General features: G+C 63.1%; 198 protein-coding genes and 4 pseudogenes (2 of these 202 only partly in view). 73 read left to right on the top strand and 129 right to left on the bottom strand.

Annotated elements, in window-relative coordinates; translation table 11 throughout:
- The 3 genes in view from NHAM_RS07690 to NHAM_RS07680 are tightly spaced (at most 24 nt apart) and all read left to right on the top strand, a layout consistent with a single transcriptional unit that may run on beyond the window.
- Positions 1-749, top strand: partial view of a beta-ketoacyl-ACP synthase gene (locus NHAM_RS07690; protein WP_011510015.1) — the 3' portion only. The gene continues 457 nt to the left of window position 1, outside the view; only the last 749 of its 1,206 coding nucleotides appear in the window; the start codon falls outside the window, past its left edge; the stop codon is at positions 747-749.
- 24 nt (positions 750-773) lie between these two features.
- Complete coding sequence (locus NHAM_RS07685) at positions 774-2,054, top strand: beta-ketoacyl-ACP synthase (protein WP_041357832.1); 1,281 nt, start codon at positions 774-776, stop codon at positions 2,052-2,054.
- Positions 2,055-2,062: 8 nt separating this feature from the next.
- A complete protein-coding gene (locus tag NHAM_RS07680) occupies positions 2,063-2,995 on the top strand; it encodes a lipid A biosynthesis lauroyl acyltransferase (RefSeq protein WP_011510013.1) in 933 nt (310 codons plus the stop codon).
- Positions 2,996-3,065: 70 nt separating this feature from the next.
- On the opposite strand, the gene NHAM_RS07675 is transcribed toward NHAM_RS07680, so the two are convergent.
- The 10 genes from NHAM_RS07675 to NHAM_RS07630 all read right to left on the bottom strand — a co-directional run bounded on the left by NHAM_RS07675 (position 3,066) and on the right by NHAM_RS07630 (position 15,186).
- Positions 3,066-4,181 carry a polyamine ABC transporter substrate-binding protein gene (locus NHAM_RS07675; RefSeq protein WP_011510012.1) on the bottom strand — a complete coding sequence of 372 codons (1,116 nt, stop codon included), beginning with the start codon at positions 4,179-4,181 and terminating at the stop codon, positions 3,066-3,068.
- Between the two features lie 14 nt (positions 4,182-4,195).
- Positions 4,196-5,350 (bottom strand): aminotransferase, encoded by a 1,155-nt coding sequence (locus NHAM_RS07670; RefSeq protein WP_011510011.1) that lies wholly within the window; start codon positions 5,348-5,350, stop codon positions 4,196-4,198.
- A gap of 15 nt (positions 5,351-5,365) precedes the next feature.
- Complete coding sequence (locus NHAM_RS07665; RefSeq protein ID WP_011510010.1) at positions 5,366-5,701, bottom strand: rhodanese-like domain-containing protein; 336 nt, start codon at positions 5,699-5,701, stop codon at positions 5,366-5,368.
- Between the two features lie 375 nt (positions 5,702-6,076).
- On the bottom strand, positions 6,077-7,186 hold the full coding sequence (locus NHAM_RS07660; protein ID WP_011509106.1) for an IS5-like element ISNha7 family transposase: 1,110 nt from the start codon (positions 7,184-7,186) through the stop codon (positions 6,077-6,079).
- A gap of 76 nt (positions 7,187-7,262) precedes the next feature.
- Positions 7,263-9,167: a potassium transporter Kup gene (locus NHAM_RS07655; RefSeq protein WP_041357831.1), complete on the bottom strand. Its 1,905-nt coding sequence runs from the start codon at positions 9,165-9,167 to the stop codon at positions 7,263-7,265.
- Between the two features lie 145 nt (positions 9,168-9,312).
- On the bottom strand, positions 9,313-10,143 hold the full coding sequence (locus NHAM_RS07650; protein ID WP_011510008.1) for an OmpA/MotB family protein: 831 nt from the start codon (positions 10,141-10,143) through the stop codon (positions 9,313-9,315).
- Between the two features lie 137 nt (positions 10,144-10,280).
- Positions 10,281-11,054 (bottom strand): motility protein A, encoded by a 774-nt coding sequence (locus NHAM_RS07645; RefSeq protein WP_011510007.1) that lies wholly within the window; start codon positions 11,052-11,054, stop codon positions 10,281-10,283.
- Between the two features lie 303 nt (positions 11,055-11,357).
- Positions 11,358-12,236 carry a CDP-diacylglycerol--serine O-phosphatidyltransferase gene (gene pssA, locus NHAM_RS07640; RefSeq protein WP_011510006.1) on the bottom strand — a complete coding sequence of 293 codons (879 nt, stop codon included), beginning with the start codon at positions 12,234-12,236 and terminating at the stop codon, positions 11,358-11,360.
- A gap of 118 nt (positions 12,237-12,354) precedes the next feature.
- The gene (locus tag NHAM_RS07635; RefSeq protein ID WP_011510005.1) at positions 12,355-13,101 is read right to left on the bottom strand and encodes a phosphatidylserine decarboxylase; all 747 of its coding nucleotides are present in this window, start codon (positions 13,099-13,101) and stop codon (positions 12,355-12,357) included.
- 126 nt (positions 13,102-13,227) lie between these two features.
- On the bottom strand, positions 13,228-15,186 hold the full coding sequence (locus NHAM_RS07630) for an ABCB family ABC transporter ATP-binding protein/permease (RefSeq protein ID WP_011510004.1): 1,959 nt from the start codon (positions 15,184-15,186) through the stop codon (positions 13,228-13,230).
- Positions 15,187-15,397: 211 nt separating this feature from the next.
- On the opposite strand from NHAM_RS07630, the gene NHAM_RS07625 reads away from it, so the two are divergent.
- Entirely contained in the window at positions 15,398-16,000 is a 603-nt protein-coding gene (locus tag NHAM_RS07625) for a TIGR00730 family Rossman fold protein (protein WP_011510003.1), read from the top strand.
- A gap of 13 nt (positions 16,001-16,013) precedes the next feature.
- Here the strand turns inward: NHAM_RS07625 and cimA are convergent, their stop codons facing one another.
- The 3 genes from cimA to cysS form a co-directional block, all read right to left on the bottom strand.
- A complete protein-coding gene (cimA, locus tag NHAM_RS07620; protein ID WP_011510002.1) occupies positions 16,014-17,612 on the bottom strand; it encodes a citramalate synthase in 1,599 nt (532 codons plus the stop codon).
- On the bottom strand, positions 17,609-18,109 hold the full coding sequence (locus NHAM_RS07615; protein ID WP_011510001.1) for a GNAT family N-acetyltransferase: 501 nt from the start codon (positions 18,107-18,109) through the stop codon (positions 17,609-17,611). Before NHAM_RS07615 ends, cimA begins: the two co-directional genes overlap by 4 nt.
- A 302-nt stretch (positions 18,110-18,411) precedes the next feature.
- Entirely contained in the window at positions 18,412-19,860 is a 1,449-nt protein-coding gene (gene cysS, locus NHAM_RS07605) for a cysteine--tRNA ligase (protein ID WP_011510000.1), read from the bottom strand.
- 258 nt (positions 19,861-20,118) lie between these two features.
- On the opposite strand from cysS, the gene NHAM_RS07595 reads away from it, so the two are divergent.
- Together NHAM_RS07595 and NHAM_RS07590 are read left to right on the top strand one after the other, a co-directional pair.
- The gene (locus tag NHAM_RS07595) at positions 20,119-20,439 is read left to right on the top strand and encodes a hypothetical protein (RefSeq protein WP_011509999.1); all 321 of its coding nucleotides are present in this window, start codon (positions 20,119-20,121) and stop codon (positions 20,437-20,439) included.
- Positions 20,440-20,717: 278 nt separating this feature from the next.
- Positions 20,718-21,830, top strand: a complete 1,113-nt coding sequence (locus NHAM_RS07590) for a DUF2865 domain-containing protein (protein WP_011509998.1) — start codon at positions 20,718-20,720, stop codon at positions 21,828-21,830.
- 115 nt (positions 21,831-21,945) lie between these two features.
- Here NHAM_RS07590 and NHAM_RS07585 read toward each other — a convergent pair whose 3' ends face one another.
- The 6 genes from NHAM_RS07585 to rpiA form a co-directional block, all read right to left on the bottom strand.
- On the bottom strand, positions 21,946-23,697 hold the full coding sequence (locus tag NHAM_RS07585) for an NAD+ synthase (protein ID WP_011509997.1): 1,752 nt from the start codon (positions 23,695-23,697) through the stop codon (positions 21,946-21,948).
- Between the two features lie 106 nt (positions 23,698-23,803).
- The gene (locus tag NHAM_RS07580; RefSeq protein ID WP_011509996.1) at positions 23,804-24,157 is read right to left on the bottom strand and encodes a diacylglycerol kinase; all 354 of its coding nucleotides are present in this window, start codon (positions 24,155-24,157) and stop codon (positions 23,804-23,806) included.
- Between the two features lies 1 nt (position 24,158).
- Positions 24,159-25,547: a class II 3-deoxy-7-phosphoheptulonate synthase gene (locus NHAM_RS07575; protein ID WP_011509995.1), complete on the bottom strand. Its 1,389-nt coding sequence runs from the start codon at positions 25,545-25,547 to the stop codon at positions 24,159-24,161.
- Positions 25,548-25,860: 313 nt separating this feature from the next.
- A complete protein-coding gene (gene gor, locus NHAM_RS07570; protein ID WP_011509994.1) occupies positions 25,861-27,246 on the bottom strand; it encodes a glutathione-disulfide reductase in 1,386 nt (461 codons plus the stop codon).
- An 18-nt stretch (positions 27,247-27,264) separates the two neighbouring features.
- Positions 27,265-27,774 (bottom strand): DUF2059 domain-containing protein, encoded by a 510-nt coding sequence (locus tag NHAM_RS07565; RefSeq protein ID WP_011509993.1) that lies wholly within the window; start codon positions 27,772-27,774, stop codon positions 27,265-27,267.
- 22 nt (positions 27,775-27,796) lie between these two features.
- Complete coding sequence (gene rpiA, locus NHAM_RS07560) at positions 27,797-28,495, bottom strand: ribose-5-phosphate isomerase RpiA (RefSeq protein ID WP_011509992.1); 699 nt, start codon at positions 28,493-28,495, stop codon at positions 27,797-27,799.
- A gap of 319 nt (positions 28,496-28,814) precedes the next feature.
- Here rpiA and NHAM_RS07555 point away from each other — a divergent pair, with 319 nt between their 5' ends.
- The 5 genes from NHAM_RS07555 to NHAM_RS07535 all read left to right on the top strand — a co-directional run bounded on the left by NHAM_RS07555 (position 28,815) and on the right by NHAM_RS07535 (position 33,654).
- Entirely contained in the window at positions 28,815-29,510 is a 696-nt protein-coding gene (locus NHAM_RS07555) for an HAD family hydrolase (protein ID WP_011509991.1), read from the top strand.
- A gap of 148 nt (positions 29,511-29,658) precedes the next feature.
- Positions 29,659-30,129 carry a hypothetical protein gene (locus NHAM_RS29255; protein ID WP_011509990.1) on the top strand — a complete coding sequence of 157 codons (471 nt, stop codon included), beginning with the start codon at positions 29,659-29,661 and terminating at the stop codon, positions 30,127-30,129.
- Between the two features lie 115 nt (positions 30,130-30,244).
- The gene (moaA, locus tag NHAM_RS07545) at positions 30,245-31,276 is read left to right on the top strand and encodes a GTP 3',8-cyclase MoaA (protein ID WP_011509989.1); all 1,032 of its coding nucleotides are present in this window, start codon (positions 30,245-30,247) and stop codon (positions 31,274-31,276) included.
- A 231-nt stretch (positions 31,277-31,507) separates the two neighbouring features.
- Positions 31,508-32,047 carry a TRAP transporter small permease subunit gene (locus tag NHAM_RS07540; RefSeq protein ID WP_011509988.1) on the top strand — a complete coding sequence of 180 codons (540 nt, stop codon included), beginning with the start codon at positions 31,508-31,510 and terminating at the stop codon, positions 32,045-32,047.
- Complete coding sequence (locus tag NHAM_RS07535; RefSeq protein ID WP_011509987.1) at positions 32,044-33,654, top strand: TRAP transporter large permease; 1,611 nt, start codon at positions 32,044-32,046, stop codon at positions 33,652-33,654. Before NHAM_RS07540 ends, NHAM_RS07535 begins: the two co-directional genes overlap by 4 nt.
- Positions 33,655-33,791: 137 nt before the next feature.
- On the opposite strand, the gene NHAM_RS07530 is transcribed toward NHAM_RS07535, so the two are convergent.
- The 4 genes from NHAM_RS07530 to NHAM_RS07515 form a co-directional block, all read right to left on the bottom strand.
- Positions 33,792-34,880, bottom strand: coding sequence for a TRAP transporter substrate-binding protein (locus NHAM_RS07530; protein WP_011509986.1), 1,089 nt, complete (start codon positions 34,878-34,880; stop codon positions 33,792-33,794).
- A gap of 314 nt (positions 34,881-35,194) precedes the next feature.
- On the bottom strand, positions 35,195-36,304 hold the full coding sequence (locus tag NHAM_RS07525) for an IS5-like element ISNha7 family transposase (protein ID WP_011509106.1): 1,110 nt from the start codon (positions 36,302-36,304) through the stop codon (positions 35,195-35,197).
- A gap of 150 nt (positions 36,305-36,454) precedes the next feature.
- Positions 36,455-37,591: an Mrp/NBP35 family ATP-binding protein gene (locus tag NHAM_RS07520; RefSeq protein WP_041357823.1), complete on the bottom strand. Its 1,137-nt coding sequence runs from the start codon at positions 37,589-37,591 to the stop codon at positions 36,455-36,457.
- A 134-nt stretch (positions 37,592-37,725) separates the two neighbouring features.
- A complete protein-coding gene (locus NHAM_RS07515) occupies positions 37,726-38,115 on the bottom strand; it encodes a VOC family protein (protein WP_011509984.1) in 390 nt (129 codons plus the stop codon).
- Positions 38,116-38,421: 306 nt separating this feature from the next.
- On the opposite strand from NHAM_RS07515, the gene NHAM_RS07510 reads away from it, so the two are divergent.
- The 3 genes from NHAM_RS07510 to NHAM_RS07500 all read left to right on the top strand — a co-directional run bounded on the left by NHAM_RS07510 (position 38,422) and on the right by NHAM_RS07500 (position 41,653).
- Positions 38,422-39,291: an NAD(P)-dependent oxidoreductase gene (locus tag NHAM_RS07510; RefSeq protein ID WP_011509983.1), complete on the top strand. Its 870-nt coding sequence runs from the start codon at positions 38,422-38,424 to the stop codon at positions 39,289-39,291.
- A 171-nt stretch (positions 39,292-39,462) separates the two neighbouring features.
- Complete coding sequence (locus NHAM_RS07505) at positions 39,463-41,073, top strand: sensor histidine kinase (RefSeq protein ID WP_011509982.1); 1,611 nt, start codon at positions 39,463-39,465, stop codon at positions 41,071-41,073.
- A 67-nt stretch (positions 41,074-41,140) separates the two neighbouring features.
- On the top strand, positions 41,141-41,653 hold the full coding sequence (locus tag NHAM_RS07500) for a TIGR02281 family clan AA aspartic protease (protein ID WP_011509981.1): 513 nt from the start codon (positions 41,141-41,143) through the stop codon (positions 41,651-41,653).
- Between the two features lie 68 nt (positions 41,654-41,721).
- Here NHAM_RS07500 and malQ read toward each other — a convergent pair whose 3' ends face one another.
- Positions 41,722-43,662 (bottom strand): 4-alpha-glucanotransferase, encoded by a 1,941-nt coding sequence (gene malQ, locus NHAM_RS07495; protein WP_011509980.1) that lies wholly within the window; start codon positions 43,660-43,662, stop codon positions 41,722-41,724.
- 166 nt (positions 43,663-43,828) lie between these two features.
- On the opposite strand from malQ, the gene NHAM_RS07490 reads away from it, so the two are divergent.
- The 7 genes from NHAM_RS07490 to NHAM_RS07460 all read left to right on the top strand — a co-directional run bounded on the left by NHAM_RS07490 (position 43,829) and on the right by NHAM_RS07460 (position 60,516).
- On the top strand, positions 43,829-45,802 hold the full coding sequence (locus NHAM_RS07490; protein ID WP_011509979.1) for an alpha-1,4-glucan--maltose-1-phosphate maltosyltransferase: 1,974 nt from the start codon (positions 43,829-43,831) through the stop codon (positions 45,800-45,802).
- Positions 45,803-45,810: 8 nt separating this feature from the next.
- Complete coding sequence (gene treS / locus NHAM_RS07485) at positions 45,811-49,077, top strand: maltose alpha-D-glucosyltransferase (protein WP_011509978.1); 3,267 nt, start codon at positions 45,811-45,813, stop codon at positions 49,075-49,077.
- Between the two features lie 15 nt (positions 49,078-49,092).
- Entirely contained in the window at positions 49,093-51,243 is a 2,151-nt protein-coding gene (gene glgB, locus NHAM_RS07480) for a 1,4-alpha-glucan branching protein GlgB (protein WP_011509977.1), read from the top strand.
- A complete protein-coding gene (gene glgX, locus NHAM_RS07475; protein ID WP_041358871.1) occupies positions 51,243-53,318 on the top strand; it encodes a glycogen debranching protein GlgX in 2,076 nt (691 codons plus the stop codon). Before glgB ends, glgX begins: the two co-directional genes overlap by 1 nt.
- Positions 53,315-55,078 carry a malto-oligosyltrehalose trehalohydrolase gene (treZ, locus tag NHAM_RS07470; protein ID WP_011509975.1) on the top strand — a complete coding sequence of 588 codons (1,764 nt, stop codon included), beginning with the start codon at positions 53,315-53,317 and terminating at the stop codon, positions 55,076-55,078. Before glgX ends, treZ begins: the two co-directional genes overlap by 4 nt.
- Positions 55,078-57,930 carry a malto-oligosyltrehalose synthase gene (gene treY / locus NHAM_RS07465; RefSeq protein WP_011509974.1) on the top strand — a complete coding sequence of 951 codons (2,853 nt, stop codon included), beginning with the start codon at positions 55,078-55,080 and terminating at the stop codon, positions 57,928-57,930. The genes treZ and treY overlap by 1 nt, the downstream gene beginning before the upstream one ends.
- Before the next feature lie 90 nt (positions 57,931-58,020).
- Positions 58,021-60,516: a glycogen/starch/alpha-glucan phosphorylase gene (locus tag NHAM_RS07460; RefSeq protein ID WP_011509973.1), complete on the top strand. Its 2,496-nt coding sequence runs from the start codon at positions 58,021-58,023 to the stop codon at positions 60,514-60,516.
- Positions 60,517-60,570: 54 nt separating this feature from the next.
- Here the strand turns inward: NHAM_RS07460 and NHAM_RS07455 are convergent, their stop codons facing one another.
- The 8 genes from NHAM_RS07455 to NHAM_RS07420 all read right to left on the bottom strand — a co-directional run bounded on the left by NHAM_RS07455 (position 60,571) and on the right by NHAM_RS07420 (position 67,730).
- Positions 60,571-60,891: a metal-sulfur cluster assembly factor gene (locus NHAM_RS07455; protein WP_011509972.1), complete on the bottom strand. Its 321-nt coding sequence runs from the start codon at positions 60,889-60,891 to the stop codon at positions 60,571-60,573.
- Positions 60,892-60,902: 11 nt separating this feature from the next.
- Positions 60,903-61,430, bottom strand: coding sequence for a DUF2249 domain-containing protein (locus NHAM_RS07450; protein ID WP_011509971.1), 528 nt, complete (start codon positions 61,428-61,430; stop codon positions 60,903-60,905).
- 11 nt (positions 61,431-61,441) lie between these two features.
- On the bottom strand, positions 61,442-62,797 hold the full coding sequence (locus NHAM_RS07445; protein WP_011509970.1) for a hypothetical protein: 1,356 nt from the start codon (positions 62,795-62,797) through the stop codon (positions 61,442-61,444).
- A 125-nt stretch (positions 62,798-62,922) separates the two neighbouring features.
- Positions 62,923-63,183 (bottom strand): DUF2249 domain-containing protein, encoded by a 261-nt coding sequence (locus tag NHAM_RS07440; RefSeq protein ID WP_011509969.1) that lies wholly within the window; start codon positions 63,181-63,183, stop codon positions 62,923-62,925.
- A 230-nt stretch (positions 63,184-63,413) separates the two neighbouring features.
- Complete coding sequence (locus NHAM_RS07435) at positions 63,414-64,214, bottom strand: FAD binding domain-containing protein (RefSeq protein WP_011509968.1); 801 nt, start codon at positions 64,212-64,214, stop codon at positions 63,414-63,416.
- Between the two features lie 21 nt (positions 64,215-64,235).
- Positions 64,236-66,575, bottom strand: a complete 2,340-nt coding sequence (locus NHAM_RS07430) for a xanthine dehydrogenase family protein molybdopterin-binding subunit (RefSeq protein WP_011509967.1) — start codon at positions 66,573-66,575, stop codon at positions 64,236-64,238.
- Between the two features lie 84 nt (positions 66,576-66,659).
- Complete coding sequence (locus NHAM_RS07425) at positions 66,660-67,145, bottom strand: (2Fe-2S)-binding protein (protein WP_011509966.1); 486 nt, start codon at positions 67,143-67,145, stop codon at positions 66,660-66,662.
- A 285-nt stretch (positions 67,146-67,430) separates the two neighbouring features.
- Positions 67,431-67,730: an HU family DNA-binding protein gene (locus NHAM_RS07420; protein ID WP_011509965.1), complete on the bottom strand. Its 300-nt coding sequence runs from the start codon at positions 67,728-67,730 to the stop codon at positions 67,431-67,433.
- 203 nt (positions 67,731-67,933) lie between these two features.
- Here NHAM_RS07420 and NHAM_RS07415 point away from each other — a divergent pair, with 203 nt between their 5' ends.
- From NHAM_RS07415 to NHAM_RS07405, 3 genes are all read left to right on the top strand, one after another.
- A complete protein-coding gene (locus NHAM_RS07415) occupies positions 67,934-68,290 on the top strand; it encodes a VanZ family protein (RefSeq protein ID WP_011509964.1) in 357 nt (118 codons plus the stop codon).
- A 149-nt stretch (positions 68,291-68,439) separates the two neighbouring features.
- Complete coding sequence (locus NHAM_RS07410) at positions 68,440-69,822, top strand: cation-efflux pump (RefSeq protein ID WP_011509963.1); 1,383 nt, start codon at positions 68,440-68,442, stop codon at positions 69,820-69,822.
- A 281-nt stretch (positions 69,823-70,103) separates the two neighbouring features.
- Positions 70,104-72,431 (top strand): PAS domain-containing sensor histidine kinase, encoded by a 2,328-nt coding sequence (locus tag NHAM_RS07405; protein WP_011509962.1) that lies wholly within the window; start codon positions 70,104-70,106, stop codon positions 72,429-72,431.
- Positions 72,432-72,570: 139 nt separating this feature from the next.
- Here NHAM_RS07405 and NHAM_RS07400 read toward each other — a convergent pair whose 3' ends face one another.
- Both NHAM_RS07400 and NHAM_RS07395 read right to left on the bottom strand, forming a co-directional pair.
- The gene (locus NHAM_RS07400; protein ID WP_011509961.1) at positions 72,571-75,534 is read right to left on the bottom strand and encodes a bifunctional [glutamine synthetase] adenylyltransferase/[glutamine synthetase]-adenylyl-L-tyrosine phosphorylase; all 2,964 of its coding nucleotides are present in this window, start codon (positions 75,532-75,534) and stop codon (positions 72,571-72,573) included.
- Complete coding sequence (locus tag NHAM_RS07395; RefSeq protein ID WP_011509960.1) at positions 75,531-76,991, bottom strand: sensor histidine kinase; 1,461 nt, start codon at positions 76,989-76,991, stop codon at positions 75,531-75,533. Before NHAM_RS07395 ends, NHAM_RS07400 begins: the two co-directional genes overlap by 4 nt.
- 297 nt (positions 76,992-77,288) lie before the next feature.
- Here NHAM_RS07395 and NHAM_RS07390 point away from each other — a divergent pair, with 297 nt between their 5' ends.
- Positions 77,289-77,525 (top strand): hypothetical protein, encoded by a 237-nt coding sequence (locus tag NHAM_RS07390; RefSeq protein WP_041357820.1) that lies wholly within the window; start codon positions 77,289-77,291, stop codon positions 77,523-77,525.
- Between the two features lie 270 nt (positions 77,526-77,795).
- On the opposite strand, the gene NHAM_RS07385 is transcribed toward NHAM_RS07390, so the two are convergent.
- The 3 genes from NHAM_RS07385 to NHAM_RS07375 form a co-directional block, all read right to left on the bottom strand.
- On the bottom strand, positions 77,796-78,563 hold the full coding sequence (locus tag NHAM_RS07385; protein ID WP_157043556.1) for a hypothetical protein: 768 nt from the start codon (positions 78,561-78,563) through the stop codon (positions 77,796-77,798).
- 246 nt (positions 78,564-78,809) lie between these two features.
- Positions 78,810-79,241 (bottom strand): hypothetical protein, encoded by a 432-nt coding sequence (locus NHAM_RS07380; protein WP_157043555.1) that lies wholly within the window; start codon positions 79,239-79,241, stop codon positions 78,810-78,812.
- Positions 79,242-79,581: 340 nt separating this feature from the next.
- Positions 79,582-80,832 carry an MFS transporter gene (locus NHAM_RS07375; protein ID WP_011509957.1) on the bottom strand — a complete coding sequence of 417 codons (1,251 nt, stop codon included), beginning with the start codon at positions 80,830-80,832 and terminating at the stop codon, positions 79,582-79,584.
- A gap of 566 nt (positions 80,833-81,398) precedes the next feature.
- Here NHAM_RS07375 and NHAM_RS07370 point away from each other — a divergent pair.
- Entirely contained in the window at positions 81,399-81,848 is a 450-nt protein-coding gene (locus tag NHAM_RS07370) for a c-type cytochrome (protein WP_011509956.1), read from the top strand.
- A 248-nt stretch (positions 81,849-82,096) separates the two neighbouring features.
- On the opposite strand, the gene NHAM_RS07365 is transcribed toward NHAM_RS07370, so the two are convergent.
- The 14 genes from NHAM_RS07365 to NHAM_RS07300 all read right to left on the bottom strand — a co-directional run bounded on the left by NHAM_RS07365 (position 82,097) and on the right by NHAM_RS07300 (position 95,509).
- The gene (locus NHAM_RS07365; protein ID WP_011509955.1) at positions 82,097-82,789 is read right to left on the bottom strand and encodes a response regulator transcription factor; all 693 of its coding nucleotides are present in this window, start codon (positions 82,787-82,789) and stop codon (positions 82,097-82,099) included.
- Positions 82,790-83,120: 331 nt separating this feature from the next.
- A complete protein-coding gene (locus NHAM_RS07360; RefSeq protein WP_011509954.1) occupies positions 83,121-84,692 on the bottom strand; it encodes a Do family serine endopeptidase in 1,572 nt (523 codons plus the stop codon).
- 395 nt (positions 84,693-85,087) lie between these two features.
- The gene (locus tag NHAM_RS07355) at positions 85,088-85,687 is read right to left on the bottom strand and encodes a cytochrome c-type biogenesis protein (protein ID WP_347336441.1); all 600 of its coding nucleotides are present in this window, start codon (positions 85,685-85,687) and stop codon (positions 85,088-85,090) included.
- 7 nt (positions 85,688-85,694) lie between these two features.
- The gene (locus NHAM_RS07350) at positions 85,695-87,677 is read right to left on the bottom strand and encodes a heme lyase CcmF/NrfE family subunit (RefSeq protein WP_011509952.1); all 1,983 of its coding nucleotides are present in this window, start codon (positions 87,675-87,677) and stop codon (positions 85,695-85,697) included.
- Positions 87,674-88,162: a cytochrome c maturation protein CcmE gene (gene ccmE, locus NHAM_RS07345; RefSeq protein ID WP_011509951.1), complete on the bottom strand. Its 489-nt coding sequence runs from the start codon at positions 88,160-88,162 to the stop codon at positions 87,674-87,676. Before ccmE ends, NHAM_RS07350 begins: the two co-directional genes overlap by 4 nt.
- Positions 88,163-88,196: 34 nt before the next feature.
- A complete protein-coding gene (gene ccmI / locus NHAM_RS07340; protein ID WP_011509950.1) occupies positions 88,197-89,300 on the bottom strand; it encodes a c-type cytochrome biogenesis protein CcmI in 1,104 nt (367 codons plus the stop codon).
- A 166-nt stretch (positions 89,301-89,466) separates the two neighbouring features.
- Positions 89,467-90,861 carry a hypothetical protein gene (locus NHAM_RS07335; RefSeq protein WP_011509949.1) on the bottom strand — a complete coding sequence of 465 codons (1,395 nt, stop codon included), beginning with the start codon at positions 90,859-90,861 and terminating at the stop codon, positions 89,467-89,469.
- Positions 90,862-91,129: 268 nt separating this feature from the next.
- Positions 91,130-91,564: an RT0821/Lpp0805 family surface protein gene (locus tag NHAM_RS07330; RefSeq protein ID WP_011509948.1), complete on the bottom strand. Its 435-nt coding sequence runs from the start codon at positions 91,562-91,564 to the stop codon at positions 91,130-91,132.
- Positions 91,565-91,673: 109 nt separating this feature from the next.
- Positions 91,674-93,071, bottom strand: a complete 1,398-nt coding sequence (locus NHAM_RS07325) for an ATP-binding protein (protein ID WP_011509947.1) — start codon at positions 93,069-93,071, stop codon at positions 91,674-91,676.
- Positions 93,061-93,732 carry a response regulator transcription factor gene (locus NHAM_RS07320; RefSeq protein ID WP_011509946.1) on the bottom strand — a complete coding sequence of 224 codons (672 nt, stop codon included), beginning with the start codon at positions 93,730-93,732 and terminating at the stop codon, positions 93,061-93,063. Before NHAM_RS07320 ends, NHAM_RS07325 begins: the two co-directional genes overlap by 11 nt.
- A gap of 152 nt (positions 93,733-93,884) precedes the next feature.
- Positions 93,885-94,136, bottom strand: coding sequence for a hypothetical protein (locus tag NHAM_RS07315; protein WP_011509945.1), 252 nt, complete (start codon positions 94,134-94,136; stop codon positions 93,885-93,887).
- 1 nt (position 94,137) lies between these two features.
- Positions 94,138-94,533: a hypothetical protein gene (locus tag NHAM_RS07310; RefSeq protein ID WP_011509944.1), complete on the bottom strand. Its 396-nt coding sequence runs from the start codon at positions 94,531-94,533 to the stop codon at positions 94,138-94,140.
- Between the two features lie 23 nt (positions 94,534-94,556).
- Complete coding sequence (locus tag NHAM_RS07305) at positions 94,557-94,796, bottom strand: hypothetical protein (protein WP_011509943.1); 240 nt, start codon at positions 94,794-94,796, stop codon at positions 94,557-94,559.
- Between the two features lie 50 nt (positions 94,797-94,846).
- Positions 94,847-95,509, bottom strand: coding sequence for a glycoside hydrolase family 19 protein (locus NHAM_RS07300; RefSeq protein ID WP_011509942.1), 663 nt, complete (start codon positions 95,507-95,509; stop codon positions 94,847-94,849).
- Between the two features lie 182 nt (positions 95,510-95,691).
- Here NHAM_RS07300 and NHAM_RS07295 point away from each other — a divergent pair, with 182 nt between their 5' ends.
- Positions 95,692-97,500 (top strand): D-glucuronyl C5-epimerase family protein, encoded by a 1,809-nt coding sequence (locus NHAM_RS07295; RefSeq protein ID WP_011509941.1) that lies wholly within the window; start codon positions 95,692-95,694, stop codon positions 97,498-97,500.
- A gap of 101 nt (positions 97,501-97,601) precedes the next feature.
- Here the strand turns inward: NHAM_RS07295 and NHAM_RS07290 are convergent, their stop codons facing one another.
- From NHAM_RS07290 to NHAM_RS07240, 11 genes are all read right to left on the bottom strand, one after another.
- The gene (locus NHAM_RS07290; protein WP_011509940.1) at positions 97,602-99,032 is read right to left on the bottom strand and encodes a DUF2793 domain-containing protein; all 1,431 of its coding nucleotides are present in this window, start codon (positions 99,030-99,032) and stop codon (positions 97,602-97,604) included.
- Between the two features lie 6 nt (positions 99,033-99,038).
- A complete protein-coding gene (locus NHAM_RS07285) occupies positions 99,039-102,893 on the bottom strand; it encodes a baseplate multidomain protein megatron (RefSeq protein WP_011509939.1) in 3,855 nt (1,284 codons plus the stop codon).
- Positions 102,893-103,339, bottom strand: a complete 447-nt coding sequence (locus NHAM_RS07280) for an NlpC/P60 family protein (protein WP_011509938.1) — start codon at positions 103,337-103,339, stop codon at positions 102,893-102,895. The genes NHAM_RS07285 and NHAM_RS07280 overlap by 1 nt, the downstream gene beginning before the upstream one ends.
- Before the next feature lie 13 nt (positions 103,340-103,352).
- Positions 103,353-104,249 carry a DUF2163 domain-containing protein gene (locus NHAM_RS07275; protein ID WP_011509937.1) on the bottom strand — a complete coding sequence of 299 codons (897 nt, stop codon included), beginning with the start codon at positions 104,247-104,249 and terminating at the stop codon, positions 103,353-103,355.
- On the bottom strand, positions 104,246-104,887 hold the full coding sequence (locus NHAM_RS07270; RefSeq protein ID WP_011509936.1) for a DUF2460 domain-containing protein: 642 nt from the start codon (positions 104,885-104,887) through the stop codon (positions 104,246-104,248). The genes NHAM_RS07275 and NHAM_RS07270 overlap by 4 nt, the downstream gene beginning before the upstream one ends.
- 139 nt (positions 104,888-105,026) lie before the next feature.
- Positions 105,027-105,611, bottom strand: a complete 585-nt coding sequence (locus NHAM_RS07265) for a phage tail tape measure protein (protein WP_011509935.1) — start codon at positions 105,609-105,611, stop codon at positions 105,027-105,029.
- On the bottom strand, positions 105,604-105,816 hold the full coding sequence (locus NHAM_RS07260) for a rcc01693 family protein (RefSeq protein ID WP_011509934.1): 213 nt from the start codon (positions 105,814-105,816) through the stop codon (positions 105,604-105,606). Before NHAM_RS07260 ends, NHAM_RS07265 begins: the two co-directional genes overlap by 8 nt.
- Entirely contained in the window at positions 105,813-106,133 is a 321-nt protein-coding gene (locus NHAM_RS07255) for a gene transfer agent family protein (protein WP_011509933.1), read from the bottom strand. Before NHAM_RS07255 ends, NHAM_RS07260 begins: the two co-directional genes overlap by 4 nt.
- 146 nt (positions 106,134-106,279) lie before the next feature.
- Positions 106,280-106,687, bottom strand: coding sequence for a phage major tail protein, TP901-1 family (locus tag NHAM_RS07250; RefSeq protein ID WP_011509932.1), 408 nt, complete (start codon positions 106,685-106,687; stop codon positions 106,280-106,282).
- A gap of 14 nt (positions 106,688-106,701) precedes the next feature.
- The gene (locus NHAM_RS07245; RefSeq protein WP_011509931.1) at positions 106,702-107,112 is read right to left on the bottom strand and encodes a DUF3168 domain-containing protein; all 411 of its coding nucleotides are present in this window, start codon (positions 107,110-107,112) and stop codon (positions 106,702-106,704) included.
- Between the two features lie 25 nt (positions 107,113-107,137).
- Positions 107,138-107,707, bottom strand: coding sequence for a head-tail connector protein (locus tag NHAM_RS07240; RefSeq protein WP_011509930.1), 570 nt, complete (start codon positions 107,705-107,707; stop codon positions 107,138-107,140).
- A 65-nt stretch (positions 107,708-107,772) separates the two neighbouring features.
- Here NHAM_RS07240 and NHAM_RS07235 point away from each other — a divergent pair, with 65 nt between their 5' ends.
- Positions 107,773-108,534 (top strand): S1 family peptidase, encoded by a 762-nt coding sequence (locus tag NHAM_RS07235; protein ID WP_011509929.1) that lies wholly within the window; start codon positions 107,773-107,775, stop codon positions 108,532-108,534.
- A gap of 177 nt (positions 108,535-108,711) precedes the next feature.
- Here NHAM_RS07235 and NHAM_RS07230 read toward each other — a convergent pair whose 3' ends face one another.
- Complete coding sequence (locus NHAM_RS07230) at positions 108,712-109,995, bottom strand: phage major capsid protein (RefSeq protein ID WP_430707699.1); 1,284 nt, start codon at positions 109,993-109,995, stop codon at positions 108,712-108,714.
- Here NHAM_RS07230 and NHAM_RS07225 point away from each other — a divergent pair.
- On the top strand, positions 109,994-110,374 hold the full coding sequence (locus NHAM_RS07225) for a hypothetical protein (protein ID WP_011509927.1): 381 nt from the start codon (positions 109,994-109,996) through the stop codon (positions 110,372-110,374). The two genes, NHAM_RS07230 and NHAM_RS07225, sit on opposite strands and share 2 nt — an antisense overlap.
- Before the next feature lie 42 nt (positions 110,375-110,416).
- On the opposite strand, the gene NHAM_RS07220 is transcribed toward NHAM_RS07225, so the two are convergent.
- From NHAM_RS07220 to NHAM_RS07205, 4 genes are all read right to left on the bottom strand, one after another.
- Complete coding sequence (locus NHAM_RS07220) at positions 110,417-111,064, bottom strand: HK97 family phage prohead protease (RefSeq protein ID WP_011509926.1); 648 nt, start codon at positions 111,062-111,064, stop codon at positions 110,417-110,419.
- 89 nt (positions 111,065-111,153) lie between these two features.
- A complete protein-coding gene (locus NHAM_RS07215) occupies positions 111,154-111,342 on the bottom strand; it encodes a hypothetical protein (RefSeq protein WP_011509925.1) in 189 nt (62 codons plus the stop codon).
- Entirely contained in the window at positions 111,342-111,554 is a 213-nt protein-coding gene (locus NHAM_RS07210; RefSeq protein ID WP_011509924.1) for a hypothetical protein, read from the bottom strand. Before NHAM_RS07210 ends, NHAM_RS07215 begins: the two co-directional genes overlap by 1 nt.
- A gap of 68 nt (positions 111,555-111,622) precedes the next feature.
- Complete coding sequence (locus NHAM_RS07205; RefSeq protein WP_011509923.1) at positions 111,623-112,798, bottom strand: phage portal protein; 1,176 nt, start codon at positions 112,796-112,798, stop codon at positions 111,623-111,625.
- 83 nt (positions 112,799-112,881) lie between these two features.
- Here NHAM_RS07205 and NHAM_RS07200 point away from each other — a divergent pair, with 83 nt between their 5' ends.
- Positions 112,882-113,169: a GIY-YIG nuclease family protein gene (locus NHAM_RS07200; RefSeq protein WP_011509922.1), complete on the top strand. Its 288-nt coding sequence runs from the start codon at positions 112,882-112,884 to the stop codon at positions 113,167-113,169.
- A gap of 172 nt (positions 113,170-113,341) precedes the next feature.
- Here the strand turns inward: NHAM_RS07200 and NHAM_RS07195 are convergent, their stop codons facing one another.
- Positions 113,342-114,610, bottom strand: coding sequence for a DNA-packaging protein (locus NHAM_RS07195; protein WP_011509921.1), 1,269 nt, complete (start codon positions 114,608-114,610; stop codon positions 113,342-113,344).
- Positions 114,603-114,944 (bottom strand): hypothetical protein, encoded by a 342-nt coding sequence (locus NHAM_RS23970; RefSeq protein ID WP_245270026.1) that lies wholly within the window; start codon positions 114,942-114,944, stop codon positions 114,603-114,605. The genes NHAM_RS07195 and NHAM_RS23970 overlap by 8 nt, the downstream gene beginning before the upstream one ends.
- A 96-nt stretch (positions 114,945-115,040) precedes the next feature.
- On the opposite strand from NHAM_RS23970, the gene NHAM_RS07185 reads away from it, so the two are divergent.
- Positions 115,041-115,535, top strand: a complete 495-nt coding sequence (locus tag NHAM_RS07185) for a hypothetical protein (protein ID WP_157043553.1) — start codon at positions 115,041-115,043, stop codon at positions 115,533-115,535.
- A 125-nt stretch (positions 115,536-115,660) separates the two neighbouring features.
- On the opposite strand, the gene NHAM_RS07180 is transcribed toward NHAM_RS07185, so the two are convergent.
- The 3 genes from NHAM_RS07180 to NHAM_RS07170 form a co-directional block, all read right to left on the bottom strand.
- On the bottom strand, positions 115,661-115,825 hold the full coding sequence (locus NHAM_RS07180; RefSeq protein ID WP_011509919.1) for a Flp family type IVb pilin: 165 nt from the start codon (positions 115,823-115,825) through the stop codon (positions 115,661-115,663).
- A gap of 149 nt (positions 115,826-115,974) precedes the next feature.
- Entirely contained in the window at positions 115,975-117,534 is a 1,560-nt protein-coding gene (locus NHAM_RS07175) for an MDR family MFS transporter (protein WP_011509918.1), read from the bottom strand.
- A 284-nt stretch (positions 117,535-117,818) separates the two neighbouring features.
- Complete coding sequence (locus NHAM_RS07170) at positions 117,819-118,334, bottom strand: YcgN family cysteine cluster protein (RefSeq protein ID WP_011509917.1); 516 nt, start codon at positions 118,332-118,334, stop codon at positions 117,819-117,821.
- Between the two features lie 320 nt (positions 118,335-118,654).
- On the opposite strand from NHAM_RS07170, the gene NHAM_RS07165 reads away from it, so the two are divergent.
- The 3 genes from NHAM_RS07165 (at position 118,655) to NHAM_RS07155 (ending at position 122,345) form a co-directional block, all read left to right on the top strand.
- On the top strand, positions 118,655-120,937 hold the full coding sequence (locus NHAM_RS07165) for a transglycosylase domain-containing protein (RefSeq protein ID WP_011509916.1): 2,283 nt from the start codon (positions 118,655-118,657) through the stop codon (positions 120,935-120,937).
- Positions 120,938-121,191: 254 nt separating this feature from the next.
- Entirely contained in the window at positions 121,192-121,770 is a 579-nt protein-coding gene (locus tag NHAM_RS07160; RefSeq protein ID WP_011509915.1) for a DUF1214 domain-containing protein, read from the top strand.
- Positions 121,767-122,345: a DUF1254 domain-containing protein gene (locus NHAM_RS07155; protein WP_011509914.1), complete on the top strand. Its 579-nt coding sequence runs from the start codon at positions 121,767-121,769 to the stop codon at positions 122,343-122,345. Before NHAM_RS07160 ends, NHAM_RS07155 begins: the two co-directional genes overlap by 4 nt.
- A gap of 168 nt (positions 122,346-122,513) precedes the next feature.
- On the opposite strand, the gene NHAM_RS07150 is transcribed toward NHAM_RS07155, so the two are convergent.
- Positions 122,514-123,284, bottom strand: a complete 771-nt coding sequence (locus NHAM_RS07150) for a hypothetical protein (RefSeq protein ID WP_011509913.1) — start codon at positions 123,282-123,284, stop codon at positions 122,514-122,516.
- 129 nt (positions 123,285-123,413) lie between these two features.
- Positions 123,414-123,617, bottom strand: a complete 204-nt coding sequence (locus tag NHAM_RS07145; protein WP_041357814.1) for a hypothetical protein — start codon at positions 123,615-123,617, stop codon at positions 123,414-123,416.
- A gap of 139 nt (positions 123,618-123,756) precedes the next feature.
- On the opposite strand from NHAM_RS07145, the gene NHAM_RS07140 reads away from it, so the two are divergent.
- Complete coding sequence (locus tag NHAM_RS07140) at positions 123,757-124,719, top strand: DUF2336 domain-containing protein (RefSeq protein WP_011509912.1); 963 nt, start codon at positions 123,757-123,759, stop codon at positions 124,717-124,719.
- A gap of 97 nt (positions 124,720-124,816) precedes the next feature.
- Here NHAM_RS07140 and cckA read toward each other — a convergent pair whose 3' ends face one another.
- From cckA to flgB, 7 genes are all read right to left on the bottom strand, one after another.
- Positions 124,817-127,378, bottom strand: coding sequence for a cell cycle histidine kinase CckA (cckA, locus tag NHAM_RS07135; RefSeq protein ID WP_011509911.1), 2,562 nt, complete (start codon positions 127,376-127,378; stop codon positions 124,817-124,819).
- Positions 127,379-127,533: 155 nt separating this feature from the next.
- A complete protein-coding gene (flhB, locus tag NHAM_RS07130) occupies positions 127,534-128,613 on the bottom strand; it encodes a flagellar biosynthesis protein FlhB (protein WP_011509910.1) in 1,080 nt (359 codons plus the stop codon).
- Between the two features lie 13 nt (positions 128,614-128,626).
- The gene (fliR, locus tag NHAM_RS07125; RefSeq protein ID WP_011509909.1) at positions 128,627-129,397 is read right to left on the bottom strand and encodes a flagellar biosynthetic protein FliR; all 771 of its coding nucleotides are present in this window, start codon (positions 129,395-129,397) and stop codon (positions 128,627-128,629) included.
- A 192-nt stretch (positions 129,398-129,589) separates the two neighbouring features.
- Positions 129,590-129,853, bottom strand: a complete 264-nt coding sequence (gene fliQ, locus NHAM_RS07120) for a flagellar biosynthesis protein FliQ (protein ID WP_011509908.1) — start codon at positions 129,851-129,853, stop codon at positions 129,590-129,592.
- A gap of 144 nt (positions 129,854-129,997) precedes the next feature.
- The gene (gene fliE / locus NHAM_RS07115; protein ID WP_011509907.1) at positions 129,998-130,309 is read right to left on the bottom strand and encodes a flagellar hook-basal body complex protein FliE; all 312 of its coding nucleotides are present in this window, start codon (positions 130,307-130,309) and stop codon (positions 129,998-130,000) included.
- A 14-nt stretch (positions 130,310-130,323) separates the two neighbouring features.
- A complete protein-coding gene (gene flgC, locus NHAM_RS07110) occupies positions 130,324-130,749 on the bottom strand; it encodes a flagellar basal body rod protein FlgC (protein WP_011509906.1) in 426 nt (141 codons plus the stop codon).
- A gap of 29 nt (positions 130,750-130,778) precedes the next feature.
- Positions 130,779-131,186, bottom strand: a complete 408-nt coding sequence (gene flgB, locus NHAM_RS07105; protein ID WP_011509905.1) for a flagellar basal body rod protein FlgB — start codon at positions 131,184-131,186, stop codon at positions 130,779-130,781.
- A 358-nt stretch (positions 131,187-131,544) separates the two neighbouring features.
- On the opposite strand from flgB, the gene NHAM_RS07100 reads away from it, so the two are divergent.
- Entirely contained in the window at positions 131,545-132,483 is a 939-nt protein-coding gene (locus tag NHAM_RS07100) for a flagellar biosynthetic protein FliO (protein ID WP_011509904.1), read from the top strand.
- A complete protein-coding gene (gene fliP, locus NHAM_RS07095) occupies positions 132,480-133,235 on the top strand; it encodes a flagellar type III secretion system pore protein FliP (RefSeq protein WP_011509903.1) in 756 nt (251 codons plus the stop codon). The genes NHAM_RS07100 and fliP overlap by 4 nt, the downstream gene beginning before the upstream one ends.
- 35 nt (positions 133,236-133,270) lie before the next feature.
- On the opposite strand, the gene NHAM_RS07090 is transcribed toward fliP, so the two are convergent.
- The 5 genes from NHAM_RS07090 to fliL form a co-directional block, all read right to left on the bottom strand.
- Positions 133,271-137,080, bottom strand: a complete 3,810-nt coding sequence (locus NHAM_RS07090; protein WP_011509902.1) for a tetratricopeptide repeat protein — start codon at positions 137,078-137,080, stop codon at positions 133,271-133,273.
- A gap of 98 nt (positions 137,081-137,178) precedes the next feature.
- A complete protein-coding gene (locus NHAM_RS07085; RefSeq protein WP_011509901.1) occupies positions 137,179-137,979 on the bottom strand; it encodes a MotE family protein in 801 nt (266 codons plus the stop codon).
- Positions 137,976-138,410, bottom strand: coding sequence for a DUF6468 domain-containing protein (locus NHAM_RS07080; protein WP_011509900.1), 435 nt, complete (start codon positions 138,408-138,410; stop codon positions 137,976-137,978). The genes NHAM_RS07085 and NHAM_RS07080 overlap by 4 nt, the downstream gene beginning before the upstream one ends.
- A complete protein-coding gene (gene fliM / locus NHAM_RS07075; RefSeq protein WP_011509899.1) occupies positions 138,407-139,612 on the bottom strand; it encodes a flagellar motor switch protein FliM in 1,206 nt (401 codons plus the stop codon). Before fliM ends, NHAM_RS07080 begins: the two co-directional genes overlap by 4 nt.
- Before the next feature lie 12 nt (positions 139,613-139,624).
- Entirely contained in the window at positions 139,625-140,119 is a 495-nt protein-coding gene (fliL, locus tag NHAM_RS07070; RefSeq protein WP_041358861.1) for a flagellar basal body-associated protein FliL, read from the bottom strand.
- A gap of 367 nt (positions 140,120-140,486) precedes the next feature.
- On the opposite strand from fliL, the gene flgF reads away from it, so the two are divergent.
- The 4 genes from flgF (at position 140,487) to flgH (ending at position 144,048) form a co-directional block, all read left to right on the top strand.
- Entirely contained in the window at positions 140,487-141,254 is a 768-nt protein-coding gene (gene flgF / locus NHAM_RS07065; protein WP_011509897.1) for a flagellar basal-body rod protein FlgF, read from the top strand.
- Between the two features lie 12 nt (positions 141,255-141,266).
- Positions 141,267-142,055, top strand: a complete 789-nt coding sequence (gene flgG / locus NHAM_RS07060) for a flagellar basal-body rod protein FlgG (RefSeq protein WP_011509896.1) — start codon at positions 141,267-141,269, stop codon at positions 142,053-142,055.
- Positions 142,056-142,162: 107 nt separating this feature from the next.
- A complete protein-coding gene (flgA, locus tag NHAM_RS07055) occupies positions 142,163-143,284 on the top strand; it encodes a flagellar basal body P-ring formation chaperone FlgA (protein WP_011509895.1) in 1,122 nt (373 codons plus the stop codon).
- 5 nt (positions 143,285-143,289) lie between these two features.
- Complete coding sequence (gene flgH / locus NHAM_RS07050; protein WP_011509894.1) at positions 143,290-144,048, top strand: flagellar basal body L-ring protein FlgH; 759 nt, start codon at positions 143,290-143,292, stop codon at positions 144,046-144,048.
- Between the two features lie 116 nt (positions 144,049-144,164).
- Here the strand turns inward: flgH and NHAM_RS26130 are convergent.
- Positions 144,165-144,539 (bottom strand): annotated as a pseudogene (locus NHAM_RS26130) (transposase); the annotation flags it as partial.
- Positions 144,540-144,593: 54 nt separating this feature from the next.
- On the opposite strand from NHAM_RS26130, the pseudogene NHAM_RS07040 reads away from it, so the two are divergent.
- A pseudogene (locus tag NHAM_RS07040) lies at positions 144,594-145,661 on the top strand (IS256 family transposase); the annotation flags it as partial.
- A 51-nt stretch (positions 145,662-145,712) separates the two neighbouring features.
- On the opposite strand, the gene NHAM_RS07035 reads toward NHAM_RS07040, so the two are convergent.
- The gene (locus NHAM_RS07035) at positions 145,713-146,930 is read right to left on the bottom strand and encodes an IS110 family transposase (RefSeq protein WP_198137033.1); all 1,218 of its coding nucleotides are present in this window, start codon (positions 146,928-146,930) and stop codon (positions 145,713-145,715) included.
- A gap of 252 nt (positions 146,931-147,182) precedes the next feature.
- Here NHAM_RS07035 and NHAM_RS07030 point away from each other — a divergent pair.
- Positions 147,183-147,404: pseudogene (locus NHAM_RS07030) on the top strand (transposase); the annotation flags it as partial.
- Positions 147,405-147,447: 43 nt separating this feature from the next.
- Here NHAM_RS07030 and NHAM_RS07025 read toward each other — a convergent pair.
- Positions 147,448-148,191: pseudogene (locus NHAM_RS07025) on the bottom strand (IS5-like element ISNha7 family transposase); the annotation flags it as partial.
- A gap of 333 nt (positions 148,192-148,524) precedes the next feature.
- On the opposite strand from NHAM_RS07025, the gene NHAM_RS07020 reads away from it, so the two are divergent.
- Both NHAM_RS07020 and NHAM_RS07015 read left to right on the top strand, forming a co-directional pair.
- Entirely contained in the window at positions 148,525-148,809 is a 285-nt protein-coding gene (locus NHAM_RS07020; protein WP_011509891.1) for a hypothetical protein, read from the top strand.
- A 256-nt stretch (positions 148,810-149,065) separates the two neighbouring features.
- Positions 149,066-150,940, top strand: coding sequence for a patatin-like phospholipase family protein (locus tag NHAM_RS07015; RefSeq protein ID WP_011509890.1), 1,875 nt, complete (start codon positions 149,066-149,068; stop codon positions 150,938-150,940).
- Positions 150,941-151,163: 223 nt separating this feature from the next.
- On the opposite strand, the gene NHAM_RS07010 is transcribed toward NHAM_RS07015, so the two are convergent.
- Genes NHAM_RS07010 through NHAM_RS07000 form a run of 3 tightly spaced genes read right to left on the bottom strand, consistent with a single transcriptional unit; the run spans position 151,164 to position 152,967 of the window.
- Complete coding sequence (locus tag NHAM_RS07010; protein WP_011509889.1) at positions 151,164-151,973, bottom strand: ImmA/IrrE family metallo-endopeptidase; 810 nt, start codon at positions 151,971-151,973, stop codon at positions 151,164-151,166.
- Complete coding sequence (locus tag NHAM_RS07005; RefSeq protein WP_011509888.1) at positions 151,970-152,392, bottom strand: hypothetical protein; 423 nt, start codon at positions 152,390-152,392, stop codon at positions 151,970-151,972. Before NHAM_RS07005 ends, NHAM_RS07010 begins: the two co-directional genes overlap by 4 nt.
- On the bottom strand, positions 152,389-152,967 hold the full coding sequence (locus tag NHAM_RS07000) for a hypothetical protein (RefSeq protein ID WP_011509887.1): 579 nt from the start codon (positions 152,965-152,967) through the stop codon (positions 152,389-152,391). Before NHAM_RS07000 ends, NHAM_RS07005 begins: the two co-directional genes overlap by 4 nt.
- 136 nt (positions 152,968-153,103) lie before the next feature.
- Between NHAM_RS07000 and NHAM_RS06995 the strand changes: the two genes are divergently transcribed.
- From NHAM_RS06995 to NHAM_RS06985, 4 genes are all read left to right on the top strand, one after another.
- Entirely contained in the window at positions 153,104-154,213 is a 1,110-nt protein-coding gene (locus tag NHAM_RS06995) for a multiubiquitin domain-containing protein (RefSeq protein WP_011509886.1), read from the top strand.
- Positions 154,210-155,586, top strand: a complete 1,377-nt coding sequence (locus NHAM_RS06990; protein ID WP_011509885.1) for a ThiF family adenylyltransferase — start codon at positions 154,210-154,212, stop codon at positions 155,584-155,586. The genes NHAM_RS06995 and NHAM_RS06990 overlap by 4 nt, the downstream gene beginning before the upstream one ends.
- A 182-nt stretch (positions 155,587-155,768) precedes the next feature.
- Positions 155,769-155,954 (top strand): DUF6527 family protein, encoded by a 186-nt coding sequence (locus NHAM_RS29030; RefSeq protein WP_245270056.1) that lies wholly within the window; start codon positions 155,769-155,771, stop codon positions 155,952-155,954.
- Positions 155,955-156,067: 113 nt separating this feature from the next.
- The gene (locus tag NHAM_RS06985; RefSeq protein WP_011509883.1) at positions 156,068-157,006 is read left to right on the top strand and encodes a hypothetical protein; all 939 of its coding nucleotides are present in this window, start codon (positions 156,068-156,070) and stop codon (positions 157,004-157,006) included.
- A 32-nt stretch (positions 157,007-157,038) separates the two neighbouring features.
- Here the strand turns inward: NHAM_RS06985 and NHAM_RS06980 are convergent, their stop codons facing one another.
- From NHAM_RS06980 to NHAM_RS23955, 11 genes are all read right to left on the bottom strand, one after another.
- Entirely contained in the window at positions 157,039-159,384 is a 2,346-nt protein-coding gene (locus NHAM_RS06980; protein ID WP_011509882.1) for a helix-turn-helix domain-containing protein, read from the bottom strand.
- 3 nt (positions 159,385-159,387) lie between these two features.
- Positions 159,388-160,455, bottom strand: coding sequence for a TniB family NTP-binding protein (locus NHAM_RS06975; protein ID WP_011509881.1), 1,068 nt, complete (start codon positions 160,453-160,455; stop codon positions 159,388-159,390).
- Between the two features lie 17 nt (positions 160,456-160,472).
- A complete protein-coding gene (locus NHAM_RS06970; protein ID WP_011509880.1) occupies positions 160,473-162,821 on the bottom strand; it encodes an integrase catalytic domain-containing protein in 2,349 nt (782 codons plus the stop codon).
- Between the two features lie 22 nt (positions 162,822-162,843).
- The gene (locus tag NHAM_RS24740; RefSeq protein ID WP_011509879.1) at positions 162,844-163,596 is read right to left on the bottom strand and encodes a TnsA endonuclease N-terminal domain-containing protein; all 753 of its coding nucleotides are present in this window, start codon (positions 163,594-163,596) and stop codon (positions 162,844-162,846) included.
- A gap of 823 nt (positions 163,597-164,419) precedes the next feature.
- The gene (locus NHAM_RS06960) at positions 164,420-164,686 is read right to left on the bottom strand and encodes a hypothetical protein (protein ID WP_041357807.1); all 267 of its coding nucleotides are present in this window, start codon (positions 164,684-164,686) and stop codon (positions 164,420-164,422) included.
- 21 nt (positions 164,687-164,707) lie between these two features.
- Complete coding sequence (locus NHAM_RS06955) at positions 164,708-166,822, bottom strand: AAA family ATPase (protein WP_011509877.1); 2,115 nt, start codon at positions 166,820-166,822, stop codon at positions 164,708-164,710.
- Positions 166,819-167,406: a hypothetical protein gene (locus NHAM_RS06950; RefSeq protein WP_011509876.1), complete on the bottom strand. Its 588-nt coding sequence runs from the start codon at positions 167,404-167,406 to the stop codon at positions 166,819-166,821. Before NHAM_RS06950 ends, NHAM_RS06955 begins: the two co-directional genes overlap by 4 nt.
- 95 nt (positions 167,407-167,501) lie before the next feature.
- Positions 167,502-168,281 carry a metallophosphoesterase gene (locus NHAM_RS06945; RefSeq protein ID WP_011509875.1) on the bottom strand — a complete coding sequence of 260 codons (780 nt, stop codon included), beginning with the start codon at positions 168,279-168,281 and terminating at the stop codon, positions 167,502-167,504.
- Positions 168,282-168,290: 9 nt separating this feature from the next.
- A complete protein-coding gene (locus NHAM_RS06940; protein WP_041357805.1) occupies positions 168,291-168,482 on the bottom strand; it encodes a hypothetical protein in 192 nt (63 codons plus the stop codon).
- A gap of 3 nt (positions 168,483-168,485) precedes the next feature.
- Positions 168,486-169,031 carry a hypothetical protein gene (locus NHAM_RS23960; protein WP_011509874.1) on the bottom strand — a complete coding sequence of 182 codons (546 nt, stop codon included), beginning with the start codon at positions 169,029-169,031 and terminating at the stop codon, positions 168,486-168,488.
- 6 nt (positions 169,032-169,037) lie between these two features.
- A complete protein-coding gene (locus NHAM_RS23955) occupies positions 169,038-169,568 on the bottom strand; it encodes a hypothetical protein (RefSeq protein WP_011509873.1) in 531 nt (176 codons plus the stop codon).
- Between the two features lie 334 nt (positions 169,569-169,902).
- On the opposite strand from NHAM_RS23955, the gene NHAM_RS28060 reads away from it, so the two are divergent.
- From NHAM_RS28060 to NHAM_RS06895, 7 genes are all read left to right on the top strand, one after another.
- Complete coding sequence (locus NHAM_RS28060; protein ID WP_245270025.1) at positions 169,903-170,025, top strand: ribbon-helix-helix protein, CopG family; 123 nt, start codon at positions 169,903-169,905, stop codon at positions 170,023-170,025.
- Between the two features lie 17 nt (positions 170,026-170,042).
- The gene (locus tag NHAM_RS06920) at positions 170,043-173,180 is read left to right on the top strand and encodes an anti-phage-associated DUF499 domain-containing protein (RefSeq protein ID WP_041357804.1); all 3,138 of its coding nucleotides are present in this window, start codon (positions 170,043-170,045) and stop codon (positions 173,178-173,180) included.
- Entirely contained in the window at positions 173,177-173,758 is a 582-nt protein-coding gene (locus NHAM_RS06915; RefSeq protein ID WP_011509870.1) for an anti-phage-associated DUF3780 domain-containing protein, read from the top strand. The genes NHAM_RS06920 and NHAM_RS06915 overlap by 4 nt, the downstream gene beginning before the upstream one ends.
- An 11-nt stretch (positions 173,759-173,769) precedes the next feature.
- Positions 173,770-176,757: an anti-phage-associated DUF1156 domain-containing protein gene (locus tag NHAM_RS06910; protein WP_011509869.1), complete on the top strand. Its 2,988-nt coding sequence runs from the start codon at positions 173,770-173,772 to the stop codon at positions 176,755-176,757.
- A 6-nt stretch (positions 176,758-176,763) separates the two neighbouring features.
- Positions 176,764-179,550 (top strand): phospholipase D-like domain-containing anti-phage protein, encoded by a 2,787-nt coding sequence (locus NHAM_RS06905; protein ID WP_011509868.1) that lies wholly within the window; start codon positions 176,764-176,766, stop codon positions 179,548-179,550.
- A 321-nt stretch (positions 179,551-179,871) separates the two neighbouring features.
- On the top strand, positions 179,872-180,462 hold the full coding sequence (locus tag NHAM_RS06900) for a hypothetical protein (RefSeq protein ID WP_011509867.1): 591 nt from the start codon (positions 179,872-179,874) through the stop codon (positions 180,460-180,462).
- Between the two features lie 65 nt (positions 180,463-180,527).
- The gene (locus NHAM_RS06895) at positions 180,528-181,616 is read left to right on the top strand and encodes an XRE family transcriptional regulator (protein ID WP_011509866.1); all 1,089 of its coding nucleotides are present in this window, start codon (positions 180,528-180,530) and stop codon (positions 181,614-181,616) included.
- 16 nt (positions 181,617-181,632) lie between these two features.
- Here the strand turns inward: NHAM_RS06895 and NHAM_RS06890 are convergent, their stop codons facing one another.
- A complete protein-coding gene (locus tag NHAM_RS06890; protein WP_011509865.1) occupies positions 181,633-182,358 on the bottom strand; it encodes a hypothetical protein in 726 nt (241 codons plus the stop codon).
- Positions 182,358-183,098 carry a hypothetical protein gene (locus NHAM_RS26540; protein WP_011509864.1) on the bottom strand — a complete coding sequence of 247 codons (741 nt, stop codon included), beginning with the start codon at positions 183,096-183,098 and terminating at the stop codon, positions 182,358-182,360. Before NHAM_RS26540 ends, NHAM_RS06890 begins: the two co-directional genes overlap by 1 nt.
- A gap of 250 nt (positions 183,099-183,348) precedes the next feature.
- On the opposite strand from NHAM_RS26540, the gene NHAM_RS06880 reads away from it, so the two are divergent.
- Positions 183,349-183,594, top strand: a complete 246-nt coding sequence (locus NHAM_RS06880) for a hypothetical protein (RefSeq protein ID WP_157043552.1) — start codon at positions 183,349-183,351, stop codon at positions 183,592-183,594.
- A gap of 288 nt (positions 183,595-183,882) precedes the next feature.
- Here the strand turns inward: NHAM_RS06880 and dksA are convergent, their stop codons facing one another.
- Positions 183,883-184,248: an RNA polymerase-binding protein DksA gene (dksA, locus tag NHAM_RS06875; protein ID WP_245270024.1), complete on the bottom strand. Its 366-nt coding sequence runs from the start codon at positions 184,246-184,248 to the stop codon at positions 183,883-183,885.
- Between the two features lie 259 nt (positions 184,249-184,507).
- On the bottom strand, positions 184,508-184,921 hold the full coding sequence (locus tag NHAM_RS06870; protein WP_011509861.1) for a flagellar assembly protein FliX: 414 nt from the start codon (positions 184,919-184,921) through the stop codon (positions 184,508-184,510).
- 337 nt (positions 184,922-185,258) lie between these two features.
- Here NHAM_RS06870 and NHAM_RS06865 point away from each other — a divergent pair, with 337 nt between their 5' ends.
- From NHAM_RS06865 to NHAM_RS06845, 5 genes are all read left to right on the top strand, one after another.
- On the top strand, positions 185,259-186,383 hold the full coding sequence (locus tag NHAM_RS06865; protein WP_011509860.1) for a flagellar basal body P-ring protein FlgI: 1,125 nt from the start codon (positions 185,259-185,261) through the stop codon (positions 186,381-186,383).
- Positions 186,383-186,778 (top strand): flagellar assembly peptidoglycan hydrolase FlgJ, encoded by a 396-nt coding sequence (gene flgJ / locus NHAM_RS06860; RefSeq protein WP_011509859.1) that lies wholly within the window; start codon positions 186,383-186,385, stop codon positions 186,776-186,778. The genes NHAM_RS06865 and flgJ overlap by 1 nt, the downstream gene beginning before the upstream one ends.
- Positions 186,775-187,266 carry a hypothetical protein gene (locus NHAM_RS06855; RefSeq protein ID WP_011509858.1) on the top strand — a complete coding sequence of 164 codons (492 nt, stop codon included), beginning with the start codon at positions 186,775-186,777 and terminating at the stop codon, positions 187,264-187,266. Before flgJ ends, NHAM_RS06855 begins: the two co-directional genes overlap by 4 nt.
- A 392-nt stretch (positions 187,267-187,658) precedes the next feature.
- Positions 187,659-190,577, top strand: coding sequence for an autotransporter outer membrane beta-barrel domain-containing protein (locus tag NHAM_RS06850; RefSeq protein ID WP_041357802.1), 2,919 nt, complete (start codon positions 187,659-187,661; stop codon positions 190,575-190,577).
- Positions 190,578-190,780: 203 nt separating this feature from the next.
- Positions 190,781-191,146, top strand: a complete 366-nt coding sequence (locus tag NHAM_RS06845) for a hypothetical protein (protein ID WP_011509856.1) — start codon at positions 190,781-190,783, stop codon at positions 191,144-191,146.
- A gap of 47 nt (positions 191,147-191,193) precedes the next feature.
- Here the strand turns inward: NHAM_RS06845 and NHAM_RS06840 are convergent, their stop codons facing one another.
- The 4 genes from NHAM_RS06840 to NHAM_RS06825 form a co-directional block, all read right to left on the bottom strand.
- Positions 191,194-191,559, bottom strand: a complete 366-nt coding sequence (locus tag NHAM_RS06840; RefSeq protein WP_011509855.1) for a hypothetical protein — start codon at positions 191,557-191,559, stop codon at positions 191,194-191,196.
- A 28-nt stretch (positions 191,560-191,587) separates the two neighbouring features.
- Positions 191,588-191,953 (bottom strand): flagellar biosynthesis regulator FlaF, encoded by a 366-nt coding sequence (flaF, locus tag NHAM_RS06835; protein ID WP_011509854.1) that lies wholly within the window; start codon positions 191,951-191,953, stop codon positions 191,588-191,590.
- Between the two features lie 154 nt (positions 191,954-192,107).
- Entirely contained in the window at positions 192,108-193,721 is a 1,614-nt protein-coding gene (locus NHAM_RS06830; RefSeq protein WP_011509853.1) for a flagellin, read from the bottom strand.
- A gap of 391 nt (positions 193,722-194,112) precedes the next feature.
- Positions 194,113-195,699 carry a flagellin gene (locus NHAM_RS06825; RefSeq protein WP_011509852.1) on the bottom strand — a complete coding sequence of 529 codons (1,587 nt, stop codon included), beginning with the start codon at positions 195,697-195,699 and terminating at the stop codon, positions 194,113-194,115.
- Positions 195,700-196,062: 363 nt separating this feature from the next.
- Between NHAM_RS06825 and flbT the strand changes: the two genes are divergently transcribed.
- Positions 196,063-196,494 carry a flagellar biosynthesis repressor FlbT gene (gene flbT, locus NHAM_RS06820; RefSeq protein ID WP_011509851.1) on the top strand — a complete coding sequence of 144 codons (432 nt, stop codon included), beginning with the start codon at positions 196,063-196,065 and terminating at the stop codon, positions 196,492-196,494.
- 29 nt (positions 196,495-196,523) lie between these two features.
- On the opposite strand, the gene NHAM_RS06815 is transcribed toward flbT, so the two are convergent.
- The 6 genes from NHAM_RS06815 to NHAM_RS06790 form a co-directional block, all read right to left on the bottom strand.
- On the bottom strand, positions 196,524-198,017 hold the full coding sequence (locus NHAM_RS06815; RefSeq protein ID WP_011509850.1) for a pyridoxal phosphate-dependent decarboxylase family protein: 1,494 nt from the start codon (positions 198,015-198,017) through the stop codon (positions 196,524-196,526).
- A gap of 361 nt (positions 198,018-198,378) precedes the next feature.
- Positions 198,379-200,142, bottom strand: a complete 1,764-nt coding sequence (locus tag NHAM_RS06810; RefSeq protein ID WP_011509849.1) for a hypothetical protein — start codon at positions 200,140-200,142, stop codon at positions 198,379-198,381.
- Positions 200,143-200,187: 45 nt separating this feature from the next.
- Complete coding sequence (flgK, locus tag NHAM_RS06805) at positions 200,188-202,047, bottom strand: flagellar hook-associated protein FlgK (protein WP_011509848.1); 1,860 nt, start codon at positions 202,045-202,047, stop codon at positions 200,188-200,190.
- Positions 202,048-202,168: 121 nt separating this feature from the next.
- The gene (locus NHAM_RS06800; RefSeq protein ID WP_011509847.1) at positions 202,169-204,016 is read right to left on the bottom strand and encodes a flagellar hook-basal body complex protein; all 1,848 of its coding nucleotides are present in this window, start codon (positions 204,014-204,016) and stop codon (positions 202,169-202,171) included.
- Between the two features lie 453 nt (positions 204,017-204,469).
- A complete protein-coding gene (gene msrB / locus NHAM_RS06795) occupies positions 204,470-204,985 on the bottom strand; it encodes a peptide-methionine (R)-S-oxide reductase MsrB (protein ID WP_011509846.1) in 516 nt (171 codons plus the stop codon).
- A gap of 124 nt (positions 204,986-205,109) precedes the next feature.
- Positions 205,110-206,483 (bottom strand): NAD(P)/FAD-dependent oxidoreductase, encoded by a 1,374-nt coding sequence (locus NHAM_RS06790; protein ID WP_011509845.1) that lies wholly within the window; start codon positions 206,481-206,483, stop codon positions 205,110-205,112.
- Positions 206,484-206,983: 500 nt separating this feature from the next.
- On the opposite strand from NHAM_RS06790, the gene NHAM_RS06785 reads away from it, so the two are divergent.
- Positions 206,984-207,523 (top strand): SixA phosphatase family protein, encoded by a 540-nt coding sequence (locus NHAM_RS06785; protein ID WP_011509844.1) that lies wholly within the window; start codon positions 206,984-206,986, stop codon positions 207,521-207,523.
- A 139-nt stretch (positions 207,524-207,662) separates the two neighbouring features.
- On the top strand, positions 207,663-208,088 hold the full coding sequence (locus tag NHAM_RS06780; protein ID WP_011509843.1) for a universal stress protein: 426 nt from the start codon (positions 207,663-207,665) through the stop codon (positions 208,086-208,088).
- A 21-nt stretch (positions 208,089-208,109) separates the two neighbouring features.
- On the opposite strand, the gene NHAM_RS06775 is transcribed toward NHAM_RS06780, so the two are convergent.
- The gene (locus tag NHAM_RS06775) at positions 208,110-208,706 is read right to left on the bottom strand and encodes a hypothetical protein (protein ID WP_011509842.1); all 597 of its coding nucleotides are present in this window, start codon (positions 208,704-208,706) and stop codon (positions 208,110-208,112) included.
- 57 nt (positions 208,707-208,763) lie between these two features.
- Here NHAM_RS06775 and NHAM_RS06770 point away from each other — a divergent pair, with 57 nt between their 5' ends.
- The 3 genes from NHAM_RS06770 to NHAM_RS06760 all read left to right on the top strand — a co-directional run bounded on the left by NHAM_RS06770 (position 208,764) and on the right by NHAM_RS06760 (position 213,075).
- Complete coding sequence (locus NHAM_RS06770) at positions 208,764-209,198, top strand: hypothetical protein (RefSeq protein WP_011509841.1); 435 nt, start codon at positions 208,764-208,766, stop codon at positions 209,196-209,198.
- A gap of 464 nt (positions 209,199-209,662) precedes the next feature.
- Complete coding sequence (locus NHAM_RS06765) at positions 209,663-210,769, top strand: lysylphosphatidylglycerol synthase domain-containing protein (RefSeq protein ID WP_011509840.1); 1,107 nt, start codon at positions 209,663-209,665, stop codon at positions 210,767-210,769.
- A gap of 260 nt (positions 210,770-211,029) precedes the next feature.
- The gene (locus tag NHAM_RS06760; protein WP_041357801.1) at positions 211,030-213,075 is read left to right on the top strand and encodes a hypothetical protein; all 2,046 of its coding nucleotides are present in this window, start codon (positions 211,030-211,032) and stop codon (positions 213,073-213,075) included.
- Between the two features lie 73 nt (positions 213,076-213,148).
- Here NHAM_RS06760 and NHAM_RS06755 read toward each other — a convergent pair whose 3' ends face one another.
- Entirely contained in the window at positions 213,149-213,364 is a 216-nt protein-coding gene (locus tag NHAM_RS06755) for a hypothetical protein (RefSeq protein ID WP_041357800.1), read from the bottom strand.
- 90 nt (positions 213,365-213,454) lie between these two features.
- Positions 213,455-213,685, bottom strand: a complete 231-nt coding sequence (locus NHAM_RS06750) for a hypothetical protein (protein WP_041357798.1) — start codon at positions 213,683-213,685, stop codon at positions 213,455-213,457.
- A 1-nt stretch (position 213,686) separates the two neighbouring features.
- On the opposite strand from NHAM_RS06750, the gene NHAM_RS27505 reads away from it, so the two are divergent.
- Positions 213,687-213,956 (top strand): hypothetical protein, encoded by a 270-nt coding sequence (locus NHAM_RS27505; RefSeq protein ID WP_041357797.1) that lies wholly within the window; start codon positions 213,687-213,689, stop codon positions 213,954-213,956.
- 65 nt (positions 213,957-214,021) lie between these two features.
- On the opposite strand, the gene NHAM_RS06740 is transcribed toward NHAM_RS27505, so the two are convergent.
- From NHAM_RS06740 to NHAM_RS06730, 3 genes are all read right to left on the bottom strand, one after another.
- Complete coding sequence (locus NHAM_RS06740) at positions 214,022-215,050, bottom strand: NAD(P)/FAD-dependent oxidoreductase (RefSeq protein ID WP_011509838.1); 1,029 nt, start codon at positions 215,048-215,050, stop codon at positions 214,022-214,024.
- A gap of 277 nt (positions 215,051-215,327) precedes the next feature.
- On the bottom strand, positions 215,328-215,648 hold the full coding sequence (locus NHAM_RS06735) for a 2Fe-2S iron-sulfur cluster-binding protein (RefSeq protein WP_011509837.1): 321 nt from the start codon (positions 215,646-215,648) through the stop codon (positions 215,328-215,330).
- 129 nt (positions 215,649-215,777) lie between these two features.
- Positions 215,778-216,155, bottom strand: a complete 378-nt coding sequence (locus NHAM_RS06730) for an Hpt domain-containing protein (RefSeq protein ID WP_041357796.1) — start codon at positions 216,153-216,155, stop codon at positions 215,778-215,780.
- 379 nt (positions 216,156-216,534) lie between these two features.
- Here NHAM_RS06730 and NHAM_RS06725 point away from each other — a divergent pair, with 379 nt between their 5' ends.
- Complete coding sequence (locus NHAM_RS06725; RefSeq protein WP_011509835.1) at positions 216,535-222,087, top strand: hypothetical protein; 5,553 nt, start codon at positions 216,535-216,537, stop codon at positions 222,085-222,087.
- Positions 222,088-222,463: 376 nt separating this feature from the next.
- On the opposite strand, the gene NHAM_RS06720 is transcribed toward NHAM_RS06725, so the two are convergent.
- Genes NHAM_RS06720 through NHAM_RS06710 form a run of 3 tightly spaced genes read right to left on the bottom strand, consistent with a single transcriptional unit; the run spans position 222,464 to position 225,272 of the window.
- Positions 222,464-223,345: an MlaD family protein gene (locus NHAM_RS06720; RefSeq protein WP_011509834.1), complete on the bottom strand. Its 882-nt coding sequence runs from the start codon at positions 223,343-223,345 to the stop codon at positions 222,464-222,466.
- A 20-nt stretch (positions 223,346-223,365) separates the two neighbouring features.
- Positions 223,366-224,136, bottom strand: a complete 771-nt coding sequence (locus NHAM_RS06715) for an ABC transporter ATP-binding protein (RefSeq protein ID WP_011509833.1) — start codon at positions 224,134-224,136, stop codon at positions 223,366-223,368.
- Between the two features lie 2 nt (positions 224,137-224,138).
- Complete coding sequence (locus tag NHAM_RS06710) at positions 224,139-225,272, bottom strand: ABC transporter permease (protein ID WP_011509832.1); 1,134 nt, start codon at positions 225,270-225,272, stop codon at positions 224,139-224,141.
- 113 nt (positions 225,273-225,385) lie between these two features.
- Between NHAM_RS06710 and dgcA the strand changes: the two genes are divergently transcribed.
- A complete protein-coding gene (gene dgcA / locus NHAM_RS06705; protein ID WP_198137008.1) occupies positions 225,386-226,387 on the top strand; it encodes an N-acetyl-D-Glu racemase DgcA in 1,002 nt (333 codons plus the stop codon).
- Between the two features lie 105 nt (positions 226,388-226,492).
- A complete protein-coding gene (locus tag NHAM_RS06700; protein ID WP_041357795.1) occupies positions 226,493-227,584 on the top strand; it encodes a hypothetical protein in 1,092 nt (363 codons plus the stop codon).
- 30 nt (positions 227,585-227,614) lie between these two features.
- Here NHAM_RS06700 and NHAM_RS06695 read toward each other — a convergent pair whose 3' ends face one another.
- The 3 genes from NHAM_RS06695 to thiD form a co-directional block, all read right to left on the bottom strand.
- Complete coding sequence (locus tag NHAM_RS06695) at positions 227,615-228,664, bottom strand: glycosyltransferase family 4 protein (protein WP_011509829.1); 1,050 nt, start codon at positions 228,662-228,664, stop codon at positions 227,615-227,617.
- Positions 228,665-229,462, bottom strand: coding sequence for a UDP-2,3-diacylglucosamine diphosphatase (locus NHAM_RS06690; protein WP_011509828.1), 798 nt, complete (start codon positions 229,460-229,462; stop codon positions 228,665-228,667).
- Between the two features lie 79 nt (positions 229,463-229,541).
- Positions 229,542-230,348, bottom strand: coding sequence for a bifunctional hydroxymethylpyrimidine kinase/phosphomethylpyrimidine kinase (thiD, locus tag NHAM_RS06685; RefSeq protein WP_011509827.1), 807 nt, complete (start codon positions 230,346-230,348; stop codon positions 229,542-229,544).
- A 191-nt stretch (positions 230,349-230,539) separates the two neighbouring features.
- Between thiD and NHAM_RS06680 the strand changes: the two genes are divergently transcribed.
- Positions 230,540-230,686: the 5' portion of an Lrp/AsnC ligand binding domain-containing protein gene (locus tag NHAM_RS06680; RefSeq protein ID WP_011509826.1), read on the top strand. Its footprint extends 99 nt past the window's final position; 147 of the gene's 246 nt are visible here — the first part of the coding sequence; its start codon is at positions 230,540-230,542; its stop codon lies beyond the right edge, outside the window.

Genomic DNA, 230,686 nt, shown 5'->3' with positions numbered 1-230,686 from the left:
TGTCCAACCTTCTCGCCGGCAACATTGCCATCGTTCACGGCGTTACCGGTTCGTCGCGCACCTTCATGGGCGAAGAGGCCGCCGGCGTCGACGCGGTGCGCATCGCGCTCGCGCGGATCGCCGCCGGTCAAAGCGACATCGCGCTGGTCGGCGCCGCCCATAATGGCGAGCGGAAGGATTTGCTCCTCCTCTACGAATTCGGCGACTTCAACCTGAAAGAAAAACACGCGCCGGTCTGGACGCGTGAGCACCACAGCGGCTTCGCGCTCGGATCCGGCGGTGCTTTTCTGGTGATTGAATCCCGAGCCCACGCGGAGGCTCGTGGCGCGAAGCCGTTTGCGCGCCTGGTCAACGTCGTCGCCGATCATGCACGGCGCAAACGCTCCGGCGACACCACATCGACGCTGGAATCGTTGTGGTCCAGGCTCGGCAGCCGCGCGGATGCCGCAGCGATCGTCACGGGCGCCACCGGCGCCGAGCCGGTCACGTCGGAAGAACGCGCGTTCCTTCGCGCCCATCCGGACATCCCGGTCCGCGCGACCGGAACAATGTTCGGTCACATCATGGAGGCGCAGTTTCCGCTTGGACTGGCCGTCGCCGCGTTGTCGCTGTCGCGCGGATCGCTGTTCGCGCCTGCCGATTCATCGGGCCAGGAGATTGATATGTCCAAGCCTCCGGCCCAGATTGTCGTGATCGGAGCCGGACACTGGCGCGGCGAAGGCATGGCGCTGGTTGAAGCGATCGGCTGAAAACCAGGATTCGATGGGGGAACCATGACCGCTATGCGCGACAAATCCGGCAGGCCTGTCGTCGTCGTCACGGGCATGGGCGTCGTGACCTCTCTCGGCTCCGGCAAGACCGACAACTGGGCCAGACTTTGCGCGGGTGAGTCCGGCATCAGGACGATCACGCGGTTCCCGACCGACGGCCTGAGAACCACGATGGCGGGCACGATCGATTTCGTCCCGGTCGAGCCGTTCTCGTCGACCGATCTTTCGGAGCGACTCGCCGACATCGCGACCGAGGAGGCTGTCGCGCAGGCGAGGATCGGCAGCTCCGGTGATTTTCCAGGCCCGCTGTTTCTCGCGGTCGCCCCGGTCGAGCTTGAGTGGCCGCAGCGTCAGGAACTCGGCCGCGGTATCGGTGCGGATACCGATATCGACTATGATCAGATGTTGCGGGTCAGCGGCGGCGGCGGGTTCAAGCAATATCATCGCCGCTTCCTGTTCGGCTCCGTTGCGGATCATCTCGCCGAAACCTTCGGCACCAAGGGCTCGCCGATCTCGCTCTCGACGGCCTGCGCATCGGGAGCCACCGCAATTCAACTCGGCGTCGAAGCGATCCGCCGTGGCGAGGCCGATGCCGCGCTGTGCGTCGCAACTGACGGCTCGGTCAATCCCGAAGCGCTGATCCGGTTCTCGCTGCTGTCGGCGCTGTCGACCCAGAACGACCCCCCGCAGGCCGCGGTACGACCGTTTTCCAAGAACCGCGACGGCTTCGTGATGGCCGAGGGCGCGGGCGCGCTGGTTCTCGAAAGCTATGAGGCCGCAGCCGCGCGCGGCGCGAAAATACTGGGCATCGTGGCGGGATGCGGCGAACTGGCGGACTCCTTCCACCGCACGCGCTCAAGCCCCGACGGCAAGCCCATCATCGGATGCGTCCGCAACGCTCTCGCGGACGCCGGCGTGACCGTCGAGCAGATCGATTACATCAACGCGCACGGCACCGGCACCCCGGAAAACGACAAGATGGAATATCTCGGCATCTCGACCGTGTTTGGCGAGCGCACCAGGCAGATCCCGGTATCGTCAAACAAATCCATGGTCGGCCACACCCTCTCGGCGGCGGGAGCTGTCGAGGCGGTGTTCTCGCTATTGACGCTCGAGCACCAGCGCATTCCGCCGACTATCAACTATGACGTGCCGGACCCCGCGATCCCATTCGACGTCGTTCCCAACGCAGCCCGCGATGCGCGCGTCACCACGGTGATGTCGAACTCGTTCGGATTCGGCGGACAGAACGCGTCGCTGATCCTGACGCGCGAACCGGTCTGACGGCGATAGTGCAGCGTCTCCTCCTGCGAACTCGAGCCAGACTGCGCGACGCGGTCAAACCCGTGGGCGCCGCCGCCATCGGCGGGTTGACGATCGGGTTGTTGCGCACGACGCGCTATTTCGATCCGATCGGGACGGCAAACCTGTTCGGCAAGATCACGCAAAAGATCGGGCCGATGCTGCGCGAGCAGAAGATCGGGCGCGCCAACCTGACGGCCGCGTTTCCCGAAAAGTCGCCGGACGAGATCGAGACGATCCTGGCGGGAGTGTGGGACAATCTCGGACGCATCGGTGCGGAGTTTGCCCATCTCGATCACATCTGGAAACACGATCCGGATCATCCCGAGGACAGCCGCATCGAAATCGGGCCGCGCACCCGCGAGCTGTTCCACAAGCTGCGGCTCGACGGCAAGCCGGCGCTGATTTTCGCAAGCCATCTCGGCAACTGGGAACTCCCCGCCGTCGCCGCCGTCGCGCATGGGCTCGATGCGGCGGTGCTGTTTCGCAGGCCGAATATCGCAGCGGCCGATCGCGCGATCGAGCAATTACGTTCCGTCAACATGGGCACGCTGATCCCGGCCGGTCCTGCCGCGCCGTTCAAACTGGCGCAAGCGCTGCAAAGCGGCCGACACGTCGCCATGCTGGTCGACCAGTATTTGACCAACGGCGTCGAGGTTACGTTCTTCGGCCGCAAGACCAGGGCCAATCCGATGCTGGCGCGTCTGCTACGGCAGATCGAGTGCCCGATCCACGGCGTGCGGATCATCCGCCTGCCCGGCCATCGCTTCCGCGCCGAACTGTCCGAAGAGGTCGCACCGGTGCGGGATGCGAACGGGCAGATCGACGTGCAGGGTACGATGCAGACCATCACCTCGGTGATCGAAGGCTGGATCCGCGAATACCCGGATCAATGGCTGTGGCTGCACCGCCGCTGGCGGTAGGCTCTCTTTGATTTAACGCGTTTTCTTCACGCGAACCGGTTTCCACTTCGCTCGAAAACGCTACTGCCCGTCACCGCCCGGTTTTCACGCGGGTCCAGAGCCGGTTGACCGCACGCTGGGTCTTCGGGTCGCGCGCGGTGATGACGAACAGCCGCTTCATCGTGGCCGCGTCCGGATAGATCGTTTTGTCGTTGAAGATTTTCGGATCGATCAGCTTCTGGCTGGCCAGATTGCCGTTGGCGTAGGACAGGAAATCCGAATTCTTCGCCGCCACGTCGGGCCGATAGAGATAATTGATCAGTTCATAAGCTTCCGCGACATTCTTCGCATCCGCCGGAATGGCGAGATTGTCGAAAAACATCTGCGCGCCCTCTTTCGGAATCGCATAGCCGATCTCGACGCCGTTATGGGTCTCGGCCGCGCGGCGCTGCGCCTGCTTGATATCGCCCGACCAGCCGACGACAAGACAGATCTCGCCGGTGGCGAGCCCGTTCAGATATTCCGAGGAATGAAATTTCCGAACGGAAGGCCTGACCTTGCTGACAAGGGCCGCCGCCTGTTCGAGATCGGCCTTTGCTGTCGAATTCGGATCGAGACCCAGATAGTTCAATGCCGCCGGCAAGATATCGTCGGCGGAATCGAGCATCTGGACGCCGCAGTCCTTGAACTTTGCCAGCTTGTCCGGATCGAAGATGATATCCCAACTATCGATCTTGCCGTCGGATCCAAGAATGCGCTGCGCCGCCTTGACGTTGTAACCGATGCCGGTCGTGCCCCACATGTAGCTCGCGGCATAGCGGTTGCCGGGATCGTAGACTGCGAGCTTCGCCGTCACCTCCGGCCAGGCGTTGGCAAGATTCGGCAGCTTCGCCTTGTCGAGCTTCTGGAAGATATTCGCGTGGATCTGGCGCTGCAGGAAATATGCCGTGGGCACCACCACGTCGTAGCCCGACTTGCCGGCGAGAAGCCGGGTTTCCAGCGTCTCGTTGGCATCGAAGGTGTCATAGACCACCTTGATGCCGGTCTCCTTGGTGAAGGCATCGAGCACGCCCGGCGCGATATAGTTCGACCAGTTGTAGAAATTGACGGTCCGCTCGGCCGCATGGGCCGGCCGTGATGATGCTCCACTGAAGCCAAGCGCGAACGCGGCGGCAACCCAGATCCATGTGTATCGATTCGGAATCATCGCTTGCACCATCCCTAAACAACAAGCATGGCATCGGACAAACGCTCCAGCGCGCTGTCGAGCGTGGCATCCTTCTTGGCGAAACAGAATCGCACGACCGAAGTAACCGCATCCTGTTCGTAGAACGCGGAAACCGGGATCGCCGCGACCTTGTGGTCCGTCACGATGCGCCTGCAAAACGCCTCGTCGGTTTCATTGAGGCCGAGCGGCGCAAGATCGACCGTCAGGAAATAGGTTCCCTGTGATTGCAGCACGGGAAACCCGATGTCTTCAAAGCCGCGGGTCAGACGGTCGCGGCGTCGCGCGAGATCGCGGCGCATTGCAAAAAAGAACTCGTCCGGCTTGGCGAGGCCATAGGCGACCGCGGCCTGAAGATTGGGGGGCGTCGTGAACGTCAGAAACTGATGCACCTTCGCGGTCGCCCGCAGCAGCGGCGGCGCGGCGCAGACAAAGCCGACCTTCCAGCCGGTCAGCGAAAATATCTTCCCGGCCGAGCCGATCTTGATGGTGCGGTCGCGCATACCGGCAATGGTGATCAGCGGAATATGCTCGCGGCCGTCGAAGACGACATGCTCCCAGACCTCGTCGCAGATCGCGACCGCATCGAACTCCTGGCAGAACCGCGCCAGCAATTCCAGATCCTCGCGCGGATAGACCACCGCGGCCGGATTGAGCGGATTGTTGAAGAGCACCGCCTTGGTCTTGCGGGTGAAGGCGCCGCGGAGCGCATCTTCCGTCAGCCGCCAGTGCGGCGGCTCGAGGCGGACCAGGCGCGGAACGCCGCCGGCCTGCCTGATGATCGGAAGATAGGAGTCGTAGACCGGCTGGAAGACGATGACCTCGTCACCCGGCTCGACCATGGCGAGTATGGCGCCGGTCAACGCCTCCGTGCCGCCCGAGGTAACCATGACCTCCGTCATCGGATCGAGCGACAGGCCGTGCCAGTGCCCGTAATGCGCGGCAATCGCCCGCCGCAACTCCGGAATTCCCATCATCGATGGATATTGATTGTAGCCGTCGAGAACGGCGTCCGCCGCCGCGCGCCGGATATCCTCCGGACCCGGATCGTCGGGAAAACCCTGCCCGAGGTTGATGGCATCGTTATCGCGGGCGAGCTGCGACATCGTCTCGAAGATCGTGACCGGAAGGTCGGCGAAGACCTTGTTCATCGAGAGCGTCAAATCTCAGCCGCCGGGTCGGGTCGGCAGCCCCACCGCTTTCCACCCCAGAATTCCGCCGGCAAGATGCTTGTCGTAGGCAAGACCGCCGGCCTGCGCCACCAGCGATGCGGTCACCGAGCGCTTGCCCGAGCGGCAGGCAAACACCACCTGCTTGCCTTGCGGGTCGGGTATCGCCTTGGGGTCGAAGCTCGACAGCGCAACAACGACCGCGTCCGGAAAGGACTCCGCCGCGACCTCGTTCGGCTCGCGGACATCAACCAGCAGATAGCGCCCGTCGGCAATGCCCTTCGAGACCTCTTCCGGCGTCAAGTCGTGAACGACAAAATTCTGATCTGCCAACGCAACCTCCTCGTCCCCGCATTCAGGCGCACCGGTTCAAAGCCGGTTTCGCCCGCTCTCCAGCCGCGCAACGTCGCGCCTTGCGCCGACAAAATCAAGCGCCGCCACAATTCTAAATGATAGCTTGCCTGGAGCCTTTTCGTTTCTGATGGAATCAGAAGCGGGCTCTATGATTTTGATTTGACGCGTTTTCTTCCCGCGAACCGGTACCCATCCTCGGGTCAAGCCCGAAGACATGCTTCGCTCGAAAACGCTCTAACAGGCTGTTGAAGAAGTTTCCCACGGAGACGGATATGGAATGGAGTCAGCGTGATCTGCGGGCGGCGCCACCATCAGGGTCCTGATCGAGCATCTTGACGGTGCACGACTTGTGTTTCACGCGGCGGCTGCCAGGAGTTTGGGCAAGCGGATCAGGTTGTAGGCCGCCAGCGCCAGGGTGAAGGTGGCGTTGACGCGGTCGCGGCCTCGCAGCTTGATCTTGGCAAGTCCGGCGGAGGCCTTGATCCAGCCGAACACCTCCTCGATGCGCTTGCGACAGCGTTGGCTGACGGCATATCCGGCATGACGGAGAGTCCTCTGGTCGATCGCGGTCTTGCGCGGCTTTCCGGTCTTGCTCAAATGCCCGTCGATGGCGATGTGCGGCGTGACCGAACGCCGTCTTAAGTCCTCGACGAATGCGGTGACGTCATAGGCCTTGTCGGCGCCCAGCGTGATCCGCCGCTCGCTTTGGCCGCGGTGGCAGTCGATCAGCGCCAACGCCTGATCCCGCTCCGCCGTTCCGGTCGCCCGGCTCACGCCACCCAGCACCGCCAGTCCGTTGCGGTTCTCCATCAGGGCATGGCCGATGTAGCAAAGCTTCGCCGGCTGGCCGCCGCCCTTCTTATAGAGCCGTGCCTCGGGATCGGTCGTGCTCTGATGCGTCTCGTTGCAGCGCTTCTCGTTGTGGAAACTGCGCTCGGCGTTGCGTCCCGGTCCATCACTGTCCTGGTCACCGCCGTCCTTGCGCCGGAAGCTCTTGATCGATGCCCACGCCTCGATCAGCGTGCCGTCGACCGAAAAATGCTCGCTTGATAACAGCCGCTTGACCTGGTGCTGCCCCATCAGCGCGTTCAAGAACTTCGCGGCGATCTCACCTTCAAGCAATCGGTCGCGGTTCTTCGAGAAGGTCGAGTGGTCCCACACCGGGTCGTCCACGCCCAAGCCCACGAACCAGCGCAACAGCAGGTCGAACTCCAGCCGCTCCATCAACTGCCGTTCCGAGCGGATCCCGTAGAATGCCTGCAGCAGCATTGCCCGAAGCAGCTTCTCCGGTGCGATCGAGGGACGGCCGAACGCCGTGTAGAGCTTGTCAAAGTCCCTCGACAGATCATTCAACGCCGCGTTCGCGATCTGTCGGATCGTTCGCAGCGGATGGTCGGAGCGAATCCGAGCCTCCAAGTCCACATAGCTGAACAGCGAGCCTGACCGTTCGTCGCTTCCCCGCATCGCTCCCCCCTCGACGCATCCGCATCAAGAGAATCATGCCCAGAACCGCTGCGCCAGAGACTTCTTCAACAGCCTGCTAAATGATGACTTGCGTTCCCACCTCAACAACTCGCCCGGTCGGAATCTGGAAATAATTAATCGCATCGTTGGCCGACCGGCTCATCGCGATGAACAGGCGATCCTGCCAAACCGGCATTCCTGACTGCGCGGACGCCTTCAGCGACCGCCGCGAGACGAAAAACGACGTCGCCATGATGTCGAACTGCCAGCCGAGCTTGCGCGCGATCACCAGAGCCTTCGGGACATTCGGCGACTCCATGAAACCGAAGCGGAGGCTGACGGTCGAGAACTTCTCGCTGATATTTTCCATGCGAACCCGCTCGCTGGGATCGACGCGGGGGGTTTGCGCGGTTTCGATCGTCAGGATGACGTTATGTTCGTGAAGAACCTTGTTGTGCTTGAGATTGTGCAGCAGCGCGGTAGGCACGAAATTGGGATCGCTGGTCAGAAACACCGCTGTGCCCTTGACGATATGCGGTGGCCGCTTTTCAAGACTCTTGATGAGATCCAGAAGCGGCACCTCGGTGCGCCGGGTCTTTTTGATGAGGATGGCCGCGCCGCGGCGCCACGTCCATATCAGCACCACCATAATGAGCCCGAACAGTAGCGGCACCCATGCGCCATCAAGCAGCTTGAGGAGATTGGCGCTGAAAAACATGATGTCGACGACGACAAGCGGGACGACCAACGCGGCGGCCGTCGCCGCCCGCCAGTTCCACAGCTTCCAGACAACGACAAAGCCCATGATGCCGTCGGCGACCATCGTGGTGGACACCGCGATCCCGTAGGCCGAGGCGAGCCCGCTAGAGGTGCGGAACAACAACACCAAAAGCAGCACGCCGATCAGCAACAGGATGTTGACGCGCGGCAGGTAGATCTGGCCGGCATGGGTCTCGGAGGTGTAGCGCACCTCGAAACGCGGCAACAGGCCGAGTTGCACGGCCTGACGAATGAGCGAATAGGCGCCGGTAATGACGGCCTGGCTGGCGATCACCGTGGCGGCGGTTGCCAGAATGACCAGCGGCAGGATCATCGGCGCCGGCGCCAGACGGTAGAAGGGGTTCTCGATGGCGTCGGGATGGGCGAGGATCAGCGCCCCCTGTCCGAAATAATTCAGCAGCAGCGCCGGCAGTACCAGACAGAACCACGCCGCCTGAATTGGTTTACGGCCGAAGTGGCCGAGATCGGCATATAGCGCCTCGCCTCCGGTGACCGACAGAAAGACCAGCCCCATGATGACGAGGCCGATCAGGCCATGATTGAGCAGGAAGTGAATAGCGTACCAGGGATTGACCGCTAACAGTACGCTCGGGTCCTCGTGGATGTGCAAAGCGCCGAGGACAGCGATGGCCACGAACCACAGTGCCATCACCGGGGCGAACGCCGAAGCCACGCTTGCCGTGCCGCGGCTCTGCACCGCGAACAGCATGACCAGGATCAGCAACGTCAGCGGGACGACGTAGTTGCCGAACTCCGGCGCCGCGAGCTTCAATCCTTCGACTGCGGACAGCACCGAGATCGCCGGCGTGATCATGGAATCGCCGATGAACATCGAAGCGCCGACCACGCCGAGCGCCAGCAGAAGCAGGCTTTGCCGCCCCAGCGCCCGCTGGCCGAGCGCCATCAGCGACAGGGTACCGCCCTCCCCGTTGTTGTCGGCCCGCAGCAGCAGGAGAACGTACTTGGCAGTGACGACAATGAACAGCGACCACAGGATCAGCGACAGCACGCCGAGCACGATCACCGGCGTCACCGTCCCCTGTTGCGCGGCATGACTGACCGCCTCGCGGAACGCATACAGGGGCGATGTCCCGATATCGCCAAAGACCACGCCGATGCTTCCGAGCGTTAACGCCCAAAAGCCGCTCCTCGTTGCCGAAGCCTCGCCTGCGGCTTCGACGGGTGGATCGCTGACGGCCATGGTGTCTTGCAAACGCTCTGATGGTGGTTTTGATCCGGGGCTATCGCCCACAAGCACAGGCCCGTCAATCCATCGAATGATGTTGACAGCCTGCATTGATCTGCCTTGCAGGCGCCTGCGTCCGGTAAAATAGTATTGTGGACAATCAGGGCTTCAAATTCGGAGGCAACGGAGGCGCCTCGCGCATCAGGGTGATGGTGACGCGCCGGTTTGCCGCCAGCGAGGGGTCGTCCGGAAACAGCGGCATACTGTCCGACTTGCCCGCTACCGCGAAGATATGGCTCGGCGGCAACCCCTCCCGCTCGAGAATCTGGCGAACGGCGTTGGCGCGGTCGGCCGACAGATCGAAGCCGTCATAATCACTGCGCGTCGGGATGAAGTTCGAGGCGGTGTGGCCGGTGATCGAAATCCGCAAAGGCGTCGCCTTGAGCGGAGCCGCGAGCTTCCGGATCAGCATCCGCGTCCGCTCGTAAGGCTCCCTGGATCCGTCCGCGAACATCGATCGGCCGTCCTGGTCGACGATCTCCAGGTTGAGACCTTCCTTGGTCTCCTCGAACATGATGTGCTTGGACAGTTCGGTCAGCTCCGGCATGTCCTGCAACGCCTGCCGCAGCGACGCGGAAGCGAGCGCGAACTCGCGATCCGTCTTGAGGCGCGCGCCCGCGGTCTTGAAACGCTCCTGCTCGTTGGGAGTCGGCGTGGCGGAGGTTTCCTCCGGAGGGACGTGCGCGGAGTTCTTCAGTTTCGGCCGCGTCGGCAGGCCATCCGATTCGATGATACCGGAATATCGCACCTCGGTCTGAACGCCGAAGGCGTCACGCATCGAGCCCGCGACGATCTTGAGCTTGTTGTTGTCCATGGTGGAAAAGGCGACGAGCATCACGAAGAAGCTCATCATCAGGCCCATCAGATCGGCGAACGTGACGAACCAGCCGTGCCCTCCGCCATGCGCATCGCCGCGTTTTTTCTTGGCCATTGCTGGTTTCCCGACTAGCGCGTATTCCGCAAAAGTGAATACCGGTTATGCGATCAGAATACGCGCAAGCTATTAATTGAGAGCATTTCTCAACGTGAACCGGATTCCACTTAGCCGGAAAATGCTCGACCGTCAGATCACGCCGGAACCGGCTCGCCTTCCTCCTGGCGATGCTTCTCCGGCAGGTAGGCGAGCAGCATTTCGCGCACCAGCGCCGGGCTCTTGGAATCCCGGATCATCAGGATGCCGTCGATGATCAGGGTACGATTGGTTTCCTCGTCCAGCAGCTTGCCGTGCAGCTTGTCGGCGATCGGCAGGCAGAACAGGTTGGCGACGAGCGCGCCGTAGAGCGTCGCGAGCAGCGCGGTCGCCATGAACGGGCCGAGCTTGGACGGATCGGTCATGTTGGCGAACATCTGCACCATGCCGATCAGGGTGCCGATCATGCCGAACGCCGGAGCGCAATCGCCGATGGCGCGGTAGATCTTGCTTCCCTCATCGAGGTGCATGAGAAAATTGTCGCGGTCGCGCTCGAGATTGTCGCGGATGAATTCGAGATCGTAGCCATCCGCCACAAACCGGATTCCCTTGGCGAGAAACGGCTCGTTGGTTTCGACTTTCTCGAGACCCACCGGCCCCTGCTTGCGGGCGATCTCGGCGATCCGCGCCAGCTCGTCGACAAGGTCGCGCGCCGTCAGCCGGCTCATGGTGAAGGCAAACTTGGCGCCGAGCGGCAAGCCGTGCAGAATCGCGCCGAGCGGGAAGCGGATCATCGTGGCGGCGGTCGCACCACCGAAGATGATGATCATGGCATGTTCGCTGACGAACATGTGGAGATCGCCGCCCATAAAGACCATCACGGCGACTACGATCATGCCGAAAGCAAGTCCGGCACCCGTCATGATATCCATGAGAACTCCACGCACACTCGACCGACCATCCTGGACGGCGGCGCGGCCCGTTCTGAGACACGCGTCAACACCCTAGCTTTGGCGCCATTAAAGACCCGTTACCGGAAAGGTAATCGTTGCCAATGCGTTAATGTCGAACCAAAGCGGCTCTCGATGACACGGAATCGATCCGCGCTGCGGCGTCATGCACGGGCACAACCGCTTTTTTTAACGGCCATGCCCGGCAATGACGAGTCATCGACATGTTGCCGTTCAAGCGTGCAACGCACCGGACGCCAGACGGCTGCACGTGTGCGGGGTTTCTCAATTCGGGCGGGGAGACCGGTTGTCCGGCTTCCGTGGCCTGATCGGAATGGTTGGCGACTTGGCCTCGGGGGGTAGCGCAACCGGCAACGCGGCGTCGGCGGATGACGGCTCGGCCGGAAACGTCTGCTCCACAGCCGCCTTGAGGTCCTGGTCGCGATAGGATTTCCAACCGATCGGAAGGCTCAACAGAAAAACGATCGAACCGAAGGAGAGGACGACCCACGGATAACTGATCAGGAGTGCGATGAAGAACACCACCGCCACGAAGACCGGCAGCACCAACTCCGGCGGCACGCGCATGCCAACCATCTTGCCGGAGAAGACCGGCAGCCGCGACACCATCAGGATCGCGATCAACAGCGTATAAAACGCCGTCAGCACCGCGGGCGGCTGGGGAGCGCCCAGAAACGACAGATAGATCGGCAGAAGCACCGCGATCGCACCCGCCGGCGCAGGCACGCCGGTAAAGAAGTTCGCAGCAAAAGCCGGCTTGTTGGTGTCGTTCATCGTTGCATTGAAGCGGGCAAGCCGCAGGCCGCCGCTGATCGCAAATATCATCGCCGCGATCCAGCCCACATTGTGGAGGTCGTGCAACTGCCAGAAATAGAGGATCAGGCCGGGCGCGACACCGAAGTTGACGAAGTCGGCGAGGCTGTCGAGCTCGGCACCGAACTTCGACTGCCCCTTGATCATCCGGGCCACCCGCCCGTCGAGCCCGTCGAGCACGGCCGCGAACACGATCGCGGCCACCGCAAGCTCCATCCGTCCCTCGGTCGAAAGCCGGATCGCCGTCAGTCCCGCGCAAATCGCCAGCAGCGTGATGAAATTGGGCACCAGCATCCGCACCGGAATCGGGCGAAACCGGCGACGGCGCATCTCGGATGATTTCGGATCGTATGGCGTCTGCGCCTCTCCTGTACAGCAGGGCCTTTATATAGCAGGGCTTTGCCGGGTCTGCCATCGGCCAGACACCCCCGGCAAGCCGCCCGAGCGGTTAATTGCTGCGATAGGTCCGTCCGCCGTCAGCCTGCTGAAAATCGGCCAGCACCGTTTCGCCGGCGATCGCGGTCTGGCCTTCGGACACCAGTAGTTGCGTCCCCTCCGGCAGGAAGACGTCGAGCCGCGAGCCGAACCGGATCAACCCGAAGCGTTCGCCGGTTTCGAGCGTCTGCCCGTCATGCACGAACGTCACGATACGGCGCGCGACCAGTCCGGCGATCTGAACCACTCCGACCAAACCGTTGTTCGGCGTCGATATCACCAGCGAGTTGCGCTCGTTGTCCTCGCTCGCCTTGTCGAGTTCGGCATTGATGAATTTGCCGGGACGATAGACGATCCGTTCGATCTTTCCCGCGACCGGGCTGCGATTGACGTGGCAATTGAACACGCTCATGAAGATCGAAATACGCACCATCGGCTGCTCGCCAAGCTCGAGTTCGGCAGGCGGCACCACCGGCGCGATCATCGAGATGCGGCCGTCCGCCGGTGAGACGACGAGGCCCTCGCGAACCGGCGTCACACGGGCCGGATTGCGGAAAAACAGTGCGCACCATATCGTCAAGAGCGTTCCGATCCAGCCGAGCGGGGTCCAGATCCAGAACAGGATGATGCTGGCGAGCGCGAAGCCGCCGACGAAGGGATAACCCTTCGGATGAATGGGCGAAATCTGGGCGCGGATAGATTTTGCGCCAGAGCGAATGGACTTCGCGACGGATAGGAGAGTCTGTCGATCTATGGACATGAGCACCTGATGATCTGCGAATGAATCTGAGGTGAAGGTGGCATTATGGGAACGCGTCACGACCCCTCGATCAGCATCCGTATTAAAATACGATGCCTGATTCGGGGAGCTTGCCTTGCGCCTATTCTACTCTGCCGCGGCGGCCGGCGCCACCAGCGGATCGTCCACGGGCGGAGGGGCACGGTTGGGCGCGTCGTCGTCATCGCCGATCAGCGCCAGTTTCTCTCTAGCCTCCTGCGCCTCGCGTTGCCTGTTCCACATGCTGGCGTAAAGACCGTCGGCCGCCAAAAGCCCGGCATGGGTTCCCCGCTCGGCAATTCGGCCTTGATCGAGCACGATAATCTCGTCGGCGCCCACGATAGTCGACAACCGGTGCGCGATCACCAGCGAAGTGCGGTTGCGCGAGACCCCTTCGAGGGCCTCCTGGATTTCATGCTCGGTGTGGCTGTCGAGCGCCGACGTCGCCTCGTCCAGCACGAGGATCGGCGGTGCCTTCAGCACGGTGCGCGCAATCGCCACACGCTGTTTCTCGCCGCCGGACAGTTTTAACCCGCGTTCGCCGACCTCGGTCTCGTAGCCCTTCGGCGACATCCTGATGAAGCCGTCGATCTGCGCCGTCCGGGCGGCGGCCTCGACCTCTTCGTCGGTCGCGTTCCAGCGGCCGTAGCGGATGTTGTAGCGGATGGTGTCGTTGAACAGCACGGTGTCCTGCGGCACCATCCCGATCGCCGCGCGCAGCGAGACCTGCGTGACATCGCGGATATCCCGGCCGTCGATCAGGATACGGCCGCTCGACACATCGTAAAGGCGGAATAAAAGGCGCGAGATCGTCGATTTCCCCGCCCCCGACGGCCCGACGATCGCCACCGTCTTTCCCGCAGGCACGTCGAACGTCACGCCCTTGAGGATCGGACGATTCGAGTCGTAGGAAAACCGCACATCCTCGAACCGCACCGAACCGTGCCCGACATGCAGCGGCTGCGCGCCGGCGCGATCCTTCACCTCCGGATTGCGGGTCAGCACGCCGAACATCTTTTCGATATCGATGATCGCCTGCTTTATCTGGCGATAGACCATACCCATCAGGTTGAGCGGCTGGTAGAGCTGGATCATCATGGCGTTGACCATGACGAAATCGCCGACCGTATGAGTGCCGTTGCGCACGCCGATCGCGCACATGATCATGATCGTCGTCAGACCGGCCGTGTAGATGACCGCCTGCCCCCCGTTGAGAACGGCCAGCGAGGTGTAAGTCGAGACGCTTGCGGCCTCAAACCGCTCCATCGAGCGGTCATAGCGTTTCGCTTCCCGCAACTCGGCGCCAAAATATTTCACCGTTTCGTAGTTCAATAGCGAGTCGATCGCCTTGGCATTGGCGTCGGAATCGGATTCGTTCATCCGGCGGCGGATTTCGATGCGCCACTGCGTCGCTCTGTAGGTGAAGGCCATATAGACCACGACGGTCATGAGCGTCACCAGCACGTAGCGCCAGTCGAATTGCCACAGCAGCACGGCGGTGAGCAGTCCGACCTCGACCGCAGTCGGAATGAGCTGGAGGATGACGAGCCGGACCATCTCTTCGATGCCGTTGCGGCCCCGTTCCAGCACGCGCGTCAAGCCGCCGGTCTTGCGCTCGAGGTGAAACCGCAGCGACAGTTCGTGCATGTGGACGAACGTCCGGTAAGCCAGCCTGCGCACCGCGTGCATCGCGACCTTGGCGAAGATGCCGTCGCGCCATTGGGTGAGCAGCGCCATCAGCACGCGGACCGAGCCGTAGGCCACCGTCATTGCGAGCGGCGACAGGATCAACCACATCGCCCAGTTGTCGGGCTGCACGGGCGCGCTGCCTGCGCCGTTCAGCGCATCGACCGCCCATTTGAACGTGAACGGAACGATCAGGGTGGCGACCTTGGCCACAAGCAACAGCAGCATCGCCCAGACGACGCGCATCTTCAGGTCGGCGCGATCGCCGGGCCACATGTAGGGCCACAGATGCACGAGCGCCCTTCCGAGCGTCGCGCTCCGGGTCGGATCATGGGACGGATTTGCCGGGGCGCTCGCCGGATGCGGAGCCGCGTCAGCCATCGCTCAGGCCTGAACCCGAAAATGGCGTCCGCCGCCGCGAATATCGTCTGATCGAGGTCATATATCGACGTCATATAGAGCGTTTGGGTGCTGCGTACACCCTATTCCCGGCGATTCTTTTCGCTGCGGAGGGCGGCCCCGCAGGCACTTGACCCCGTGCCGGCAATAGCCGAGCCTTGACGCTGTAATTGTTCTGGGCCACATCGATTCCATGAACACCATCAAAACGGTCTGCGTCTATTGCGGCTCAGGCCCCGGTACAAATCCCCAATTCGTCGAAGCCGCCGTCGCTTTTGGTAAAGCGCTCGCCCGGAACAACGTCGGGCTGGTCTATGGCGGCGGGTCGGTCGGCCTGATGGGCGCCATCGCGACCTCGACCCTCGATCACGGCGGCACCGTCACCGGCATCATTCCGGATTTCCTGACCGCGCGCGAACACGCGCTGTCGCGCGTGCAGGAGATGATCGTCACCCGCGATATGCACGAGCGCAAGCGCCTGATGTTCGAGCGGTCGGACGCCTTCGTCGCCCTGCCCGGCGGCGTCGGCACGCTGGAGGAACTGGTCGAGCAGCTCACCTGGCAGCAGCTCGGGCGGCACAGCAAGCCGATCATGCTGGCGAATGTCGACGGCTTCTGGGAACCGCTGCTGGCTCTGCTCGCTCACATGCGGGCCACCGCCTTCATCCGGCCGACGCTTGCCGTCAATATCCTGCAGGCCGATCGCGTGGAGGACATCCTGCCGAAATTGCGCGCCGCCGCGAGCGACGCGCTGAACTCGAAGCAGATGCCGGCCGACGTCGCCGGCCGCCTATAACCGCGGCGGACCCTTACGCCGTCGCGCCGGACTTCACCAGCTTGTAGAATATTGAATCCATCAGGGCCTGGAACGACGCATCGATGATATTGGACGACACGCCGATCGTGGTCCAGCGCTCGCCCTCCTCGTCCTCGCTCTCGATCAGCACCCGTGTCACCGCCCCGGTGCCTCCATTGAGGATCCGCACGCGATAATCGATCAGCGTCAGTCCCTCGATGTACTTCTGGTATTTGCCGAGGTCCTTGCGCAAGGCGACATCGAGCGCATTGACGGGACCGTTGCCTTCGGCGGCTGAAATCCGAATCTCGCCGTCGACCCTGACCTTCACGACCGCCATCGCGACGGTGACGCGCTGGCCGTGGGAGTTGTAGCGTTGTTCGACATTGACGTCGAACTGCTCGACGTCGAAATACTCCGGCACGCGGCCAAGCGTGCGCCGCGCCAGCAGATCGAACGATGCGGCGGCCGATTCGTAGGCGTAGCCCGCCGCCTCGCGCTCCTTCATCTCCTCGACCAGCCGTCCGAGCTTCGGATCGTTCCTGTCAAACGCAATGTGCGCCCGCTCCAGCTCGGCGAGCACGTTGGAGCGGCCGGCCTGATCCGACACCAGCACCTTGCGGCGATTGCCGACCGATTCCGGCGCGACGTGCTCGTAGGTCGCGGGGTCCTTGATGATCGCCGACGCATGAATGCCGGTCTTGGTGACGAACGCGCTTTCGCCGACGTAAGGAGCGCGCCGGTTCGGCGCGCGGTTCAACATATTGTCGAGCGTGCGCGACGCCTGCATCAGGGTCGCAAGGCGATCCTCGGACACGCCGATCTCGAAGGCATCGGCGAATTCCTTCTTCAGTTTCAGCGTCGGGATCAGCGAGCACAGATTGGCATTGCCGCAGCGCTCGCCGAGGCCGTTCAACGTGCCCTGGATTTGCCGCGCGCCCGCACGCACCGCGGCCAGCGAGTTGGCGACCGCCTGCTCGGTGTCGTTATGGGCGTGGATGCCGAGATGGTCGCCGGGGACGTGTTTCGCGACCTCGCGAACCGTCGCCTCGATCTCGTTCGGCATGGTGCCGCCATTGGTGTCGCACAGCACGACCCACCGCGCACCGGAGTCGTAAGCCGCCCTGGCGCAGGCCAGCGCGAACGCGGGGTCCTCCCTGTAGCCGTCGAAGAAATGTTCGCAGTCCACCATGACCTCGCGGCCCACAGCCGCGACGGCCTTCACGCTGTCGCGGATCGACGCCAGGTTTTCATCGTTCGTGGTCTCAAGCGCGACCCTGACCTGATAGGCCGAGGACTTTGCGACCAAGCAGATCGCATCCGCCTTGGCCTCGATCAGTGCGGCCAACCCCGGATCGTTGGCGGCGGATCGCCCCGGCCGCCGCGTCATGCCGAAGGCGGTGAACCGCGCATGGCGAAGCGCGGGCTTTTGCAAAAACAGCTCGGTATCGGTCGGATTGGCGCCGGGGTAGCCGCCCTCGACATAGTCGATGCCGAGATCGTCCAGCATCTTCGCAATCGCCTGCTTGTCCTGCAACGTGAAGTCGACGCCGTTGGTCTGAGCGCCGTCGCGCAGCGTGGTGTCGAACAGATAGAGACGTTCGCGACTCATGCCGCACCTCCCGCGGTCAGCATCTTCTTCATCGTGGTATTGGCCAGCCACTCGTCGCCGATCGTCACCGAATTGCGTTGCATCGCGACGTAGCCGCGCCTGGCGAAAAATCGCTCCGCCGTATCGCTGGCCTCGACGGTCAGCGCCGTAGCGCCGCGGGCGCCGGCAAGCTTTTCGAGCGCATCGCACAGCGTGGTCGCGACCCCGTGCCTCGCCGCGCCCGGATGCACATAGAGCATGCCGATGCGATCCGTACCCTTCAGTGAAGCGAAGCCGACCGGCGAGCCCCGCAACGTCGCTACCAGCGTCAGTTCGTTCGCGAGCCGCGCGCCGAATTTGTCCTCGTCATCGGCGGCGCTGGCCCATGCGATCTGCTGCGCCTCGCTGTAGTCGTCGCCGGTCAGTTCCTCGATGCTCGCGACAAAAATCTCGGCCAGCACGGGGACGTCGGCGGGCAGCATCGGCCGCAGCGCAGGTGCAGGAAGCGCCTGTCCCATCGCGTCAAAACACTCCGAACAGACGGGCGGCCGGCGCGACTGCCGCGACGATCACCGCCCACTTGATGAACATGTAATAGCGCCAGTGCTTCGGAAAAGGCGTGTCGGGCTTCGTCACCGCGCGATCTCCCCGTTTTCCTCTCCCTGAAGGGGAGAGAGTGGCGGCGAGCGCAGGTTTGCGATCCTTCGGAAAGGACCCGTCATGCGCGGGCTTGACCCGCGCATCCATCCCATAAAAACCGAAAGATCATCATCGTTTCTGATGGATTGCCGGGTCGAGCCCGGCAATGACAAGTGGAAATTCATCGCGCGATCTCCCATGTCGTCTCCGGCTTGCCGTCGGCGTCCTTGCCGTCCTTCAGCACGACGCCCATGGCGGCGAGTTCGTCGCGGATGCGATCGGATTCCTTGAAGTCTTTTCGCGCGCGGGCGGCGGCGCGATCTGACAGCAAATGGGCAACCAGATTCGAATCGACCAAAATCACTTGGGGATCGGTCTCCAAGTATTCTCGCTTGGTTCTACCGAGCAAACCCAACATCACCGCGGACACCTTGAGCTTACGCTTAGCATCAATTTGCAATTGTCCGGATTTTCCTATTCTGCTGGCGGCAATTGCATGGAGTCGCGTAACCGCAGCCGATGTGTTGAGGTCGTCTCCCAGAAATGCACTGACCTCTCTGTCCACTTCACCAATCGCCTCAGTATCGTCACCAACAATATCGTACCAAGAATCGAGAATTCTTTTGCTTTCCTCGAGAGCATCGACAGTCCAGTCGATCGGCGATCTGTAGTGAGTCTTTAGCATCGCGAGCCGCAATACTTCACCCGGCCACTTCCGCCCGCCAAATTTCTCCGTTGTCAGCAACTCGTTGATGGTGAAGAAGTTGCCCAAACTCTTCGACATCTTCTCGCCTTCGACCTGCAGGAAGCCGTTGTGCATCCAATAGTTGGCCATCGTGTGCGTGCCGTGGGCGCAGCGCGATTGTGCGATCTCGTTTTCGTGGTGCGGAAAGATCAGGTCGAGGCCGCCGCCGTGGATGTCGAAGACGTCGCCGAGATAGGCCGCGCTCATCGCGGAGCATTCGATGTGCCAGCCCGGCCGTCCCCTGCCCCACGGGCTGTCCCAGCCCGGCTCGTTCTCGGACGACAATTTCCACAGCACGAAGTCGGCCGGATTCCTCTTGTGCGCGTCCACCGCAACCCGCGCGCCCGCCTTCTGCTCCTCCAGCCTGCGGCCCGACAGCGCGCCGTAGTCCGGCATCGACTGCACATCGAAAAGCACTTCGCCACCGGCCTCATAGGCGTGGCCACGTGCGATCAGTTGCTTGATCAGCGTCACCATGTCGGCCCGGCCGTCATCGCGCGGCAACACGAATTCGGTGGCGCGCGGCTGATGGGTCGGCGGCAGGCAGCCGAGCGCGGCGACATCGGCCTGAAACTGCTCGGCGGTCTTTTCCGTGACCTTGCGGATCGCCTCGTTCAGCGGCAGGCCCGGAAAGTCCCGCGCCGCGCGGTCGTTGATCTTGTCGTCGACGTCGGTGATGTTGCGGACGTAGGTGACGTGGTCGGTGCCGTAGATGTGCTGCAGCAGCCGGAACAGCACGTCGAACACGATGACCGGCCGTGCATTGCCGATATGGGCGAAGTCGTAGACCGTCGGACCGCAGACATACATCCGCACGTTCGATGGATCGATCGGGATGAAAGCCCGCTTCTCCTTGGTCAGGGTATCGTAAAGACGCAGTTCCATGGAATCCCGCTCCAAACAGCCGGGCGTCCAGTGATCTCTTGTGAGAAAAGACGGCCTCAGCCAGCGAATCGCTAGCGCATAATCTCGCGACAAATGCCACAAATGGCGAGGAGACCGTTCATTCCGATACCATGAAACAGCCTGGGGTGCGGCGTCAAGGCCACGCCCCACAAACGCCTCATTTCGCCGCGAAATCGCCCCGGCTCGTCGTGGCTCCCGCGGCTCACAACCACGACGTTCTCCATTTTCCGGTACACGATGCGTATTATCGCCGTAATTCTGGCAGGCATGTTTCTCACAGGCATGGCTCTCTTCGCGGGAGCCGGCGCATGGGCCGACAGTCGCGTTTTCGTCATCGCCAACCAGGCCGACGGGTACGGTATCGACCAGTGCCTCGCCCAGGGCGAGAAGTGCGGCGCCCACGCCGCGCACTCCTATTGCCGGTCACGCGATTTTGCGCAGGCCACCGCTTACAGGCGCGTCAAGCCCGAGGAGATGACCGATTCGATTCCGGGGTCCACAGGCTCCTGTCGGCACAGCGGCTGCAACGAATACGTCGCGATCACCTGTCAGCGCTGACCCGATCCGCATGGGAAAGCCGGTATCGCTCTGAGACGCCACACTCGCGCCCCGGAAACGACGTGACGCTGCCGCGAGAAGCGGATATGACATGGCCACGCTGTCGAACGGCCGCCACAGTAATGCATTCGGCCTGTGCCATCAGCGTCTTGCGACGCAATCAGGCTCGCCCGGATTGCGTAAAATGTCACCGCGATGGGCGGGCCTGCGTTCGGAAGACAACCCCTCTTCGTAGAGCAGTTTGCAGCATCGCCCCGGGATCGCTCTGATGGCGGATCATGCCTGACCTTTTGTTTGCTCGCCGCACGATGCGGATTTTGGCCTGCGCCGCCGCCCTCGGCGTCGCGGCCCCTGCCGCCGACGCGCTGGCGCAGGGCGCTCCGCCAGGCGTCAATCCGATGTGCCCGCGGCTCGAGGCGCAACTCGCAAGCATCGACCGTGCCGGCGTCGATCCAGCGCGAGCCGGCCAGATTCGCCGCTATGAGGATTCCGCACGCCGGCAACAGGCCGAACTCGAACGCGTAACCGCGCAAGCCAGGCGCATGGGCTGCGACAGTTCGGGGTTCTTCCAACTGTTCAACGGCCAGTCGGCGCAGTGCGGACCGGTCAGCCACCAGATCCAGCAAATGCGGGCCAATCTCGAGCAGCTCACCACCAGCCTGGAGCGGCTGCGAGCCGGCAGCGGCGCCGGCAACCCCGACCGCGACAATCAGCGCCGCTCCGTGCTGCTGGCGCTGGCACAGAACGATTGCGGCCCGCAATATGCCGCAGCCGCGCGGAACTCGGGCTCCTTCTTCGACGACCTGTTCGGCAACCACTCCGACGTTCAGGCGATCCCACCGCCGGTCGATTCGGGGGGCGTGCAATCCGGGACGTACCGGACCGTCTGCGTCCGTTCGTGCGACGGTTTTTACTTTCCGATCTCGTTCGCCACCGTTCCGAGCCGGTTTCCCGACGACGAGCGGACCTGCAAGAACCTTTGCCCGGCGGCGGACGCCACCCTCTATGCCTATCGTAATCCCGGCGAAGACATGCATCAGGCCGTCTCGATCAACGGACAGCCTTATTCGTCGTCGCCGAACGCATTCAAATACCGTCAGGAGTTCAATCCGTCGTGCTCGTGCAAACCGGCGGGCGAGACCTGGGCGGAGGCGCTGAAAGGACTCGACGACAAGGCGGCGGCGGCGCAGCAGGGTGACATCATCGTCACGGAAGACGGTGCCAGGAAGATGTCTCAGCCGGCCAGCGGCAAAGGTTCGCAAAAGAAGGACACAACCGCGACGACCTCCCCTGGGCCCAAGGCCACCCCCGCCGGTGCAGCGCCGACCGATACGACACCACCGAACAGGCCGATCCGTTCGGTCGGACCAACGTTCATACCGGCGCAATAGAGCATGATCCCGAAAAGTGGAAACCGGTTTTCGGATAAGATCATGCTCAATCAAAAGGATAAAACCAGAGTCTGATTCAACGCAGTTGAATCAGACTCTGGCGTCTTCTACGCCGTCATCCCTCAAAGGCTTCCGCCGAAACCGTCCCCGACCGCGAGACGAGGTCTTCATCCGGCTTCGGCAACGGTTTGCCGGAATCGCGAAACCGGTTGGTGATCGGATAGCGGCGGTCGCGGCCGAAATTCCTGCGTGTGACCTTGACGCCCGGCGCCGCCTGCCGGCGCTTGTATTCGGCGACGTTCAGCAAGCGATCGATTCGAGCGACCATGTCGCGGTCGAATCCCTCGGCGACGATCGACGCCAGCGGCTCCTCCCGCTCGATCAGCCGCTCGAGAATCGCGTCGAGCACATCGTAGGGCGGCAGCGAATCCTGGTCGGTCTGATTCTCCCGCAGTTCCGCCGTCGGCGGCCGGGTGATGATGTTGACCGGGATCACCTCTCCCGACGGGCCGAGCGCACCGTCCGGCTTCCATGCGTTGCGCAGGTTGGACAGCCGGAATACCTCGGTCTTGTAGATATCCTTGATCGGATTGAAGCCGCCGTTCATGTCGCCGTACAGCGTCGCGTAGCCCACCGACATTTCCGACTTGTTGCCGGTGGTCACCACCATCGCGCCTAGCTTGTTGGAGATCGCCATCAACAGCGTGCCGCGGGCACGCGCCTGCAAATTTTCTTCGGTGATATCGCGCGGGAGCCCTGCGAAGGTGCCCGAGAGAACCTCCTCGAAACCGTTCACCGCAGGCGCGATCGGCAGTACCTCGTAGCGAATGCCGAGTGCCTTTGCGAGCGTCGCCGCGTCGTCGAGCGAGACCTGCGCCGTGAAGCGGAACGGCAGCATGACGCCGCGGACGCGCTCCGCCCCGAGGGCATCGACGGCGATGGCCGCGCACAAGGCCGAGTCGATACCGCCGGACACGCCGAGCAGGACGCCCGGAAATCCGTTCTTGTGGACGTAGTCGCGCAAGCCCAGCACGCACGCGGCATAGTCGGCCTTGTCGCCGTCGATCTGGGGCGCCACCGGCCCCGCGCACCGCCATCCCGCCGCGGACTTGGTCCATTGCAGCGTGACGAGACTTTCCCTGAAGGCCGGAAGCTGGGCGGCCAGCGAGCGATCAGCATTCAGCACAAAAGACGCGCCGTCGAACACCAGCTCGTCCTGACCGCCGACCTGATTGAGATAGACCAGCGGCAAATCGCTCTCGGTCACGCGCGCCACCGAGATCGACAGCCTGATGTCGCTCTTGCCTTTCGCATAGGGCGAGCCGTTGGGAACGAGGAGAATTTCCGCGCCGGTTTCCGCCAGACACTCGACGACGTTCTCGTACTCGGCGGATTCTTCGACCCAGGTGTCCTCGCAGATCGGCACGCCGATCCGCACGCCGCGAATTTTCAAGGGTCCCCCGACCGGTCCTCTCGCGAACACGCGTTTCTCGTCGAATACGCCGTAATTCGGCAAATTGACCTTGAAGCGGATCGCAGCGACCCGCCCGCCATCCAGCAACGCATACGCATTATAGAGTTTGCCGTCGTCCACCCATGGGGTGCCGATCAGCACCGCCGGTCCGCCGTCGGAGGTCTCGCGCGCGAGAGTCTCGACCGCCTCGCGGCACGCCGCCTGGAACGCAGGCTTCAGGACCAGATCCTCGGGCGGATAGCCGGCGATGAACAATTCCGGAAGCGCCACCAGCGCAGCGCCGTCGGCCTTGGCCTGGGCGCGCGCGACGCGAGCTTTGGCCGCATTGCCGGCAATGTCTCCGACCGTCGGATTCAACTGGCCGAGCGTGATCTTGAAGGTGGTTTCGGTCATGAACGCATGTGCCCTCAGGCCTCGCCTTTCTGCAATTGTCACGCTTATAGCGGTTTCGCGCGAAGTGGGCACCGGTTCGGCGCAAGAAAACACATCCAATCAAAACCTAAAGGAGGCCCATGCGTTCAGCGATGGCACTGCCCCAAACCAGACCGGCGATGAGTAGCACCACGCCGACCGCAGCCGAGCCCATATCCTTGATGTGCCCGATCTGCGGATCGTGATCGGTCGTCAATCGGTCCGACAGTTTTTCGACCGCAGTATTCAAAAGCTCAACCGCCAGAAGCAGCAGGACCACCACCACGAGTTCGACGCGGCGGACCGCTGTTGCTCCGACAAGCCACGCCAGCGGCAGCGCCAGCAGAAGCGCGAACAATTCCTGCCGGATGGCCTGTTCGGAACGAATGGCAAAGATCAATCCATTCCAGCTATTGATGGTGGCGCGCCAGAAGCGCAACACCTCAGAAACCTGCGACCGCGGGGATCGGCTTGACCTTGCCTTCCCGATCGTGCCTGAGCAGTTCGGCGATCAGGAATGCCATGTCGATCGACTGCTCGGCGTTCAGGCGCGGATCGCAGACGGTGTGATAGCGGTCGTTGAGGTCTTCGTCCGTAATCGCGCGCGCGCCGCCGATGCACTCGGTGACGTTCTGCCCGGTCATCTCCAGATGAACGCCGCCGGCGTGCGTGCCTTCCGCGGCATGAATGCTGAAGAACGACTTGACCTCCGACAGGATGCGGTCGAACGGGCGGGTCTTGTAACCGCTGGTCGCGGTGATGGTATTGCCGTGCATCGGGTCGCACGACCACACCACAACGCGGCCCTCGCGCTGCACCGCGCGGATCAGTTGCGGCAGGTAATCGCCGATCTTGTCCGAGCCGAAGCGGCTGATGAGGGTCAGACGCCCCGGCTCGTTGTCCGGATTGAGCACGTCGATCAGCTTCAACAGTTCATCCGGCTTGAGCGACGGGCCGCACTTCAGGCCGATCGGATTCTTGATGCCGCGGAAATATTCGATGTGGCCATGGTCGAGCTGACGGGTGCGATCACCGACCCAGATGAAATGGCCCGATGTCGCGTACCAGTCGCCGGTCGTGGAATCGATCCGCGTCAGGGCCTCCTCGTAGCCGAGCAGCAGCGCCTCGTGGCTGGTATAGATATCGGTCGCCCGCAGTTCCGGATGGCTTTCGAGGTTGAGCCCGCAGGCGCGCATGAAATTGAGCGCGTCGGAGATACGATCGGCCAGTTCCTTGTACCGCCGCGACTGCTGGGAATCCTTCAGGAAACCAAGCATCCACTGATGCACGCTGCCGAGATTGGCGAAGCCTCCGGTCGCGAAGGCGCGCAGCAGGTTCAGCGTCGCCGCCGATTGCCGATAGGCCATGAGCTGACGGTGCGGATCCGGCGTTCGCGACTGCGCACTGAACGCGATGTCGTTGACGATGTCGCCGCGATAGCTCGGCAATTCGACGCCATCGACCTTTTCGACCGGCGAGGAGCGCGGCTTGGCGAACTGACCGGCAATGCGGCCAACCTTCACCACCGGCAGCGCGCCGGCATAGGTCAGAACCACCGCCATCTGCAGCAGCACGCGGAAGAAGTCGCGGATGTTGTTGGCGCCGTGTTCGGCGAAGCTCTCGGCGCAGTCGCCACCCTGCAGCAAAAAAGCCTCGCCGTTTGCGACTCGGGCCAGGACTTTCTTCAGATTGCGCGCCTCACCGGCAAAAACCAGCGGCGGAAACGCGGCAAGCTGCGCCTCGACTTCACCCAATGCCTTCGCGTCCGGATAAACCGGAATCTGCTGCACCGGCTTGGTGCGCCAGCTATCGGGTGTCCACCGCTCGGACATGAGATCAACTCCTGAGCAAAAACAGTCGCTTAGAGCACGATCCCGAAAAGTGGAAACCGGTTTTCGGATAAGATCATGCTCAATCAAAAGGATACGGTTGGAGTCTGATTCAACACAGTTGAATCAGACTCCAACCGGTCGTGAAGGGCCGGTATATATACAGGCTGGCCGAGCCGCGCCAGTTGGAGTTAAGTCTTACCGTACAAGAGCTTGCGGCAAAAGCAGAATTCGCATTTGCCGGATTGCCGGGAGCGCCTTCGGAACTACGGCGGCGGCCGGATCGGTCACTTAGGAAAGCCTGCAGGAGAAGCCTTCACTCCGCCGCTTCGCGCACGTAGCGCGCGGTCGGCGTCCGCATCGTCACCAGTTCTTCGGCCGCCGTGGGGTGCAATGCCATCGTCGCATCGAAGTCGGCCTTGGTCGCTTTCATCCTGATCGCAATGCCGAGAACCTGCACCATCTCAGCGGCGCCATCGCCGACGATGTGGCAACCCAGCACGCGATCCGTCGTCGCATCCACGACAAGCTTCATCAGGATGCGGGTATCGCGACCGGACATTGTCGCCTTCATCGGCCGGAAGGTCGTCTTGTAGATATCGACGTTGGTGAACTGCACGCGCGCCTGCGCCTCGGTCAGGCCCACCGTGCCGACCTCGGGTTGCGAGAAGACAGCGGTCGGAATGTCCGCATGGTCCACGCGCGTAGGCTTGTTACCGAACACCGTATCCGCAAACGCGTGGCCCTCACGGATGGCAACCGGCGTCAGGTTGAAACGATGCGTGACATCGCCGACCGCATAGATGTGCGGCACGTTCGTTTGCGAAAAGCCGTCAACGGCGATGCCGCCGTTGTTCGGATTGATGGCGACGCCCGCGTTCTCGAGGCCGAGATTTGCAACGCTCGGATGCCGGCCGATCGCGAACAGCACCTGATCGGAGGCAACGCTCGACCCGTTCGATAAATGAGAGGTGAATTCGTCGCCATGCCTATCGATCCTGTCGACGGTGCAGCCCGTCAGGATCGTGATGCCGTCTTTTTCCATCTCCGCGCGAACGTGGGCGCGAACATCGTCGTCGAAACCGCGCAGGATATTATCGCCGCGATAGATCAGCGTCACATCGCTGCCGAATCCGGCAAAGATGCAGGCGAACTCGAGCGCAATATATCCGCCGCCCTGGATCGCAATCCGCTTCGGCAACTCCGCAAGGTGAAACACCTCGTTGGAGGATATCACGTGCTCGATGCCGGGAATGGCCCGCCCGTGATTGGGCGCGCCGCCCGTTGCGATCAGCACATGCTTCGAGCGGATGGTTTCGCCCGTCGCCAGCCGCAGCGTGTGCGGATCCTCGAACACCGCCCTCGTCTTAACGACGCGCGCTCCCGCCTTCTCGACATTGGAGGTATAGGCCGCCTCTAACCGGGCGATCTCCTTGTCCTTGTTGGCGATCAGCGTCGGCCAGTCGAACCTCGCGGACGGGATCGACCAGCCGAAGCCGGCGGCATCTTCGATGTCGTGGCGGATGTGAGATCCATAGACCAGCAGTTTCTTCGGCACGCACCCCCGGATGACGCAGGTGCCGCCCATCCGGTACTCTTCGGCAATCATGACGCGCGCGCCATGTCCGGCGGCGATGCGCGCGGCGCGAACGCCGCCCGACCCACCACCTATGACGAACAAATCGACGTCGAAATCAGCCATGCCCGGACTCGGTCGGACTCAGATTTCCTTGCCGCGCTTGCGCATTTCCGCGCGAAACGCTCCGTTCACCACGTCCGCGAACTGATGCGCCCACTGGTTCATGAATCCCATGCTCGCCTCGATCGCCTTGGGCTCCTGCGCGATCAACTTCTGTCCCAGCGGAGACTTGTAAAACGTGACCAGGTCCTTCAACTCCTGCTCGGTGAAGTGGCCGGCATAAATCTTCGCCATGCCGTCACCGATCTCCTTTTCGCGACCCGCCAGCGACTTGGCAACGATCAGGGCAACCTCATTGAGATCCTTTTGATAGTTCAAGTTGGATTGAAGCAGCGTGGTCTTGGTCCGCTCGACCATTCCCGGGACGGCGTTCGCGTACATCGCGTCCGCGTGCTTCAGCGTCAGAAGTTCCCTGGCCGATGCGATTGCGGCGGCTGTCGGTTGCGCGGACTGCTGCGCATGGACGCTGCCTGAGAACACCAGCGCCAGGGCAAGGCAAGCCGCCGGCAGAAACCTTGAAAGACCCTTCATCTCAATTCTCCTGGTTGCGGCGCTACCGCCGCTCAACAACGCGAATTCCCTGTGCGCCCGCCAACATCGCCACACGCGCGAGGCCAATGAACAGGCCGTGCTCGACGACGCCAGGTATCGGATTCAACAGCCCGGCCAGATGGGATGCATCGGGTATTTGCCCGAGGTGGGCATCGAAAATCCAGTGGCCGCCATCGGTGACGAAAGCAAGGCCGTCCGGCCCCTTTCTGACGACCATCTGACCGGAAGCGCCGGCTTTCGTAAACGCCTCGGCAATGGCGCGTCGCGTCGCCGCGAGCCCGAAGGGGATGACTTCGATCGGCAGGGGAAAGCGGCCGAGCCCCGCCACCCACTTTGTCTCGTCCGCGATCACGATCATGCGCTCCGACGCCGCAGCCACGATCTTCTCGCGCAGAAGCGCGCCGCCTCCACCCTTGATCAGATTCAGATCGGGATCGATTTCGTCGGCGCCATCGACCGTCAGATCGAGCCGGTCGAGGTCGTCCAGCGTGGTCAGAGGAATGCCGCACCGCTCCGCGTCGGCTCGCGTTGCTTCGGATGTCGGCACGCCAACAACCTTTAGCCCGTCCCGAACCCGCTCACCCAAAAGCTCGACAAAGTGCTTGGCGGTGGATCCCGTTCCAAGACCCAGCCTCATGCCGTCCTCGACATATTCAAGGGCACGCGCCGCAGCCTGTCTTTTCAATGCATCCAATGTCATGAGGGCCTCGATCTTGCGCAGCCTCGCCTTGTCCGGCGAAGCATCTCCATGGGGGTTCGGAAGTTCGGTGAAGCGAAGTCCCGGACCTGCATCATAATTATGGGGTTATGGGGTTGCTGGCGGCCCCTTTGATTCCGATGTTCGCGTCAAGGGTTGCCGCAAAGACATGTCGGCCGGGACACTAGCGTTGTTTGGCCGTACAGGGCAATCGGCCGTTTTCCGACCGCCTCCATGTCGGCGCCCGAATGTCGGCATCCGACCAGGTCCGCACTTCGCCCTTGCATGCCCGACGGGAGGCGGGTACCCATCCGCCATCATGATGTCTTCTCCCCCTCCCCTAGTCGTGTTCGACCTCGACGGGACGCTAGTCGATACCGCGCCCGATCTCGCCGCCGCGCTCAACTTCGTTTTGGACCGCGAAGGCCTGCGCACGGTGTCGTTGCCAACCGCCCGCTCGATGATCGGCGCGGGGGTTCGCCGCATGATCGAACGCGGCCTTGAACATGAGGATCGCGCCGCGACGCCGGATGACGTCACGCGGATGATGGGCGACTTCGTCGACTACTATACGGCGCATATCGCCGACGCATCGCGTCCGTTTGAGGGACTCATCGAGGCGCTCGACGACCTGTCGGCGCGAGGATACCGTTTCGCGGTCTGCACCAACAAACTGGAATCGCTTGCCAAGCTGCTGCTTGACCAGTTGGAATTGAGTCCGCGGTTTTCTGCGATCTGCGGAGGCGACACCTTTGGCGTATCCAAACCGGATCCGGCGATCCTACAGCAAACGATCGCGCACGCGGGCGGAAGCATGAAGGCCGCCGTCATGGTGGGCGATGCAGGCCCCGACATAGGGGTGGCGCGCCGAGCCGGGATTCCGGTCATCGGGGTCACGTTCGGCTATACCGAGGTCCCGATCGCGGAACTCAAACCCGATCGCCTCATCGGCCACATGAGGGAGTTGCCGGACGCCGTCGCCGCGCTGCAGGCCGCGGCGCTGAACGTAACCGGCTGATTAGCCTCCAGAATCCGCTCGTCCTCACGGTTATTAACCGTCCGTTAACAATTGCGATCACCGCCATTGCGGCGGTCTCGGCACACTTCTATGGTCCCGCGCGGGGAATGCGGCGGTTCGCCGCATTCAAGCGACGGATTGATCGATCATGCGCCGGTTTATCGTGATTGCCGCAGCAAGCGTTAGCCTGGCCGGCTGTTCTTCATCTTCGCTCGATGCTTTCAAACCCGCACCGCGAACGGTAACGGTCCAGTTGGACTCGGTTCCATCGGGCGCAGACGCCCGGACTTCGCAGGGGCAGTCCTGCAAAACCCCCTGTTCAGTGGAGGTTCCCGCCGCCGAAGGCTTCAGCGTCTCCTATACGCTGGCCAATTATCAGCCTTTGACAGTGCCGGTGCAGGTGACGCATCAGCCCGGCGATTTGACATCCGCCGCAACCACGACGGTCGATCCCAACCCGGTGGTCGGTGAACTGCAGCCAGTGACGCCGCCAAAGCCGGTGCGGAAAAGGCCGCGCAAACCGCGCGCACCAAAGGCTGCTCCGGCGGCCGCCTCGCCCACGGCGGCCTCGCCTTTCCCTGACCCAGCCGCCGCTCCTGCGCCTGCCCCGGAGCGTTAACCTCTTGCGCGCTGCAGCAATCCAAACCCCGGCGCATTGCGCATTGTATGCGAGCTACAACGCGCCTACATTGCGGGACAGGTATCACTTACGCCGTTGCGACAAGGCAAATTGAATGACCGGTCTTTCTACCCTCACCGAGGCTTCGGACTCCCGGAAAATGGTCGACCCGTATGGCCGGACCATCAGCTATTTGCGCGTGTCGGTCACGGATCGCTGCGATCTTCGCTGCTTCTATTGCATGTCCGAGGACATGACGTTTTTGCCGAAGGCTGATCTGCTCACGCTGGAAGAGCTCGATCGTCTGTGCTCGGCATTCATCGCCAAGGGCGTGCGCAAGCTGCGGCTGACCGGCGGCGAGCCGCTGGTTCGCCGCAACGTGATGTCGCTGATACGCTCCTTGTCCCGCCACCTCGGGACCGGGGCGCTCAACGAACTGACGCTCACGACGAACGGATCGCAACTGGCCCGTTTTGCAGCCGAGCTGAAGGATTGCGGCGTGCGGCGGATCAACGTGTCGCTCGATACGCTCGACCCGGCCAAGTTTCGTGAGATCACGCGCTGGGGAGACATCCAGAAGGTCATGGCCGGCATCGACGCCGCGCAAGCCGCTGGCCTCGCCGTCAAGATCAACGCTGTCGCGCTCAAAAACCTGAACGACCACGAAATTCCATCTCTGATGGAGTGGGCGCACGGCCGAGACATGGCACTGACCCTCATCGAGGTCATGCCGATGGGCGATATCGGCCAGTCCCGCGCCGACCAGTACCTGCCGCTGTCCATGTTGCGCGCGCGACTCGCCGGCCAGTACACCCTCACCGACGTCGATGACAGTACAGGCGGCCCCGCCCGCTACGTCAAGGTCAACGAAACCGGCGGGAAGCTTGGCTTCATCACACCGATGACCCACAATTTCTGCGAATCTTGCAACCGCGTCCGCATCACCTGCACGGGCACCCTGCATACCTGCCTCGGCCATGAAGACGCCTCGGACCTGCGGCGGCCGCTCCGCGCATCCGCCGGCGACGAACTGCTGTATGAGACGATCGACCGCGCCATCGGCCTCAAGCCGAAAGGTCACGACTTCATCATCGACCGTCACAACCGCCCGAGCGTAAGCCGGCACATGAGCGTAACCGGCGGATAAGGCCGCAGAGCCTGTTTTCGTGACGGCCCGGCCGCTCGGCCCCCCTTAAAAAATATTACCAAACGTCCGATTGACGGCGGCAATGTCGCGCTGGAATGGTGCGCTTCATAGTAGCTGCCGAAGGTCCGCTGCGGCGAAGCCCGCAGTATCGCTATTGCGGCTTTCGCGCGCGATGCAGGTTCTGGAGCCCCGCCTCCTTAATCGCGGTCGGCTGCCGCGAGGAGGAGTGTGATGCGCCCGTTACTGGCCCTCAGCACGGCCATCGACCAGCTCAATAAAAAGATCGGGTATGTCTGCAATATCCTTGTGCTGCTCGCCGTTCTGGTGAGCGCCGGTAATGCGATGATCCGATATGCCTTCGACTACAGCTCGAATGGCTGGCTCGAATTGCAGTGGTACATGTTCGCCATCCTCGTGATGTTCGGTGCCTCGTACACCTTCAAACGCAACGAACATGTCCGCGTCGAAATCTTCTATTTGTATCTGTCCGAGCGCGGCAAGCTCTGGCTCGACCTCATCGGCACCCTCTTCCTTCTCATTCCGGCCTGCCTGTTGCTGAGCTACCTGTCGTGGCCGTTCTTCATGCAGTCCTACGCGGTCGGCGAAATGTCGGGCAATGCCGGCGGCCTGGTCCGTTGGCCAATCAAACTTGTCATCCCGTTCGGATTCGCCATGCTCGCGCTTCAAGGCGTCTCGGAAGTGATCAAGCGCGTCGCTGCGCTGCTGGGCGTTGTCACGATCGATGCCAGGTACGAGAGACCGACCCAATGATTACGCTCCAGATGATGCCGCCGATGATGTTCGGCGGCCTGGTTCTGGCGATGTTGATCGGCTTTCCGGTGGCCTTCACGCTGGCTGCGGTCGGGCTCTCATTCGGATTCCTCGCCATCCATCTTGGCTTCTTCGACCTGAATTTCCTTCAGGCCATTCCGGGGCGCGTGTTCGGCAGCGTGCTGTCCAACGAATTGTTGCTCGCGATTCCGTTTTTCACGTTCATGGGATCGGTGCTTGAGCGCTGTGGTCTCGCGGAGGACATGCTCGACTCGATGGGCCAACTGTTCGGGCCAATCCGCGGCGGCCTGGGATATTCGGTCATTCTTGTCGGATTCATCCTCGGCGCCATCACCGGCACGGTCGCCGCTCAGGTGATCGCCATGGCGCTCATCTCGATGCCCGTGATGATGCGGTACGGCTACAACATGCGCTACATCACGGGCGTGCTGGCGGCATCCGGCACCATCACCCAGCTCGTCCCGCCCTCGCTGGTGCTGATCGTGCTCGCCGACCAGCTCGGAAAGTCGGTCGGCGATATGTATCTCGGTGCCTGGGGGCCTTCGCTGTTCCAGATCGTGCTGTTCGTCGGCTACACGTTCGTGCTCGGCCTTATCAAACCCGATCATGTCCCCCCGGTGCCGAAGGAATTCCGCACGCTCGCCGGCTGGCCGCTTTGGCGCAAATGCTTGATGGGCATCATTCCCTCCGCCGTCCTGATCTTCGTCGTGCTCGGCACCATGATGATGGGGCTTGCGACGCCGACGGAAGCAGGAGCAATGGGCGCCGTCGGCGCGATCGTGCTGGCGTCCATTCACCACAAGGATTTCAGCAGCACCGGCCGAAAATTCCTGATCATCGGCGCGATCGCCGGCGGCATCGGCACGCTCGTCGGGATCTTCGTGACCGAGGGACCGGTCTTCAAGATCGCGTTCGCCGTCACCTATCTCGCGGTCGTGTGGATCTGTCTGGAAGCCGTCCGCATTCCCGAGCTTCGCGACCTCATCAAGCAGGCCTATCAATCGACGATGCGCCTCACCACCATGGTGACGTTCATCCTGATCGGCTCGACCTGTTTCTCAGTGGTGTTTCTCGGCGTATCCGGCGGCGAGTGGCTCGAACACCTGCTGACATCGCTGCCAGGCGGCGCGTGGGGCTTTCTCGTCTTCATCAACGTCTTCATCTTCTTCCTGGCGTTTTTCCTCGATTTCTTCGAGATCGCCTTCATCATCCTGCCGATGATCGCGCCGGTGGCCCAGAAGCTTCTCGCTCCGATCGTCGGCGCGGACGCCGCCTTGATCTGGTTCGGCGTCATGATCTGCGTCAACATGCAGACCTCGTTCCTCCACCCTCCATTCGGCTTCGCATTGTTCTACCTGCGCGGCGTCGCGCCGCGCGAGGTCAAGAGCTCCGACATCTACTGGGGCGCTGTGCCCTGGATCGGATTGCAGGTCATCATGGTCGTTCTTGTGATCGCGTTCCCCACGACGGTGACGAGCCTGCTCAGCAAACCGACAAACGTCGATCTGAACAAGATCAAGATCGAGGTCCCCGATATCGAGATGGCACCGCTCGATTTCGGTCCACCGCCGAAAACACGGCAATAGCTCCATCTTTCATGCGAGTCGAAAGGGTTCCGAACAGAACGATTCGCGACGCGCGGGCGTGACGGAACACAAAAACGCCCGGTTTTTTTGCGAAAGTCGGGCAGCCGGTGCTGACAGTTTACCACATGATGGCGCGATCAGCCGCGCGTACGCGACCGGATCATGAAGCTGTCGTAGGTATATTCGGCCACCTGCCACCACAGGTACTCGTCCGAGCGATAGGCCTGCATGGTTTCGATGGTCTTCTTGAAGTCGGGATTCGTCGCGGAAATCTCGCCCCACAACTCATTCGTGGCTTTCAGGCAGGCATCAAGAATTTCATTGCTGAACGGCCGCAATTGCGTGCCACCCGCGACCAGCCGCTTGAGGGCTACGGGATTCTGCATGTCGTAGCGAGCCGCCATCCAGGTGTTGGCGTTGGCCGCAGCATTCGTCAGGATCGCCTGATAGGTCTTCGGCAGCGTATTCCACTTCTCGAGATTGCAGAACGCGTGAACCGTCGGGCCGCCTTCCCAGAAGCCGGGATAGTAGTAGTACTTCGCGACTTTCTGGAAACCCAACTTTTCATCGTCGTATGGACCGACCCACTCGGCCGCATCGATCGTGCCCTTTTCAAGCGAAGGATAAATGTCACCGCCGGCAAGCTGCTGCGGTACGACGCCAACCTTCTGCAGCACCTGCCCGGCAATGCCGCCAATTCGCATCTTCAGGCCCGACAAGTCGGCGACCGTCTTGATCTCCTTGCGGAACCAGCCACCCATCTGGGTCCCGGTGTTGCCGCAGGGAAAACCGATGACACCGAACTTCTTGAAGAACTCATTGGCGAGTTCATTGCCGCCGCCCTGATACAGCCAGGAATTCTGCTGACGCGCGTTGAGGCCGAACGGGACAGATGCGAAGATCGCGAACGTCGGGTCCTTCCCGACATAATAATAGGACACCGTGTGGCTCATCTCGACCGTATTGTTGGCCGTTGCATCGAACGCCTGCAATCCGGGGACGATCTCTCCGGCAGCAAAGAGCTGAATTTGAAACTTGTTGTCGGTCATTTCCGCAACTTGCTTTGCGAAATAATCGGCGCCGCCATAGATCGTATCAAGCGACTTCGGAAAGCTCGAGGTCATGCGCCATTTGATCTCGGGCGCCGATTGTGCAATGGCCGGCGAGGCTACGGCCGCGACAGCGGCGCCGGTTGCTGAAGCTTTCAAAAAATCACGACGTTTCATACAGACACTCCTGATGAGGATGTTTCTTTTGAATTCCAGCGTGCGGTCGTGCCCGGCTTCAGCACCATCGTCGTCGACTCTGGCGCGGTCTCTAACATCGCGGTCTCTAACATGGAGTTCGGTCGCTGAAAACGCACGGCATCCCTGCTGAGGGTCTATAAATCCAAATCAGGAACGGCCTATGAAACGCGGCTCTAACAGGCTGTTGAAGAAGTTTCCCACGGAGACGGATATGGAATGGAGTCAGCGTGATCTGCGGGCGGCGCCACCATCAGGGTCCTGATCGAGCATCTTGACGGTGCACGACTTGTGTTTCACGCGGCGGCTGCCAGGAGTTTGGGCAAGCGGATCAGGTTGTAGGCCGCCAGCGCCAGGGTGAAGGTGGCGTTGACGCGGTCGCGGCCTCGCAGCTTGATCTTGGCAAGTCCGGCGGAGGCCTTGATCCAGCCGAACACCTCCTCGATGCGCTTGCGACAGCGTTGGCTGACGGCATATCCGGCATGACGGAGAGTCCTCTGGTCGATCGCGGTCTTGCGCGGCTTTCCGGTCTTGCTCAAATGCCCGTCGATGGCGATGTGCGGCGTGACCGAACGCCGTCTTAAGTCCTCGACGAATGCGGTGACGTCATAGGCCTTGTCGGCGCCCAGCGTGATCCGCCGCTCGCTTTGGCCGCGGTGGCAGTCGATCAGCGCCAACGCCTGATCCCGCTCCGCCGTTCCGGTCGCCCGGCTCACGCCACCCAGCACCGCCAGTCCGTTGCGGTTCTCCATCAGGGCATGGCCGATGTAGCAAAGCTTCGCCGGCTGGCCGCCGCCCTTCTTATAGAGCCGTGCCTCGGGATCGGTCGTGCTCTGATGCGTCTCGTTGCAGCGCTTCTCGTTGTGGAAACTGCGCTCGGCGTTGCGTCCCGGTCCATCACTGTCCTGGTCACCGCCGTCCTTGCGCCGGAAGCTCTTGATCGATGCCCACGCCTCGATCAGCGTGCCGTCGACCGAAAAATGCTCGCTTGATAACAGCCGCTTGACCTGGTGCTGCCCCATCAGCGCGTTCAAGAACTTCGCGGCGATCTCACCTTCAAGCAATCGGTCGCGGTTCTTCGAGAAGGTCGAGTGGTCCCACACCGGGTCGTCCACGCCCAAGCCCACGAACCAGCGCAACAGCAGGTCGAACTCCAGCCGCTCCATCAACTGCCGTTCCGAGCGGATCCCGTAGAATGCCTGCAGCAGCATTGCCCGAAGCAGCTTCTCCGGTGCGATCGAGGGACGGCCGAACGCCGTGTAGAGCTTGTCAAAGTCCCTCGACAGATCATTCAACGCCGCGTTCGCGATCTGTCGGATCGTTCGCAGCGGATGGTCGGAGCGAATCCGAGCCTCCAAGTCCACATAGCTGAACAGCGAGCCTGACCGTTCGTCGCTTCCCCGCATCGCTCCCCCCTCGACGCATCCGCATCAAGAGAATCATGCCCAGAACCGCTGCGCCAGAGACTTCTTCAACAGCCTGCTAAAGCTTTTCGCTTCTGATGGAATCAGGAGCGAAAAGGCTCCAGGTGGGTCGCGAATGTCAAATTAACACGACTAGGCTGCGGCGGTCGCAGCCTGGAGCTGGTCACGTATACGCCCGGCAATGGCGCGATAAATCGCTGCATGCGGACCGTCAGGTTCGCTCTCCACCACCGGATGACCCGAATCGGAGGTCTCGCGAATCGACATGTGAAGCGGGATTTCGCCCAGAAACGGCACCCCCAGCCGTTCCGCCTCCTGGCGCGCGCCGCCGTGACCAAAAATATCGCTTCGTGTCCCGCAATGCGGGCATTGAAAAAAACTCATGTTTTCGACAATGCCGAGAACCGGCACGTCGACTTTTCTGAACATCGCAAGCCCGCGCCGCGCGTCGATCAGCGACAAATCCTGCGGCGTCGAAACGATGACGGCGCCCTTGAGCGGCACGGTCTGAGCCAGCGTCAATTGCGCATCGCCGGTCCCCGGCGGCATGTCCACGACCAGAACATCGAGCTCGCCCCAGGCGACATCCCGCAACATCTGCTTGATCGCGGACGTCACCATCGGGCCGCGCCAGATCATCGCGCTTTCTTCCTCGACCAGAAAGCCGACCGACATGATCGCGAGGCCAAAACGCCCGATCGGGACCATCTTCTTCTCGTCGTTCAAATGCGGCTTTTCCCGAATACCGGTCAGTCTGGGTATCGAGGGCCCATAGATATCGGCATCGAGCAGACCGACGCGCAGGTCGAGATCGCGCAGGCCCAGCGCGAGATTGAGCGCGGTGGTCGACTTGCCGACGCCGCCCTTGCCGGATGCAACGGCAATGACGGCGGCAATTCCGGGAATATCCGCCCGCCGCGCCATCGGCGAACCCGACGCCGGATTTTGCGGCGTGCGATGGGTCGATACATGCGGAATCCCCTGTGCCGAGCGTGGCGGCGAACTCGCGGCTGTGCTGCCCGGCTTGCGTTCGGCGGTCAAAGCGACCATCGCAACCGACACTCCCGGGATCGCGCGCACGGCCGCTTCGGCGTGGGTGCGAACCTCCTCCCATGCCCGGATCTCCGACGCCTCGACGTTGATGGAGAAAAACACCTTGTCGCCGTTGACAACGATCTCCGACAGAACGTCGGCGCCGGTCAGCGCCACACCGCGGGGAGAGAGGACGTCGGCCAGTCGATCGAGAACTTTTTGCGGTGTTACGTTCAAGTCGTCTCTCCGTGCTCGGCGCACTTTGCTTCGAAACAGATTCAACATGGCTACCCGCCTGACCCCGGTCAACGTCCATGCTTTAACTAATCTAATGGCTGGCTTTTGGCGAACCGGCAAAGCCGCGAGAGAGATCAACCCTGTTCGGCCGCCGCATCATAGTTGAGCTCGATCATCACGCCGTTCGGGTCGCAGACGAAAATCTGCCAGAGGGCTCCGCCGGGGACCTCGCGAGCTCTGAAAGCGAACCCTTTTGACTCGAGGCGCTGTTTCATGCCGCTGAAATCGCGGCTCGCGAAGGCGATGTGATGGATAACGCCGGAATCCGGCTTTTGCGGCTCGGACGTCGGTGAGATATCGACGAGGTGAACCACCGGCTTGCCGTCGCTATAGAGCCATGCGCCTGGAAACGTGAACTCTGGCCGATCGCCCTTGGTCAGACCGAGAATCTCCTCGTAGAAGCGTACCGTCTCCGCAAGCTTGCGGGTCCGGATATTGAAATGATCGAGCATGCCCACGCTCATGTCGCGCGCTCCTTTGTCCGACTGGCAAACCGATTGCCCATTCAACTTTAACGCGTTTTGAAACGTCCCGGAATTCTGCCGGCGACAACCCTCTGCTGTCCGACCGCAATTGCCGCCGCGTCCGCGCTGTTTCAGGATTTTCCTGTCTTTGCCGCTGCAACCCCAAGGGTTATGCTGGGTGGCAGCACAGTTGGCGAGATTTTTGTAACCTGCTGATCTGCCCCCCATCCCGCTCTTATCCGCAAAAGAGCCGCTCAGCAGGCTCAGCCGCGATGACGGCGAAAACCCAGTGAACAAGGTTCGGACATGGCTAAAGTCGCATTTCTCGGTCTCGGCGTCATGGGATTCCCCATGGCAGGACATCTCGTCGCAAAGGGCGGCCACGAGGTGACCGTGTTCAATCGAACAGCGGCCAAAGCCAAGGTGTGGGCCGAGACATTCGGCGGCAAAACCGCGCCGACGCCGGAAGCGGCCGCCGACGGTCAGGATTTCGTGATGGCGTGCGTCGGCAACGACAACGACTTGCGCGCAATCACGATCGGCGCCGCCGGCGCCTTTGCCGGAATGAAGCGTGGGGCAACCTTTGTCGATCATACGACAGCTTCCGCCCAGGTCGCGCGCGAACTCGATGCCGAGGCGACCAGGCGCGGCTTCGGCTTTGTCGACGCCCCGGTCTCCGGGGGGCAGGCCGGCGCCGAAAACGGCGTTCTCACCGTGATGTGCGGCGGAACGGAGAATGCTTACGCCGGCGCCGAACCGATCATCGCGGCCTATGCCAGGATGTGCAAACGGCTTGGCCCGGCGGGCGCGGGTCAGTTGACCAAAATGGTCAATCAGATCTGCATTGCCGGCCTCGTGGAGGGGCTGTCCGAGGGCATCCACTTCGCCAGGAAGGCGGGACTCGACGTCAATTCGGTGATTGAGGTGATCTCGAAGGGCGCTGCCCAATCGTGGCAGATGGAAAACCGCTACAAGACGATGAACGAAGGCAAATTCGATCTCGGCTTCGCCGTCGAATGGATGCGCAAGGACCTTTCGATCTGCATCACCGAGGCCCGCCGCAACGGCGCCAGCCTTCCGGTCACGAGCCTGGTGGACGCCTTTTACGCGGAAGTCGAGACAATGGGTGGCCACCGCTGGGACACGTCGAGTCTTCTGGCGCGGCTCGAGCGTTAACGGCTGCCGGATTCACGATGGCCGCGGCCTGGGCCGATTGCCGCATCCGCAGGAGAATTAACCTCCAGTTAACCGGAATATCCTGCTCTTTAAGGCAGCCCTTAATGATTTTGCGCCAGAATTAAACGGGTAAAGGCTCGCGCGGCCGCGTGCAGGATTTGTATTTGGTTGATGAGTACCCCCGCAGATAAACCTGAAGTCGTCCAGCTTCCGGTCGCCCCCGCGATTGTACCGTCCGCACGCAATCGCCGCGCCGCGACGCAACGGGTCCGTGAGGCACGGGACCGGTTGACCTCGACCAGCGGAACCCGCCCGGCATTCGATCACGAACTGCTTCGGCAATACGCGCAAACACGGCTGTCAGCATCGCTCGTCGTGATGCTGCTTGTGGTCGCGACCGGCGTGCTGTTCGGCTTCTGGATGGAGCCCGCCTCGGCGGCGGTATGGACGTTCGGGATGCTCTGCATCCACGCCGTAACCATCTACAACTGCAACAATTACCTCAAGGAGCCATCGTCCCCCAACAGCACGCGCAAATGGCGCGCGCGTTTCATCCTGCTCGATCTTTTGTACGGCCTGTGCTGGACGACGATCCTGGTTCATCCCGCCGGTTTTGACCCGGTCACCAATACCCTGATGATGTTTCTGATGCTGCTGGTCGTGGCGGTATCGAGCATGCTCGCCGCCAGCCTGCCTATTGCCGCCTTTGCCGCAACCGCCCCGGTGACCTCGGCGATCGCGCTGAAGTTTGTGATCGGCGGCAGCTTCAACAACTACATTCTCGCCGTTCTCGCGTTGGCCGCGGAGGGTTACTTCGCGTTGCTCGCGCATCGCCTGCATTCCACGACGCTGGCGACACTCGAGGCGCGCGCGGAAAAGGACGCCCTGATCGGTGAACTCGAGCAGGCCAAGGCCATTTCGGATGAAGCGCGACATCGCGCGGAATCAGCCAACGTCGCAAAATCACGATTTCTCGCGCAAATGAGTCACGAACTGCGGACGCCGCTGAACGCCATTCTCGGATTCTCCGAAGTGATGAAGAGCGAGATTTTCGGCGAGCACGCGGTCGCGGTCTACAAGAGCTATTCGGCCGACATTCATAATTCCGGCGTTCACCTGCTGAATCTGATCAACGAGATCCTCGACCTGTCGCGGATCGAGGCCGGCCGTTACGAACTCAACGAAGAAGCAGTGTCTCTGGTCCATGTCGTGGCGGACTGTCACCACTTGCTGAAGCTGCGAGCCTCCAGCCGCGGCATCACCATTCATGAGGTATTCGAACACGGTATGCCGCGCATCTGGGGCGACGAGCGCGCCACGCGCCAGATCGTGCTCAATCTGTTGTCGAATTCGATCAAATTCACTCCACAGGGCGGGGAGATCTGGCTGAAGGTCGGATGGACCGCTTCAGGCGGGCAATACCTCAGCGTCAAGGACAGCGGTTCCGGGATCGCGGAAGACGAAATTCCGATCGTGCTAGCGTCGTTCGGGCAAGGGACGAATTCGATCAAATCCGCAGAGCAAGGCGCGGGTCTCGGATTGCCGATCGCAAAGAGCCTGATCGACATGCACGGCGGTACGTTCACCCTGCGGTCCAAGCTCCGGGTCGGCACCGAGGTCATCGTCACCTTTCCACCGGAGCGCGTGATGTCCGCTCTCGCGCCGATGGCCGAGGAAGCTCCGCCGATTCAACCCGCTGAAACGGCCGACCCGGCAGCGGATGCGAGACGCCGCCTGCGGAACAAGCCGATCATGAATGCCGGCACGGGTCTTAGAGCATGATCCCGAAAAGTGGAAACCGGCTTTCGGATAAGATCATGCGCGTAGCCGAAAACCTGGCAGGTGCGTCGTGATCCGTATGCTGCTCGTGATCGGAATGCTGGCGGCGACGGCGGGAGCCGTGGTCGCCTATGGCGATCCCGCGCGAATATCGGCTGCGGGAAGCCTGGTCTCCACCATGCTGCGCGAGGCCGGTGCGGGGCCGCCACGTAGCGTCCAGATTCCCCGCGCCCAGAGTGGCGATTTCAGTTTGCACGCCAAGATCAACGGCGTGAAAACATCGATGATCATCGACACCGGCGCAACCTCCGTCGTCCTCACCTACGAAACCGCGAAAGCGGCAGGGTTGCCGCTGGAATTGCTGAATTACGACGTCGATGTCGAGACCGCCGGCGGGCGTGCGCGCGCGGCGCGGCTGACGCTCGACCGGCTTGCGGTCGGCAAGCTCGTCGAGCGATCCGTGCCCGCGCTCGTGGTCCCGCGCGGCCAGATGAAAACCAACCTGCTGGGGATGAGTTTCCTCAATCGGCTCGAGAGCTGGGAAGTCCGTCCAGATCGATTGATGCTGCACGGTTATCCTTGAGCAACTCTCGAATCACCTTGTGATAGCGCGGGGCGGTCGCCTGCGCCTCGTTTCGAACCGCGAGGCGTTCAGCGGTCGCGGAGCGCGTGCCGAAGTGCGTCGAGATCGATGCAGCGGCCGAGATCGTTCAGATCAACCGGAAGCCGCCGCCGCCAGTTGGGGTGCTCATTCACCGTTCCTGGAATGTTCGGCTGATCCTTCAATCCGATCAGATCGTCGAGCGCGACCGCAAGAATGCGCGACGGCGTGTGCGCTAGAAATTCGACGGCTCCGAAAAAATTCTTCGACGCGATATGGTCTTCGCGGAGCTTCCATTCGAACGCACGGAGCGCATCCGCCCGCATCGCGTCCGTCTCGCCGGGATCGAGACCAAGCTCTCGCTTGACCCTGAGATCGGAGTGCGATTGCCAGCCTGCAAACGATGCAAGATCATGCGTGTTGAAAGTGACAAGGGCGTTCGCGGCATAACCCGACGGCCCGATAAAAGCGCCGTCATGACCGCGCTCGAACATCATCACCTTGTAGGACCACACGCCCCAAGCCGCGAGAATGTCGCGAAAGCCGTCCGGCACCGTTCCCAGATCCTCCCCGATCGTGATGCAGCGCTGGCCGACGCTCTCCTGCGCGATGACGCCGAGCAGCGCCTCCAACGGCATCTCCACATACACGCCATCCCGCGGCGACGCACCGGACGGTATCAGATAAAGCCGGTTGAGGCCGAGGACGTGATCCAGTCGTATCGCGCCCGCGAAACGCATCGAGGCGCGCAGCATCTCCCGAAACGGTGCGAAGCCGCTCGCCTCGAGTCCAGCGGTATTAAACCCCGCCAGTCCCCAGTCTTGTCCGGTCGTGTTGAGCTGATCGGGCGGCGCACCAACCGAAAGCCCGCGCGAGATGGCACCCTGCTCGTTCCAGGCGTCGAACCCGCCGGCCTGAACCCCGACGGCAACATCGAGATAAAGGCCGACCGCCATTCCGCGTTCAGCGGCAAGATCGGCGCATGACTGCAACTGCGCCGCCGCGCACCATTGCACGAACTCGACGAATTCAACCTCGGCACGCAGCAAACCGTTTCGAAAGGCCTGAATCCGCGCGTCGTCGGGGCGACGCCATTCCTCCGGCCATTGCCACCACGGCAATGGACCGAATTGCCGCCGCAGCACTTCGAAGCAGGCAAAGCGTTGCAGCAGTTCGCCGCGCTCCTGCCTGAAGATTTCGAATTCGGACTGTGAGCGTCCGCGCCGGAAGATCGAAAACGCGTGCCGGAGCGCGGCGAATTTCAATTCCGCGACGGCCGCGTAGTCGATCAGTTCGCCGTGGCGGGCCTGACCAAGTTGCTCACGATGCTGCGCCAGCCAAGCACCCGGAAAATCCGGCAACCGCTCGGGATCGATGTAAAGCGGATTGAGGAACAACCGGCTGTTCGGCGCATAGGGGCTGCATTCGAGAGGCCGGTCATCGAACAACGCATGAAGCGGATTGAGTCCGATTCCCGCGCAGCCCCAATCCGCGGTCAATTCGATCAGCGCGGCGAGGTCCGTGAAATCGCCAATTCCCCAATTGCCCGACGACGATACCCCGTAGAGTTGAACCGACAGCACCCAGACCCGGTCGAACGAGCCCTGATAGGCGGCCGCCGGCGTCACCAGCAACGGGATCGAATCGATCGTATCCCCGTTATCGCTCACAAGCTCCAGCCGATAGGTGCCGATTGCCGCCGAACGCGGCAAGTCGATCGCCTCCCCGGCCACACGTCCTCGCGCAAGCACCGCGTTTCGTTCAACGAGCCGCCAACCGATTCCGTTTGCTTCGGCGTCCACCGGCACACGACAATCGCCGCCGTCGGCGACGATAACAACGGGTTGCTTCAGATAGGGATGTCGCGAAGGGGATGGCAAACCATCGAGAATGGCACGCAGCCGCTCGCCGTTCACCACATGGCGGAGGCCCTGCCCGTCCACAAATTCCAGATCGATGCCAAGGTCGCGCGCTTTTGAATAAACATCCATCCCCACGCCTCAAACCCCGACTCGATTGTCCGAGATTTCGTCCGGACACGAAGTCTCGCACAGGGAGGCAACGCCATGACAAGATCGCGGTTCCATCGGGAACTTTACAGCGACATGCGGGTTAAACAGGCGGGCCCTTCATTCACAAACAGGTTGGCGGCGCGTGATGTCCGTATCGACGCAAAAAAACATGCCATTACGGGCGGGCGAACGAGGTGCGGCGGCGGGCAGCTTCCACATTGAGGACGTATATCCCTGCGTCGATGCCGGACGATTTCCGGTCAAGCGGCTCGCAGGCGATACCATCGAGGTCTGGGCAGATATATTCCGCAGCGGTCATGACATCATTGCCGCGCAATTGATCTGGCGTCGCGAGGAGGATCGCGACTGGCACAAGTTGCCGATGACGCTGCACGACAACGATCGCTGGTTCGGCAGCTTCGCGCCCGGCGAACCCGGTCGCTATGTCTATGCCATCGAAGCCTGGACCGATGAATTCGCCACATGGAAGCATGGCTTCGAACTGAAGCAGAAAGCCGGTCAGGACGTCACTCTCGATGCGCTGGAGGGCGCCGCGCTACTGACGCGCGCGCAGTATGGCGGCAAGGAAGCCACGACGATCATCGTTCGTCAGTGCGAGGACTACCTGAAAGGCGGCGATCCCGCGAGCCTGCTTGTGCCGGAACTGGCCAGCGCCATGACCGAAAGCCGGGAACGCGGCGATCTCACGCGGTCGCAGCTTTACCCGCTGACGATCGACCGCAGCCTCGCCGCGGCGGGAGCATGGTACGAAATGGTGCCCCGGAGCCAGGGCGCGGTCGCCGGCCAGCACGGCACGTTTCGTGACTGCATCGCCCGCCTCCCCGATATCGCCGCCATGGGATTCGATGTTCTTTATTTTACGCCGATTCATCCGATCGGCAGGATCAATCGCAAGGGGCGCAATAATGCGTTGACCGCCGCCGAAGGCGACCCCGGCAGTCTCTACGCCATCGGCGCCGAGGAAGGCGGGCACGATGCGATCCATCCGGACCTCGGCACCTTCGACGACTTCCGCGACCTGATCGCCGCCTGCAAGACCCACGGCATGGAGATCGCCCTCGACATCGCGGTGCAGTGTTCGCCCGATCATCCCTGGCTGACGCAGCATCCCGACTGGTTCAAGCGGCGCCCCGACGGCTCGATGCGCTATGCGGAAAACCCTCCGAAGAAATACGAGGACATCGTCAATCCCGATTTCGGTTGCGACGATGCAGGCTCGCTATGGAACGCGCTGCGCGACGTGATCCTGTTCTGGGTCAATCAGGGCGTGCGCATCTTTCGTATCGACAATCCGCACACCAAGCCGTTCAATTTCTGGGAATGGCTGATCCGCGAGGTCCAGACGAAAGACCCCGGCGTCATCTTCCTCGCCGAGGCCTTCACCCGGCCGAAAGTCATGAAGGGCCTGGCGAAGCTCGGTTTCACGCAGTCCTATACGTACTTCACCTGGCGCACCCGGAAATGGGAGATCGAGTCCTATCTCAACGAGCTGACGGGATATCCCGAGCGCGACTACTATCGGCCGAATTTTTTCGTCAACACGCCGGACATCCTGCCCTACCACCTGCAAAGCGGCGAATCCTGGATGTTCAAGTCGCGCGTGGCGCTGGCGGCGACGCTGTCGAGTACTTACGGAATCTACAACGGCTTCGAGCTGCTGGAGCACGACGCTATTCCAGGACGCGAGGAATACCTCAACTCCGAAAAGTACGAGATCAAGGTTCGCGACTGGAATGCACCCGGCAACATCAGGGCGTACATCGCCGCGCTCAATCAGGCGCGTCGTGCCAATCCGGCGCTTTTGCAAACCCGCAATCTGAGGTTTCTCCCGGTCGACAACGACCAGATCGTCGCCTTCACCAAGCAAACCACGGACGCGGGCAACACGATCGTCGGCGCCATCGCGCTGTCGCGCGACGCCTGTGAATTCTGGCTGCCGCTGGATTCAATCCAGATCCGCGCCGCCAACGACTCGATGCCTCCGGTCGCGCTGGAAAACCTCATGACCGGCGAGCGTCACGCCATCGAATGGGGGGGCGTGCGCTTGAGGATCGATCCGCTCCGCGATCCCGCGCTTTTGTTTTGCTGTCTGGCGTGAGGCCCGTCATGAACGAGATGACCAAAATCGATGCTGACCGATATGTCCAGACCGACGATCTCTGGTACAAGGACGCCATCATCTATCAGCTTCATGTCAAGGCCTTCGCCGACAGCAACAACGATGGCATCGGCGACTTCGCCGGGCTGACCAACAAGCTTGACTACCTTCAGGAACTGGGCGTTACGACGCTGTGGCTGCTGCCGTTCTATCCGTCCCCGGGACGCGACGATGGATACGACATCGCCGATTACGGTTCGGTCAACCCCGACTTCGGCACGATGAAGGATTTCCGTCGCTTCATCTCCGAGGCGCGGCGGCGCGGCCTTCGGGTGATCACGGAACTCGTCATCAATCACACCTCCGACCAGCACAGATGGTTCAAACGCGCTCAGCGCAGCCCGCCCGGATCGAGCGCACGCAACTGGTATGTCTGGAGCGACACCGACAAAAAATACCAGGACACGCGGATCATTTTCACCGACACGGAAAAATCGAACTGGGCCTGGGATGCCGAGGCCAAGGCTTACTACTGGCATCGTTTCTTCACGCATCAGCCGGACCTCAATTTCGACAATCCGCGCGTGGTCAGGGCGGTCATTCAGGTGATGAAGCGATGGCTCGACGCAGGCGTCGACGGCTTTCGGCTGGATGCCATTCCCTACCTCTGCGAGCGCGACGGCACCAACAACGAAAATCTTCCCGAAACCCATGCGGTGATCAAGCACATTCGTGCGGAGCTCGACGCCTACGCCAAGGGCAAGGTGCTTCTGGCCGAAGCCAATCAATGGCCGGAGGATGTCCAGTCCTATTTCGGCGATGGCGACGAGTGCCATATGGCCTATCATTTCCCGCTGATGCCGCGCATCTATATGGCGATCGCGCAGGAGGATCGCTTTCCGATCACCGACATCTTGCGGCAGACGCCCGATATCCCGCCCAATTGCCAATGGGCGATGTTCCTGCGCAACCATGACGAGCTGACACTCGAAATGGTGACGGACATCGAGCGCGATTATCTCTGGTCGATCTATGCCGCCGATCCACGCGCACGCATCAATCTCGGCATTCGCCGCCGCCTCGCGCCTTTGATGGACAATGACCGGCGGAAAATCGAGCTGATGAATTCGTTGCTGATGTCCTTTCCCGGCACCCCTATCATCTATTACGGCGACGAAATCGGGATGGGCGACAACATCTATCTCGGCGACCGCAACGGCGTCCGTACCCCGATGCAATGGACGCCGGACCGCAACGGCGGCTTTTCGCGATGCGATCCCGCGCGGCTCTATGCACCTCCGGTCATGGACGCCGTCTACGGCTACGAGTCCGTCAATGTCGAAGCACAGTCGCGAAGCCTGTTCTCGCTGTTGAACTGGATGAAAAAGCTGATCTCGGTTCGCAAATCGAGCCACGTCTTCGGCCGTGGCACCATGTCCTTCGTGCGCTCCTCGAATCGCAGCGTTCTCGCTTACGTGCGGAAAAATAACGACGAGGTCGTGCTCTGCGTCGCCAACCTGTCGCGATCGGCACAGGCTTCCGAACTCGATCTGTCGCACTGGAAAGGCCGCTCGCCGATCGAAATGCTGGGACGAACGACGTTTCCCGATATCGGCGAACTGCCTTATCTGATCACGCTCGCGCCTTACGGTTTCTACTGGTTCCGCCTGACCGAAAAGCCGCCGTCGCCGAACGTTGCGGCGGTGATCGTTCCCGACTATGAGACCCTCGTGGTGCCGCTGGGCGCGACCTGGATGTCACTGGCGCGGACCCGCTCGATCTTCGAGCGCGATGTCCTGCCTTCGCATCTCGCCCGCTCGCGCTGGTTCCCCGAGCGGTCGGCCAGCGCCATCGCCGCGCGTGTCCCGGCAGCGATACCGCTCATGAAAGACCAGGTTTCACGGCCATGGCTGGTGATCTTCGACGTCACCCATCGCGGGCAGTCGGGGCGATACGCGATGCCGATCCGAATCCGATGGGATCGGCTCGACCGCCGCAACTATGACGCCAAAAACATCGCCGCCGTGCGGCAGGGGTCGCGCGAGGGAACGCTGATCGACGCCGCCTATGAGAACGACCTGATCGCCGGCATCATCGACGGTCTGCGCCACCGGACGACCTTTGAGGAAGGCGAATTGCGGCTTGCCTACCATCCCACGGAACGGCTGGCCTCGATTGCAGAGGAGCCGATTGGCAACGTGCGCGCGGTGCAGACCGAACAATCGAACAGCACCGCGCTGGTAGACCAGAGGTTCGTCGTCAAAATCTATCGCAAGCTTGAAAACGGTATCAATCCGGAAGTGGAAGTCGGGCGCTTCCTGACGGACGTCGCCGGATTCGCCAATACGCCCGCCCTGCTCGGCAGCGCCGAACTGACCGGCCCCGATGTCCAGGCCGCCGTTGCCATTGTCCATGCCTTTGTCGGCAACCAGGGTGACGCATGGACCGTCAGCAACGCTGCACTGGATCGCTTTATCGACGAGCAGCGGCTGGTCGGCGCTAGCGATTCGGCTCCGGCGCTTGAAGAGAAGGCGGCGTATCAGCGCTCGATGAAGCAGATCGGCAAGCGCGTCGCGGAAATGCACGTCGCGCTGGCCAGCCGCAACGACATCGCGAATTTCCGTCCCGAACCTGTAACGCCTTCGGACCTCGCGCACCTCATCGATCGTTTGATGATGCGCGCCGGGCAAACGTTCGACCGCCTCGCTCAAGTCAAGCTTGCCGATTCGGATCGGCTTCTTGCCGATGAAATTCTGAGCATCCGTCCAACGTTGCATGGCCGGCTCACCGAGCTGCTGCCGCCCTCGATTCAAATGTACAACATTCGACATCACGGTGACTTTCATCTCGGGCAGATCCTCGTCGTCCGCGACGATGTCTTTATCATCGACTTTGAAGGCGAACCCCGCCGAAGCCTCCCCGAGCGGCGATTGAAAGCGCCGGCGGCCCGCGATGTCGCCGGGCTGATCCGGTCCATCGACTATTCCGTCACCACAGCGCAAGAGCGCGTCCTCAAGACCGGAACGGACGACGACGGACGACTGGCCGAGGCTTTGTCGGCATGGCGCAACGAGGCGACGCAAACCTTCCTGACCGCCTACCGCGAAGCGATGTCCGATCCCCGGCTATGGCCGCAGGATAACGACCACGCCGACAGGACGCTGCGGTTCTTCCTGCTCGAAAAGGCGTTCTATGAAATCGACTACGAGCTCGCGCATCGCCCGGACTGGCTTCGTGTCGCATTGGGCGGCGCACTTCGCGTGCTGCGCAAATAGGAAGCGAGATCGCGTATGATCGAACTGTCCTCCGAAGCCCGCGCCATCGTCGAAGGGCGGCATTCAGACCCCTTTCACTATCTCGGCCGTCATCGCGAGAATGACCGTCAGGTGGTTCGCGCCTATCTGCCCGAGGCATCCGATGTGCGCGTCGTCGATGAGCACGGTGGAGAGACGACGCTGACACGCATTCATGACGCCGGGCTTTTCCTCGGCGACCTGCCGAACGGCGCCAAGCGCTACCGCCTTCGCGCTCGCTTTGGCGCCGACACGGTCGAGCTTGAGGACCCTTACCGCTTTCCGCCGATCCTCAGCGATTTCGATCTCTATCTGCTCGGTGAAGGCACGGATCAACGGCTCTATGACAAGCTCGGCGCTCACCCGATAACGATGGATGGCGTGGGCGGCACCGGCTTCGTCGTGCTTGCGCCCAACGCACGGGCCGTCGCTGTCGTCGGCGATTTCAATTGCTGGGATCGCCGCCGTCATCCGATGCGCGTGCGAGGCAACGGATATTGGGAATTGTTCATTCCCGGCGCGCAAACGGGCGACCGCTACAAATTCGCGATCACAGATAAGAGCGGTAGTTTGTTGCCGCTGAAGTCCGATCCGATGGCGTTCGCGGCGGAAGTTCGACCGAACACGGCGTCGATCGTAGTCGATGAAGCAGCGCTGCCGTGCCCCACACCAGCGGCCGCCACGATCAATGCACGCCGTGCGCCGATCTCCATCTACGAGGTCCATCTCGGATCGTGGCGGCGCGGCGACGACAACCGCTGGCTGTCCTATCGCGAACTCGCGGACACCCTGCCGCGCTATGCCAGCAGCCTTGGCTTCACCCATATCGAGCTGATGCCGGTGAACGAGCATCCGTTCGACGGTTCGTGGGGCTATCAGCCCACCGGCCTTTACGCACCGACGAGCCGCTTTGGTTCGCCCGACGATTTCGCGCATCTGGTCGATGCCTGCCATCGCGAAGGACTCGGCGTCCTGCTCGATTGGGTGCCCGGCCACTTTCCCGACGATCCTCACGGACTCGGCCATTTCGACGGCACCGCGTTTTACGAACACGCCAACCCGTTGCAGGGCCGCCACCTTGACTGGGACACCCTGATCTACAACTACGGCCGCACCGAAGTGGTCAATTTCCTCGTCGCCAACGCGCTGTTCTGGCTCGATCGCTACGGCCTGGACGGCCTTCGCGTCGATGCTGTCGCGTCCATGCTCTATCTCGATTACAGCCGTGCCGAAGGCGGCTGGATTCCCAACAAACACGGCGGCCGGGAAAATCTTGAAGCCATCGCATTTCTGCGCCGATTCAACAGGGAGGTGTTCGCCAAATTCCCGCACGCCACCACGATAGCGGAGGAATCGACGGCATGGCCGCAGGTCTCGCGTCCGATTGAGTTCGGCGGCCTCGGATTCGGCTACAAATGGAATATGGGCTGGATGCACGATACGCTGGACTATATCGGCAAGGATCCGATCTACCGCAAGCATCACCACGGCCAGATCCTGTTCGGGCTGCACTATGCATTCTCGGAAAATTTCATCCTGCCGCTATCGCATGACGAGGTGGTGCACGAGAAGCGCTCGATCCTCGGCCGTATGCCGGGCGATGACTGGCAGCGGTTCGCAAACCTGCGCGCCTACTACGCGTTCATGTTCGGCCATCCCGGCAAGAAGCTGATGTTCATGGGTGCGGAGTTCGGCCAGGAGCGCGAATGGAACCACGACCACGCACTTGACTGGCATCTTCTCGATCAGGCACGACACCAGGGAGTCCAGGCCGTCGTTCGCGATCTCAACGCGCTCTATCGTGACGTTCCGGCACTGCACGAACTGGATTGCGATCCGGCCGGATTCGAATGGATCATGGCCAACGATGCCGATCGCAGCGTCTTCGCCTGGATGCGCAAAGGCGAAAGCGGACGGGCGCGCTGTCTGGTGATCGCCAATTTCACGCCGACCGTCCATCGCAGCTACCGCGTGCGCGTACCCTTCGCCGGCAAGTGGCGCGAGGCGCTCAATACCGACTCCGCGCATTATGGCGGAAGCAATGTCGGGAACAACGGAGTGGTCGAGACGCTGGACGGTGTCATCCCCGAGCTTAGTCTGACGCTTCCGCCGCTCGCGGTGATCTTTCTGGTACCGGAACGCGCATGATGAGGATCTCGGAAGGCACAGGTGTCCGCCTCGGTTCGAACTGGGATGGGCGCGGAACGAATTTTGCGCTTTTTTCAGCCCATGCGGAAAAGGTCGAGCTCTGCCTGTTCGACAGTCAGGGGCGACGGGAAATCGAACGCGTCGCGCTGCCAGAACACAATGAAGACGTCTGGCACGGCTATCTCAACGACGTTTCGCCCGGTCAACTCTACGGCTATCGCGTCTATGGCCCCTACGATCCGCAGCACGGTCACCGGTTCAACCCCCACAAGCTGCTGCTCGACCCTTACGCGAAGAAAATCAGCGGACGGCTGGTCTGGAGCGATGCGCATTTCGCTTACCGCGCCGGAAGCCCGCGCGAGGATCTGTCCTTCGACCGGCGCGACAACGCCCGCGCCATGCCGAAAGCCACCGTCATCGACGAAACGTTCAACTGGGGCCGTCGCGAACCGCGGCCCAGCATTCCCTGGGAAGATACGATCATCTATGAAGCTCACGTCAAAGGCCTGAGCAAGACGCGTCGGGATATTTCTCCTGAACTGCGCGGGACCTACCGCGCGCTCGCGGCGCCCGCCATGATCGATCACCTGCGACGGCTCGGCGTCACCACCATCGAGCTTCTACCGATTCATGGCTTCATCGACGATCGTCAACTGGTCGAGCGCAAGCTGAGCAACTATTGGGGATACAATTCAATCTCGTTTTTCGCACCGGAGCAGCGCTACGCCAAGGATGCCGCGCTGGACGAATTCCGTACGTCGGTTGCCCGCCTTCACGACGCCGGCTTCGAGGTCATACTCGACGTCGTTTACAATCACACCGCCGAAGGCAATCACCTCGGGCCGACGCTGTCGTTCCGCGGCATCGACAACGCATCCTACTATTGGTTGATGCCGGATGACCCACGCTTCTACGACGACTTCACAGGTACCGGCAACTCGCTGAACCTGACTCACCCCCGCGTGCTGCAAATGGTCATGGACTCGCTACGCTATTGGGTCGAAGTCTGCCACATCGACGGCTTCCGCTTCGACCTCGCCAGCACGCTGGCGCGCGGCCCTCATGGATTCGACCGCAACAGCTCTTTTTTCAATGCAATCCGGCAGGATCCCGCCCTCGCCGCCGTCAAGCTTGTCGCCGAGCCCTGGGATGTCGGCCCCGGCGGCTATCAGGTCGGCGGCTTTCCTTCGCAATGGTCGGAGTGGAACGACCGATATCGCAGCACGCTGCGCCGCTACTGGGCCGGCGAAGGACATCTGATCGGCGATGTCGGCGGCCGCATGACCGGATCGTCCGATCTCTTCAACCGTGACGACCGCGCGCCGCGCGCCGGCATCAATCACGTCACCGTCCACGACGGCTTTACGCTGGCCGATCTGTTTTCCTACAACGAGAAACACAACGAGGCCAATGGCGAGGACAATCGCGACGGCTCCAATGACAATCTCAGCAATAATTGCGGCCACGAAGGACCGACGGACGACCCTGCGATCGTTGCGCTTCGCCGCCAGCTTCGCAAAAATCAACTCGCCTGCCTGATGCTCGCCCAAGGGGTTCCGCTTCTCCTTGCGGGCGATGAAGTCGGCAACAGCCAGCATGGAAACAACAACGCCTATTGCCAGGACAACGAGATCGGGTGGATCGACTGGAGCGGCCTTGGCCATGAGGGCGACGACATGACCGGCTTTGTCGGACGCCTTACCGCCATCCGAAGACGCTTTGCGCAGATCAGGGCGCGACAATGGGTGGTCGGCAAGAAGACAGACGGCTCCTATGGCGTGCTGTGGCTGACGCCGCACGGCAACGAAATGACCGAGGCCGACTGGAATTTTCCGGAAGGACGGTTTCTCTCCTACGTGCTCGGCCCGATGGAGCACGGCCGGCAGGCGCTCTACGTCGTCCTCAACGCGGTGCCGGAGCCGGTCGAATTCAGGCTTCCAGGCATGGAAGAGTACAAGACATGGTCGATCGTGCTTCATACCACGGACGATGATGCCGAAGGCAGCGTGCACGGCCCCAACGCAACGATGCAGGCGCCGCCTCGCAGCGTGATCGCGTTCGCAGGCCAGCCATGAGCGCCGGCCGCTTCGGCCCCCTTCTCAGGCCGGACGGCGTAACGTTCCGGCTTTGGGCGCCCGGCGCGCGCGAGGTTTCCGTCATCACCGACACCGCGCACACGATGGAAAAAGGCAGCGGCGGCTGGTTCATTGCCGAGGTGGCCGCGACCCGGCCCGGTTCACGCTATCACTATCGGATCGACGACGAACTGGACGTACCGGATCCGGCGTCGTCCTATCAACCCGACGACGTGTCCGGTCCAAGCGAACTTGTCGACCACAATCAATTCCGGTGGAAGGCGATCGACTGGCGCGGGCGGCCGTGGCACGAGACGGTCATCCTCGAATGTCATGTCGGCACGTTTACGCCGGAAGGCACCTATCGGGCCATGATCGGCAAGCTCGATCATCTGATTTCGACCGGAATCACCGCTCTCGAATTGATGCCGCTCGCCGACTTCGCGGGGACGCGGAATTGGGGTTATGACGGCGCGTTGTGGTACGCGCCCGATCACGTTTACGGCACGCCGGACGATCTCAGGGAGTTGATCGATCAAGCCCATCTGCGCGGACTGATGGTCTTTCTCGATGTCGTCTATAACCACTTCGGGCCGGAGGGAAATTATCTCGGGCGCTACGCACCGCAGTTTTTCTGCGATGCGCAGACCCCATGGGGAGCAGCGATCGACTATCGCATTCCGGAAGTCCGCGCCTTCGCAGTCGACAATGCACTGCACTGGCTCGGTAACTATCGCTTCGACGGCCTTCGCCTCGACGCGGTGCATGCCCTCGCCGAGGTTGGCGAGCCGTCGATCCTGAACGATATCAGCCACGCCGTCGGGGTTCTGGCGCGGCAAAGCGGACGGCATATCCACCTTGTGCTGGAGAACGACGACAACCGCGCGGTGTTGCTGGATCCGTCTTCCGACATTCCCGACGGAAAGTATCGCGCCCAGTGGAATGACGACTACCATCACGTCTGGCATGTCATCCTCACCCAGGAGACCCACGGCTACTACGGCGACTACGCCACGCAGCCGCGTCGTCTGCTCGTGCGAACGCTGCGCGATGGCTTTGCCTATCAGGGCGAACCCTCGGCCTATCGCGGCGGGCGCGCTCGCGGGGAACCGATCGGCGCACTCCCGCCCGCCGCCTTCGTGAACTTCCTTCAGAATCACGACCAGATCGGCAACCGCGCGCTGGGCGATCGCCTCGAATGGACCGCCGACGCGCGGGCTATCGAGGCCGCACTCGCAATCACCCTGCTCGCACCGATGCCGCCCTTGATGTTCATGGGCGAGGAATGGGGAGCGACCACGCCCTTTCCATTTTTCTGCGACTTCAAACGCGACCTCGCCGATGCGGTGCGAGCCGGTCGGCGCAGGGAATACGCCGCGGCCTATGAGGCGTACGGGGACGATGTGCCCGATCCCCTTGCGCAGTCGACATTCGAGTCGGCGGCTCTCGCGTGGCCCGAGGAGGGTCAAAACCTGCCGCGCCATGCGCTCGTCAAGGAACTGTTGCGTATCCGCCGGGACGAACTCACGCCGCATCTTGGCAACGCCGCGTTCGCCTCGGCCGAGCTGCGTCAAAACGATCGCCTGCTGATCGCTTACTGGCGCCTTGGCAACAGCGCACTGTTGCATCTTCGCGCCAACATCTCGGATCACAACGTCACCAACGATGCAGCTTCGCTGCCAGGCCGCCCGATCTGGGGCGGAGAGCCGCCGGCGCGCTTGCCGGCGTGGTCGGTCTTCTGGTCCATGGGAGCGATCTGATGGACAGCGGCATTCCGCGTGCAACCTATCGCCTGCAATTCACGTCCGGTTTCACTTTTGACGATGCCGTGGCGATCGTTCCGTATCTCAAGAAGCTGGGCATCACACATCTCTATGCATCGCCATTCATGAAGGCGCGCCGGGGCAGCACCCACGGCTACGACATCGTCGATCACAATGTCATCAACCCTGAACTCGGCGGCGAAGACGGCTTTAATCGGCTGAGTACAGCTTTGACCTCTCACGGGATCGGCCTAGTTCTTGATTTCGTTCCAAACCATATGGGCGTGCACCATGCCGACAACGCCTGGTGGCTGGACGTGCTCGAATGGGGGCCGAAGTCGGGGTTCGCCGATTCCTTCGATATCGAATGGGACATACTTCCGTTTCGCAACAAGCCGGGACTGTTGCTTCCGATTTTGGGATCGGCCTACGGCGTGTCGCTCACGCGAGGCGACATCGAGTTAAAGTATGATCCGCGGGACGGAAGTTTTTCAGCGTGGTATTTCGAGCACCGGCTGCCGATCGCACCGGAACGCTATAGCGACATCGTCAAGACAATCGCGAGCCAGCTTCCGCCAACGTCCGCCCGGAACGATCTGCTGGCGATCGCCGAACGCTACGCCGGTCGGGATAATCCCGGGCGCGATCATGCATCCGCCCTCAAGCGCGACATTGCGGCTATCGCCGGCGGCGCTGCTGCGATCGATCAAGGCCTTGAGGCCTACCGGTCCGGCCCTGACAGACCCGCGCAGGCCAAGGTTCTTCATCAATTGCTGGAACGACAGCATTACAGGCTTGCGCACTGGAAGCTTGCAACCAGCGAAATCAACTATCGACGATTTTTCGACGTGAACTCGCTGGCGGGGCTTCGTGTCGAGGGTCGCGATACGTTCGACCGCATTCATGGGCTCGTCCGCCGCTTGATCGCCGAAAACAGGATTCAGGGCTTGCGGCTCGATCACATCGACGGGCTGTACGATCCCGCACAGTATTGCAGGCGTCTGCGGCGCCTGATCCGCGAAGCCCAGGGCGCGGATCGCCGTCCTTTCTATCTGCTGATCGAAAAAATTCTCGGAGATCACGAAGCGCCACCGCAATTCGCCGGCATTGACGGTACGACGGGCTATGAGTGGCTGAACGCCATCACCCATGTCCTCGCCGACGAGGACGGTCTCAAGACCCTCGACGAGGTCTGGCGTCAGGCCGGTGATGTCGCGCCCGCCTTCGATCCCGTATTGCGCGCTGCCAAACGGCGAGTGATCGAGACCTTGCTCGCAAGCGAATTCACCGTTCTCACCCGGTTGCTGGCCCGCATCGCGGCGGGGCATTATTCCACGCGCGACTATTCCGCGGACAGCCTTCGCCAGGCACTCGAACTGTTCGTCCTGCATTTTCCGGTTTACCGCACCTACATCACGCAGGCGGGACCGGCCGAGGGCGAACGAAAACTCATCGCTGAGACGATCGCGAAAGCGCGGCAGGAGTGGTTTGCCGCCGATGACGGGATTTTTGACTTCCTGCAGGATACGCTGACGCTCGATCTGCTGGCCCCCGGAAGGCTGACGCATAGCCGTGAGCGGGTCCGCCGATTTGCGCTCAAGGTCCAGCAGTTCACCGGACCGATGATGGCCAAGTCTCTCGAAGACACCGCCTTTTATCGTTATCACCGCCTTCTCGCTTTCAACGAGGTCGGCGGAGACCCGGCCGCGCCGGCTCTCGATGTCGCCGGTTTTCACCGCAAGATGCTCGAGCGCGCCGGCCGCCGGCCGCACGGACTGACAGCCACGGCAACCCATGACACCAAACGCGGAGAGGACGCGCGGACGCGGATTCTCGCACTGACCGAATTGTCGGACCAGTGGGCGAGCATGGTCGGGCGATGGAAAATGTTTAATGCGGGATTGGTTTCTACAAACAACGGCGTCCGCAGCCCGTCCGTGGCGGACGAATACATGCTGTATCAGGCGCTGATCGGCGCCCTGCCCTTCGATGATATCGCACCTGAATTTGTAGCGCGAATGCAGGCCTACGCCGAAAAAGCCTGCCGCGAGGCCAAGCTGCAAACAAGCTGGCTCAATCCGGACGCGGCTTACGAGGCCGGCGTCAGGCAATTTCTGGCCGGCATCATAGACGAACGCCGGTCGCTCGAATTTCTTCAATCCCTGCAAAGCTTCGCACGTCGCACCTCGCTGATCGGTGCATTGAACTCGCTGAGCCAGATCACGCTGAAAGCGACGATACCCGGCGTTCCGGATTTCTACCAAGGCACGGAACTGTGGGATTTCTCGCTGGTCGATCCGGATAACCGGCGGCCGGTGGATTTTATGGCGCGCGAAGCCATTCTCGACGCCGCACCCGCTGATATGGCAGCGCTCGCTGAGAGCTGGAGCGACGGTCGGCTCAAGCTCGCATGGACGCATCACCTTCTGGACATGCGGGCGCGCCATGCGAAAGTCTTCACCGATGGGGATTACAGGCCGCTCACCGTCGAAGGCGCGGATCGCCGCCACGTCATCGCATTTGTCCGCACCCACCGCAGCGAGGCCGTCGTTGTCGCTGTCCTACGGCATTTTGCGCCATTCACGGACGCCGGCATGACCTGGCCGGCGTTTGACCGGCTTGATGCCCGCGTCGATCTCGGCAATCTGGCTCTCATCCATCCGGCGGTGACGGAACGGAAACTCGACCTGAAGCGACTGTTTGACCGGCTGCCGGCGGCTGTGCTGTCGGCGCGAGTTTCTACAAGGTCCGAGATCGCTCGCGGCCGGCGGCTGGAACAAGAGTTCCAAAAACAGCGCGAGCGCGATACGCTCCAGGGCAAGGGCCATTTCGGCAAAACCGCCCATTGATCGCGGACTGCGTAAGGCATCACAAATTCTAAAGTCGGGCGAGTTCGCGACCCGCCGCCGACATGGGCGGAAACAGATCGGAATTTCAGGATGGTCTTTGAATCTCCTCCCAAGCAGGATCGCATCCTTGAAGATGACGCACCGATCCGGCCCGAATCCGGAGACGACGACATCGTCGCGGAGATCAAGAGCGCGATACTGTCCAAAATCGTTCTGGCGGCAGGAAAGGATGTCAAGCGCGCCAATATCCACGACTGGTATATCGCGGCGGCGCTGACGCTGCGCGACCGCATCGTCTATCAATGGCTTCAATCCGATCGTGCCGCTCAGAGGCGTGGCGACAAGCGCGTCTATTATCTGTCCCTTGAATTCCTGATCGGACGTCTGCTGACCGACGCCCTCACCAACATGTCGCTGATGGGGCCGTTCCGCACGGCGGTCGAGGATCTCGGAATTGATTTCGACGCGTTGCGCGACGCCGAACCGGATGCCGCGCTCGGCAACGGAGGCCTGGGCCGGCTCGCCGCGTGTTTCATGGAAAGCATGGCGACGCTGGCGATTCCGGCGCGAGGCTATGGCATTCGCTATGAACACGGACTGTTTCGTCAGATCGTTTCCGACGGATGGCAGGAAGAGTTTCCCGAACAGTGGCTGCTCTCCGGTAACCCCTGGGAATTCGAACGCGGCGACGTGGTGTTCGATATCCAGTATGGTGGACATCTCGACCGCATCGAGCAGACCGATAAACCATCCCGGACGCTCTGGATACCGGATGAGACCATTCAAGCGGTTGCCTACGACACGCCGATCGTCGGCTGGCGCGGCCATCACGTCAACGCGCTGCGGCTGTGGTCCGCACGCGCGGTCGATCCGATGCGCCTCGACACCTTCAACAACGGCGATCACCTCGGCGCGATGTCGGAGATGGCGCGGGCGGAAGCGATTTCGAAATTTCTCTATCCAAGCGACGAAACGCCGGCCGGCCGCGCATTGCGCCTGCGTCAGGAGTACTTTTTCGTCTCCGCCTCGTTGCAGGACATCCTCGATCGCCATCTGCACAGCGACGGCGACATCAGATCGCTGCCGTCCCATGCCGCGATCCAGCTCAACGATACCCACCCCAGCCTTGCCGTTCCCGAACTGATGCGGCTGCTGGTGGATAAATATCAGATCGGCTGGGACGATGCCTGGGACATCACCACCAGGACAATCTCCTATACCAATCACACGCTGTTGCCGGAGGCACTCGAGACCTGGCAGGTCGAACTGTTCGAGCGGATGCTGCCGCGCCATCTCGACATCATTTACCGGATCAACGTCGACCATCTTGCCGCGGCGGAAAAACATTTTGGAGCGGACGCCCGTTCGCGGGCATCGGTGTCGCTGATCGACGAAACAGGCGGCCGCCGCGTCCGCATGGGGCATCTCGCCTTCGTTGGTTCCCACCGCATTAATGGTGTCTCCGCCATGCATAGCGAGCTGATGCGCGAAACCGTGTTCGCCGATCTGAACAGCCTTTATCCGGGCCGCATCACCAACAAGACCAACGGCATTACCTTCCGGCGCTGGCTACATCAATGCAATCCGGAACTCACCTCACTGCTGCAGGATGCATGTGGCGCTGCGGTTCTCGACGAGCCCGAGCGGTTGCGGATGCTGGAGCCATTGTCGGATGATCGCGCGTTCCAGCAGCGCTTCCAGGCGGTCAAGCGGGCAAACAAGATTGCGCTCGCACAGACCATAGCCAGCCAGCTCGGCATTGTCGTCGACCCATCGGCACTGTTCGATGTCCAGATCAAGCGCATCCATGAATACAAGCGCCAGCTTCTCAACGCGATCGAGGCGGTTGCGCTCTATCAGGCCATCCTTGCGAATCCGGAAGGCAACTGGACACCGCGCATCAAGATTTTCGCCGGAAAAGCCGCGGCGAGCTACCGGCAGGCCAAGCTCATCATCAAGTTCATCAACGACATCGGCAACGTGATCAACAACGATCCCGCGATCAGGGACCTCCTCAAGGTCGTTTTCATTCCGAACTATAATGTCAGCGCCGCTGAAATCATCGTCCCGGCGAGCGACCTGTCCGAACAGATTTCCACCGCCGGCATGGAAGCCTCAGGAACCGGCAACATGAAGCTCGCGCTGAACGGCGCAATCACGATCGGAACGCTCGATGGCGCCAACATCGAAATTCTCGAGCATGTCGGCGAGGAAAATATCTTCATCTTCGGCATGAAAGCGGATGAGGTTGTCCAGCGCCGCGCCATGGGACTGGATGCCACCGGCATCATCTCGTCATCGCCGATGCTGACTGGTGTGATCGAGGCCATCGAACGCGGCGTGTTCTCGCCCGACGACCCTTCGCGTTTCGCACCCATCGCCCACGCGCTGCGTTTTCTCGATCACTATCTGGTATCGGCCGATTTCGAGGATTATTACCGCGCGCAACGCGCCGTCGACATGAAGTGGCATAGTCCGGAGTGGGCGCGTTCAAGCATTCTCAACGTCGCGCGCATGGCGTGGTTCTCGTCCGACCGCACCATCCGCGAATACGCCGAGGACATCTGGAATATTCCCCTGACCTGATGCCGGTCGATGCCAGCGGCGACGGCCGCGTCCTGACCATGACTCGGCCCGCCATCAGGCGATGCCGAGATGGCTCTTGGCGTCCGGCGTCATCATATCCGGCGTCCACGGCGGATTGTAGGTAAGCACGACATCGACGGCACCCGCAGAGGGCACGCTCGACGCCGCGTCGCGCGCGCCGTTCGTGAGGTAGTCGGTGGCCGGGCAGCCGCGTGTCGTCGTGGTCATGGCGACACGAACCACGCCACCGTCCTCCACGGCGACGTCGTAGACAAGTCCGAGATCGACGATGTTGTAGCCCAGCTCTGGGTCGATCACGAGGCGCAACGCCTCCTTGACCTCGCCGGCGAGGGCTTCGCTCGCTTCGGGCGTCATGCCGCCTCCCCTCACGCGGCCTGTTTGGCGGCGCCGACGCGAATCAGGATCTTGTAGGTCTTGCCGTCCGGCTCGAAGCCGCCGTGCCAGGCGTGACCGCGCTTCGCCAGTTCCGGCAGCAGGAACGCCGGCTCGCGGCAGAGCAGCGCCGACAGCACCTCGCCCTGCGCCATCGTTTCGGTCGCGGCCAGAATGCGCACCAGCGGCTCGGGCGGATCGAGATCGCGGTTATCCATGTGCTGCACGGGCTCCGGCCACGCGCTGTCGTCGGTCGCGGTCGCCGTCCGTGCCGGAGCGGTGCCGGCCGCCGCGCCCGGCGTGAACAGCACCTCCCAGTCACCGCCCCCGATTTCCCGCGCCTCGTGGCTGAAACCCTTCGAGCCAAGCACCTGGAGCAGCGGCGTCGGCTTGAAGGTCGCGAGCAGCCGCAGGCCCTGACCAGGCGGCAGTTTCGCCACCGCCGCCATGATCTCGCCGAACGGCTCGCCGCCGGCACGCAGGGTTGGGCGAACGTCGACGTCCATGAATTGAGTTGTCATGCGTCTCTCCTTCAGCTTGGCTGGACCGATGAATGCAACAGGTGTGGCGGCCGCGCGCCCTTGGGCAGCCGCAACGCCGGCGCGACGTTGGCGAGGCGGCGGGTGCGCAGCAACTGGAAGCCGATGCCGATGGTCGCCGCCAGCATCGCGCCGGCACCGAGTCGGAAAAGCCATGGCAGCGTGAACAGCAAGGCGGCTGCGGCGACCCACACCGCGACGAAATACAGTGCGAACCATTTTTTTGCGCGCGGCTCGGTGACGAGATCCTGCACGCGCGGCGTCGCGGTCTTGCCAAGCACCGGGCCGTAGCATTCGAGCCAGGTCAGGAAGGCCACGATCTTGTAGAGCTTGGCGAGGCCGAAGCCGGTCAGCCACGCAAAGGCGACCAGAAAGACGATGACGCCGACATGATCGGTGAAACGTCCGGCCAGCAGCAGGCCGAGACCGAGAGCCACGGTGGCCGCCAGATTCGCCAGCGCCACGCCGGCCATGCGGCTGTTGAGTTCGATGACACGCCGCTTGCGCGTGCGATAAAGATGCAGGATATCGCCGCCGTAGAGCGCGAGGCCAATGATGCCGAGCACACCGGCGGCCCAAACCGCCCACATCAGGTTGGTGGCCGTGCAGATCGCCGCGACGCCGCCGAGGATGATGGCGGCGAGCGCCGCGGTGCCGAAATAGAGCGCGCCGCGCGTGGTGCGGCCTTCAGGCTCGGGCGCCAGCATGAACATCGCCAGCAGACGGTAGCTGACGCCGACGGCCGTGAAGGTGAGCCAGCCGCCGAGGCCCGCGATTACATGGATCGGCAGGCCCAGCGCGGCGACATCGACTAATTGCGATTGCGCGGTGACGCCGCCTCGCACCAGCGCGAAGACGATGCCGAACAACACCGTCGCCGCCAGGCAGCACAGCCCGACCACGACGAAGCGCGCCGGCAACGGCAGCGGCCGCGCGGCCCACAACGTACGGCCGAGATTCCACAGCACCAGGCCGAACCCCGCGCCGAGCAGGACCGCAGCCGCCGGAAACAATCCGAACGGCGCGTGGATCGTGCCGCCGAGTTGAAGAAAGGCGAGCAACAGCGCCGCCAGACCTGCGATCAGCAGGCCGAGCGTCGGCAGCGGCAGCGCGTTGTTGTAGAGCGGTTTGGCCACCAGCACCGGCGCAAACTGAAACAGGGCCCCGCACATCAGCAGGCTGAGCCAGCCGATCGCAATCAGATGCACCAGCAACAGGGAGGCCGGCGCGCCGATCGGCGCCTGCGGATAGCCAATTCCCGCCAGCATCAGTCCCTCGGCGGCAAGCAGCGCGATCACGGCCGTCGCGAAATAGGACATCGTCCAGCGGGATAGCGCTACGCCGACCACGGCGGCACTCCTTTCGAAGGGAAGCGCCGGCGGGGTGAGGCCGCCGGCGCGGTCGACAAGCGATCTCTGCGGAAGATCGGCCTTGTCGACAAAGGCACGCGGTTCGTGAGCTAACCGCGTGCGAATCAAGCGACCTTGAACTGTTTGGCGATTTCAACCTTCCAGACCGAGGGCCCCTGCTCCAGGTAAGTCCAGGAGAACGCGTCGGGGTGCTCGGCCTGAAGTTGATAGTAGAGCGGCTTGGGATCGTGGTCGTTCACCAGAACGAACGAGTCGCCCGCCCTCAGGTCGCCGACGATCTGAAAAAACCTGGCGTGGCGCTGCGCCGGAACCAGGCTGCGCACGTCAATCTCGGTGACATCCGTCTCTTCACTTGTCTGACACATGGCCGCTCCTGTCGTCGCCCCTTGATGGCTTCGTCGGAATGAACTCCGCGTCCGGCCGGTCCTTAAGAACCGACGGCGTAAGAAGACCTTACTTGAAGGAATACTCGCCCCATAAAGATACACTGTCAATATATCTTTTACGCATAGCATCGTCGCAAAACGAAAACAGCGCGCCGCAAGGGCGCGCTATCAACGCGGACCAAATAATGCGTGGGGTTCGATCGCCCGGATCAACCAGCCTGCTGGACGGCGCGCTGGGCCATCACCCTGACGAGATTGGCGCGATAAGCCGCCGACCCGTGAATGTCGGCGATCATGCCCGCATCCGGAATCCTGATCGCGTCCAGCGCCGACGCCGACCAGTCGGCCTCGAGCGCCGCCTCGATCGCACCGACCCGCATGACACCGTTTTGCGAAGCGCCCGTCGCGGCCACCCGCACGTCGCCCGCCCTTGTCTTCGCCACGAATACGCCCGTCAGCGCGAAGCGCGACGCGGGATGACGCATCTTGGCATAGCCGGCCTTGGCCGGAATCGGGAAAGCGACCTGGGTGATGATCTCGCCATCCTGCAGCGCCGTCGTGAACAGTCCCTTGAAAAAATCGTCGGCTTCGATCGATCGCTTGTTGGTCTTCACGGTCGCGTCGAGAGCCAGAACAGCGGCCGGATAGTCGGCGGCCGGATCGTTGTTGGCGATCGATCCGCCGATGGTGCCGCGGTAACGGACCGCCGGATCGCCGAGCATCGACGTCAGATGCACCAGCGCCGGTATCGCTTTCTTCACATCGGCATTGGTCATGGTGTCGTAATAGGTCGTCGCCGCCCTGATCGTGAGCGTGTCGCCGGACACCTCAATGCCGACCAATTCCTTGATCCGCGCAAGATCGATCACGTCGGAGGGAGCCGCAAGCCGCTGCTTCATCACCGGCAGCAACGTATGGCCGCCGGCGAGATAAGTCGCATCGGAACCCTTGGCGAACAGCGAAACGGCTTCGTCGATGCTGGCGGGGCGATGATAGGTGGTCTGATACATGATCGTGTCTCCCTGCCGCGTTCAGCCGTGGATCGCGTGCCAGACGCGGTCGGGCGATGCCGGCATCGCGAGATCGTTGTTGCCGATGGCGTCGGTGATGGCGTTGATGACGGCCGCCGATGCGCCGATCGCGCCGGCCTCGCCGCAACCCTTCACGCCGAGCGGATTGCCCGGACACTCCGTCATGGTGTGCTGAATCTTGAAGGACGGCAGATCCTCCGCGCGCGGCATCGCATAGTCCATGAACGACGCGGTGAGCAGCTGACCGTTCTCGTCATAGACCGCGTGCTCCAGCAGTGCCTGACCGATGCCCTGCGCGAGACCGCCATGGACCTGCCCTTCGACGATCATCGGGTTGATGAGGCGGCCGAAATCGTCCGCAGCGACAAAGTTGATAAACGTCGTCTTACCGGTGCCGGCGTCGACCTCGACCTCGCAGATGTAGGATCCGGCGGGGAACGTGAAATTGGACGGATCGTAGAACGCGCTCTCCTTCAGGCCCGGCTCCATGCCGTCGGGCAGGTTGTGTGCGGTGTAGGCGGCCAGCGCCACCATCGGAAATGCAATCGCCTTGTCGGTCCCGGCCACCTTGAACTGGCCTTCCTCGATGACGATGTCGTTCTCCGACGCCTCGAGCTGATGCGCCACGATCTTCTTGGCCTTGGCTTCCACTTTCTCCATCGCCTTGACGATGGCCGACAGACCGACAGCGGCCGAGCGCGAGCCGTAGGTGCCCATGCCGAACTGCACCTTGTCGGTATCGCCGTGGACGATCTGCACCTGATCGATCGAGATTCCGAGTCGGCCGGCAACCACTTGCGCGAACGACGTCTCGTGACCCTGACCGTGACTGTGCGATCCGGTCAGAACCTCGATGGTGCCGACCGGATTGACCCGCACCTCCGCGGATTCCCACAGTCCGACCCCGGCTCCCAGGCTACCGACGGCCTTCGACGGTGCGATGCCGCAGGCTTCGATATAGCAGGACACACCGATCCCGCGCAGCTTGCCCTCGCTTTCTGCCTTGGCCTTGCGTGCCGGGAAGCCGGCATAGTCGATTGCCTTCATGGCGGCATCGAGCGACGCGTTAAAATCGCCGATGTCAGAAGCCATGATAACCGGCGTCTGGTGCGGGAACTGGGTGATGAAGTTCTTGCGCCTTAGTTCAGTGGGATCAACCTTGAGCTGGCGCGCCGCGGTTTCCATCAGCCGCTCCACGAGATAACTCGCCTCTGGCCGACCCGCGCCGCGATAGGCATCCACCGGCGCGGTGTTGGTATAGACGCTGATCACCTCGGCGAAGATGGCGGGGATGTTGTACTGGCCCGACAGCAGCGTGGCGTAGAGATAGGTCGGCACCGACGACGAGAACAGCGACATGTAGGCGCCGAGATTGGCATAGGTCTTGACGCGCAGTCCGGTGATCCTGTTGTCCTTGTCGAACGCCATCTCGGCCTTGCTCAAATGATCGCGGCCGTGTGCGTCGGTCAGGAAGGCCTCGGTCCGGTCCGCGGTCCATTTCACCGGGCGGCCGGTCTTCTTCGACGCCCACAGCGCCACCATCTCTTCGGGATAGATGAAGATTTTCGAACCGAACCCGCCGCCGACATCGGGCGCGATCACGCGCAGCTTGTGCTCCTGCGCGATATTGTAGAACGCCGAGAGCACCAGCCGCGCCACATGCGGGTTTTGCGACGTGGTATAGAGCGTGAAGTGTTCTTCCGCCGGATCGTATTCGGCGATCGCAGCGCGCGGTTCGATCGCGTTAGGTGCCAGACGATTGTTGGTGATGTCGAGCGAGACCACATTCGCGGCGGCCTTGAAAGCCGCATCGGTGGCGACTTCATCGCCCAGGGTCCAATCGAAGATCACATTGCCCGGCGCCTCCGGATGAAGCTGCGGCGCGCCACTCGCGACCGCCTCGCGCATGTCGACGACGGCGGGAAGCTCCTCGTAAGTCACGACAACGGCCTCGGCCGCATCGCGCGCCTGATTGCGCGTTTCGGCGATGACGACGGCGACGGCCTGACCGACGAAGCGCACGATCTCCGGCGCCATCGCGGGCCATGCCCCCATCTTCATCGGCGATCCGTCCCTGGAGTGGATCATCCAGCCGCAGATCAGATTGCCGATCTTGTCGTCGACCAGCTCCTTGCCAGTGAGAACGGCAACCACCCCGGGCATCTCCAGCGCGGGCGCGGTATCGATCGCAGTCACCTTGGCGTGGGCGTAGGGGCTGCGAACGAACGCCGCATAGGTCATGCCGTGAAGGCGGATATCGTCGACGTAACGGCCCTTGCCGGTGATGAAACGCTTGTCTTCCTTGCGCAGTGCGCGGGTGCCGATTCCCTCGATTCCCATGATCCACTCTCCCTACCGGAGCGTTGTCGCGCCGCTTCCGTCGAATACGACAGACATGAGTTTCCTGCGTGAACTCCTCGGCGGCTATTCCGCAGCCTGCGCCGCCGTCATCCGGCCGGCGGCGTTGAGCACCGATTTGACGATGTTGTGGTAGCCGGTGCAGCGGCAGATATTGCCTTCCAGCTCCTGACGCAGGATGTCTTCGGTCAAGGCGCTGCCATGCCGGTGTACGATGTCGATCGAAGCCATGATCATGCCGGGCGTGCAGAAGCCGCACTGAAGTCCGTGATTGTCGCGAAACGCCGCCTGCATCGGATGCAGCTCGTCGCCGTTGGCGATGCCTTCGATGGTGGTGATGTTCGAGCCGTTGGCCTGCCCGACCAGCACCGTGCAGGATTTGACCGCACAACCGTCGATGTGAACGGTACACGCGCCGCACTGGCTGGTATCGCAGCCGATGTGCGTACCGGTCAGTCCCAGATGGTCGCGCAGCAGATGAACGAGAAGCGTCCGGTCTTCAACGTCAGCTGAAACCGGCTTGCCATTGACGGTCAACCTGATCGTGGACACAGGCTCCTCCCGGACGGTTTTCATTGGTCAAATTGAACCACGGCCGGGGAATTTTGTAACTCTCAATTTTCGTCGTATGCGATTCGACTCAATGCCCGATTGCCCTGTCACGCGTGCGGGGCGCGCGCGCCCTGCACGGGAATGTGATGGCCCGGCGGCCGAGAGGCATCCCGACCGGCAATAAAACCGCCGCGCCGGTCGGCCACCGACCGAACCGGCTGGCGGCACGCATCCAACCTGAAACAGGGCAGGTCAAAAACACAAGGGCCCCGAAGGGCCCCTGCATCATACCGCGTCTTTCGCGGCCTTGACCGGCCGCGCCCTGACGATCTTTCGGGCGGGCTTCGCCTTGAACGTCATCGGCTCGCCGGTGAAGGGGTTGGTACCCTTGCGCGCTTTGGTCGCCGGCTTCTTGATAACCACGAACTTCGCAAAACCCGGAAGCAGAAAGGCACCGGTCTTCTTGAGCTCCTTGTAACCTGTCGTCGCAAGCGCCTCGAGAACGCCTTTTACATCCTTTTTCGACAATCCGGCCTGAGCCGAGATCTTCTCAACGAGCTGCGATTTCGTCATCTGGGTTGCCATCATCGATCCTGTCTGTTGATTCGGCCCGGAAAAACAATATTTCGAAATCCAGCCAAAAAAACACATCTTATGGGATTTATAACAGCTTACTTCGAGCACCCTGGCAGCGTCCGACCGGCGCGGATCCACCGCGATCTTGCCGCCGACACCCCGGAATTTGCCTGAAGCCTTTGCGTGGCGGCAAATCGTGCTATGCGCGGGTGATGACAATTCTCCTCCGCATGGGCGCGATCATCCTGATCGCGGCGGTCGTGTTCGCGACGCTCGGGCCGCCGCGCTATCGCCCGCACTCCCCGCTCGGACAAAATGGCGAACACGCCCTCGCCTTCGTTCTGGTTGGTCTCGCCGTCGGTCTCGCGTTTCCGCAGCGACGCCTGCTTGTCGCGGCGGTATCCGTCGTCCTGATCGGCCTGCTCGAGATCATGCAACTGTGGGCGCCCGGCCGCCATGCGCGGCTGGAGGACTTTCTGGTCGATGCCGCGACGGCGTGTATCGGCCTCGCCGTCGCTGCCGCGATCGGCTGGGTTGCCGCGCGATGGCGCGGATCAAGATCCCGATGAGTCTCGGCGGGCGGGCTCAGGTTGAGCGCGTATCGGCAACATCCTGAAATCGGAACAATTCGCAACAAACAAACCAAGCCGCGAATGAGTGGCGATTGCGCAATCGCGCACGCTTTTATCCTGGGTGGCGGACTGCTAAACCCCCGCAGATGCCACGCCTCGCCTCCAGTTCGAAAACAAGAGTCGCCGCCGTCTCGATGATCGCCAGCGCCAGCATGGCGGCGATCAAATTCGTGGTCGGCGTGGCGATCGGGAGTCTCGCGCTGATTTCCGAGGCGCTGCACAGTTCGGTCGATCTGGTCGCCACGATCGTCACCTGGTTCGTGGTGCGGTTTTCTGACCGTCCCGCCGACGACGAACATCACTACGGTCACGGCAAGATCGAAAGCCTATCGGCCCTTGGCGTCATTGCGATGCTGTACGTCCTCGCGGGCGGCATCGTGGTCCAGGCCTACGCCCACTTGCGCGAAGGCGCTCCGGTCCCGACCCTCTCCGCCATTCCGTTTGTCGTGCTGGTTGTCGACATCGCCGTCAATTTCTGGCGTGCCCGCGCGCTGCACCGGACCGCGCTCGACACCCGCAGTCAGGCGCTGGAGGCCGACGCGCTGCACTTTGCTTCCGATGTCCTTGGATCGATCGCCGTCATAATCGGGCTGACCCTGTCGGGACTGGGCTACGCGTGGGGCGATGCCGGCGCCGCAATCGGCGTCGCGATCCTGATCTCCGTGCTGGGTTTGCGGCTCGGGCGCGCCACGATCGAAACGCTGCTGGATCGCGCGCCGGAAGGCGCCGCGGAAAGGGCCAAAGCCGCGATCAGGGCGCTGCCGGGTATCGTCGATATCGAGCGGTTGCGGGTACGGATGGTCGGTCCCCGGCATTTCGTCGACGTGATCGCCGAAGTCCCGCGAACCTATCCGATCGACCGCATCGACGCCATCAAGCAGCAGGCGCAGAACGCCGTGTCCGCCGCTCTCGGCGATGCCGATTTGACATTCACTGCGATACCGGTCGCGCGCGACAACGAAAGCATCCGCGAGCGCATCATGGTGATCGCTCGCAATTCGGGCCTCGCCATTCATCACGTCACCGTGCACGATCTCGGAGAAAAGCTGACTGTCAGCATCGACCTCGAGGTCGACGGCGAAATGGCGCTGGTGGATGCCCATGCGATCGCGCATCGGCTGGAGCACGACATTCGCAACGAATTCGGCGCGGACGTCGAGGTGGACACGCACATCGAGCCGCTGGAGCCGGAGCTTCCGCTGGGGACGGATGCCGTCCCCGCACGGATCGACGCCATCCGGACGACCCTGTCGGGTTTCACCGCCGGCGGGGCGATCCATGACATTCACAACGTGCGCGTCAGAGACACCGACGCGGGCGAGATCGTCAACTTCCATTGCCGCGCCGCGCCGTCGATGAGCGTCGCCAGGGTGCATGAACAGGTCGACGAGATCGAACGCGCGCTACGCCGCGCCTTCCCGAGCGTCAAGCGCGTCATCAGCCACGCGGAGCCGGCGCGCGGAAGTTGAAGGCCGTCGCCCTGGTGTCCCGATTCCGAAGTCCGCTTGACGGACCCGCCGGGACAATGAAGCGAACTTCTGAACCACCACGCTGACGCATGTTCCCGTTTCGGACTCACCGACACCGACCGCGGAGTGCCGGGATTCTCCGTTGGACAAAATTTATTTCGTGTTAACGAATCGTTGACTCTCGACAGTCCCGAAAAAGTGGATTCAAATCGCTGCGATTCGGAAAGACCGGGGCGTCCTTCCGATCGAGTGTACCGAAATTTCTCGCGGGGGTCCAAGGCATGGCGCGCGCTCAGGCGGCGAGCCCGTGCGCTCAATCCGATTCGATCAAGGGATTGGCGCAATCGATCGCAAAACCTGCCTACCGCAGGCTGCTGATCGCCGAGCCTGTGCTTCGCCGCGCCGTCCCTGCCCTGATCATCGCTTTCCTGTTAACGATTTGTGTCGGCGCCCTGGTGCAGGTCATCGACCAGACCCGGCAAAAACAGGCAATGACGAAACACGATCTGCTGGCGCTCGCCGATCTGCTTGCCGAGCGGCTTGAGCATGTTGGCGTCATCCATCAGGATCGCCCCGCCTCCATCGAACGTCTCCAGAACCTGTTGCCAAGCCTCATTCCATCCTGGGGTATCGCCGCCGGCCGCCATGTCATCGTCACCGGCGCCGATCAGCGCGTTCTCGCGCGGGTGCCGATCGAGGCGGCGCCCGGCGAGAGCAGCCGGATTCTGGAGCTCATCAGCACCGCGCAATCGCCGGCCCTGCGTGGCATGTCGTCCGCCAGCGTCGCCGACATCATCCTGCTCGACGGCAGCGGCGCGCTCGCGACCCAGCGTGTGGTCAGATCATTGCTGGGCCATGTCACCGTTATCCAGGAAAAGACCGATTCAGTGTGGCGCCCGGACACTGCGCTGTCGATCACGCTGTCGGCCACCACCGGATTCGTGGTCCTGATCCTGGGCTTTGCATTTCACTGGCAATCCACCCGCGCGCGCGAGGGCGATGTCATCAATGACGCGGTCCGCGGTCGCATCGATACCGCGCTCAACCGCGGTCGATGCGGTCTTTGGGACTGGGATCTGTCGCGCGGGCGGATATTCTGGTCGCAATCGATGTTCACCATGCTCGGGCTGGAAAGCCGCAGCGACCTGCTCACCTTCGGGGAGATCAGCGCGCTGGCCAATCCCGACGACATCGACCTGTTCGCAATCGGGGATCAGCTCATCTCTGGGAAAATCCATCATATCGACCAGAGTTTCCGGATGCGGCACAGCGGCGGTCACTGGATCTGGTTGCGCGTCCGTTGCGAACTCAGTCAGGGTGCGGGCGACGGTGCCGCTCATCTGATCGGGATTGCCGTCGACATCACCGAACAAAAGAGCCTCGCCGAGAAAACCGTCGAAGCCGATCTTCGGCTGCGGGACGCGATCGAAACCATCCCCGAGGCCTTTGTGCTGTGGGATGCCGACGACCGTCTGGTCCTTTGCAACTCTCACTTCCAGCGCCTGCACAAGCTGCCCGAGAGCGCGGTCGCGGCCGGCACCTCCTACGAGACCGTGATCGAGGTCGGCCGCATGCACGAAATTTGCGCACGGCCACCCGAAACCGGCACAACCGCTCCGGGCGCGCGGACCTTCGAAGCGCAGCTCGATAACGGCTGCTGGCTTAACATCAGCGAACGCCGCACCAAGGACGGCGGTTATGTGTCGGTCGGAACCGACATCACCCGGATCAAGGAGCACGAACAAAAGCTCGTCGACAACGACCTCCGGCTGCGGGCGACCGTCATCGATCTGAAACGGACGCAGGCGACGCTCGAACAACAGGCGATCGAGCTTGCGGACCTTGCGCAGAAATACGCGAAGGAGAAAGATCGCGCCGAGGACGCCAATCGAGCGAAATCAAAATTCCTCGCCAACATGAGTCACGAACTGCGAACGCCGCTCAATGCCATCATCGGATTCTCCGAGATCATGAGCAACGGCATGTTCGGCACCCTCGGCTCGGAGAAGTACAGCGAATATTGCCACGACATCCTGACCAGCGGCCAATATCTGCTCGAGGTCATCAACGACGTCCTGGATATGTCCAAGATCGAAGCCGGCCGCATGAAACTCGACATGGAGCCGCTCGATCTCTCCAGGACGCTGGCGGAATCGCTGCGGGTCGTCACAGGCCGCACCAGCGACAAGAAGCTGACTTTCGACGTCCGGATCGACGATGACATTGCCATCACTGCCGACCATCGCGCGGTCAAGCAGATCATCGTCAATCTGCTGTCCAATGCCGTGAAGTTCACGCCCGATGGCGGACGAGTCATGGCGCGAAGCCAGGTGTTTGCGAATTCCGTTGCCCTGACGATTGCCGACACCGGCATCGGCATCGCGCCGCATTCGCTGCGAAAACTGGGCAAACCGTTCGAACAGGTCGAAAGCCAGTTGACCAAAACCTATGCGGGATCGGGGCTCGGGCTGGCGATCGCCAAATCGCTGGTCAACCTGCACGGCGGGTCGATGCGGCTTCGCTCGAAGCCCGGAACGGGAACCGTCGTCCGCGTCACCCTGCCCCGTCACGGCCGCCTGGACAATCCCGCCGCCAGCGCCGCCGCTTAGAGCAAAATGCGCTCAGAGTTGAGCCGGCGTCATTGCGAGGAGGCATAGCCGACGAAGCAATCCAGCTTTCTTTTGTGCTTTGTGGCGTCTGGATTGCTTCGCTTCGCTCGCAATGACGATAGATCGACCCAACTTGGCTTTAGGACCGGCCTTCCATCAGCCTGAGAAATACGCCGCGCACATCTTCCTGGGTATCGCGGACGCGCGCCTCGAGCGCCGAAAAGTCCGGGGCATCCCCCGCCCGCGCCATCACCGGCAGCAGATCGTCGCCCGCCGTTTCCGACTTGAATTTGTCGCTGACGCAGAGCCGCAGGATCTGGGTCAGGTCGTGATAAAGCCGTGCCGCGGACCGCAGAACTTCCCCATCCGGCAGCGACAGGACGCCCAGCCGCTGCGCGTTATCGAGCGCCTGCTGGGTATTGACGCTGAGAATGTCCGGCTTGTCCGCCGCGTGGACGAGTTGAAGATACTGCGCGATGAAATCGATATCGACCATGCCGCCGGCGGCGTGTTTCAGGTCCCAGATGTCCTGCTCGCCTTTTTCCAACGCGATCGCGCGGCGCATTTCCGCGACATCGCTGGCGATGAGGCCGGCATCGCGCCGCCGCGTCAGAACGTTCCGGATGACGCGTTCGATCCGGGTGCGAAACTCCGGTGACGACGAGATCACCCGCGCGCGCGTGAGCGCCATGTGCTCCCAGGTCCATGCCTCATGATCCTGATAGTCGGCGAAAGAGTCGATATGCGACGCGACGGGGCCGGCGCGGCCGGAAGGCCGCAGCCGCATATCGACCTCGTAGAGAACGCCGTAGTTGGTTCGCGTAGTGAATGCGCTGATGAGGCGCTGGGTGAAGCGCGCAAAGTATTGCGCGCCCTGCAACGGCCGCGCTCCGTCGGAGTCCGGATGCTCGGAATCGAAATCATACAGCAGGATCAGATCGAGATCGGACGATGCGGTCATCTCCCGGCTGCCGAGCTTGCCCATCGCAAGGATCGCGGTCTCCTGCCCAGCGATGCGGCCGTACTGGTCGGCGAACTGATCCTTCACCAAGCCATGCACGGTATCGACGATGCCCTCGGCCACGTCGGCGAATACGTGCCCCGCCTGCCGCGCCGACACGGTGCCGGACAGGATGCGCGTGCCGATCAGGAACAGGCTTTCCTGACCGAACAGCCGAAGCCGATCGAGAAATTCCTCGTAGGAATTCGCCTCCTCGAGCGTTGCCGCCAGCCGCGCCGACAATTCCTGCCGATCCGGCATGGCGCCGAAGAAGCGCGGATCGATCAGCCCGTCCATGATCTGCGGACGGCGCGCCAGCATGTCGGCGAGCCGGGGCGCCGCGCCGAGCACGAGCGCGACCAGCGCGACCAGATCCCTGTTCTGGCCGAGCAGCGAGATCAACCGTCCGCCGCGCTGCAACGCCTGCAGGAAGCGATCGAACGCCATCACCGCGCTATCCGGCTCCTCGGCACGCGCCAGACCGTCGATCAGCGCCGGCACGAACGCCTCGAACGCGGTGCGTGTCGCCTCGACCTTGAGGGCTCGATATCCGCCGGCTATCCAATGCCGGATGGTGGCGGCGACCATTCGTGGCTGCTCGAATCCGAGCTTCACCAGATGATCGAGAACCGGCACGTCATCGGGGCCGGCACTATAATCCACCGCCGGCAGATTGGCGGTGCCGGCCGGGTCGCCCTCGAACAGCCGGCTATAGTGCCCCTGCACGCAATCCAGGTGCGCCAGCAACTCGGCGGCAAAACTCGCCCGATCGTCGAACCCGAGGAAGCGCGCGAACCGCTCCATCGCCTCGGTCTCGGCGGGCAGAACATGGCTCTGCTCGTCGGCGACCATCTGGATGCGGTGCTCGACCTTTCGCAGAAACAAATATGCCGCGGTCAGTTCGTCGCGCGCCTGATGCGTGATCCAGTTGCTCGAGGCGAGAATATTCAACGCGTCCAGCGTCGGCCGCACCCGCAATTCGGGATGCCGTCCGCCGGCGATCAACTGCTGGGTCTGTGCGAAGAACTCGATCTCGCGGATGCCGCCGCGCCCGATCTTGACGTTGTGGCCTTCAACCGCGATCCCGCTTTGTCCGCGAAAGGTCTGCATCTGCCGCTTCATGTCGTGAACGTCGGCAAGGGCTGCGAAATCGAGATGCTTGCGCCAGACGAAGGGCGAAATCTCCGCGATCATGGTCTCGCCCGCCGTCCGGTCGCCGGCGCAGGGCCGCGCCTTGATCATAGCGGCGCGTTCCCAGGTCCGCCCTTCCCGCTCGTAGTAGTCGAGCGCGGCTGCGGTCGAGACGGCGACCTGCGTCGACGCGGGATCCGGCCGCAAGCGCAGATCGACCCGAAAGACGTAACCGTCGCCGGTCCTTTGTTGCAGCATGCGCGCAAGCGACTGCGTGAGACGCACGAAGAACGGCTGCGGCTCGATCCCGGGCGCGAGCGTCGGCGCCGCGAGATCGAAGAACACGATCAGGTCGATGTCGCTGGAATAGTTGAGTTCGCCCGCACCCATCTTCCCCATTGCGAGCACGACGAGGCCGCTGCCATCCTCGGGCCGGTCGATGTCGGGAGGTTGCAGCCGGCCACGCTCCGTCTCCTGCCGCGACAGGAATCGCAACGCGCTCCGGACCGCAGCAACGGCAATGTCGGTCAATCCCGCCGTGATCTGCATCACCGGCCACAACCCGCCGATGTCGCACAACGCGATCAGCAGCGCAGCCTCCGCCTTGGCGGCGCGCAGTTGCCGCATGGCCTCGGCTTCATCGCCGGCCTCCGCCGCTTCCGATATCTCCGCGATCAGCCGCGCAAGACGGCCTTCGGGTTCGCCGCGAAACAGGCGTAACATCCGGTCGGGATCTGAGCGCATCAGGTCGAAGAGATAGGGAGACGCCTCCGCGATACCGAGCAGGATGGCCCGAACCGGCGGAAACTCGGCGATCAGAGTCCCGATCGCGCCGGACTGCTCCGGCGTCAGGTCGGACAGCCAATCGTTGAGACGGCGTTCGGATTCAGCGGGCGCGAACACCTTTGGTCCGTCCGCAAGACGCGCCGCCAGACTGGCCCGGTCTGCGTCGCCCTTCGCCGATGAAATCATGCACCGATCTGTTGCACGTCCGGCGTCGGCGCCGCAAGCCCCTCGCCGCTTCGCGCGGGGATCGACAGCGTCGCACGCAAGCCCGGACGCGCATCGTCGAGCGTGAGGTCGCCGCCGTGCAGCGTGGCCACCGCCGACGCGAGGCTCAGGCCAAGCCCGGATCCCGCCAGGGTCCGGCTGGTCTCAAGCCGCACGAACCGCTCGACGGCATGTTTGCGGTCTGCTTCGGGAATCCCGAGGCCATGATCGGTCACGGCGAGAATGATGCGGTCGCCATCGCGGCGGGCTTCGATCAGGATCGCTCTGTCGGCTGCGGCCACATCCGCACCGAGCGGCTGCGCGGCCGGCTGCGGCTGGCCGTACTTGATGGCGTTTTCGACGAGGTTTGCGAGCGCCTGACTTATCAGTTCGCGATTGCCATGCAGCGGCGCGGACTCCGTCTGAACCCGGAGCGCCAGCCCGTTGTCTTCGGCCAGCGGCTCGTAGAGTTCGTGAATGCCCTGCGCGACGTCCGCGGCGTCGAAATCCGTCATGTTGTCGCGCGCCTGTCCCGATTCCGCCCGCGCGATCATCAAGAGCGCGTTGAAAGTGCGGATCAGGCCGTCGGACTCCTCGATGGTCTGTTCCAACGCGGCGCGATAGTCGCTTTCATTGCCGGATTTGGCGAGCGCTTGCTCGGCGCGATTACGCAGCCGCGTCAGCGGCGTCTTCAAATCATGGGCGATGTTGTCGGAGACCTCCTTCAGCCCGTTCATCAGCGCTTCGATGCGCTCGAGCATCGCATTGAGATTTCCGGCCAGCCGATCGAGTTCGTCGCCGCTGCGGCCGACCGGAAGCCGGCCGCTCAGGTCGCCGGCCATGATGCGCTGCGTGGTCCCGGTCATCGCGTCGATCCGGTGCAGCACGCGCCGCGCCACGAAGATGCCGCCGCCAAGGCCGAGAACCACGACGATCAGCAACGACCACTGCGCGGCAGAAGCGACCACGCCGACAATACGATGACGTTCTTCCAGATCGCGGCCGATCAGCAATCGGAAACCGTTCGACAACTCGGTCACGCGCACCAGCGCGTGGTGACGAGCCTGGTCCTGCTCGTCGAGCCGACGGTAGGCGGTCTCGGTCCAGTCGGTGGTCTCCATCACACCGGGCTGAAGCGACCCGACATTGCCCGCGACCGCCAATCCGGCCGGCGTCGTCACCAGATAAAGATTGGAGCCAGGCCGCAGCGCGCGATTTTCGATGGCGCCGACAAGGCCGCGCAAGCCGCGGCGGTTGAAGACGCCCGTGAGCAGGCCGATTTCCTCGCTCACTGTCGCCGCGATCTGATCGGTGATCAGGCGGCGGGTATTCCACGCGAAATATCCGAGGAGAGAGGCCGCAAACAGCGCGAACAGCAGCAGATAGACCAGCGTCAACCGAAACGCCGTGGTGCGGAACAGCTTACCGAACGCCGTCACGGATCACCACTCCAAGACCATTGAAAACACTGCCATCCGTTGGTTATTCGGAAGTCTAACAGACACAATGAGCGGCCAATAGGCCAGTTTCATGAGGGGTTTGTAATGAACGCCAAGTAATGAGTCTTTAGCCGACGCGATACCTGCGAGATCGGCTTGGCCGGATGGAACGGAGTGACCGAATAGGCCCGGAAACGGCAAAAAGCCCGGCCCCGCGAAGGCGCCAGCTACCGGAGGTTCACGTTCACCTCGGCGCGGGCATACGCCGCTCTCACAAATCCATCCTCCAGCCGCGCAATGTCGGCCATCGTGATTATGTTATTTCTTTCGACGGCTGCGAAGGGAATGGCTGCAATGGAACCGATAACGCCGCAAGACTTATACGATGCGCTGCGGGAGGCGGCCGCAGACCTGGACGCATACGGTAGCACCTTGGGGAAGGACGGAATTGTCGCGCTCGACGGTCGGTTCGACCTGGTAGCCATGGCGGACTATCTTAACGGGACCACCAAAGCAGACACCAAAATGCCATAGGGCGGGCGATGCCCCTCTCCCTCCGCAAGACGGCGACGTCCCAATGGCCCCGGACGCTTCAATCCATCCGGCTATACCGAAGGTGGGGTATATAGAGCGACGTCGTAGTGAACGCGGTTGTGAAAGACTCCGCCCGAGCCATTGTCGTGGACAAGCGTGGTAGAGCCTCCCTTGGATGGGATGTTGCTGGACGTAACATTGAAGGTGTGAATCGTGTTCGCACCCGCTGTTTCGCTGTTAAAGAGCGTCAGTTTGAAACTCGAATCGAAGTTAATTGTAAAACCGATATTCCAGGTCCCCCCCCCCCTCATCGATCGAGAAGTAATCCCACAAAGGATAGCGGTAGATCTTTCCGGGCTTATCGTCGATGGTGACTTCAAAATAGAGTTCGTCGTTTCCGGTCGAGTCCTGGGTGTTGTAGCAGGTGATCGAAGATACCGTCGTGCTATGCGCAGCCGATGGCTGCACGATATCGGGCAATGACCTGTTGATAATTTGTAACGTGAACCTGCCATAGACCTCGAAACCGGCACCGATGCCTTCGATAACATACACGAGGCCGGTCCACTGACTGAGCTTCAGGTGGGTCCGTATGGGAACAAACGGAACGCTAAGTCCGAGCGATCCGTCAAGCAGGGCGCCACCGAGAAAGGCCGCCCCGATATCCGCGCCCAAGCAGGCGCCGGTCATGTCGGAATAGGCGTTCGCGCTTAGACCAACGCCTTGACCGATTGCGAAGATGGCATCGACGCCCACCCCGACCGACCCGCCGATGAAGATGGCGACCCTGTCGAATTCGTCCAGATCGAAGGCGAATCCGATATAGACGGTCCCCCCAAAACCGACGTCGGCCATGCCGGAAAAATTCACTATCAGGCTCTGCGGCGCGTATTTGGCGATGATCTCTTTGATGATGGTGCCGTCGCCCAGCGTGTCGGACGCAAAGACATCAGATTGCCTGGCCAAAGTGGCTACCCGCTGCATCTCGGGCATCCTGGCCACTTCACCGGCAAGGTCCAGCACCTCTTGCGGCTTCATGTCCAGCGCTCGCTCGGCAAGTTTCTTGCCGACGTCACTGTCTCGCAGGGCGCGTGTCGCTGTTTCCAGCGCGGCCAGAACGGCGTCGTTCAGTTGCGGAAATTTGGACTGGACCTCCACTTTTTGAAGCTTCGCGAATTCCTCCGCGGGCGGCAAGGCTTCGGGAAAGTCGGACTCGTCCAACCGACGCCGGATGAGATCTTTCAAGGTCAGTGTCATGATTGCAATTCTCCGACGAAGGCAGGTTCAGTTTACCCAGGAAAAACTGATGGCGAACTTGCTGTAGTCGCTGTCGCCGCTATCACTTCCATTCGTCGCGATCTTGTCATTCGCATCGTTTGCGCCAGAGGTGAAGCTGGCACAGCCGAGGAAGTCGGTCGCATTGATATCGATATTGAAATCCTGCTCATAGATGGTCAGGTTGCAGCAACCGTCGAATTCAAGAACAAGATCGCCGTCGATCGACCATGTGTCGCCCTCGTCCATGTTCTGTGCAGACAAGGGGGCGTGCGGGTATCGGACCGGCGGGCCGCCGTCGGATTGCGCGAGAAGCCAGACTTCAGCGACGCCTTTTGCGTCTTTCTGCGATAGGCATGTAATCGAGTCGATGCTGATTTTGTAAGCGCCCAAAACAGGTACCTCCTCCAGTTTCGTGGAAGATCGCAATGCATGATCCAATGCGACTTTCTGTTTTCTGTTGCGATTAGGGCTAGCGTTAAAATTCGACCCTCATCAAGCTGGCACGCGTCGTTTCCCCTGAACTCGTCGAGTCCAGGGTTAGCCAAATCTAAATTTCAAACGCTTAATCGAGCGGGGCTGTCCCAATTTTCCGGAACGGGTGTCCGAATTAGAGCGTTTTCGAGCGAAGTGGGTACCGGTTCGCGTGAAGAAAACGCGTCAGATCAACATCACAGAGCCCCGCTTCTGATTCCATCAGAAGCGGAAAGGCTCCAGGTCGCGTCGGGATGATAGCGACGTTTGAATAGGCCGATCAGATCAGAGCCGTCCAATGACGGCTTCAATGTGCGGGAGCAGCCGCAATCGCTCCATGGACCAGTTTCGCATTCCTGAAGCCGACTCGCGAAAACGAGACGTAGAACGCAGCGATGTTCATGAGCGCCCAGACGACAAAGCCCAAGGTGTAGCCACCGAGTAAAAAATTGCCGGCGGCCAGCACGGATGTCATCGTGAAGCCGCAGGCCGCGCCGGCGGCCTTGGCCAGTCCGCTGACCGCGCCGACGTGCACGAAGTACATCGGGATCAGCTTGATGACCGCCGCCGCCGCGGCGCCGGACAGCAACGCAAGCCCATAAATGGCGACCAGTTCGAGGCTCAGTGAAATCTGCAAGGCCAGGAGCACTGCCAGCGCGGACATCAACCCGAACAACCAGCTCAGAATGCCCAGAACATCATACCGATCAGCGAGCCAGCCGCCCAGCGGCCGGGTGATCGCGACGCAGACGACCAGCAGCGGGGTGTAAAACGCGGACGCGCTGGTGGGCTCCACATGCCAATGGTCGACCAGATAAGTCGGCATCGTCGACGCAAAGAAAACCAGCGTGCCGAAAGCCACCCAGTAAAGTGCAGGCACCAGCCATACGATGACGCCCGACCGGTATACGGCAAAGATCTCTTTCGTCGACGTGTTTTTGAGATTCGTGTTCGGCGCGTCGGATGTAAAAAACATGTAGACCACCGCCATCAAGAGCGTGGGGATGGCGAAGATGGGAAATATCAGGCGCCAGCCGTCCGGGTCACTCAGGTCCAGCACGCGGGTAATCAGGAAAGTAACCGCCATCATACCGACGGTGATTCCGATATTGCCTAAAGCAAAGAGGCCAAGAGCTGTCCCCTGCTTCGATTTGGGATACCAGGACGATACATGAGCGTTGCCGACCACGAAGGTCGCACCTCCGAGTCCGAGCATCATTCCCAGAACCAGAAATGAGTAATAGCCCTCGGCGAAGGTCCCGAAAAGCAGGGCAACCGAGAGGCAAAGAAGCAAAAGCGTGAAAACCGTCCGGCCGCCGAATTTGTCCGTCCAGATGCCGAGCGGGATGCTGATGGCGGCCGCGAAAAGCGGCTCCATCGCAGCCAGAACGAGCACCTGGGTGCTCGTGAAATTGTACCATTCGATCAGAAAGGGGGCGAGCGCTGAAAACATGCCCCAAATCGCGAAACCGAGCGAAAACGCCACGGTCGATATAAACAAAACCCTCGTGTTGCCCTGTGGCTCGGCCTCACGAGCTCCGATAACCGGATTTTCCACGACGACTGCTCCCAACTCAAAGAGATTGCGTGAAAGAGATTGCGCTTGCACCAATACATTACGCTCTGCTTCCGCCTGCGCGTCGTGACGGGCAAGCAATGCTCCCGGCGACACTTCGTAAGCGGCTCTCAGCAGTCATCAATGTCAACCAGTTTACATAGTACCTCCTGGCGGTCTTCGCGTCCATCAATTTCCGAAAGCCTGATCTTCACGCTCATTGCCGCCCGATCACGACGCCCATTCGGTATCGGTCATGGCCTTATCCGGTTTGGACTTCTGAACAGCAGGGTTTCGCATGTGGCGCCGAAGATAGACCTGGATGATTAGCGGATGGGGTGCAGAGCGTAACGAAGCCTCGGCGAGTGTGTCCCGTGTCTGCCTGGCGCCACGCCAGTCGTGAGAATGGCGGCGAGAAGGAACACATCTTAGGGACATCATCAGGGTCTTTTCCAAGCTGCTCGCGCCATTGTGTTCTCCTATGCGGGCTCAATGCACGAACCGCGGTTTTGGCAGGAACTATTGCACTGCACTCTGGTTGATGGTGACCATCAACCAAGGAGATTTCAATGCGATTGATCCCGGCAGTACTTCTGGCCTGCACCACCCTCGCGTCGCCCATGGCGATGGCCCAAAACACTGCACCCACCGCTGCTGACGCGCAGTCGTTCAATAAGGCGCTTGCGAGCGCCTCGGTCGAACGCGGTGCGCGGATCGCCAAGCAGTGCGAGATTTGCCACAACGTTGTGGAAGGCAAAGGTCCCAAGGTCGGCCCCGATCTCTACGGCGTCGTCAATCGGCCGATCGCTTCGATGCCGGGCTTTAACTACAGCGCCGCCTTGAAGGCCAAGGGCGGCAAATGGACCTTCGCCGAGCTCGACAAATGGCTGACCGATCCGCGCGCCGACGTTAAGGGTACGCACATGACCTTCGCCGGCCTGAAGAGCGAGAGCAAGCGCGCTGCCGTGATTGCCTATCTCAATACGCTCTCGAAGAGCCCGGTGCCGCTGCCGCAATAGGGAAATCCTCGCGGCCGTCGGATTTGAAAATCCAGAACCGCCAATTTGAGCCCTACGTAACCCGGCGTGACGGGCGTAGCCTTCATCAGAGGTGCGCCCTGTCGGGCTCTCTCTTAGGACTCCGCTGAAAGCGGCTGCCGTTGTTGGCCCTCAGTTCCTGAATCGCTTTCACAGTCGATGCCGCCAGCTTTGTCATATCACGGGCACGTCGCGGCGTAGATGTAACCGCTCTGGGAAGTTTGAGAATTTCAAGTTCTTGATGGGTGCATGCCGTCACGGATCATGTATCCGGCGCCCCTGATCGTGTGCAGCAGGGGGCGCTCGAAGCCCTTGTCGATCTTGGAGCGCAGCCGCGAAATATGCACATCGATGACGTTGGTCTGCGGGTCGAAGTGGTAATCCCAGACGTTCTCGAGCAGCATGGTCCGGGTCACGACCTGCCCCGCATGTTTCATGAGGTATTCCAGCAAGCGAAACTCGCGCGGCTGCAGCGTCAGTTCCTCCTCGCCCCGCACGACGCGATGCGACAGCCGGTCGAGTTCGAGATCGCCGACGCGATAGACGGTCTCCTCGGCCGGACCACCGCGGCGGCGCGACAGCACTTCCACCCGCGCCAGCAATTCGGCGAATGCATAGGGTTTCGGCAGATAGTCGTCGCCGCCTGCACGCAAGCCCTTGATGCGATCGTCAACCTGGCCGAGCGCGGAGAGGATGAGCACCGGCGTCCGATTGCCCTTGTCGCGCAGGGAGCCGATGACGGAGAGCCCGTCGCGTTTCGGCAGCATCCGGTCGATCACCAGCACGTCGTAGTCCCCCCCGTCGGCAAGCGAGAGTCCCTCCTCGCCGTCGCTGGCGAGCTCCGCGACATGACCGACCTCGCGAAACGCCTTCACGAGATAGTCCGCGGACTCGCGATCGTCTTCGATGATCAGCAGGCGCATCTGGTCGCTGGAATTGCCCAAGGTATTTATCTTTCCATCACCATGGCGCGCTCATCGCCCGCGCGCAAGGCTGCGAGACAGCCCCCCCCCCCCGCAATCGGCAAAAAAGCGGGCGGTGGAGCTTGGGGCGACTCCACCGCCCTAATCCTTCCGACGAAGGGGGGCTGTTTCCATCGGAAGGCAACTCAAGGGGGCGGGCTTTTGGCCCGTCCCCCGGAAAGTGCCGTCAGCGGGGGCGACTGATGCCGGCGACGCTTCCCATCTCGTGCAAGACTCGCACCTGTTTTTGATCGAGTTGCGCTGGCGCGGCCCTTCGGGTCGGGATCATGCTCTAGCCCTTCGCGATCGGAACCGCGACGAAACGCGCCGTGCCGCCGGTGCGAACCCGCATCAAAATACTGTTCTTGTGGTCCGCGCGCGCCGCTTTGATCGCCTCGCGCACGTCGGCCGAATTGGAGACGTCCTTTCCTCCGACCTCGAGGATCACGTCGCCTTCCTTGAAGCCGCGATCCGCGGCCGCGCTCTTCGGATCGACATCGACGACGACCACGCCCTCCGTGCCGGCGCCGGCAACCGACCCCGCCGGAGCAACCGTCATGCCAAGCCTGGGAACGTCGTCGCCATGCGACGGCCCGTGATCATCGCCGTATAGATCGGCCTTTGCTTCCGCGGTGTTCGGCAGGATGCCGAGCGTCAGGTTGATGACCTTGTCCGTCCCCTTGTGCAGGACGTTCAGCTTGATCGAGGTCCCCGGCGCAAGGCCACCGATGGTCCGCGCCAGTTCGCGCGCATCCTTGACGGTAGCACCGTTGACTTGCGTGATCACGTCGCCGGACTGGATGCCGGCCTTGGCCGCCGGGCTGTCGGCCTGCGGCTCGGCCACCAGCGCGCCTTCGGTTTTCTTGAGGCCGAGGCTATCGGCGATGTCAGCGGTGACCGGCTGGATCTGGACGCCGATCCATCCGCGGCTCACCGACCCCTTGTCCTTGAGTTGCGCGACGACGTTCTTCACGGTGTTGGCGGGAATCGAAAATGCGATGCCGACGCTGCCGCCGGACGGCGAATAGATCGCGGTGTTCACGCCGATCACGTCGCCCTTCATGTTGAAGGCCGGACCGCCGGAGTTACCCTTGTTGACGGGCGCGTCGATCTGGATGAAATCGTCATAGGGACCGTTGCCGATGTCGCGGCCGATGGCCGACACGATGCCGGAGGTCACGGTGCCGCCGAGGCCGAACGGGTTGCCGACCGCGAGCACCCAGTCGCCGATCCGCGCCTTGTCGTCCGATAGCTTCGCAAACGGGAAATTCGAGCCGCCCTCGACCTTGATCAGGGCAATGTCGGTGCGCGGATCGGTTCCGATCACCTTGGCGGTGTAGGTCTTGCCGCCATCGGTCGTGACTTCGACCTTGTCGGCGTCGTCGACGACGTGGTTGTTGGTTACGGCGTAGCCATCGGCCGAAATGAAGAAGCCGGAGCCCTGTCCCGTCACGATGCCATGGCCACGCCGGCCATGCATTCCCGGCGGCAGACCATCCGGTCCGCCAAAGCGACGGAAGAAGCGTTCCATCGGCGAACCCGGCTGGAACGGCGAATCGTCGTCGCCGGCGACCACCTTGTCCTTCATACGGACCTTGACCGAAATCACCGACGGCTTCACACGCTCGACGATATCGGCAAAGCCGATCGGCTGCGCGACCTTGCTGACGTCGTTATTAACCTGCGCATGGGCCGGGGTGGTGAAGAGATCGGCTTTGTCCGTCGGGGGACTGAACCCGTATGCGGCCAGGCCGAGGCCGGCGGCGACCGACGCCATCAGCGCGAACTTGCGCGCGGTGAGCCCGGAACGGCGGGCGGGCTTGGGCGGAGAAGGCGGCGAGAGATCAGTGGGCCTGTCGGTCATGCGGGGTCTCCAGAACCAGATTGTAAGTGCCGAAGGCAGCACTTCATGGTCTGAGGATGGGGATTTGCGCCTTACAGCGGGCTGGCCGGGAAATTAATGTTTCGTAACAATAGCGAGCGCTTCGTGTGCAGTTGTTTGGCGCACGCCAGAGTCTTTCTGCTTTTGACGGAATCAATGATCGTCATGCGCGGACATAGCCGTTCGAAGAACGGCGTTGCCTCCGCTCGCCTATGATCCGCGCATCCATCTTCTTTCGGAGATGATGGATTGCCGGATCAGCCCGGCAATGACAGATAACCGAGAGGTTTCCGTCCAAGCGTGAACGCTATAGTCTCGCCGCGCGTCCCGGGCGCGAAGAAGGCCCGCTGAAACGGGATTATGTTAGAATCGAACCGCTATACCGGTTCGCCGGCAGACGATTCCGTCGCCACCAGCTTCGCGAGCCGCGCCTCTTCTTCCTCGCTCAGTCGCGGCGGCGCATCCGCGGCCGCCTGCATCGCTTTCGAACGCCGCCGGCTGAATCCCCAAAGCCCAAGTCCGCCGCCGACCAGAAGCAGCGGGGTTAGCAGCCAGAGCGGCAACGTGCTCTTCTCGAAGGGCGGCTTCAGCAGCACGAAGTCGCCGTAACGGGCGACCAGAAAATCCAGCACCTGCTGATCGCTGTCGCCCGCCGCGATGCGCTCGCGCACCAGCAGGCGGAGATCGCGCGCCAGCGGCGCCGAAGAATCGTCGATCGACTGGTTCTGGCACACCATGCAGCGCAATTCGCGCGACAGGTTGCGCGCGCGCGCTTCCTGCGCGGGGTTGGACATGATCTCGTCGGGCTGCACCGCATGAGCGGGAGACGCCATCGCGAGTGCAAGGCAAAGGAGGGTGCCGAAAACAGGCAGGAGCCTGCCCCACGCACCGAGCCGTCTCTGCCAACGGGTCGGCGCAAAGCGCGACCCGATGACCGGGTCCGGCGCGGACGACAATCCTTGCATGAGTCCATGCATGGCGGTCTCACTCCGCCGGCTGGAGTATGTGGCTGGCCTTCGCCGGTTTCGGCGCGCCAACCCGCAGACGACGGTCGGACAGCGACAGCACGCCGCCAAAGGCCATCAGAACCGGCCCGAACCAGATCAACAGCACCATCGGCTTGTGGTAGATGCGCACCGCGACCGCCCCATCGGCGGCGGTATCGCCGAGCGAGATATAGAGCTGGCTCGCACCTCGCGTCAGCAGCGCGGCTTCCGTGGTCGATGCCGCGCGCGTGGTGAAGTTGCGCTTCGACGGCGTCATCACCGCGATCGGCTGCCCGTCCTTGCTCACGGTGAAGCGTGCAATCTGTTCCCGGAAGTTGGATCGCTCCCGCTGCGTCGTGCCGTCGAAGGTCAGGCTGTAACCGCCGACCTGCGCCACGTCGTTCTGCTTCATGGAGGCGATGTATTCTGTGTTCCAGGTGGTTTCGCAGACGATGCCGATCAGGGCCACGCCGAGGCCGGCATGGGCGAAAACGGTGCCCCAGGCCGAACGCGGCAGCCCCTTAGCGCGGCGGAACGACACCGGAAGCGACGCATGAAACAGGTTGATGCGCCCGGCGAGATCGCTCAGCGCGCCGAGAATCACGAACACGGCGAGTCCGATCGCCAGCGGCGCGAAGGTGCTGCCGCCGCGCGTCCATGCCCACAGCACGGCCACCGCGATGATGCCGCCGATCCCGGCGGCCATCAACCGTTGCGAGGCGCCGGCCAGATCGCCGCGCTTCCACGCCAGCAGCGGGCCGAACGGCACCGCGATCAGCAGCGGGACGAACAAGGGAGCGAATGTCAGGTTGAAGAACGGCGCGCCGACCGAAATCCTTGTGCCGGTGATGACCTCGAGCGCCAGCGGATACAGCGTCCCGATGAAGACGGTGGCGCAGGCCGTGGTCAGGAACAGGTTGTTGAGCACGAGCGCGCCCTCGCGCGAGATCGGCGCGAACAACCCGCCCTGCTTCAGAGCGGAGGCACGCCAGATATACAAGGACAGGCTGCCACCGATGAAGGTGCACAGGATCAGCAGAATGAAGACGCCGCGCGTCGGATCGGTGGCGAAGGCATGGACCGATGTCAGCACGCCTGAGCGCACCAGGAAGGTGCCGAGCAGCGACAGCGAGAAGGTCAGGATCGCAAGCAGGATGGTCCATACCCGCAACGCGTTGCGCTTTTCCATCACCACCGAGGAATGCAGCAGCGCCGTTCCGGCCAGCCACGGCATCAGCGATGCGTTCTCGACCGGATCCCAGAACCACCAGCCGCCCCAGCCGAGTTCGTAATAGGCCCAGTACGACCCCATCGCGATTCCAAGCGTCAGGAAAATCCACGCCATCAGCGTCCACGGCCGCACCCAGCGCGCCCAGGCGGCATCGATGCGGCCTTCGATTAGAGCGGCGACGGCGAAGGAGAACGAGATCGAGAATCCGACATAGCCGAGATAGAGCATCGGCGGATGCACCGCGAGCCCGATATCCTGCAGCACCGGATTGAGGTCGCGGCCTTCCAGCGGCGGGCTGACGAGCCGCATGAACGGATTCGACGTCAGCAGGATGAACAGATAGAACGCGGTCGCGATCCAGCCCTGCACCGCCAGCACATGGGCGCGCAGCGACAGCGGAAGGTTACTGCCGAACGCGGCGACCAGCCCGCCGAACAGCGCGAGGATCGTCACCCACAACAGCATGGAGCCTTCGTGATTGCCCCAGACGCCGGTGATCTTGTAGAGCATCGGCTTCAGCGAATGGGAATTCTCGAACACGTTGACGACCGAGAAGTCGGAAATGACGTGCAGCGTCACCAGCGCGAGGAACGAAACGCCGACGAACAGCAATTGCGCAAGCGCGGTCGAGCGCGCCACGTTCATCAGCGCGCCGTCGTGCAGTCTCGCGCCGATGATCGGCACCGTGGACTGGATCAACGCAAGACCAAGCGCCAGCACCAGCGCATAATGTCCGACCTCGGCAATCATTGCGACACCCCCTGCTTGCCCGACGCTTCGACAGCCCCGGCTTGCGGTCCGTAGTCATCCTTCCAGTGGCCCTGTTTCTTCAGGGCATCCGCGACCTCCTTCGGCATGTAGGTCTCGTCATGCTTGGCCAGCACGGTGTCGGCCCGGAACACGCCCGAACTGTCGAGCGCGCCCTCGGCGACCACGCCCTGCCCCTCGCGGAACAGATCCGGCAGGATGCCCTTGTAGGTAACCGGGAGCGTCGCACTTCCGTCGGACACTTTGAATGTGACCACGAGATTGTCGCCGCGGACCAACGAGCCATTCTGCACCAGCCCGCCCAGCCGGAAGCGCTGGCCCGGTTGAATGTGATGTTCCGACACCATCACCGGCGTCGAGAAAAACACGATGGAGTCGCGCAATGCGTTCAGCACCAGCGCGGCTGCGATTGCGAGCACCACGAGCGATCCGCCGATCATCGTCAAACGCCGCTGCTTGCGAGTCATGCCGTTTCACCTGCGCGCAAAGTGAACACCTGGATCATCCATCTACCCCGAGCGCCTTGAGCCCTTCGTTGAGCTGGCGCAAACCTGCTTCATTCTGTTCGAGCGCGCGGCGGGCGTCGTCGCGCACGGCGCGCGACTTCTCCGGCTCGTTGAGCACCTTATAGGCGCGGGCCAGGCGCAGCCATCCTTCGACGTCGTTGCCGTTCTGCTTCAGACGCGTCGCAAGCCGGTCGACCATTTTGTGGATCATCGCGGAACTATCCGCTTCGCTCATGCCGCTCGCCGCGATCACCGCGCTCTGCGTCGGCCCCGGCGCGCCACCGCCGACCTGCGCCAGCGCCTGCTGCACCGTGTCACGCCACTGCGCGTCCGCAGGCGCATCGGCCAGCAGGGCCTGCCAGATCTTTGCTGCATCGGCGCTACGGCCGTCCTGCTCCGCGGCCATTCCGAGGAAAAAGCGCGCCTTCGCCTCCTGGGGATTCAGGGCGACCGCCCGCTCGAACTCCTTTTTCGCGTCGGCGGTGACAATGCCATTGGCGGCCCCCGCGATCGCCGCACCGAGATCGGCACGGCGATCGCCGGTTTCACCCACGTAGGCGATCACGTTGCGATAGGCGCGCGCAGCGTCGTCGAAGCGCCCGAGTTTTGCCAGCACCGGCGCCAGCACGGTCCAGCCGCGACCGTCGGCGGGATTCTTTTCCAGGTGCGATTCGACCTGCGCCACCAGGTTTTCGAGCGGTTGCGATGCATCGGCTGATTGAACGCGCTCCGCCAGCGGGAAATCGGGCAGCCGCGGCGATCCGAGCGGCAGGTAGATCGCGAGCGCCAACAGCGGAATGCCGGCCAGCGCGACGACCGCCACCGCACGTCGCAGCCAGAGTTTAGACGCTTGCGGCTGATGGCTTTCCGCATCGGCCGCCTCCAGAAGCCGCCGCCCGATCTCGACTCGCGCCGCGGCTGCCTCCGGCGCGCCGATCAGGCCGGAGTCGACATCGCGCCCGACCTCGGCAAGTTGATCCCGGTAGACGGTGGTCTCGCTGCCTCCCGGGGTCCGCGGCCTGGCCGACCGACCGAGTGGCCACAGCACCGCAAAGGCCGCTCCAGCGGTCATCAGCGCGAACACAAACCACAGCGTCATTTCATCAGGGTTCCGGTGGACCGGCGCCGGAAACGGCCGGTTCGATAGCGGGGTTACATCACGACTGGAAGGGGGAAGCAATTGACAATTGCGGCACAATTGGCGGCGCGTATCGGCAACCCTATGATTTTAATATAGTTTGGGTTCAGAAGCGCGGTGGACGGACTTAACCGGCCCGCGACGACTTGCGCTCGGCCGTGAGCGCGTTGTCGGCCGCCCGGCTCATCAGCGACGAATAATCCTGGCCGAACAGAACCTCGCAGAAGCGGATCGCCGCCTTGACCTGCTGCTGCCGGAACGCGCGCACGCGCTCATCGCCGTTGCGGAGCGATTCCACCAGGGTTTCGGCGGTCCGCTCGACGTAATGCTGCAAATCCGAATAGGTGCGCATCGTGACTTCGTTGATGGCCAGTTCGCTGGCATAGGTCCGGCACACCGCGACGAAATCGATCAATGCGGCGGTTTCCTCGACCTCGATCGGGTCGAGCCGCGCGCCGGGCGGAATGTCCTTGTCGGGCCGCTGGCGGAGCAGACGCCGTACCCGGCCGGAGACGCCGTCGATTTCCGATTGCAGGCCATTGGAAATATCGACCCTGATAGCGGCGAGCTGGCGGCCCCAGCTTGAATCGGCGCGGATATCGAGTTCTGTCCGCAGCCCCCGGACGCCATCGTGCACGATCTTCAGATGTTCGGAGACGTTTTCGAAACGTCCGCGCCGGATGTCGGCACGCAGACCGGCCGAAGTCCGCGACAAATCGTCGAGCGCGAGCGTAACGGCCACGCCATAAGGCGTCGCCGCCACCCGGATCTCGTCGTCCGAACCCGCGATCCTGATCGCCAGGCGGATAATCTGCCACGATGCAGACAACCGCTGCATCACCAGCGACAGCGCGAACGGCAGGGCCAGCGGGGTTTGCAGGGAAGGAACATTGAGCGCGGTCATCAGAGCGGCGATCTGCGCCTCCCCGAAGATGCGTAGAAAACCCGGCAGCCGGCCATTGAGGGTATCGAGGGCCTCGCGGGCGTTCAGAACCGCTCCGATTGCGGCCAGATCTTCAACAACGCCAGGGCCGCCGATGCGGCCCAGCGCCCGCTGGCGGTCAGGGTCGACTCCATCCGCAAAGATCCGCTGAATGGCGGCTGCGGCGGCCGCCTGGAAAGTCCGCGCTGCCGCCTCGATCCCGGACGCCGATCCGGCCTGGGTCGCGAGCACGGCCTCGAACACTCGCACGGCATCCGGCGCACCGTCCTGCCCCAGCCACTGCCAGACCGGCATGAGCGACGTCCGCCGAATCTGCCCGGGGCGCATCGCCGAGCCGCCTTCGACGAGAAACGGTTCCAGCGGGCGGAACAGATGCCGGGCCGGATCGTCGCTCCGCGCCCGCTCGCTGTCATCCGACCTACGGGCGATCCTGCGCAGCTCCTCGAGCACGAAGGTGGCGACCGCAGCGTCTTCGCCGCGCTCCACGGCGCGCTCGAACTCCCGCATCAGCAGCGCCTGCGACTTCGGCGGGAGCTGCGCGAGATAGTTCCTCAGCCGTTCGATCGAGGCCTGGTCCATGCATACCAATCTTGACGCGAACGATCGCGCGGACACCGGAGGACCGGTGCCATGTCATAGCAGGAGCGGTCTTAAGGATGGGTTGAGGGTTTCGAGCGAAGTGGATACCGGTTCGCGTGAAGAAAACGCGTCAAATCAAAACCATAGAGCCTCGCTTCTGATTCCATCAGAAGCGAGGCTCTGGCGCCGCCAAAGCGGTGTTTTTCGCAAGATCAAGAAGAGCGCTCGAACACAAGGACAGGCGCGGTTTTGCCTCGCCGACGGCGGATCAACCCACCGCGGTCCAGCTCCCATCGGCGTTCCGGCAGGCGGTTTTGCGCACGGTTTCGAGCTGGCTGCCGATCGTGACGGTGTGAGAGTAGCCACGGCATGTCGCGCCCTTCAGCTCATATTCCGGGCCGGCGACGATATTGCCACGGCGGCCGGTATCCGGATTGCGCCAGGCAATCGGCGCGCCGGGCGCGCCACGCTCGAGGGCATCGATCTGGGCCTGATAGGCCAGACGGCGGTCGTTATCATCCAGAGCCGAACCGAGTTTCGGTCCGATCAGTCCGCCGAGCGCCGCCGCGGTCGTGGCCGCCGCATACCCGCGCGCGGGATCGGTCAGCAGGCCCGGACCGTCTGGGCCGCCGGAACTCGTCATGTCACAGCCGCCGAGAGCGAGCGCCACCGCGACAACCAACAGCATATTCGTCTTGCTCATGACCCCCTCCGGCGCCCTCCCGCCGGGACGATTCTGCATCCGGTCGCACAGGAGCGGGCAATTCGGGCGGGACTGCGGCGGTGCAGCCAGCAAGCTGGGGGCCAACGCTTCATGCCGCCGGCAGCACCAGTTCGGCCCGCAGGCCGCCGATCGGCGCCGAGCCGAGCGTCAGGCTGCCGTCATAAAGGGCGGCGAGATCGGTGACGATCGACAGCCCCAGTCCCGATCCCGGCTTGGTCTCGTCGAGGCGGCGGCCGCGCTGCGAGGCCTGCATCCGCTCGGCGTCCGACAGTCCGCTGCCGTCGTCGTCGACGACGATGTGCAGCATCGCCGGCCCGGCTCCAGCAACCGGAGGCACGGATACCTTGATGAGCACCCGCGACCGCGCCCACTTGCAGGCGTTGTCGACGAGGTTACCGGCCATTTCCTCGAGATCCTGGCGTTCGCCGCGAAATTTCGCAGCAGTGCTGGCATCGACAGCGATGGCGATGGCGCGGTCGCGGTGAATCTTCTCCATGGTCCGACGCAGCGCCTCGATGACGGGCGCGACATCGGTCACCGTTGCAACCACGGTGAGCCGCGCGGCGATGCGGGCGCGCTCCAGATGATGGACCACCTGATTGCGCATCACCTCGGCCTGTTCGAGCACCTTCGCGGCGAAGGGATCGCGCTCGCGCGCGTTGGCTTCGTTGATGATGACCGAGAGCGGCGTCTTGACCGCGTGCGCGAGGTTGCCGACATGGGTGCGGGCGCGCTCGACGATCTCGCGGTTGGCGTCGATCAGCGCATTGGTCTCGCGGGCGAGCGGCGCGATCTCGACCGGAAACTCGCCCTCCAGCCGTTCGGCGCGGCCGGACCGGATGTCGGCGATGGCGTCTGAAATGCGTTTCAGCGGAGCGAGACCGAATCGCACCTGAAAGATCGTGGTCAGCACCAGCACGATCGTGAGCGCGGCAAACGTGCCGCCAAGGTAATAGTCGAAGGTCCGCGTTTCATCGAAAATCTCGGTGGCGTCTCCGGCCACGGTGACGCGGAACTTGCCGTCGGTGCCGAGATCGACCGGCCGCTCCACCATGCGCAGGGTCTGCCCTTCGGGCCCGTCGACATAGCCGACACGGACCCCCGACGAGGAGAGCTCGATGCCCTGATCCTCCAGCTTCGGCAGCTTCTTGTCCCACAGCGAGCGGGACGCGCGAATCTCTTTCTTCTCCGGATCGGTGCGGACGATCTCCCAGTACCAACCCGACAGCGGCAGATCGAACAGCGGCTCGCCGAGCGACTGGAACTGGCGATCGAGCGGCTCGTCCGGCGTCGCCACTTCGGCGATCAGGGTGCGGAGATAGAGATTAAGGCGGCGGTCGAAGGCGCGCTCGGACGCCGAGCGATAGACCGACGACAGCACCACGCCGGTGATGAGCAGAATAACCACCACCCAGGCGGTCGCGGACAGAAACAGCCGCGTTGCGAGCGAGTTCGAGCGGCCGCCCCGAAACCGCCTAGCGCGCATCTGTCGGCGGCGTCAGCAGGTAGCCGAGCCCGCGGACCGTCTGGATGATATCGACGTCCAGCTTCTTGCGGATGCGGCCGACAAAGACCTCAATGGTGTTGGAGTCGCGATCGAAATCCTGATCGTAGAGATGTTCGACCAGTTCGGTGCGCGACACCACCCTCCCGGTATGATGCATGAGATAGGCCAGCAGCCGGTATTCATGCGATGTCATCTTGACCGGATTGCCGCTGACGCTGACGCGCCCGGTGCGGGTATCCAGCGTCACCGGCCCGCAGGACAACTCAGATTGCGCATGTCCGGTGCTCCGCCGCAGCAGCGCGCGAATCCGCGCCAGGATCTCCTCGAGATGGAAGGGTTTTGCGACATAATCGTCGGCGCCGGCGTCGAACCCCTGCACCTTGTCGCTCCAGCGATCGCGCGCTGTGAGGATCAGCACCGGCATGGTGCGGTCATTGCGCCGCCAGGCCTCCAGCACCGAAATACCGTCCATCTTCGGCAGGCCGATATCCAGCACGACGGCGTCATACGGCTCGCTGTCGCCGAGGAAATGTCCCTCCTCGCCGTCGAACGCACGGTCGACCACATAGCCGGCGTCGGTCAGCGCCGTCGTGAGCTGACGATTAAGGTCGGGATCGTCTTCGACGACGAGAAGGCGCAAGGCGGGCTCCGCTGATTCCAGCTTTATTCGCCAAGATGAACCGTCATCGTGTGAATGGCAAATGAACGCCAGAGCCCGCTTATGTCATATTTTATGCTGCGGACGCACCGCCTCGGGGTGGACCTCCGGGCCTGGGCCTGCCCCTCGCGGCGTCAGGTCGTGGTCGAGCCGTCGTCCGGCGGCAGCGGGCTCAAAAACTCGTCGCTCGCCGCGTTGATCCGGGCCAGCACCGCGTCGATCTGCTCGGGCGTGGCGTTGTTGCCGCCGATCAGACCGGCGATGGCCTGGACGTAGGGGATCGACGAGACCACGCCCTGCTCGATCGCGGGCGCGACCTTGACAATAGCGCTGACGATGGCTTCGGCGGCCGCGAGGCCGGCCGCGATTTCTGCTGCGGTGACCATATTACTGCGCTCCCGATATGAGGACTTGCTGGACGCCGATCAGCGCCGACCGCGCCGCCGAGAGCGCGTTGGTGATATCGACGGATGGATAGGCCTTCTGCAGCGCGACCAGATTGTTGACGGCGAGGCGCGCCTTGCGCATCGCCGCCTGCACCCTTTCGATCACCGACCGCCTGGCGCAGATGTTGGCCGCGCCCGGCTCGGTGCCGGTCCGGCAAAGCGGCAGCGCCTTGTAGGCATTGGCGGCGTTCACCGCGACGCCGTAGGCGTTCTCGATGCCGTAGATCGTATTGAGCGCAACCGACGTGTTCAGATTCAGCGACGGCGGCGCGGCGGTCTGGCAAGCTGCCAGCGCCAGACCGGAGACGACCGCTATCGCGGCGACAAGCTTTCGCATGAGAACTCCCTGTTGTTCGTGAGTTACTTGACCGCGCCGGTCGCGGCGCTGACGGTCGGCACGTCGGGACGCGCGGCCGTGACCGAGGGGACCGCCCTGGTGTTGGCCTTGACGTAGAGGCCCCACGCCACGGTAAAGAGCGTGCCGATCGCACCGATGATGCCGGTCACCTGATCGGAGGTGACCCATCCCTTGCCGGTGGCGAAGCTGCCGGCCGCGATCAGCAGGTAGCGCACGACCTGCCACACCGAATCCGATGTCATGTTGTATCTCCAACTATGCGTGTTGATTGCGCGAGACCGTCGCGCGGCGGTCAGATCGTCAGCGCGGCTTTCCATTTCGAAAGCCACGACTTGCGTTGCGGCAGCCCGACGAACCCGCCGTTCAGCCGCTTCGTGACGCCGCGCACGTCGTCTTTCCGAGCGAACGGAAGGCATCCGCAGTTGACGAAATCGGCCACGCCGCATTCGAGAAAATGACGGGGATCGTTGACGAGATCCGGATAGGCGACGACATCGAGGCCGGTTGCCGCTGCCAGCCGCCGATAACCGTCGCGTCCCGTCGTTTGAACGGCGCCGCGGCCGCGGAAATTCCAGCCGTCGTCGGAGCCGGGGCGATTGCCCATGCGGCCGTTGTAGACCTTGTTGGCGAGCGCGCGCGGATTGTGCGCGTAAGGAGTGGCGCTGGCGGTGGTCGAAAAGCGCGACGGCCACACCTGCGTCATGCGGGCCGCCGAATAGTTCAGGTTCTCGATCACAGCGGTCCCGGCCCCGCATTCGTGGCTGATCTGGGCCATGACGTGCGCAATCAACAGCGGCGTGGCGATTCCATATTTGTCGAACACGGCGGGCGCCGTCGCCGCCATGCCCTCGATCAGCCCGGCGATCCTGCTGTCGCCGCGCGGCCAGAGCCGCCGCAGCACCGCCTGGAAATCAGGCATAGCGGGAGCGCGCGCGGCCGGGGCTACGTTGGGCATTGGATTGGTCCTTTTGGGATGTTTACGACAGGATGCCGAGAGTCTAGGTTCGCGACCGGGTCGCCTCACGAATAACCGCTTGCAGCAGCGCGATCTGATCAATCGCGTTGCGGCCCATAATGGGGGGCAGCAAGCCCGAAACGATTTCTTGAACTCGGGGCTAATCGAGGCGGCCTGTCGCGATGGGACGCACGCAGCGGACATCACTCCATTGCAGCGACTACCCGACCATCAATCATTGGACCCAAGCGCTGGGCGGGCGCGTTGCATTAGAACCGGACACCAACTACTGTTCAAAAAAAAATTTCAATTTCGGGGGTTTTTACTTGTTCAGAATGATTGCCGCGACATTTGCGACGATATCGTTGATGTTTTGCACCAACGATGCTCACGCTCAAGCATCTCACCGATCTGAAATTCCGGCTTCGGTCCTGAACCATGCTCCGGACGTGATTGGGCCTCTCATCTTCCGCCCGCGTGATACGGTTAAAACCGATTGGCAGGCTCTGATTACGAAAGGTAGTCCGCTCACCTTCTCCACCCGGCTGCTTGCTCTCATGTACGCATTTCACGCTTCACGCGATCCGCATATCCGATCGGACGTGGCTGAGGGACTCGATATCTTGCTTAATCGCTGGCCCAGCGTGACCCGCGAGGGAAAGCTTTTTCGCTGGAACTATAATCAGACATACGAATCCCATGCGCCCGGCTGGTGGTCAGGAATGGACGGCTTTCTCATGCCAGTTGTTTTTCTGGCCGCGTTTGAGACGTTCGAGGATGCGAAGTATGTTGATCTTGCGCGGAAATCCCTGGAGTCGGCCTTGTTGTCGCCGACCGAGGGCGGCTCGATGTGGCATTCTGCGGATGGATGCTGGATATCCGAGTATTCATGGCAGGGAATGAATGAGAGCGACGAGTTTTATGTCTTGAACGGTCATCTCTATGGCCTCGAAGCATTAAAGCTGGCTGCCATTGCGTTCAAAGACGAAAGATATGAGGAGGCCTTTCAATGCGGCCTCAAGGGTACGATGGCCCGAGCGGACCGCTTCGTGACGCCCGACTGGTCGCTCTACATGCTCAACAAGCCGACGATCGACCCACCTCACTACGTGATCTTCGAAACCTCGCAATATCGCGCCCTCTCGCAACTGACGGGCATTTCATTCTTCTCAGACGAGATGATTCGAAGGCAACGGGTTCTGAACAAGCACTACGCACCATTCATCACAGAGGACGGGACCATCATATTGTCGCGCATCGGCGCTCCTCACCCTTATCAGATCGACATTTATCGAAACAGACTCACATGCACACTGGAGAACGGATCGGAATGGAGCGCCACGTCCGTTTCCGATGAAGCGCCCATCAAGCGAGGCTTCATTACGGAGAAACCGCCGGCACAACCAAGGCACTGTTCATTGGCCGCGCTCACTGGAGTGGGAATCGACGTTGTCCTGTACGAGAACAGCTCCGTTCAGCCCGCGGCCGGGCATCCGCAAGCCATTGAGACCAGCATTGATACCGACTACGACGCGTCGGACAAATCCGGGAGAACCGTTACAGTCTCTCCGAGCAAGAGCGACCCCGCCAATCCCGACAATTATCGCAGCAATTCAGCAAAGATCTCTCTTGTGGGAGATTTTCCCATCACCAATTCAGGCCTGTTCGGCATCGAGCTTGGGTCCGAGCGACGGTCCTCCATTGGAGTGACCCTTGTCGATGAGAAAGGCAACGAGTCCTTCCGTTACTATCCGGCCCTGCGCGCTGAGCAGAAGACGCTGGTGCTGCTTTCGAAGATCGGTTTTCCCGGCCATGAAAAGCTTCACAACAAGATCAAGCGCATCGATGTCTGGCTATATACGGACACCGGCAACATGACCGATCAATCTGATTTCAAAATCGATGTCGGCAACGTTGTCACGTTCGCAAATCCCTTGCAGCTACGCAAACACATGGCGGCCTCTAACTTTCAGCTTGAGATCGAGCCATAGCTACCGGACTGTCAGATAATGTCCCGTGCGTTCGTGCGGAAATATCAACGTCACCAGGGCCTCGAAGCGCGACACCACGCACGTTGCGCATCTCACGCATTTCACACAAACTGCCCGCCGCTCGCGGTCGAGCCCGCCGCGTTGCCCGGCAGCGTGCCGCCCGATGAACTGATGACGCCGTTCGAGATCGCCGAATAGCGCGTGCCCGTGGCCGCGCCGCTATAGGTCACGCTGCCGCATTCGATCACGCCCGCGCTGGTGGCGATGGCGAATTGCGAACTGAACGCCGGCGTGCCGGTCAGGGTGATGGTCACGCTCGGGGAATAGATCAGCCCCTGGTACGAGACGTTCCAGTGCCGTCCCGCGCCGCCGGATATCGCATAGTTGCCGACCACGTTGACGGTGGCACCGAGCGCGGCGCGGATATGAACACCGGCCGCCGCGCCGAAGTCCACGTTCGCAAGTTCCACATAGGCGCCCTTGCCCTGAACGTTGAGCGCGTTGCCTGATGTCGCGGTCTGGATCTTCAGGCTGTTCAATTGATAGGACCCGGCGAAGCCGACGCCACTGAAGGCATCGGCGCCGGTCACGCTGATGAACGTATTGGATGGCGTCGTCGCGTTGCCTTTGATGATGACACGACCCGCGCCGGTCAGGGTTTTGAAGACCACCGCGCCGGTGTAGGTGCCGTCCGCAAGCTGAACCGTCACGTCGTGGATCGACAGATCGATCGCCGCGGCGGCATCGATCGCCTTCTGGATGGTCAGAAACGCGCGCCCGGAGCTGTTCGACAGCCCGTCATTGCCGTCGCTGCCGTCGGTACGGACGTAATAAATGCGGTTTGCCGCCAGCACGTCGCGCGGGCCGCCATTGACGGGAAACGACACCCGCCCGCTGGCCGCATCGAACACCATGGCCTCGAGCCAGTTCGATCCGTCCGCGGACACCTTGAGCTTGAATGCGTCGGCGCCGACCAGGCCGAATTCCGCGCGGCCCGAAAAATTGTCCGAGAAGAATATCGAAGCCGTATTGGCGGGGCTTTCCTTCGAGACCTGAAGCCGCATGTCGCCGGTGCCGCCGTCGGCGGCGTCGATGGCGGCAAACAGCGCGGCATTGGATGTGACGCTGAGGAGATTGGGACTGCTGGCAGCGGTATTGACGCCGAAATGCGCCACATTATCGAACGGCGCCGTGCCGCCCACGCTCTGCCAGGCTGCGCCGTCGAACACGAACAGACTGCTGTCGGCCGCCGACCAGATGCACCATCCCGTCTTCGGCGCGAGGAACGCCCAGGCGCCGTCCTGCCAGGTCGCGATTGTATTATCCCGCCCGGCCCACGCGCCGGTCGCGCCGCTTGCGACAACATGCCGTTCGCCGCCCGCCGGAGTGGATGGCGGCGCGGAGAGCGTCAGATCGAGCACGCCGATCTGGATCGCCGCGTCGAGAATGCGCAGCGCCTCGTTATGAGTGACGTGCTTCTGGGCCTGGCTGCCGTCGATGTACGGCAGCCCGAGATTCGCTGTATCTGTCATGGCAACTCAGAGGGTAAGAGTAAGCTCAGTGGGATGACCGGCGCCGACGGTTGCGGAGACCTGCGCGACGCGAAGGTGCAGGCTGCCCTGCGGCGTGCCGAAATCCGCCAGTTCGTCGGCATCGGCGTAGAACGCTTCCGGTGTGCTGCACGCGATGCTGCGCACGATCGTGCCACCGGAGAAGACGTCGAGCGTGTAGGCCTCGCTATCTTCACCGAGAGGCACCTCGACGCCCCAGCCGTCGCCGTCGATGCGGGTCCGGCGAATCCACGAGATGCGAACGCCGCCGCTCTCGCGCAACGCCTTGACGTGCACCGGCGACAGCGGCAGCAGCGCGGTCGGACGCGGCGTCACCGTCAGCGCAACGGCGGTCGGATCGTCATGGTTTCGTCCGGCGGCGGCAAGCCGCACCAGGATCGGACGACCCAGCGCATTCAGTCCGCGCGACAGCGGCACAAGATGCGTATCGAGCAGCACGAACGGCGCGCCCGCCGGCAACACATCGGCGATCGCGTATTCGCTGCCGGCCTGCCCGCGCAACAGGCGCGATAGCCTATAGGTGCCGCCGTCCACCAGCTCCGCATTGGCAAACTGCAGGATTTCCCACTCCCCGTCAGTGGTCCGCACCGCCGCCGCGTTGGCGCCCCCGAGCACGCGGGCATCGCATACCGACGTCAGCGCGCCGCCGTAGAGGCGGACGCGGACGGTGTTGCCGCGATCCCATCGCCCGGCCGGACCCGCCGGCAGCGGGTCGAGCGTTTCGCCTGATGTCGCGGGCACTGGGGCGATCGCGGCCGGCTGAAAACTCGCGCCGTCCGGCGAAGTCCAGACCGTCACCGATATCGGCCACGGACTGGCGAAGACAGCGAGCCGGGTCAGGATCGGCGGCTGCGAAGAGTCGATGGTCGGCAAATCGAGCACCGCCGCCTGAACCGGCCCGAGCGCCGCCGGTATCGCCGGCCGCGTTTGCCGTGGCGTCGACAGCGGCACCGAAAACACCTCGGGATCGATGCTGCGCGCCGTCACCTGCCGCGCTTCGGCATCGACCGTGGCGTCGATCTCGAACAGCCGCCGCCGCCCGTTGATCGTCACCGCGATCACGTCGCCCGGCGTCAGCGACAGGCATTGCGGCCCGAGCGAAAACGCGGCGCTTTCGCGGCCCGCCCACAGGTCCTGCAGCCAGACCTCGGCCCGCCGCGACATCGCGGCGTCGTCGCTGACGACCGCGAGAGCGGAGTGAACGCTCCGGTTCGATCCACCCGCCAGCCGGCGCGACGTCACCGCAGAGCGTCGGTAATCCACCGTGCCGTCGGTAAAGCCGAAACCGGCTTCGCGCGGCAGTTCGGTTTCCTGCGCGCGCGTCAGCCGCGCCGGCGCGCCATCGTCCGGCAGCACCAGGTCGTCCTCGGCGAATTCGGCGACCGGCACGCCGCCGCGCGAAACGAAGCGCAGCGTTCCGTCGGCGGCGGTCGCATCGAAGGCGTAGGCGCCGGCGAGCGGTTCTATCATGGCGCGCGGCGACATCGGCCGGTCGATCACGTAGCCGTCGCAGCTCTCGCGCAGCGCCGAGGTGTCGGCACCGGTGACGCCGCAATCGGCGAGCAGCGCCTGCACCAGCGCGTCCATCGGCGCAGTGCCGAGACGGCCGGTGAGCCAGTGCCCGGTCCGCCAGTTCGGCCCGTCGCTCCAGACATCGGTCGCGGCGGGAAACGCCGGATAGGGCCGCGCGTCCCAGGTCCACAGATGGATCGCGGACGGCTCGATCATGCGCCGGCCATAGACTGGCGAGACGGGATTATCGGCATCCGCCGCGCCGAACGAGGGATCCAGTTTGCCGAGAAAGGCTTGCAGATAGCGGCGCTGTATCAGGTCGTCGCGGCTGCCGCTGGAGAAATACGGCAAGTGGTTCTCCGACGATTTCGGATCGGGAAACACGCTCGGCTGGTTGGCGCCCTTGTCCACCGCCGGACAGCCGACCTCGGTCAGCCACACTGGCTTGCCTTGCGGCACCCACGCGGTCGGGCTTGCGAGTTCGACGCCACCGACGCGCTCGTAATGCGCCGACGACCACCACGCCTTGATGTCCTTGACGCGGAAGGTCCACGGCTTGCCGAGGCCGTCGGTGATCGGCGTGCGGTTTTGCGCGGCGCGCGCGGCGTCATCGGTGTAGTACCAGTCGAACCCCTCGCCGCCGTAAATGTTATCCGCGAGATAGCCGACGTCATAGGTCGAAGCCGCAATGCTCGCATCGAGATGTCCGGCCTCGTCGCGCCAGTCCGCGAGCGGCGCATAGTAGTCGATGCCGACGGCATCGATCGCGCCGGACGCCCACAGCGGATCGAGCGGAAAGCGCACTTCTGAAGCGCCGGCATCGACGACATCGGCGCCGTACTCGGTCCAGTCCGCGCCATAGGTCACGATCGTCGAGGAGCCGACGATGGCTTTCACTTCAGCCGCGAGCGTCACCAGCGCATCGACGGCAGGATAGACGCCGGAGCCGGAGCGCACGCGCGTCAGCGACCGCAACTCCGATCCGATCATGAAGGCATCGACGCCCCCGGCCGAGGCGACCAAGCTCGCATAGTGCAGGATCATGCCGCGATAGTTCCAGCTTCCGCCGGAGAAAAAGCTGCCAACCTGCGTCGCCGCCGCCGCCGTGCCTTGCGGCGAGCCCGCCCGCCCCGGCGCGGGATCGCAGGTGATGCGGCCGCGCCATGGATATGGCGGCTGCGACGATGCCCCGCTCCACGGATCGCTCAGGCCGTTTCCGGCTGGAATATCCATCATGATGAAGGGATAGAACGTGACCTTGAGACCGCGCGCCTTCAGCTCCGCAATCAGGTGCCTCACGCTGTCGTCGGACGGCGTGCCGCCGAAGGCCGGTCGGCCGTCGACCTGCGACACCACATAGGCGCTCCCCCGCGTCACGCCGGCCACCGACCAGTTGCTGCCGCGCGTGACCTTGCTGGCGCTGTCGGCGCCGGGACGAACGAGACAGCTTCCGGCGCGCAGATCGGAGCCGAACCACGCAACGACCACAGCCACGCGCTCAAGATTCGGACACACGCCCTGAAGATCATCGAGCGCCGCGATCACGTCAGATTCGGCGTTCGGCACGTGACGGTTTTCCGGCGCCGACTGACCGGGGCCGAGCGACTGCACGACAGCGGATGGCTCGTAGCCGAATTCGGTGGTGCCGGGGATCAGCGTCACCGCGCGCACCATCCGTTCGAGCTTCCCTATGGGGCGGATGATCTCGAACGAAAGCTGCGGAATACGATTGCCGAACTTCGCCAGCGGCAGCCGCTCGAACACGATGTAGGCAAGTCCGCGATAGGCCGGCGCGTTGCCGGCGCCTTCTTTTGCGACGATCAGATCGTCCGGGGCCTGATCCTCGGTGCCGCGATGAACGCGAAGCGTCAGGCCGGAGAGATCCAGCGGACTGCCGTCGGCCCAGATCCGCCCCACCCGTCCGATCACGCCTTCGCAAAGGCCGACCGCGAAGTTGGCGAAATAACTGTAGGTGGTGGTCGTCGTGCTCGGTCCGCTGGACAGGCCGCCCTTGCCGCCGGACGACGAGGTTTCGCTGCTGACGACCTCTTCGAGCTGCGTCGCCCAGATCACCTGACCGGACAGCCGCGCGCGGCCGTAGACACGCGGAATCGGCGCGCCTTCGGTCGAAGCCATCACGTCGAGATCGGCGAGCCGAGGCCCGACCACATTCTGATTGCCGGGTCCGAACAGCTTGCGGTCGACGACGTTGCCGACCAGCGCGCCGGCGATGCGGCCTGCGATCGCGCCGGCCGGACCGAACAACGCACCAGCCGCGCCGCCCGCGACGGAAAGAACCAGCGCTGCCATCAGGCCAAAACTCCCGGAAAACGAAATGCGTAAGCCAGCCGTCGCCGCCACCACGGCGCCAGCGCGATCTCGCAAACAGCCGCGCCGTCGTGCGCATGAATCATGGTGCGTTCGCTCGATGCGATCGCGACATGCTTGGCGACGAAACCATCGCGCCAGCGGAACAGCAGCACGTCGCCCGGCTTGAGGTCGTCGCGCGCGACGGGAATGAGATGGCGCAGCGCCGCCGCCGCCAGCGTCTCGTCGCCTTTTGCTTCGGCCCAGTCCGGCGCATAGGGCGGCGGCGCTTCCGGCTCGTCCCCGATGCAGTTGCGCCAGACGCCGCGCACGAGGCCGAGACAGTCGCAGCCGATACCCTTGAGCGAAGCCTGATGGCGATAGGGCGTGCCGATCCACGCGCGGGCTTCCGCGACGACGGCCGCGCGGGTCGTATGTGGGAATGTCACGAGGGGCACTCCTTCAAAACAAGGCCTTGGTGCCGTTGCCGTTGTCCGGCGAACCGGGTAGCGGATAGCTGACGACGAAATCGTTGCCGGGGATCTGCGGAAAGCCGCGGAAATTGCCGGTGTTGGCAAAGCGGTCGCGGCAGGTCGCGAAACGCTTGTCGCAGCCGGCGGTGATGGTGAATCCGTCGCCGACCCCGATCGGCTCGGTCATCGCCTGCCACAGCGACAGCTGCACCTCACCCGCGACAACGCGGTGCTGTTTCACTTCGATCGCAACACCGGCATTGGCCCCGCTGGCCCACACCACGCGCCCACCGCTGAACCAGCCGTCGGCAAAACCACCGAGGTTTGAGACCGCGACGATCGACGTTCCCTCGATGGCCGTTACCGCGCCGCTGTGGCAAAAGGTCGAACTGGTCAGATCGACCCGGCATCTGGCGTCGCCGAGATCGACGCCGCAACGCGCCGTAAAGAGACGCCCGCTGTCCTGCGCCAGCGCATCGGCGAGTCCGCGCAACTCCGCGGTGAACGCTGCCCCCTCGCGCCGGACCTCCCCCATGGTGCCGCGCGCGATCAGGATTTTCAGCGACACATCGCTCCAGTCGACCAGCCAGGTTGTAACCTCGGCGGCATCGTAACGTCCGGCGGCGAGATCGGCCTCGGTCAGGACATCGTCGGAAAACGCGCCTGAAATTTCCAGGCCGTCGACCGCCAGATCGAAGCGGCTGGTGGCTTCCGACCCGGTGAAACCGGTGCCTGCGCGACAGGTGACGCCACCGATCGCCAGATCGCGGTCGTGGTCGGTGAAGCCCAGCACGACACCGTCGCGCCTCGTCACGATCCAGCAGCGCGCCAGCGTGGTCGCGCCGGAGTCGAGTTTCGTCTGAAGCGCGGAGGGGATGTTTCTCACGGGCGGATCTCCACCAGCGGGATCTTCGGAATGGCGCCGGCGGCGAAGGTCGCCAGATCGACCTCGAGGTAGTCGGTGTCGAACCGCACCGGCACGTCGAAATTGAATCCCGCCGTGACCGCCGCTCCCGCCGGCGGGATATGCCCGGCGAGAAAGGTCACGACGCCGGTGGTGGCATCGCAGGTGAAGGCCGATCCGGCCGCGACCTCGCTATCGGCAACAGCAACGCGCACGCTGCCGTTCACCGGCTTGGCGATCGCGCGCGCATAAGGCGCGAACGCACCTCCATAGGTCTTCACCAATTGAAACACTGATGTCGTGCCGTCGCCGACGCCGATGACCTGATCGAGCGGCGAGATCGCGATGCCGGTCGCCGCCGAGCAGCAATCCAGCCGGTCGCGCCAGCGAAAGCCGTAGAGCCGGCCGCGCCGTTCCTCGAAGAAGGCGATGACGGCCTGCAAGGCATCGAGCGTCTTGACACCGTAGCCAGCGTCGTAGCGCCGCCGCGACTGCGCCCAGCGCGCATTACGCGCCTCGCGACCCGAGCCGAAGCTGACGATGTCGGTGCGCCGCTCCGCCCCGCCCGCGCTTTTGAGCGCGACATCGAGCGGAAACAGGATTTCGTGGAAGCTGGTCATTGTGAACCTCTCACGTCATTGCGAGCGCAGCGAAGCAATCCAAAAAAACAATAAGAGAGCTGGATTGCTTCGTCGCTGACGGGACGACGCCACGCGTCGCCCTGAAGCTCCTCGCAATGACGAGTCGGAAGAATTTGGACTAGAGACTCCGCTGCCCCCGCGCCACCGCGCGCGCGATCTGACCGGTGACGTAGCTCTCCGAGCGACGGAAACTGTCGAGATCGGGGGTCGCGATCTGCACCGTGATGCTGTTGCCGCCGCCATTGCCGGAGACGCCGAGCCGGCCGTCGGCACCGCGCACCAGCGGCATGATCGCCTCCGGACCTGCCTCGCCGGCGAGGCCGACGCCGCCGTCCATCATCGGAAAATAGCTGGGCGTGCCGATCACGCCGCCCGATGCGAACGGCTTGATGGCGCCGAGCGCGTTGGCCTGCACGCCCGCGGCCGCGCCCGCGCTTCCGGTGAGACCCGAGAACAGGCTGGAGATGCCGCTGGTCAGGCTCGCCGTCAGCGGCTTGAACGCGGCGGTCACCGCGAGGCTCGAGACCCGCAGCGCCAGCGTTTTCAGCACGTCGTCGAATTGCTTGCCGCCGTTGATCGACGAGGAAAACGCCTGCGTCATCGCCCGCGCAAAGCCGCCCGCGCTGATCGTCAGCGCCTGAGTTTTTGCGGTGATACTGTCGAGCGTGCTCGATGCGTCCTGCAGGCTCGTGTCGTCAGTCATTGCGTCCTCCCTTGCGCGGCGCATCCGGAAACCGCGCCAACAGATCGTCGAGGTCGGTCCGCACCAACGGCCGGACAGAAGGCCCACGCACCGCGTGGATCGCCTGCGCCAGTTCGCGCGGCGTCATCCGCCAGAAGGCGTCCGGCGCAAGCCGCAACACGCCGAAGCCGAACCCCATCGCCTCCGCCCATGGAAACGGCTTCATCGCGCGGCGCCGTCATCGAAGGTCGCGGCAATCAGTTCTGCCGCGATTTTGACAAAGCCAGCCGCGCCGCCCTCAGTCGTCATCGCGGCCACCTCGTCGTCGCTCACCGCTTCGCCGGCGCCGCGCAGGCCCGCGCCGATGATGCGGGTCAGATCGCGCGCCGACAGCCGCCCCGAGCCGAAACGCTCCGCGAGCGCCACCAGATCGTCGGCACCCAATGCGGATTCGAGCTCCGCCAGCGCACCGAGCGTCAGCACCAGCGTGCGCTGCCGCCCGCCAAGCTCAGCGGCGATCTCGCCGCGATGTTTGTTTGGCATGGAGTCTCCTGAAAACAGCGTCATACCCGCGAAGGCGGGTATCCAGTATTCTCTGCGCTGCAAACCTGATCGCGATCTCTCGGAATACTGGATCGTCCGCTTTCGCGGACGATGACAGCGCGAAAACACGAGCTACCGCGACCGCCTCACATCGCCGTAAAGGTCAGCGCGCCGGCGGACTCCAGCGCGAGGTCGAACGTCACCTCGCCATTGTGCTCGCCCGCGAATTCGAGGCTTGCGATCTGGAACGGGCCTTCGATGGTGCCGAAGTCGGGCACCACCACCTGGCAATCGTTGATGATGCCGTCGAAGAACGCCTGCCGCACCAGCGCGTCGGACGCCGCGTCCTTGAACAGGCCACGGCCCGACAGCGAGGCGCGCTTGACGCCCGCGCCCGCCAGAAGTTCGCGCCAGCGGTCGGTCGATTCCGCGTTGGTGATATCGACGATCTCGGCGTTGAAGGCGATCCTGCGGCTGCGCAATCCCGCGACGGTGACGAAACTCGCGCCGTCGCTCATCTTCAGCAGCAGGTCCTTGCCCTTTTGTGCGCCCATGACGCCTCCTTGATTTAAGTTGTCGGTTCGGTCACGGCGCGGAAGCGCACCTGTGCGTGATAAGTGCGGCCGTCGGACTCGCGGCGGATGTCCGCGACCGCGAAACGGAAGTTGACGAGCCGATGGCCCGTGAGCGACAGCGGCGCGTCGTCGAGCGCCTGCAACACCGCGCCGGCGATGGCGTGGGCCTCGCCTTGCCCGCCCTGACGCGAGCGCGCATGCAGCGTGATCTGGTGTTCCTGGGTCGGCCCGTCGTCGACCGACGCGTCTGACATGCGCGCCTCGCCGATCGCAACATATGGCAGCAGCGCGCCGCGCGGCGGCTCGTCATAGACCCGCGCACCGCCGAGCGCGGCATGAAGACCGCTGTCGGCGGCAAGCGCATCGTGAACGGCGGCGCGAAGCGCGGCGTTGGCGCTCGTCATGGTGATGTCCTTTCGAGAATGGCGATCAAAGCGAGTGCACGCGATAAGACGCGATCATGGCGCTGACGCTGGCCGGCATCATCGCCACGCTCTGGCCGATCGCGATCAACCCGCGATTCTCGTACCAGTGCGCCACCAGCGTCCGCACCGCATGGCGCAGCACGTCCGGCACGTCGGTCGCGGCGGTGCCGAAGCCGATCTCCACGTCGAGCTCGATGCCGGCGGACGCGCGCGCCGGCATCGGCAGCGTCCAACACGACGAGCCGATCACGCCACCCGCCTTGTCGATGACGAACGTGGCGACGTCGATGCTGGCGGCATTGCCGGTGGAATCGTAAACCCGCGCCGCGACAAGCGACCGCAGCGGGCCGCGGCCTAACCTGACGCGGCCGTCCTTCGGCCACTGATCCAGCACGAAGCGCCAGGTCTGCGCGATCAGGCCGCAACGCGTCATCGCTTCGACATGGCTGCGCGCCGCCGCGATCAGCGAGGCGATCACGGTGTCGTCGTCATCGTTCTCGGCGCGCAGGAAGCTCTTGGCCTCCGCGACCGACCATGGTTCGATCGCAGGTCCGGTCAGAAGTATCGACGGCATCGGATGTCCTCGTTGTGACAGTGCAAATATTGACAGGCGGCTCGCCCGATGGCTCACATCGCCGCATGATTCAGCAATTCATTCGTACGCTCGCGGCCGTGACGGTCCTGACGCTGACGCAGCCCGTCTTCGCCATGGTCGGCGGCGGCGGCGCGCCCTCGCCCGCGGTGGCGAACGCGGTCGTCACCATCGTCGGCTCGCGCGGATCGTCCTGCACCGGCACGCTGATCGCGCGCGACATCGTTCTCACCGCCGCGCACTGCATCGCGCCCGGCGTCACCACCAAGTTGGTGGATTACAAGAGTCAACCGCCGCGCCTGCTCGATATCCGGCGCACCGCCACTCATACGCAGTTCAACATGCAGAGCCTGCTGGCGCATCGCGCCACCGCTGATGTCGCGCTGTTGCAGCTTGCGTCGCCGCTCTCCGCCTCTCCGGCAACGCTCGGCGGCGCGCTGATGCCTATCACCGCAGGTCAGCGTCTTACTGTTGTCGGCATGGGCGTCGCGATCGCCGGCGACGGCCGTAGCGGCGGCGTGGCCCGCGCCGCGAGCCTTTCCGTGACCGGACGGCCCGGCACCTTGCAGATCCGCCTGGTCGATCCCTCAACCAACAATGCGCGCGCGGGCCTCGGCGCCTGTACCGGCGATTCCGGCGCACCGGCGTTTCTCGATTCCAGCGGCGGCCCCGTCATCGCCGGCGTCGTGAGCTGGTCGACAGGTGCGAACAACGCCGCGGGCTGCGGTGGCCTCACCGGCGTCACGCCGCTCGCGCTCTATCGCGACTGGATTTTGAAAACAGCAAGGAGTTGGGGCGCGGGGATTTAGAGAAAGGTGCTGGTTTCACGCCCGCTTCAATCCAGGAAACTTCAATTCGCTATTCAGGTGTCTGGAAACGAGAACGGCTCACCAGGAGCGCGCCGTTTGTTTCTTCACCTCTCCCCGTTAGAACGGGGAGAGGGAGGGAAAGACGCACCGCATCGAAGCCGTGCGTCACTCGAAAGATCAACTCGCTGCGAACTTCATCAACTTGATGGCGTCGAAGTCCTGCACGCCGCCGCCGACGCGCTTCGTCGTGTAGAACAGCACGTAAGGCTTGGCCGAGTACGGATCGCGCAGCACGCGCACGCCGGCGCGATCCACCACGAGGTAACCGCGGCGGAAATCGCCGAACGCAATCGACAGCGAATTCGCCGCGACGTCCGGCATGTCCTCGGCCTCGACCAGCGGGAACGTCATCAGCGAGGCGCGCCCGCCCGCCTGCGCCGGCGGCTGCCACAGATACGCCCCGCCGGTGTCCTTGAACTTACGGATCGCGGCTTGCGTCTTGCGGTTCATCACGAAGGTGGCGTTCTGGCGATAGCCGGCCTTCAGCGCGTAGATCAGGTCCACCAGCGCATCGGACGGATTCGACGCCGCGAAACCGCTCGCGCCGCCGCTGGCGATAGTGCCGAGCTTGCCCCACACCCACGAGCCGTTCGCCACCGTATCCGATTGCAGAAAACCCTTCGGCTGGTTGGTGCCGTCGCCGTTGACGAAGGCCGCGCCTTCCTGCACCGCAAACGTCAGCTCCACCTCCTGCGCGATCCACTCGTCGATGTTGACGGCGCTATCGTCGAGCAGCGTCGCGGTCGCCGCTGGCATGGCGTAAAGCTCCATCGCCGGGAAGCTCAGCGCGTCCAGCGTCGGCGAGGTGGTCTGCGTCCGCGAGTCCGTCTCGCCGACCCAGCCGGTGGCCGGCCCTGCGGTCATGAACGGCTTCTTGTAGACATTGCCCGAGATGGTGCGCACCGACGCGAGCGCGCGGATCGGCGAGATTGCCGCCAGTCGCTCGCCGATCTCGTGTTCGAGTTCGACCGGAACGAGATAGCCGCCATCCGCATTGGAGCCGGCCGACATCGCCTTGGTCTCCAGGTCGCGCAAGGCACCCGCCTCGCCACCGCGCACATAAGCCTCGAACGCGCTCTTGTGCTCGCGGGACGCCGCGTCGCTGGCTATGCGGCTGCGGCCTTCGAGCGCCGGGCGCGCGTGCTTCAGAGCCAGCTCATCCATGCGCTTGTGCTGGGCGTCGAGCGCGGCATTGATGCGGTCGACCTTTTCCTCCAGCAGCACGTCGCCGCGCTTTTTCTCCAGCCGCGCCAGACGTTCGTCGTTAGCGGATTTGAACTCCTCGAAGGTCGTGCGGAAGTCGTCGTAGTCGCCGCGCGCGGCGATGCCGGACTTGTGCTCCGGCGCGGTGTCAGTGATATCGAAGTCCATTCGCATTCTCCTCAGTGATAATGGTTCCATGGTCTTGTCGTCCAAGGCTTTGCTGCGAGACTTGCACGCGCCGCTGCGCTACAATGTCTGCCCGCAACGGCAGCACCGTCGAGGCGACACCATGCGCTTTCTGATCTTTGTCTGGATCACCCTTGCCGTCGCCGCCGCCGTCAGTGCGTGGTTCGCGATGCAGCCGTCGCGGCGCGGAACGGCAAAGTTCTGGATCACCGTCTGCGCCGTCCTGCTGGTGGCTTTCGCGGTATCCTTCGTGATGCTCGGCGGCAGCACCGAGAAAACGTTGCTGTCGATAGCGCTGTATTTCCTGAACTGGGGCATGGCGGCCGGCGGCGCGGCGATCTGCGCCGGCGCTATCGCGGGTCTCGCGCTGGCGCTGGCGTTCAAGCGGTGAGCGGCACGTCCAGATGCCTCAAAGATAATCCTCGCCGCGTCGTCATCGCAGCATCGAATATCGGTGCGATACAGTGCCCAATGCGCTGCGCCGCCCCTCGCGGCTACGCAGCGACGCCGAAACCACCGCCGGGCGCGGGCGGAGCCGCGGCGCCGGTTCATCCGCGGCCTCCGTCATGCTCCGCCATTCGCGCTCGGCCTGTGTCCGCACAAGCGAACGCGGCGGCAGCGCCGCCTGCTTCACCGCGCGGACACGCGCTCCCGCCAGCAGCGGGAACGTAACGATGGAAATTTCCCACAAGTCGACCTGATAGAGCTTTCGCACGCGGGTGCGCGGCTCGATTTGGCCGCGCACGGTGCGGTAGCCGATCGACAGTCCGTCCACCGCGCCGGCCTCGACCAGCGCCAGCAATTCGCGCGCGCGCATCACGTCGGGGATCAGCCGGCCACGTGCCCACAGCCCGCGAAAATCCTCGCGCAGTTCGAGCCAGATGCCGACCGGCTCCGATGGATCGTGCTGGAACAGCATCGGAACTTTGCGCAACCCCCGCACCTTCAGCGTTTGCGCGAACGCGCCAGGCATCACCATGTCGCGCGCCTGGTCGATCTCGCCGAACAGGCTGGCATAACCTTCCACCGTACCGTCGCCGGAGAACGACAGACGCGACACGGATGACAACGGGGCGTGCATGATCGGCCTCGCAAATGGCGGGGTGAATGAATTGACTGAAGATGTGATGGGGAGCGTGTCCCTCCGCCCTTGTGGGGAGGCGACCGACGTCAGCCCTTGCGGCTTCGCTTTGCTGGCTTGCGCCGCGCCGGCGGCTTTTGGCGCGGCGATTTCACGACCGGCGCCTTGCGCTGGATCTGGTCGAGATGTGCGAGGAATTCACGAAACACCGTGAGATGATCCGGCGCAGATTTGGTCTCGGCGCCGAACGAGCGCAGCACGCTGTGAAGTGTATCCATCAGTCCCGATCCTTGTTGAGGGTGTCAGTGCGGCGATGCGCCTTGCGATTGAAGCGCTGCAGTTCGCGAACGAAATCGTCGAAGCGGCGCGAGGCGGCCGACAGTTCGCGCAGTGCGAACAGCAGGCCGGCGCTGGCGGCGCTCGCCCACAGAAACAGCGCGAGATGCGCGAGATCGCCGCGCTCGCTGAAGATGCGGATGAGATCGGACATCGGATGAACCCATGACGGCTGTCATGGCCGGACGTGATCCGGCCATCCACCTCACGAAGGGGAAAACATCACTCCAGCCGGTCGCCGCCCTCGATCGGCGCGTAGCCGACCGCCTCGCGCTTTTCGTTGAGCGTGAGATACGCCGCGTTGCTGACGCGCTGCCACAGCGCGGCGCGGTCGGTGGCGAGCGCGTCGATCCTGTCGGGATCCACGACGATGCGGATGGCGTCGCCGAACTGAGGCGACAGCCACTGCGCGAACGAATTGCCGATCCGCGACGCCAACGGCAGCACGGTCTGGCGGAAGAAGCAGCGGTTGGCCTCCTGGAAATTCGCATAGGTGTTGTCGCCGGGAATACCGAGCACCATCGGCGGCACGCCGAAGGCGAGCGCGATCTCGCGCGCGGCGGTGTGCTTGGCCTCGAGGAAATCCATGTCCTTCGGCGTCAGCGACATCGCCTTCCAGTCGAGCCCGCCTTCGAGCAGCAGCGGCCGGCCCGCGTTCACCGCGCCCTGATAGGTATCGGTCATTTCGCGCTTGAGCCGGTCGAACTGCGAATCCGACAACACCGCTCCTTCCGGCCCGGAATAGACCAGCGCGCCCGAGGGCCGCGCCGCGTTATCAAGCAACGCCTTGTTCCACGTCGATCCGGCGTTATGGGTGTCGATGGCGACCGCCGCCGGTTCGATCGGCGCGAGACCATAGTGATCGTCGAGCGGATGAAAGAATGTCAGGTGCAGGATCGGCGGCACGGCGGATGACGCCTGATCGAAGCGCACGCTGCGCCCGCCGACGCTATATTCATATGCCTCCGCCCAGCCGTCGGGACCGGGCACCACCTTCATGCGATCGGGCCGTAGCGCGTAAAGCTCGCGCACCGCGCCGTCGAGCGCGACCACCTCGACATAAGCGTTGCCGGCCAACAGCAGATGCGACACCAGCATCTCGAGGAATGCACCGCCGTCCTGCCGCGCGTTCGGCCGCGACAGCAGGAGCGAGAGCGGATGCGCCTCGTGCTCCTGCGCCCCCTCGAACACGAGGTAGCTGCACGACGCCACGTTCTCCGCGATCAACCGGACCGCGCGATGCACGATGGCGTTATTAAGATAGCCCTCGCGCGCCAGCGCCGCATAGTCGCGCGGCGTCCACCGCGCGCGGCGGCCGCTCTCGAACGCAAGCAGCTTTGCGGTGCGGCTGGCTTTGGTCTCGGGTGGGGTGAAAAGATTTTTCAGGCGCAAGCGCATCAGAACCGTCCTTCATCGTCAAGGCGCGATGCAACAAAAAGATTGTCATTGCCGGGCTCGACCCGGCAATCCATCATTCATGCATGAGCTACTGGATCTATATTCTTACAAGCGCGCCGGGAGGAACGCTGTATGTCGGCGTGACGAACAACCTCGTTCGTCGGATTTATGAACACCGCGAGGACTTAGCCGACGGCTTCACACACAAATACAACGTGAAACGATTGGTCTATTTTGAAGCGCACGACACTGTTATGTCGGCAATCCAGCGCGAGAAAAACATCAAGCACTGGTCGCGCGAATGGAAGATCGATCTGATTGTTCGCGACAATCCGACCTGGAGTGATCTTTACGAAGATATCGTCCGATAGAATGTTAAAGCGTCATAGCCGGGCTTGACCCGGCCATCCATCCTTCCTGAAAAGATGGACCCGCGGGTCAAGCCCGCGGGTGACGCTGAGTATGCGGGTCATAGGCGAGCGAAGCGACGCCGTTCTTCGAACGGCTATGCCCGGCAATGACGCTCCGATTGCGATATCGGTTCTACAATCCCCTCACCCGCGGCTGGGCGCGCGGCGCCAGCGCCAGCGACGTCACCGCCCACACCAGCGCATCGAGCCGGTCGGGCGAACGCCCGGACGACAGGCCCGACAGGGCGAAGTCGCACATCTCGTCTTCCAGCGCGGCGAAGCTGCCGGCGTGCCTGACGCGGCCCTGCTCATAAAGCGTCGCCACCGGCTCGGCGCGCAGCCATTTGCCGCGTGTCGCGCGCACCGGGATCACCGGCACCGCGGCGTCGACCTCGGCGATCACGGCTTTCACCATGTCGCCGCCCTGGTTGACTTCCGCGACCAGCGCATCGGCCTCGCACCGACGCCACAGCGCGATCGCCTTCGCCGCCCACAGCGCCGGCGTGACGCCCGCCACCGTCTCGTCGGCGATCACATAAACCATGCCGCCCTCCGCCAGACCCGCGGCGACGATGCCGCAGGCGTCTGCACGTTTACTCGACGTCGCCGGCGGATCGACCGCGACCACGATGCGCTGCAACGGCGGCGCCTCGTGTACGCGACATCGCTCCAGCAGCGCGCGCGACCACAGCGCATCCGGCCGGTCCTCGATGATCTCGCCGTCAAGCTCCTGACGCCCGAGCCGCGTTCCGGCGTAGCGCGCCATCACGCCTTGCAGAAAGGTCGGCGCAAGGTTGAAGGCGTTGGCTTGCGTCGGCGCGCGCGAGACCACGCTCGCCGGATCGGCCATCAGGCGTTTCAAAAGCGCGGTCGGCCGCGGCGTTGTGGTAATGAGCTGGCGCGGCTGCGACCCCAACCGCAAACCGAACTGCAGCATGTCGAACGCGGCCTCCGCGTAGCGCCACTTCGCCATCTCGTCGGACCAGGCGCAGCCGAACTGCGGCCCGCGCAAACTTTCGGGATCGTCGGCGGAAAACGCCTGCGCCACCGCACCGTTGCTCCATTCCAGCCGCTTGCGCGACGGCGACCACGCCGGCCGCTCGTGGGCGGCATGAACCGCGAGCAGACCGGAGACGCCTTCGATCATCACCTCGCGCGCATCATGTTCGGTTTCGCCGACCAGCGCGATGCGCGACACCGCCTCAACGGCGAACGGCGCAAGACCCAGCGCCTGCGCGCGAATCCATTCGGCCCCGGCGCGGGTCTTGCCGGCGCCGCGGCCGCCGACCATCAGCCAGATCAGCCACGGCGCACCATTCGGCGCGAGTTCCGGCGGACGCTGATGCGGGTGCGCGAAAATATCCCATTGCCGGGCGAGAAATCCGAGTTCGTCCTCATTCATGCTCTCCAGCAGGAACCGGCGCTGGTGCGGCGACCAGTTGTTCCAGTCGGCGCGAAAGCGCGCGCCGGAACTCGTCGAGATCGCGGGGCACGGCGTCGTCATCGGCGGGCTTCACCTTCTGCTCACTGGCGCGCAACCGCGTCACCTCACCGAGCGTGCGTGCGAGACTGGCCAGCGTCCGGGCGCGGCGTTCCGCCTCGGTGCGTTGCTGCGGCTTCAGATGATTTCCGCCGACAATGATCTCGATCAGCGACAGCTCGCGTTCAATCGCGCGCGTCACCCGCTCGATCAAAAGCAATCCTGTCGCGGGCGGCGGATCGTCGATCCGCTCCACCGCGGTGCGCTTGACGCGCGGGCTCGGTTCGTCCTTGCGCCGAACGGCGGCCCGCTGTGCGCGCTGTCTGCTCAATCCGGCCTTTGCCGCGCCGTCGTGCTCATCGATAACAACAGGCGTTTCATCGGCGCGCCGCAAGGTCTTCGCCATTGTGGCCTTGCGCGCGACAGCCGCGGCCCGAGTTTTTCAGGTGGCGTTCTGACGGGTCGTGTTGTCTTTTTTTCCAGAGATGTCTTTTTTGCACCCATCGGCTTTGCGGCCGTCTTGCGCGCACCCGATTTTGCTATCGTCGGCGAAGACTTCGGCTTCGTCGTCAGCTTCGTGCGCGACGCAACCGGCGCCGCCGCCGGCTTCCGTGCCGGTCTGGCGGTTCGCGTCACACCCATTTTGATGCCGGAAAGCTCCCTCGAAGCGGAACTGATGCCGCCGGATTATGACCAGACTGCGCCAAGGATCGGCGGCGAGACCGGCGCCGATAGCTCGAAGCATAAAGACTTACAATCTGTAGCGATGTTTCGTGTTTTATCCGATTTTTCGGTGAACGGCGTTCCCGGCGACCTGCGCAAGACCAGAAGCGCGCTGAACCCATGAAGCAGCGCAGTCGTCTCTCTTAAGCGCAACTGTGGAGCATGGCGTAAACCTACTGCGGCAGCGTCACGCTGTCAAGGTATATTTTCCTAGGAAAATTTGCCTGACATCTGGCGCCGCTTTCCGCCCTACTTCAGCAAATCGCCCACCGCGGTGAAACGACCGTTGACGGAACTGCCGATGCCGGTGACCGCGACCACGATGAGGATGCTGATGCCGGTGGCGATCAGCGCATATTCGATCGCGGTCGCCCCCGACTCATCGCGCAAAAAATCCGACGTGAGCTTTGCCATTAGACGCACCGCGAACTCCGGTCAGATGGATGCGCGGATTCTCGCGCGTGACTCGAAATAGAAAACCTAGAGACGAATGATTGCGCAGACCCTAAGCGACACCCTCAACGAATGCTTAAGGCCGATGACGAAAATTCTGCGCGCACGGATCACACCGCGGGGCCGGCGAGCGGCCGCTCCTCCATCAGCGTCAGCAGTAGCGCCGCGCCCGCCAGCATCGCTGCGGCGGCGGCGAACACGTAGCGGAATGCCGCCGTCAGATCGGCCGCGGAGATCGCATCGACCTGACCGCCGCCGTCATTGCCGATCGAGACATCCGCACCCAGCGCCATCAACAGGATGGCGGAGAATGCGGCGACGGTGAACGACGCGGCCAGCGCGCGGAAGAAATTCATCGCGCCGGTGACGGTGCCGACCTGCGGCCGCGCCACCGCGTTCTGCAGCGACACCACGCTGACGGGAAACGTGGTGCCGAGACCGAAGGCGAACAGCGAGAGCAGCGCCAGCAGCGGCCACAACGGCATCACGACAATCGCCAGGATCGCGGCGATGACGGCGGCGAATGCGTTCCCGACGATCGCGACCCGCTTGTAGTGAACCGCCCGCACCATGGTGCGGCCGGCAAGCGCCGCGCCGCCGGTCGAGATCGCGGCGATCGGAATCAACGCCAGCCCCGATTCGCTGGCGCTGAGATGATGGACCACCTGATAATACAGCGGCAGATGCACGGTGATCCCGATGATGGAGCCGAGCGCGAAGGCGCCGGCCGCGATCGCGTAGGGGACAACCGGGCCGCCTATCAGCGACAGCGGCAGGAACGGCTCGGGCGTCGTCCGCGCGTGCCAGACGAAGACGGCGGCAAGCACCAGCGAGCCGCCGAGCATGGCGGCGATTGCCGGCGACAGCCAGGCGAAGCGGTTGCCGCCCCATGTCAGCACCAGCATGAACACCACGGCGGACGCCATCAGCAGCAGGCCGCCGGCCCAGTCCACCTTGCGGCGACGGTGGAACACCGGGAGCTTTCCCATCTTCGGCAGCAGCATCGCCAGCGAGACGACGCCGAGCGGCACATTGATCCAGAAGATCATCGACCAATGCAGGTGCTCGGCGAACACACCGCCCAGCACCGGTCCGGCGATGCCGGCCGCGGTCCACACGCCGCTGAAATAGGCCTGATACTGGCCGCGCTCGCGCGGCGTCACCACATCGGAGATCACCGTCTGCACCACCGGCAGGATGCCGCCGCCGCCGAGGCCCTGCACCCCGCGCGCGACGATCAGCGTCGTCATGTTCGGCGCCAGCGCGCACAAGACCGAGCCCGCGACGAACAGACCGAGTGCGGTGACGATCATGGCGCGGCGGCCGTAGATGTCGCTCAGCGTGCCGAACAGCGGCGCGACCGCGGTCGACGCCAGCAGATACGCCGTGATGATCCACGACAGGGTGGTGACGTCGTGGAACTGGCGGCCGATGGTCGGCAGCGCGGTTGCGACAATGGTCTGGTCGAGCGCGGCCAGGAACATCGTCAGCATCAGGCTGGCCAGGATGGTGCGGACTTCGCTCTGGCTCAGCGGCACGGGCGGCGCGACCGTCGACGCATCGGCGTCGCCAGCGGCCGGGCCGTGACGCGCGGCGACTTCGCGGGAGATGTTGCCAGACCGAATCGGGGGGGCGGACGGCCCCCGACCGGGGCGCTCGACTGTGTTCATATGCGGATCGGATGAAAGGCTTCGGCTGAAAACGCGCGGTGGCGACCGCTGGATCGCTGCATCGCCTCCACTATAACGTGTGCCCGCGCGTTCGGACAGCGGGCGGACGCATGTAAACATCCCGCCGACGCCAAATCGCAAACATGTGATGAAACTTGAACGTTTTCGAGCGAAGCATGTCCTCGGGCTTGACCGAGGATGGGTACCGGTTCGCGGGAAGAAAACGCGTCAAATCAAAATCATAGAGCCCGCTTTTGATTCCATCAGAAGGGAAAAGGCTCCAGTCAGCTCCGCGGCGGCTTCTTGAGCTGGGCGCGCTTGGGCAGCCGAACCGGCCACTGCGCGATGTGATCCTCGAGCTCGGAATCGGGAATTTCGTCCTCGGTGCCGCGCACCCTGCCCCGCACCGAGACCCCCGCCTCGTGCACGGTGTTGGGGTCGCCGGAAATCAGCGGATGCCACCAGTAGAGATCGCGTCCCTCCGCGACCAGCCGGTAGCCACAGCTCGGCGGCAGCCAGTTCAAGGTACGGACATTGTCCGGCGTCAGGCGGACGCAGTCGGAAACCTGTTCGGAGCGGTTCGCATAATCCTTGCAGGCGCAAAGCCCGGCATCCAGGAGCCGGCAGGAGACATGCGTGAAATAAATGTCGCCGGTGTCCTCGTCCTCGAGCTTCTCCAGGCAGCAGCGCGCGCAGCCATCGCACAGGCTCTCCCATTCGGAGCTGGACATCTGCTCCAAAGTCTTGGTCTTCCAGAAGAATCCGTCCTGTTCCGACGGGCGCTCGGGTCGTTGCGTCATGGGGTGCGTCTTGGGTTGCGTCTTGGGTGTTCTAAAGTGTCCCTGTCTATGGGCTTTGGCCGCACCTCGCGCAAGCCGTTCCAAACCCACCATTCACGGTCCGGCCGCTGGCAAGCGGCCGTGCCGGGCTGAAATCGCGACCGGCCATTGGTTTATCACCCTCGCTCGGATAGAAGGAAACCGGCTTTCCTGAGGATGGCGGACGATGTTCCAGCGTCGGTTTTGATGTGCCTTGGGTTTGCCGCAACACTCTTGCATGACGTGCCGACGGCGCCCGGACGGGGGCGCTGCCACCCCGCAGATCGGTCACAGGCCCTCCGGTGCGCAACATCCTGCCCTCCGATTGGAAAAAGCGAATCCGGCATGTCCTGCTGGACTTCGATGCGCGCATCGATTCGACGCTGTTCTCCTCGGCGGTGGGCGCGCGCGAACTTTACGAGCGCTTCTCCACCTTCATGGACCGCTTCTATGTCGGCCGCTGGAAACGCTGGGTGTTCGTCGAGCCGTTGTCGGAAGCCGCAACGCTCGGCCTCGGCGGTCTCATCGTCCTGCTGGCGCTGGCGCAGCCGGCGTTCCGCGAAACCGCGGACGAGGACTGGCTGAAGAAATCCGATCTCGCGGTCACGTTCCTCGACCGCTACGGCAACCCGATCGGCAGCCGCGGCATCAAGCACAACGATGCGATACCGCTGGAAGATTTTCCCGACAACCTGATCAAGGCGACGCTCGCGACCGAAGACCGCCGCTTCTACGATCACTTCGGCATCGACGTCGGCGGCACCTTCCGCGCGCTGGTGACCAACGCGCAGGCCGGCGGCGTGCGGCAAGGCGGTTCCTCGATCACCCAGCAACTCGCGAAAAACCTGTTCCTCTCCAACGAGCGCACCATCGAGCGCAAGATCAACGAGGCCTTCCTCGCGATCTGGCTGGAAACCCGACTGACCAAGAACGAAATCCTGAAGCTGTATCTCGACCGCGCCTACATGGGCGGCGGCACCTTCGGCGTCGACGGCGCGGCGCATTTCTACTTCAACAAGTCGGTGCGCGACGTCAATCTCGCCGAAGCCGCGATGCTCGCCGGCCTGTTCAAGGCGCCGACCAAATACGCGCCGCACATCAACCTGCCCGCCGCCCGTGCCCGCGCCAACCAGGTGCTCGACAACATGGTCGATGCGGGCTTCATGACCGAGGGCCAGGTGTTCGGTGCGCGGCGCAACCCCGCCACCGCAGTCGACCGCCGCGACGAGAACTCGCCGAACTACTATCTCGACTGGGCCTTCGACGAGATGCGCAAGCTGGTCGATACGTTTCCGCGCTCCTATACCGAGCGCGTGTTCGTGGTGCGCACCGCCATCGACATGAATGTGCAGCACGCAGCAGAAGAGGCGATCGAGAACCAGTTGCGCCAGTTCGGCCGCGACTATCACGCGACCCAGGCCGCCACCGTGGTCGCGGATCTCGACGGCGGCGTGCGCGCGATGGTCGGCGGTCGCGATTACGGCGCCAGCCAGTTCAATCGCGCGACCGACGCCATGCGCCAGCCCGGATCGTCGTTCAAGCCGTATGTCTACACCACCGCGCTGCTCAACGGCTTCAAGCCGACCTCCACGATCGTCGACGGCCCCGTCTGCCTCGGCAACTGGTGCCCGCAGAACTACGGTCATTCCTACTCCGGCAAGGTGACATTGACCCAGGCGCTGACCCGCTCGATCAATGTCATCCCGGTGAAGCTGTCGATCGCGCTCGGCGGCAACCCACGCAACGTCTGGGCCAGCGCCAAGAAGGGCCGGCAAATGATCGTCGAGACGGCGCACAAGTTCGGCATCGTCACGCCGCTGCCCGATACGCCCTCGCTGCCGATCGGCGCCGACGAGGTCAACGTGCTCGAACACGCCGTCGCCTATGCCACGTTCCCGAACAAGGGCAAGGCGGTCACGCCGCACGCGGTTCTGGAAGTCCGCACCGGCGCCGGCGATCTGGTCTGGCGCTACGACCGCGATGGCCCCAAGCCGCGCCAGATCATTCCACCCTCGGTCGCCGCCGATATGGCGATGATGATGAGCCACGTGGTCAGTGAAGGCACCGCGCGGCGCGCCATCCTCGACGGCATTCCGGCGGCGGGCAAGACCGGCACCACCAACGCCTACCGCGACGCCTGGTTCGTCGGCTACACTGGCAACTTCGTGTGCGGAGTCTGGTACGGCAACGACGACTACTCGCCGACCAACCGCCTGACCGGTGGTGCGCTGCCTGCCCAGACATGGCATGACATCATGACGGCCGCGCATCGCGGCGTCGAAATCAAGGACATTGCCGGTGTTGCGGCGCCGGCGAAACCGACCGCTGCCGCCGCCAAAACCGCAGGCAGCGAAGACAATGCAAATCCCGCGCCGCCGCCCATCCTGACCAAGCGCGGCGCCGAGATCCTGGTGCGCGTGGAAAAGATGCTGGATCAAGCAGGCAAGACAATCGGAAAAACCTCGGCCGCCGAACCGGTCAATCCAGCTCCCTCCGGCGCGCCTCGCCCCGTTTCGACCGGCGCCGACAACCTCGCGGCCGCAACGTCCGGCGACCGAGCGACGCTGTCGCCTCCCAAGAACTAGTGGTCCGATCCCGACATTCGCATTACAGATGCGTGGCGAGCCGAATGGCTAATATCGAATGTCGAATGAATCCACGCCACTATAGCGTTTTCGAGCGAGGTGGATACCGGTTCGCGTGAAGCATCAAAACCCTAGAGCCCCGGTTCTGATTCCATCAGAACTGAAAGGGCTCTAGGTCATACAGCGTCTGTCGCGAGTTCGCGCCAGAGGAGTGCCGTGATCGTTTGCAAACTTCAAAACCGGAGCGCCGACCCGTGCGGCTGATTTTCATCATCTTGCTGGGGTTCGGTCTCGCCACCGCGGTCGGCCTCGGAGCCACCTGGTTCACCGCGACGCGCGGCACCGATTTCGGCACGCTGACCATCGGCGCGTGGACAGCACGGCCAAGGACCGGATCCGCCGACATCGACCCCTATTCACGCGCCACGATTGCGCGCAGCGGCGAACTGCCGATCGGAGCCGGCGACGGCATCGCATTTCTCGCCACCGCCGACGACGGCAAGCGACCGCTCGATGGCCGCTGCGACGTCATCGTCAGCGGCGTTACGCCAGCGGCGCGATTCTGGACACTGACGCTCTACGACCGCAAGGGCCAGCTGGTGGCGAACTCGCTGCAACGCTACGGCTTTACCAGCGAGGAGATCGTACGGAATTCCGACGGCTCGTTCGCGGTGCACGTGGCATCGCGCGCGCGCGCCGGCAACTGGCTGCCGACCGGCGGCATCGAGCGCTATGTGCTGATGCTTCGGCTCTATGACACCCCTGTCGGGGTCGCGACGCGAACCCAGCGCGACGCGCCGATGCCCTCCATCGCGACTGGAGGGTGCTCATGATCCGCGTGCTGTTTGCGATCGTCGGCGGCATCCTGCTCGGCGGGATTGTCCATCTCGTCAGCGTGCTGGCGCTGCCGCGAATCGCCTCGCAGGACGCCTATTCGCGGCTGACGACGATCACCACGCCGAACGCGGTGACGCAGCTGCCGCTGGCCGATCCCGGCCACTCGCCGATGCCGTTCATGGATCCCGCATTTGCCGTCGCGGTCTGCCGCTACGACCTGTCGGGCGGATCGATCAAGCTGACGGTGCCGGTGAGCCAGGCCTACACGTCGGTGTCGTTCTATACCCGCAGCGACGTCGCCTATTACGCCATCAACGACCGTTCCGCCGGACGCAAGGTGATTGAGCTCAACCTGATGACCGAAGCGCAGCACGCGGAACTGCCCGAAGAAGAGGACGTGACGGCGGCGGACCGGCTCATCATCGACTCTCCCTCGACGACGGGGCTGATCGTTCTGAAGGCGCTGGCGCCGGAGCCGGGCATGATGGAGCAGGCGAAAGCCTCGCTCGCCGCGGCAAAGTGCCGACTACAGACCGAGCCTCCCATGGTGAAGCCCGAGGCGAAGCGATAGGCGATGGCGCTCGTTTAGCTCGCTTCACGCTTAGGCGGAAACATCTCGATCATCGTCATTGCCGGGCTTGACCCGGCAATCCATCATTTCCGAAAGAAGATGGATGCGCGGGTCAAGCCCGCGCACGACGCCGGAAATCGGACTGCTTCCGCGTAATTGGGAACGACCCTACCCGCGCGTGCGCAAGGCGCGGCCGATCACCGGCGCTGCAGCGACCGGGGGATTTGCGGTCAGCACCGCAAGCTGCCCGATCAGACGGTCGGCATCGGCCGCCATGTTATCCGGCGCCTGAACCACCAGATGCTCGAGCGCCCAGCGATACGACGCGATCCGCTGCTCGAGGCACTGCTGCACCCACTGCACGACCAAGGCGTTCTCTTCCATCCGCGCGACGGCGTCGGCGCGCTCGCGCGGCGACAGGTCGGAGACGAACTTCAGGCTGGCATTGCGCTTGCTGTCGAGATCGAAGACCTGCCTGGCGGTGTTGAAAAACGGATCGAACCGGGTGAGGTCGTCGCGAACGTCGTCTATCAGTTGCGCATAGCGCGAGGCGTCGGAGCGGTGCGGCTCGTCGATGAGCTGGCGGCCGTAAGCCGATCGATCGAACGCAGGCTTCTGCCGCCACGGCGGGGAAAACGGCTTGTAGTCGCCGAACACGCTCTTCCAGGTCGGCCGCGAATGCGGCGGCTCGATCAGCGGATAGGCGAGATCGCGCAACAGCCGCTCGTTGTCGGTCAACTGGAATCGCGACGACTGCAGGCCGATGCTGCCGGTGGCCTCAGTGCCCATCCAGCGGTGCATGTCGTCGTTGCGGGCATCCTGACGGACGCGGCCGAAGTCGCCGCCGCTGCATGCGGCAACCGTGGCGCTAAGAAGGATCACGGAAACAAGCGAAGAGAGGCGCGGACATCCCGGCCCTGCTGGCGTCGCTGGAGCCATTCCAGCTTTGATAGAATCAAAGCCGGGCTCCAGCTTTTTGTTTTGACGCGTATTCTTGACGCGAACCGGTACCCACTTCGCTCGAAAACGCTCCAGCGGATTTTCCAGCATCGAAATGTATCCGAAAAATCAGGAGCGGGCGCGGCGACGGCGACGGCGGCCAGGGGCCGTGCCCTCCTCGGGACCGCTTCCACCGCTACTTTCGCCGGTCTCGCGGTCGATGCGGATGACCGGCAGGATCACGACCGTTCCGATCCCGTGGTCCGGAGAGCGATCCATCGCCGATCCCGGCCGCGAAGCCGCATCTGCCGGAAACGCAATAACGGTGCCCATACCCAGTCTCTCCCCGCCCCCGGTGCCGTCCCGAATTCGGCGACGACGCGCCGGGATTTAGAACCCGGCATGGTTAACCACCCGTTAAAGCGGGCTCGCTAGGTTGAGGACGAGCAGTTCTCCGCAAGCGTATGCCGACATGATCGCACCTCCGATGTTTCCCGGCTTCGACGGGTTGTTGACGCTGTCCCGCCGGGACGGCGTGGACATCCGTCCGACCCTGTTGCGGGTACTGACCGACCTTTACGTGCAGACCAGCACGCACTCCGCTGAGGAGGAGCAACACTTCGTCGAACTCACGACGCGCCTGATCGATCAGGTCGACGATGCCACCCGCGCCGCGGTGCGCGCCCGCCTATCGATCTATCCACGCACCCCGGCGGCGATCATGAGCAAGCTGCGGCTTCACCCGGCCGCCGCCCACCCGCGCGCGCCCATCGCGCCGCCATCGCCGCACGCACCGCCGGCCGCAGAGGCAAAGCCCCGCACGATCGCGACGCTGGCGATGGAGCCGCGCGACGCCGCCGAAATCAGCGAAATGTTCTTCAGCGCAAACGCCAGGGATCGCGCCTTGATCCTGCACAATCTGGCGACAGCGCCGCTGCGGCCTTCGCCGCACATCCATCCGTCCCGGGCCGCGCGCGCGATCGAGACCCTTCACATGGCAGCGTTCGCGGCCGACGTCGATAATTTCACGACCGAACTCGGCGAGACGCTGATCCTGCCCGCTCGCGTCGCCGAGCGGGTGGTGAAGGATCCGGGCGGCGAGCCACTTGCCTGTGCCGCCAAGGCCGTCGGCATGTCTTCGAGAATCTTTCAGCAGGTTCTGCTGTTTCTCGATCCGGCCATCGGCACATCCGTTGTCGCGGTATACCGGCTGTCGCGGCTCTACGACCAGCTGAACGAACGCTCCGCCCGGATCATGCTGGCGGCCTGGCGCGGCGCAACGATGACGGAGGCGCGGGCCAAATATCGTCCTACCCTTTATGACGACGAACGCCATCGCGTCCGAACGGCACCGGCGCACACCCGTCCCGGCGTTGCCCAGCCCGGCGCGGCGGCTTTTCGGCGTGGCACCGGCCGCGATGGATCGGACGGTTAGCTAGAGCGGTACCGGTTCTCGGGAAGAAAACGCGTCAAATCAAAATCATAGAGCCCGCTTCTGATTCCATCAGAAGCGAAAAGGCTCTAGAGTCCAGCTATGACAGCGCCATCGTCTCCTTGACCTTGGCGATCAGCGCGCTGAGCGCGAACGGCTTCGCAAGGAAGGCGAACTGTTCGTTCTCCGGCAGGCTCTTGTCGAACGCTTCTTCGGCATAACCCGACACGAAGATGATCTTGAGATCGGGATTGCGCACGCGCATTTTCCGCAACAGGGTCGGCCCGTCCATTTCCGGCATCACGACATCGGAGACGACGAGATCGACCGCGCCGTTCTTCTGGTCGAGCGCTTCCAGCGCCTCGATGCCGTTGGAGGCCTCGATCACGCTGTAGCCGCGCGAGCGAAGCCCGCGCGCGTTGAGCGAACGCAGTCCCTCCTCGTCCTCCACCAGCAGGATGGTGCCGTGCCCTGTGAGGTCTGTGCTCGCCGGCTTGGGAGCACCCGCCGGCTCCTGCCCCTTGCCCGCGCCGTTGGCGGGTGCCGGCTGCGCCTCGACCTCTGGATAATGGCGCGGCAGGAAAATGCGGAACGTCGTACCCTCGCCCGCTTTGGAATCGACGTAGATGAAGCCGCCGGTCTGCTTGACGATGCCGTAGACCGTGGACAGGCCGAGCCCGGTCCCCTTGCCGACCTCCTTGGTCGAAAAGAACGGCTCGAAGATCTTGTCGACGATGTCGGGTGGAATGCCCGAGCCGGTGTCGCTGACATCGACCAGCACGTAGTCAGCGGCCGGTATTCCCTTGTAGCCGAACGTCGCGACCTCCGCCGCCGCAACGTTGGCGGTGCGGATCGCGAGCCTGCCGCCGTTCGGCATGGCGTCGCGCGCATTGACCACGAGGTTGACGATCACCTGCTCGAACTGCGAGACGTCGGCCTTGACCGGCCACAGGTCGCGCCCGTGCACGACGCCGGGGAAGGTGACCTTCTCGCCGATCAGGCGCTTCAGCAGCATACCGATATCGCTCAGGGTGTCGCCGAGATCGAGCACCTTCGGCTGCAGGGTCTGCCGCCGCGAGAACGCCAGCAGTTGCCGCACCAGCGCGGCGGCGCGGTTGGCGTTCTGCTTGATCTGCATGATGTCCTGGAACGACGGATCGGTCGGCTTGTGCGCGTTCAGCAGGAAGTCGTTCGCCATCATGATGGCGGACAGCACGTTGTTGAAATCGTGCGCGATGCCGCCGGCGAGCTGGCCGACCGACTCCATCTTCTGCGACTGATTGATCTGGTTTTCGAGCGTACGCCGCTCAGTCGTCTCCAGCATGTACACGATCGCGGCTTCCGCGTCGCGATCGTCCTCCCCCACCACCGCGGTGACGAAAAACTGTCCCCAGCGCTCGCGCGCGCCGCTCAACATCGCATCGACCGGCGGAATATCGCCCTGCCCCTCCGCCGCGGCATGGATGGCCGCGCTCAACTGGCCACGATCGCGTTCGTTGACCGCCGCGAGAATCGACCTGGACGCTGCGCCATCCGGACTGAGGCTCTGCGCGAGTTTCGCGAACCGCGCGTTGGCGCGATGGACGACACCGGATTTGTCGACGGTGGCGATCGCCATCGGCGTGTGGTCGAAGAAGCGCATGAAGCGGACTTCGGCGGCGCGCTGCGGATCGACGCGCTCGTCGCGGGCGCGGCTGATCACCAGCGTCCGCGAGGGACCGGGCACACCGTCGGCGCCGAATGCCAGCTTGTGATACAGCCGCGCCGGCATTGTCTTGCCGTTGCGCATCCGCAGGTCGATGTCGAAGACCTCGGTCCGGACTTCGCCGGGCGCAGCAATGATCGACGTCAGCAAAGCCGCGCCGTCGCCGGAGACGACGTCGGTGAGCTTCAAGCCGCCCGAGCCGATCTCCGCGAGATCGTGATCCAGCCAGTTGGCGAGCGTGGCGTTGACGTAGGCGAGATCGCCCGCCTTGTTGACCGAGAAGAAGCCGCACGGCGCATGATCGAGATATTCGATCGCATGGCGCAATTCCTGGAACACGTCTTCCTGCCGGTCGCGGTCGCGGGTGATGTCGGCGATCGACCACACGGCGTATCTGGAGTGCCGCTTCGTCTGGCCGAGCGGGCGGACCCGCATCCGCAGCCAGCGGCCGTGCGCGCCGTCGGCAGCGGCGACGCGCACCTCTTCCTGCTGGCGCTTGCCTTCGCGCGCGGCCTTCAGCAGGCGGAATACCGCCTCGGAGACGTCGGGGTTGCCGATGAACACGCGCTCCACCGGCCGTACGTCCTGCATCGATGTGGCGCCGGTCAGGGTGAGATAAGCGGCGTTGGCATAAACGATGTGCCCGCCGGAATCGGTGACGGCGATGCCGTCGAACGCGTGATCGGCGATCGGGCGCATCAGCGGATCATCGGCGGTGCGGTCGGCGAAGCGGACGATCCCGGCCGCGAATGCGAACAGCGTGAACAGCCCGACCATCGCCAGCAGGGCCAGCAGCGCCAGAATATAAGGCTGGGCGTTGGCACGCCCGAGCGTCATGAACGCCACGGCGGCCGCGACGATAGCGCCCGCGACCAGCAGCACCAGCAGGATGCTGCCGCTCCGCCGCGCCGGCTCCTGCGTCACCTGCGGCGAATCGATGTCGGGATCGGACGTCATGGAATCCGGCGGGACCTGTCGCAGCGGGCGCGGAATGCGCCTGCGCCGGCTCCTGAGTGCCTGAATCGGACCCGGCAGCGCAAGCACCTCATGGGCTCAATTTCCGCCATTTTCCCCGATCCGGATACTCTTCCCCACGATACCGCGGTCCGGCGTCAGGCACGGCGTCTCGAAAAGCCGTGCTTCAGGCCCATGACGTAGCCGATGATTTCGGCGACCGCGTGATAGTGCTCGACCGGAATCTCGTCGTCGATCTTGACGGTGGCATACAGCGCGCGGGCCAGCGGTACGTTTTCGACAATCGGAATGTCGTGCTCGCGGGCGATCTCCCTGATCTTGAGCGCGATGTTGTCCATGCCCTTGGCGACGCAGACCGGCGCCGACATACCGCGCTCGTAGGACAAGGCGACCGAATAGTGCGTCGGATTGGTGATGATGACCGAAGCCTTGGGCACCGCGGCCATCATGCGCTTCTTCATGCGGGCATGGCGCAATTGCCTGATCCGGGCCTTGATGTGCGGATCGCCTTCCGACTGCTTGAACTCCTCCTTCATCTCCCGCAGCGACATCTTCTGCCGCTCGAACCACTGCCGGTACTGGAACAGGTAGTCTGCGATCGCGACCAGCGCGAGCATCGCAACAACCGCACCGAGCAATTGCAACGTCAGGGTCGTGGTGGTGGGGAGGATGGCGTTCGGGTCGAGCCGTACCAAGGCATCGAGCCGCGATCGCTCCGGCCAGAGCACCGCTGTCATGACCGCGCCGAGCGCCAGCACCTTGAAAAGTCCCTTGGCGAAGTTTGCGGCGGCCTGCTTGCCGAAAATCCGCTTGGCGCCGGACACCACTGAAATCTTGCTGAGCTTCGGCTTGAGCGTTTCCCCCGACCAGACGAAGCGGTGCTGGACGACGTTGCCGGCAATGGCGGCCAGCATCAGCATCAGCAGCGGCAGGCCGAGCGCGGCGGCGAGGATGTATTCGAGCTGCTGGGCCAGCGCCAAAAGGCCGGGGCCGTCGGTCCGGATCTGCCAGGAATTGGCGATCAGGTTGCGCAGCGGCATCTCGACGCCGCCGCCGACCGAGCCTCCAAACGTCGCCAGCACCAGCGTCGCACCGGCAATCACGAACCAGGTGTTGACCTCCTGGCTCTTGGCGACGTCGCCACGCTCGAGCGCATCGTCGAGGCGTTTTTGAGTCGGATCTTCTGTCTTCTCGGTATCGTCGCTCTCGTCGGCCATCGTCGCGGCGTCCTCAGTTCAGCGGCGTCAGGTCGTGCATCACGCCGATAAAGTAATCCATGTAGGTTCCCATCATGGATGCCAGCACGGCGGCTAGGATCACGAAGCCTATGAATATCGAGAGCGGCACGCCGACGAAATAGACCTGCATCTGCGGCATCAGCCGCGCCAGCACGCCAAGCCCGATATTGAAGACCAGCCCGAATACCAGAAACGGCGCCGACAGTTGCAGGCCGATCTTGAAAGCGGCGGCGAAGGCGCGCGTCGCCAGCGCCGCCACGTCGCCGCTCGGCATCAGTTCGCCCGGCGAGAAAATCTTGTAGCTGTCGTTCAGCGCGGCGATGACCAGATAGTGCGTATCGGTCGCGAACAGCAGCGCGATGCCAAGAAGGGTCAGGAAGTTGCCCATCAGCGCGCCTTGCTGGCCCTGGGTCGGATCGATCGATGTGACGAATCCGAGTCCGAGTTGCTGTGCGATGACCGAGCCTGCCACACTCAAGGCCGCGAGCGTGACGCGCGCGGTGGCGCCGAGCACCACGCCGATGATGATCTCATGCACCATCAACACCGCCAGCGGTGCGACCGACTGCATGTCGACGTGATAGGCCGAACGATGCAGCGGCAGGATGATGAGGGTCAGAAGCAGCGCGATAGCGAGCTTGACCCGCACCGGAATGAAGACCTCGCCAAACCCCGGCAACAACATCACCATCGCGCCGATGCGGGCAAACACCAGCATGAAAGCGGCGCCAAGGGCGGGCAGAAGCGAGATATCGATGTGCATGATGCCCGAGGGTCTGATCCAACTTCGTTGAATCAGACCCTCGCCTTATCCTTTTGAATTGAGCATGATCTTATCCGAAAACTGGTTCCTACTTTTCGGGATCATGCTCAATGGCCCGATCCTGACATTCGCGTCCGCAGCTTGCAGCCAAACGGATCGCGAATATCGCATTCACTCCACCGGCCTTGTGCATCAGCCGCCGATGATTCGCGATGAAATCCGCATCATTTCGGCGTGCAGCGCATCGGCCATGAACGGCAGCGCCAGCACCAGCGTCACGAAGATCGCAAGAATCTTCGGCACAAACACCAGCGTCTGCTCCTGGATCTGCGTCAAGGCCTGCACCAGCGAAATGACGACGCCGACGATCAGGCCGACGCCCAGCAGCGGTCCTGAGACCAGAACGATAGTCCAGATCGCGTCACGCGCGACATCCAGTGTTTCAGCGCCGGTCATGTTCCTATCCTTATCTTATCTTATCTTATCTTGGCAGCCTGTCTCATTGACCGTCATCGCGAGGCGTGAAGCGACGAAGCAAATCCAGTTTGTTCAGGTGGTCTCTGGATGGCTTCGCTTCGCTCGCCATGACGACATGATCGATCAGATCGGCATCCTCATGATGTCTTCGTAGGACTGGATGACGCGGTCGCGCACCGACACCAGCGTCGACACCGCGACGTCGGTATCCGCCACCGCCGTCACCACATCCATCACATTGGCCTTGCCCGACGCCATCGCCACGGTCTGCGCATCGGACTTCCGCCCGGCTTCCATCACGCTGCCGAGCGCATCCTTCAACACCGAACTGAACGACGGGCCGCCGCCCTCCGACGCCTTGCCGGCGGCGGTGCCGGAATCCATCATCTTCGCGAGGCTCGCATAGGCGTTTGCTGCGACGGTGGGCGATGCCATGGTCAGGTCTCCGATCAGGACTTGAGGATATCGAGCGTGCGCTGGATCATCCGGCGCGTTGCGCTGATGATGTTGAGGTTGGCCTCGTAGGACCGCTGCGCGTCACGCATGTCGGTCATTTCGACCAGCGAATTGACGTTGGGATATTTGACGTTGCCGCTGGCGTCGGCGGCCGGATTGCTCGGCTCGTGCTTGATGCGGAACGTCGACATGTCGGGCTTCACCCGGCCGAGCGACACCACTTTCGCATCGAGCGCGCGATCGAGAGCCGATGAAAAGGTCGGCACCTTGCGGCGGTAGGGATCGCCGCCCGGTACTTGCGCGGTGGAATCGGCGTTGGCGATGTTTTCCGAGATCACCCGCATCCGCCCGGCCTGCGCCCGCAGACCGGAGGTCGCGATGCTCATCGATCGCATGAAGTCGGCGCCGTTGTCTGCCATGATGCGGTCTCCCTCCGTTCAGCCCTGCGTCACGCCTTGCCGACAGCCATTTTCAACAGTCGCAGGCTGCGGCTGTAGAGCGAGGTTGCGGCGGCGTAGTCCATCTGGTTGGCCGATACCTTGAGCATCTGATCCTCGAGGTTGACAGCGTTCCCTGCCGGACGGGTCTGAAAACCGGCATGACGATTCTGGTCGAAGTTCGAGGCCGGGCCGGAGCCGGCGATGGTCTGGCCCGACGTGGTGCGCATCATCGCCAGCGTCGCACCGCCCGAGGCATTGCCGCCCTGCGCGTCGAACTTCGGCTCGACGAGATCGCGCGGCTTGAAGTTCGGCGTGTCGGAGTTGGCGATGTTTTCGGCGAGAACGCGCTGGCGCTCCTGATGCCACTGCATCCGGGTGCGGAGCGCGGCGAGCGCGGAAATATCGTGGATGGGCACAGCGGGTCTCCGCTCCGGCCTCGGGGCGATGCGCCGCCGAGCTAGGCAGAATTTGCCGGCCTTATGGTTAACAGCAGGTTAAGAACCGCAAGGCTGTGCGATCCGGACGGAGCCGGTGCCTCGCGAGCCAAGGCATTTTTGCGACGAATGCTGCGTTAACCACCCGCATTAACCGGAACCTCCGATGCTCAGAAGTTGTTTTGGTCTGGTCGATTCATAGGTTATTAAGGCTAACAGCGGCAGCTTTTGCCGGACGGGGTTAACAGATAGGGCCAAGGCTCGGTCGTCGTGGGAGGATGCCGAAAAGCATTCGACGATCCGAAGCTGAAATAAAGGCACTTTCTGTCAGGGACACAGCATGCAGGCAGTCACATTCGTCATCGCATTTATTGTGGTCCTGGCGCTAATCGCCGGGTCCGCCTGGCTGGTGCGGCGATTCGCGGGAAACCGTCTCGGCACCAACGCCAATCGGGGACGAATGCCCCGTCTGGCGGTGATCGACGCCGCCGCAATCGACGGACGCCGGCGGCTGGTCCTGGTGCGCCGCGACAACGTCGAGCACCTGCTGATGATCGGCGGCCCATCCGACATCGTCGTGGAGCCCAACATCGTCCGCGCCACGCCCGGACGCGATCAATTGCCGCAACGTCCGTCGTCCGGCAGCGAGTTGTCGCCGTCGCGCCTGCCGCCGCTGGCCGAAACCGGCTGGACCGAGTCCGACAGCCCCCACTCCGATCCGCTCGATCATCCCGAACCTCAGATGCCGGAGCCGCCGCGACCGGTCCGCCCGCCTCCCTTCGCCGATGCCGTGCGCCGTCCGGCCGCTGCCGAGCGCCGCAGCGATCCCTTGGCCGGCTTCACGCCCGAACCAATGAGCCGGACCGATATTCGCGGCACCCGTCCGGCGCGCAGCGAGCCGGTGATGCCGACGCGGCCACCCGTTCGTCCGGTCGAACCGACGCTCGCATCGCCTCCGCGTGCGGCCGAACGGCCGACGCCCCCGCCGGTGTCGACGCCCGCCGCACCACCTCCGCCTGCGCCCAACGCGGATCAAAATCTCGCCGAGATGGCGCAACGCCTCGAGGCCGCACTCCGTCGTCCGACCGGCGACGGCAAGGCCGCTGCCGCGCCGCCGGTCTCCCTCGAACCGCCGTCCCGCCCGCGGAGCGAGGAAACGTCGGCCGCCACCGCACCGCGCAGCGAGCCGCCGGTCGCGCCGCCCGGTCCGAAATCCGGGTTCGAGCACCTTGAAGACGAGATGGCGTCTCTGCTCGGACGCTCTAAGTCGCCTTCGTGAGGCCGGCGGCCCACCCGCGTAGAGTTTTATTCGTTCTCGTTCTGATAGCCGCCGGGTCGCTCGCCGACCCGGCGTTTGCGCAGGATATCAGCATCAACCTCGGCGGCGCCGGCAACGGCGGCGTGACCGAACGCGCGATTCAGTTGATTGCGCTGCTGACGGTGTTGTCGATCGCACCGTCGATCCTGATCATGATGACGTCGTTCACGCGCATCGTGGTGGTGCTGTCGCTGCTGCGCACCGCGCTCGGCACCGCAACCGCGCCACCTAACTCCGTCATCATCGCGCTCGCGATGTTCCTCACCGCCTTCGTGATGGGACCGACGCTGCAGAAATCCTATGACGACGGCATCAAGCCGCTGGTCGCCAACCAGATCACCGTCGAGGAAGCGCTGCAGCGCGCTTCGGTTCCGCTGCGCGGTTTCATGCAGAAGAACGTGCGCGAACAGGACCTCAAGCTGTTCATCGATCTGTCCGGCGAGCCGCCGCCGGCGACGCCCGCCGACCTGTCGCTGCGCATCCTGATGCCGGCCTTCATGATCTCGGAACTGAAGCGCGCCTTCGAGATCGGATTCCTGCTGTTCCTGCCGTTCCTTATCATCGACCTCGTGGTGGCATCGGTTTTGATGTCGATGGGCATGATGATGCTGCCGCCGGTCGTGGTGTCGCTGCCGTTCAAGCTGATCTTCTTCGTGCTGGTGGACGGCTGGTCGCTGGTGGCAGGCAGCCTGGTGCAGAGCTATGGGAGTTGAGCCGGCGACCGCGGCGCGGGCCGAGGCCGCATCCGTCAGCGCGATGCCTCGACCTGCTTTAGTCCCACGATCTGCGGCAGCGCGCCCGTGGGAGCGGAATCCGCCTTCGCCACTTCCGGCGGCAGCGGCGCCCTCGCCGTCATGTCGGGAAAGCGCGATTTCATCTCGCGCAGGAAACCGTCGAGCGTATCGACCTTCGCCGCCATCCTGGCGATCTGCTCGAACTCGGCGCTGTTATCCGAGGCGGGCTTGCTCGCGGTATCGAAGGCGAGCTTGTCGGCGGTGCCGCTCATCAGCGGCGCATATTTTTCGCGGAAGCGCCCAAGCCCCAGCGCATCGTCGGCGAGCGCATAGCCGATCACGGCGCGGATGATGTCACCCTTCTCATTCGAGGTGAGCGGTTTGAAGTCGCGCCAGCGCTCGCCGTAATAGAGCTCGATCTGTTCGGACGCCTCGCGCCAGCGCCGCGACGCCCAGTAGATATCCGAGCGCAGGCGGATCGCCTCGCGCCCGGTGAGATTGGAGATGATGTCGAGGGCGAGATCGCGGCGGCCGATGTCGCTCTCCGCGCGCGCTTCGAGCAGCAAACGTTGCTGGCGTAATTCGCCGGCGAGGTCGGCGATCCGCGTGGTGCGAAGTGCAGCTATCGCCCGGTCCGGCTTACGGTTCATCAGATAGACCATCGCAAGCCGCGCGGCGACCTGCGCCCGCGCCGCGCCCTCCAGCCGATGATCGACCTGGTATTGCAGGAGGTCGCCCGCCTGATCGAGCAGATCGACGCCGACCAGGCGATCAGCGAGCCGGCGGATCATTTCGTCGCCACGGCGACCGATCGGCGTCAGATCGCGATAGTCATAGAACATCGCGAGCGCATCGACCGGCGGAAGATTGTCACCTCTGGAACTGAGGAAGAGCTGGGAGAACAGCGCCGACGCGTCGTCCTGAATTTGGCGCGACACCGCGGAGTCCGGTTCCAGTTTGGTGGCGGTCCTTGAGACCGCCAGCGCCTCGGCATAGCGGCCGGCGTCGGTGTAGAGCGCCATCAGCATTTTCAGCGTCTGCACCTCCAGCCGGTCGCCGCGCCACATCACCGACAGCGTTTCGAGATCGCGCAGCGCCTCCTCCGGCTTGATCTCGTTGCGCTTCTGTCGCAACGCGATGTCGTGAATCTGCGCCTCAGCCGCGGCTTCACGGTCCGGCGAGGCCATCGCCTCCTTGTATTGGGCAAGCGCGTCCTTGTCGCGCCCGAGCGCTTCCGACAGCCGTCCGCGCATGACCGTAATGGCGGGCTTCATCTCGTCGGGAACGCCGATGACGTCGAGATCGCCGCTGCGCGCCGCTGTGCCGGAATAGTCCCCGACCTCAAGCGACGCCCGCATCGCATCGGCGACGATCAGGCGCTGCAAATCGATCGGCAACGCGGAGATCGCGAACTGGGCGTTCTTGAACTTCTCCCGCGCCTCGGCCCACTTGTGCTGCCGCGCCAGCGCAAGCGCCTTCCAGAGCTGGGAATCGTAGTTGGCGCCAATCACCGGATTGGCGAGATCCCGCCTCGCCGCCGCCGTATAATTCGTCAGCGAACTCGCTACCGAGTGAACGATCAGCAGAACCGGATCTTCCTGTCCGGGGTTCTGTTCGGACAGCGCGAGGTCGAGAACCGCCTTGGCTTCGTGATAGAAGCCGCGCGCCATGTAGAACCGGGCGAGATCGATCCGCGCCGCGGTCCGTGCGTCGTCGTCACCCGCCGTCGACGCCACGTCGACCAGCTTGTCGAGCCGCTGGAAGAAATTTGCCTCGCTGTCCTTCCGCCACTCCTCGACATCGAAGATCGGCCGTGCCGCGGTCGCGCCGCGCTCGGGCCCGGCATTGGCCGCCGACAAGGTGAGACCGCCGGGCCGGGTCACCGTGACCTTGTCGGGTGCTATCTCGACGGCGATATCGTCGGCCTTCGGCCCGATCACCACGCCATGGGTCGACTCGCGCAGCGAGAACTCGACGAACTCCTGGTGCCTGACAAAACCCTGCGCCGGCGGTAGCGCGGTGACGACCATCAGGGCGCCGCCGGAGTCGGGATCGACGATCCGGTGCAGCCTGCCGGTGCCCGCGAGCGGTATGGTGACGCTCGCATGGATGCGATCGACGACATTCCGCTGCGCGGTCAGCGCGCGCAACGGCTTCTGCACGGCATCGGCGAACCTCACCTCCCAGCGCCGGCCCGGCGCGACGGGTGCCGAGCCGTCGGGATCGCCGGCCGAGAGCGAGGCCAGTTGCGGACGGGTCAGGCGGATGCGGATCGCCTGTCCGTTGTCCACGGGGCGGCGGTCGACGTCGGTGATGAGCGATCCACCCTCCTTCCGGATCGCACTGATGTCGATCGGCTTGTCCGAGTCGAACACCAGCCACACCGTATCGGCCCGGCGAAACAGCGCCGCCGGCGTCGGCTGGCTGAAGCCGAACGTCAGGCGCAGGCCGTCGCTGCGCCTGACCGCGTTGAGGGTCACGGCGTCATTGGCGATCCCGTCCGCCGATGGCGCCGGCGACGCCGCAGGTTTTGACGCCGCGACCTTTGCGGGGTCCGGCTTGACGGGACTATCCCTGGCCGGTGTATCCTTTGCCGGTACCGCCTCCGAAGCGGCGACCTTCGGCATTGGCGCGGGCGGCATGGGCGCGGGCGGCGCTTCGGCGGCGGCAGCAGCAGGCTTTTCGGCCGGAGGCTGAACCGCCGCAACGGGTGCGGCGACGGCCGGCGCCGGTTCGGATGTTGTCGCCGCCGACGCCGATTTGCCGTCAGGAGATTTGACGTCAGGGGATTTGACCTGGGATGCGGCGGGCTTGACCGTCAACCCGGCCTGCTCGGCAATCGTCTGCGAGGTCGGCGGCGGAATCCCGGCGGACTTGCCGGGCGCGGCAGCGGCGCTGGCCTGCTTCCTCGCCCCCGATTCCGCCGGTTGCGCTTCGGACGATGCAAGCGGCACCGGCAACACCGGCTGGTTGTCGGCCTGCCGGAAACCGATATCGACGATGTAGTTCTTCTCCTCGCGGAACGAATGCACATCGACATCGCCGATCAGCTTGACGTCGATCCGCGAGCCGTCACCCTCGACCTTCTGTGCGATCGAGGCGACGTTGGCCGGCGCCACCAGCTTCGCGTCGGCGAGGTCGAACGTCAGCGCCGGCTTGAACAACAACGCGAGCTTCTGCTCGTTGAGGACGGAAGACACGCCGGCGCCGTCGGGCAGTTCGAAAACGTAACGCACGAAGGTCGGCTGCACCGAAGCGCGCACGCGAACCGGCGGACGCTTCTTCGCCGCTTCCAGGGTACGCTGTTCGCGCAAGGCGCGCTCCGCGGCGCGGGCGCGCTCCGCCAGTTCGCGAACCACCTCCTGCGGCAATCCCGGCGGCGGCCCCTTCCAGCCATCGGGCATCAGATCGATGAACACGCGCTCGCCGGCCGTCATCGTGTTGACGCTGACCTTGCGCGCCAGCGCCAGACGAATGGCCGAACCGTCGGGATCGCGGCGCGCCGAGCCGACATAGTCCGGCACCGCGTCCGACAGCTTGTCGACGGGAATATCGACCGGCCGCTTGAAGTGGATCACAAGGATGGTGCCCGCGACCGTCACCTCGGAATCGACGTCGTCGTCGAGCTTGAGGACGAGACGGGCAAAACCGTTCGCCGCCGCAAAGCTCGCCTCGCCCTTGACGGCCTGCGCGCGGCTGGTATCGGGAAACGCCACAGCGAGCACCAACAACGCAACGCCGAGCGCCGGAATACGGCCGCGCCAAAGCCGGCGCGCGCAGGCACGCGCTTGCGACCAACTTCCAGCGGCAGTCGTCCACACCATTCCGACCGTCTCTCGACCCGACCCGGCGACCGGACGCGCGGGCGCCGGTCGGATTCCACTCTAGAATTGCGAAATTAAGGACTTTTAAACAACGATTATCAGTTGCGAGCTTGCGGCGTCGGCTTGCCCTCGATCTTCGGAAGATCGGCGGCCGCGGTGGTGGTGTCGCCGCTGGCACGGCGCGCCAGTTCGACCGTCAGCCGTTCGGCCGCCTCGGGCGACATCTGACCGAGAATGTCCGCCATCTTGCGCGGCGCAATCTTCGAGGCGATCTCGAACAGCACGGACATTTCCAGGCGGTCGAACACCTTGGCTGCGTCCTTCGGCTTCATGTTCTCGTACGTTGTCACGATATCCTTGAAGCGGGCGGCCTCTGCTTCGTTCTTCTGCCCGGTCGCGGTCGCGATCCGTGCCTCGATGCCCTTCATCTCCTCGACGCGGCCCTCGAGGCGCTTTTCGGCGGATTTCAAAAGGCTCTCGCGAATGTCGATTTCCCGAGCGCGCGCTTCGAGTTCCTGCCGCCGGCTCTGAAGCCGTTCGAGGATCGCGCGTTCGGAAGGCGACACCGACTGCCCCGGCTCGGGGATGGTGATCGCGCCCGCCTTCGCTACTTCGGGAGCGCCCGGTTTGGACTCTTCCTTCTTCGCCTCATCCTTGCCGGCAGTATCCTTCTTCGATTCGTCTTTCTTCGCCTCGACCGATCCGGTGATGTCGCCGGCATCGCGAGTTCCGCCCGGAAAATTCAGGTTTTCCTGGGCCCATGACAGTCCGGTCGAATTCGGCCGATCATCGAAGACGTAGCCGCCATCGACCACGAGCCCCGCGACCTTGAGCACCGCGAGGCCGAAGATCGCGACCGCCACGACCGGAATGACCCGGATGTCCCTGAAGGCGTTCATGCAGCGAGGCCGCTGGCCCTTTTGCGTTCGGAAAATGCCCGCGCCGCCGCGGCGACCGAGCGGGCATCACTGGCCACGGCCTCCGGTTCCGGAGCCGTTGCCGGCCGCGCCGCGAGCGCGATCCTGGTCAGCCGTCGCATCACTGCATCGCCCTCCGCCAGTTGCTTCGCCAGCTGCCGCGACAACTCGGTGGCCGACTCAATCTGGTTGCCGAGATTGTCGTTGACGTCACGCACGGTGTGCTTCAGCCCGCCGATGGCGCGCTCGGCGATCTCCGTCGCCGTGATGAGTTCGCCGATGGTCGCCTTCAGCGACTGTTCGTCCGCCCTCAGCCGCTTCAGCCGCTTGTTCAGCAGCATGCAGTAACCCAGCGTCAGAACGAGAAGAACCGCGACAAGGCTCTCGATCGCTAGTCCGAAAGAGTGGTTCATTGGGCCTCCATCATCTTGGTCTGTTCGTCCGCCCTCTCGAACATGGCGAAGGTCGTGTTCGGTTTGCGCAAATGCCTCGACACGCGAATGGCGACGCGGTCGCCGACGCGCCCCATGCGGCCTTCGGTCAGCGTGACGCTGCCGCAGCGCACCGCCACCGACGCATCGGGGCGCATGTCCAGCGGCAGCGTGTCGCCGACCTTCAGGGCCATGAGCTGCTTGAGCGGGATTTCGGCCTCGTACAGCACCGCGTCGACGGCGATCTGCGCCTGCGCGATCTCGGTGGCGAGGTGGCTCTCCCAGATCGGATCGCGGCCGAACTTTTCGCCCATGAACATCTGCAACAGCACGTTGCGGATCGGCTCGATGGTGGCGTAGGGAAGCAGCAGTTCGATGGTGCCGCCGCGGTCTTCCATGTCGATCCGTAGACGGACCAGGATCGCCGCGTTGGCCGGGCGGGTGATCGCCGCGAAACGCGGATTGGTCTCAAGCCGGTCGATCGAGAACGTCACCGGCGACAGCGGCCGGAACGCCTGCTCGGCATCGGCCAGCACGACCTCGACCAGCCGCTTCACCAGATTGGTTTCGATCGTGGTGTAGGGCCGGCCTTCGATCCGGAGCGAAGTCTGGCCGCGACGGCCGCCGAGCAGCACGTCGATCATGGAGTAGATCAGGCTGGAATCGACCATCGCCAGCCCGAAGTTCTCCCACTCCTCGGCCTTGAACACGCTGAGCACCGCGGGCAAGGGAATCGAGTTCATGTAGTCGCCGAAGCGGACCGAGGTGATGCGGTCGAGCGAGACCTCGACGTTGTCGGAGGTGAAATTGCGCAAGGAGGTCGTCATCAGCCGCACCAGGCGGTCGAACACGATCTCCAGCATCGGCAGGCGCTCATACGACACCATCGCCGAGTCGATGATCGCCCGGATGCCGGAATTGTCGTCGACGTTGATCTCGCCGACGCTGAAGCCAAGCAGGCTGTCGATTTCCTCCTGCGACAGCACCCGTTCGCCGCCGTTCTTGCCGCTGCCGAAATTGCGGCCGCCGTCGTCGACCATGGCGGCCCACTGTTCCGCCATCGCCTCCGTAAGTTCATTGGCGGCGGCCGACTTCGCGGCCTCGGCGGGATCCTCCGAGTCGAGCGAGGCTTCCCACTGGGCTGCGATTGCATCCTGGTCGAGCTGATCGTTATCGTCCGCCATGATCCCACCCTCTCACTGGATGACGACTTCCTTGAACAGCACGGCATTGACATGGCCGGGCGAGATCGCGGTGTTGACCCGCTTGGTCAGTTCTTCCTTCAGACGAAACAGCCCGGCTGAACCGTTGAGATCGCTGGGGCGCAGTTCGCGCATATAGGTCTGAAAGAGATCGGTGACCCGCGGCAGCGCCGGCTTGATTGTCTCGACCTGCGGCTCGTCCTTGACCTCGAGAACGACCTTCACTTTCAGGTATTGCACCCGCTCGCCGGGCGCCCCGACCAGATTGACCAGCATCTCCGGGACATCGACAAAGGCCGGCGGCTTCGGCGGCGGGGCTTCCGCGTGGCTTTCGTCGCCGTGATGGCGGAAGAAAAAGAACCAGGTGCCGGCGCCGCCGACCAGGCAAAGCACCGCGACGGCCGCGACGATCAGCTTGAGCCTGCTCCTGGGAGCGGGCGGCGCGTCGCCCTCGGCTGCCGCTTTTCCGGCCTGATCTTTCTCTGCCATCGTCAGTTCGCCCGCTAACAGGGTCGGTCCGATGCCGCCGAGCAGGCCGGATACGCGAAACAGATGCCCCCGGCGCACACGCGCCCTGTTGGCGTTAACACTAGGTTCGCAATGGTTAATGGAACCTTTCTTTTAACCATACACTAGGAAGATTTTGCCGGGCCGGTATGGTCAACAGGACCTTAATTGCCGCCTGTTCCGGCCGGCTGATTTCCATAATACGCTGAAAATACATATCTTTCAGACTTGGCACGGCTTTCGCTACTCCCCTGGCGAACCGCAGGCTTGGGAGAGCCGTGGGGTTCGAAAACGATCCGGCGGCGGCCTGGGAGGGCCTTCACGCGGGTCCTCAAGGGGAGAACCACCGATGGAGAATACGCTCCTCATCGGACTGTCGCGGCAGATGATGCTCGAACGGCAGATGGATGTCGTTGCGAACAACGTCGCGAACGTCACCACCAACGGTTACAAGGCCGACCGCTCGCTGTTCGAGGAATACCTGATGCCGGGCGCGCACGAAGACAACTTCGTCGGCCGCGACCGCCGCCTCAGTTTCGTCCAGGACCGCGCCACCTTTCACGACTTCGCCGGCGGCCCGACCGAGCAAACCAAGAACCCGCTCGATGTCGCCATCGACGGCAAGGCGTTCCTGGTGGTGCAGACGCCGGCCGGCGAACGCTACACCCGCGACGGCGGGCTGCAGATCAATGCGCAGGGACAACTGGTGACGGCATCGGGCAATCCGGTGCTCGGCTCCAACGGCCCGATCACGTTCCAGCAGACCGACCACGACATCACGATTTCCAACGACGGCACCGTGACCGTGCTCGAAGGCGTCAATAACGCCGCCGACTCGATCCGCGGCAAGCTGCGGCTGGTCTCCTTCGCGCAGGCGCAGAAGCTGCTCAAGGAAGGCTCCAACCTCTACTCCGCCGGCGCAGGCAACTCCGCCCGGCCCGACACCAGCGCGCGAGTCCATCAGGGGTTCATCGAAAAATCCAACGTCAATGCGGTGACCGAGATGAGCCGCATGGTCGAGGTGTCGCGCGCCTACACGCAGATGGCGACGCTGCTGCAACAGCAAAGCGACCTGCAAAGATCGGCCATCGAAAAACTCGCCGACGTTCCGGCATAAGGAAACCAGACCATGCGCGCTCTTTATACCGCGGCGACCGGAATGGCGGCCCAGGAGCTGAACGTCCAGGTCATCTCCAACAACATCGCGAACCTGCGCACCACCGGTTACAAGAAGCAGCGGGCCGCGTTTCAGGACCTGATCTACGACCACGTCCGCCGCGTCGGCGCGCAGGCCTCGGATCAGGGCACCATCCTGCCCGTGGGCATCGATCTCGGCGGCGGCGTCAAGACCGTCGGCACGCCGCGGCTGATGAGTCAGGGCACGCTCTCGCAGACCGGCAACGATCTCGACATCGCCATCCGCGGCGAAGGCTTCTTCAAGATCCAGATGCCGGATGGCACCTATCAGTACACCCGCGACGGCACGTTCCAGATGGACAACCAGGGTCGCATCGTCAACGCGCAGGGCAATCCGGTGCAGCCGACGATCACGATCCCGCAAAATTCCGCGGGCATCACCATCAACGCGCAGGGCCAGGTCTCGGTGACGCTGCCGGGGCAGACCACCCCGACCGTGCTTGGCCAGATCGGCCTGACCCGCTTCGTCAACAAGGCCGGCCTGCAGCCGGTCGGCGACAACAACTTCACCGAGACGCCCGCCTCCGGTCCTCCCCAGGACGGCATCGCCAACATCGACGGCTACGGCGACATGCAGCAGTCGAGCCTTGAGCAGGCCAACGTCGAGGTGGTCTCCGAAATCTCCGATCTGATCGCCGCGCAGCGCGCCTACGAGATGAACGCCAAGGTCATCAGCGCCGCCGATCAGATGCTGCAATCCGCATCCGCGCTGTTCCGCTAGAGTCTGATTCAACTGCGTTGAACCAGACTCTGATCTTTTTAATTGAGCATGATCCTCTCCGAAAACCGGTTTCCACTTTTCGGGATCATGCTCCAGGGAGGCTGACCATGGCCGTCCGTTCGCTTTCCGTCGCCGCCGCGCTGCTGGCGGTGTCCGTTCCGGCGCTGGCCGCGAACGAGGCGGTCCCGCCCCGCGTCGTCGTGGCGAGCGCAATCCAGACCGCGGCCGCCATTCCGGTCCCCGTGCTGCGCGCCGACGTCAAGGTCACAAGCGAAGTGGTGCGGATCGGCGACGTCATAGACAACGCCGGCGTCGCTGCACAGATCGCGATCTACCGCGCGCCCGATCCCGGCACCACCGGCACCCTGCCGGCCGCCCAGGTGATCGACGCCTTGCGCGCCCATCAGGTGATCGGCGTCGATACTCACGGCATCCGCAACGTCGTGGTGACGCGCCTCGCGCGCACGATCGATGCCGACGCCATCGAATTGCAGATCGCCGTCGCGCTCGAGCACCGCCACGGGCTCGGCGACGCCAGGGACCTGTCGCTGACCTTCGACAAAGACCTTCGGACGATGCGGCTCGATGCGACGAACAGTGGCGCCATCAACGCGGTCGTGACCCGGTTCGACCCGCGTAACGGACGCTTCGACGTCACGCTCGAGGTCGGCAACGACTCCGGCGGCGCGCCGGCCCGCCTCCGCTTCACCGGCACCGCCGTCGAGACCGTCGAGGCCGCGGTGCTGGCTCGCGACGTCGACCGCAACTCGCTGCTGAAATTCTCCGATGTCGTGATGGAGCGCCGGCCCAAAGCCGAGGTCGGCAACGATGCCGCGAACCGCGACCATGTCATCGGAATGCAGGCGCGGCGGCAGATGCGCGCCGGTCAGGCGCTGCGCCGCGCCGACCTGACCAAGCCGGACCTGGTGCAACGCGACCAGGCCGTGACCCTGATCTACCAGGCCGCGGGAATCTATCTCACCGTGCGCGGCAAGGCGACCGAGTCGGGTACCGAGGGCGACGTCGTCAGCGCCCTCAACCTGCAATCGAAGCGCACCGTATCCGGCGTGGTGGTCGGGCGCGGCCAGGTGTCGGTTTCTCCGGTCGCGCCGATCGTCCCGCGTAGGCTGGCGAGCGCCGCGCCGGCTACCGAAGCCCCGGCAATGGCCGCCGCATCCGCTCCGGTCTCCGTCGGCAACAGCGCGCCTGTATCTCCAAAACCTGAGTAACGTTCATGTTGAAGTCCGCGAACATCAACCGCATCGTTCTGACCGGCACGTTGCTGGCGGCCGCCGGCCTCGCCAGCGGTTGCTCGTCCATCGATCGTCTCTCGCAAATCGGCGAGCGGCCAAAACTGACCGCGATCGACAATCCGACGACGCAACCCGGCTACAAGCCCGTGCAGATGCCGATGCCGAAGCCGGAACTGGCGTCCTATAACGCCAACTCGCTGTGGCGGAACGGCTCGCGCGCGTTCTTCAAGGATCAGCGCGCCGCGCGGGTCGGCGACCTCCTGACCGTGACCGTGAACTTCACCGACAAGGCCAACATCGCCAACGAAACCCAGCGCAGCCGCACCAACAAGGAAGACTCCGGCATCACGGATTTCATCGGCAGCAAGGTCATCAAAAATCCAGCAACCGCGGTACTGCCGGGCCGCATTCTGACCGCCGACTCCACCGCCTCGAGCGACGGCAAGGGATCGGTGCAGCGCCAGGAAAACCTGCAGACCAGCGTCGCCGCCGTCGTCACCCAGGTGCTGCCGAACGGCAACCTCGTGGTCGAAGGTAAGCAGGAAATTCGCGTCAATCTGGAAATCCGCGAACTGATCGTCGCCGGTATCGTTCGTCCCGAGGATATCCAGAGCGACAACACCATCGACTCCAGCAAGATCGCGCAGGCCCGCATCTCCTACGGCGGCCGCGGCCAGATCAGCGACGTCCAGCAGCCGCGCTACGGTCAACAGGTCATGGACGTGCTGCTGCCGTTCTAGCAGGCTGTTGAAGAAGTTTCCCACGGAGACGGATATGGAATGGAGTCAGCGTGATCTGCGGGCGGCGCCACCATCAGGGTCCTGATCGAGCATCTTGACGGTGCACGACTTGTGTTTCACGCGGCGGCTGCCAGGAGTTTGGGCAAGCGGATCAGGTTGTAGGCCGCCAGCGCCAGGGTGAAGGTGGCGTTGACGCGGTCGCGGCCTCGCAGCTTGATCTTGGCAAGTCCGGCGGAGGCCTTGATCCAGCCGAACACCTCCTCGATGCGCTTGCGACAGCGTTGGCTGACGGCATATCCGGCATGACGGAGAGTCCTCTGGTCGATCGCGGTCTTGCGCGGCTTTCCGGTCTTGCTCAAATGCCCGTCGATGGCGATGTGCGGCGTGACCGAACGCCGTCTTAAGTCCTCGACGAATGCGGTGACGTCATAGGCCTTGTCGGCGCCCAGCGTGATCCGCCGCTCGCTTTGGCCGCGGTGGCAGTCGATGACACTGTCAGGAATTTCGTGTGCGGGCGTGCATAATGGGTAAAAAGGATTCCCACTATGGCCCGACGCAAAGACCCTGCGATACCAAATGATCTTCTCGACCAGCTTCTGGCGGGAGGCGCAGCCAGTGCAGCCTTCGAACAGGGCGGCCTGCTGGATTCGCTCAAGAAGGCTCTGACCGAGCGCGCGCTAAACGCGGAGATGGACCATCATCTGGCGAGCGGCGAAGACGCTGGCAATACGCGTAACGGCTACGGCCGCAAGACCGTGACGACGGAGACCGGCAAGCTGGAGATCGACATACCGCGCGATCGCCAGTCGAGTTTCGATCCGCAGTTGATTGCCAAGTATCAGCGCCGTTTTCCCGGCTTCGACGACAAGATCGTGTCCATGTATGCGCGCGGCATGAGCACCCGGGAGATCACCGGGCACCTGCGCGATCTGTACGGTATCGAGGTGTCGCCGGACCTGATCTCAACGGTGACGGACGCCGTTCTCGACGAAGTCGCCACCTGGCAGCAAAGACCACTCGATCCGGTTTATCCGCTGATCTTCTTCGATGCGATCCGGGTCAAGATCCGCGACGAAGGGATGGTCCGCAACAAGGCCATCCACATCGCGCTGGGGGTCCGCGCCGACGGCGCCAAGGAGGTGCTCGGCCTGTGGCTCGAGCAGAACGAAGGCGCCAAATTCTGGCTGCGGGTGATGAACGAGCTCAAGAACCGCGGCGTCGATGATATCCTGCTGGCCGTCGTTGATGGCCTGAAGGGCTTCCCCGATGCGATCACCGCTGTGTTCCCGGAGGCGGTCGTCCAGACGTGCATCGTCCACCTGCTGCGCAACTCCATGGACTTCGTGTCCTGGAAAGACCGCAAGGGGCTGGCGACAGCGCTCAAGGACATCTACCGCGCCGTCGATGCCGATGCTGCCGAAAAGGCGCTGGCGGCGTTCGAGGCCGGCCCCTGGGGCCAGCGCTACCCCGCCATCGGCCAGAGCTGGCGGCGCGCCTGGGGCGAGGTCATCCCGTTCTTTGCCTTCCCTGACGAGGTGCGTCGGATCGTCTACACAACGGATGAGATCGACAAGCAGTTTCTTTCCGGTCGTGATATTATTTTGCTGCGTGGGCGACCTCGTGGCGGAGCGCGGTGCATCGGCTGAAAGCGCTGCCGGGCAGCCTTATTCGAGCCTTGCCGGATTGAGGCGCCCGCGCGCCTTTTTTGGCGGGCGCGGGCGCCAGGCTTCGACAAAGTGCTCGTAGCCCTTCTGTGCCTGTTCGGCGACGCGCATTTCCTGGTTCCGGAGTTTCTTGACGTTGTAGGCGTAGGCGGGGCCGCGCGTGTTGCCTTTCTTCTGCGGTCGGCCGGCTTGCAACTCCATGCCGCGCATTTTGTGGGCAACGAGACTGGGGCGTGCCCAGAGGTAGTTCGTTTCTTTCGTCAGCATATGCCAGCACAGGACGGTCAGCTTGCGCGCCACTGCAACGGCAGCGACCTGATGGCCCCGCCTGGCCCGGACGCGGACGAAGAAGGCATGGAGTGGGCCTGGCGTCTTGGCGGCTGCCCAGGCGGCTTCCACCAGCATCGCGCGGGCATGACTGCGTCCGACCTTGCTGATCCGCCCGTGATGGGCTGCCCCAAGCCCCGACTGGCGCACGCGTGGGTTCAGGCCGAAGTAACTCACCAGCTTTTGGGGGTTGGAAAAGCGGCCTATATCGCCGATCGCCGCCACTAGCCCGGCGGCCACCGTGAGATTGACGCCAGTGATTGTGAGCAGCCGTTCGATCGCCGTATCGCTGAGGGCGCCCTCAGCGATCTCCCGGTCAAGCACGCCGAGATCCTCTCCCAACCGATCCAGTTCCCGGATATGACGCTCGATCGCGGCGCGCTCGTCATCCGGCACCTGCTGTCGGATGAGCCAGGCACGACCGAGCCGCCCGAACAGGTCGGCATGAGGGCACTGCGGAATCAGGTGAGCATAGAGGATCGAGTGCACCTCGTTCTTGATTCGGGTCCGATGCCGGACAACCTGGTAGCGTCGCGCCACCAGGCGGCGCATCCGCTCCGTGACAGCATCGGGTGTCCAGATCTCCGGCAGGTAGCCGGCTGCATACAAGTTGGCCAGCGTGCCGGCGTCGATCTTGTCGGTTTTCACATGGGCGTGCGCGATCGCCTTCACCTGCAGTGGATTGGCGATCACTACCCGCTTCACGAACGGTGACAGCACCCGAGAGACCGCCATGCAGTTACCGGTAGCCTCGATGACCACCTCGTCGGTGGTCAGAAGCGTTTTGCCGAAGCCTTCCAGCGCAGTTCGCGTCATATCGACCCGACCCATGTGTCGCAGTCGACCATCTTCCCAGATTACTACTTCCCCAAAGGTACGGTGGGTATCAATTCCGATTACACGTCGCATTCCTGTCTCCTCTCGATAATCAGAGGGGAGCGGCGGGCGACACGACAACTACGGATCCGCGCTCTCAGCGCAACCGGGCGAGTCGCAGAGGCGGCCATCTACTAACACGAGCTCGCAGCTCAACGTGCAAGATCGGCCTGCCCGCACTTCGTGCTCCCGGTGCCTCTGTCCCGGATGGTCGCACCATACGCCGCGATCACGAAACCGCAGCCGGACATCGGCACCAAGAATCTCATACCGGTTACAAACTCAATAGAAGCGCTGAACTCGAAACTCCGGCGGGCTGTCAGGGCCAGAGGCCACTTCCCCAGCGACGACGCGGCAACCAAGCTGCTCTATCTGATCTTGAACCGATCGGAGAAAGAGTGGAAAATGCCGCCTCGTGAGTGGACCATGGCCAAGGCCCAGTTCGCCGTCATCTTCGGCGAGCGCTTCATCAAAGCCATGGCGGCGTAATGTTCAACCGCTCGCCCGCACACGAAATTCCTGACAGTCCCCAGTCGATCAGCGCCAACGCCTGATCCCGCTCCGCCGTTCCGGTCGCCCGGCTCACGCCACCCAGCACCGCCAGTCCGTTGCGGTTCTCCATCAGGGCATGGCCGATGTAGCAAAGCTTCGCCGGCTGGCCGCCGCCCTTCTTATAGAGCCGTGCCTCGGGATCGGTCGTGCTCTGATGCGTCTCGTTGCAGCGCTTCTCGTTGTGGAAACTGCGCTCGGCGTTGCGTCCCGGTCCATCACTGTCCTGGTCACCGCCGTCCTTGCGCCGGAAGCTCTTGATCGATGCCCACGCCTCGATCAGCGTGCCGTCGACCGAAAAATGCTCGCTTGATAACAGCCGCTTGACCTGGTGCTGCCCCATCAGCGCGTTCAAGAACTTCGCGGCGATCTCACCTTCAAGCAATCGGTCGCGGTTCTTCGAGAAGGTCGAGTGGTCCCACACCGGGTCGTCCACGCCCAAGCCCACGAACCAGCGCAACAGCAGGTCGAACTCCAGCCGCTCCATCAACTGCCGTTCCGAGCGGATCCCGTAGAATGCCTGCAGCAGCATTGCCCGAAGCAGCTTCTCCGGTGCGATCGAGGGACGGCCGAACGCCGTGTAGAGCTTGTCAAAGTCCCTCGACAGATCATTCAACGCCGCGTTCGCGATCTGTCGGATCGTTCGCAGCGGATGGTCGGAGCGAATCCGAGCCTCCAAGTCCACATAGCTGAACAGCGAGCCTGACCGTTCGTCGCTTCCCCGCATCGCTCCCCCCTCGACGCATCCGCATCAAGAGAATCATGCCCAGAACCGCTGCGCCAGAGACTTCTTCAACAGCCTGCTAGCTCTTTATCAGCTCCCCGCCGCCTCGCGAACCCCAAGCGCGAGACGGTGACGACCCGGCGACGCCACGCGTCGTCCGGTGTTGCGGCCTCCGGCGGCTCCCCTGCCGGAGGCCGTGTCTATTTGCGGAAAGCAGATCAGGCATCGTTCGTTCAAACGGACAATCACCGAAATTTAATGAAACCGGCCTGCCCGCTGCGACTTTGACGGCTATATATGCGTGACAATCCGCACTGAAGACTGCCGGAGCGTCCAATGACCCTCACCATCCGCATCCTGATCGTCCTTGTCGTTTTCTTGAGCGTGATTTCGGAAGCGGCACAGGCGCGCCACCCTCATCGCCATGTCTTCGCGCCGATGCCTTTGGCGCCCGTCGTGACGCCGGCCCCCTCGACAGGCCTCAACACCAGCGTGACGAACCAGCCGGGCGTGCCGAACACATCGCGGCCCGGCACCATCGGAACCGGCGCGGTGCCGAGCGGCCTGAATGGCGACAGCCCCACCTCGCCCGGATTTCCCGGCAAGGTCGGCCGCGACTGAAGCGGTGCTCGACTGCTCCTGAACCAACCCGATGACCTCGGCGTCATGCGCGGCCTTCGCCGTGCACAGAACGGCGCTGCTTCTACTCGCCGCATAGCCGTTCGAAGAACGGCGTCGCTTCCGCTTGATGGATTGCCGGGTCAAGCCCGGCAATGACGATGCGCTGCGGCAAGAATTCCGTTCATCGACCGGCGTTCTGAACTATGCTTGACCCGATTGAACTCGCGACGGCGCGTGCAGACAAGGAGTTGCGGTTTTGACGCCGGAAACCGATCCCGATCTTCAGCAACGCGACGCGCTGCTCCAGACCGTCCTTCGCGGCTATTTTGCGTCCGCCAACGCCGGGATCCTGCGCACCATCCAGTCCGAGGCCGAATATGTCCACCTCGCCTCCGGCGCGACCCTGCTGCGCCAGGGCGACCTCAGCGACGACGTGTACCTCGTCGTGTCCGGGCGGCTGCAAGCCTTTTCCGAAACTGAATCCGGCGTACGGAAAATTCTGGGCGAGATCGGGCGCAGCGAGACCGTCGGTGAGCTCGCGCTGCTCACCGGCGAGCCGCGCCCGGCGACGGTGGTGGCGGTGCGCGATACCTTGCTGGTCAAAGTGACGCGCGCGACGATCGAGCGCGCGATCATGCAGGATCCAAAAATCGAAATGTCGATGATGCGGACCGTGATCCGGCGATTCCGCCACGGCGAGCGCGAGCGCGAGGCGCCCCTGGTACCGGTCAACGTCTGCATCCTGCCGGTCACGTCCGGGCTGGATGCCGCCGATTTCGCGCAGAGCCTGCGCGACGCGCAAGCCGCAGAGGCAAGGCCGGTGACAGTGGTCACCGCCGATGACATCGCCGAGCGTTTCGGCACCACCCCGGTCCACCCGGCCGGACGGCGCCACGATGCGCTTGCCGGCTATATCGACGAGATCGAGGCCCGGAGCCGCGCAGTCTATCTCGCCGCCGACGGCCACGACACCGCATGGACCCGTTTCTGCCTGCGTCATGCCGACGAGATTCTGCTGCTTGCCGACGCCGATCGCGATCCCGGCCGGTCCATGGTCGAGCGGGCCTGCCTGTCGCCGGTAGGCTCCATCTCGATCGCGCGGCAGACGCTGGTCCTGCTGCACAAGGCCGATACGACCATTCCAACCGGCACGGCGCGATGGCTGGATGCGCGGCCGGCTGCGCGGCACTTTCACATTCGTCCGCAGTTGCCGAGCGACATGCGTCGCATCGCTCGCATCGTCTCCGGACGCGGCATCGGGCTCGTGCTGTCGGGCGGCGGCGCGCGCGGCTTCGCCCATATCGGGGTCATCAAGGCGCTGGAAGAAGCCGGCATTCCCGTCGACATGCTCGGCGGCAGTTCGATCGGCGCTGTCATGGGCATGGTGCTGGCGCTCGGACGCAGCGCGGACGAGGTCGCGGCCGCCGTCCGCAAGGCATTTCCCCTGCATCCGACGGGCAACGTGACCGGCGACTACAACTTCATCCCGCTGGTGTCGCTGATCAAGGGTGCACGCTCGCGCGGCGCGACGGCGCAAGCCGTGCGCGACGCCACCGGCCAGGATGCGGTCGACAGCGAGGATTGCTGGACCACCTTCTTCACGATGGCATCAGACTTCTCGACCGGCCGCGAAGCCGTGCTGCTGCGCGGCGACCTCGTCCGCAACGTCGGCGCGAGCTACGCAATCCCCGGAGCACTGCCGCCGGTGTTCGTCGACGGCCACATGATGTATGACGGCGGCACGTTCAATAATTTTCCGGTCGATGTGATGGCGCAGCTCGGTGCCGGCCGCATCATCGGCGTCGACCTCTCGGTCAACCGAGAGCAGGTGTTCGACATAGACCGCGTGCCGGGAATGCTCGCCTTGCTGCGCGACAAGCTCAGGCCGCGCGCGAAGCGACGCTACCCTCTGCCGAGCGTGCCGGAGACGCTGCTGCGGTCGTCCTTCATCACCTCGCTCTCGAAGCAGAAAGCGATGGGGCAGTTCACCGACCTGTTGTTCCGGCCGCGCATCGCCGAAGGTCGCCTGCTGGACTGGAGCCGTTTCGAGGAAGTGGTCGCCGCCGGCTACAGCCAGGCAAGGCAGGTGCTGGCCGGTCTGACCGACGAGCAGCGGGAGATGTTCCAATAGCGAGGCGAAATATGCCGACACACTAAGATCGAGTCAGCTAACCCACTGAAAACATAGGGTGGTGTCGGCTAAGAGTGAGTCTGTTTTTGAATTTAAGACCGAGTCATTTGGTCGTTTTTGACTTTAAGAACGGTTGGATTGCACAAGCCATTGATATTAAACCGATTTAGGGTCGGAGCTTCTTGGTGACGTACGTCACCTTTTGATAGCGGAGGGGAACGACTCACCATCGGCGCTCCCTCGAGCTCGATCGACTTCCACCGTCTTCCCGCAGCATCCGTTCTTCTTCGATAACTAATAGTGTGAGTATCTCAGATGAGGAGATGCGAACGGACTGTTCGCGAATCTCATACCAGCTGGCGCCTTGGGTATCGAACCATGCATCGGCGTTGATTTTCTGAAGGAGGGGCGTCTCGTCCATTTTGCCGGAAAGCACATCGAAAGCAGGGCTTTCACGATCGATCTGCCGCTGCGGAAACCATCTTTCGGGCACTTCGGAAGACCGGGTGAACCAAGCACGTCCGTCCTCTCGATGGCAGACGAGCAAGGTCGGAAGGCGGGCCTTCTCAACCGCGCGGATCGCGGCGGCAGTGAGGCTGACGTTATAGCGTTCCGCGAGCTTGCGGATGCCAGCGAAGTTGAGCTTCGGAAGTTTTCGGACCTCCGGTTCGAACATGTATGAGGGCATCAGGAGATCGGCGGCGAAATCGTCAGCGATCCTTTCCGGATCAAGCGCCCTGAGCGAACGGTTGCCGATGTCAACCTGTCGACACACCAGCGTCTTGCCGCGGTCGCGATGCCAGTGCCCAAGTTCATGGCCCAGCGAAAAGCGCTTTCGTCCGGGAGAGGCATCGCTTCTTATTGTCACGATGGCACTGGAAGCGCTGCCGGCGATCCGCGCCTCGCACTTGTCCAACCGTGCGTATCGGACCTTGACGCCGAGCGTCCATGCGATCGCCTCCAGATCGATTTCCTCCGGCGTCTCCACCCCAAGGCTGAGAAGAAGACGTTCGGCCGTGGAAAGCGAGGTCACGGCTGATCCTCATCCTTGATCCCAAGTTCCTCCAGGTCGGCCAGAAGTCCAAGTGCATCTGTGTCGGAAAGACCTTCGCCTTTCCGAGCGGCCAAGGTGAGTTTGTTTGCAGTCTCTGGGTGCCGGCGAAGTATTCTTTCGAGACGAGCGCGGGCCTCCGTCGGATCGAGACGGATCTCCTTGCGTGGGGATTTGACATCGGCCTCGACTGCCGTGCGGGCAGCAGCCAGCCTGCGCTTGCCGTGGTCGCGTACCGCCTTTTCAAAAACCGCGCGCGCTCGCGCGCTGACTGCTGCCGGGTCGTCGCCACGTTCACATATTTCGGCCGCGAGTTGGTCATCGCTCTTCGAGAGAAGATCTTCGGCGAGGCCGTCGACCAGCCGTGCGTACGCATCGATGCCGAACTTGGAGGTCTTCATGGTTTGTATCCATCTGGAAATGCTTGCTCGATTCGACGCCTGACCAGCCGCCGCTTTGATGCGAACGCGGTCTTGTCGAGATCGAGCACCGTCATCAATTCCTCGCCCTCCATCCCTTCCATCACGCCATCGGCCAGATCCCTAGCGATAGTGTCGTCCTCGAAGAGTCCAAGGACGTCGGACCGGAACTTCTTCTCGAACTCTGCCTGCGCAAGACTAATCTCCGGGTCGGGCCGTTGGTCAGTCGGCTGGAAGGGAACGACGTTTCCGCGGATGTTCGTCGTCGTCGCGTTGTCGAGACCGATCCGGCCGCGACGGTTCTCGTACATCTCGTGGGCGATGCTGCGCATCGTCATAATCAGGAATGCGACCGGTTGGACGTCGTTCGGATAATGACGCCGGCCATCCGCCGTCCTCATTATGGCTTCGTTCAGAAGCTCGTCGCCGTCGGTCGAGCACAATAGTCCGCACCACCGCGCCGCTTCGCCGACGCGTGTCCACTCCGGCTCCGTCAGCCCGTAAAGCGCTGACATGAATTCGTCGACAGTCAGGCTGCCCGACGCCGCTGCATCCATCTCCGGCCCCCCATCCCTCCCTAGAACACAGTGCGCACCAGAGGAGTCGGTTCGGACACGATCATCTCATGTCCGAGTCGATACCACCAGCGCGCACTACTCACTGAACACAACTCGAATCCGAAAGGCTACTACCATGTCTATCAACCAAACCGCGGGTTCGCAGCCCGCGGAAAATGCCATTACCATCGAGGTCGCCGGCACCGATCTCGCCTTCGGCCCGGTGATCATCCGCGACCGGACTCCCACCGGTGCGCAGATCGCGGCCGCTGCGGGACTGACGCCAGCGCAAGATCCGTATGTGCTGAGCTTCCTTCCCGATGGTGAGCTAGTCGAAATTCTGGCGTCCGAGACGGTCGATCTCGACGAAGGCCGTCGCCGCTTCATCGTGACGTCCGCCGACCGGTCCTATCGTCTCACGGTGGATGGCGAGCAGTACGATTGGCCCGCGAGGATGGTAACGGGCGCTACGGTCCGGAAGCTGGCGCGCGTGCCGGCTGAATTCCTGGTCTATCTCGAACGCCAAGACGAGCCGGACCGTCTCATCGGCAATCAGGACATCGTGAACCTGGGCGATAAGGGGGTCGAGCATTTCCATGCCCGAAAGCAGACGTGGAAGTTAATGGTCCAGAACGTCCTCATAGAGATCGCGACGCCGACCGTGGTGGTCGCCGACGCAATGCGTCAGGCCGGATTCGATCCGGCCCAGCCGTGGCACATCTTCCTCAAGGTCCAGGACCAGACGAAGCGCGAGGTTGCCGCGAATTACGTTCTGGATCTCCGCACACCGGGCATTGAGAAGCTCCGGCTGATCCCAAAGGACGTGAACAACGGCGAGGCATGCGCGCCTCGCCAGGCTTTTGCGCTCCTCCCGGTTGACGAGCGCCACCTCGATACCATGGGGCTGAAGTGGGAAACCGTTGTCGATGGCGGGCGGCGCTGGCTTCTCATCGAAGGCTATCCCGTACCCGAGGGATACAATGCGGCTGTTGTGACGTTGGCGCTGGAGATTCCGGGTCCCTATCCGGGAGCGCAGATTGATATGTTCTACGTCCATCCGGCGCTTCGCAGGCTCGTCGGCGAGGAGATCCCGGCGACCCAGGCCACTGAGACCGTCCTCGGTCGTATCTTTCAGCGTTGGTCGCGCCACCGCGGCCCCAATTCGCCGTGGAGCTCGCGCCTCGACAACGTGATGACCCATCTCACCTTGGTCGATGGCGCCCTCGCGAAGGAGGTGAACCAGTGAGCGCCGAGAGCAGGTTGCTCCTCCCGGTCGGCGTCCACACGGCGCTGCGCGCGCACCTTTTTCCCGGCGACGGCAATGAGTCTGCGGCGATCTTGCTCTGCGCGGCCGGGCCGGGCCGCAGGCTCAAGTTGCTGGCACGCGAGTTGATCCCCGTTCCACATGAGGCTTGCTCCGTTCGCAAACCCGACCGGATCACCTGGCCCGGGAGGTGGATCGAAGAGGCCATCGACCGGGGCGAGAAAGAGGGTCTACATATCGTACTCGTCCATTCCCATCCGGGCGGGCTCTTTGAGTTTTCCGCAGCCGACGATGCGAGCGATAGCGTGGTGGTCCCCGGACTTTTCGCTGCCTATGATGCCCGACATGGGACCGCGATCATGACGCCCGACGGCAGGATGAAGGTACGGTTCTACGATCACGACCTTCAGCCAACAGTCGTCGACCTAGTAATGGTGCCGGGCGACGACATCAAGATCTGGTGGAGCGACCACCAGGGCGGCCCGCCCATGGCGTTCACGTCCGAAATGACCGCTGCCAACCAACACTTGTCGGTCGCCGTCATCGGAGCCTCGGGGACAGGATCAATCATCATCGAGCAGGTTGCGCGGCTCGGATTCGGTCGCATCGTCGTCATCGACTTCGACAAAATCGAGGGCAAGAACCTCAATCGCATCCTCAATACAAGTTGCGCCGACGTCGGTCGTTTCAAAGTCGAAGTGATGGCTAACGCGGCCGCCTCCCATCGGGGAAACGGAACGGTTATTCCGATGCCGACTTCGATTCTGGACCGAGAGGCGGTGATCGCTGCCTCGGATTGCGACTTCGTCTTTTGCTGCGTCGATACGCTCGAAGCCCGACTGGTGGCAGATCTGATCTCGGCCATGTTCCTGATGCCCTTGGTCGACATGGGCGTCGTGATCCCGGTTCGGCGGCATGGCGGGGACGTGCGCATTGCCGACGTCTACGGCCGAATCGACTACGTGTACCCGGGAGGGGCGACGCTCGAAGACAGGGGCGTCTACGATCCGGAGCGACTGAGAGAAGAGTATCTGAGGACGCACGCCCCCGATGCTCACCGGTTCGAGGTGCGGGACGGCTACATTAAGGGTATTGCCGAAGAGGCGCCATCGGTGATCACGCTGAACATGCGGGTCGCTGCGATGGCGGTCGGCGAACTTCTGGCCAGGCTTTACCCGTTTCGGCACGAGGCCAATCGGCGATACGCCCGCACCACGTTCAGCCTGGCGGCCTGCGAGGAGGAATACTTCGCTGAAGAAGCATTCACAGCGTCCGGCGCCATTCCGTTGGCTAGGGGAGCCGAAGAACCCCTGCTCGGTCTGCCCGCCTTAAGCGCCCGCCGGGGGCAACCGTGAAATCGATCGTCAGATTGACGACGAAACTTTGGGCGTCGTGCCGCAGCGCCGTTCGAAGCTTCCGAGACGTTTACGGCCCGGCCCGTCGGATTAGCATTGTCGAAAGCGACAGCTTACCCGACAAGCTTCCCGACCGCGACCTCATTCTTGCGCGTGACGACGGGGAGGACTGGAGCGTCGGAATGAAATGCCCCTGCGGGTGCGGTAGGAGAATCGAGTTGTTGCTCCTGGCCGAGGCACGTCCCCGCTGGTCCCTCACGATCGATTCCCGCCGACGACCAACGCTAGTTCCGTCGATATGGCTTGAAGGCGAGTGCAGGTCTCACTTCTGGGTGAAGCAGGGTCGGATCGTCTGGGCAGAGCGGTGAGACGCTGGTGCGTCAGCCAGTAAGCAAAGCTTTCGACGCGAAATGAGTCAATTGGTCAGAATGACCGATTGTCATAAGTTATTTATTTTCAAAGGACACGCGAGGGTCCCGAAATGCAGGTAGCCGCCGGCGCTGCATCCGACTTGGTCGACCGATTTGAAGAGTTGCTGGCGAAGCACTCGATCAGCGTACCGCGACACGCCGAGACTGGGGCCGACATGCTCCCGTTCCGATCGATCCTAGATCGATTGAAGGCCGGGTTCTCCGGTACTCCCGACGACTTGCGAACGGACTACACAGCGGCGATCGCGGTCCACGATTTGGCAGCAAAGGTGCTGCAGGTGAAGGATCATCCCCGGTTTCGCGACCTCCTACCCCATCTAGAGATCCTGGCGAAGGGCGCGATACATTTGACCGAACCTCCACCTGCCTATCCGGACGGCTACAACAAGCTGATCGAAGTGTACTGGGCCTGCCTCGCTCTGTCGGCTGGGCTTACGATCGATCTTGATCATCCAACGGATTCGACCGGACGAAATCCCGACGTCATTACTTCGGCTTCAACGCGCCCTTCCCGCCACGGCTATGCGTTCAAGACAATCCGCTCGCCCTATGCTCAAAGCATCCTGACCCACCTCGAAAAAGGGGTGGATCAGATACAGCGTTCAAATTGTTCCGAGAGTATCGTTGCGCTTCACCTGACACCAAGGCTGCAATCGGCCGACATTTGGCCCGCGGGAGGCTCTTTCCTTCATTGGGGACAACCCGCCATCGCAGTGGCGTCCGCGTGCCATGCGATGCTGACCGAGGTCGTAACTGACAATGGGATGGCGAAGATCGATGACATTTTCCGCGGAACGAAGGTGGCGGGCGTGGTCCTCTGCCTTGGCTTCTGTCCGACCGTCGCCATCAACCCGCTCACTGGACGGCCGACCATGATGCCGTTGAAGGTGGCGACACTCGTCGAGATTTCGCAGTTGAACCCGCTGTCGGGCTCGTTCTTTAGCGAACTGACAGGCCTCAATCATCAGATGCAGACGGTCCTCGGGTAATCCAAGCGCGACCGAAGAGGTTGCTGCAAGGGTCAACGCGATCGATGTAACCTGTTCGTGGCCTTGTCTCTGCTGATGCCAAGTTGGGTGAGAAATGCAGAAAACGTCTTGTATGCCACCGACATTTGCTGCGATGAGTTGAAGCGCTTCCAGATATCGTTCGTCGAGCGGCTTGAATCTTCCGCGACCAGCGCGACGATCTCATCCGCGAAGGGATCGAGCTTCCCCGCGGTCGCTATTTCCCCTGTCTCTTCATAGTGTTTCACCCATCTCGCCACCGTCTTGTGATGGACGCCCATGCGCACGGCAACGTGGTGTGGTGTCAGGCCGCTGATGACAGCTTTGACCGCGTGCTTCTTTTCAGAAGAGTCGACGCGTCTCTGTTCCCTTTGTGGGACGACAATTTCCGCGAAAGACTTCGGTTGCAGCGGGAGAGCGGCTTCGAATTTTTCGCGCAAGTAGACAGGCATCCGTCCATCACGCAGCGTGAATTCGGGGTGGACGTCCTGCGTCTTGAGCCATCGGTTCAGTTCGTGCCCTATCCGGAAGACGCTGCGTTGGCGCATTTCCGAGCCAAAGACGTAACGGTTCGCGGCGGCCTCCACGTCGAGACGCGCGAACATGGCCGTACCGTCGCCCGTCCGCTTGGGAAGGAGGCCGTTCTTTGCCAAGGCCCAGACTGTCGTCTCGTCCGTTCCGAGGATCTGAGCGGCCTCGTCGCGGGTCAGCCAACGATTCGCGTGGGTTTGCCGACGGTGGTCCGCCGCTTCGGGAAGGGAGTTGAGCTCCACGGCAACGGCACGGCGCCAATCGCGGCCGAATTTCGAGATTGCGTACGCGGGGATGGCGCCGCATACGATGCCGTCGATGATTGCCGCCCACGGCACGTCGGTCCGCAGCGCACGCACCGCTTCCATGAGTTTGACCGCGCTGCGGGGCGGAGGGCCGGGCCGCGCGCGCTGCTTGATGGCAATGTGCAGCGCATTGACGGTCGAAAGGCGATACCCGCGGTCGTCGAACATGTCGGCGACCGCACCATCGATGCCCATGATGAGTTCGCGGATCGCGAGTTGTTCGAGCACCGGCGGCTGCACGCGCAGGATGGCCGTCGCACCTCTCACGTTGACGACGTCCTTGTAGATCGCGGCCAGCGGCTTGACGTCGTCGACGCGCATCATCACCGGTGATATTTTCGCGTCGGCTCGTCGCGTCTCGACCGCGCCGCTGTTGGCCAACCTCGTCAGCGCGTGCTTGGATATGGCGAGCTCCTTCGTGATTTCGTCGATGTTCCTCCAGATCCTGTCATTGTCGCAGGTATCGAGCCGCCCGACTCGCCTCCGGACCGTACCTGTGTCGTTGGTCCGCGCGAGGTCCCGCGCGATCGCATCGTTAAAGAATACCTGTATCCGCGTGGAGAGTCTGGGATCGAGGCTCGCGGCGGCGAGCGGGCCGAGTTCATGATAGATCCCATGCGTATGCGGGCGTCGATCCGCGAAGCGCCGCATCTCGTCGCAGAGGGCGCCGAAACCTTCCTCGCCTCCGATGATCGCCCGGCCGGCACGTTCAAGCATGGCGGGACTGAGATCGACGAAGTCAGCGGCGCGCTGCGGTCTCGCGATATCGGTGGCCTTGAGCACGTATTCCGGACGTTGGCAGCATGCGAGGTACATGACCGCCTCGAAGAGGGCGGTGCGGCCCGTCTGGCGAATGCCTTCCGGAACGAGCCGCTGCGCGGCGTTCCTGCGGTTGGGATCTGGATGAACGAGACCGACGACGAAATCGATGGCCTCGTCGTCGTGGATGTCGACGAGCGGCTGCGGATGATCACGCAGATCCGTGGTGGCGTAGCCTTTTTCATCGATGCAGACGTCGCAATTGGCGGGACCTCGCAAAGAGGACCAACCTAGTCTGTGACCGCAGACGGGGCATTTGTCCAACAGTCTTTCGCGCGTCCCCGGATCGAAGCAGAACGGACGTAGCTCCCAGATAGCGCGATGGTATGGCGCTTTTGCGAGCGCGCGCGGCGAAACGCGACGTATGCTGGGCTCCCAATACTGCGTTCGCAGTTCGATGCCGAAATAGTCGATCGTCGCGGAGCTGCTGTGCTTCCGCCTGTAGCGCCGCGTCGCCACCTCGGCGGGATCCAGCTTAAACAGCTCGGCGATGCCGGCGACGGCGGAGTCGTCGAGCTTCGAGGCGTTCGGCGGAAATCCCTGCGGAAGCTCGACTCCGGCCAGCCTCAGTCCCTGCCGCAGATTCCGCACCAAGGTCCGCTGCAGAGCGCGGTTGACGTATCCGAGCAGACTTTCGTCGGGAAGCGGTGCCGGCATCTCCGCCACGAATGAACGGGCCTTCAAGGTGCGTTGTTCTGTCGACATGGTTCAGATCTTGAGCGCCTTGGACATATTGGTGACGGCTTCCGTCGTCGTGGGGCGGGGCTTCGAAACGAAGGGATCGTAGATCTCGATCGTCTCACCATCCTGGTCCTTTTGCTCGGCCTTCCATGCCCAAAACGCGTGCTTGATGTCGTCCCAATTGATGGTGCGCCGCTCCATCCGCTGCACTATACGCAGAGCGATCATGATGATCCGGCTCACGACTCCCACGACGCCGTCGGACATGTCGTAGAGGAAGGCGCGGCTCTTCAGGTCGTCGATCAGGCCGATTGGCTCGTCGAGGATGCCCTGGGCGACCAATTCGCGATCGATGCGTCCGATGAACTTGTAGAAATAGGTGAAGTCGTGCGGATCACTTAGATCGACGGGGTCGAGCGAGATTGAGTCGAACTTCCGGTTGTTCAGTTCGGTCGAAGTCTCGAAGAAGAGATTAACGTTGTCTGTTCCCATGACAATGACGGCGAAGAGACCGTCGTTGATGAGGCTCTTGATGTGGGGTGCGAAGGCCTGAGCCCTCTCCGCTGGTTCGCGGGTGCCCAGTACGCTATGCGCCTCGTCGAGCACCACGATGTAGGTGCCGGCGGCGCGCGCCACGTTTCGGATTGCGTCGGCTGCGACGTTCTCCGAATAGTCGGCAATCTGCTTGCGGACTACGTGCGCTTGGGGATCGTTGAACGCCTCGAGGATCTGGACCTGAAGCTGCCGGAGTCTGGTGGTGGAAGATCGCAGCTTGACCACCAGGATGGGCGTCTTTCCGGGGTGCTTCTTCTTTAATTTTTCCGCGATCGTCACCATCGACGTGGTCTTCGTGGACCCAGACGGGCCGATGATCGGCATGACGGAAAGTTCGGTGTAGGTGATTGATTGTCCCCCCGCCTCGGCCTCCTTCTGGTTCTCGACGTCGCCATCGACGAGCTCCTGAGTTTCGTCGAGCAGGTCGAGCGTCAGGGATTCGATCATGTCGAGCCGGCTGTTCCTGACCACCAGCGTTCTGAGCTTCGCGCGGAGCGCGGCGCCGCTGCTGTGCGCATTGTTCAGTATTGTTTCGGTCATGGTCCCTGCTGCTCCATTCAATCTTCATCCAGCCACTTTTTGATGTTTTCTCGCGATGCGGTCGGCTTGCTGGGCTTTTCGGTCTTCTTCGATTTCCGCGCGGCGGCCTTGGCATGTCGCGTGATGCGCTCCTTGACTGCTTCTGTCGCCTTCCTGCCCTTGCTCTCCGCTTCATCTTCTGCCTTTTGCCTGCGGGTGCGCTTGGCTTTCGCCTTCGATTTGGCGCTCTGCGAGCGGCCCTTCTGGGCGTATCGCTCCTCGTCGTCCCTTTCGAATGCGGCGACCTGATCGGGAACGAGAGTGGCTGCGGCCATTCCGTTTGGCGAAGGCTCGGCGGTGGCGAACACCACATCCGAAGCACCCACTTTTTCGTCGCTTCGCGCGGTGGAAGGGCGGTCGAACATGCTCTGCGACTGGGCCAAACCGCGGATAGCCTCCTTGGTATTGCGCTTCGGAAGGAGGCCTGCGACCTTCTCCCACTTCTCCCGCAAACGGTTGCGGGCGGCCCAACGCTGCTCGTCGGTTTCGAACGGCAGATCGTTGGCCTTCGCGAAGATCTTGACCTTCTCGGCGTGCCAGAACGAGATCGGTCTGGCGAATTCCTTGGCGGGGTCGCGCCCCGGGGTCTTTTTGGTCGGCCCATAGACAAACTTTCTGTCGCGATTGGGCAAGGTTTCGTAGCGCGGCGGCTTGGCGGCGTCGTTCCACACCTGGATGCACGAAGCATCGATCGGGTCGTACTTGATCTTCACCCACGCTCGCGCGCTGCCAATCGGTGATTTCGGCTGGTCCCGGCGTTTCCGCTTGGCCGACACCGGCCCGAGCATCCGGGAGACAATCCTCTTGTCGTGGAAAGTCATGTTCTTGAAGCGGACGCCGCGTCGCGTTAACCGGACCGCCGTCGTCTGTCCGAGGATGTGGTCGAGCGCCGTGATGTCGTCGATGACGTGGCGCCTCTTCAGCGTGCGCTTCCATACTTCTGCCGGAAGATCGCACAGCGTCGAGTGACGATCGTTGTGGTAGCCGACAATGGCGTCGTGCATAAGTTCGTCGAGGCCTCCGAGGCTAATGACCGAGTCCGCTCTCGGATTGACGTCGATCAGTCTCATCTCCGTCGGGCCGGCTGGTACGGCACCGGGAAGCTTGTGGAAGATGCGCTGGTTAAGAGTGCGGAAGAATCTCTCCCCGATGGCCTTGTACTGGGGCGTGCGGACGGGCGACCAGATGATTCTGGTGCCGATGTCGCGCAACGCGTCCTGCAACGACGGGCTCTTGAACTCCCACCCGGAATCGACGAGCAAATTTTCGGGTTTGCCCCAGGCGTCCCAGGTGCCCGGCACGTCGGGGAACGTCCACTTCATGTAGTTCTTGTTGCGGTTGACGCGCTTGAGCGTTGTCAGCACGGAATGAAGGCTCGCGGGCTCAAACGAGATCAGATAGCCGAGCACGCAGCGGGTCGCGACATCGATGGCCACCGTCAGTGTCGGACGTCCCAACGGCAGGAACTGCTCGGTATCGAACACAACCCAAGTATCCACGACAGTGTGGTCCATAATGACGAGCTCGAGCGGTCGAGTGGCGCTGAGGCCCTCCTCGATTCCCTCGAACTTGAGGTGCGCTTCGCGTGAGCCGTACTTTGTTTCCCAGTTGTCGCTATTGATCGTTTGATTGATGCGGCGCCGGAGGGTTTCCATCCGTTTCGGGAATTTTAGCGGGTCAAGCTTGGCGGCATCGCGCTCCCTATTGATCTTCGCGACGATGCTGCGGAAGTACGCGTAGGCCTCGGTGTAGCCCCGCGATCTCAGTTCCCAAAAAAACTCCACTGCCTTGTTCAGCGCCGCCTCGATTTCTTTGTCGAAGTGCTTTCGTAAGGTACGGCCGCGACCGGAGCGGAACGCGCGCAACGGCCTGTTGCCAGGCTCGCCACAATTGACAAGCGCGTAGTACAGTGCCTCGGGCGACACTTCATGCGTATGCTTGTTGCTGTAGGCCTGGTGTTTGTGCTCCTTGATGAATTCGCGGAGACCGGCGCGGCCGAGGCTCGCGCCTAGCGTATCGTCCCACCGGCGAGCGAAGAATTGCAGCGCCCGCGCCCGTTTCAGATCTTCCGAGTCTTCCTCGTCGGGTCCGAACTCGCCGCGCTCGCTGCTGGATTTGACACTGCCGTTCGCACAGCGGAAGACGTCGATGCGCCTCGCCTGACCCGCGCCGAGCATTTCGACGAGCTTGGACTCCGACAGTGGAAGGCGATGCCCGGTCTTTTCCTTCAGGAACCACAGGGTCTCGTCGTCCCACTCCTCATGGAAGCGGTACCGGCCGTGCGGCAATTCGAAGATGTCGCCTTGTTCGAGGTCAAGCGTAGTCATGATTGCCCCTCCGTGGGCGACGTCACCGCCGCCCACGTGTTTTGTTCGGTTTGATCACGGCGCTGTCGCGCGTGATGCGTTTGTTGACGTCGATCGCGGCCGTCCGAGTGCAGACCATGGCGTGGAGCACGGCGGTCGCGCGCGTCTGGCTGATCCCGCTGGCGTCAGCGATCGTTTCGACCGCTTTGCCGTAGGGAATCGCCCCATCGACCTGGAACGCCTCCTCCATCGCCAGACGCTCTCGCGTCCGGATCAGGGAGAAGTTGTCGGCGCAGATCATGTCGGCGTTCGAGAGGATCGGGTCGATCTCGAGTTCGTCCTCGGCTACGACGATGCGGAATTTCCATTCCAACGCCGCGTAGATCCTCTTCGCTTTCTTGAGCTTGAAGGCGTAGTCGGGGTCTTTCTCGATTTCGTCGTCCCTCTGCTTGACCTCGATGATCTCTGTCGTGCCGTCCTCGAGCCGCCGCAACAGGTCCGGGAAGTAGTAGAGAGGCTTCTCATTCCCCTCGACCCTGATCTCGAGCCTGTGCGGTTGCGCAAGAAAGCGCTCGACGGTGGTATCCGCTTCGGAGATCCACATCAGATGCCGCTCGCCGTATCCTTCCCACGGGAAGACGCGGTTCGATTTGCGTGAGACGAACGTCCCTACGGGTTTTCGTTGTGCGTATTGCACGAAAGTCCGGATAGGTTGCCACCCCGGCGCTCTTACGATCGTCGCCTTCGATGTCGCGATCATTGCCGCGCGAGTCTGAAGATTTTCGCCATTACTCATGGTTGAAACCTTCTTAAGTGCGTGGCGCAGGCGTCGACTTCGGACACCGCAGGTCGTTCGCACCTCGTGCGATCTGATTGCGGCTGCGCAATCGCAGTCGTGTTTTTCTCGTTCATGGCCGACTCCCATCGGAGTCTGACGGAGCGGAAGAACTGCCGACGCAGTCGGACTTCGTTCACCATCTCCGAGCAAAGCTCCGCCGTTCCCGCAAACGGTGCGTTTGCGGGTTTGCCTTGGGATCGACGTCGGGCTATGGACTGCGTTGTTCAGGCGCGGCGCCAACGGCCCTTCATCGGGTTCGTCCGGATGCCGAAGACAACGATCCCCATCGTCAGTACCGGGCAAGGCAACCCGGCCGATCGACGCGAGGAGCGCTTCGCTTTTCAGCGACGCCCACGGCAGTCCGCTGCCGCGCGAGGCGGCCCGGAATTTTCAATTGTCTTTGACGATCCTCCCGAGACCGCCGCTCAAGCGACGGGCTTCGTCAGCTTCGGGAATTCGGCGGCTCGCGCCGAACCGCATCGCGCGGGTCCGGGAGGCGAGTGCTACCGGACCAGCCCGCAGTCATCCGATTCGGAATCGACGGATATCTTCATGACGCGTCTCCTCATAGCCGGCAGAGCGCCAGCGCAGATTGGAAAGCTTAAAACGTCTGAAGGAGACGACCTCATCCGCCGGGCACAGCCGGCGGATCCTCATCGGATCGCTGGCTTAGGCCTGGCGTACGAAGCGCATCGCCCTCGGGCGCGCGAAAAGGATGGTGGTCGGTTTGGTCATGATCGCCATGTACCACGGAGCGATCGCCAAACCATTCACCGGATCGCTAAAGTTCGACGAATTCGGCCTTCAAAATCTCGGCGCAGGCCTTCTCCAGAAGTGCCCACACACTCTGGCGGCGGTCGTGGCGTTCGACGATACAGGCGGCGTTGCGGGGCCCGCCACCGGTAAGTGCGTTCGCGGCCTCCATGATCTCGACCGAGTAGTCGGAAACGTCGGCCAGGTCGGACCGGTTGGCGATCCGCATGGAGCCGATCGTGCGACGGTGAGATTCATATCCGCCGGGGACGAGGTCGATCGTGATGGCGAGCATTCGCGGACTCCTTCATGATAGTTATTGAGCGGATTCGATCTGATCTTTCGCAGCCGTCGCTCCGACGATCCGGCGCACTTCTTCCCCCGAAAGCTGGCGGCGTGTTCGGAGCTGGTCGGCTACGGCGATGATCGCATCGCGGTAACGGTGAACGACTTCTTCGGTGCGGGTCTGCAGGGTCCTGACGTGCCTCTCGACCGTGGCGCGAAGACCGGGATCGAGGCGGACGGCCTCCAGTGAGTCGCGGTGCGAACTGAGATAGGCCAGCGTTTCGCCAAGTCCCGTGGACGCGTGCAGCGAGGCGACGTACTGCGTGACCTGGGCGAGGTCGGACGCATCGTCCCCGCCGCTGCCCAGTCCGGCATTGCCGATCAGAATTTGCTCCGCGGTGCGTCCAGCCAACAGGACGATGGCGCGCCGTTCGACCGAATCGCGAGTGAGCAGGTCGTCCTTATCGGTCTCCACCAGGGTCTGGCCGGCGGCCCCTTCGGTGCTGCGGACGATGCAGCGCTTCAGAATGCCGGACGGAACGACGATCGATCCCACCGCGTGCGCGGCTTCGTGGATGCAGATGCGCCTGAGGGCGTCCGGAGCGACTTCTTCGGCCGGCGCCATCGCCTCCAGGACATCGTCGCGCCTCAGCTGGCGACCCGCGTAGCGTGCGATCCGGCGCGCGTCGCGGACGGTCATCATGATCTCGGCTCCGGTCGATCCATCCAGTAATTCGGCAATGTCGTCGATGTCGGCGTCCGGGATTTCTCCATTGAGGTGATGGCGGAGAATATTCGCGGCGCCGGCGCGGTCGGGGCGCTTGACCTCGATCGCCCGCTCGAGCCTCCCGGGGCGCAATATGGCCGCGTCGACTCCCTTGATGTTATTCGTCGCGCCGATCACCACGATTCCGGCGCGCTTCCCCGCGACCGCGTTGTCGAGGCTAAGCATGAAGTCGGTCAAAACGCTGGTCCACCATTCCGCCGCTCTCGGAGTCATCGTGGCCCTGTTAGGCAGCGCATCGATCTCATCGAGAAAAAGAATGCACGGCGCGACGGCTGCCGCGCGTTCGAACATCGCTCGCGATGCCTTGATGACCGAATCGAGATAGCCGGCCGAGCCCGCGAAGAGATCCGCAATCGAGAATGCCACCAGCGGAACACCGCACGCCTGCGCCAGAATTCGCGCGAACAGGGATTTGCCGAGTCCGGGCTCGGAAAACAGTACGGCACCACGATCGACTTCCTGCCAGTCGAGACGGCCGGCGCGGTAGTCGGCGAGATCCCGCGCCAGAGTCATTCCCCAGGTGCGCGCCGCGCCGTATTCGACCGCGTCGTCCAGTCGCGGCAGACGCTCAGCCGCTCCGACGCTGCCTGAGCTTGCGGCCGCGTGGCGGAGACGTTCCACGATTTCCGCCGGGGATGAATTGGCGCGAAAGGCGGCGACGAGATCGTGGAATTCGAGGCCAGCGCAGATCTTGTCGTCGAGCCCGGCGGGTACCGGCTTGCCGGTGAACATCCGGATCGCGCGCGCGATGGTGCGGGCACCGGGGGCATCGAGCCGGATCGTCAGATCGATCGCCATCGTCAACGCCGTCGGAAGCGCGTTGCGGTCCACGGCAATGCCGACCACCGAATGTCCGCGCGACAGGCTGGTCGCGACCTGTCCATTGCGTTCCGCCTTCTGCTGCGGGGTCGTTTTCGTCGTGTCGACCTCGAAGGTTTCCCAACATTTGCCGAAACGCTCCAGGAAATGCCACTTGACCGGCGCGACCCAACTCGGTCCCGGCACAAGGATGACGAGGGCAAGACCGGTCTCGCTCTTCAATCGTTGCCGGATTTCGCCTCCGATCGTTCCATGAAACGCGGCAGCAACGATCGAGCATCGCGCGGAGAGGGTTCTTTTTGCCCGCTTGGGAGGCGGCGGCGGATCGTCGGCTCGAATTATTTCGTCAGGCGCCTCCCGCGCAACGGGCGGCGGCAACATCCGCGCATGAGGTCCGTCCACGGATTTGCGCTGCTTGCGGCTCACGCCGCCCGCCTTCTCGCGCGACGCGACCTTTCGCCTGGTGGTCTTCTTCGCTACGGACGTCTTTTCTTTCGCGACGCGGGAACGCTGCGCTTTCGCAAGTTTCTTGGCTGTCATGAACGGCTCCCGACGATGGTGGTTGGGCCGAGCGGCTGCGAAATCAGGTCGATCTCGATCAGATCCGAGCATGCGAGCGCCATCACGGCGGGTGCCGGATCGCGGGTTGCGCGGATGCGCTTGAGGAGGCAGGCGAGCCGCAGCGGGCCTTCCTCCTGCAAGACCGTCAGCACGCGCATGCGCATCTCGATGCCGACCGGATGCAGCCGGTAGGCCCAGACGGCCTTCGAGTTGGCGAAGCGCGGCTCGCGCCGGATATCGGCGGCAGTCAGGGTCAGGGGCGCGAGTCCGATCCGGTCGAGGGCGATCAGCGCAAGACCCTCGGATTCGACGTCGCGTACCGGCCGAGCCTCGACCACGTCGAGGTGGAAGCGACCATCGTCGCGTACGACGGCGATCGCGTTCAGCGCTACCTGTGTCGCGCCGACGGCCGCCGACGGAACGAACTCCAGCGAGCGCACTTGCGGATCGAGAGACGCCTGGACCAATGCGTCCCGGACGAGCGGATGTCGCGCCGGGATCGCCGTCGACGTTTTGGCGGAAACGAACAGGTGAGGTCGGATGGACTCGCGGCTCTGGAGCATGTGACCGTACTCGGAATCTGAACAGAATGAAGGGTGGCGAACTCTGTCTGCAGCGAGCGTTTGTCGTCGGTATCGGTCATGCGTGCCTCCTGCCGTTAGATTTCGATGATCAGATTCGGATTGAATGCCGCGTTGTCCCACGTGGTTTCGCGCGGCAGCCACGGGCCGTAGCCCTTGGCATTGCTGACGACGCGCGTGCGCCCCACCATGAAATCCCTGCTTTCATGGGTGTGCCCATAGATCCAGAGTTCGGGAGCGCCCTCCTCGATCAAGGGTCGAAGATCGCTGGAATAGGCGGCCGAAACGATGTCGTTCTCGAAGCCCCGATGCGCGGCTTCCGTCACCGGTCCATGATGCGTGACGACGACGTGCCGCCCGGGCTTGCGCAGTTCGCGCGCGATGAAATCCCGCGTTTCCATATGGCGCTTCAGCGTATGCGCGGGCCGCAAACGGAGTTGGTAGTCGCGCGTGCGGATCTTCCGATAGTCGTTCATCGTCTCGCCGGCGACGGCCATTGCATAATCCGGATCGCCGAACAGATCGAAGTCGGTCCAAAGCGTTGCGCCTATAAAGGTGACGCCCTGGATCGTCACGGCATCGTTCTGCAGGACGTGGACTCGAGAGCCCTCAGCGGCGGCGCGCGCCTTCTCAACGGTGCGGTCGATGTCGCAGCCGTATCCCTCATGGTTACCGGCGACGTAGATGACGTCCCGGTCCGGCACGCGCTCGCGCAGCCAGCCTACCCCGCGCTCCATGCGCGGGATGATATCGCCCGCCGCGACGAGAACGTCGAAATCCGGACGCGCCTCGCCCGCCGGCAGGTCCCAGCCGCGGGTCAGTTCGAGATGCAGGTCGGACAGAATCCACAGACGCATGGTCGGGTCTCAATCGGTGGGCTCGGTGGGGTCACTTTCGGCAAGCGCCGTCATGGCGGCGATCAACGGATCGTCATCGGCGAGTTCCTCGACCGAGAGCGCGAACTGAACATCGACGGAGCCGCAGCGTGGACAGGCATGCCGTCCGTCGTAAACAAACGATCCTTCTTCGGCACAGGCGCGGCAGCGGAAACGGGCCATGTTCTATTGCTCCTCGATGCCAAGAGATTTTGGGTCCACATCGACGAATGTGTCGCTTGCGCGGTCGTAACGGCGGGGAGCGATGCGAAACCCGCCCGGTGTCGCACGGCGGACGACCTGAACGTTTTCCTGCCCCGGCTCCGTCGGCACGGGCTGGCCCTTCGCGTGCGCCGCGCATCGGGTCATGTAGATCCCGCCATGGCGGTAAAGCTGGCCCTCCTCTCCGCACGTCTCGCACGTGCAAGCGGAGCGCGCTTCCGCCAGCGCGATCGCCTCATTGATCCTGGATCTGGTCTCGGACGAGACCTCGCCATGCCAGTAGAAGCGAAGGCCGCCAAACTTTTCCTTGATCTGCGATGCCCTGAACGCCCCGCCGCCGTCGGCGAGCGCTCTTTCGATCCTGACGCATGCGCGTTCCAGCAGATCCCGCCACCCGTCGCCGCAGGTGGGATAGCCATTCGCCTGCTCTGGATGCGCCTCCTGGGGATGAAACAGATTGGGATGAGCCTCGATCAACTCGATCCGCCAGTCCCGCACAGTGTGTGCCATGGCCAGTTACTCCTCGATGCCAAGAGATTGCGGATCGACGTCGACGAAGCTGTCGGTGACGCGGTTGTAGCGACGAGCCAAAACCCGGCGCCCCTTGCCGACGATCCGCTCCATGACCTGGACGTTTTCGAAGCGCGGCTCGCTTTCGACGGGATGCCCCTCCGCATGCAGCGCGCAGCGCGTCATCAACCATCCGCCCTTGCGGTACAGCCGGCCTTCCTCGCCACAGGTTTCGCAGGTGCAGGCGCTGCGGGCCTCGGCCAGGTCGATGGCGTCTTCGACCCGGGTGTCGGCTTCGGCCGACAAGTTGCCATCCCAATAGAAGCGCAGCGTCCCGTACTTTTCCTTGATCTGCGTGGCCCTGAACCAGCCGCCGTCGACCGCCACCGCGGTCCGGATCCGCGCGCAGGCGCGCTGCAGCAGGTCCTGCCATCCCTCGCCACATTCCGGCAGGGCCGGGCTGCCCGCTGAGGGGTGGAACAGGCCCGGATAGGCCTCAATCAAAGCCGCCCGCCAATTCCTCGCCTGTCCAGTCATTTGCTACGCCTCACGCAAAGTCACTATACAGAACAAAACATGAACATTAACCTGAGTCAATAGGTTTCTATAGACCTATATCTATATTTCTATAAGGTACCAGACCGACTGCGGCGGATTCCGCCGCTTTGGCAATGGGATGACTGGGCAGGGAGCCGAAGATTGTCGGGGAAACGAAAAAAGCTTTCGCCGGCGTCCCTTGCCGCAGCCCGCAACCCATGGGACGGTTTTCCGGATTGCACAACGCACAGGCAGGGCGATGGCGGACGCAAAACCGTCTCCTCGAAGGGGTCGAAAACCCCCTCAGGGCGACAAAAGACAATTCCTGACGACCATGGATCCGGACGTCATACGGGCGATCAAGCAGAAGGCGCTCGACCTGGACCGGACCGCTTCGGACGTCATGGAGGAAGCCGCCAAGCAATGGCTCGAGCGGCATCGCGCAGGCAAGAAGTAAGGGGCGAGCGGGGAAAGATGCTTCAGACAATCAAGGACGCCTGCAAGTTCGATCCCAAAGCGATCGACTACGCCCTGAGCGATCAGATCGAAAATCTCGACGATCTCGTCGGGCACGACTCGAAGGCAGCCGAAGCCTTCTTTGCCAAGACCTACGTCACGGGTGGCATGAAGACCCTGCTGCGGCAGGGCCTGCAGCGGCTCTCCGGCACATCCGGACAGGCCGTCTTCGAACTCAAGCAGGCGATGGGCGGCGGCAAGACCCACTCCATGCTGGCGTTGGGGTATCTGGCGGCGAATCCGAAGCTGTTCGACCTGGTCGCCAAGGACATCACGCAGGGCATCAAGACAGAGCCGGCCCAGGTCGTGGCGATCTCCGGACGTTCGATTTCGCGAGACAGGCACCTTTGGGGCGACATCGCCGCCCAACTGGGCAAGGCAGACAAATTCCTCGAATTCTACAAGGGCGCGCCGGTGGCGCCGAACGAGAAGGATTGGATCGGGCTGATTGGTGACGCCCCCACCCTGATTCTGCTCGACGAGTTGCCGCCGTACTTCCGGAACGCCATCACGCAGAACGTTGGCGGTGGCACTTTGGCCGACGTCACGACCTACGCGGTCTCGAACCTGTTGTCGGCGGCGCTCAAGCTGCCCCGCCTCTGCATCGTGATTTCGAACCTGTCCGGCGCATACGAAAACACCACCAAGGAAATCACCGCGATGGTGGCAAAGGCCACCCGGGATCTGCAGAACGAGACCGGTCGCCAAGCCAAGGGCATCACGCCGGTCGAACTCGGATCGGATGAAATCTACAACATCCTGCGTACCCGCCTTCTGACGGCCGAGCCGAATTCCAAGGTGGTCGATTCCGTCGCGACCGCGTTCTCCGACGCGATTTCCGACGCCGTCAAGTCGAAGACCGTCGCCAAGTCGGCGACCCAGATCGCCGACGAGATCGCCGCGAGCTATCCCTTCCACCCTTCATTCAAGCACATCCTCGCGCTGTTCAAGGAAAACGAACGCTTCCGCCAGACCCGCGGTCTGATGACCATGGCGGCCTTGATGGTGAAGTCCGCCCTCGACCGGCCGTCTAACGACGTTTTCCTGGTCGGCTGCCAGCACATCGATCTGTCGCAGCCCGACGTCCGCGATGTGATCATCAACGTTTACGATCTCTCCGGAGCGATCGCTCACGACATCGCAGGGACAGGTACCGAGAGGGCGCACGCCCAGACCATCGACGACCAGACCGACGGCGACGCTGCCAGCCAGGTTGCCCGGATCCTGCTGCTGTCGTCGCTGTCGGAGGCGAGCGATGCCGTCAAGGGATTGAGCAAGTCGCAGGTCGTCGAGAATCTGGTGGCCCCGCTGCGCTCGCCCTTGGAGTTCGACGAGGCGTTCGAGAAGCTGCGCATCGAGTGCTGGTACCTGCATCGCAAGGAAAACGATGCGTGGTACTTCTCGAAGAACGAGAACCTCAAGAAGAAGATCGAGAAGTACGCCACTACAGCCGCGCAGCCCAAGATCGATGCCGAGATGGAGCGGAGGCTTGCGCTGGTTTTCGAACCGAAGCGCAAGAATGCGTATGCGCAGGCGCTGGCACTACCGAAGATCGAGGACATCAAGACCAACGGTGACCGTCTTCTGCTGGTGCTGAGCCCCGACAAGCGGGTGCCGCCGGAAGAGGCGGAGCGGCTGTTCAATGCCATCGTGGAGAAGAACAACTTCTGCGTCGTCACCGGGGACGGGACCGATCTGGCGAAGCTGGAGGACAAGGTCCGCCGCATCTGGGCCACGGCCAAGGTGCTGCAGGAGGATGGCGGGGAGCGCTCGCCGAACCTGGCTGAGCTCGAAGAAGAGACCGAAACTGCCGAGTTCGAGTTCAACTCGACGCTGATCAATCTGTTCAACCGCGTCTACTATCCGGCGCGGCTGCCGAAGGGCGGGGAAGGGTTGGCCTACGCCGCCCTGAAGCTGGTCGAGCGCCGCAGCAAGGAAGGTGGCCCGACGACCATCGATGGCGAGATGGCGGTCGAGGAGGCCCTCAGCGCCACCGGCGCCTCGAAGCTGATCGTCGATCTGGCCGAGGATGGTGTCACGACCAGCTTGCGGTCCCGAGCCGAGGATCTTCTGTGGGGAACGACCGAACGAAAGACGCGCTGGAAGGACGTCGAGGAGCGGGCGATCTGCAACGTCCGCTGGCCATGGCTGCCACCGCGTGGGCTCGAGGATGTGAAGCGCGCTGCGCTCGGCACCGCCCAATGGCGTGACAGCGGCGACGGCTACATCGAAAAGGGACCGTTTCCGGCGGCCAAGACCTCGGTCAAGGTGGTGGTCCGCGGCTACGACGAGCAGACCGGCACCTCGACGATCGAACTGACGCCGACCGACACTGGACCGAATGGCCGCATCCATTGGGCTCCGACTGGCGACGTCTCAGCGAAATCCCCTGTTGTCCCCGATCTCATCATCGAACGCGACGAAACGGTCCTTTGGTTCCTGGCTGTCGATCCCGACGGCAAGCACGACACCGGCGAGCCGGTGAAGTGGACGAACACGCTGACGTTGACCTTTGAGCCGAAGGAAGTGATGGGAAAACGCACGGTGGCGTTGACCGTGATGCCGCGCGGCACCATCCGCTGGAATACCGACGGCACCAACGCGCGCGAGGGCAAGCCTTACACCGGACCGATCCCGATCGAAGGAGACGGCGAGGTCAAGGTGTATGCGTACGCCGAGGACGCCGGCGTCGAAACGTCGAAGATCTTCACCATCAGGCCGGTGGCTGCAGGCGCGATCCAACTGGATCCGGATAGGCCCGTGGTCATCAGGAAGCGCCAGAAGATTGCCTCGACGGCGGACGTATTTTCGACGCTCAAGGCGCTCAAAATCGCCCATGCAAAACTGAAAGGCAGCCTGGCGGTCACCGTGGGTCAGGGCGACGTCAACGCCACGACCCGCTTCGGACCCCAGACCGTTCTCGGGCCGGAGGCCTTGGAGGCATTCCTTGGTGCGGGCCGCAGCGCGCTCGGTAGCGACACGGCGGAGACCGAGATCGGTTTTGCGGAGGTCCACTTCGAGACGGGCCGCGAGATGGAAGAGTTCGTGGCGACCGTCGGATGGGCCGTCAGTCCGGATGAGGTTGAGCAATCGTGAGTGAGCGTAAGACGACAGGTTTCGGCGTCCCGAACGATATCGATCCCCATCACTTCGTGGTCGAGATCCCGGCGGCGCGCGCCAATCCCGTCGTCATCACTGAGCAATTTGGCCTGACCGGCGGCTCCAACGGCATCCCGGATTCGATTGAGCGCTGCCGAATCGGTCAGGACGCCTGGAACGGCGTCCGCAAGGAACTCGAGCGTGTGCTGAATGATCGTCTCAAGGAGAAAAAGCTTACGACCAGCCGATGGAAGAGCGGCAAGAACCAGGTTGAGCGTCTTCTTGGCCGCGAACTCTGCGTCTTGCTGTGGGCGATCGAGGCTGCGCCGAAGGAGACGATTCCGAACGCCATCCGCAACTGGAGCGGGTTGAAGCCGGAAGAGCGCTGGTGGTTGTTCGCCATGGCGGCCTCGATGACAGGGACATCGCAGGACGTCGACGTCGGCTGGCGCAAGGCGCTGCGGGTAGCGCTGACGGAGAATCCGACCGGTGAGGAGGTCGTGGCCATTCGGGCCAAACGGCCGAAAAGCACGGAGGAGCGACCCCAGCTTCCTTTGTTCGAGCGCATGAAGTGAAGAGTGTGATCATGGACGCTAAAGTCGTGAAGTCCAAGGTGGTGCCGTTTTCGTTCAAGAATACCCCGTCCTTGATCGAGCGCGTGTGGCCAGCGCAGAAGATTTCTGTCGAGGCGCAAAAGGAGCGCAAAGCAAATCTCGGTCAGACTCTGACCGGGCTTGGCTCCTATTGGAAGGGACGAAAGCCTCTTGTCCTGGTGCGAGCCTGCGTTCTCGCTTCGCTCCTCCCGTCCACCGGCGACGATATCGCGGATCTGGAGATCTTCGAAATCCTGATGGGGATGAGCGACAAACAAATTTCTCAGCGGTTCAAAACTCCGCTCTCTATCGAAGAAATCGAAAGTTACGGCACTCCTGCGGAGATCGCCGCACTTGTAGAGACGATCGAACTCGACGGGAAGTCGGAAAAACGGCTCGCACCGATGCCTCGGGGCGACCGCCTAGCTCTGATGACGGCGATCCTACCGCGAATGCCGTACGCGGCCAGAGTCGCCAAGCTCTTGCGTCCAGAGGAAGTGAAGGAAGAAGAACTCACCGGGCCGTATCTCAAAGAAATCAACGCAAGGTTAGGCACGAAGGCGACGAATCTCGCCGACCTTCTCAACGAGATCGGCGAACAGCGGTTTGGCGAAAGGATCAGCATTGCGGACACGTTCTGCGGCGGCGGCTCGATTCCGTTCGAGGCCGCTCGATTGGGCCTCGACGTTTACGCCTCCGATCTCAACCCCATCGCATGCACGCTCACGTGGGGTGCCCTCAACGTCATCGGAGCCGACGAGGAGCGTCGCAGCGAAATCGCTAAAGCCGAGAAGAAGCTGGCCATCAAGGTGAACAAAGAGTTGGCCTCGTTGGGGATCGAGTTCAACGCTGCCGGCGACCGCGCCAAGGCGTACCTCTACTGTCTCGAGACGAGATGTCCGCAGACGCAGTGGATGGTTCCGATGTCCACGACTTGGGCGATCTCGAAGTCACGGAACGTAATCGGCCGTCTTGTCCCCGATCATGCCAACAAGCGGTTCAATATCGAGGTCGTTGCAGGAGTATCCGACGAGGAATTGGCGAAAGCCGATCTCGGTACGGTTCGGGACAACAGCCTGGTGTACGAACTTGACGGTGAAATCTATTCGACACCTATCAAGACAATCAGAGGAGATCGTCGCACTGCCGACGGAACAAATACGAGTGGTCTTCGCCTGTGGACCAAGGAAGATTTCAAGCCGGCGCCGACTGACGTCTTCCAGGAACGGCTCTATTGCATCCAATGGATCGCGAAGGACTCACTAGACAAGACCCGACAGGAGACGTTCTTCGCAGCCCCTACCGAGCGCGACCTGAAAAACGAGAAAAAGATCGAAGGTATCGTCTCGAAGAACCTATCGTCGTGGCAATCGGCTGGACTTGTCCCCGATATGAAGATCGAGGCCGGCGATAACACCGACCAACCGATCAGGGAGCGCGGGTGGACCTATTGGCACCACCTGTTCACGCCCCGTGACTACGTCGTCCTCTCCACCATTTTGAAGAGCATCGATGATCCATCGCTTTTGGTTGCCGTTCCGTCGGTTCTGAACCATGCAAGCAAGATGTGTCAGTGGATCACTTCGGCCGCCAGGAAGGACGCTCGCGGTAAGCAGTTGGGCGGGCCCCGCGAGCTTCCGAACCACGTCTTCTACAATCAAGCGCTCAACACATTTTGGAACTACTCAAGTCGGGCTTCCATCTTCCTCATCAAGGATTTGTTCCTGACGTCCGAAGTTCAGTCGTTCCCGCTGGTGAGCAACCGTACGGTCGCGTCACATGCCGTATCTGACCTCAAAACCACCAATCACGTGTATATCACGGACCCGCCCTATGCGGACGCGGTCAACTATCACGAGATCACCGAGTTCTTCATCTCGTGGATACGGGGCAGTGGCCGCAAGGTGTTCCCGGACTGGACGTGGGACTCGCGTCGGCCCGTTGCAATCAAAGGCGACGGCGAAGATTTTAGGCACAACATGGTCGGTGCGTACCGAACTATGACGGAACACATGCCGTCTTCCGGATTGCAAATCCTGATGTTCACACATCAGTCTTCTGCAGTTTGGGCCGACATGGCTCAGATATTCTGGGGTGCGGGCTTGCAGGTCATGGCGGCCTGGTACATCGCGACCGAGACGACATCCGAACTCAAGAAGGGCGGATACGTCCAGGGCACGGTGATTCTAGTCGCTCGCAAGCGCGGAGGGAGCGAGGCCGGATACAAGGACGAGATCGTGCAGGAGGTGCGGGCCGAGGTTGCCGATCAGATCGATACCATGGCAGGCCTGAATCAACACATGAAAGGCCATGGCCGTATCGAGAACCTCTTCGAGGATGCCGACCTTCAGATGGCGGGCTATGCGGCCGCGCTACGCGTGCTCACGAAGTACGAGAAGATCGACGGCACGGATATGACGAAAGAGGCCCTGCGCCCCCGCAGGACGGGCGAGAAGAACTTGGTCGGCGAGATCATCGATTTTGCAGTTCAGGTTGCGAATGAGCACATGGTGCCCGAGAATATGTCTCCGAAGCTCTGGGAGAGCCTGACGGGTGCGGAGCGCTTCTATTTCAAGATGATGGACATCGAGACCACGTCGCTACGAAAGCTCGACAACTACCAGAATTTCGCGAAGGCATTCCGCGTAGGCGACTACGGGGCCCTAATGGGGAGCGTGGAGCCGAACAAGGCTCGGTTGCGGACAGCGAAAGAGTTCAAGAAGAACAGCTTCGAGGTGCCCGAGTTCGGCCCGTCGGTGACCCGAGCGGCCCTATACGCCATTTTCGAACTGGAAAACGAGGTGGAGGGGGACGACGTGCTGTCCCACCTCAAGGATCTGCTGCCCAGCTACCACAACAAGCGCGACGACCTGGCTGCGATCGCGGAGTACATTGCCCGAAAGCGGGAGGCCGTGGACGAGACAGAATCGCGTGCGGCGCGTATTCTCCACGGTCTGATCCGGAACGAACGCTTGGGATAGCAAGAAATGGACGTCAATCCGCTGGGCCGCTCCACCAGTCTCGTCGGAGGCGGCAATCTTCAGCGGTTTTCGTCCAGGCTCGGCCGGCTATCACACGTCTACTTGAAGGACCAGCTCAAGGGCGCTTCGGAGTATCGGCGGATCGCCGGCTATTTCCGGTCCTCGATTTTCGACCTGATCAACGAGGAGATCGAAGGGATCGGCAAAGTCCGGATCGTCTGCAATTCCGATCTCGATCAGTTGGACATCGACGCGGCGCAAAAGGCCCGCGAGCAGCTTCTCAAGGAAAAGTGGAACGACGTCGACGACGCCGTCGAGAGCTTTTTTCGCCGGCCGCGATACCAGCGGCTTTATGAGATTCTCACCCGCGGGAACGTCGAAATCCGAGTGGTTTCCCGGAAGCAGGCGCCCTTCGTGCATGGCAAGGCCGGGGTCATCTACCGTCCGGACGGGACATCGTCCGCCTTCATGGGCAGCCTTAACGAGACCCGCGAGGGCTGGTCGGCCAATTACGAATTCGTCTGGGAAGACACGTCAGCCGACGGGGTAGCCTGGGTCGAAGACGAATTCGAATATCTGTGGGAGCTCGGCAAGCCGCTTCCGGACGCGATCATCGAGGAAATCGGCCGCAGCGCCCGCCGGATCGAAGTTCAGCTCGCGGACCTGAAGCCGTCGGAAGTGGCGCCGGCCGCCTTGGTGGAAGCCGACATCTATCGCAAGGGCGAGGAGCTGATGCCTTGGCAGCGGGCATTTGTGTCGCTGTTTCTGGAGCACCGCGAAACTTACGGAAGCGTCCGCCTGTTGCTCGCCGACGAGGTCGGGGTCGGCAAGACCCTGTCGCTCGCCGGCGCCGCCCTGGTCTCGGCCTTGCTGGGCGATGGCCCCGTCCTTATCCTCTGCCCGGCGACGCTCACCACCCAGTGGCAGATCGAACTCAAGGACCGCCTCAATATTCCTTCAGCCGTTTGGCTTTCGACTGAAAAGGCATGGCGGCTGGACCCCGACGAGATTCCGATGCCGTCGATCGGCGCTGCGGGCGTCGTCAAATGTCCGCGCCAGATCGCGATCGTCTCGACCGGTCTCATCTTCCATAACACGGAAGAACGGAAGCATCTGATGTCACGGTCGTTCGGCATGGTCATCCTGGACGAGGCGCACCGGGCCCGCGGGAAGGAGGATCCGGAGGAGAAGGAGCGAACCGCAAACAACCTCCTGTCCTTTATGTTCGAGATCGCCAAGCGGGCACGGCATGTCCTCCTGGGTACCGCGACGCCGATTCAGACGGACGTCGAGGACATGTGGGACCTTCTCAAGATCCTCGGGATGGGGGCCGAGCACGTAATCGGGGACGCCTGGAGCGACTGGCGGTCCACCGAGAAGGCCGTCCCGATTATCACTGGCAAGAACAAGGTGACGTCCGAACGCGAAGCTTGGCCGCTATTCCGCAACCCGCTTCCCGCTGCGGCCGAGAATGATGTGATTTTCGGGTTCGTCCGGGACGCGATCCAGCTTCGGCCCGATCGCTTTGTCACCCAAGTCAGCTTCAGTGACATCAACGACGCCTTCTGTCGCGATCAGTTCGTCGACGACGTGCTGACGCCGAAGGACGATCTCGGCTTCTTCCAGCGCAACAACCCGGTGGTGCGGCACGTGGTGCTGCGGAAGCGGTCAACGCTGGAGCGCATGGGCCTGATCCCCAGGATCCCGGTCGACATCCATCCGTTGCCTGGCTCGCACATGCCGCCGATGTTCAACGGCTTGGGTCTTGGGACATCGCACGCGTTCGATATGGCATATGAGGCGGCTGACAAGTTCACGAAGGTTCTACGCAAACGGAAGAAATCGGCCGGTTTCATGCGCAGCCTGATGCTGCAGCGCCTGTGTTCGAGCTACGCAAGCGGCCTGGCCACCGCTGAAAAGCTGCTCGCCGGGCGGTCCTTGGACGACGAGGAGCTCGAACTTGAGCTCGGCGATGAGGGGCTGACCTTGATCGACGAGGAGCGGCGGCACCTCCAGACCATCATCGACGTCCTGTCGCCCCATCCGACGGACCCGAAGTTCGACGCGGTCCTATATTTCTTGGAAGAAAGGCGATGGCTGGAGCTCGGCTGCATCGTTTTCAGCCAGTATTTCGACACGACCAAGTGGGTGGCCGAGGGGCTGACTGGGCGGCTTCCGCGGGAGCCGGTGGCGGTCTACGCCGGCGCCGGGAAATCGGGAATCTACATCAACGGTGAGTGGAAGAGCGTCGAACGCGAGCAAATCAAGAGGGCGGTCAAGGAGCGGACGATCAGGCTAATTGTGGCCACCGACGCCGCCTGCGAGGGTCTGAACCTCCAGACGCTGGGGACCCTGATCAACGTTGATCTTCCCTGGAATCCTTCCCGGCTCGAGCAGCGCATCGGTCGCATCAAACGGTTCGGCCAACGCCGCGATCGCGTGGACATGCTCAATCTCCTCTACCATGGCTCTGCTCAACCCACGGTGGACGAGAAGGTCTACGCAAAGCTGTCCTCCCGCATGAAGGATCGGTTCGACATTTTCGGGACGTTGCCCGACGTCATCGACGACGACTGGATCGACGATGAGGAGAGACTCGAGGCCGAATTGAAGAACTACACAAACCGCCGCGCGCGGGCCAACGCGTTCGATCTGCGGTACGCCGGCGACGTCGTGCCAAAGGATGAGCGCTGGGAGCTCTGCGAGAAGGTTCTAGCCCGGAACGACGTCAAGAAGCGGCTATCGCGGGGCTGGGGCGAACGGGATCGTGCCGATCAATCGGTGCCAGCATAAAAACTGGACTGCATAATGAGTCGCAAGGGACATTTTCCCGGCGGAAGCACGACCATTGGCCCCCAGGGATTCCAAATGGTTCAAGAAAGGATCCACTTGGGTCGCTCCGAACGTGGAGTGCCGTCGCCGCCTCTCGCCTCCGAGCGCAAGCCGCAGCGTGACTGATAGATCCATGAATCCAATTGTTCACAAGATTATCACTTAGATAAAACAGTGTCTTACCGAAAATATCGAGTTTATAGAAATAAATTTGAAATAAATTCCTTGTTTTTGGCGTTGAGATGGGCATGATCGCCGTAGTCACAGCGCGAGATTCTGCCGATGCCCATGCCTGTCGAACCCTTGGTCCGCACTGCCCTCGCACCATTCGATAAACGCGTCCGCCGGGTAGTGGACATTGGCTTCAAGGCCTATCTCTCGCGACGCGGCGCTGGCAATCTGTACAAGCGGACAGACGCCGCCGAGATTTTCGACTGCGTTGTCCAAGCCGCTATCGTCGAATTCGATGACAAGCCAGGCGTGAAGGTCTTCAAGGGCAAGGCGACCGCCCGTTTCCTCTTCGCCAACACCGTGCTCGTCCGCTTCAAGAAGGCCGACCGCAGCGGCGCGGGACAGAATGTTCGGACCGGCGCAAACGATAGATTCTTGAACCCGACGCTGGCCTTCCCGGACGCGCCGGAAGCCATGAAAGTCGAGATTTGCTGGAAGCTGAACGCGATGCGGACGGGGTACGACAGCCTGCACGTCACATCCCGCAACGGCGCTGGAGTGCTGTGGTCGTATGAATTGCTCGGCGGCGTCCAAGAGACCATCCGCTTCCCGAGCAAACCGGCACCCATGCCGGCCACCGGCCGGCGGCGCGCCAAGCTCAAGTCTGAGGATGCCAAAAAGAAGTCCCGCGACGCTTCGTGACCGAGCGGATTGCCCGGTTATCAGTTGTTAAACCGAATCGTCGGCGTATGCGTATGGGAGCTTTTATGGGAACGACCGGAAACATGCTGCGCCTCGCGCGGCAACTTCGAGGATTGCAGCAGGGCGAGGCCGCTGCGGGACTCGGTGTGCCGCCTGTCGAACTGTCCCGCGTCGAAACCGGCCTCAAGGAGCCGACTGAGGCCCTTCTCGAATCCGCCTCCAAATTGTTCACGCTGCCGGCCGCCTTCTTCAAGCAGACCGACACGGTCTACGGCGCCCCGGTCAGCGTGCATCCGATGTGGCGTAAGAAGACCGACGTGCCGGCGCCGGAAGTCCATCGGATCATTGCCGAACTCAACATCCGGATCATGCACCTGCGGCGCTTGCTCGACGCCACAGACTTGGATCCCGTGCGCAAGCTGCCGCGGTTCGACTCGGATTCCTACGGCAACGACCCCGCGGCCATCGCCGACCTGGTGCGGCGCTTCTGGCAGGTGCCGGAGGGTCCGATCGAGGACCTCACTGCGCTGGTTGAGGACGCCGGCATCATTGTGGCGCATTCGGATTTCGGCGGCTCGTCGATCAGCGGCGTGACCTTCTCGATCGCGGGCATGCCTCCACTCGTCGTCCTCAATTCCAGTCAGCCCGCCGATCGAATGCGCTTCACGCTGGCACACGAGCTCGGCCACATCGTAATGCACAAATTCCCGACGCCAGAAATGGAAGACGAAGCCAACCAGTTCGCGTCGAACTTGCTGCTTCCGACGGAAGACGTGAAGCCGTATTTCGTAGGCCGCAAGGTCGACCTGCCACTGCTCGCGGCCTTGAAGCCCGAGTGGCGCGTTTCGATGGCGTCGCTGGTGTTCGCCGCAAAGCGCGCCGGCGCCCTCAACGAGGGCCAGGCGCAGTACATCTGGAAACAGTTCAACATCCACAAGATCAAGCTGCGCGAGCCGCCCGAACTGGACTTCACTCCGGAAACACCGCGCACCATCAGCGAACTGGTGTCGCTGCACATGCAAGATTTGAACTATTCGCTCTATGACCTGTCGGCGATGCTGAGCATGCATCAAAACGAAATCGCTCTGACCTATTCGATCGACCTGCCAGGTGACGACAAGGGCCGCCCGAAACATCTGCGCGTCATTCAATAGCACGGCTCGGATCGGCTTACGGGGCCGCACGTATTTGGAAGTTCTCAGGCGTCTCCCGGATCGAGAAGTGGACAGGGCCTCGCACGTCTTCAGGCACCTTTGCCCAAAGGTAGGCAGTGCCCTCGTCCAACACGGTGGATTCGACCACGAAGCCCGCGCGGTTAACCAGGCTGGCGAGCTCGTCCGGCGGTATCAGGCCGTAAAAAGAGTGGCCGCGGAGTGAATCCATAAGAAATCCGTTGCCGTAAGGCTGGCAGTTCGGAAGGCGCTGCATCCTGGTAAAATCCGAATTCCGGTAGAGGACGACGAACAAGCAGGTGGCGCCCGGCTTGAGCTTGGCTCTGATCAACTGAACGATGCCCAGTCTAACGCTTGCCGAAGGGATGACCGAAAGAACGTTAATGCAGAAGCCCCGATCGTACCTGTGCGCCTGGGAAGCGAACTGTCCTACGGTATAGGCCTCGACGTGGTTAGACCTTCGGACGTGATCGCGGATCGTCGTCAACCGCCCGCGGATCATTTGCGTTCTTGAGAACTGCACTTCGGAATCCACCAGCCCAAGAATGTCGGTAGTCTTCGCAATAACCCGCTCATACCGGAGCTTGCCACACCCGAAGTCGAAACTAGAGCGAACCGGTTCCAGCCGCGAAATCAGCCTGTTGAGATAGGCTGAGCTCTGGGCCTCCGGCTTGGCGGCGTTCTCGCTCCTGATGACGATATCCTTGCCGATCTTGTACCGCATCAGCTGGCCGACTCCGCAAACGCCTTGCGGTTAGCGGTATTCGCCTCGTCGTTCTCAGCGATCTGCTGTATTTGCGGATCGGCTCTCCGCTCCAGCAGTCCGTACCGAAGGTTCATGAACAGGAGTGCGCCCATTGAAGCGACCCAAAAGACGACGAGTAACCAGGATGATCGTGCAATTGCCGACAAAATCGCGAAGCCGGTCAGTATGAAGAACCACTCCAAGGCGACCCAATACATGTGCCATGCTTCGAGCGCGCTTTCGATGTCGTGCTTGTCCACCAGCGGCTTTTCGCTTCTGCTGGATGCATATTTGTAGAAAGTCCCTCTCATGAGCGGATGGCGATCTCGCTCGAGATTCTGGATCTGCCGGGCAGTCATTTGCACACCCGACATCACCGCGAGCGGGAGAAGGATATTTGCGCGGTCGAACCGGGCCCTGATCTTGAAAAAATCGGAAATCCGGTCGTGAAAATGGGTGACTCTGCTGAAGATGAGTACCGCCAATGCGATCGCGAACCCGCCGACATTGATCTCAGGGGCCTTTACCGCCGTGGCGAACTCTTTGAAGCCGGGCAGATGCTCGATCTGCGAAAAGAGACTTTCCACCCAAGGATCTTGTCGAGCCAGGAATGTACACGCCAAGGTCAACCAGAAGTCGGCCAAAGCGATCTTCCAAAGCATCTCCGAATAGTTCTTCGGCCCAAAGAAGGGCATCAGAACACGAAGGATCGAATCCATCCTCGCCCCCGAGGTTGTTATAAGTTAGCTCTAATCGGAATGATTGATTCAGAGAGGCCGCACCCGGTCAATCGACGACAGTCGGCTTTTCCCCGGCTTTCCGGGGCTTCCGCAGCGGGGCGTAGGTGCTCCGGAAAGAGAAAAGACCTCCGTAATCGCAATCGCAGCCACCGGCTCTCATGTCGTTTCTTCTTAACCCCCTTCTGCTACGGACATGTCGGTTTTGGCTCGCGGCGCAGAGACGAAGACGATGTCCAAGCTTATCGATGTATACTTGGTCCAGCCCTATGAAAGGCTCGATCGTGGCGACTTCGAGCCTTGGGTATTGGTGGAGCGCCCCACTTTGACGTCGGCTGTCGAAAGCGCTGAAGGCTTGTGCCGTACATACGGCGGAGCCGTGGTGTTCAGCGCGAAAGCGGATTTGGCCACTGGCGGCTACAGCTCTTGCAAGGTGCAACGGAAATTCGGTGAAGTGCCCGAGGACCCGATGCTGTAAAGTAAATGTCATTCTCAGGGATGCACTCGCGAGCCCTATGACCGACAGAGCTCGGCCGGATCACGGATGCGAGCAATCAATCGATCAGGAACCCACCAACTAATGCCTAGACCGTCATCATACGGCCTTTAGTCGCTGGACGTAGACGGGCTGAGAACGCGTCTTTAGTTAGGACGCATAGGTTGAGTACAAATTGAAACACCAACCGACTCACTCTTAGACCGTCATCGACTCGGTCTGAGTGTGTCGGCATACGAAATCCGGTCGGCTTCCCGCGGATCCTACCCGTCACTCGTCCCGATAGATCTTTTCGCGCTTCTCGTGGCGCTCCTGGGCCTCGACCGAGAGCGTCGCGATCGGACGGGCCTCGAGCCGCTTCAGCGAGATCGGCTCGCCGGTTTCCTCGCAATAGCCGTAGGTGTTGTCTTCAATCCGTTGCAAGGCGGCGTCGATCTTGGAAATCAGCTTGCGCTGCCGGTCGCGGGCCCGCAGTTCGATGGCACGGTCGGTTTCCGAGGACGCGCGATCCGCGAGATCGGGATGATTGACGTTCTCTTCCTGAAGCGTCTGCAGCGTGAGCTTCGATTCGCGGAGGATTTCGTCCTTCCAGGCCAGCAACTTGGCGCGGAAATATTCGCGCTGGTGCTCGTTCATGAACGGCTCTTTGTCGGAGGGCCTGTAATTCTTCAGTTTTTCCAAATGCATTCCATAGTCCGTGCAAGGCGCCGGACTGTCCGGCTGCGGCGGAGCTTATATAGCGGCACTCTGTGACAAACAACATCGCAGCGACGAAAGACGCGGCCCCTTAACGGCTCTGGGCGGACGCCCGAGGGAACCTCCAGGTCGGTTCATACCGCCGGATCAGATCAACACAGCCCTCCAGCCCCGGCCTCGCCGGCACGCCTTGCGGCTCTCAGTATTGTCCGGCTTTGGCGAGTTCGACCTCGACCCGCAATTCGATCTCCGACAGCACCGCATCGAGACCGGCATCGCCAGAAGACGATTTCAGATCGGCGGCGGCGGTACGCAGCCGCGCCACCGTGGAGGCGTCGAAGTTGCCGGACAGCAGGCCTATCTTGAGATCGTCGAGCACGTCGAGCGCGCCCCTGCCGCGCTGCACCGAGCGCCTGCGCCGCTCCACTGGATCCTCCTCGACGCCCTGCAACGCCAGCAGCGCATCGATGGTCGCTGTTGCCTTCGGCGCGGCGGCGGCCCGGCTCTCCGCCGTCGCGGTCAGGTCCGGCAGGGAAAATTCGCTTCCACCTCTCCGCCGCGCGGGGGTGGCCTGTGTCGCCTGCGTCGTGCCGTTCGCTCCATAAATTCGCATCGCCGCCTCTCACCGATTTGTGATGGGGTCACGAACCACGCCACGCCGGTTCGGAAGCCTCGCCGCCCGCCGCCGGAGGAATGCCGCGCCGGATGATCGGCACGGGAACCGTGAACCGTTATGGTTAACGAAGCGTGAACGCCCGGCAAAAACTGCCGATGACGGCAACTTCGCCGCCGCCTCCCGCCGGCAGGGATCGGCCCGCCGCACAAATACAACAACGATATCAATATTATAGGCGAAAGGCCGCAATGGCACGGCCCTCGCATGGTTAACGGCGGATGACCGTCATGGGAGTGGCGGCCAGCCGGACCGAACCCTCAGCGGGGAGCAGAGGATGCCTGGCGTTGGTATTTCAAGGATCGTCCGGATCGCCGTCGCGGCGCTTGTCGCGCTGGCGCCGCTGATGACGCCTGCGCACGCGACCTCGCGGATCAAGGATCTCGCGAACATCGAAGGTGTGCGGCAAAACCAGTTGATCGGCTACGGCCTCGTGGTCGGCCTCAACGGCACCGGCGACACCCTCAACAATATCCCCTTCACCAAGCAGTCGCTGCAGGCGATGCTGGAACGCATGGGCGTCAACATCCGCGGCGCCACCATCCGCACCGGCAACGTCGCGGCCGTCATGGTGACCGGCAACCTGCCGGCCTTCGCCACCCAGGGCACCCGCATGGACGTCACGGTGTCGGCGATGGGCGACGCCAAAAGCCTGCACGGCGGCACCCTGCTGGTCACGCCGCTGCTCGGCGCCGACGGCAATGTCTATGCGGTGGCACAGGGCTCGCTCGCGATCGGCGGCTTCGCCGCGGAAGGCGCCGCCGCCAGCGTCACCAAGGGGGTGCCGACCAACGGGCGCATCGCCAACGGCGCCATCGTCGAACGCGAGATCGAGTTCGCGCTGAACAAGATGCCGAACGTTCGGCTGGCGCTGCGCAACGGCGATTTCACCACCGCCAAGCGCATCGCCGCCGCAGTGAACGATTTCCTCGGCACCAAGACCGCCGAGCCGATCGATCCGTCCACGGTGCAACTCTCCATCCCGGCGGAATTCAAGGGCAACGTCGTTGCGCTTCTGACCGAGATCGAACAGTTGCAGGTCGAGCCGGATACTGCGGCGAAAATCATCATCGACGAGCGCTCCGGCATCATCGTGATGGGACGCGACGTCCGCGTCGCCACCGTCGCGGTAGCGCAAGGCAACCTTACCGTATCCATCTCCGAGAGTCCGCAGGTCAGCCAGCCCAATCCGCTGTCGCGCGGACGCACGGTGGTGACGCCGCGCACCGCCGTCGGCGTGACCGAGGACGGCAAGAAGCTCGCGCTGGTCAAGAACGGCGTCTCGCTTCAGGAGCTGGTCGACGGCCTCAACGGCCTTGGCATCGGGCCGCGCGACCTGATCGGCATTCTGCAGGCGATCAAGGCGGCCGGCGCGATCGAAGCCGACATCGAGGTGATGTGATGCAATCCCGGATCGACGGCAGCCTGATCGCGAGCGCCTATCGCAGCATCCCGCGCAAGGCGATGATGCCGATGCCGAACGGCCGCCCCGACCCGCAGCTCCAGCAAGCGCTGGAGAAAGTTTCTCCGCAGGCGGTTCAGAAAGCCAGGACGACCTCGCAGGATTTCGAGGCGATGTTCCTCAATTCGATGTTCTCGCAGATGACCACGGGCCTGAAGGGTGAAGGCCCGTTTGGCGACACGCCGGGCACCGGGGTATGGCGCTCGATGCTGACCGAGCAGTATTCCAAATCGTTCGCCCAAGCCGGCGGCGTCGGCGTGTCCGACGCGGTGTTCCGCACCCTCATCATGCAACAGGCGAACCAGACCCAGCCTGCTGCGAAGGAGACTCCATGACGGCGACCCCACAGGCGCAACAGGCGTCCCCCGTTTTGCCGCCCGTCGCGACACCAGCGGACGCACGCAAACTCGCCGACGGCATGCTCGACACCATGAATGCGCTGCTCGCCGTCATCGAGCGCGAAACCGAACTGGTGCGCGCCGGCAAGATTCGCGAGGGCATGGCGCTCGGGAAACAGAAGAGCGAGCTGTCGCGCCGCTACGCCGGCGCCATCAGCCATTTCAAGAGAAGTCAGGCCTACATGACGCAGTCCACGCCCGAGCTGCTCACCGCCCTGCAACGCCACCACGACACCTTCCGCGCGATACTTCAGGTGAATCTGACGGTGCTCGCGACCGCGCACGCGGTCTCCGAAGGCATCGTGCGCGGCGTCAGCGCAGAGGCGCAGCGCCGCGCCATGCCGCAGACCTACACAGCAAACGGCCAGCGCAGCGCGCCGCCGCGCCAGCACACGATCCCGATCGCGGTGAGCCGGTCGCTGTAGAGTATTTTCCGGCCAGGTGGAATCCGGTTCACGTGAAGAAAATGCTCTCAATCAAACTTGCGATGATGCGGCCTCGGCTGAGAGAGAGAGAGAATCATAATACGCTGTCTCGCCTAAGAACATAGAAACGCTGAGGGAAGAACAGAGAAACAGAGAAGCATGGTCCATCGCGAGCTGAGGGGGAAGCCATGTACAGAGTTCGAACAAGCCCGGAGGGCAAGGCAACGACTGACTCAGAGCGCAATTACCGGTCGCCCATAAGCCAATTGCACGCGCCAAAATTCAGGTCCGGCTTCTCACTCTCTTATTCAGTCATCGCTCTCGGCGCGACGCTGGTCTTCTCTGGCGAGGCCTATGGGCAATGCTCCCCACTCCCACCGGGGTCTGTCAATTTGACCACCGGGGCCTGCACGGACGATGGCGTCAGTCGAACGAGCAGCACGGTCAATACGCCAGCGATCGGTGTGTCAGGGGACGGATCATACACTGGCAATGGCGTCATCATCGCGACCACTGCTGGCAGCGCTTTCGGGGCCGAGGTCTCGGGACTAGGGCACATCGTCCTCTCGGGCGGTACGCTAACGACGAGCGGGACTGACTCCACAGGTATTCTGGTCGAAAGCGGCGGAACGCTCACCACGCAAGACGGCCTGACCATCGAGACATTCGCCAAGGGCGCAACGGGCGTCTCCGTCCTGGGCGCGGGCGCGTCAGCCAATTTGAGCAACACCAGCGTGTCGGTCCATGGAGACACTTCCTTCGGCTTGAAGGCCAACGGCGGGGCCATCGTCGGCAACGACCTGACGATCAAGACCGCGGGCACCGACGGGCAGGCCCACGGCGTTCTGACGGAAACGAACGGCACGATCGATCTCACGCGGGCGACAATCACCACGACAGGAGCCTCGTCCGAGGGATTGTACGCCTACGGCCCCAGCCGCATCACCGGGACCGACCTTCACATCGTCATCGAGGGCGACACGGCCGACGGCGCCATCGCCTATAATGGTGGTGAGGTCCACCTGACCGGCGGCTCCATCCTGGTCAAGGGAACTTACTCTGCGGCCTTAATCGCTTCTGTGGGCTCCCGGTTGACGGCCACGAATGTCCAGATCGACGTTCGCGGCGACAACAGCAACGGCGCATTCGCCCAAGACCGGGGCACGGTGACGCTGACGGGCGGCCGCATCACCACCTCCGGCGTGGGCGGGCACGGCCTCTACGCCTATAGCGATGGCACCATCGTTGCGGATAACGTCTCGGTCACCACCGCCGGCAACGACGCGGACGGTGCCAGGGCCGAGTTCCCCGACGCCACCGTCGCCCTCACCGGCGGAACCTTCACCACGTCGGGGGCGCTCGCGAATGGCCTGAGCGCGCAGGATGGCGGCACGCTCACCGCCACGAATACGGCCGTGGCGGTGACGGGAGCCGGCGCCGCCGCGATCCAGATCGTGGGCGGCACGGCGGTCGATCCGAGCGTGGTGACCGTCACCGGCGGCAGCCTGGCCTCCAGCCTGGGGCCCCTCATCCTGTCCGAGGGCGGCATCGGCGCCATCTCCCTGAACGGGCCGATCGCGACCACCTCGGGCATCGTCGGGGGCCAGGCCGCCCTCGCCACGGTGACCGCGGGATCCGGGGGCGTGACGCCCAGCAACCTCACCCTCAATTTGAACGGACTGGGCGGGGTCGCCGGCGCCTTGCGGGTGACGGGTACGGGTAACGTGGTCAACACCACCTTCAACGCGACCAACTGGACCGGCGATCTCATCGCCGACACCGGCAACACTCCGAATACCTCACTGGCCGCGAGCCGGTGGACCGGTCAGGCGGCCAACGCGGCCGATATCGGCATTGACGGGTCCAGCGCCTGGACCATCACCGGCACGTCCAACGCCACCGGCACGATCACCAATGCCGGGCTGATCCAGTTCGTGCCGCTGTCCAGCGGGTTCTCGACGCTGACCACGGGCAGCTATGTCGGCCAGGGCGGCCGGATCGCCTTCAACACCTATCTCGGCGCCGACAACTCCCCCACGAATTTGTTGGTGATCAATGGCGGGACGGCGAGCGGCACGACCGCGCTGTCGGTCACCAATGCCGGCGGGTCCGGCGCACTGACCGTGGGCGACGGCATCCGCCTCGTGCAGGCGGTCAACGGCGGCGCTACCCAGCCGGGCGCGTTCGCTCTCGCCGGGCGCGTCGCCGCCGGCTCCTTTGAGTATCTCCTGTTCCGGGGCGGCAGCTCGGGCGCGCAGGACTGGTTCCTGCGCTCCACCCTGAACGCGATCCCGGATCCGCCCAGCCCGACGCCACCGGCGCCAGAGCCGGTCATTCCGCTCTATCGACCGGAGGTTCCCCTCTACACCCCCATCCCGGCCATCGGCCGCGACATGGGCCTGGCAACCCTCGGCACGCTGCATGAGCGGGTGGGCGAGGAGATGAATATCCCGAACCAGACAGCTTCCGGGAAATTCGGGAACGGCACCTGGGCACGGCTCATTGGCGAGAGTGGCAACAGCAGTTGGTCCGGCACCGTCGATGCCCGCGCCCGCAACGCCAGTCTTGTTGGCATCCAGGCGGGCTTCGATATCTATCGAAGCCTGCACGACAATGGCCATCGCGACCATGTCGGCCTCTATATCGCCGAGACCAGCTACCGCTCCTCCATCAGCGGCTTCGCATTGGGCCAGCAGAACTTGCAGGTCGGCCAACTGGCCCTGCAAGGGCCGGCGGCGGGCGGCTATTGGACCCATTTCGGCCCTTCGGGCTGGTACCTGGACGCGGTGGTCCAGGAGAACTGGTTCGATGCGAGGGCGACGTCGCTCTACCAATCGGGGATGAGCACCAGCGGCACGGGCTTCACCGCCTCGCTGGAGGGGGGCTATCCGATCCGCCTGAGCCGGCATTGGCAGATCGAGCCGCAGGCGCAGATCATTTACCAGACCATGTCGGTGAACCGCAGCCGGGACGCTTTTTCGACGGTCGGGTGGGATGCAAATAACGCGGTGACCGGACGTTTCGGCGGGCGGCTGCAATACACGACCCAAGATGGGCAAACGCTGTGGCAGCCCTACCTCAAGGCCAACCTCTGGCACGGCTTCGGCGGCGTCGACCGGATCAGCTTCGGGGATTCGCCGGCGATCGAGAACCGGTTCGGCAACACCTCGCTGGAACTGGGCGCGGGATTCACGGCCCGGATCACGCAGACCACCAGCCTCTATGGCCATGTCGACCGTCGCTGGTCGGTGGACGGCGCCGAGCGGTACGCCTCGGTCCAGGGCGTCGTCGGGGTCCGGTTCAACTGGTAGGGCCCGCTTCCGCGTTCAAAACCTCGCGAACGAAGGCGCGCTGCGCCCTGCCCGCGCGCTTTCGAATCCAATTCGATTCAAATTGCCGCGTTGCCGGCAGCACGGTGTTGAACACGTTTTCTAACGTGGCGTTCAGAGACGGGCGTTAAGCTTGCGGCCTAAAGGGGGTTGGGATTTGACTCGAAGGGAGCCTGGAGGCGACCATGGGTACGGATTTCAGCATCAAGCCGGTCGGGGCACCGGTCGCAACGGCAGTCGTTCAGCCGGCGAGCAGCGCCGCGGACGATGCTGTCGCGACTCAACTTCCCCCGAGCCAGAGCGTCACCGCGGCGGACGTGAGTGCGCGCGTCCGTAACGATCCGCGGACATCGGGCGATACGCTGTCGCGTCAGGTGATCGTCGATCGCGATGCCGCCTCGATGGTCTATCAGGTCGTCGACAACCGGACGAGCCTGGTCGTGAAGCAGTTCCCCGAAGAGGCGATGCTGCGACGGCGCGCCTATTTCCGCGCGCTCGATCTGGTGAAGGCCGAGCGTGCGCAGGACCCGGCGACCGACCGACAGGCGTAACCGCTTGGCTCGCGATGGCCGAACCGGAAAGCACGCTGCGCGACCGATCAGCCCTGTTGGACGTAAGCCGTCTCGAGCGTGCTCGCGCCCGTCGCAGGATTGCTCATGACCGTGCTGACCTGCGCGGTGCCGGCCTTTGTCAGCACGAATTTTGAATCGCCGACGCGGAACGCGTTGTTCTTGATCAGGACGTCCTGATACTTGATCGTGCTGCCGTACTGATACTTGGCCTTGGCGCGAAAACCATTGACGTTCGAAATCGTCACCGAAAACGGCTTCTGGTTGGCGTACTTGCCGCTCCAGGTGCCCTCGAAGGCCTTGGGATCGACGTCGACGTACTTGCCGGTGCTGAGATTGACGTTCTGCCCGACCGTCGTGTAGTTCGCCGCCAGGATGCTCAGGACGTCGGCCATGATCCGGCTCCGTCGATGAAGTCAGGCGTTACGCCCGCCCGGACAAACCCGCCGCGAGATTGCAGTTGATGTCGATCAGCGACTTCAGCTTCGCGGGGTCGGGATTCATCTGCATGTCGATCGTCTGCTTCATCACGAAGACGCCGATGTTGGCGATATTCTGGCGGACCTCCAGCGGCTGCTGGTTGTCATCGCTGTCCGCTGCGCTCATGAAGATCGACCACAGACGGCGGTTGAACAGCAGCGCGTTGTGCATGTTCTTGTCCGGACCCGTCCAGTTGTTCTGGATCTCCTGAAGCTGCCGCGCCGCCTTCAGCAAAGCCTGAGCCTCGATTTCACGGGGAGATGACGAGGTTTGAGCCGTCCGGGCATAGGCTTGAGCAGCGTTCGACATTCAAGACCTCGGGGAAAACAGCGGGCGCGCGCTTCGGCGCTGCTGGTATGTCTACCAGAGCCGCCTTTAAAATAGGTTACCCGGTGTTTCCACATGCGCCTAAAAAATGGCAGGCGGAACACTTGCGACCGCCGCGGCGTCGCGCCTTGCGTCGTCAGCGCAGCAGTTGCAGCACGCTCTGCTGCGACTGGTTGGCCAGCGCCAGCGCCGACACCGCGATCGACTGGCGGGTGGCCAGCGCCTGGCTGTTCGCCGCTTCCTCGTTGGTGTCAGCGAGCGTCAGGTTGCTTGAGCCGGTCTGCAACACGTTGATCAGGTTCTTCGAGAAGTCCTGACGGATCTGCACGATCGACAGGTTTGCGCCGAGCGTCGAAGCCTGCGCGCGCAGCGTGCTCGACGCCTTGTCGAGGTTCGCGATCACGCTGTTGGCAGAGCCGTTGTCCAGGAAGTCGGTGCCCGCCGTCAGGGTCGACAGTCCGAGGCCGGCTGCATTGGTACTGGTGCCGTTGATGGTGAGCACGGACTTTCCGGTCTCGTTGAAGATGAGCTTCAGCGTGTCGCCATTGAGCAGATTGATGCCGTTGAACGATGCGTCCGCCGTCGTCGTGTTGATCTGCTGAATGATGTTGTTGTACTGATTGACGAGGCCAGCGCGGGACGCCTGAACCGAAGCGTCTTCAACAGGCGCGCCGGCGACCAGGCCGTTGAACGCATAGCCAGCGCCGGCCGCGGTCCCGCCGATCGTGCCGATGGTCGCGGCGGCGGCCTCGTTGGAGGTCGAGATCGTGATCGCGCCCGTCGCGTCGATCGAGGCCTGAAGATTGTTGGAGGCGAGCTGCGCGTTCAGGCCGTTGAGGCTTTTGACGGTGCCGTTGGTGCCGTCGCCGAAAGTGATGCTGGTCGCGACGCCACCGCCCGTTGCCCCGATCGTCAGCGTCTTGCCGTCGAGGTTTCCCGCGCCGCCGCCGCGCGCTGTCGTTCCCGTGGTCAGGCCGAGCTTTGCGAGCACGCCCGGCGTGGAGTCCGCCAGCGTCAGGTCATGAGCGATACCGGTGTTGAGCGCGATCTGACCGGTTCCGCTCACGGCCGATGCCGTCGCGGGCACGGTGTTGCCGTCCAGCGTATCGATCACGCCGGTCAGCGCGCTCAGCGTCTGGTCGATGCCGATCGTGACGTTTCCAGAGGCGTCGGTGGTGGCCGCGCCGGACGCGGAGAACGTGACGGTCTTGCCGTTGACGGAAAAGCTGTCGCCGGCGACGGGGCCGGTCAGCGTCGCGGTAGCGCCGTTGGTCAGCGTATTGATAAAGGTGGTGCCGGTTGCGGCAGCGTTGGAGGTGCCGGTCTTCAGGGCGGTGCCGGGCGTCGCGGCTGCGTTCGTAAACGGTGTCGTGCCTCTGAGATCGAGCGCGGTCGCGCCCGTCACGGGCAGGCTCGCTACCGACGACTTCTGCGAATAGCCGGCCTGGGATTGCAGAACCTGATTGGCGACCGACTTCGCGGTGTCGACCAGCTTCTGCAGCGAGGTCAGGCCGGTGTTGGCCGCCTGCAGCACCTGTACGCCGTTGCCGATGCCGTCGAGCAGACTGTTGATGTCGTGGGCGCGGTTGTCGAGCGCGGCGGCGGTGAAATAGTTGGTCGGGTTGTCGAGGGCCGTGTTCACCTTCTTGCCGGTGGCGAGACGATTCTGCGTCGTCGCCAGCAGGTCGGCTGTTGACTGCAACGAGAGCAGATTCTGGCGAACGGATGTCGAGAGAACGATGTCGGACATGTCTGGCCCTTCCCTGACCTGAGCGGACGCCGGCTCGCCATCAGAGCCGGTTCCTGGTCGGAAAGGTGAACGAGACGTTTTAATTTATGGTTAACAGCAGATTAATGCCCGCCATCGACGCCGCTGCGGCCTCCCGTCCCCCATTCGTGATATCTGAAGCGCTTTCTGAATTCGAGGCTTGAAACGCAAGGTAGCCAAGGGCTTTGGCGCGCTGTGCTCAACAAAGTATCCAGAAGTTCGAACCGGTGTCTCGCGACGATTCTATCTTGTTTCGTCAGGAGGTTGTGAGCTGCTGCTGGCGATCCGGCTCAGAATGAGGTTGCGGGGCCGGCAAACGCAAAAACGGCGGGGTTTCCCCCGCCGTTTTCGTTGTCTGATAAGTCGTTTACGATTAGCGCAGCAACTGCAGCACGCTCTGGTTCGACTGGTTGGCCAGCGCCAGGGCGGAGACCGCAATCGACTGGCGGGTCGACAGCGCCTGGCTATTGGCCGCTTCCTCGTTGGTGTCGGCCAGCGTCAGGTTCGACGAGCCGGTCTGCAGCACGTTGATCAGGTTCTTGTTGAAGTCCTGACGGATCTGCACCACCGACAGATTCGAACCGAAGGCCGACGCCTGCGAGCGAAGCGAGCTGGAGGCGTTGCTCAACGTGTCGAGCACCTTGTTGGTCGAGGCGTTGTCGAGGAAGTCGGTGCCGGAGGTCAGCTTCGACAGGCCGAGACCGGCCGGGTCGAAGGTCACGCCCTGGATGTTCAGCGTCGACTTTCCGGTTTCGTTGAACACCAGCTTGAGCTGGTCGCCGTTCAGCAGGTTGACGCCGTTGAACGAAGAGTCCTGCGCCGTGGTTTTGATCTGGTCGATGATGGTGTTGTACTGAGCGACGAGACTTGCACGAGCCGTCAGCGAGTTCTGGTCCTGGGTCGGTGCGCCGCCAGCAAGCCCGTTGAACGCCTTGCCAGCACCCGCGGCGGAACCGCCGATCGTGCCCATCGTTGCCGAGGCCGCGTCGTTGGTGGTGCTGATGGTAAGCTTGCCGTCGGAACTCAACGTTGCCATCAAGTTGTTTGCAGCAAGCTTGTCGTTCAACTGGTTCAACGACTTGACAGTACCGGCCGTGCCGTCGCCGAAGGTGATGTTGGTCGCCGTTCCGCCGCCGGTCGCGCCGACCGTGAGGGTCAGCGTATCGAGCGGCGAGACGCCAGCGACAGCGGCCGCACCGGCGGTGCCAGTCGCAGCTGTAATACCGGTCGAACCGCCCGGGGTATTCGTCGCAGTCACCGCGGACGTCGCAACGTTGGACGAGATTCCGGTTGAACTGGACGTGAAGGTCAGGTTGCCGCCGACAACGGAAACAACAGCGCCAGTAATCTGATCGTTCACGAGGTTGGCAACGTCCGTCGCACTCAGGCTGGCAGCGTTGAGCGAAGCGGAATGCGCCGTGTTGTAGGCCGTAACGGCCGCAGCATCCAGCGTGACGTTCTGAGCCGTACCGCCATCAACCGTAACGGTGAAGGCCATCGACTTGGTGGCAGAGACGTCGACCGCCGTAAACGCACCCGCAGTCAGGGAGCCCGAGGTCGCCGCGCTGCCGCCGACAGGAGTGCCACGCAGGTCGTCGGCGGTTGCACCGGTAATCGCCGCGGTCGTCACCGACGACTTCTGCGAATAGCCCGACGGGGTCTGCAGCGCCTGGTTGGCGATCGACTTCGCGGTATCGACCAGCTTCTGCAGCGAGGTGATACCGGTGTTGGCAGCCTGCAGCACCTGCACGCCGTTGCCGATCGAGTCGAGCAGGTTGTTGATGTCGCCGGCGCGGTTGTCGAGGCCCTGCGCGGTGAAGAAGTTGGTCGGGTTGTCGAGCGCCGAGTTGACCTTGTTGCCGGTGGCAAGACGGTTTTGCGTGGTGGAGAGCAGATCGGCGGTGGACTGGAGGGAGAGGAGGTTCTGGCGCACGGACGCCGAGAGAACGATACCTGACATTGTCATACCTTTCTGGTGTGAACATTCGTGTACGTTGCGCCGATCATTTCCATCGGACGACAACGCGACACTGGAGCCAGGACTCTAAAAAAAACATGAACTTGCGCGGTACAGTTCGAATGAACGTCGATGCGCTTTCGGCGCTTCGCCACGGTCCGTCGGGCCAATCGCCGTCATGATGCCCTTGCGAACATTGCAGTTTCCTGCGGCCATCGACGGCGCCTCGGCGCTCCCGTTAACCCTTCGTTAACCATCATCGGAAAGGATCGCGGCGACGGTATGAATATGGGCGTTATTCGGGGCTGCTTGCGGCGACGCACATCCCGGCGTCATCGGATCCCGAAACACCACAGGAGGGCTACCATGGCGCTGAAGGTTGAACTTCGCCCGCATGAGCGGATCATCATCGGCGCGTGCGTCATCACCAACACCGATCAGCGCGCCAAGCTGCTGATCGAAGGCGGCCGCACTCCGATCCTGCGCGAAAAGGATATCCTGACGCCCGAGACGGCGGATACGCCGGCCAAGCTGATCTATCTCGCGGTGCAGCTGATGTATCTCGCGCCGGAGCCGCAGATCAATCATGGCACCTATTTCAGCCTGTTGCGCGATATCATCACGACCATGCCCGACGCCTGGCCGATCATCGAGGGCATCAACAACGACATCCTCAACGGCGACCTCTACAAGGCGCTCAAGGAGGTCAAGAAACTGATCGCCTACGAGAAGAAGCTGGCGGACACGGGCGACAGCACCACCGACCGCCCCGACGCCAGGGTGCAGCGCTCCGCCTGATATCACGCGGAGCGCGAGCGCGATTCGTCTCAGCGTCCGGCTTCGCGGGCTTCAAATTGGCGAACTTCGGATTCACGCGCGCCGAATTCCAGCACCGCCGACACCAGCGCTTCGATGTCGCGCACCCCGGTGCGATGATTGACGATCGCCGCGCGGATCGCCAGCCGGCCGTCGAGCGTGGTCGTGGACGGCGCCGCTATACCCGACTCGTGCAGCGATGCGACGATCCCGGCATTGACCCTGTCGGTATCGTCGGACCGATAGCGGAAGCACACGATGTTGAGTTGCACCGGCGCCAGCAGTTCGAGCTTCGGCTCGGCGGCGACCTTCGCTTCGAGGCAGCGCGCGAGCGCGCAGGTCCGGGCGATCATCGCGCCGAGCTTGTCGGTGCCGTAGGCTTTCAACGTGAACCACGTCTTCAGCGCGCGGAATCCGCGCGACATATCCGGCCCGTAGTCGCACGGCCACGGCGAGCCCGCCGCGAGCCCGCGCGTTTCCCGACGCAGATACGCCGCCGGCGCCGCAAACGTCCGCCGGTGCTGCTCGCCGTCGCGGACGAGAAGGAAACCCGCATCATAGGGCACCTGTCCCCATTTGTGGAAATCGAAAGCAATGGAGTCGGCGCTCTCGATGCCGGCAAGGCGCGGTGCGATCTCCGGCGACAGGATACCGAGCGCGCCGTACGCACCGTCGATGTGCAGCCACAGGTTCTCATCACGGCACAGCGCATGCAACGCCGCCAGATCGTCGATCGCCCCGATGTCGACGGTCCCGGCCGAGCCGATCACCAGAAACGGTTCAAGACCGGCAGCGCGATCGACTGCGACCTGCGCACGCAACGCATCGACACCGATGCGATGGCAGCGATCGACCGGAATCCGCCGCAGCGCGTCGGTGCCGAAGCCGGCGAGGTCCATGGCCTGCGCGATGCAACCGTGCGTCGCCGCCGACGTATAGGCGGTGAGACCGGCGCCGCGATCCGACAGACCCCGCTCGCGCACCGACGGGCCGAGCCGCGCCGCGCGCGCCACCAGCACCCCCATCAGGTTCGCCATCGATGTCCCCGTGACGAAGATGCCGCTCGCGGTATCGGGAAAGCCGAACATCTGCCGCACCCACAGAGCGATCTGGCGCTCGACCTCGATCGGAACGTGATCGCGGCCGCCGAGATTGGCGTTCAGCCCGGCCGCCAGCATCTCGGCCAGCATTCCGACGGCGGTGCCGCCCCCGTTGACCCACCCCATGAAGCCGGGATGAACGTTGCCGGCGGTGTAAGGCGCGATGTGGTCGGCAAACTCCCGATAGATCCCGTCGAGATCGGCGCTCGCCCGCGGCAGCCCGGCGCGGAAGCGTGCACGCGTTTCCGCTGGAATTGGCTGCCACACCGGGCGCGTGCGAATGCCGGCGATATAATCGACCATATCGTCGAGCATCCGGTGCCCCTGCGCGCGCAGTGCGTCCCAGTCGTCCGGATCGAGTGTCTCGTCGGCGTCAGCCCGCGGCTCGCGCGGTGCGAACGTCATGCCGTGCGCTCCCGGCCGCCGCACGCGGCGACCGCGCACAGCGCATCGCAAGGACGAAGCGCGAAACCAGTATCAAAGCTGCGCATGAAGTGTTCTTTCTCGCCGCGCGCAACATTCGCTGTCGTCTGTGGTCCCGAGCGGTCGATGATCCGTCGCCGGCTTTCCCGACCCCGGCTCAACCCAGGACTACTCAACTCCAGACAGATCAACAAAAGACAGTTCAACTCAAGGCGGCGCGGCCCGAATTCGTTACCAAATCGCTAATTGCCATGGTTAACGAAGACCTAATTTTTGATCAACGGCTTTTTTTGAAGGTTGTTGCCGTCGCGACAGGCGCGGGATGACGGGCCTGATATACCCGTCAGAGGAATTTCACCAGGCTGAGCTGCGAGAGCATGGCGGTGGTCTGGTACGAGGCCTGCAGACTGGTCTGCAACGCCAGCAACTGGCTCGCGACCTGGTCGGTGGAGACGGTCTCGGCCTGATCGACGATGTTCTGCATCGTCGCCTGCGTCAGTTTCTGCCGTGCGGTCGCGTCCTTCATCACCGTCTGCGCGTTGGCGAGATCGGACTGTATGTCCTGGATGTTCTGCTTGCCGGGCGTGACCGTCAGGTTTTGCGCAATGCGCGCGTTGAGCGCCGAGATCTGGTTGGCGCCGTTCGGATCGGTCGGCGACGTCGTCACCGCCGCGAGAACCGCAACCGACTCCATCAGCGAGCGGATGGCGTCCTCGTTGGCGCGGATGCCGTATTGCACCGTCACCGACGGATCCACCCGCACGCTCGAGGTCGCGCGCGCCGATCCGGTGCCGGCATCGCCGGTGTACCACTGCACGGTATTCGCCGCCGTGCCGTTCACTGCGCCGGTCGCGGTGGCCAGCGTCGCCGGTGGGGTAACGTCGACGCGTTGCGGCGGCGAATCGAAGAAATCATGCGTCGCCCGGATGGCGGAGGCCGCAACCAGCGAGGTCTTGGCCAGCGTGCCGATCGATTTCGTCAGCGCGCCGTTGAGATTGGCGGTGGTTTCGTCCGGCGTGGTCCCGATGGCAAAACAGCCGCCCGGCGTCGGCACTTCGCTGGAGGCCGTCAGTTGCACGGTTTCGCTGCTGCCGTCCGGCAGGTTGAAGGTGAAGCTCACGGTGTCGCCGGCCGCCGGGGTGGCGGCGCCAAGGTCGATCGAGGCTTGCGCCGGCGTCACCGTCACGCCCGCTACGCTCGAACTGACACCGGTCAGTTGCGCGCCATAGGGCGATGTGGTGGCCTCGGCGTCAGTCAGCGCCGCGTTCAGGTTGGTGGCGCTCGCCGCAGCGGTCGCACCGATCTCGAACGATCCCGCGGGCGCCGGCACCGTGGTCGTGGCCGTCAGTTGAACGGTCGCGCTGGTGCCGTCCGCCTGCAGGAAGGTGAAGTTGAAGGTGTCGCCGTCATTCGGAATGCTCGCGAGGTTGACCGTCGCCGGTGTGTTGGTAACGGTCGCGCCGGTCAGCGTCGATGTGACCTTGCTGAGCTTGAGGCCATAGACCGAAGGCGACGCGTCCTCGGCGACCGACACCGACGTCGTGGTCGGCGAGGAGATCGTGACGCGGCCAAAGCCTCCCGTGCCGAGATCGGCCTGGTTGCGCTCGGAGATAACCTGCTTCAGTCCGGCCTGCCCGGCCCCGTTGCCGTTCAGGATCAGGTCCGACGACGCCACCGGCTGCGTGTAGATCGTGCTGCCGGAAAAGATGTAGCGGTCGCCGGCCTGCGTATTCAAAATGCCGACCATCGACGAGAATTCGGCCACCGCGGTCTGCTGGCCCGCGGTCTGTCCGGCGCTGTTCAGCGCCTGCGATCCGCTGTTTGCGGCGGTCTGCAACTGCGAGCCGATGTCGGCCAGCGCCTGCAACGCGGTGTTGGCGACCTGGATGTTGGTGTTGATCTTGGTCATGGTGTCGGTGTACGCGGCGATGTTCGACAGTTGCGCGCGCGCAGCGATGGCGAAACCTTCGTTCGCGCCCATGCCCGAATAGGTCGTCGACTTCTTGCCGCTGGTGAGCTGGCTCTGCAAATCGGCCATCTGCACCTTGAGGCTCTGGATCGAACCACCGAGGATGGTATTGCCGAAGCTGATGCCGTTGATCGCCATGCGAACCGCCTTATACTCGTCTTACACTTAATCTTATATCTGCGCTTATATTTGCGCCTGCAGCAGCGTCTGCATCATGCTCTGCACCACCGACATCACATGCGCGTTCGCCGCGTAGGAATTTTGCAGCGCGATCAGGTTGGTCATTTCGGTGTCGATATTCACGCCCGCCTTGGCATTGAACTTCTCCTGCAACGTGTTGACGACGACGTCCTGGCCCTGCGCCACCTGCTTCGCCGTGGTCGCCGCGCTGCTCTGCACGCTGACGAACTGTTGCAGGAACGACGGCAGCGTGCCCTTGAACGGCGCGGCCGCCGCGCCGAGGCCGGTGTTCGGCGAATAGGTGTAAGTCGCCGACGTCAACTGGTCGAAAATGAAGTCGGAGCGCGTGGTGTCGCCCGCGGGCGTCACCGGCGAGGTATTGTAGATCGTGAGCTTCGAGGGATCGGCGAGCAGCTTCGCATTGACCTGGATGCGCCCTGCCAGCCCCGTGATTTGCGACGCGGTGCCTGTGATCGCGCCGGTATAGAGCGAGGCGCGGTCCGTGAAAAACGGCAGTTGCGGATTGCCCGAGGCCAGCGACTGCACCGTCGTCGTGGTCGATGCCGCGTTGACGGTGGACGCTGCGGTACTCGTCACCTGAAGCGACATGCCAACGCCGGAGAAATTCAGGTTGGACGAACCGAGCGCGGCGCTAAGCTGTGCTGCGACCGACGCCGCGTCGCCGGAAAAATCGACGCCGATGACCTTGTCATTCGGGTTCGACGCCGTGTTCGGAATCGGCCGCGCGGTTGGATCATCCACGCGCACGACGGTGACGTTGTGCTGGACGTTGCTCGAATCGGTATAGGTGACATTGAACGAATTACCCGGCAACACGTTGGTCAGATCGGTCGCATAGCTCACCGGTGGCCCGGCTGTCTTCGTGCCCGAGGTCGTGACATCGGACAGCGCGCTGGCCAGCGTCGCCGCCATCTGGTCGACCTGGTTCTGCGCCTGCACCAGCGTCTTGTCGCGCAACTGGACGTCGGCTGCGATCTGCCCGGAGTTGATCGACTGCGTCGCGATCATGTCGATTTTGGCGCCATTCGGAAGCTGGCAGATGATGGTGCCGACGCTCGATTTGCTCGGATCGGCGTTCCACTGCGAGTTCGCGGTGAGCGAGGACTGCGCGTTGAACGACAGCGTGGACGCCTGCACCCCACCGACGAGCTGAATGCCCGACGTGGTGAACACCGACGTCTGATTGGCGCCGTCGGTGACCGCGCGGACATCCATCAGCCTTGAGAGTTGGTCGACCGCACTGTCGCGCTGATCCATCAACGTCGCGGCGGCCGGGTCCTGGGCGCTCATGCCCTGCAGCTTCTGATTGATCTGGGCGATCTGGGCCATCGCCGCGTTGGCCTGCGAGACCGATACCGAGAGATCCTGTTCGGCGTTGGAGCGCAACGTCTGGATGCCGCTGGTGGTGGCGTTGAGCTGTTGCGCCAGCGCCTGCGCGGCGTTCAGCACCGAGGACTGCGCCGCCGTGTTGCCCGAGCTTGCCGACAGCGCCTGCAACGCCGAGGTGAAATTGTTGAGCGCGTTTTCCAGCGTGCCGTCGTTGCCCGGCGTGCCATAGACGTTCTGCAACTGGCCGAGCACGTTGGCGATCTGATCGGCATAAGCGCCGCCGGCGTTTTCGGTCCGCAACTGCGACTGCACATAGGTATCGAGCGTACGGTTAACGCCGATGACGCGGACGCCGGAGCCGGTGCTGCCGGTCACGATCTGGTCCTGCACCAGCGTCTGCGCGACGTAGCCCGGCGTGTTCGCGTTAGCGACATTGCCGGAGACGATCGACAGCGCCGCCTGGTTGGCGCGCAGGCCGGACATCGCGATAGAGAGGGCCGAACTCAAACTCATCTTTTTGTCCGCCTCGAGACCGGATCGATCCGCGCCGCGACCAGAGTCCGGTTCAACCGCGTTGAATCAAACTCTGCTTTATTCTTTCGAATGAGCATGATCTTCTTTTCGGGATCATGCTCTAGCGCAGCACGTTCAAGAGATCCTGAACCATGCTGTTCGCGGTGGTGATGACCTTGGTGTTCGCCGAATAAGCCTGCTGCGTCACGATCAGCTTGGTGAACTCGTCGGCGATATCGGTGTTGGAGCCTTCGAGCGACGAGCCGTTGATGTGTCCTGCTGCGCCGGCGATCGCAGGTCCCGACTCATCGGTCACCGCATAGGCCCCGCCGTCGAGCGCCTTGAGGTAGTTGGTGCCGTTGAAGTGCGACAGCGACACCTTCGCGAGCGAGAGGTTCTGCCCGTTCGAGAAGGTGCCGACCACGATGCCGTCGTTGTTGACGGCGACCGACTGCAACTGGCCGGCGGCATAGCCGTTCTGGTTGATCGCGTTGACGGTGGCGTTGCCGCCGCTGCTGGCATACTGGGTCAGGCCGCCGGTGCCGAGATTCAGCGTGAGGTTGCCGAGCGACTGGGTCCCGACACTGACGCTGGGAATGGTGATGGACGACCCGACCGGGCTCGAGAGCTGGCCGTTGGTGCCGAAGGTGAAATTGGTGCCGACGTTGATCCACGCAGCCTGCGTGCCGGTGGCGTTCGGATTGGCCTGATAGAACATGTTCCAGGTGTCGGCGTGACCGGCGCCAAGCGAAGCGCTGTCGGTCTTGGCCCAGCGCAGTTGCAAGTTCACTGCCGTGCCGGTCGCGTCGTAGACCGTAACCGCGCCGCCGCTGATCGATTCCTGCTGGAAGATGGTCTGGTCGTTGGCGATCACGACGCCGGCACCGGGCGTGCCGCCGCCGCCGCGCGCGATGTTGGTGGTCGCACCAAAGCCCATCGACGTCCAGCCGGAGGAGGCGCTCGAAATGGTGAGATCATTAGCCGTGCCGGTGTGCAGCGTGATCGCGCCGGTGCTCGCATCGATTGTCGGAGCCTGCCCGGTGATCGTGCCGATCGAACTCAGGAGGTTACCAACCGTTGAAGTCGCGAGGTCGAGATAGGTGGTATTGGGCGTCGAGCCGGCGGAGCCGCCAGCGCCGGAGTCGTAGAACTCAATCGTCTGGGTGTTGACGGTGATAGTATCGCCCGCCGCGAAACCAGTCGGCAACGAGTTGCTCGGCGCGGTGCCGGACAGCTTTGTCGCGCTGGTGATCGCGACCGGCGGCGTCTGCTGGTTCATCGCCGGCGAACCGGAGGTGGTATTGTCGGTACGGGGCGGCGCAGGCGTGCCGACCACCAGCGGGTTAAAGTTGTTGGTGAAGTCGGACGGATTCAACCCGCCGGCCGCGGTGATGGTGCCGGCGGTCGCGGTCGGGCTCGACAGCGTTGTCGGCACGGCCGGCAGGTTGGCGGCGTATTGCAGCGTGCTGGTGGCCTGCGCGGGAACGAAGTTGTTCTGGAACTGCAGCACCTGCGGCACATTGCCGAGCGGATTGCCGGTCTTGGGATCGACCGGCACGCCCATCAGGTAGTAGCCGGCGCTGTTGACGAGGTTGCCGTTGGCGTTGACCTGGAAATCGCCGCGCCGCGTGTAATAGGTGACGCCGGAAAACTGCGGCTGGTTGTCCACCCTCCCCGTCGGTGCCTGCACGTTGAAGAAGCCGTCGCCGGTGATCGCCATGTAAGTGCCGACCGTCGAGGCCGACACCGTTCCCTGGCTGGAAATAGTTGCCGTCGCATAGGCCGTCACGCCGCCGGCGACCTGACGATTCGGGGCGGTCGAGTCGGGGATCAGATCGCTGAAGGCGGTGGTAATGCCCTTGTAGCCTGTGGTCTGGGCATTGGCGATGTTGCCGGAGATGTTTTGCAGCGCGAAGGACTGCGCCTGCAAACCGCCGACCGACGTATTCAAGGCGTCGAAAATACCCATAACATCGTCTCCAACTCGATCCGGGCGGCCTGCCGGAGATCAACCAAAACCACAGCCGCGGTCGAAAAACGACATCGCAAGCCCCATGCCAACGGCAAAAGCTAGTTATTTCAGTATGTTATGATAAGGCCACGGCGCGAGAGCCGGGGCATTCTTGCCGGACGGGGCAACTCTTGCCGGGAAGATCGCAGCGTTTTCGAGCGAGCCGGGCACCGGTTCGCGAAGACGTCTATCGGCCAGAGCCGTTCGCGATTATCCGGAATCAGCCCGAGCTCTGGCGTCATGCGCGGGCATAACCGTTCGAAGAACGGCGTCGCTTTCGCTCGCCTATGACCCGCGCATCCATCTCCTTCGAAAAATGATGGATTGCCGGGTCAAGCCCGGCAATGACGATGGATCGAGATGTTTCCATCCAGACGTAAGACGATCTGGAAACTTCGCGCAGCGAAGTCCCTACGTCGCCGACGGCGCCGACGGATGGAAGACAAGCGCCAGTCCGTCCATGCAGTAGCGCAGGCCCGTCGGCTTCGGGCCGTCGTCGAAGACATGGCCGAGATGGCCGCCGCAGCGACGGCAGTGGATTTCGGTGCGGGCCATGCCGAAGGTCGTATCCCTGGTTTCGCCGACCGCGTTGGGAAGCGGCTTCCAGAAGCTCGGCCAGCCGGTGCCGCTTTCGAATTTCGTTTCGGACGAATAGAGCGGCAGGTCGCAGCCTGCGCAGGCGAATGTGCCCTTGCGATGCTCCTTGAGCAGTGGGCTGGTGAAAGGCGGCTCGGTGCCTTCCTTACGCAGGATATTATATTGTGCGGGCGTCAACTGAGCCCGCCATTCGGCATCGGTCTTTTCGATCTCGAACTTTCGCGCGGGCTTCGTCCCGGTCGCCCGAGCAGGCTCTCCGCGCAGCCAGTGGAAGCCGGACAAGCCTGCAAGACCGGCGGCGGATGCGAGCAGGATACGGCGATCGATCATAGCTGTCTCCTTGGCAATCAAGGCGGGTTTCCAGCAAAGATACGCAGCAACCGGCCCGGAAGTTACACCGATCTGGCGGAATATGCTCACATTGCTGCGATATCGGCGGTTCCCGGAAGCGCTTCTACTCCCTCCCCGCCTGACGATTGGCCTCGGCCAGCCTGACCTCGCGCGCTCGTGCCCTGATGCGCGCTTGCTCGCGATAACGCGCCAGCGTGCCGGCGGCGGCGGAGCGCGCCCGCGCGGCCATGCCGATGGCGTAGCCAGCGGCGCGCCCGGGGGTGCCGCCGGCCCATACCAGTTCGAACGGCGAAAACAGCCGCCAGCGGTCGTCGCCCTCCACCATGCCGCTGGCAATCAGTTGCCCCGCCATCGCCGAGGTGTTCAATCCCTGCCGGCCGAAGCCACTCGCGACCCACAGTCCGGGCAGCAACCGGCCGATCTGAGGCATACCGTGCACAGTCTGCCCGATGGCGCCGGAGAAGACCTTCGCGATCTCGACCGTGCCGAGTTGCGGGAAGATGGTACGGATGCGCCTGCGGATCGCCCCGACATGGCGCTCCGGCCGCGCCTCCCAGGTGGTTTCCGGACCAGCCCACATCAGCCTGTCACCATCGACGATCCGGAAATGATCGATGCCGTCTGTGTCGATGACGGAGCCCTGAAATGTCATCACCTCCGCGAGCCGCGCGCCCAGCGGTGCAGTGACAGCAGCATGGCGCCAGACCGGCAGCAACGTATCGGACAATCGCCGCAACGCTCCGCCAAGATGGACATTGCCAGCAAGCACGACGTGGGATGCCCGCAGCCGCGCCTGCGGTGTCACGATGCGCTTTCGAATCCCGAACGGGTCGATGCTGACCACGGGCGTTTCCTCGAAGATGCGCGCGCCGGCGTTGCCGGCAAGCTCCGCGAGGCCGTGAACGTATCTGCGCCCGTCGATCTGGAACGCTCGCGGATAATGCACCGCGTGAAAATACCGGCCGGTGCGTAAGGTGTCGCGGACGCGATCAATCTGCCAGCCCTCCACCTCGGTCGCAAAATCCTCACTGAGCATCTGCAGATGGCCGATCAGCCGGTCGCCCGCATCGACGTTGGAGACCTCGAGCGCGCCTTCGCTCAGCGCAAGACCGGGAATGACATTTTCGGCCGCATGGGCGCGAACATAGTCCGCGCCCTGTTGCGACAGCGACCAGAGTTCCCACGCGTCATCGAAACCGACCCGCGCAATCAGGTCGGGAAGCGGCAGCGCGTAGCCCGGCATCACCGTGCCGAGATGATGACCGGATGCATTCCAGCCGACATGGCGCCCCTCGAGGACGACGACGCTCGCGCCGGTCCGCGCGGCCTCCAGCGCCACGGTGAGGCCGGCCAGGCCGGCGCCCACCACACAAATATCGACATCGAGATCGACGGTCAGTCGCGCGCGTTGCGGCGGTGCGACGGCGAACGCCGTGTCGCCGGAACCAGCAGCCGCAGCCATGCTCTCCGAAGTCATCGCGTTTCCTTACGGATCTGCGCTAGAGCCTTTTCGCTTCTGATGGAATCAGAAGCGGGGCTCTATGATTTTGATTTGACGCGTTTTCTTCACGCAAACCGGTATCCACTTCGCTCGAAAACGCTCTAATGTGGTGGTTCAGAAGTTCGGTTAAGTGGATAGCGAATGTCAAATCCACACCACCCTTGTTACCTTGTCTCGCGCGAGGTTGTCGATTAAGCCGCAGCGTCAATACCTGTGCCCCCCGTTCCGTGTCCATGCTTTAATAGGATGTTGAAAAGCTCTTGCCGTCAGTCCCGAAGCCGCATCAGCGGTTGTCGGGAAGCCAGTAACACGAAGAGTATCTGCGAATACTGGATTGCGGGTTCGTCGCGGAGCCTGTCATCGGGGTGCGCTTCGCGCGGACCCGTTGGCAACGCCCTCAGATGCGCAATTGCGCATCGGTGAATAACGCGAAAGGGACTCTCAACGTCCTGCTAACGCCGAATCGAGACTGCGTCATGCGCCGCCTGCTGCTGCTTCGACACGCCAAGACCGAGCGCGACGCACCCAGCGGCCGCGATCGGGATCGCCCGCTCGCCGCGCGCGGCCGTAAGGATGCAGCCGAACTCGGTGCCTGGCTTGCCGGACAACGATCTCTTCTGCCCGATCTGGCGTTGATCTCGACCGCGGTGCGGGCGCGCGAGACCTGGGATATCGTCCAGCAACAGATTTCAGACGAGGTGCCTCAACAGGGGCCTGCCGCGCATCTGCCTGATCTTTACGGCGCCGAGCCGGCGCAACTATTGGCGATCATTCATTCCGTCGCGGCCGAGGATCCCGAACGCCTGATGATCGTCGGACACAATCCCGGCCTGCACGAACTCGCGCTCGGCCTGATCGGCGGCGGCGGCGCAGCCGGGCGCGCGGCACTCGCCGGCAACCTGCCGACGTCGGGATTTGCAGTGATCGACTTTGCCGTCGAGAGCTGGGAAGGCGTCGCGTTCGGAGGCGGGCAGCTCACGCAGTTCGTCAGTCCGAAACTGCTGAAGGAGGCGTGACAACTCGGCCGTTCCCCGATGCCCTGTCGCTTTTCATGATAGACTTGCTCCGTGTGCAACGCTTGCAAGCGGTCCTCGGTCAAAAAGCCTGCAGAAGACATGATGCGGCGCGGGGGCCGGAGCATGATGGAGGGCGCCGATGTTCAAATCCATTCTCGTGCCGATCGATCTGTCCGACACCGATCTCGCCAAACCCGCGATCGCAACCGCTGTATCATTGTCGCAAGCCTCGAACGGGACCATCAGGCTGCTGAACGTGCTGCAGATGACGCCGGTGATGCTCGCGGAATACCTGCCGGCGGATTTCGGCGCGCAGCAGCGCCAGTCGTCGGAGGAAGCGCTGGCGATCGTCGCAAGCGAGGTCGGGATCGAGCCGTCGCGCATGTCCAGCGTTGTGCGGCAAGGCAGCATCTATCACGAGATTTTGGAGGAAGCGCAGGCGATCAAAGCCGACCTGATCGTGATGGCCTCGCATCGTCCGGCGATGAAGACCTACTTTCTCGGCTCCAACGCCGGTCATGTGGTGCGCTACGCCAAGTGTTCGGTGCTGGTGGTGCGGCATTGAGCACGCAGCGAAAGCGACGATCTACGGCAGCAACTCCTGCGGCAGCGCGTCGAAGGTGTAGGCGTGCGGCCTGTTGCGACGCATGAAACCACCGATCTGCCAGCCGAATAGCACCGACAGTCCGACGATGAACAGCGCGCCCGCCCATTCGCCGGTGACCAGCGCCCGCACCAGCAGAGCGGCCATCGCCACCGACAGCAACGCCAGCACGCCCGCGCCGGCAAAATAAAGCGCGGGGTTCAGGCCGCCAACGAGCGAAGCGCGCGCGCCATGCTCAGCGAGTCGCCGGTGCAGTTCGACAACGAAGGCGCGGTAATCCTTGTCCTGCGCGGCCATCAGCGCCAGCGTCTGCCAGGTGGTGGACATCACGACGATGCGGCCGCCGCCGCGACGGTCGATCTCGGTGCGAAATCGCCGCGATTGCATCGACATCGGCCGGTACGACATCCGCAACCCGGCGATATCCGCGTAACGCCATTTCCCAGACCTGCGGCCGGCCTGCCAGGATATCCCGTCATCCTCCAGCATGAACCGATGCGCCGATCCGATCAGCGACGCCCTGTAGGCGTAGCCGGGACCTGGCGGCGGCATCTCGGGCGGCGGCGACACGATCGGCATCCTTCGCACAACGGCGTTCTCTTGCTCACGGTGCGGGTTCTATCCTACAAATCCTTTATGGCTGAAGCGGCTTATTTTCCGCGCCACTTGATTCTCGGCGGTGCGATGGTGTCCGGCATATTGCTCGCGCTTGCCGTGCACATGCTGGGCGCGCAGATCGGGCTCGATCTCGGCGGCCTCTGGCGTGCCGACTCCAAAGATTTCATGCCGGCGGGCGCCGCGATCGCATGGTGGCTGGTCGCAACGGCCGGCTTCTCCGGCAGCTATTTTGTCGCGACGCTGATGCACAGCGCGGCGTCCGGCCGTATTCAGCAGCGACTGCGGCAGTTCCTGATCGCCGTCGCCGTGCTGTTTCTGGCGGGCGCAGGACAGGCCGCCTCAGCGCCGAGCGCCGTGCCCACGGTCGCAGGCCTCGTGGACGGGCTCGCCGTGCTCGGCCTCGGCGCGGCGATGGCATTTTGCGGCGCGCACTTCGCACTCCACAAGACCTGACGACTCCCGTCATACCCCCCGGCCCTCCCGGTCCGGCTTCGCCGGGCCTCGGCATGGGCTTATCGTGCGGAAGCAGACCTTCGGCGACGCCTTCACGAATTGTTTCCCGGCGTAATAAGCTAATGTCATGTAACTAATGCATATACAGGTCGTCCGGGCTTTGAAGACTCGCGGCAAAGAGCCTCAAATCGACCATGGAACGCGGGATATTTTATGCCTATATGCACCCCGACGATCGTCGTGCGGTATCAACGCCGCAGCGGGTGCAGTTCTTTATGATTCTGATGGTTTTTCGATCGGTGAAGGTGCACACCGCATTCGACGCATAATGCCACCCTTGTCAAAAATCCGGCCTGCACGCCGTTTTGTCCTTTGGATTTTTCGCGTATGAGTGACGGAACAGCCGCTTGCCTTCCCTCTCCCCAACCGGCTCGAAACGTCTCGTGACCCCTCCGGGAGGACGAATGCGTCGGCTGCTGACCGCGCTCCAGCGCGGCTTCAAGGAACGGATCGGCTGGAAACGGCTTGGCGTCGTCGCGAGCCTCCTCATCATCGCTTTCGCGATCACGACTCTCATCCACACCCTCAGGGGCGTCGATACCGGCGTCATCCTGATTGCGCTGACCGAGAAGTCGCCGCACGAGATCGCCATGGCCGCGCTTTGCGTGGTCGGCGCGTTCTGCACCCTGACCTTCTACGACTTCTTCGCGGTGCGGACGATCGGCAAGGATCACATTCCCTATCGCGTCGCGGCGCTGGCCGCCTTCACGAGCTACACCATCGGCCACAACGTCGGCGCCACCGTCTTCACCGGCGGCGCGATCCGTTTCCGCATCTATTCGGACCACGGACTCAACGCCATCGACGTCGCCAAGGTCTGCTTCATCTCCGGGCTGACGTTCTGGCTCGGCAACCTGTTCGTGCTCGGCCTCGGCATGGCCTGGCACCCGTGGGCCGCGAGCGCGATGGACCTGCTGCCGCCGTCCATCAATCGCCTGATCGCGTTCGGCTGCCTCGCCGGCATCGCAATCTATCTCGCCTGGATCATGACCGGCCGCAACCGTCGCGAACTCGGACAGAACGGCTGGAAGGTCGTGATGCCGTCGGCGCCGCTGACCTTCGTGCAGATCCTGATCGGCGTCGTCGATCTGGGCTTCTGCGCTTCGGCGATGTACCTGCTGATGCCCGCGACGCCGGCGATCGACTTCGTCTCGGTGTCGGTGGTCTTTATTCTGGCCACCCTGCTCGGCTTTGCCAGCCACGCCCCCGGGAGCCTTGGCGTGTTCGACGCGGCGATGCTGGTGGCGTTGCCGCAGTTCGGCAAGGAGGAGTTGCTGGCGACGCTCTTGGTGTACCGCGTGCTCTATTTCGTGATTCCCTTCGCCGTCGCCATCACGATCATGGGCACGCGCGAGCTCTGGCTCAACGTGGTGCGGCCCTGGCAGCACCGCCGCCTGACCAACGGCAACGGCAGCAATAACGATAACGACGGCGATAACGATAGCCACAGCGCTCCAGAGACGACTCCGCCGCCGCCGCGCGCGGTCAAGACGCGGGTCTCACAGGACTGAGACTGAGCCTGCGCGGATGCGCGATCCTGCCGCCGCGACGCAGCTCCGCGCCGTCGATGGCCAGCTATCTTTCGCCCGTCACATTCGCATCCGCCGCTAGAGTTTTCCGGCTAAGTGGAATCCGCTAGCGTGAAGAAAATACTCTCAATCAAATAATTTGCGCGTATTCTGATCGCAAAACCGGTATCCATTTTTGCGGAATGCGCGCTAGTCCGAAAGCCCCTCTTATTTCCGCCAAAACTATCGCGTCAAAACCATTCATGGCCCGCGCTCACGCCTCCTCCCTCGTCCGCATTGCCCTGATATTGCTCGGCGCGCTCGCCGCGCAGCGAGCCGCCGCGCAGCCCGCTTCCGACGGCCCTGCCCCGTTGGGCTCAGCCACAACGATCCAGGATCAGGCTGCCGGCGGAATGGAGATTTCGTGGGAAGTCCGCAACCGCTTCCGGCTGTTTCGCGAGGAGCGCGACTTCCAGATCCACGTCGCCGCCGAACGCAACCAGAGCATTCTCGCCGCGGAGCAGACGCTGGAGTTGCAAAGCGACGGCCGCGGCTGGGCCCGCAACGCCGTGAACCGTCTTTGCATCGACCTCGGCGGCCACGTCAGCGAGCCCTGCACCCGTGACAACGTCAAGGAAAGCTATCTGACGCCGACGGAGCATCCCGTCACCGTCCGCCTGACGGGCGCGATCCCGGTCGGCGCCATCTGCGCCTGGTCGTTCGACGACGGCGACGGCCCGCGCACTACGACGCAGGATTGCGCCGAGCCGATCGACTTCCGCGCCCGCTACGGCCGCGCCACCGTCGCCACCGTCGATGTGTCGAGCGGGGCCGGCGCGCCGCAGCGCCTCGTCACCCAGATCAAGGTGCGCGACATCCTCATCGCCGGCCTCGGCGACTCCATCGCCTCGGGCGAAGGCAACCCGGATCGCGCCATCGCGCTGTCGGACGAAGGCTTCTGCTTCCGCTCCTATCTCGGCGGCGCGGCGGGCGAATATTACCGGCCGAGCCGCGCCGGATACAAGGGCGGCCGCGCCTGCGGCACCTCCGGCTCGCTCCAGACCTGGCAGCACTACGGCGCGCTATGGCTGAACGCGGCCTGCCATCGCTCGCTCTACAGCTACCAGACCCGCACCGCGCTCGCGCTCGCGGTGCGGTATTCGCACATCGCCGTGACCTACCTGCCGCTCGCCTGCACCGGCGCGACCATTCCCGACGGGATGCTGGGGTCGCAGCGCGCGCGCGAATGCCTGACCGCGAAGTCCTCGGCCAAGTGTCAGGGCACTGTCAACGGCCAGATCGCCGAACTGCGCGAGGCGCTCACCACCGCAAAGCGCCGTCAGCCGGACCGCAAGCTCGATCTCGTGCTGCTGACCATCGGCGCCAACGACATCAATTTCTCTGGCCTCGTCTCCGACGTCATCGTCGACGCACCGACCGAGCGCGCGCTGTTCAAGCGCGGCGGCCTGATCGAATCGGTCGAGGATTCCCGGTCGAGCCTCGTGCGCGACCTGCCGCAATCCTTCAGCAAGCTCCGCGCCGCATTGAGGCCGCTGGTGGGCAACGATCTGTCGCGGGTGGTGTTCGTCTCCTACGCCAACCCGGCGCTGGCGAACGGCGGCGCGCCCTGCGCCGGCGGCAAGGCCGGCTTCGACGTGCATCCGTCGTTCAATGCCGACCCCAAGCGGCTCGCCGAGGTCACGGGCTACGTCCAGAACGAATTCCTGCCGCGGCTGAAGGCGATCGCGCTCTGTCAATCCGGCGTGATCTGCCGCGATCCCGGCAGCGACCGCATGACCTTCGTCGAGGCGCATCAGGTCGCGTTCGCCGATCACGGATTTTGCGCGCGCTCCGGCAGCGACCCCGAATTCGATCGCGCCTGTTTCTCGGCCAAAGGCGACAGCTTCGTCAGCGACATCGTGGAAGCTCCGCAGCAGCCTCTGACCTGCGGCCGTCCGGCAAGCACGTTCCGCGCCTATCTGCCGCGCGCGCGCTGGATCCGCGACGCCGACGACAGCTACTTCACGGCAATGACCTACCCGCAGGCGCTGCCGTCCTCGATGCAACCGTCCGACATTCACGATGCGACATGGGGCCTGCTCTCCGCCGTCTATGGCGGCGCGATCCACCCAACCGCCGAAGGCCATGCCGCGATGGCGGACGCGGCGCTGCCGGCGGTCGAAGCCGAGTTGCACCTCAACGGCGCCGATGGCAGCGACGTGACGGGCGAGCCGCTGCCGCCGCTCGCACCTGCCGCCGCGCCGGCACCCATGATGCCGCCGGCCGCGATCCCGCCAGCGCCGCAGTAATAGCAACGGGACAGGCGTTCCGAAGGCGCTGCATCTCGCAGTTGATTGGCTCAAGTTTGACGAAGCGGCGACGTCACGCCACCCGGCGCAGGGTAAATGTCTTGCCATCAGTGGCGACATGACCGAGCCGCGCCAGCGACGCCAGCACGCCGGCGATCTTGCCCTCCGATGTTTTTGTTTTCCTGAACTGCGCGGCGATGGCCTTCGCATCGAGTGGGCCGCTTGCCGCCGCCAGCGCGGCGTGCTTGGTCGTTTCAACGGTCGCGATGTAGCGATGAAGGTCCTTCAATGCGGGCCTGAGTTCGTCGCGCGGTTCGCCAAATATCCACCAGTTGTCCTTATAAGATTGTCGGTTATTCCAATCACGACCGACGAATTCCTACTCGCCTTTTTTGTTGATCTCGATCTTCTCCTTCACCTCCAGCTTCACATGCTGATAGATTTCAGGAAATTTGACCCGAACGTCTTCGGAAGTCAGCCCGAACAAATCAATCACCATCGCGTTGCGTGACCGAGTCGTAAGGTCGCGCCCATTCCGATAATCACGGATATGCATCTCAAGCCCCGGCCGTTTGCCGAGGCTAAGATGCTCGGCCTCCTGGGAAGTCACGATGAATCCCGAGCCATGGAGCCTTCACACCCGGCGAGCAGACTCCTTCGTTCGCTCGAAGCGCTCGAGCTTTGGTAACGTCGACACCGATGGTGAGGTCGGAATTGATCACGCCCCACGTTTCGCGAAACTCAACGCGCGGGGCGTCTGTACCGAGCGCGGCTTCCGAAACAACGACTCACCCGTCATGGCCGGGCTTGACCCGGCCATCCATCGAATCTGGCAAAAATTTTTCGAAGCAAATGGATCGCCGGATCAAGTCCAGCGATGACAGGCAGATGATAACGCATCATGAGAACCACGAAGACGATGGCGATGCGCCGTCAAACTGCACTCTTAATTCACCCCGAGCTTTTTCTGCAGGCTCGACGACGAGGTGGTGTACTGGAACACCAGCCGCTTGTCCGGATAGACGTAACGATGCGCCTTCTGCGCCATCAGCGCGCCTTCGTGGAAGCCGGAGAGGATCAGCTTCAGCTTGCCGGGATAGGTGTTGATGTCGCCGATCGCGAAGATGCCGGGCACGTTGGTTTCGAACGACGCGGTCTCCACCGGAACAAGATTGTTCTCGAGTTGCAGACCCCAGTTCGCGACGGGTCCGAGCTTCATCGTCAGCCCGAAGAATGGCAGCATGGTATCGCAACTGACCGTCGACATCGCGTTGTCGCTGCCCTTCACCTGCGCGCCGGAGAGTTGTCCGTCCGCGCCCTCCAGCGCCGTGACCTGACCGATCTTCAGATCCATCTTGCCGTCGGCGACCAACTTGCGCATCTGCTCCACGCTATGAGGCGCCGCACGGAAATCGTCGCGCCTGTGCAGAAGCGTGATGCGCTTCGCGAGCGGATGCAGGTTGAGCGTCCAGTCGAGCGCCGAGTCGCCGCCGCCGACGATCAGAATCTCCCTGTCGCGGAACTGCTCCATCTTGCGCACCGCGTAGAACACCGAGGTGTTTTCATAAGCTTCGATGCCCGGCACCGGCGGACGCTTCGGCTGGAACGAGCCGCCCCCGGCAGAGACCACAACGATCTTGCATTCGAAAACCTTTCCGGCGTCGGTGGTAACGCGGAATCCGGGATCGCCGATCTTCTCGATGCTTTCCACCATCTCGTTGAGATGGAAGTTTGGATTGAACGGCTTAATCTGCTCCAGCAGCGCCTCCGTGAGGCCCTGACCGGTAACGAAGGGAATGCCAGGAATGTCGTAGATCGGCTTTTCCGGATAAAGCTCGGCACACTGCCCGCCGATCTTGTCGAGGATGTCGACGAGATGCACCTTCATATCGAGCAGACCCAGTTCGAACACGGCGAACAGTCCGCAAGGGCCCGCACCGATAATCAGCACATCCGTCTTGATCGCTTCGCTCATGTCAGCTTCTTTAATCCGTTGAAATCTTCAAGCTGGGCCAGGCAATGTCGGCCGTGCCCTGCTGCGTGGATATTCTTGATGCGTTTTCTTCACGCGAACCCGGCATCCATCCTCGGGTCAAGCCCGAGGACATGCTTCGTTTGAAAACGCTATAGCCAACCGGGCGGTTGGAGGAAAGCCATAATCTGCCTGCCATGCCGCATGCGCCCGGTCTCCGCCCGGCGCCACGCGAGATGCGGCATCATGGCGCGCCGCGCGGTTCGAAACGATTAGGTATTTAAGCCTGCCGCTCCGGCGTCGAGACCACAAGGCCGTCGAGTTCGTCGCTCACCTTGATCTGGCACGACAGCCGTGAATTCGGCCGCACGTCGTAGCCGAAGTCGAGCATATCCTCTTCCATCGGCGTCGGCTTGCCGACCTTGTCGCTCCAGGCTTCGTCGATATAGACGTGACAGGTGGCGCAGGCGCAGGCGCCGCCGCATTCGGCCTCAATGCCCGGAACGGCGTTGCGGATCGCCGCTTCCATGACGGTCGCGCCGTTCTCGACGTCAACAGTGCGGGTTTCGCCGGAATGGTCGACAAAGTTGATCTTGGTCATGGGTGCCGTGCTGCCGAACAGATAATTGATAATTAGGAAGGTTCGGCTGTCCTATAACGAAACGATCCGGCCAGCGCCAGCGGTCGGCGCAAAAAGGCGGGCTAGCCTTCCGGGATCGCCGGGCGCATGTCAGGAGCGGCGCAGGATCGCGTCGATCGCCTTGCAGGCCCGGCTGATGGTGTGATTCAGCGCTTCCCGCGGCTCCGTCGGATCGGCGCCGTTGCGGAGCGCGGTCTCCAGATCGGCGGCGGCGGCCGCGACGTGAACCGCGCCGATCGCCCGCGCCGAGCCCTTTAGCTTGTGTGCCAGGGTTGCGGCATCCGGCGAGAGTTGCGCCAACGCGGCGGCGAGTTCGGCCGCCTGGCCCGCGAACATCGCCAAAACCTCGCGCTCGAGACTGTTATCGCCGAGCGTCATGCGGCGGAGATGATCGAAATCGATCGGGCCATCGTCCGGAATCAGCGGTGGCGACGGCATCCAGGCGACCTGCTCAAGAGAATATGGCATTGCTGCGATCCAAAGTCCGCTTCAGAGGTGAGGCTGCCGAGCGGAAACCCGCCGAGCCAATCACGGAACTGGTTAACAGAACGTTTCACGTACGAACCCCGGGTTCCGTCGGCTTTCCGGCCGAATCAGACTGTCCGCTCAATAATTTCAAACAACTCGAAGCGGTTAGTGCCGTCGGCCGTTAACGATGATTAAGATTGTATTAATCACGACCGTTTCATTCGAGACGCCAAGCCAATAAGATGTTGGGGGAAGTGACCGACAAGACGGGCTGGTGGCGGCGGCCACGCCCGGAACCGGCTTGGGGCTCGGGTCGGCGACCGGACTTGCAGCGGTGACGCGAACTTGCGGGTTGCGTAACACGAGGGCGTGGACTGACATGGCGAACAATCCCAAGAAGGTTAAAGATCCGACAGAGGTCGCTCTTTCTGCCATCCAGGAGGCGCTGAACGTCGGCGAGGCGTCTGCGGGAGATCCAGACCAAACTTCGGCTCGTTACGACATCGCCCCGCCGGTCCCGCCTGCTGCGAGCCATGGCGAGGACGGATTTGACGCCCGCTCCACCGCAGACCGGCCGGCCTTCGATGCCGCTGAAGGACCGCGCTTTACGCGGCGCCCTGCCAACGACGATCGTGAAACGATCGGTCAAATCCTTCAGGCCATCCAGAACGGCCGCCCCGCCCGCAATATCTATACGCTCGCCTCGCTTTTCGCCGGCATCTGGATTCTCGGTGCCGGCCTTCTGACGATCAGCTTTCTGCCCTCGCTGCAAGCTGCGATGGGTCAAGGCAGCGGCGGCACGCTCGCCCTCGCCGGCCTGATTGCCCTGTTTTTCGCTCCCGTGCTGCTGTTCTACTTTTTGGCCAGTCTGGCATGGCGCGGCCAGGAATTGCGCATGATCGCCCAGTCGATGGCCCAGGTGGCGATCCGGTTCTCCGAGCCGGAGGGCCTGGCCAGTGATTCGGTGGTGACCGTCGGACAGGCGATCCGCCGCGAAGTCGCCGCGATGGGCGACGGCGTCGAGCGCGCCATCGCTCGCGCCGGCGAGTTGGAAACCCTGGTCGCCAACGAGGTCGCCGCGCTGGAACGTGCCTATTCCGACAACGAGGTGCGGATCCGCGCATTGCTCCAGGATATCGCGCTTCAGCGCGACAACCTCGTCGGCCAGGCCGAGCAGGTCCGCAGCGCCATCTCGGGTGTCCAGATCGACCTGCGACACGACATTGCTCTGATCAGCGATGCCATCGCCTCGCGCGTCGACGAGGTCGCAAAAGGCATCACCGGTGCGCTGGAAGAGCGCGGCGAGCACATCACAACGGCACTCAGCAATGCCGGCGACACCATGATCCTTGCGCTCGGCGAACGGGGCGGCGACTTGCTCGACCGGCTTGAGGAAGCCAGCGCCGAGACCACGCGCGCCGTGCTCGATGCCAGCGAGCGCCTGAACAGCAGCCTCAATTTCAAGACCGGTCACGTCCACGACGAGTTCGTCGAGTTGGCCGACCGCGTCCATGACATGCTGAACGAGCGGATCGACCGAATTACCGGCGAATTCGAGCAGAAGTCGGCGTCCATCGTCGACGGCATTTCCGACCGCACCGAACAGGTCCATGATTCCCTGAAAAATTCCAGCGACTCCCTGCTGGTGGAACTCGAGCTCCGCGGCGGCGACCTGGCCAACAAGATCGACGAGGCCGGCAACCGGCTGGCAACCCGGATTCTGTCATGCGGCGACAAAGCAAGCGAAGCGCTCGACGTCACGGTCAATACGCTGGTGGCCAACGTTGTCACTCGAACCGAAACCGCGCACGATACGCTCAGCCTCCAGATGAGCGCATTCGATCAACTTGTGAAGGACCAGGGCGCCGAGCTTGCGGAGAAGTTCGCACGCGACAGCGGCACGCTCGGCACGCTCATTACCCGCCACATCTCGGAGTTCGATCGCACGGTGAAGACTTTCGGCGGCGAGATCGTCGATCGCCTCGGCCAGCGCACCGAAGATATCGCCGAGACCATGAAGACCTATGTCGATACCTTCGATACGCGGCTGACCTCCAACGGCGGCGAGATCAGCGCCGCGCTGGATCAGCGTCTGGCGCAGTTCGAAACCTCGCTCCAGTCGAGCGTCACCAATCTCGACGCTTCGTTTGACGCCAAGATCAAGTCGTTTGACGAGTCCGTCGATGGCCGCCTGAGAATACTCGAGCAAACCTTCGATTCGCGCGCAAAGTCGGTCGCGGAAACCATCGACAGCCGGCTCGGCACGCTCACCTCGTCGCTGTCCGATGGCGCCGCTCATGCGATCGGCTCGATCGAGAGCCGCCTCACTCACCTCGCAACGTCGCTGACCGAAGGCGCAACGCAGGCCGTCGCGGCGATCGACGGACGCATCTCGGGGATGACCGAAACCATCGACGGTCGCAGCGCTTACCTCGCGGATGCGATCACGGCGCGATTCCAGGAGATCCATCAAGGCCTCGACGAGCGCGTCGGCTTTGTCGCGACCGCGATCGAAACGCGTGTCGCCCAGTTCGAGGATCTGCTCGGATCGCGGATCGAAGCCGTGGCCGGCCGCTTTGAATCGAGCGGACGGCAGGCCAGCGATACACTGTTGGCGCGCGCCGAAGAGCTCTCGCTCGGCATCAAGTCTCATGTCGATGACGCGGAACGCTCGCTGATCAATCTGGTGGTCAATACCAGCGAAACCATTCAGACCGGCGCGCGTACCGCCCAGCAGTCCCTGCTTTCGGTTTCGACCGAAGTGGGCGCCCAGTTGCAACTGACGTCAACGGAGGTCGAGCGCGCATTGACCACCGCCGGCACCGCTGCCGCCAACTCCATCCTCAACAGCGCACGCGATGCGCAGACGACGCTGGTCAACTCATCCGCCGAAACCGCGAGCCAGGTCAAATCCCTATCAGCGGATATCGAGCTGACGCTGTCCACCGCCGGCGCCAACACGGCGGATTCAGTTCTCGCCGGAGCGCGCGCAGCGCAGACCACGCTGGTCGCCGCATCCTCGGATGCCGCGACGCATGTCAAATCGCTCGCGAGCGACATCGAGCGGACTCTCATGACCGTCGGGTCCGACGTCGAACGCATGCTGTCCGCAGTCGGCACGTCGACCGCGGACGCCGTCCTGTCGAGCGCGAGGACGGCCCAGACCACGCTCGTCAACACCTCGGCCGATACCGCAAGTCAGGTCAAATCGCTTGCCGGCGACATCGAGCGGACATTGACGACGGTGGGCGCCGACACCGCCGCCGCCATTCTCGACAGCGCACGCGAGGCCCAGAGCACGCTCACCACCGCCTCGGCCAATGCCGCAGATCACGTCAAATCGCTTGCGAGCGACATCGAGCAGACATTGACGGCGGCGAGCGCCAGCACCGCCACCGCCATTCTCGGCAGCGCACGCGAAGCCCAAAGTACGCTCACCACCGCCTCGGCCGATGCCGCAGGTCACGTCAAATCGCTTGCGAGCGACATCGAGCAGACATTGACGGCGGCGAGCGCCAGCACCGCCACCGCCATTCTCGGCAGCGCACGCGAAGCCCAAAGTACGCTCACCACCGCCTCGGCCGATGCCACAAGTCAGGTCAAATCGTTTGCAAACGACGTCGAGCGAACATTGATCGCGGTGGGCGCCGACACCGCCGCCGCCATTATAGGCAGTGCACGCGAGGCCCAAAGCACGCTCACCACCGCCTCGGCCGAGACCGCAGGTCAGGTCAAATCGCTTGCCAGCGACATCGAGCGAACATTGATCGCGGTGGGCGCCGACACCGCCGCCGCCATTATAGGCAGCGCACGCGAGGCCCAGAGCACGCTCACCACCGCCTCCGCTGATTCCGCCAGCCAGATCAAGGCGATCTCTTCGGACATCGAGCGCTCCCTCCACGTGGCTGCAGCGAATACCACGGAGATCATTCAGGCGAGCGCGCAGAGCGCGCAGACCTCCCTCGTCTCCGCGTCGAACGAAGTCAGCACCAAGGTCAAGTCGGCGTCGACCGACGCCGAGCGCTTGATCTTTGCCGCCAGCGGCAGCTTCGGCACCGTGATCACCGGTAAAACGGACGAAATCGTCAATTACGTCCAGCAGCAGACGGATCGTCTCACGCAGATGATCGACAGCAAGCGCGGAGCTCTGGTCGATGCTCTCGGCAGCAAGGCCGATCAGCTCAGCTCCGATATCGATCGCGTTACCACCGACGCCCTCAAGTCGATCGAGGTCAGAGGCCAGGCATTCTCGCAGTCGATCGTTTCGAATGGCTCCAACGTCGTCCGCACCATCACCAACGCGGGCGAACTGGCGACCGGCGCGATCAGCAAGTCATTGAAGGATCTCGATCAGGCATCGCGCGCCGCCATCGAGCAGTCTCGGCAGGCGTCCATCTCTGCCGTCACCGAGATGCAGGAAACCAGCAAGATCCTCCGCACGGATACGGTCGCGCTGTTCGAGCGGCTGCGCGAGGGCAACATCCTTCTCCAGGAGGTCCTCACCGGCGCGCATGAAAATCTCAATTCGCTGGAGCGCGCGCTCGTCACGCGCGTCGCCGACTTCGTATCGACCATGAAGGATGTCACGTCGCAAAACGGCCTCGCGACGCAGACGCTCGAGGATCAATTGACGGTGTTCAACACCAAGGCTTCCAAGGCTCTTGATGATCTGGATGCGCTGTCCGGCCAGTTTGAGGCTCACGGAAACACTTTGATCGAGGCTGCAGCGCGGGTCGAACAAAGCAACCAAAGCGCCACATCGTCGGTCGAGGAACGCAAGTCCATGCTTGATTCGCTCGTGACGACGATCGACTTGCGGACGACCGACTTCGATCAGCGACTGACACGGTTTACGAGCCTGCTCGATGAATCGCTTGCTGCCGCCGAAGAGCGCGCACGCGATATCGCGCGGGTGGTGGCCGAGACCGCCGGCGCCGGATCGGCTGCGATCAGCCGTCAGTTCGAGGCCGTTCGCGCGACGACCGAGGAAGAACGCCGCCTGACATCGGAATCCATGAGCGAAATTTGCCAGCGTGCGACTGAAGAAGCCGGCTCGATGCTCAAGCAGTCCGCCGACAAGTTTGCGGCCCTGGTTCAGGGCATGAAGCAGATGTCTGCGGAAATGCACACGGAACTGGAGGCGACGCGCAACGATCTTCGTCGCGGCGTACTTGAGATGCCGCAGGAGGCGGCCGAGAGTACCGCCCAGATGCGTAAGGTGATCGTCGATCAGATCGAAGCGCTTGCCGAACTCAACCGGATCGTCGCACGCCATGGTCACGGGTTCGACGTCGTCAGCAGCGGGCGGGCCGGCGCGCAGCGCGAGGAAGAGCCGATGATGGCCGCCGCCGGTGGCCGCGGCGCGACGACGACACGCTCCGCGTCGCGTACGCGTGACAGCGGCACTGCGTCGAACCTGCCGCAGCCGGATCTCGGCATTCCGTCATCCCGCCGCACGGAGGCTCCGCCGGTCAACCCGGCAAGTGGGGACGATGGAGGCGACGGCTGGCTCTCGGATTTGCTGAACCGTGCCGATACCAACGGCAACGACCACATCCCGCGCGGACGACCGGCACCCCAGGCTGCGGCCGCAAATCCGCTGGACTCGCTGTCGCTCGATATCAGCCGTCTGATGGACCGCAACCTTGCCGGCGAGATGTGGGACCGCTATCAGCGCGGCGAACGTAAGGCGTTCAGCAAGCGTCTCTATACGCCCGCCGGCCAGAAGGCCTTTGACGAGGTCGCCCGCAAATACCGTGCCGACCGCGCTTTCAAGCAGACGGCGGATCGCTACATCGCCGAATTCGAGCGGCTGCTGGACGAAGTTGCGCGCGATGAGCAGCAGGAGCCCTCAGTGATACGCGACCATCTGATGTCGGAGACCGGGCTGGTCTATACCTTGCTCGCGCATGCGGCGGGCCGGCTCGGATAAGCGCTCGCCTCATTCGGCTACGAAGAACGGAGGCGCAAGCCTCCGTTTTTGTTGGCTAGAGCGTTTTGGAGCGAAGCAGGTCCTCGGGCTTGACCCGAGGATGGGTACCGGGCTCGCGTCAAGAAAACGCGTCAAAACAAAAAGCTGGAGCCCGGCTTTGATTCCATCAGAACGGAAAGCGCTCTCGAGTTTGATTCAACTGCTTTGAATCAAACTCTAAGCCTTATTTGATTGAGCATGATGTTGTCCGAAAACCGGTCTCCACCTTTCGGGATTATGCTCTAACGGCGAGCGAGAGACCGGATCGCACCCGGATATCGCGCGCCCGGCACCCGGGGATGAGCGGCAGGCGCAAAGATCGTGCCACGCAGCGCTCTTATCGCCTCCTCGGAGGGCGCACCGGTGTCGCCGGAGCCGGCGTATTGCTGCCGAGGCTTGGGCCAAACAGCAGACGGGTGGGATTACGATCCAGATTATTGACCGCCCGGCTGATGTCGCCAAGAGTGCGGCGTCCGTCGACCATCAGCGCGCCTGAGCGTTTGTTGAAATCATCGGCGAACTCGCGGACCGACTTCACCGTCTTAAGCAATTCGCCGCCGTCCTTGCCGCCGGCGATGGCGTTGAGGCCGAGCATCAGCTCATCCGTCTTGGTCATGACGCCGTCAGCCTTGCTCATCACCTCGTTGAACTTTTGCACCAGGTCGTCGATTTTCCCCGCGTTGTGGGCGAGCGAGGCCGTAAACGTCTCGACGTTCCGCAACGTGTTCTTCACGGCGGTCTCGTTCTCGGCGACGACGCGATTGACGTTTTGCAATGTCGCGCGGATCGACTCGGTCACGTCCCGCAAGCCGGCCGGATCGGCGGTAAGAGTCGGAACACCGTCCCCATCGAGGGGCACGGGCGACGCCGCAACCTCGCCGCCTTTCAGCGAAATCGCAGCAACGCCGGTCAATCCCTGGAATTCGAGCCCGACCCGGGTGTCCTTCCGGATCGGAGCAGCGTTTTCGACCATCGTCAGCGCAACAACGCGGCGTGGATCGTCAAGCTTGACCGACACCACCTCGCCGACACGGATGCCGTTGAAATTCACGCTGCCACCGTTGCGCAGGCCCGAAGCCGAGCCCTCAAACACGATACGAAGCGGACTGCGCGCCTTGCTGGAATGGAGGTTCTGGAACCAGAGAACGAAACCGAAGGCAGCCGCGATCACTGCAAGCGTGAACGATCCGATCAGGACGAAATTCGCCCGCGTTTCCATCAAATCTGCTCCGATACCGCTCAACCCACGACGGCGCGGGCACGCTTGCCGTGAAAATAGGCTCTCAACCAGGGATGCTGCGAGGCCAGCATGTCGGCCATCGATCCTGCTGCAATGATCTTACCGTTCCCTAAAACGGCGATGCGGTCGCAAGCCGTATGAAGGCTGTCCAGATCGTGGGTTACCATGAAAACCGTCAGCCCCAAAGTGCGCTGCAGCGTCCGCACCAGGTCGTCGAAATCCCCCGCCCCGATCGGATCGAGGCCCGATGTCGGCTCATCGAGGAAGACCAGCTCCGGATCGAGCGCCAGCGCCCGCGCCAGCGCCACCCGCTTGATCATTCCGCCCGACAGTTCGGATGGATAGCGGTCCGCGACCTCCGGCAGCAATCCGACCATGCCGAGCTTGGCGATAGTGATCTCGTCGAGCAGCCGCTGCGACACGTTGAGATATTCCCGCACTGGGAACTGGATGTTCTGACGGACGTTCAGCGACGAAAACAGCGCACCCTGCTGAAACAGCACTCCCCAGCGGCGTTCGACCGCGCGCCGCGCCGTCGGATCCGCAGTCTGGAGATCGACGCCGAAAACCTCGATGCTGCCGCCGATCTTCGGCACGAGCCCGATGATCGTGCGCGTCAGCACCGACTTGCCCGCCCCTGATGGACCGACGAAGCCGAGAATCTCGCCGCGCTTCACGTCCAGGCTCAAGCCGTCCAGCACCTTCGTGGCGCCGAACCGGACGGAGATGTCGCGAACGCGGACAATGGGATCGGATGCGTCGCCGGCCATTGCTACATGCCTATCGACGCGAAGAAGATCGCAAACACGCCGTCCATCACGATAACGAAGAAGATGCCTTTTACGACCGACGACGTGGTGCGTTGTCCGAGCGATTCCGCGCTGCCTTCCACAGCAAGCCCCTCGACACACGCAACGATCCCGATCACGGCCGCCATCACCGGTGCCTTGATCATGCCGACGACGAAGTGATCGATCGAGATCGCGTCGCGCAACCGGATGAGAAACGCCTCGGGCTGAACGCCGCCGTAAAGCCACGCCACCAGACCGCCCCCGTAGAGCGCCGCGATTGCGCCGAGAAACGCCAGGATCGGCAGCGCTATCACCAGCGCGAGCATCCGCGGCAGGACCAACACCTCGATCGGATCGAACCCCATGGTGCGCAGCGCATCGATTTCCTCGCGCATTTTCATGGAGCCGAGTTCGGCTGTGTAGGCACTCCCGGAGCGGCCGGCCACCATGATCGCAACCAGCAGCACGCCGATTTCCCGCAACACCAGAACGCCGAGCATGTCGACAACGAAAATATCCGCGCCGAATTTTCGGAAATGAAAGATGCCCTGCTGCGAGATGATGCAGCCGATCAGGAAGGTGATGAGGACAACGATCGGAACCGCGCGCCAGCAAACCTGCTCGAGATGATGGACAGTCGAGGTCAGGCGAAACGACCTCGGATGGCGCATGACCCGGCCGCTGGCGGCCAGCACCGCGCCCAGCATCCCGATCAGGCCCGTCAGGGTCGTTCCGAATCCGACAACGTTACGCCCGACATCCTCGATCAGACCTGTCAGCGCCCTCTGACGCGCCGGCGCCGGATCGGCGGCCGGGACGCGGCGAACCTCGTCGACCAGGCTTGAATAGTTCAGGGAAAGCCCTGCGATCTTCGCCTCGACACCGCCCTGGGTCAGACTGCGGCGCAGGCGTTCGATCAGCCATGCACCGAAAGTGTCGAGTCTCGAGATTTGCGACACGTCGATGAAGATATTGGGCCGGCTGCCGGCGAGTTTTTCCGCATCCGCCACGATCCGCTCGAGCGCCGGCGCGAAGCGAGCGGTCCAGGGCCCGGCCGCACAGAGCGCCAGACCATCGCCTTGCGCTATCTGCTCCAGTGTGGGATCGTCGGCCAACATCAACTCCACGCCAAATCTCTGCTATCAGAAGGCGGCACGATAACACGACGTCACCGGCTCGTGGGGTGTTATCCTTCCCGATCGTGGCTCCGCATTCGGACTTGTCCAGTTTGAAAACGTTGTCGGACGACGCAACCACGCTGCGGTGCCGGATCGAGCGCTGGCCGATCGCGGGCAGTTTCACGATCAGCCGCGGCGCGAAGACCGAAGCCATCGTGGTCGTCGCCGAGATAAGCCATGGCGGCCACACGGGGCGCGGAGAATGCGTTCCATATGCCCGTTACGGGGAAACTCCCGAGGGCGTTCTCGCTAGCCTCCTTGCGATGCAGGCCCCCCTCGCAGCGGGTCTGGATCGCCAATCCCTCGCGTCCGCCATGCCGGCCGGTGCGGCACGCAATGCACTGGACTGCGCGCTGTACGATCTCGAGGCCAAATGCAGCGGCCGGCGGATCTGGACGTTGCTGGATCGCCCGGCACCCGCCCCTCGTTCCACGGCCTACACGATCTCGCTCGGTTCACCTGAGGTCATGGCCGCGGCGACCGCCAAAGCCGCACATCGGCCCCTCCTCAAGATCAAACTCGGCGGCGATGGCGATCCCGAACGCATCGCCGCCGTGCGCAAACAGGCTCGAGAATCCGAACTGATCGTCGACGCCAACGAGGCATGGACACCTCACAACCTGGAGCGGAATCTCGCGGCATGCGAAGCCGCAGGCGTCACGCTCGTCGAACAACCCCTTCCCGCAGGCAACGACGAGGCGCTGGCGCGAATTCGCAGACCCATCGCCGTCTGCGCCGATGAAAGCGTCCATGACCGCGCCTCGCTCGACGGCCTTCGCGAACGTTACGACGCCATCAACATCAAGCTCGACAAGACCGGCGGCCTGACCGAAGCGCTGGCCATGGCGGACGCGGCGCAAGTGCTGGGCTTCGAGATCATGGTCGGCTGCATGGTCGCGACCTCGCTGTCGATGGCGCCAGCCATGCTGATCGCACAACAGGCCCGTTTCATCGACCTCGATGGTCCGCTGTTGCTGGCCGAGGACCGTAACGACGGTCTCCGCTACGACGGCAGCACGGTCTATCCGCCGGACGCCGCGCTCTGGGGCTGATCCGCGGGGGATTTCTGATTCGGATGACGTCAATTCAATTGCGATTCGCGGCGGATCATGGTGATCGTTACAATAAGGCGTAATGATTTGCGCGATGAGTCTGCCATGGCCGATGAAGCTTTTGCCCTGTCGCCGATTTCCGCCCGCGCTGCACCGCCCAGCGAGGCGGACTTCGACGCCATTCGCGAAGCCTTCATGGAGACGTCGCGAGGCCGCTGGTTTCTTGCCGAGTACGCCAAGCGCAACCGCAATGCCGACACCGCCATGGTACTCGATGCCGTTGCACGCATCGAGCAGACCGTCGCGGCTCAACAGCAGGCAGTGCCTGACGACGCATTGCCCAAGGCGCTCGCGGCGATCAGGAGCAGCCTCGCCGAAGCGAGAGCCGCCGCAGCCGCGGCATTCGACAAACGGACCAGAGACGATGCGCTCGCCCCGATCGAGAAGGGCGTACGCATCATTCGCGAAATCTCGTGGCGGTGGCGCGAGATCGGCGGCGATAGCCGGATTTGCGATCTTCTCGATTCGCAGGCCGGCGCGATCGAGAAAGTTCATGCACAGCTTGCCGCCAGAGACGACACGGCGGCGCTGCATGCCGCGTTCGGGTTGATCGAGACCACGCTCGACGAACTACCGGACTCGCCGGCCGCGACGGCTTCCCCGCCCCGGACCGAAACCGCGTCCTCGCCCCCGGCAACCGGCGACGAAGCCCTCGCCTCGCCTGAGGAAACCGCGGCGCCGAAGCAGGCAGTCGTCGACGCTGCGGTCTTTGAATCAGAAACGGCAGCTACCACGCTACACGAAGCGCAGGTCGATGCCATCGATGGAGCGATGACGACAAACGGACATCCGCCGGCCGACGCGATGAACGAACAGGACATGGCCCACGACGATGCCGTGCTCGACATGATCGCTCTCGAAATGGGCGCGCCCGATTTCGACGAACCCGAGACGGACTATCCCGGTATTGGCGATCCGGTGATTGCCGAACCGGAGCTGGCTATCGAGCCAATCGCGGGCAGCGACGATGCGCGCATTGATCGGGTGTCCGAATCGATGCCTGAGATTGCCGCGCCGCCTTCGCTCGGCGCATCCCTGCTGGCGAGCGGCATTGTCCAGCGCGCCACAACTCGCTCCGATCCGCTGGCTCCGATCAGGCGCATGACTCAAGCTGAAAAGATCGCGTTCTTTTCCTGATCTCCGCCTCCCATCGCGGACCTGCGCAGATCAGGCGATGAAACGCGGACCGGCAATGTGTGTATTTGCCGATCTCGCCTCAGCCGCACAAGCCTCGATGATATTGGTAACGAAGGCGCGAGCCGATTTCTCCCATGTCAGGCTTGCGGCAAACTCAAGGCAGGCCGCGGGCGCGATTTTCAGCGCCGCCAGGCACGCCGACCGTAAATCGTCGTCCAAAGCGGCGACCGCAGCGTCTCCGATGACGTCGCGGGGGCCGCTCACCGGAAAGGCCGCGACCGGAACGCCGCTCGCCAGCGCTTCAAGAAGAACCAGACCAAAGGTATCGGTGCGGCTCGGGAATACAAAGACGTCAGCAGCGGCATAGGTTTTCGCGAGTTGTTCGCCCGTGCGCGCGCCGAGAAAGACCGCATCCGGATAGGTCCGCTCGAGAGCCGCGCGCGCCGGTCCATCGCCGACGACAACCTTGGTCCCGGGAAGGTCGAGGCCGAGAAAAGCATCGAGGTTCTTCTCGACCGCAACGCGTCCGACCGACAGGAAGATCGGGCGCGGCAGGCCGAGGTCGGTCGCGCGCGGATGAAACAATCCGACGTCGACTCCGCGCGGCCATAACACCACATTGCGAAAGCCGCGCTGGCGCAATTCGCCCGCAAGCGCCGGGGTTGCCGCCATGACGGCCCTGCTGGCACCATGAAACCGACCTAGCGCGGCCCATATCCAGGAAACTGGAATCGGCGCCCGCGCCGAAACGTAGTCCGGAAAGCGGGTATGGAAGCTGGTCGTGAAGGGCCGCCCGTGCTTGCGGCAATAGCGGCGCACCAGAAGACCTATCGGCCCTTCGGTCGCGATGTGAATGCTGTCGGGATCGACTTCTGCAATCAGCGCGGCGATCCTGCCGGGCGCCGGCAGCGCGACGCGCAGCCCGGGATAGCCCGGCAGCGCAACGGTCCGGAACGACTGCGGGGTGAGAAAATGGATGTCGGCGCCAAGCGGCTTCGCCGCGGCGGCGGTCATCGCCAGCGTCCGCACCACGCCGTTGATCTGCGGATGCCACGCGTCGGTTGCGATCAGGATGCGCATTTACGCGGCACGCACACTCATCGGCACAACGGGCGACGATCGCCGCAGCGGATCGGTCCATGCGATGATCTCAAATCGGCCATCTTCGTGCTCAGCCAGTGCGGTGCAACTCTCCACCCAGTCGCCGCAGTTCATGTAGCGAATGTCATGCTCGTCGCGGATCGTGGCGTGGTGGATGTGACCGCAGATGACGCCATCGGCGCCGCGACGACGCGCCTCGCCAGCCAGCGTCTGCTCGAACGCACCGATGTAATTCACCGCGTTCTTGACCTTGAATTTCGCCCATTGCGACAGCGACCAGTATGGGAATCCGAACGAGCGGCGGAACGCGTTGACGAGGCGATTGATCCGGATCGCGAAGTCATAGGCCTTGTCGCCGAGGTGGGCGAGCCAGCGTGCGTTCTGGACCACGAGATCGAAGATATCGCCATGGATAACGAGATAGCGCCGCCCGTCGGCGCCCTCGTGGATCGCGTTCTCGACAACCTCAATGCCGCCGAAGTGCGTTCCGTAGTAGGACCGCAGGAATTCGTCATGATTGCCGGGCACGTAGATAACTGTCGCGCCCTTGCGCGCCTTGCGCAGCATCTTCTGGACGAAGTCGTTATGCGATTGCGGCCAGTGCCAGCTCGACTTCAGCGCCCAGCCATCAACGATATCGCCGACGAGATAGATCGTCTCGGCATCGTGATACTTGAGAAAATCCAGCAACTGGTCGGCCTGAGAGCCGCCGGCACCCAGATGGACGTCGGAGATGAACAGAGCCCGGAAACGGCGATCCGGATTGTCTTCATTCATCGCGTCGCTCCCCATGGCAGCGTAGCTACCATGCCGTCGTGACAAGGCGATGACAGGCACCATCCGGATGACGCCGCCGTCAGTCGCGATCCAGCCTGTGGAAATGATGGATCGGTCCATGGCCGTGACCGACGCCCAGCCGGTCCGCCGCGGCGATCGCCGCGGTGATGTAAGCCTTCGCGCCGCGCACCGCGGTCTCCATGTCGTCGCCCCTGGCAAGGCCGGCTGCGACGGCCGACGACAGCGAACAGCCGGTGCCGTGGGTATTTTTCGTGGCGAGGCGCGGAGCGGCAAGCGCCAGCACCCCCATCCGGGTGACAAGATAGTCGATGCTCTCGACGCCGTGCCCGTGCCCGCCCTTGATCAAGACCGCTGCGCAGCCCAGCGCCAGCAGTCGCCGGCCCTGCCGCGCGATGTCGCTTTCGCTCTCGGCAACGCCTTCGTCGAGCAACGCTGCGGCCTCCGGCAGGTTCGGTGTCATCAGTTGCGCGCGCGGAACGAGCCTGCTCCGTAATGCCTCCACCGCATCCGGCTTCAGCAGACGAGCCCCCGAGGTCGCGACCATCACCGGATCGAGCACCACTTGCGCGGGCGTCCAACGCAACAGGCCGGCGACGATGGCATCGATCACGGCGACTTCGGCGACCATGCCGATCTTGACTGCCCTGACATCGAGATCGGCAAACACCGCATCGATCTGCGCGGTCACGAAATCGGCCGGCACATGGTGGATTCCGGTGACGCCTTGCGTGTTCTGCGCCGTCAACGCCGTGATGACGGACGCGCCATAGACTCCAAGCGCCGCGAATGTCTTGAGATCAGCCTGGATTCCCGCGCCACCGCTGGAGTCGGATCCGGCGATGGTCAATGCAATGGGGACTGTCATCCGTCTTCTCGCGCGAGGGCCGCCGCCCGTCGGATCACGCCAACATAATCATCCCGGCGCGGCAGAGATAGTAGCGGACCGCCGCCGGGGAGCCTCGACAGGTCACCGATTGCCTGGATTTTCGGCGCAACTCGGTATCCACCCGGCCCGAAAGCGCTATATTGGAGCCTGACACCTGCCGGAGATACGCGATGGTTCCTTTCTTCGTTCAGTTCAAGTGCAAACTCGGCCAGTCCTATGCCGTCGCCAACGCTCTCGCGGAGGCCGAGATCGCTTCGGAGATCTATTCCACTGCCGGCGACTACGATCTGCTGGCGAAGTTCTATGTCGATAACGAC

Origin of the sequence: Nitrobacter hamburgensis X14 (assembly GCF_000013885.1) — a bacterium.
GTDB lineage: Bacteria > Pseudomonadota > Alphaproteobacteria > Rhizobiales > Xanthobacteraceae > Nitrobacter > Nitrobacter hamburgensis.
This window is presented reverse-complemented; position numbering and strand designations above follow the sequence as displayed.

What these genes read in the sequence shown, in the direction of transcription:
- NHAM_RS07685 (WP_041357832.1), top strand. Translation starts at nt 774, where the DNA reads ATGACCGCTATGCGCGACAAATCCGGCAGGCCTGTCGTCGTCGTCACG.
- NHAM_RS07675 (WP_011510012.1), bottom strand. Translation starts at nt 4,181, where the DNA reads ATGATTCCGAATCGATACACATGGATCTGGGTTGCCGCCGCGTTCGCG.
- NHAM_RS07670 (WP_011510011.1), bottom strand. Translation starts at nt 5,350, where the DNA reads ATGAACAAGGTCTTCGCCGACCTTCCGGTCACGATCTTCGAGACGATG.
- NHAM_RS07660 (WP_011509106.1), bottom strand. Translation starts at nt 7,186, where the DNA reads ATGCGGGGAAGCGACGAACGGTCAGGCTCGCTGTTCAGCTATGTGGAC.
- NHAM_RS07655 (WP_041357831.1), bottom strand. Translation starts at nt 9,167, where the DNA reads ATGGCCGTCAGCGATCCACCCGTCGAAGCCGCAGGCGAGGCTTCGGCA.
- NHAM_RS07650 (WP_011510008.1), bottom strand. Translation starts at nt 10,143, where the DNA reads ATGGCCAAGAAAAAACGCGGCGATGCGCATGGCGGAGGGCACGGCTGG.
- NHAM_RS07645 (WP_011510007.1), bottom strand. Translation starts at nt 11,054, where the DNA reads ATGGATATCATGACGGGTGCCGGACTTGCTTTCGGCATGATCGTAGTC.
- pssA (WP_011510006.1), bottom strand. Translation starts at nt 12,236, where the DNA reads ATGCGCCGTCGCCGGTTTCGCCCGATTCCGGTGCGGATGCTGGTGCCC.
- NHAM_RS07635 (WP_011510005.1), bottom strand. Translation starts at nt 13,101, where the DNA reads ATGTCCATAGATCGACAGACTCTCCTATCCGTCGCGAAGTCCATTCGC.
- NHAM_RS07630 (WP_011510004.1), bottom strand. Translation starts at nt 15,186, where the DNA reads ATGGCTGACGCGGCTCCGCATCCGGCGAGCGCCCCGGCAAATCCGTCC.
- NHAM_RS07625 (WP_011510003.1), top strand. Translation starts at nt 15,398, where the DNA reads ATGAACACCATCAAAACGGTCTGCGTCTATTGCGGCTCAGGCCCCGGT.
- cimA (WP_011510002.1), bottom strand. Translation starts at nt 17,612, where the DNA reads ATGAGTCGCGAACGTCTCTATCTGTTCGACACCACGCTGCGCGACGGC.
- NHAM_RS07615 (WP_011510001.1), bottom strand. Translation starts at nt 18,109, where the DNA reads ATGGGACAGGCGCTTCCTGCACCTGCGCTGCGGCCGATGCTGCCCGCC.
- cysS (WP_011510000.1), bottom strand. Translation starts at nt 19,860, where the DNA reads ATGGAACTGCGTCTTTACGATACCCTGACCAAGGAGAAGCGGGCTTTC.
- NHAM_RS07595 (WP_011509999.1), top strand. Translation starts at nt 20,119, where the DNA reads ATGCGTATTATCGCCGTAATTCTGGCAGGCATGTTTCTCACAGGCATG.
- NHAM_RS07590 (WP_011509998.1), top strand. Translation starts at nt 20,718, where the DNA reads ATGCCTGACCTTTTGTTTGCTCGCCGCACGATGCGGATTTTGGCCTGC.
- NHAM_RS07585 (WP_011509997.1), bottom strand. Translation starts at nt 23,697, where the DNA reads ATGACCGAAACCACCTTCAAGATCACGCTCGGCCAGTTGAATCCGACG.
- NHAM_RS07575 (WP_011509995.1), bottom strand. Translation starts at nt 25,547, where the DNA reads ATGTCCGAGCGGTGGACACCCGATAGCTGGCGCACCAAGCCGGTGCAG.
- gor (WP_011509994.1), bottom strand. Translation starts at nt 27,246, where the DNA reads ATGGCTGATTTCGACGTCGATTTGTTCGTCATAGGTGGTGGGTCGGGC.
- NHAM_RS07565 (WP_011509993.1), bottom strand. Translation starts at nt 27,774, where the DNA reads ATGAAGGGTCTTTCAAGGTTTCTGCCGGCGGCTTGCCTTGCCCTGGCG.
- rpiA (WP_011509992.1), bottom strand. Translation starts at nt 28,495, where the DNA reads ATGACATTGGATGCATTGAAAAGACAGGCTGCGGCGCGTGCCCTTGAA.
- NHAM_RS07555 (WP_011509991.1), top strand. Translation starts at nt 28,815, where the DNA reads ATGTCTTCTCCCCCTCCCCTAGTCGTGTTCGACCTCGACGGGACGCTA.
- NHAM_RS29255 (WP_011509990.1), top strand. Translation starts at nt 29,659, where the DNA reads ATGCGCCGGTTTATCGTGATTGCCGCAGCAAGCGTTAGCCTGGCCGGC.
- moaA (WP_011509989.1), top strand. Translation starts at nt 30,245, where the DNA reads ATGACCGGTCTTTCTACCCTCACCGAGGCTTCGGACTCCCGGAAAATG.
- NHAM_RS07540 (WP_011509988.1), top strand. Translation starts at nt 31,508, where the DNA reads ATGCGCCCGTTACTGGCCCTCAGCACGGCCATCGACCAGCTCAATAAA.
- NHAM_RS07535 (WP_011509987.1), top strand. Translation starts at nt 32,044, where the DNA reads ATGATTACGCTCCAGATGATGCCGCCGATGATGTTCGGCGGCCTGGTT.
- NHAM_RS07530 (WP_011509986.1), bottom strand. Translation starts at nt 34,880, where the DNA reads ATGAAACGTCGTGATTTTTTGAAAGCTTCAGCAACCGGCGCCGCTGTC.
- NHAM_RS07525 (WP_011509106.1), bottom strand. Translation starts at nt 36,304, where the DNA reads ATGCGGGGAAGCGACGAACGGTCAGGCTCGCTGTTCAGCTATGTGGAC.
- NHAM_RS07515 (WP_011509984.1), bottom strand. Translation starts at nt 38,115, where the DNA reads ATGAGCGTGGGCATGCTCGATCATTTCAATATCCGGACCCGCAAGCTT.
- NHAM_RS07510 (WP_011509983.1), top strand. Translation starts at nt 38,422, where the DNA reads ATGGCTAAAGTCGCATTTCTCGGTCTCGGCGTCATGGGATTCCCCATG.
- NHAM_RS07505 (WP_011509982.1), top strand. Translation starts at nt 39,463, where the DNA reads ATGAGTACCCCCGCAGATAAACCTGAAGTCGTCCAGCTTCCGGTCGCC.
- malQ (WP_011509980.1), bottom strand. Translation starts at nt 43,662, where the DNA reads ATGGATGTTTATTCAAAAGCGCGCGACCTTGGCATCGATCTGGAATTT.
- NHAM_RS07490 (WP_011509979.1), top strand. Translation starts at nt 43,829, where the DNA reads ATGTCCGTATCGACGCAAAAAAACATGCCATTACGGGCGGGCGAACGA.
- treS (WP_011509978.1), top strand. Translation starts at nt 45,811, where the DNA reads ATGAACGAGATGACCAAAATCGATGCTGACCGATATGTCCAGACCGAC.
- glgB (WP_011509977.1), top strand. Translation starts at nt 49,093, where the DNA reads ATGATCGAACTGTCCTCCGAAGCCCGCGCCATCGTCGAAGGGCGGCAT.
- glgX (WP_041358871.1), top strand. Translation starts at nt 51,243, where the DNA reads ATGAGGATCTCGGAAGGCACAGGTGTCCGCCTCGGTTCGAACTGGGAT.
- treZ (WP_011509975.1), top strand. Translation starts at nt 53,315, where the DNA reads ATGAGCGCCGGCCGCTTCGGCCCCCTTCTCAGGCCGGACGGCGTAACG.
- treY (WP_011509974.1), top strand. Translation starts at nt 55,078, where the DNA reads ATGGACAGCGGCATTCCGCGTGCAACCTATCGCCTGCAATTCACGTCC.
- NHAM_RS07460 (WP_011509973.1), top strand. Translation starts at nt 58,021, where the DNA reads ATGGTCTTTGAATCTCCTCCCAAGCAGGATCGCATCCTTGAAGATGAC.
- NHAM_RS07455 (WP_011509972.1), bottom strand. Translation starts at nt 60,891, where the DNA reads ATGACGCCCGAAGCGAGCGAAGCCCTCGCCGGCGAGGTCAAGGAGGCG.
- NHAM_RS07450 (WP_011509971.1), bottom strand. Translation starts at nt 61,430, where the DNA reads ATGACAACTCAATTCATGGACGTCGACGTTCGCCCAACCCTGCGTGCC.
- NHAM_RS07440 (WP_011509969.1), bottom strand. Translation starts at nt 63,183, where the DNA reads ATGTGTCAGACAAGTGAAGAGACGGATGTCACCGAGATTGACGTGCGC.
- NHAM_RS07435 (WP_011509968.1), bottom strand. Translation starts at nt 64,214, where the DNA reads ATGTATCAGACCACCTATCATCGCCCCGCCAGCATCGACGAAGCCGTT.
- NHAM_RS07430 (WP_011509967.1), bottom strand. Translation starts at nt 66,575, where the DNA reads ATGGGAATCGAGGGAATCGGCACCCGCGCACTGCGCAAGGAAGACAAG.
- NHAM_RS07420 (WP_011509965.1), bottom strand. Translation starts at nt 67,730, where the DNA reads ATGGCAACCCAGATGACGAAATCGCAGCTCGTTGAGAAGATCTCGGCT.
- NHAM_RS07415 (WP_011509964.1), top strand. Translation starts at nt 67,934, where the DNA reads ATGACAATTCTCCTCCGCATGGGCGCGATCATCCTGATCGCGGCGGTC.
- NHAM_RS07410 (WP_011509963.1), top strand. Translation starts at nt 68,440, where the DNA reads ATGCCACGCCTCGCCTCCAGTTCGAAAACAAGAGTCGCCGCCGTCTCG.
- NHAM_RS07405 (WP_011509962.1), top strand. Translation starts at nt 70,104, where the DNA reads ATGGCGCGCGCTCAGGCGGCGAGCCCGTGCGCTCAATCCGATTCGATC.
- NHAM_RS07400 (WP_011509961.1), bottom strand. Translation starts at nt 75,534, where the DNA reads ATGATTTCATCGGCGAAGGGCGACGCAGACCGGGCCAGTCTGGCGGCG.
- NHAM_RS07390 (WP_041357820.1), top strand. Translation starts at nt 77,289, where the DNA reads ATGTCGGCCATCGTGATTATGTTATTTCTTTCGACGGCTGCGAAGGGA.
- NHAM_RS07385 (WP_157043556.1), bottom strand. Translation starts at nt 78,563, where the DNA reads ATGAAGCCGCAAGAGGTGCTGGACCTTGCCGGTGAAGTGGCCAGGATG.
- NHAM_RS07370 (WP_011509956.1), top strand. Translation starts at nt 81,399, where the DNA reads ATGCGATTGATCCCGGCAGTACTTCTGGCCTGCACCACCCTCGCGTCG.
- NHAM_RS07365 (WP_011509955.1), bottom strand. Translation starts at nt 82,789, where the DNA reads ATGCGCCTGCTGATCATCGAAGACGATCGCGAGTCCGCGGACTATCTC.
- NHAM_RS07360 (WP_011509954.1), bottom strand. Translation starts at nt 84,692, where the DNA reads ATGACCGACAGGCCCACTGATCTCTCGCCGCCTTCTCCGCCCAAGCCC.
- NHAM_RS07355 (WP_347336441.1), bottom strand. Translation starts at nt 85,687, where the DNA reads ATGCATGGACTCATGCAAGGATTGTCGTCCGCGCCGGACCCGGTCATC.
- NHAM_RS07350 (WP_011509952.1), bottom strand. Translation starts at nt 87,677, where the DNA reads ATGATTGCCGAGGTCGGACATTATGCGCTGGTGCTGGCGCTTGGTCTT.
- ccmE (WP_011509951.1), bottom strand. Translation starts at nt 88,162, where the DNA reads ATGACTCGCAAGCAGCGGCGTTTGACGATGATCGGCGGATCGCTCGTG.
- ccmI (WP_011509950.1), bottom strand. Translation starts at nt 89,300, where the DNA reads ATGACGCTGTGGTTTGTGTTCGCGCTGATGACCGCTGGAGCGGCCTTT.
- NHAM_RS07335 (WP_011509949.1), bottom strand. Translation starts at nt 90,861, where the DNA reads ATGGACCAGGCCTCGATCGAACGGCTGAGGAACTATCTCGCGCAGCTC.
- NHAM_RS07330 (WP_011509948.1), bottom strand. Translation starts at nt 91,564, where the DNA reads ATGAGCAAGACGAATATGCTGTTGGTTGTCGCGGTGGCGCTCGCTCTC.
- NHAM_RS07325 (WP_011509947.1), bottom strand. Translation starts at nt 93,071, where the DNA reads ATGCGCGCTAGGCGGTTTCGGGGCGGCCGCTCGAACTCGCTCGCAACG.
- NHAM_RS07315 (WP_011509945.1), bottom strand. Translation starts at nt 94,136, where the DNA reads ATGGTCACCGCAGCAGAAATCGCGGCCGGCCTCGCGGCCGCCGAAGCC.
- NHAM_RS07310 (WP_011509944.1), bottom strand. Translation starts at nt 94,533, where the DNA reads ATGCGAAAGCTTGTCGCCGCGATAGCGGTCGTCTCCGGTCTGGCGCTG.
- NHAM_RS07305 (WP_011509943.1), bottom strand. Translation starts at nt 94,796, where the DNA reads ATGACATCGGATTCGGTGTGGCAGGTCGTGCGCTACCTGCTGATCGCG.
- NHAM_RS07300 (WP_011509942.1), bottom strand. Translation starts at nt 95,509, where the DNA reads ATGCCCAACGTAGCCCCGGCCGCGCGCGCTCCCGCTATGCCTGATTTC.
- NHAM_RS07295 (WP_011509941.1), top strand. Translation starts at nt 95,692, where the DNA reads ATGGGACGCACGCAGCGGACATCACTCCATTGCAGCGACTACCCGACC.
- NHAM_RS07290 (WP_011509940.1), bottom strand. Translation starts at nt 99,032, where the DNA reads ATGACAGATACAGCGAATCTCGGGCTGCCGTACATCGACGGCAGCCAG.
- NHAM_RS07285 (WP_011509939.1), bottom strand. Translation starts at nt 102,893, where the DNA reads ATGGCAGCGCTGGTTCTTTCCGTCGCGGGCGGCGCGGCTGGTGCGTTG.
- NHAM_RS07270 (WP_011509936.1), bottom strand. Translation starts at nt 104,887, where the DNA reads ATGACCAGCTTCCACGAAATCCTGTTTCCGCTCGATGTCGCGCTCAAA.
- NHAM_RS07265 (WP_011509935.1), bottom strand. Translation starts at nt 105,611, where the DNA reads ATGACTGACGACACGAGCCTGCAGGACGCATCGAGCACGCTCGACAGT.
- NHAM_RS07260 (WP_011509934.1), bottom strand. Translation starts at nt 105,816, where the DNA reads ATGAAGCCGTTTCCATGGGCGGAGGCGATGGGGTTCGGCTTCGGCGTG.
- NHAM_RS07255 (WP_011509933.1), bottom strand. Translation starts at nt 106,133, where the DNA reads ATGCCAAACAAACATCGCGGCGAGATCGCCGCTGAGCTTGGCGGGCGG.
- NHAM_RS07250 (WP_011509932.1), bottom strand. Translation starts at nt 106,687, where the DNA reads ATGGGCGCACAAAAGGGCAAGGACCTGCTGCTGAAGATGAGCGACGGC.
- NHAM_RS07245 (WP_011509931.1), bottom strand. Translation starts at nt 107,112, where the DNA reads ATGACGAGCGCCAACGCCGCGCTTCGCGCCGCCGTTCACGATGCGCTT.
- NHAM_RS07240 (WP_011509930.1), bottom strand. Translation starts at nt 107,707, where the DNA reads ATGCCGTCGATACTTCTGACCGGACCTGCGATCGAACCATGGTCGGTC.
- NHAM_RS07235 (WP_011509929.1), top strand. Translation starts at nt 107,773, where the DNA reads ATGATTCAGCAATTCATTCGTACGCTCGCGGCCGTGACGGTCCTGACG.
- NHAM_RS07225 (WP_011509927.1), top strand. Translation starts at nt 109,994, where the DNA reads ATGGTCTTGTCGTCCAAGGCTTTGCTGCGAGACTTGCACGCGCCGCTG.
- NHAM_RS07230 (WP_430707699.1), bottom strand. Translation starts at nt 109,995, where the DNA reads ATGGAACCATTATCACTGAGGAGAATGCGAATGGACTTCGATATCACT.
- NHAM_RS07220 (WP_011509926.1), bottom strand. Translation starts at nt 111,064, where the DNA reads ATGCACGCCCCGTTGTCATCCGTGTCGCGTCTGTCGTTCTCCGGCGAC.
- NHAM_RS07215 (WP_011509925.1), bottom strand. Translation starts at nt 111,342, where the DNA reads ATGGATACACTTCACAGCGTGCTGCGCTCGTTCGGCGCCGAGACCAAA.
- NHAM_RS07210 (WP_011509924.1), bottom strand. Translation starts at nt 111,554, where the DNA reads ATGTCCGATCTCATCCGCATCTTCAGCGAGCGCGGCGATCTCGCGCAT.
- NHAM_RS07205 (WP_011509923.1), bottom strand. Translation starts at nt 112,798, where the DNA reads ATGCGCTTGCGCCTGAAAAATCTTTTCACCCCACCCGAGACCAAAGCC.
- NHAM_RS07200 (WP_011509922.1), top strand. Translation starts at nt 112,882, where the DNA reads ATGAGCTACTGGATCTATATTCTTACAAGCGCGCCGGGAGGAACGCTG.
- NHAM_RS07195 (WP_011509921.1), bottom strand. Translation starts at nt 114,610, where the DNA reads ATGAATGAGGACGAACTCGGATTTCTCGCCCGGCAATGGGATATTTTC.
- NHAM_RS07180 (WP_011509919.1), bottom strand. Translation starts at nt 115,825, where the DNA reads ATGGCAAAGCTCACGTCGGATTTTTTGCGCGATGAGTCGGGGGCGACC.
- NHAM_RS07175 (WP_011509918.1), bottom strand. Translation starts at nt 117,534, where the DNA reads ATGAACACAGTCGAGCGCCCCGGTCGGGGGCCGTCCGCCCCCCCGATT.
- NHAM_RS07170 (WP_011509917.1), bottom strand. Translation starts at nt 118,334, where the DNA reads ATGACGCAACGACCCGAGCGCCCGTCGGAACAGGACGGATTCTTCTGG.
- NHAM_RS07155 (WP_011509914.1), top strand. Translation starts at nt 121,767, where the DNA reads ATGATCCGCGTGCTGTTTGCGATCGTCGGCGGCATCCTGCTCGGCGGG.
- NHAM_RS07150 (WP_011509913.1), bottom strand. Translation starts at nt 123,284, where the DNA reads ATGGCTCCAGCGACGCCAGCAGGGCCGGGATGTCCGCGCCTCTCTTCG.
- NHAM_RS07145 (WP_041357814.1), bottom strand. Translation starts at nt 123,617, where the DNA reads ATGGGCACCGTTATTGCGTTTCCGGCAGATGCGGCTTCGCGGCCGGGA.
- NHAM_RS07140 (WP_011509912.1), top strand. Translation starts at nt 123,757, where the DNA reads ATGATCGCACCTCCGATGTTTCCCGGCTTCGACGGGTTGTTGACGCTG.
- cckA (WP_011509911.1), bottom strand. Translation starts at nt 127,378, where the DNA reads ATGACGTCCGATCCCGACATCGATTCGCCGCAGGTGACGCAGGAGCCG.
- flhB (WP_011509910.1), bottom strand. Translation starts at nt 128,613, where the DNA reads ATGGCCGACGAGAGCGACGATACCGAGAAGACAGAAGATCCGACTCAA.
- fliR (WP_011509909.1), bottom strand. Translation starts at nt 129,397, where the DNA reads ATGCACATCGATATCTCGCTTCTGCCCGCCCTTGGCGCCGCTTTCATG.
- fliQ (WP_011509908.1), bottom strand. Translation starts at nt 129,853, where the DNA reads ATGACCGGCGCTGAAACACTGGATGTCGCGCGTGACGCGATCTGGACT.
- fliE (WP_011509907.1), bottom strand. Translation starts at nt 130,309, where the DNA reads ATGGCATCGCCCACCGTCGCAGCAAACGCCTATGCGAGCCTCGCGAAG.
- flgC (WP_011509906.1), bottom strand. Translation starts at nt 130,749, where the DNA reads ATGGCAGACAACGGCGCCGACTTCATGCGATCGATGAGCATCGCGACC.
- NHAM_RS07100 (WP_011509904.1), top strand. Translation starts at nt 131,545, where the DNA reads ATGCAGGCAGTCACATTCGTCATCGCATTTATTGTGGTCCTGGCGCTA.
- NHAM_RS07090 (WP_011509902.1), bottom strand. Translation starts at nt 137,080, where the DNA reads ATGGTGTGGACGACTGCCGCTGGAAGTTGGTCGCAAGCGCGTGCCTGC.
- NHAM_RS07085 (WP_011509901.1), bottom strand. Translation starts at nt 137,979, where the DNA reads ATGAACGCCTTCAGGGACATCCGGGTCATTCCGGTCGTGGCGGTCGCG.
- NHAM_RS07080 (WP_011509900.1), bottom strand. Translation starts at nt 138,410, where the DNA reads ATGAACCACTCTTTCGGACTAGCGATCGAGAGCCTTGTCGCGGTTCTT.
- fliM (WP_011509899.1), bottom strand. Translation starts at nt 139,612, where the DNA reads ATGGCGGACGATAACGATCAGCTCGACCAGGATGCAATCGCAGCCCAG.
- fliL (WP_041358861.1), bottom strand. Translation starts at nt 140,119, where the DNA reads ATGGCAGAGAAAGATCAGGCCGGAAAAGCGGCAGCCGAGGGCGACGCG.
- flgF (WP_011509897.1), top strand. Translation starts at nt 140,487, where the DNA reads ATGGAGAATACGCTCCTCATCGGACTGTCGCGGCAGATGATGCTCGAA.
- flgG (WP_011509896.1), top strand. Translation starts at nt 141,267, where the DNA reads ATGCGCGCTCTTTATACCGCGGCGACCGGAATGGCGGCCCAGGAGCTG.
- flgA (WP_011509895.1), top strand. Translation starts at nt 142,163, where the DNA reads ATGGCCGTCCGTTCGCTTTCCGTCGCCGCCGCGCTGCTGGCGGTGTCC.
- flgH (WP_011509894.1), top strand. Translation starts at nt 143,290, where the DNA reads ATGTTGAAGTCCGCGAACATCAACCGCATCGTTCTGACCGGCACGTTG.
- NHAM_RS07020 (WP_011509891.1), top strand. Translation starts at nt 148,525, where the DNA reads ATGACCCTCACCATCCGCATCCTGATCGTCCTTGTCGTTTTCTTGAGC.
- NHAM_RS07005 (WP_011509888.1), bottom strand. Translation starts at nt 152,392, where the DNA reads ATGAAGACCTCCAAGTTCGGCATCGATGCGTACGCACGGCTGGTCGAC.
- NHAM_RS07000 (WP_011509887.1), bottom strand. Translation starts at nt 152,967, where the DNA reads ATGGATGCAGCGGCGTCGGGCAGCCTGACTGTCGACGAATTCATGTCA.
- NHAM_RS06995 (WP_011509886.1), top strand. Translation starts at nt 153,104, where the DNA reads ATGTCTATCAACCAAACCGCGGGTTCGCAGCCCGCGGAAAATGCCATT.
- NHAM_RS29030 (WP_245270056.1), top strand. Translation starts at nt 155,769, where the DNA reads ATGAAATGCCCCTGCGGGTGCGGTAGGAGAATCGAGTTGTTGCTCCTG.
- NHAM_RS06985 (WP_011509883.1), top strand. Translation starts at nt 156,068, where the DNA reads ATGCAGGTAGCCGCCGGCGCTGCATCCGACTTGGTCGACCGATTTGAA.
- NHAM_RS06980 (WP_011509882.1), bottom strand. Translation starts at nt 159,384, where the DNA reads ATGTCGACAGAACAACGCACCTTGAAGGCCCGTTCATTCGTGGCGGAG.
- NHAM_RS06975 (WP_011509881.1), bottom strand. Translation starts at nt 160,455, where the DNA reads ATGACCGAAACAATACTGAACAATGCGCACAGCAGCGGCGCCGCGCTC.
- NHAM_RS06970 (WP_011509880.1), bottom strand. Translation starts at nt 162,821, where the DNA reads ATGACTACGCTTGACCTCGAACAAGGCGACATCTTCGAATTGCCGCAC.
- NHAM_RS24740 (WP_011509879.1), bottom strand. Translation starts at nt 163,596, where the DNA reads ATGAGTAATGGCGAAAATCTTCAGACTCGCGCGGCAATGATCGCGACA.
- NHAM_RS06960 (WP_041357807.1), bottom strand. Translation starts at nt 164,686, where the DNA reads ATGCTCGCCATCACGATCGACCTCGTCCCCGGCGGATATGAATCTCAC.
- NHAM_RS06955 (WP_011509877.1), bottom strand. Translation starts at nt 166,822, where the DNA reads ATGACAGCCAAGAAACTTGCGAAAGCGCAGCGTTCCCGCGTCGCGAAA.
- NHAM_RS06950 (WP_011509876.1), bottom strand. Translation starts at nt 167,406, where the DNA reads ATGCTCCAGAGCCGCGAGTCCATCCGACCTCACCTGTTCGTTTCCGCC.
- NHAM_RS06945 (WP_011509875.1), bottom strand. Translation starts at nt 168,281, where the DNA reads ATGCGTCTGTGGATTCTGTCCGACCTGCATCTCGAACTGACCCGCGGC.
- NHAM_RS06940 (WP_041357805.1), bottom strand. Translation starts at nt 168,482, where the DNA reads ATGGCCCGTTTCCGCTGCCGCGCCTGTGCCGAAGAAGGATCGTTTGTT.
- NHAM_RS23960 (WP_011509874.1), bottom strand. Translation starts at nt 169,031, where the DNA reads ATGGCACACACTGTGCGGGACTGGCGGATCGAGTTGATCGAGGCTCAT.
- NHAM_RS23955 (WP_011509873.1), bottom strand. Translation starts at nt 169,568, where the DNA reads ATGACTGGACAGGCGAGGAATTGGCGGGCGGCTTTGATTGAGGCCTAT.
- NHAM_RS28060 (WP_245270025.1), top strand. Translation starts at nt 169,903, where the DNA reads ATGGATCCGGACGTCATACGGGCGATCAAGCAGAAGGCGCTCGACCTG.
- NHAM_RS06920 (WP_041357804.1), top strand. Translation starts at nt 170,043, where the DNA reads ATGCTTCAGACAATCAAGGACGCCTGCAAGTTCGATCCCAAAGCGATC.
- NHAM_RS06910 (WP_011509869.1), top strand. Translation starts at nt 173,770, where the DNA reads ATGGACGCTAAAGTCGTGAAGTCCAAGGTGGTGCCGTTTTCGTTCAAG.
- NHAM_RS06905 (WP_011509868.1), top strand. Translation starts at nt 176,764, where the DNA reads ATGGACGTCAATCCGCTGGGCCGCTCCACCAGTCTCGTCGGAGGCGGC.
- NHAM_RS06900 (WP_011509867.1), top strand. Translation starts at nt 179,872, where the DNA reads ATGCCCATGCCTGTCGAACCCTTGGTCCGCACTGCCCTCGCACCATTC.
- NHAM_RS06895 (WP_011509866.1), top strand. Translation starts at nt 180,528, where the DNA reads ATGGGAACGACCGGAAACATGCTGCGCCTCGCGCGGCAACTTCGAGGA.
- NHAM_RS06890 (WP_011509865.1), bottom strand. Translation starts at nt 182,358, where the DNA reads ATGCGGTACAAGATCGGCAAGGATATCGTCATCAGGAGCGAGAACGCC.
- NHAM_RS26540 (WP_011509864.1), bottom strand. Translation starts at nt 183,098, where the DNA reads ATGGATTCGATCCTTCGTGTTCTGATGCCCTTCTTTGGGCCGAAGAAC.
- NHAM_RS06880 (WP_157043552.1), top strand. Translation starts at nt 183,349, where the DNA reads ATGTCCAAGCTTATCGATGTATACTTGGTCCAGCCCTATGAAAGGCTC.
- dksA (WP_245270024.1), bottom strand. Translation starts at nt 184,248, where the DNA reads ATGAACGAGCACCAGCGCGAATATTTCCGCGCCAAGTTGCTGGCCTGG.
- NHAM_RS06870 (WP_011509861.1), bottom strand. Translation starts at nt 184,921, where the DNA reads ATGCGAATTTATGGAGCGAACGGCACGACGCAGGCGACACAGGCCACC.
- NHAM_RS06865 (WP_011509860.1), top strand. Translation starts at nt 185,259, where the DNA reads ATGCCTGGCGTTGGTATTTCAAGGATCGTCCGGATCGCCGTCGCGGCG.
- flgJ (WP_011509859.1), top strand. Translation starts at nt 186,383, where the DNA reads ATGCAATCCCGGATCGACGGCAGCCTGATCGCGAGCGCCTATCGCAGC.
- NHAM_RS06855 (WP_011509858.1), top strand. Translation starts at nt 186,775, where the DNA reads ATGACGGCGACCCCACAGGCGCAACAGGCGTCCCCCGTTTTGCCGCCC.
- NHAM_RS06845 (WP_011509856.1), top strand. Translation starts at nt 190,781, where the DNA reads ATGGGTACGGATTTCAGCATCAAGCCGGTCGGGGCACCGGTCGCAACG.
- NHAM_RS06840 (WP_011509855.1), bottom strand. Translation starts at nt 191,559, where the DNA reads ATGGCCGACGTCCTGAGCATCCTGGCGGCGAACTACACGACGGTCGGG.
- flaF (WP_011509854.1), bottom strand. Translation starts at nt 191,953, where the DNA reads ATGTCGAACGCTGCTCAAGCCTATGCCCGGACGGCTCAAACCTCGTCA.
- NHAM_RS06830 (WP_011509853.1), bottom strand. Translation starts at nt 193,721, where the DNA reads ATGTCCGACATCGTTCTCTCGACATCCGTTCGCCAGAATCTGCTCTCG.
- NHAM_RS06825 (WP_011509852.1), bottom strand. Translation starts at nt 195,699, where the DNA reads ATGTCAGGTATCGTTCTCTCGGCGTCCGTGCGCCAGAACCTCCTCTCC.
- flbT (WP_011509851.1), top strand. Translation starts at nt 196,063, where the DNA reads ATGGCGCTGAAGGTTGAACTTCGCCCGCATGAGCGGATCATCATCGGC.
- NHAM_RS06815 (WP_011509850.1), bottom strand. Translation starts at nt 198,017, where the DNA reads ATGACGTTCGCACCGCGCGAGCCGCGGGCTGACGCCGACGAGACACTC.
- NHAM_RS06810 (WP_011509849.1), bottom strand. Translation starts at nt 200,142, where the DNA reads ATGGCGATCAACGGCATCAGCTTCGGCAATACCATCCTCGGTGGTTCG.
- flgK (WP_011509848.1), bottom strand. Translation starts at nt 202,047, where the DNA reads ATGAGTTTGAGTTCGGCCCTCTCTATCGCGATGTCCGGCCTGCGCGCC.
- NHAM_RS06800 (WP_011509847.1), bottom strand. Translation starts at nt 204,016, where the DNA reads ATGGGTATTTTCGACGCCTTGAATACGTCGGTCGGCGGTTTGCAGGCG.
- msrB (WP_011509846.1), bottom strand. Translation starts at nt 204,985, where the DNA reads ATGATCGATCGCCGTATCCTGCTCGCATCCGCCGCCGGTCTTGCAGGC.
- NHAM_RS06790 (WP_011509845.1), bottom strand. Translation starts at nt 206,483, where the DNA reads ATGACTTCGGAGAGCATGGCTGCGGCTGCTGGTTCCGGCGACACGGCG.
- NHAM_RS06785 (WP_011509844.1), top strand. Translation starts at nt 206,984, where the DNA reads ATGCGCCGCCTGCTGCTGCTTCGACACGCCAAGACCGAGCGCGACGCA.
- NHAM_RS06780 (WP_011509843.1), top strand. Translation starts at nt 207,663, where the DNA reads ATGTTCAAATCCATTCTCGTGCCGATCGATCTGTCCGACACCGATCTC.
- NHAM_RS06775 (WP_011509842.1), bottom strand. Translation starts at nt 208,706, where the DNA reads ATGCCGATCGTGTCGCCGCCGCCCGAGATGCCGCCGCCAGGTCCCGGC.
- NHAM_RS06770 (WP_011509841.1), top strand. Translation starts at nt 208,764, where the DNA reads ATGGCTGAAGCGGCTTATTTTCCGCGCCACTTGATTCTCGGCGGTGCG.
- NHAM_RS06765 (WP_011509840.1), top strand. Translation starts at nt 209,663, where the DNA reads ATGCGTCGGCTGCTGACCGCGCTCCAGCGCGGCTTCAAGGAACGGATC.
- NHAM_RS06760 (WP_041357801.1), top strand. Translation starts at nt 211,030, where the DNA reads ATGGCCCGCGCTCACGCCTCCTCCCTCGTCCGCATTGCCCTGATATTG.
- NHAM_RS27505 (WP_041357797.1), top strand. Translation starts at nt 213,687, where the DNA reads ATGAATCCCGAGCCATGGAGCCTTCACACCCGGCGAGCAGACTCCTTC.
- NHAM_RS06740 (WP_011509838.1), bottom strand. Translation starts at nt 215,050, where the DNA reads ATGAGCGAAGCGATCAAGACGGATGTGCTGATTATCGGTGCGGGCCCT.
- NHAM_RS06735 (WP_011509837.1), bottom strand. Translation starts at nt 215,648, where the DNA reads ATGACCAAGATCAACTTTGTCGACCATTCCGGCGAAACCCGCACTGTT.
- NHAM_RS06730 (WP_041357796.1), bottom strand. Translation starts at nt 216,155, where the DNA reads ATGCCATATTCTCTTGAGCAGGTCGCCTGGATGCCGTCGCCACCGCTG.
- NHAM_RS06725 (WP_011509835.1), top strand. Translation starts at nt 216,535, where the DNA reads ATGGCGAACAATCCCAAGAAGGTTAAAGATCCGACAGAGGTCGCTCTT.
- NHAM_RS06720 (WP_011509834.1), bottom strand. Translation starts at nt 223,345, where the DNA reads ATGGAAACGCGGGCGAATTTCGTCCTGATCGGATCGTTCACGCTTGCA.
- NHAM_RS06715 (WP_011509833.1), bottom strand. Translation starts at nt 224,136, where the DNA reads ATGGCCGGCGACGCATCCGATCCCATTGTCCGCGTTCGCGACATCTCC.
- NHAM_RS06700 (WP_041357795.1), top strand. Translation starts at nt 226,493, where the DNA reads ATGGCCGATGAAGCTTTTGCCCTGTCGCCGATTTCCGCCCGCGCTGCA.
- NHAM_RS06695 (WP_011509829.1), bottom strand. Translation starts at nt 228,664, where the DNA reads ATGCGCATCCTGATCGCAACCGACGCGTGGCATCCGCAGATCAACGGC.
- NHAM_RS06690 (WP_011509828.1), bottom strand. Translation starts at nt 229,462, where the DNA reads ATGAATGAAGACAATCCGGATCGCCGTTTCCGGGCTCTGTTCATCTCC.
- thiD (WP_011509827.1), bottom strand. Translation starts at nt 230,348, where the DNA reads ATGACAGTCCCCATTGCATTGACCATCGCCGGATCCGACTCCAGCGGT.